Genomic DNA, 230,686 nt, shown 5'->3' with positions numbered 1-230,686 from the left:
TGATCGGCTCCTTCGTGAAGTCGTCGTGAGGGCCGCCGCCGATGTGCATGCCGATGTTCGCGACCTTCACCTTCGGGAGCGGCCCGGCGTCGGCCGGGGCCGAGGCGGGGGCCGCCGGTTCGGCCGCGGCGCTGGCGGCGGAGGCGGCGGCGGGGGCGGCGGGCGCGGAGGCCGCGGGAGCGGGGGTGACGGCGCTCGCGGAGGCGGCCGCGATCGCGGGCGGATCGGTCGGCGGCGGCGCGGCGCTCGCCGGTGCGGTCGCGAGCGCCTCCGCCTGCGGCGCGGCGTGGCGCTCGGCCGGGGGCGTGGCGCCGGACGAGCAGCCTGCTGCGGCGAGGGCGAGGGGAGCGGAGAGCGCGAGGAAGAGCGGGGCGGGGCGGCGCATGATGGCGCGCGAATCTACTGCGGCACGCGCTGCTTCAGGAAGCGGACGGCGCGCGGACGATCGGAGCGCCGCCGGAGCGATGGGGCGGGCGGCTGGAGGCGCCGCTCGTGTGCTGGGGGGCCTCCGTCGCGCGCGCGAGCGGTTCCGTCGCTGGCGCGGAGGCTTCCGGCGCGGTCCGGAAGGCTTCGCGCGCGGTCCGGAAGCTTCGCGCGCGGGGCGGAGGGTCGAATTTCCCGGGAAATTCGTCTCCCGGCGCGCGCCGGACGGCCCCGGGGACGCCGCGGACGCCGCTAAGTACGCGAAACCTCGTGCTCCGGAGCGCGCGGGAAGGTCTCGGGAGCGCGCGCGAAGCTTCCGGAGCGCGCGGGAAGGTCTCTGGCGCGTGCGGAAAGCCTTCGTGGCGGCACCGGCGGTCCCGATTGTGTTAAAAATTACTCGATGTCGGTCTCGCCCGACGCTTCGCCCGGCTCTGCCGGCTTGGGCGGCGCGGCGGTGAGCCTGGGCAGCGTCACGGCGGGCGCCTGCGCCGAGGCGCCTTGCAGCTCGCGCAGCCGAGGCAGCTACGCTTCTTGATCAGGGCGCGGGCCGTGGTCGACCCCTCGTCGAACCAGGGCGCAGCTTGACGAGCGTCTCGCGCCGTCGCGCGGCCATGGAGCGTTCGGTTTAGAGGCGATGTCGGCCGAGCGCCACGTCGACAAGGCCCTTGAGGCGCTTGCGTTCTGAATGGGACTTTCAGCGATTGAAAGAGGATTCGTGAGCGCGCGTTGCGCTCAGGCCGCCGGTTTCTTGCCGTCTCGGACCGGCGTAACCCTCCACGTCATGGCCTGTGCGGTGAGGACGGAGGCGGTGAGATTGGGAGTGCGTTCTGGTGCGCACCTCGGCTGGGCAATGTCCTACCGCTCCTGCGTGGGCGCTTGCACCCGGGGAATGCGCGGGCGAGCGTGCGTGGGTGAGAAAAAACGCGGGGTGGGTGGAATGCATATGAGAAGGAGAACGAGGCGGTGTGCGGCCATCGTCGTGGCGGCCGTGGCCGCCCTGGCGCTGGGCGCGACGGCGTGCGGGTGCTTGTGGCCGCGCGAGGACTACGCGCCAGGTATGTTCTGCGCGCAAGCAAACACCAGCGTCGTCGAGCACTGCGTGGACGCGAGCGAGGGCCCGGGCAGCGCGTGGAGCAAGGCCGAGCAGGACGGCGAGCTGCCGATCTTCATGTGGGCGCGGCCGCCGTTCAGCGTGCCCGACGCGTTCGTTGCGAGCGAGGGGGAGCTCAGGGCCTGGTTCGACAACCTCGATCGGGCCGTGGCGTACGTGCGCGACGAGCAGAAGCACGCCGAATCGCTTCGGGCAACCCTGCGCGGTGAGCTCCTCGGGCTGCTCCTGACGTACAGGCGACATCAGAAGCAGATCCTCGAGGAGGAGCCGGTCCGCGCGGTCGACAACTTCACGCGGGCGATGACCGACAAGGCGCGCGCCGAGGAGGAGCCGCTCGCGGCCGCGCTCGCGGCCGACAAGCAGGCGATGGCGGTCGTGCAGGTGGTCTTCGACGGGGCCCGGAGCGATGCCGCGCCGCTCGTGTCCAGGTACGCGGCCGTCGCGGCGCGGTTCGCGGGCTACCGCGCGACCGAGGCGACGGAGACGGCGGCGTACGCGGCGCTCTCGAAGCAGGCGTCGCGGTTGGATCCCGACGGCCTCGACGGCGCGGAGCAGGCGGTGCTCGCGGCGGCGCGCGAGGCGAGCCGGGCGGCGAACGAGCTGGCCGCGGAGATCATGACGCTGTCGGCGGAGCTCCAAGCGCTCGCTGTCTCGTTCGAAGAGGCGATTGCGCCGCACAGGGAGGTGCTGGCGACGCACGGCGCGGTGGTGCCGGACATGACGTCGGGGGCGTTGCGCTCGCTCGGCGCGATGCTGGGCTACACGTGGCGGCGCGTCGCGCGGAGCGACGCGACCGCGACGGCGTTGCTCGGCGGCATCGCGCTGAGGCGGCAGGCGCTCCGCGTGGTGCAGGGCGATCATGGGGCGCGCGAGGCGATCGCGCGATCGCGGAGCCGGAGGGCGTCGGAGCGGTTCCGCGAGGGAGCGCGCGCGCGGGCGGCGGCGCTGTCCGCGGCGCCGCCGGTGAGCGACAAGCTCGGGCTGCCGTTGCTCGCGGATCGGTGCGGGGAGCTCCTGGCGCTGGTGCAGATGCGGCCGCTCTGCGAGGCGACAGGAGCGTCGTGGCGCGAGGCCGGGTGCGCGGAGCTCCGCGGAAGGTTCGACGTCGCGGAGGAGGAGCTCAGGACGGGCCTGCCGCGGAAGATCGCGGCGGGCCTCGCGGCGCTTCGGGAGAAGGGGATGGCCGCGGCGGCGCTCGACGCGGCGCAGGCGCGGCTCGACGCGGGCGACGTGAAGGGCGCCGCGATCGCGTATGACGCCGCCGTGCGCGGCGCGGAGGGGGCATGAGGGGCTCAAAGGAGGGCGCTCGGCGTGGCTTTTGCGCCGCGGTGCTGCAGAAGCTTGTCGCGCTGGTCACGATGCTATCGTTGTTTTCGCCGTCGTTCGCGCGGGCCGGCACGCCGTACACGATACTCTGGAGCAGTCATCAGGACGCCGACTCGTGTGCGAGCCCCGAGCTGGACAGGGAGGGCGACACCATCTTCGAGGTGAATAAGACGCCGCTGCCCACCTACGGGATCCCAGGCGCGGTGGAGGTGCACGGTGACGGCTCGGTGAGCAACACGCTCGAGGCGGAGTTCTACTCCGTGCTGCTCCGCGTGGGCAGGAACGACTTCCACTTCGGGGTCCACACCGTTAACGGTAGCGACTGGTGTACCCACGTGCACGACGTGGTGCACCTCGTCTCGGAGCCGCTCGGCCTGAACAAGCCGCTCTTCAACGTCCGCCGCGATGGGACGGGGTTCGAGGGCAACATGGACGTCGACCTCAGCCTTGCGGAGATCAACCCGGACCTCGCGCGCGACATCGCGGAGCTGGAGGTCAGGATCGCCGGGCTGATGACGGAGCTGCTCCGCGACGCCGCCAGGGTCGCGGGCCTCCGGGAGAAGATGGACCTCCTGGGGCAGCTCGATCTAGAGCTGCACGACCTGGTGCAACGGCCGCTGGACGAGATCTCGCGGACCGACCTCGACGCGATCCTCGACCGGTACGAGGACGTTGTCGACGCGGAGACGCGGGCGGCGATGCAGCAGCTCATCGACGACCTGAAGAAGAGCGTCAGCGACCTGGAGAGCGAGCTCGGGCGGGTGCTCGACGAGCTCGGCGCGCAGGCCGACGAGATGGCGGACCTCGCGACGCAGGACGCTCGCGCCGGCGGGTGGGACCCGGACGAGCCGTGGAACTACGCGCTCGGCGAGAGCGAGGTGCCGTGGGTGGAGGTGCCGGACATCGCGGAGGTGGACGGTGCGTTCGAGGAGGGGCGGGACCCGTACGCGGCGTACGCGGACGCGGTGATCGCGGCGCTGGAGGCGGACGTGAGCGGCGGGGTCGTGGTCGCGCGGGCGGACTTCGTGGCGAACGTGCGGGCGTGGCGGGCGAACAGCGCGGCGCTGGAGATCGCGCTGCGCGACCGGATGGGCGTGTCGGTGGCGGAGACGAACGCGTTCCTGAAGGCGCAGAACCGGATCGCCGAGGTCGTGAGGCGGTTCATGGATGCGTCGGACTGGTTCGTGGACTCGCCGGTGCCGGCGGACCTGCGGGCGGTGGTGGAGACGGTGCTGAAGCCGCGGTTCGATGCGCTCGCGGACCAGATGAAGGACAGACTGAACTTGTGGAACGGGGAGGCGCTCGATCTGGAGCAGACGCAGCTCTACCAGACGATCAGCGCGTTCGCGGGGGCGATGTCGACGGTCGGGGAAGGCGTCGAGGCGTACGCGGGGATGATGCAGACGCTGGTGCACGCGACGACGCGCATCGGGGTGGGGTTCGTGCCGGTGGTGGGGCCGGCGCTCGACCTGTGCGAGGCGGTGACCGGGAAGGCGTTCTGCCTGCCGTCGGGGCAGGAGCTCAGCGACGAGGAGCGGATCTTCTCGGGGGTGGGCTTCGGGCTCGGGGCGATCGGGCCGATGTGGCGCGGGGTCAAGACCAGCAGCGGGCTCCGGCCGTCCGCGATCCGGGTGGCCGGGGAGATCGCGGAGATCGAGGAGGCGTTCGCGCAGATCGTGAAGACGAACCGCGTCAGGGGGTACAAGGGGCTCCCCGGGGCGATCACGACGAAACCGGTGGACCTCTTCGAGAAGAAGGCGGCGAAGTTCCTGGTGGACGACGGCCGATCGCTCGTCGGGGTCGGCGACGACGGCGTGCGCCGGGTGCTCCGCATTCCAAGGGAGTCACGCCCTGGTACCATCGAGGGGATGGCGCCCGACTTCGTCTCGGTGTCCAGCGGGCACAAGCTCATCCTGAGCGAGGCCAAGGGCGGGAAGATCGATGTCGGCACGGTTCGCGATCAGCTCACGAATGCGATGGAGGCGCTGAAGAAGAAGGGGCTCGATGGAGACGTGGATCGGGTCGAGCTCATCATGGAGCAGGGGGCAGAGTTCAAGGACCCGAACTTCACCGTCAAGGACGGCTACATTATCAATTCGCAAACGGGAAAGACCGTCGCCCTGCAGGGGTTTGACAAGTTCATCATGGTGATCCGGATATGAGCGAATCAGGGCCTTGTTTCTATGCGTGGTGTGACGAAGTGGAACGGGTTGATGCGTTCGCTGCGGCGCTGTCGTCTCTCGTCGTCCCGGGGGATCTCATCAGCCTGATGATGAGCTCTGAGAGAGGATGTAAGACACACTCCGTCGACGCGGTGATCGCGATGGTCCGCGCCCAATTTGGAGGATGGAATAATGCGCACGTCCTCTCCGGTGTGATGCTGGGCGACTCTGAGCGCATCATCGTTTTCGGCCTCAAGTGCTACACTGACGAAAGCGAACGCCGCCGTCCTTGGGGACCGCTGCGCTTGGATGCGGGCGAACGCAAGTGGGATTTCTTCCCGTACGAGATCGCCGTGGGCAGCGGCCCGCGCTCTGTGGACGCGGAGGCCGCGGTCGCCTGCCAGTTGATTCAGGGCGATATCGAGGACCTCTTGCTCCGGCTGTGCGCGCCGGATGCGAGTGGCCGGGTTCCGACCGGCGCCTGCGCGAATGACGACGGGGATTGGAACGCCCCGGTCGAGACGTGCGCGACCTACAACGCGAACGCCACAGAACTCGCGCGCGACCTCGCCCTCTCGTGGGTGAGCCTCCACGATAAGGAGAGCGCCTCGTGCATCGCGGGCATGTCGCTGGAGGCGCTGCACGCGCGCGTCGACGCCGCATCGCGCGGCGCACGCGTGCCCATGAAAGGGGACAGCGAGCTCACGCGCTCGCTTTCGCGAGAGACCGTCCTCAAGGCGCTCGCGATGCCGCCGGCCGCGCTGCTCGAAGCGCTCGAGGCCGCGGCGGTACCCGATGACGCGTGGCGCGCGGCCGAGCCGCAGGCACGCGAGATCATGGAGCTGCTCCGCCAGCTCGGGGAGGCGGCCGAGGGCGAGGGCCCGCCCGCCTGGCGAGCAGACATCACGACGCGCGGGCATGTCCGTTTCCTCGAGGAGCACGCCCCCTTCCACGTGCGCCGCCTCCCGAGCGGCGGCGTGGTGCTGGCGACCCATCCCTACCGCACGCTCTGGCCGCTCTGGTCCGATGCGCTTTTCGTGCTCGGCCTGATGTCCTGACAGACGTCGCGCTGTCCCCCTCCGCCAGGCCTCGCAGCTTGCCGCGCGAATCACAGCTCGCCGCGCGCATCACAGCTCGCCGCGCGCATCCCAGGCGGCCCACCCCTGCGGAGCGCCCGCAGCGCGCGCCCAGGTGGACCCGTCATGGCGCCGCGCTCCTGCGATGCGAGCGCCCCCACACCCCGCCTACTGCGCCGTCGCCTCCCGCCGCTTCCTCACCGCGTCGTTGTGGTCGTCCAGGCTCTCGCTGAACCGGTGGCGCCCCCCGCCCGCCGCCACGAAGTACAGGTACTTCGTCGCCGCCGGCGCGAGCACGGCCGCGATCGACGGCCCCCCAGGGTTGGCGATCGGCCCCGGCGGCAGCCCCGGGTGCGCGTAGGTGCTGTAGCGGTTCCTCGGATCCCGCACCACCGCGGGCGTGGGCTTGCCGCCCCACTCGGCGCACGACGGCGCCTCCTGGGGCCAGGCGACGCAGCCGTAGAGCGCCGTCGCGTCGGACTGGAGCCGCCGCGAGCGGAACGTCGGGTCGAGGAGCCGGTTCAGGAACACGCTCGCGATGAGCGGCCGCTCCTCCGCGACGACCGCCTCCTTCTCGACGATGGACGCGAGCGTCAGCACCTCGCGACGACCCCAGCCGAGCGTCGCCTGCAGCGCGGCGAGCCCGTCCTTGCTCTCGGCCGTGAGCGCGGTCCAGCGCCGGTCGGCCTCGGCGACGAGGCGCTTCGCCACGTCGCGCGCGTCCGTGTCGAGCGGGAACTCGTACGTCGCCGGGAAGAGGTACCCCTCCGCGCTCTCCGCCCCCACGGCGCCGCCGCGCTCGATGCCGAGCGCGTCCAGGAACGCGCCGTCCGCGGTCGCGGCGAGGAACGTCTTCCTGCCGGCGACGCGCAGCTTCTCCAGCCGGGCCGCGACGTCGAAGCGGTTCCACCCCTCGGGGATCGTCACCTTCGCCGTGGGGCGCCCCTCCGCGCGCGTGAGCAGCTGCCGCAGCTCCCGCGGCGTCGCGCCCTCGAAGAGCAGGTGCGGGCCCGGCACGAACCCCTCGGTGCCGCCCGTCGCGCGCAGGTAGAGCGCCATCGCGCGCTCGCTCTCCACGAGCCCCTCGGCCGCGAGGAGCGAGGCCGCCTCGCCCGCGTCGAGCCCCTCCGGCCAGTTGATCTCCACGACGCGCCCCCGGTCCGGGGCCCTCGTGCGCCCGAAGCCGATCACCAGCGCGAGGAGCGCCGCGCCCGCCGCCACGAGCGCGCCCGCGAGCCCGAGGAGCAGCGCCCGCCCGCGCCTCGGCCAGGGCCGCGCCGGGCGCCGCGACGCCGGCGTGCGCTGCCCCGCGCCGCGGCCCCGCCGCGCGGGGGTCGTCTTCCGGGTCGGTTGCGGGGGCTCCCGCGGGGGCGAGCCCAGCGCGCCGTCGCCACCGGTCCGCCGGTTCCCCGGACGGCTCGCCCTAGGTCGAACGCCCACCGCCCGGAGTCAAAACCCGAAAGCCGGACCCGTGTCAACGTCCCGGCCGCGGCGCGCGGCTCGCCGCCGCGGGAGCGCGCGCCGCCGCGCGAGCGCGCGCCGCCCCGGCCGCGCGTCAGCGGGCGAGATCGAAGGCGTCCGCCTCGTTGCGGCGGACGGCGGCCTTGCCCTCGCGGGACTGCGCCGGGGCCGGCCGCGCCGCCGCCGGGGCCTGCGCGAAGCCGCCCGGCTTCGCGGGGGCGGCCGGCGCCGGCGGCGTCGCGAACGACGGCGGCGCGCCGAAGCTCGTGTCGGCCCGCTCCAGCGCCGCGATCTGGCTCTCGAAGTCGGACGCCACGTCCTTCGCGCGGCCCGCCGGCGCGGCGCGCTTCGCCTTGTCGGCCGCGCTCCGCAGCGACCGCTGCTGCGCGTCGAGCTTGCTGCGCGCCTCGTCGAGCCGCCCCTGCTCGAACAGGAAGTTGGCCTGCTTCAGCGTCGCCGCCGTCTCGCTGCGCTGCACGCGCCCCGCGACGAGCGCGTCGAGCTCGCTCGCGTCGGCGTCGCGGTCCGCGATCGCGACGCCGAGCTTGCCCTCGCACCGGGCGTCGGTCCTCGCGACGAGATCCCGGTACGTGAGGCCGACGTCGGCGATCGGCGACGCGCCGCGCGCGTCGTCGCCGAGGCCGCCGAGGCGCACCTTGAGCAGCACCGTCTTCACCTCGCCCGCCGCGAACGCGCCGAGCGGCACGATCACCTGGTCGCCGGCCCGCCGGAACGAGCGATCGAAGACCCGATCGAGCGTGACGCCGGGCGCGAGCGCGATCGCGAGCTCCGCGCCGTTCGCCACGGAGGCGGTGAGCTGCTCCGCCTCCGCCTCGAAGATGCGCGCGAGCGCGGCGTCGTTCTCGACGAAGTAGTGCCGGCCGTTCGAGTCGAGCGCGATCGCCGACAGGATCTTCTCGTTGTAGTCGACGTCGACCCCGATGGTCGTGATGCTCACGCCGCGATCGCGCGCCCGCTGCGCGATCGCGCGGAAGCCGGGGAGATCGCGCACGCCGTGGTTGGCGTCGCCGTCGCTGAGGACGAGCATCCGGCTCACCCCGCCGCCGGCCTGGCCGAGCAGCGACAGGCCCTCCTCGATGCCGCACGAGATGCAGGTGTCGCCGCCGAGCGAGATGCCGCGGACGCTCGCGAGGATGCGGCCGCGCGTGTCCGGCCCGACGGTCGTGGGCGGCACGACCACGGTCGTCCTCGTGTCGAAGGTGACCACCGACACGACGTCGCCGTCGTTCATGCGGCCGACGGCGGTCGTCGCCGCCTGGACGGCGTTGGCGAGGCGGGTGCCCTTCATCGAGCCGGAGCGGTCGATGACCAGCGAGAGGTTCGCCTGCGCCTGCGCCCTCGCGGGCGCGTCGTCGCTGCGGACCTCGAACATCAGGAACGTCTCCTGCGCCGACCGGGGGAGGCGGGCGTGGCCGACGCGCCCCTCCAGCATCAGCCTGGCTCCGGTGGTGAAGCGGCTCGGATCGACCGCGGCCACGGCGCCGCCCGTCACCTCCGGGACCACCGGGGGCGGCTCGGCGGTCACCTCGGCGGTCGTCGCCGCGGCGCCCGGGGGGACGAGCGAGTAGACCGAGAGGCTCGTGAACATCATGCCGAGGGCGGAGAACAGGGCGACGTGGGTCGGCTTCATGGCTCCTCCAGAGAACGGCCTGCGCCCCTCGATCTTACGTCGAGCTTACGTCGGGCATCCGTCGGGCTCACGGCGGAGGGCCCGCAGGCGTGGTCCCTTCGACGTCGCCGGGCGCCGAACGATCTGACGGCTCCACGGTCGGCCGGACACCGGCGGCGCGGAGGGCGCTCCAGGGCGGGATGCTCCCGATCAGGACGAGCACGGCGTCGCACGGGTGCGCCTCGGCCCCGGACGGCGACGCGAGGGTCGCCACGAGCGCGCCGCGCGGATCCGCGGCCAGCGCGGCGACGTCGGTCTCGAACCGGAGCGCGAGGCGGGACGCGGCATGAAGCCGGCGCATTTCCTCGATATTTCTCGTCTTTCCGCGCCGGAACCCGCCGCCGCGGTAGACGACGGCGACCTCGGTGGCCGGCTGGCGGGACAGCGCGACGGCGGCCTCCATGGCCACGTCGCCGAGCCCGACGATCAGCACCCGCTGGCCCGCGAGGCTCCGCGCGTCGGCGAGGTGGTAGTACACCCGGCTCTCCACCTCGGCGGACAGCTCGAACGGAAGCCGGCGGGGCGAGCCGCGCTGGCCGAGGGCGAGCAGCACGCGCCGCGCCCGGCGCTCGGTGCGCGGCCCGCCGTCGCGCGGCTCGGTGACGACGGCGAAGCCGGCCGGGGCCTCGGCGGCTGCGCCCGCGCCGTCGCCGAGCCGCGCCACCGACACCATCCGCGTCTCCTGCACGATGGGGAGCCGCTCCTTCCGCACGATGCGGAGCCAGTGGGCGAGGAGCTCCTCCTTGGTCGACTCCTTCAGCCACAGCTTCCCGGTCACGGGCAGGTCGAGCGGCTGATCGAAGACCAGCTTGCCGCGCGGGAAGCTCTGGATGCTCTGCGCCACGCTGCCTTGCTCGATCACCTCGAACGAGAGGCCGAGCTCCTTGGCGCGCAGCGCGGCGCTGATCCCGGCGGGCCCCGCGCCGACGATGATCAGATCGAGCCCCGGGCCGCGGTCGCCGGCCTTCCGCAGGTCCTGCGCGATGCGCGACGCCGCGAACGCGCCCTGGTGGATGGCGTTCTTGATGAGGGGGAGCCCGGTGATGTCGCCGGCGAGGTACAGGCCCGGCACGTCGGGGCTCCCGAGGTCGTCGCCGAGGCGCGGGCGGCCCTCGATCGGCGCGCCGCCCTCGATGGTGAGCGACCCGTTGGGGCAGCGCTGCTCGCACAGGGTGAGGCCGCAGCACGCCTCGGGGCGGGCCACGACCGCGACGTACCGCTCGACCGCGAGCACGTCGTACGGGCAAGCGTCGACGCACGCGTAGCAGCCGAGGCAGGTGGTCGTGTCGATCCGGGGCAGGCGCACGCGCGCCGCGGGGCGCAGCATCGCCTCGGCCGCCTCGGCGTCGCGCGAAGGCCGCCGCGAGCGCCGCGCGCGCAGCGCATGGCCGCCGCGGGCGCCCGCGAGCGCGAGGCCGGCGGCGGCGAGGCCGGCGCCCATCCAGAGCAGCGCGCGCCCGTGCGGCAGCGCGCCCGCGGGGGCGGCGCCGGCCGCGCCCGTCACGACCGGCATGGCCGCGGCGGCGTCGCGCGCGGCCTCCCACGCGAGGGCGCGGTCCTCGGTGTGCTGGCCGCGGCACACGCCGCCTCCTCCGCTGCGGCCGGCGCGGCCGGTCGCGGCGTCGTCGGGCAGGGCAGGGCGGTGCTCGTCGAAGCAGGCGATCGGCCGGGCGTCGCCGAGCGGCGCCTGCGCCGCGACGAGGCAGCGCGCGATCGGGTCGCGCGGCGCGCCGAGGTCGTGGCACGACGCGCAGCTCCCGGCGGTGACGATCGCGACCGTGGCCGGCTGGCTCGGGCGGAAGGCCGCCCTCGGGAGCTCCACCTCGGCGCCCGGCGCGAAGCGCACCGGCGGCCCCGCGGGGTCGAACACGACGCCCTGGTCTCCGCGGTGGATGGGGTGGCACGTGGCGCAGCTCATCGCGCCGCTCGCGAGCAGCTGCCCGTGGCTCGCGCGGGTGGACCCGTGGTCGCCGTGGCACCCGGCGCAGGCCCGGTCGAGGCGCGCGCCCGCCGCGGACCCGCGCGGGGCCGAGGCTCCCCGCGGCGCAGCGTCCGCAGCCCCCCGCGGCGCAGCGTCCGCAGACCCCCGCGGCCCCGCGGTAGGCTCCTCGGCGTGGCACGACGCGCACGCGAGCTGCGCGCGCGCGTGGGGCAGCGAGAGCGGCCCCGGCGCCGCGTGCCCTCCGGGCGGCGGGAAGAGCAGCGCCGCCGCGCCGGTCGCGACGGCGCCCGCCAGCGCGGCCGGCAGCACGCCCCGGAAGCGGGTGACGTCGGAGGTCGACTCGGCGAGGCGCGCGGCGCGGCCGCGCACGATCTCGCGCGGCTGGGCGGCGCGCTGGCGCGGATCGGACAGGTCGGCGCGGTAGAGCGTCCTCGACGGGTCGGGCGGCGGCGCAGGCTCCCGGGCGGCGCCGCCGGACGGAGCCTCCCCCTCGGCGCCGGCGGACGGGGCCGCGGTCCGGCTCCCGCCGCCGGCCGGGCTAGAGGATCGTGACATTCAGTCGATAGAAGAAGGTCGCGTCGGGGACGAGGTCCGAGGCCCTGACCCGCACGCGATAGGTGCCCGCGGCCAGGTCGGTGGCCGACGCGGAGGAGCAGTAGCCGACCCCCGAGTCGTCGTCCGAGGCGAGCACGTCGGCCCCGTCGCCGCCGAGGATCTCGACGTAGCTGTCGAGCCGGTTCGTCGCGCACGCCTCGGTGCCGTTGTCGCTGACGGTCGCGATCAAGGTCGATCTCGGCCCGGGCACGTTCACGGCGACGACGTCGACGTCGCCTGCCGGCGAGATCTCCGCGAGCCACGGCGCGGCGTGGGCGTCGGCCTGCGCCGGCGCGTCGTTCGGCTCCGTCTCGTGGAGCTCGAAGCGGCAGGCGGCGCTGCACCCGTCGCCGGGCGCCGTGTTGCCGTCGTCGCACTGCTCGCCGGCGGTGGTGTCCCCGTCCCCGCAGACCTCGGGGACGAGCGTCACGAGGAGCCCGTACGGAGCCCGCTGCTCGGGGCCGACGCGCGCCGTGACGCGGACGTAGTAGTCGCCCGCCGGGAGCGCCGGCGCGACGGCGCGGGCGCAGTGGCCGACCCCCCCGAAGTCGCGCTGCACGATCAGCGCGCCGCTCTCGTCCAGGATCTCGACGATGGTGTCGAGCCGGCCGTTGAGGCAGTCGGAGCTCGTGATGTCGCCGGTCTCCACGACGAGCGCCGTGGGCCCGGTCGGCACGGTGACGCGCACGACGTCCTTGTCATCGGGTCGATCGATGATGGCGAAGAACGGCTCCTCGTAGGGATTGGCCGAGGCGATGGTGTCGTTCGGCTCGACCTCGGTCGCCTCGAGCCGGCATTCGTCGCTGCACCCGTCGCCCGGCTCGTCGTCGCCGGTGTCGCACTCCTCGCCAGGATCCTGGATGCGGTCGCCGCAGGCGGGCACGCGGCTCCTCACGCCGAGCTCGAACGCGCCCGCCTGGTCCGCGCTCGAGCTCGTGACGATCACGTGGAACGCGTCGCCCTCGCGGACGGGGATGGTGAGCCGGTTATCGATGCCCGCGCCGGCGCTGGCGCCGCCGCACGCGAGCTGCGTCCCGGCGCTGGCGCAATCGCCGCGCAGCACGGCCACGAGCGCGGCGTCGGTCTTCGGGGTCAGCACCACGTCGAGGAACCCGGTGGTGGTCGCGGTGAACGTGTAGGCGACGCCCGGGGCCCCCGCCGCGCACCCGCCCTCGACCGCCGCGTGGCCGCTCGTATCGCCGGTGACGGACGCGGGATCCGAGAGCGCCACCGGGGCGGCGCACAGGTCCGCGCACGCCGCCTCGCACTCCGGATCGCCGCAGTCGGCGCTGCCGTCGCCGTCGTTGTCGCGGCCGTCCTGGCACGCCTCGACGCCCGTGCAGCCCGACGTGTCGGCGGTGCAGTCGGGGCTGCACCGGAGCTCGCCGACGTCGAAGCCGAGGCTCTCGCACGTGGCGCCCCGGAGATCGGCCCCGTCGCACGCCTCGTCCAGCGCGGCGACGCCGTCGCCGCAGGCGCCGCCGCCCGCGCCGCCGCGGCCGCCGTCGCCGCCGCCCGCGCCCGCGCCTCCGGCGGCCCCGGCGCCGCCGGAGGGAGACTGAGGCCTCGGCCGGTTGTCGTCGTCTGCGCCGCACGCCGCGGCGACGGCCGCGGCGGAGAGCAGGGCGATCGCCGCGATGCGGCGGCTCATTCGGAATCCGGACATGAATACGTGATCTCCCAGTCCTGCACCTGAACACCGCCGCCGCCCGTGCTCGTCGGGTTGAGCCTCATCTGGATCTCGAGGTACTCGGTCCGGGCGTCCGGCAGCTCTTGCAGCACGTCGAAGAGGTTGATCGCGCACGGCGGCGCCGAGTCCTCATCGCAGATCCGGGTGTCGGTGGGCACCGCGTGGGCGGTGGCGGCGAGCCGCACCGTGGCCCCGGCGAGGTCGGCGGTCTTGTCGGCCGCGCGCACGAAGAACTCGACGCTGGAGTCGCCCGGCGTCGCCGTCCTGTACCGGAGGAACCCCCACTGGGTCTTGGTCCCCGGCGGGCAGACGCCGTGATAGCGCTCCCAGTTCGTGGTCATGGGCGTGAGGCTCGTGGTCACGCACGGGACGGTCGCGCGGACCTTCCCCGGGCTCTCGCGGAGAGTTGTGCACGTCTGCGGGCAGAGCTTGACGCTCGTGTTCGTCGCGTCGGCGAAGTACCAGCCCTGGCCGCAGCTGGCGAGGTCGGCCCGGGGCGTGAGCACGGTCTCGGTGCCGGCGCTGTTCACGTGGACGACCGACACCGAGGCGGGATCCGACGCGCCGGCGAGGGGGACCGTCACGTCGCAGGCGAGCGCCTGGCCGCGGATGGAGACGAGCGCGTCGCGGAGGGTCGTCGCGAGCCCCGCGCCGGCGGTGAGGTTGAACGCCCGCCCGCCGCCTCGCGTGGCGATGAGGTTGATGATCTCCGCGCTCGAGTTGCCGAAGCCGACCGCGTGCACGCGGACGCCGTGGTTCTCGTAGGCATTGCGCGCCAGGTTCGCGATGTGGCTCGGGACGGTGTCGCAGTTCGACGGGATGCCGTCGGTCACGAACACGACCGCGACCTCCTCCTCGGGGTGGGCGTTCTTGTAGTTGATCGCCCAGGTCGTGGCGCCGTCGAGCGCCGGGTACATGGGCGTATCGCCGACAGTGCCGGGACCGGGGTCGAGCGCGCTGACGAGCGCGAGCTCCTGCTGATCGAACGGCGCGGGGTCCGCGGTCAGCCTCCGGGCCGCCGTGCCATCGAAGGGGACGATCGGCAGGGAGCACCCGCCGACAGCGTAGCCCGGGCAGCTGCCGCCGACGTCGTTGCACGGGCCGGGGTTGTCGTGCGGCCAGAACCGGAGCGCGACGCCGAGCCCGGCCGACGCCGGATCCGCGAAGAACGCCATGAGGGCGTTACGCGCCGGGGTCCATCGGGAGGTGCTCGCCCCGCTCGCCGTCATGGAGTCGGACCGATCGAGCGTCACGAACAGGGTGGCCGGCCTGATCATCGAGACGCTGGCCGTGGCGATGCAGCCCGGCGATTCGCACATGGCCGACTGATAAATGCTCCCGTTGTTGCCGCACTGGCACTCGGCGATCTGCCCCGGGCCCGGCGGGTTGACGATGAGCTCCATGCCGTCGGCGACGCCCGTGCAGCCGGCCACGCTGATGCACTCGCCCGGGGCGATCGGCTGCGCGGTCGTGCAGGCGAGGGTCCCGCCGGTCGGGCTGCAGGAGTTCAGGATGCGGCTCGGGGCCGAGGAGGGGAGCTGGCCCGCGCCCGCGGGATAGCGGTGAATCGCGATGCCCGCGGGCGCCGGCATGGTGCCGCGGTTGCAGACCGGGATTGTCCCGCCGCAGGGCACGCCGACCGTGAGATCCACGCCGCTGCACGCAGGGTTCGTCTGGTTCGGCAGGTAGGACTTGCAGAGGCCCTGTTGCACGCCTGGCTCGGTGCCGCACGCGGCGCCGCACTCCTGCTCGGCCAGGGCGACGCACGTCGCGTCCCACGAGTTGGTCGGCGTGGTGCACGTCTTGGGGGCGCATTGGGTCGCGACGAGGCCCCTGCACAAGGTGCCCCATTGCGGCACGCACGCGCCGCCGGAGAGGGTGGTCGGCAGGGGGCAAATACCGGAGTTGGGCGGATCGCACCTGTTGCCGGAGAGCAAGATGCTGCCCGCTCCGATGAGCGTTGTGCACTCCGTCGAGCTCGTGGGGTGGATCTCGCAGCAGAGCGGGTTGGCCGCGCAGATGCTGGCGATGCACGGGTCGCCGCAGGTCGTGGTCATGTGGGTCGCGGTGCCGGTCTGGCAGGCGTCATGTCCACAGTCGGCCGGTATCGTCGGCTGGATACAGCAGCTCGGCCGAGCGTCGCAGACCTTCGCGATGCAGCCGCTGCAGGTCGTCAATAGGGCGCCGCCGGTGTCGCACGGGCTGTGGGCGCACGCGCTCTGCGCGGGGTGCTCGCAGTACTGGTCGAACTGGCAATCCTCGCTGGTCGTGCAGGGCTGGTGCGTGCCCTGCCGCGCGACGGACTCGGGCAGCTCGTTGATGTCCCCGACCGACCACGTGTACGTGATGCCGGTCCCCGAGAGGTCGATGGGCCCCCCGTCCGGCGTCTCCTCGAACGCCTGGCACGACGGATCGCACGGGTTTGTCGCGCAGAGACCCCCGTCCGAAGCCTCGGAGTTGGCGAGCGGGCGCGGATACCCGCTCTCGCCGCTCCCGCGGGGCGAAAGCCCGAACGGCGACCTCCGCATCGTCATCGTCCCGTCGCAGCTGCCGTAGCGCCCGTCCTGGCACCGGCGAACGCCGTCCATGCAGGTCAGCACGCCCGCGTTCTCGCCGAGGGTGATGTGACACTCCACCTCTTCGCCATCGACGCACGGGTCGCCCGCCTCCGCCCCCGCGTCGGGCCCGTCCGTCCCGGCCTGCGGCCCCGGAGGGCCGCTGTCGTCTCCGCTGCACGCCCCGGCGATCACCGCCGCCGCCGTGAACAACGTGGCGAGCAGCAGCGCTCTCGGCGCCCACGCCTCGGCGGAGCCTGATCGGGAGAGCGCTCGCATCCACTTGGTCGAGGGACCAGCCATCAGCTTCTCTACCTTCTACTGGGGTGGTGTCAGGAAAATTGTACCTGGGCGCTGAAGGCAAAGTCCAGGCCTCTCGCTCGCGCGCCGTCGGCCGCGCGAAACGCGGTCGCCACGCGCGGGCGCGCGCCTCGCCGCGCGGCGGGCGGCGCGCGACGCACAAAGAAATGCCGTGCCCCGCAACCATTTCATAGCGAGTCTAGCGCCCTGTCGATCGGCCGGCGCGCGCTCATCGGGGCACGCTCGCCGCCGTGATCGCGTGGAGCACGAGCAGCGCGGCGGCGACGCCGAACGTGATGATGTGCGCCGGCAGCCCGCCGCGGAGCGCGGCGAGGAGCGCGCGCTGGGCCGGGAGCGCGCGCAGCTCCACGGCGATGCGGATGAGCTCCGCGAGGCCGGCCAGCCGCTCTCTGCCGCGCCCTTCGAGGACGGCGTCGATGCGGGCGCGCAGCGCGCGCTCCTCCTCGCGCAGCCCGCGACCCGAGGCGAGGAGCGCGAGGGGGCCGAGGGGGCTCTTCAGGTAGGGCACGAGGACCTTCTCGACGAGCTTCTTGACCAGATCGCTGCGCCCGCTCACCTCGCGGTAGAAGCGGTCGAGGAGCTCGCGGCGGGCGGCGGCGAAGTCCTCGGGGAGCGCGGCGGTGCGCTCGATCCGGGCGAGGCGCCGCGGCGCGAGCCGGTACGCGAGCGCCGTGAAGGCGCCGGCCGCCGCGGTCGCCCAGAAGGCGAGGTGGAGCGCCGCGCCGAGCGTCGGGCGGCCGGACCGCGGCCACGGCGCGTGCGCGAGCGCGAGGCCGGCGGTGACGAGGCCGATCGCGAGGTGCGCGGACAGCTGCGGGCGCAGCCGGCTCCGGACCGGCGCGGCGCCGTCCGCCTCGCCGGCCGCGGCGCCGCGCCGTCCGGGCCGCATCCACAGCCGCCGCCCGGCGCGCTTCGGGACGGCATACCCGAGGAGCAGCGCGACCCCCACGGCCGCGGCGACGCCCGCCCAGAGCGCGGCGCCGTCGCCCGGCCGCGCCCCGCGCGCGTGCGCCGACAGCCCCGCCGCGCCGAGCCCTGCCGCCGCGATCGCGCTCCCGGCGAGGAGCGCCGCGCCGCCCCGCTGCCCGGCGGAGCGCTCCTGCTCGCGCCGCGCCCCGCCGAGCAGATCGCGCACGTCGGCGATCTCCTCCGCCGGATTCACGCGGAAGATCGAGCCCGTGGGGCAGGCCTTCACGCACGCGGGGCCGTCGTGCTCGCGGCAGAGATCGCACTTCACCGCGATGTCCGGGAAGCCCGCGCCGCCCGGGCGCTCCGCGGCGGGGGGGCGCGGCGCGATCGCGATGTTCTCCCAGGGGCACGCCTTGGCGCAGGCGCCGCAGCCGGTGCAGAGCGCGTCGCGGATGAACACCTCGCCTCCCGTGTCCTTGCCGATGGCGCCGGTCGGACACTCGATCATGCAGGCGGGGCGCTCGCAATGTTGACAGGAGTTCGGCAGGAGCAGGCTCCGCGGCGCCTCCGCCGGCGCGCCCGGCGCGTCGTCATCCACCCTTGCGCGTATTTTGTCGCCGCGGCGGACGAGTCGCGAGATCCCGTGTACGTCGGCGCAGGACCACGCGCAGTGCCCGCAGCGGGCGCACGTATCGAGATCGATGACCAGGAGCGACCGCGCCACCTGGAGGCGATAGAGGTCCCGGAAGAGATGTGCGGTGTGGTTGCGCGCCCGGCCGGCGACGATCGCTTCCTGGGCGGCGCGCTGCTCGCCGGTGATGCGCCGGAGTCGCGGGATCAGATCAGGGTGCTTCCGCGCGAGGCCGGCGAACGTCTTCGACGGCACCGACAGGAGCGTCGCCGCGCCGCTGGCCACGGCGCTCGCCGTCCGGCGGCGACCCTCGTCGAGCTCGACATCGCCGAAGAAATCGCCCCGGGTGAGGTACGCCCGCACATGAATCCGATCTCCCTCCTCGGTCTGGATTTGCACCATCCCGTCGGCGATGAGCCACAGCTCGGTCGCGGGATCCCCGTCGCGATAGATGGCCTGGCCGCGCTCGAAGCGCCGGTGACTCACCGCGTCAAGGAGGGTGTCGATGTCTTCCGGATCGAGGTCGCGCGTGAAGGCGAGGGTGCTGAGGAGGTCGCGCGTGGCGCTCCTCCGCAGCGCGCGCTCGAGCTTCTCGGCGATCTCGGCCTTGCCGGAGCGGCCGGCGGCGCGGCGGAACAGGTGGACGGGGATCTCCGCGAGCACGCTGGGCGCGAGGGCGACCGCGGTGGTCCTGCGCGACATGCCCACGACGGCCTCCTCGCCGAGGACATCGCCTACAGCGGCGGTGCGCACCTCCGTATCGCGATCGTCTCCGCGGCGTGTCGCGCGCAGCGCGATGCGCCCGGAGGCGACGACGAAGAGCGCGTCGCCGGCGTCGCCGGCGCGATAGACGACCTCGTCGGTCGAGGGGGTGCGGAGCCGCCCTGCCTCGGCGATCTCGCGCCGCGCGCGCTCGTCGAGCCCTCGCAGCAAGGGGGCGTCGAACACCGCCGGCGGCCAGGCGTCGGGGCGGCCTCGCGCCGCGCCTCGCGCATCGAGCGCATCGGGCGCATCGAGCGTATCGACGTAGATGTGGTCCGATGAGGGCATCAGCGAGGCTCCCCGTCGCCGAGCACAGCCGGAAACGCGGCTACCGGCGCGCGATTCGCTCCATACCATCGCGCATCAGCTGTCGTAAGGGACGACATGGTCTTACTTCACGTTCGAGACTCGAAAAACTGCAAAAAAAGGAAGAGCGCCCCGAAAAAGCCTTGACACCTAACCCGATCATAGAGAATATCCATCCTGCTAGACTCGGCATGTTCGGCGCCAGGGTTGTTTTGATGGTTCAGCATGAAATGACTAGCATCTGTTCCAGAGTGCACATGCAAGGTCATTCACATCAACGAGGTAGAAGTATGAACAGGCGCACGACGAGTTTGGCTGTTGCATCGCTGGCTGCCGCGTCCTTCCTCATGCTGGGTTCGGCGCCCGCGAGCGCCAAGGACCACACGGACTGGGCCCTCGATTTCATCGACAACGCCGTCACCAACGACGCGACCGTCGGGGACGAGAAGTGCTACATGACCTGGGATGACCCCGAGGTCGTCAAGATCGATGGGGAGGACGTCCAGATCAGCCCCTGGACCGGCAGGACCAAGGGCGCGTGCTTCTTCGTGCTGTCGCTGAAGAAGGCGATGGGGTACTCGGACGACGATATCAGGTACCTGTGGGTGAAGTCTCGCCCCTCGTCCGCCGAGCTCTTCGACTTCATCAACGAGAGCCCGGTGCTCGGCGGGGCCGCGCGGGAGCCCGAGAACTACTTCCGCCGCGTCAACAGGGCGGTCGACATCCAGAAAGGCGATGTCCTCGTCATCGACGCCACCTCCACCTACGCCGGTCACACGGTCATCATCGCGGGACCGGCCCAGGAGATCGTCCCGCAGGTCATGCCGCGCTACTCCGGGACGAAGCAGTACGCCGTTCCGATCGTGGACTCGACCAGCTCGCCGCACGGGTGCTTCGACCCGGACAGCAAGTACGCGGACAGCCGGTGGCAAGGGGAGTGCACCGGCGGTTACATGGCGGCCGGCGCCGGGACGGGCACCATGCGCGTGTACACCGACTCGATCACGAACGGCCTGCTCGGCTACACGTGGAGCGTCACGCCGTCGTCGACGAGCTACTACTCCCCCTCGACGCGGCCCTTCCGGATCGGCCGGCTGTTCAAGCTGCCCGAGCCGATGTCGACCGAGCCGCCCCCGCCCCCTCCCTGATCGCCGGGGCCGCTCTTCACGATCACCTCGAGCTGAGCCTTTCAGCTCCTGACCAGCGAAGCCCTTACCCCGCGGGCCGGGGTGGGGGCTCGCCCCTTTTTGTTCGCCGGTGCGCCGAGAGGCCTGCGTCGCGGGTGGCTCCATCGCGGTCGCCTCGGCTCAGGGGATCTCGATCTCGGCCCGCGCGAGCTCGACGACCTCGAGGCGGCCGAGCATCGACTCGGTGACCAGCGGGCCGGTCGGCCTGAGGCCGCGCCGCGCCTGCTCGCGCTCGTACGCGGCGAAGGCGCGGATCAGGAAGGGCGGAAACGCCCGGAAGAGCAGCCTCGCCTCGGCCCTGAGCGGGCCGCGGAGCGCGCCGACCGGGAGCTCGTACGTGTACAGGATCGGCACGCCGGGCGGCGCGGAGCGCGTATCGATGATCGCGTCCGGGCCCTTCACGACTCCGCGGCTCGCGTCGAGCGCGCCGACGGGGAAATAGATCTCCAGAAAGGCGTTCTGCCCCGCGAGGTTCGAGCGGCACGCGCCGGTGTCCGGATCGTAGTCCCCGTCCGCGTACCGGTCGGCGTGGTGCAGCCCCTGGCCGGGCCCGGGCTGGCAGCTGCCGTCCGCGGCCACGACACCGATGCAGCGGACGCAGCGCAGAAACCCGTTCTGGAAGTTGATGAGCCCTCGCCCACGGAACGAGGTGCCGCCGAGCCGCGGGGGCGGCGCCCAGAGGGGGACGTCCGGCCCGTCGCGCACGTCTGCCCCGAACAACCCTCCTTGGGCGCCCGACGGCCCAAGAGGGTTGTTCGCGTCCGGGTGGGTGGTCACCCGGGTGAACACCTTGTCTTTCAGGTCCTCATCCGCGCGGTCGACGCGGCCGACCTCGTAGATCACCCGCCGATCTGCGTCCCTGACCGCGAGGTGAACCCAGATTTCGCGCTCCTGGCTGAAGCCTGCCGGCACCTTGTGCCCGGCGCCGACGTTCTCGATCTCGATCGGGATCTCGACGCGGCCGCCAGCCGCGCCGGCGCGCCGCGCGGCGCCGAGCTCGAAGCGGAAGGTGTGGCGCAGCAGCAGATCGCGGCGGCGGCGGGCGCTCGTGGGGATGCCGTGCGCGTCGAGCGACGGCTCATCGATGAGCGCCTCCGGGAACTCGTCCGACAGCGGCACGTCCACGCCGGAGAAGTAGTGGGTCGCGACGTCCGCCGGGGCGGTGGAGTGCGCCGCGATCCGGCCCCGCGGCCGCGCCCCCGGCGGGCGCGGGGCGAAGCGCGTGCCGGGCGGGCACTCGGGATCCGGCACCGCCGCCTGCGCGGCGCCCGCCGGGGCCGCCTCGCAGACGCCCGGGTAGGTGCTCATGTGGCAGTCCTGGCAGCTCGCCGCGGCGCGGCCCGCGCGCTCCTCGGACCTCGCCCAGTCCGCCCACTCGGTGTAGGCGTTGCGCAGCCGCTTGAAATGCTCGCCCCGCGCCGCCGCGAGGCTGTCGGTGCCGAAGAGGCGCACATCGTGGCAGGCCCCGCAGAACTCGCTGGAGCGCAGGTACGCGCTGGCGCTCGCCGACGGCCGGCCGTGCACGACGGGGTCGTCGCCGACGGCCGGCCGCGCCGGCGAGGGCCCGGCGCGGAGGTCCGCGCGCCGGCCGGCGGGGAGCAAGAGCTCCTCGGGGCGGAGGTCGTAGCCGCTGTTCGCGATCCCGAACAGGCCGCGCGCGTCCTCGGGGCGCGCGGCGAAGACGGCGCCGGTCGTGAAGGACGTCCACGTCGCGTTGCCCTGGTACCCGGGGCGCCCGCGCGGGCCGACCGGGCCGTGCACCTGGTGGCAGAAGCCGCAGGAGATCCCCTCGAGACCGCGGCGGGTGAGCAGGTCGCGCACGGGCAGGCGCGCGCGGGGATCGCCGCCGGGGCGGCCGTCCCACGCGGGCACGGCGGCGTCGAGGTTCTCGGCCGGGCTGTGGCAGTTCACGCACCAGTGCTCGCCGCCCGAGCCGGTCACCACGACGCCGCTCTGCCGGTCGCGGCAGGCGCGCGCGGGATCGACCTTGCGCAGGATGCCCGCGCCGTTCGGGCAGTCGGCGTCGCGCCCGACCTGCTCCTCGATGAGGCTCTCGAGCGCGTTGAAGAGCGGGCTCTTCACCGAGTGCGCCATCACCGAGCGGCGCCACTCCGAGGCCTGGCGGCCGTGGCACGCCGCGCAGTCCTCCGCCGCCGTCTGCGCCTGCGCGAGCGGCGCGACCGGCGCCACGGCGACGGCCCGCGGCGCGGCCGGCTCGGGCGCGCCCCGCGCGATCGCGAGCGCGGCCGACGCGGCCAGCGCGCCGGCGCCGAGCGGCGCGAGCCGCCACAGCCGCGCCGCGGCGCTGTCTGGCCCAGGCGGCGCGCGGCGGGCGGTCGCCTCGCCCCGCGGCGCGCGCGCCGGCGCGCCGGAGCTCGTCTGCGCCGGCGCGCCGGAGCTCGTCTGCGCCGGCGCGCCGGAGCTCGTCTGCGCCGGCGCGCCGGAGCTCGTCTGCGCCGGCGCGCCGGCGCGGCGCGAGGTCCGGGCGACCTGCGCCGGCCGCGCCGGCGGATCGCCCTCGAGGAACCCGCTCAGCGCGTCCGCGATCGCCTCGGCGCGCTGCGGCCGCTGCGCCGGATCCGGATGGAGCAGCCGCAGGACGTGGCCCTGCAGGCCCGGGGGCAGCGCCGTCGCGACGCTCTCGACGAACGGCGGGGGCTCTCTGCGAGCGGCCTCGCCGAGCGCGTGCCGCAGGCCCGCGCCCGCGAACGGGTGCTCTCCCGCGAGCAGGCGGTAGAGCGCGAGCCCGAGCGCGTACCGGTTCGCGGCGCTGTCCCAGATCGCGCCGTCGGCCTGCGCCGGCGGCGTCCAGAGCGGCGGGATCTCCGAGGATACCCGCGCGCCCACGGCGCGGGGCGAGGAGCCGGCGCCGCCGCGCGCCGGGGCCCCGACCAGCGCCGCGACGAGCGCGCTCGCGGGCAGCGTCACCTGGCCTGCGTCGTCGACGAGGACCGCGTCGGGCGAGAGCGGGCCTGGGAACAGGCTGGCCCGCTCGCAGGCGGCGAGCGCGCGGGCGATCGGGAGGGCCAGCCGGAGCGCCTCCTGGAACGGAAAGGGACCGCGCCGCGCGCGCATCCGATCCGCGAGCGGGGCGCCCGCGAGCCTCCGCACGAGCCAGACGCGCGCGCCGCCCGGGCCCGCGGCGGGCCCGCCCTCGGCCGGCGCGTCGATGCCGCCGTCGACGAAGCCGCCGACGCCTGCGCCGCCGAGCGCGAGGAGGCGCGCCGCGACGGCCTCGCGCTCGGGCCCTGCCGGGCCGCCCTGGTCCGCCTCGCCGAGCCGCCACAGCTCCTCCGCCGCGCCGCAGCGCGAGCGCGCCGCGGAGCCCACGGCCGGAAGGGGCGCGCCTTCCGCGTAGCCCGCCTGCTCCGGCGACGCGCGCCTCACCGCGCCCCCGGAGGCGGCGCCGGCGTCGCGGCGCTGGCGGGCGGCTCCGGCGCGCCGCCCCTCGAGCGCAGCGCGTAGGTCCCGAGGCCCGCGAGCGCCGAAAGCGCCACGATGATGGCGATCGCGAGCCCGGCCGGGACGTCGCGTCTCCGGTCGATCTGCTCGACGAGCGCGATGGTGTCGGCGCGCGGCGCGCCCGCTCCACCGGTGACGCGCGCTGCTCCCGGCGCGCTCGCGCGGCCGTTGTCGTCAGGCCGCTGCGGCGCGCTCGCGCGGCCGTGGTCGCCGGTCCGCTGCGGCGCGCTCGCGCGGCCGTTGTCGTCAGGCCGCTGCGGCGCGCTCGCGCGGCCGTGGTCATCGGTCCGCTGCGGCGCGCTCGCGCGATCCCGGCTGCCGGCGGCGCGCTCGCCGCTCGCCGCCCCGCGCGGCGCGGCCGCGGCGGTCTGGAACGGCTCCAGCCGATCCACGACGTCCTGCGCGAGGTACGGCCGATCCTCGGGCGCCTTCTCGAGCAGCTGGAAGAGCAGCTGCTCGACGCCGCGGGGCAGCCCGCTCCGCACGTCGTCGTCGAGCGGCGGGGGCTCCGCCGTGCACTGCAGGTTGAGCAGCTCCCGCGGCGAGGCCGACTGGAACGGCGGGCGCCCGGAGAGCGCCTCGTACAGGATGAGCCCGAGACAGTAGAGATCCGAGCGGTGATCGATGGATCGCGCGTCGATCTGCTCCGGGCTCATGTACTGCAGGGTCCCGACGCTCTGCGTGTTCGTCTGGTTCATCGCCTCGACGACCTTGGCGATGCCGAAATCCATCACCTTCACGGCGCCGTCCTTCTGCACCATGATGTTCTCGGGCTTGAGATCGCGGTGGATCACGGGTGGCTGCTGCCCGTGGGCCGCCGCGAGGGCGCTCGCCACGCTGGCCGTGATCCGCACCGCTTCCGGCCAGGGGAGGCGGCCGGCGGCGCCGAGGAGGGAGCGCAGCGTCTGGCCGTCCAGGTACTCGAGCACCATCACGAGCTCGCCGGAGGCCTCGATGCTGGCGAGGCTCCGGACGATGTTCGGGTGCTCGAGGTGCGCGAGGATCTGCATCTCGTTCAGGAAGAGCCGCCGCCCCTGCTCGCTCCGGGCGAGCTCCGGGCGGAGCACCTTCAGCGCGACGCGCCGGCGCGACAGGCGCTCTTCGCCCTCATAGACCTTGCCCATCCCCCCCTCGCCGACGAGGCGTCGAACGAGGTACTCGCCGATCTGGTCCATGCGCGCCGTCTCCTCTCCCTGGCCGGAGCGTCTCTTCTACGTGCGAGCAGTACCAAGGGCTTACACCCGATTTCGTGTCCGGTGGTAGAACTGGCCTCCATGCACCCACGTCGGGCGTCGCTCGCCCGAGCCGCCATCCTCTCGCTCGCGGTCTCGGCCTGCTCGCGGACCGCGGCGGAGCCGGAGCCGCCGCCGGCCGCCTCCGGCGCGCCGATCGCCGCGCCCCTCGCGTGGGACGCCCCGGGGAGCTGGGCCGCGCTCGAGGCGCCGCGCGCCGGCCCGCGCAAGGCGATCTACAAGGTGCCGAGGGCAGCGGACGACAAGGACGACGTCGAGGTGCAGGTCCTGTCGTTCGGCCTGGGGAGCAAGGGGGACGTCGAGGCGAACTTCCGGGAGTGGTTCGCGCAGTTCGACGGCGACGTCGGGGCGAAGGCCCGGCGGGAGTCGTTCGAGGTCCGCGGCATGCGGGTCGAGCTGGTCGAGGTGGCCGGCACCTACAAGATCCCGCTCGGGCCCCAGGGGGGCGCCCGCAGGCGCGCGCCCGTGGAGATGGTGAAGGACGGCTACCGGCTCCTCGGCGCGGCGGTGAGGACGCCCGATCGCGGCAACTGGTTCTTCAGGATGGTCGGCCCGGACGACACGGTGCAGTCGGCGCGCTCGGGCTTCCGGAGCTTGCTCGAGTCGGTGCGTTAGCCGTCCGGCCGGCGGCCGCGCGGCCGAGCGCCCCGCGAGGGCCGCGCCGGGCCGCGCGGCCCTCGCGGGGCGCTCGGCGCGCGTGATACGTTGCGCGCCATGGATGCTGACCGAAAGCGCGACGCTCGCACGCCGGCCGAGATCTTCCGCGCCGAGGCGGAGGCCGAGGCGGAGCAGAACCGGCTCTGCGAGGAGAGCAAGCACCAGCTCGCGAACCGCTGTCCGGAGTGCGGTAGCCTCGGCAGCATGGAGCTGGTCGACGGGCTCATGCGCTGCATCGACTGCGACGAGGTGGTGGCCAGAGCCCGGCAGCTCCCCGGCTTCGGCCGCCGCTGAAGCGCTCGTGCGCTTGCACGCGCGGGCAGAAGCGCGCAATGTCAACGCCAACGCCCAGGCTGTGCCGGACAGAAATCATCGGGCAAGTTCTTTCCTGATGATTTTCGCTCGAAGCCGTGACTATTCTGCAAACATTGGCGCACTCGCGCCTAGGTCGGTTTTTCGCCCCAGACGCGGTGTACGGAAGTACAGCTGGCCAGCCAGCCGGGGCGATAACAGCCGGACTGAAGTGTTGAAGGAGTTGGAGATGAAGCAGATCGCAGCGGAAGGCTCGGACCACTCGTCACGGGAGACAAGCCAGGGATCCCGGGCGACGACGGCACGAGGCGCGAGCGGAGGCCTGCTCATCCTGATGATCGAAGACAGCGCGATCGCGAGCTTCGGGCCCACCCAGGAGGGTGAAGTGGCCAACAGTCCGCGCTGGTCCCGTCCGAAGCGCTGACACCGGGCGCCTCGACGCGCGCGCCCTCGTGGCCGTGCTCCCCTCGTGGAGCGCGAGCAGACCACGTCGTTGTAACGCGGTGCGTTGTCATTTTTGAGGGGGCTTTGACCCGCCGCGCTGGCGGCGTTTCGCCCGAGCCCCGCATCCGCTCCGCGCCGGCGGCTCTTCGTGAGCCCAGCGCGGTGAGCCCGGCGAGGGCGACGGGGCCTCAGGCCGCTGCGTCGCCGTTTTTTCGCCCGCTCCGCTGAATCGTGGCACCTCGTCGGTGTGCATACCCGGGGAACGACGCGGAAAACCATGGTCTTGACGCTCGCCGTCGCCGCTTTCGGCGGGGGGGCGCTCGGTTGCAGCGACGCGAGCGAGGCGATCGCGCGGATCACCCGGGAAGAGCCTCCCGCGCTGAGCCGCGCGGCCCACGGGCGGCCGGGCGACGGGCAGGCGAGCGGGGCCGCGGAGGACGCCGAGGCGCGGTCGGCCGCGGACGGCGCTGCCGCGGAGGGCCGGAGCGACGCAGACCGCCGCGACGCGGCGATCGCGGCCCGCGGCCCGGCGCGGGAGCGGCGCCGCAGGTCGGGGTCGTCCCTCGAGGCGCGCGCCGCGGGGCCCGGGGCGCAGGACGGCGGCGCTGGCGAAGGGGCTGCCGCGGCGCCCGAGCTCCAGGTGATGCGGCTCGTCGTCGCGAAGGGCATCGCCGGCCGCGAGCCGATCGAGCCGGCGACGTCGTTCGCGATCGCGGAGATCGAGCGCCTCTACGCGTTCGTCGAGCTCTCGAACAAGGACCGGGCCGCCTCGGAGATCACCGTCGTCTTCACGCCGCCCGGCGGGAGCGCGCCGCTGCGCATCCCGCTGGCGGTCGGCGCAGAGCGGCGCTTTCGCACCTGGGCGGCCACGCGGAAGGCGCGCGCGGCGGGGCTCTGGTCGGTGACGGTCAACGACGCGGCGGGCAAGGAGCTCGCGCGCGCCTCGTTCACGATCACGACGTAGGAGGCGCCCGTGGCTCGCATGTTGCGCTCGCACCTGGCCTTGCTCTGGCGCGCCCGCCGCGCCGCCGTCCTCGTCCTCGCGCTCGCTGCTGCGGGAGGCTGCGTCTCCCGCGTCGCCCGGGAGCCCGACGCCGCCGGGCCGCGGCGCTCGCCCGCGGCCGCCCGCGCTCCCGGCGACCACGGGGAGCTCGACTTCTGGGTGCCCGACGGCCCCGCGGCCAGGGTGCTGTCGCTGCAGGTCCCGGAGAGCACGGAGGACGACCCGTCCGACGCCGAGCGCTCCGACGACGAGCCGCCCGCGCCCGCCCGGCCGCGGCGGGGCGTGACGTCGGCCGAGGCCGACGAGGAGCGCCGCTACGTGGTCCTGCCCGGCGTCGATCTGGCGCCCGCCGTGGAGCAGAAGGTCGCGGAGATCGCCTCCGCTTACCATCGGCGGACCGGAAAGGAGCTCGTGGTCACGAGCGGCACGCGCGATCCCGCGCGGCAGGCCGAGGCGATGCACGATCTCTTCCGGCACGGCGCCGACGTCCTCGGCCTCTACAAGGACAAGGCGGCGGCGCGCGAGATCAAGAGCGCGTACGAGGAGGGGCTCTCGGCCGACGAGCCCCGCGAGGCCGTGATCGCGGCCCTCGAGCGGGTGATCCGCGCCCAGATCGACCGCGGCGTGTTCATCTCGGCGCACCTCAGGGAGGGCGCGGTCGACATCCGGAACCGGGACATGACGCCGGCCGAGAAGCGCGCGTTCCGAGAGGGGCTCGACGAGGTCGGGGGCGTGTTCGCGCTCGAGGAGTCGCGGCCGCCCCACTACCACCTGCAGATCGATTGATCCCGGGACGCCGAGCGGTCCGCGCTGCGCGACCGCTGGCGCCGCGGATCACTCGTCGTTGAACCTGACGATCTGCCCGGCGTCGGTGTTCGTCCAGTAGACGCCTGACCCGTCCACGGCGATGCCCGTCGGGCCCCCCTGACCCGGCGCGATGATCTCCGGCTCGGCGGTCCCGTCCTTGCGAATCCGGTACACGTCCCCCGCCGTCCTGACGGTCACGTAGAGGTAGTCCCCGTGCGCGGCGATGCCGGTCGGGGGGCCCGACAGGCCTTTGAGGAGGGGCGATGGGGCGTCTCCCTCCGAGGTGATCCGCGGGTATCGCATCACGCCGTCCTGGGTGAGCCAGTAGAGATTGGCCTCGTCCAGCACGAGCAGGCCCGGCTCCACGAGGTCGCTGCGGAGCTGCTCCGCATCGTCGGCGTCGCTCGTGTTGTCGACGGAGAGCGTGTTGTCGGCGCGATCGGTCCAGTAGACGAGGGCGCCGTCGGTCGCGACCCCGGCGGGCTCGTCGCCCACGAACAGATCCTTTCGCGTGCCGCCGGCCTTGGGGATCCAGGTGATGCGGCTGCCGTTCGGGCGAGCGCTGTAGACGTTGTCGGCGCTCAGCGCGATCGCCTCCGCGGCGCCGCAGCTGCCCCACAGCGGCTCGTCGAGAGCCGCCGGAAACGTCGCGGCTTTCGGCAGCTTCCGCAGCTTGTCGCGCTGATGCTTGGTGCTGTCGCAGTCCCCGGTGAACGCCGCGTCGGTGCTCGACCAGTAGATGTGCGTCGCGTCCAGCGCGATGACGTCGGGCACCTCGCTGGAGGGCGCGAGCAGGTCGATGACCTCCCGCTCGTCCTTGATCTGCCGCCGGAGCGCGCCGCCCCGGCTCCCGTCGGCGGTCGCGCTGGTCCAGTAGATCGCCTCCTCGTCGAGCGCGATGCCCCGAGGCTCCCCCTGGTCCTCGGCGATCACGATCAGCGGGATCACCTGGCGATCCTCGATCCCCGCGATCTCCGCGCATCCGTGGAGGCCCGGCGCGAGCGCGGCGAGCGCGAGCGTCGCGGCAGAGCGCTTCGACCCGCGCATCACCACCGCCCTCCGAGCGTCACGCGCCCCCCGTCCGAGGCGACGGTCGGCGAGAGCCAGACGCGCTCGCCCGCGACGGGCTCCTCCGGCGACCGCGACAGCAGCACCATCGCGGCGCCGGCCCCGAGGCACAGGAGCCCCGCGCCGACGGCGATGTTCGAGACCATCGCCGTCGTCCGGGCGCTCTCGTTCGCCTCGACGTCCGCGCGGCTGCAGCCGAAATTGCCGCCGCAGCCCGCCTCGACGTCCCCGGCCTTCTGGATCGCCATGATCCCGAACACCGCGCCCACGCCGAGCCCGGCGAGCCCGACCCCGCCGGCGACGAAGCCGAGCGTGCGCACCGGGCTGCCGGTCGCCTCGGGCCTCGCGGCCCCCGGCCGGACGGCCGGCGCCGGCGGGGCAGCGGGAGCGGCCTGCGCCGGCCGCTGAGCGGCGGCGTCCGCGAGCGGCGGGATGACCACCCGCGGCGCGCTGGGGCCGGGATCGAGCGTCACCTGCTGCGACCACGGCTGCTTGCCCGGCGCGTTGGCCTCGATCGTCGCCGTGCCCGGATCCACGGGGATGCCCGAGCCCGTCGCCGCAGCGGCGCTCAGCTCCTTGCCGTTCAGCGTGATCGACATCCCCGGCGCCGCCTCCGCGACCTCCAGGACGAGGCGCGTCAGCCGAGCTTCGAGCTCGGCCGCGCGCCTGGCCGCGAACTGGGAGCGATCCTGCTGCCCGGCGGTCGCCGCGAGCGCGGACGCCTCCTTGAACTCGGCCCACGCGCTGGCGGTCTTGCCCTCCTTCTCGTGGCACACCGCCAGGTTCAGCAGCGTCCCGACCGTGGGATCCACCCGTTGGCTCTCGGCGAGCTTGGGGCACGCCTCCGTCAGCCTGCCCTCGTCCATGAGCTTCTTGCCGTCCTGGAACAGCCCCTCGGCGAGCGCCTTGTCCGCCGCCGTCGGCTGCGCCCGGAGCGGCGAGGTCAGGCTCATCCAGGAGAGCAGTGCGAGCCATGCGCCCGCGTGTCGCGATCGAAACGATCTCAATGGCGGCTCCTCAGCATTTCGTCCTCGCTGGTCGACACCGGCGGCCGGGGCAGGGGGCCCGGCCTGAGCGGCGCTCCCGACGCGGTCGTCTTCGGTCGCGCGCCGGTCGCAGCGCTGCCCGCGGGGGCCGCGCTCGGCGCAGGGCTCGGGGGCGCAGCGCTCGCCGCGGCCGGCGCGCTCGAGGGCGCAGCGCTCGCCGCGGCCGGCGCGCTCGAGGGCGCAGCGCTCGCCGCGGCCGGCGCGCTCGAGGGCGCAGCGCTCGCCGCGGCCGGCGCGCTCGGGGGCGCAGCGCTCGCCGCGGCGGCCGTGCCGGGGACGCGCTCGGCGCCGCCGGGGCGGTCGGGCTCGCTCGCCGCGGCGGAGCTCGGCGCCTCCGCGGTCACGCGCACGCTCCCGACGAGCCACACGCCCGCGCCGGCCACGCCGGCGAGCAGCGCGGCCACGCCGGCGGCCATGAGCAGCCTGCGCCGCGACCGGCGGCGGAAGCCCGTGTGCGTCCACGAGGCGCCGGACAGCCGGTCGCTGTCCTCGGCCGCCCTCGAGTTGAGCAGCGTCTGCCCGGCCGGCGACGCCGCGCCGATCGCGCTCTGGATGCGCGAGGTCGAGAGCTTCGCGAAGCTCGACCCGAGCGGCTCGAGCGCCTGCGCGAGCTTGCCGACGTTGGCGTAGCGGGCGCTCACGTCGCGCTCCAGGCAGCGCGCGACGATCCGCTCCAGCGTGGCGGGCGCGTCGCTGCGCTTGTCGCGCAGCCGCGGCACCGGCTGGTGGAGGATGTTCGCCATCACCGCGGCGACCGTCTCGCCCTGGAACGGCGGCTCGCCCGTCACCAGCGTGTACAGCAGCACGCCGAACGACCACACGTCGGCGCGCCCGTCGACCGTCCTCGGGGCCATCATCTGCTCGGGCGACATGTACCCGGGCGAGCCCATCACCTGCTTCGTCGACGTGAGCCCCGGCTCCGCCGGCGAGTCGAGCCCTTGCCCCTTCGAGATGCCGAAATCGAGGACCTTGATGTGCCGTGTCCCGTCCGGGTGCTCGGCGAGGAACAGATTCGATGGCTTGATGTCCCGGTGCACGACGCCGGCGGCGTGCGCCTCGGCCACCGCCTCCAGCGCCTGCAATACGTAGTCGACCGCGTCCTGGATGGACAGCGGGCCGTGGGTCTCGATGACCTGCTGGAGATCGAGCCCGCTCAGGAACTCCATCACCATGAAGGGCACGCCGCTCTCCGTGGTGCCGACGTCGAACACGCGCGCGACGTGCTCGCCTTGCAGGCGGGCCGCGGTGCGCGCCTCGCGCAGGAAGCGCGCGACCGCCTCCTGGTTGGTGAGGGCGTCCTGGCGCAGGATCTTGATGGCGACCTGCTGGTCGAGATCCTCGTTGCGCGCCGCGAGCACGACGCCCATTCCGCCGATGGCCACGACCCGCTCGACGCGGTACTTGGCCGCGATGAGCTCTCCGGGCTGGGCCACCGGTGCGAGGAGCTGCGCGGTGCGGTCGGGGGTCACGGCTGGCGCTCAAGCCTACATGAACGGACTCGGTTTTCCGAGAGCCGCGCGAGCCCCAGCGCCCTTTGTCATGCACGGGCAGGTTTCGCCGCGGCAGGGCGCTGCCCGCTGGCGTCATGGGCGCTCTCGGGCGCCACCGCGCTGCCATGCTGCCGCGGTGGCCTTGTCAACCGCGCGGGAAGAGGCCGTGCCTGCCGGCCGTCCGGAGCTCGTCGAGCCCCGCCTGCATCCGCGCGACGACCCGCGCGAACGCGCGCTCGACCTCGTCCGGGTCGTCCGCGGCCTCGCGCGGGAGGCCGAGGTGCAGCGGGCGGAGCACGCGCGTGTGGATCTTCACCGGCAGGGGCACATGGGGGATCGGGACGCCGACGATGAGCCCCCACGGCAGCGCGAGGCCGAGCGGCGCGACGTTCGAGCGCGCGAGCTGGGGGAGGCGGAGCCACTCGGCCACCTTGCGCCCGTCCGTGGCGATGTAGAGCGACTGGTGCGCGCCCGCGCTCACGATCGGCACGATGGGCACGCCCTCGCGGATGGCGAGCCGGACGAAGCCGCGGCGCCGGCCGAAGCGGATCGTGTACTGCGCCGACGTGGGCTTGCAGGCGTCGAGATCGCCGCCGGGGAAGACGAGGACCGCCGCGCCCCGGACGAGCGCCCGCCGCGCGTTCTCCGGGCTCGCGGCGATGGCCCCGCAGGCGTTGAGCCAGGGGCCGGCCTTCGGGACGTTGAACGGGAGATCGTGCATCAGCCCGTAGGACAGGCGCGAGGGCCCATAAAGGCGCCAGAACGCCGTCATGTGGCAGTACATATCCGGCATTCCCGTCATCGCGTTGTGGTTGCTGACCGCGAGGAAGGGGCCGTCGGGCAGCTCCGCTTCGAGCTCGGTCTCGCAGCGGAAGTAGTCGTCGTAGAGCAAGCCGAGCAGCGGGAGCACGCGGGCGATGAACGCCGGGTCGCGCGCGTCGAGATCGTCCGGGCGCGCGCGCTCGCGGCCCTTGGCCGAGAACGCCGCGATGGCGTCCCGCACGAGGTCGAGGCTGGGGCGGGGCTCTCTCGGCAGGGTCAGCACCGTGTCCCGGTGCCCTAGCCTGCGGCGCGACCGAGGGGAAGCGGTTCGTCCGGGGCGCCTGCCGCCGGGCCTCGGGCGCGCGGCCTCGCTCGCGGCGCAGCGGACCTTCGCGAGCGAGGCCGCCGCGGCGCGGGCCGGGGCGGCGACGGTGGGCCCGTCACCCCGTCACTGCGCGTCGCGGCAGCACCGGAAGCTGGTCTCGTAGAAGCGGAACCCGTCCGCGTGCGCCGGGTTCGTGGAGCCGCACCGCGGCTTCGCGCCGCCGAAGCAGCCGGACCAGTAACAGCCCTTGAGGACATGGGGATACTCGTTGACGTGGTACTTGGTGCGCACCACCCACTCCTCGACGTTTCCTGTCATGTCGTAGACGCCGAACGCGCTCACGCACCCCGGCCGCGAGCCGCTCGGCTCGGCCTGGTACAGCGCCTGGACCTCGGCGAGCGCCGCGTCGGAAGGCCAGGTGTTGAGCGCCCCCTCGTCGGGCGCAATCCACGTCTTGCCGTCGTTGCAGCGCTCGGCTTCGTGGGTGTTCCCGTAAGGATAGACGAGCGCCTCCGGGCCCTGGCACGCCGTGTCCCACTCGTCCTCGGTGCAGAGGCGTTTGCCGCGCTCCTGGCACCAGGCGTTCGCCGAGACGGCGCTCTCCATCACGAGCGGCAGGGCGCCCTCGATGTTCGGCGCCTCGAAGCGATCGATGCAGTATCCCTCGATCTCCACCATGTCGGGCGGGCACGGCCCTTCGGGCGGCGTGTCGAGCGGGAAGTCCTGTCCGTCGACTCCGCCGCTGCCTCCGCCCGCGCCGCCTTCTCCCGCGCCGCCCGCCCCGGCGCCGCCGCTTCCTCCAGCGCCGCCGCTGCCGGCGAGTTCTATCGAGGTCGACGAGGACGAGGACGTCGCTGCCGCCCCCCCGCCGCCCGAGGCGTCGTCGTCGCCGGAGCCTAGGCCGCCGGTGCAGGAAGCGCTGAGGAGTGAGACGAGCCCGAGGCGCGAGGCGAGCCGAACGGCGAGAGATCGAGCGCGCATGGCCGGCTCCTCGCCGATCAGGGTGCCAGAGCTGCGCTCTCTCGTCGAGCGCGGGCGCCGCGCTTCGCGCGCTCTCCGCCGCGGTCCGTCGCGCCAGATCGTCCTCGACACCGACCTTCGTCCTCCGCCTTCCTCCTTCATCGCCCCTCGCCGTGCCCGGACGGAGCCACCCGCCAGGGGCGGCGCCGCCCGCGCGCGGCGCTCAGGCGTACATGAAGAGAACCGCCCTGGCCCACGGCCCGGGAGACTCCGAATTGAAAAATTCTCCTCTTGGCGTACTTGGCGCCTCGGCGGTGCTCTTTCCCGGCTTCCGGCCGCCGTACGCCTCGATCTCCGCTTCCGCGCTACAGCCGGAGCTTGCAGCGGAGGATCGCGCTCGGGTTGACCCGCGCGGCGGTCAGTCGGCTCGCGCGGGCGTCGACGCGCACCTGGACCGCCACCGAGCCCGCGAGCGTGCGGCTCACCAGATCGCGCGCGAGCAGGCCCACGGCGCCGGTCAGGTGCGCCATCGCAGCGGAGCCGGCCAGCAGCGAGCACGGGATGGATCCGGATAGATCCATCCCGATCGAGGCGTCCGCGCCGTCGCGCTGGATCGTCCCCGTGCCCTTGAGCTTCAGCGCGCCGGCGGCGACCTCCACCCCGTTCAGCGCGATGCGCCGGCGGTCGCCCGAGATGTGCGCGTCCGCCGTGACGGTGGTGATGTCGCCGAAGAGGAGCCCGTCGAGCTCCCTGGGATGAGGCAGGGTGAAGCCCTTCACCGTGAGCGCGATCGGACCCTCGAGCGGCGCCTCGGACAGGGCCGTCCGGTCCGCCCCGGCCGCGAGCCGCAGCTCGAACGTGCCGGAGACCACCATCGTCGAGGCGCCGACGTCCACGCCGAGGAGCGCGCCCACGGCGGCGAGCTGCGTCGGCGCGAGCTCGATCGAGGCGCTCGGCGAGGGCCGCGGCCGGAGCTCGGCCCGGAGCGGCGCGGCGGCGGCGTCCTCGCCGCCGAAGCCGAGGGAGATGGAGGCCGCGCCGATCGACCAGGAGACGTCGGTGCGCGCCACCTCCTTGCCGGCGACGAGCACGCGCGCCTGCTTCAGGACGCCGGCCTCCAGCCCCGGCGCGCCCGGCGGCGGCGCCGCGGCGCCCTGGACCGAGCCGGCCGAGCGCCGCACGAGCGAGGCGTCCGCCAGCGCGAGCACCTCCGGCCCCCCGTCGCGATCCCGCAGGCCGAGGCGGACGCGGCCCGTGGTGAGCGGCAGCGACGCCGCGCGCGGGCCGTGCTGCGCGACCCACGCTGGCAGGCCCTCCAGGGCGTCGATCCCCGCGACGGTGAGCTCGACCCCATCCGCCGCGATCCCGGCGGGCGAGAGCCCGCGCAGCGCGATCGTGGTGCGCGCCACCGTGCCCGAGAGCCCGCGCACCCCGAGCAGGGAGAAGCGCGCGTCGCGCAGGCGGACCGCGCCGAGGCCGACGTCGATCGCGCCCGGATCCAGCGCGACGCCGCGCGCGCGGGCCTCGGCGACGATGTGCCGGCGGAGCGCGGGCGGACCGAGCACGAGGAGCGCGGCGACGGCCGCCGCCACGGCGGCGATGGCGACGAGCGCTGCGATCAGGGCGCGGCGGCGCCGCCTTCCGCGCGGCGCGACGCCGGGGGCGGCGGGCGCGGCGCCGTCGCCGGGGGCACGCGGCGCGGCGAGCGGCGCCTCCGTGGGGGTGTCAGGGGAGGGGCGGGAGGTGGGCACCACGACGTGGGATCCCTCTAGCGTCGTTCCAGCGCGCTCGCGAGCGCTTCGCGCGGCTCAGCGCGCTTGCGGCCAGGCCCTCGGCTGCGCTACGGGTCACAGGAGCCGTCCGTCGTCGTTCCCGTTCCGCGGAGCCCGGTATGAAGATCACCATCGTCGCGAGCGGGAGCGGAGGCAACGCCACCCTGTTCTCTTCCCGGGGCACGCGGGTCCTCGTGGACGCGGGCGTCGGGCCCCGGGTGCTGGAGCAATGCCTCTCCGCGGCGGGCGCGGGCGGCCCGCTCGGCTGGGCCCCCGACGCGATCGTGATCACGCACGCGCACGCCGACCACGTCGGCGTGGCCGCCAAGTACAACAAGAAGCACAAGATCCCGATCTACGCCTCGGAGGCCACCGCCCGCGCCGCGGAGCTCGGCGACCCGGAGCGCGTCCGGAGCTTCTCGCCGCGCGAGCCGTTCGCGATCGGCGCGCTCACCCTCTCGCCGAGGCCGCTGCCGCACGACGCGGCGCAGGTCGCGCTCGTCGTCGACGACGGGGCGCGGCGCGCCGCGCTCGTGACGGACCTCGGGGAGGTCCCGCCGGGGCTCCTCGAGCACGTCGCCGGCTGCGACGTGCTGCTGCTCGAGTCGAACTACGACGCCGACATGCTCGAGGCCGGCCCGTACCCGCAGCACCTCAAGCGCAGGATCCGCTCGGCGCGGGGCCACCTGTCGAACGCGCAGGCGTGCGCGCTGCTCGCGGCGCTGCCCGGCGGCACGCACACGGTCGCGCTGATGCACCTGTCCGAGGTCAACAACCGCCCGGATCTCGCCCTCGACGCCGCCCGCGACGCGCTCCTCGGCAAGCGCGCGCGCCTGCTCGCCGCGCCGCCGCGGGGGCCGCTCGTCCTCGACGCCGCGCCGCCGGCCCCGCCGCCCGGCGCGGCGCGGTCGGCGCTCGGCCCGCCGGCGCCCCCGCGCCAGCTCGGCCTGTTCCCGGGGATGTAGCGCCGCGCGCGCGCCGGCCGAGGCGACGCCGCCCCGCCCCCCGCGCGGGCGAGCGTCAGATCCCCTCGAGCCGGACCTTCTGGCCCGCGCGGACGCCGTGGCGCCGCGCCCAGCCGGCGTTCAGCTCGAGGACGTACGTCGAGGGGCAGCCGACGTCGAAGGTCGAGTCGTTGAGCGTCGGGGTGTTCTCCTCGATACCGACGATCGTTCCATCGCCGTCGATGAACAGCATGTCGAGCGGGATGCAGGTGTTGTGCATCCAGAACGAGTGTTGGGTCCGCTGCTGGAAGACGAAGATCATCCCGCGGTTCTCCGCCATGCTCTTCCGGTACATGAGCCCGCGGGCGCGCTCCCTCTCCTTCCGCGCGATCTCGACGAGGACGTCGGGCGCCTGGGCGTCGAGGAAGATCACCTTGCCGGTCGCGAGCTGGAACGGGCCGGTCGGGTCCTCGGGGCACGCCGGATCCGGGCCGGCCTTCGGGGTCGGCCGCTCCGGCGCGTCCGGGGTCGGCTCGATGCAGCGGCCCGCGGCCGTCGCCTCGGCGACAGCGGGCGGCGCCTCGGCGACGGCGGGCGGCGCCTCGGCCGAGCGGGGCGCCGCCACCTCGCCGCGGGGCGCGACCTGGAGCGGCTCGTCGACGCGGCGCTCGCACGCGCCGAGGGCGGCCGCGAGCAGCAGCGCGCCCAGGGCGGGCGCGAGCGAGGCGAGCGAGGCGAGCGAGAACGGACGGGTCGCGAGGGCGCAGCGCGAGCTCATGCCGCTTCCTACCACGGCGAGGCTCGCCCTTGACCGCTGGACCGCGACGCGCGAAACCGTCCCCCGATGATCGCTCGAACCCTCGCCATGCAGCCCGTCGCCGCGCTCGCCGCGCTGGCGGTCCTCGCCGGATGTTCGAAGACCCCGGAGCCCACGGCCGAAGAGTCGCCGAAGACGAAGGCGACGACGACGCCGGCATCGACGGGGGCGGCCGGCAGCAAGACGGAGAAGACCGAGAAGGAGCGCCCCCCGCCGCAGCGGCGCAAGGTCTCCGCGAAGCCGGTCGCCGAGGTCAAGCCCAGCGAGGACGACCCGGTGAAGGGCAAGTGGACGCTCGATGACGCGACCAAGGGGCTCCCGCCGGGCAAGGCGCTGACCGCGTCGATCGAGACCGACCTCGGCACGCTGTCCTGCAAGCTGTTCGACGACAAGGCGCCGATCACGGTCGCCAACTTCGTCGGCCTGGCGCGCGGGATCAGGCCCTGGAAGACGCCCGAGGGCAAATGGGAGAAGAAGCCCGCCTACGACGGGACGATCTTCCACCGCATCATCCAGGGATTCATGATCCAGGGCGGCGACGCGAAGAAGAACGGCACCGGCGAGGCCGGCTACGTGATCCCCGACGAGATCTGGGAGGACGGCAGCCACGACCGCCCGGGCCTCCTGTGCATGGCGAACCGCGGCAAGAACACGAACTCCGCGCAGTTCTTCATCACCGACGCGCCGGCGTTCCACCTCGACAACGGCTACACCATCTTCGGCGAGTGCGGGCCCGAGGAGCTCGTCCACAAGCTCGCCGGCGTCGAGGTCAAGGGCGAGCGCCCCGTCAACCCGCCGGTCATCAAGAAGGTGACGATCACCCGGCAGTGAGCGCGCCCCGGCGCTCGCCGCGCCGAGCTCGCGCCCCCGCCGCGCCGCGGCGCGGGGCCGAGCCCGGAGGGGCGGTGGCTACTCGCAGTCGTTCTCCTCGCCGGGCGAGGGCGAGGTCGACACGGTGAAGCTGACGTCGAGCCACTCGCTCGTCTCGTCGTGCCCGCTGATGCCGTTGCCCTCGGTCAAGAGCTCGCCGACCTCGCGATCGTTACAGCGGACGATGCTCTCCCCGCTGCCGTGCGCCGCGGCCGGTCGCTGGCTGTTGCGCGAGGTGTCGTCGGCATAGCCGGTCTTCCCCGTCTTGTACGCCATCGCCGAGTTCCCCAGCTCCGCGCCCCAGATGACGTAGTCCACGTCCTTGAGCGGGCTGCCCTCGGTGCCCTCCCACTCGAAGAGGATCACCATCTCCCCACCGTCGGTGAGCAGCGCGCCGGCCTGCGCGCCGAGGGCGCCGTTCGTGGGCGCGATCATGGGCGGCACGTCGTCGCCCCCGCAGGGGATGGGCGACTCGTCAAGCGCGAAGTCGGCGCACCGATTGTACTCGAGCTCGAACGCCTCATCGCTCGCGAGCACGAGGCGCGCCCCCGCGTCGATCACGGTTCCGGGAGGGAACTGGACGAGGAAGTCCGTCCCTGCGCTGCCGACCGGGGCCCAGGCTTTCCCCTCGGTGATGGCATAATAAACGGCGTTGTCCGAAAGGTAGTAGTTGGTGAGGTCGACCGGCGCGTCGGTCGGGTTCCAGATCTCGACGAACTCGGCCGCTCCCGGCCGGACGACGACCTCCGAGATCAGCAGGTGGTCGGCGGGCTCGCCGCCGACCTCGCCGCCGCCGCCGCCGGCCTCGCCGCCGCCGCCGGCCTCGCCGCCGCCCCCGCCCTCGCCGCCGCCGCCGGCCTCGCCGCCGCTGCCGCCTTCGCCGGCGCTGGTCGAGGTGGTGCTGGAAGAGCTCGCCCCGCCTCCTCCGGCCGCGTCGTCACCGCCGCAAGCCATGAGGTGGGCGAGCGTCAGAGGGGAAGCTGCGAGGAGCGCGATACTGAGCAGGTTGCGTTTGTGCATTGTTGAGAGATACATCAGAGCGCCGGCCAACAGGCAAGTGGGATTGCAGCCTGGGGGAAACGATCCACCTCTCGCGACCGCGTCAGGACGCTGCCCGCGCTGCCAAAGGCATGGCAGGCGCGCGTGGAATCGATAGCATGGCGCCATGCGACGCTGCTCCTCGCTCTTCCTGACACTCCTCTGCGTGCCGCTCCCTGGTCTGGGCCTCGCCGTCGGTTGCGGACAAACCGTCATCGTGGACGATCCGTCCGCGGAAGGCGGGGGCGGCCAGGCCGGCGCGCCCCCCGTTCCGGGCGTCGGGGGCGGCGGCGCCGACGCGGGCCCGGACCCGCTCGAGGAGTACGAGGACCCCGGCTGTCCCGACATGGGGCCGCCGATCACCGATTTCGCGTGCGATCCCTACGATCAGTCGAGCGGCTTTTGCGCGCCCGGAGAGGGGTGCTTCATCTACGTGCAGTATCCGAGCGAGCCGTGCGGGCAGGAGATCTACGGCGCCTTCTGCGCGCCGGCCGGCCCCGGCGGACAGGGCGATCCGTGCAGCGGCGGCGGCCAGTGCGGCGCCGGGTTCGCCTGTGTCGTGACCGGCTCGGGCACGCAGTGCGTGGAGCTCTGCGCGCTCAGCGGCGACGACAGCTGCGCTCCGGGGCTCGTGTGCGAGCCGATCGACGTGGAAGGGATGGGCGGATGCCTGTGACGACGCGCTCCGTGGGTCCGCGCGCGCATCGGAGGACGGCCCTCGCGCTGGTCCTGCTCGGGGTCGCCGCCGGCGGCGCCGCGCTCTCGGGGGGGTGCGGGGCGCGGACGGGGCTGAACATCCCGCCGCCCGCGCCGGAGTGCGAGGTCGACGCCGACTGCCCCGGCGCCAAGGATCTCTGCAACCCGGTGATCTGCCAGCTGTTCGAGGCGGGGCAGCCCGAGGGCGGCGCGGCGCCCTCGCCCGAGGGCGGGGCGGGCGGCGCCGCCCCCCGGCGCGGCGGGACGTGCGTCTCCCTGACGCCGGTCGACTGCGACGACGGCGATCCGTGCACCCGCGACACCTGCGAGAGCGCGACCGGTCTGTGCAGCTACGGGCCGTCGACGCTCGATCTCGACGGCGACGGCTTCCGCGCGCCGCTGCCCGGCACGATCCCCGGCGAGCCGCTCGCGTGCGGCGACGACTGCGACGACTCGAACGCCGCGGCCCACCCCGGCGGGAGGGAGATCTGCGACGGGGTCGACAACGACTGTGACGGCACGGTCGACAACGGGGCGCGCTTCGTGCCGCGCGACCTGGACGCGATCCGCATCTCGGGCGACATCGCGCCGGCCGGCGCGGGCGGCCTGTCCTGGAGCGGGACGTCGTACGCGGCGCTCTACACCGGCACCACGCGGGGCTTCAACGTGTACCGCTCGATGATCAGCGCCGGCGGGGAGCCGCTCGCGCCCGGCGAGGAGATCATCACCCCGAAGAACGGCGACGCCTCCGGCGGGCCGATCGTGTGGGTCGGGGATCGGTACGGCGCCGCCTGGCAGGACCGGCGCGACGGCGACTACGAGGTGTACTTTTCCTTGCTCGACGAGAACGGCGAGAAGGTCGAGGGCGGCGATCGGCGGCTCTCGAACGCGCCCGGCTTCTCGGTCAACGTGTCGCTCGCGTGGAACGACGCGGAGTTCATCCCGGTCTGGCAGGATGAGCGCAACGGCGCCTTCGACCTGTTCGCCCAGCGCATCGACGTCGACGGCAACCTGATCGGCGACAACGTCCAGCTCACCGACGGATCGAGCGGCTTCGACAACGAGGCGCCCTCCGTGGCGGCGGGCCGGAGCGGCATCGGCGTCGCGTGGTCGGCGGGCGACGCGGTCACGCATTTCATCCAGTTCCAGACGTTCGACGCCGAGCTCCAGCCGAGCTCGGCGCTCGTCTCGCTGACGAACGGCGACACCGACGCGGTCTATCCGACGGTGGTGTGGAACCGCGATCGCTACGTCATCGCGTGGTACGACAAATCGGCGAGCCCCAAGGCGATCTACGCCGCCGCGGTCTCGGAGGACGGCGAGATCCTCATCCGGCCGAGGGCCATCTCGAACCCGGGCCCCTTCCGCTCCCGGTACCCGTTCCTGCGCCCGCTCGGCGATCGGCTGCTCGCGATCTACTCGGACGATCGCGACCAGAACGACGGCTACGAGCTCTACGCGGTCACGGTGAACGCGGATCTCGTGCCGATCAGCGACGAGCAGCGGCTCACCTTCGCGCGCCGCGACAGCATCGGCCCGGTCGCCACGTTCGGGCCGGACGGAGACGTGGGCATCCTCTTCCGCGACGATCGCGAGGGCGGCGAACACCACGTCTTCTTCACCCGGCTCGAGTGCAAGGCGGGCGACTGACGACCCGGCGGCCGAGCGCGCCGCGGCGCTCGGCCTCGGGCTGAGCGCCGCCCAGCGCTCGGCCTCGGGCCGGCGGCGCGCTCAGCCCCGGGTCGGCAGGCGGCGCAGCCGGAACGGGCCGGCGCGGTGGACCTTGCCCGGCAGCGGGCGGCCGATCACCTGCTCGGCGACGTTGCCCGCCTCGATGATCTTGTCGAGATCGACGCCGGTCCGGACGCCCATCCCGTGGAGCATGAACACGAGATCCTCCGTCGCCATGTTGCCGGCCGCGCCCGGCGCGTAGGGACAGCCGCCCACGCCCGCCACCGACGCGTCGAAGTCGCGCACGCCGAGCTCCAGGCCGACCAGGATGTTCGCGAGCGCCGTGCCCCGCGTGTCGTGCAGGTGCAGCGCGAACCGCTCGGGCGGCATCGCGTCCAGGAAGCGGCGGACGATGTCGTGGGTCTGCCGCGGGGTGCCGACGCCGATCGTGTCGCCGAGCGAGACCTGGTAGCACCCGAGCTCGATGAGCCGCTCCGCGATGCGCACGACGCGGGCGGGATCGACGTCGCCCTCGTACGGGCAGCCCCACACGGTCGAGACGTACGCGCGCACGGCGACGCCCGCCTCGCGCGCCGGCGGGACGATCTCCGAGAACACCGAGAGCGTGTCGTCGATCGACTTGTTGACGTTGGCGCGGTTGTGCGCCTCGCTCGCGCTCAGGAAGACCGCGATCTCGCGAAGGCCCACCGCGAGCGCCCGCTCGAGGCCGCGCGCGTTCGGGCACAGGGCGCTGAAGGTCACGCCCGGCTCGGTCGCGATCGTCCTCGCGAGCTCCTCGGCGTCGGCGAGCTGCGGCACCCACTTCGGCGAGACGAAGCTCGTGATCTCGATCCGGCGGAGGCCGGCGGCGACGAGCGCCGCGATGAGCCGCCGCTTGCCCTCGATCGGGATCATCGCCGCCTCGTTCTGGAGGCCGTCCCGCGGGCTCACCTCGTAGATCGAGACCTCGTCGGCGACGCGCGCGAAGAGCGGCGCGGACGCGGCGCCGCCCGCGCTCGGGCGCTCGGCCGAGCCCTCGGTCGCCGGCGGACCCTCGGCGGAGGGGCGGGGCAGCGTCAACCGCTCACCATCCGGAGCTGCCGGCTCGGCGCGGCCGGCGTGAAGGGGATCGGGTAGCTGCCGGAGAAGCACGCGTGGCAGTAGCTGTCCGCCGACGGCCGCGCGGCCGCGGGGTCGCCCTCGCGCGCCTCGATCGATCGCACGCCCTCGACCAGGCCCTCCAGCGACAGGTACCCGACGCTGTCGGCCGTCAGGTAGCTGCAGATCTCGTCCACGGAGTGGCTCGAGGCGATGAGCTCCGATCGCGTCGGCGTGTCGACGCCGTAGTAGCAGGGCCAGCGCGTGGGCGGGCTCGAGATGCGGACGTGCACCTCGCGGGCGCCCGCGTCGCGGATCATCTTGACGATCTTGCGGCTCGTCGTCCCGCGGACGATCGAGTCGTCGACGACGACGACCCGCTTGCCCTCGATCACCGCCCGGTTCGGGTTGAGCTTGAGCCGGACGCCGAAGTGCCGGATCGACTGCTGCGGCTCGATGAACGTGCGGCCGACGTAGTGGCTGCGGATGAGCCCCATCTCGAACGGGGCGCGCGCGCGGTCGGCGAAGCCGATCGCCGCCGGCACGCCCGAGTCGGGCACGGGGATCACGACCAGATCGTCGCCCGTCTCCACCGGCTGCTCGATGGCCAGGCGCCGGCCGAACGCCTTGCGGACCTCGTAGACGCTCACGCCCTGGATCGTCGAGTCGGGGCGGGCGAAGTAGACGTGCTCGAAGATGCAGAGCTTGCGCGGCTCCGGCGCGAAGGGGAACTCGGAGCGGACCCCGTCCGCGTTGATGATCACCATCTCGCCCGGCGCGACGTCGCGCACCTTGCGCGCGCCGATCAGATCGAACGCCGTCGACTCGCTGGCGACCACGTGGGCGACGCCGCTGCCGCTCGGCATCTCGCCGAGGCAGAGCGGCCGGATCGCGCGCGGGTCGCGCACGGCGATGAGCTCCCGCTCGGTCAGGAAGAGCAGCGAGTATGCGCCCTCCACCTGCTTCAGCGCCTCGGCGATGCGCTGGCGCACATCGTCCTTCTTGCTCATCGCGATGAGGTGGACGATCGACTCGGTGTCGCTCGCGGTCTGGTAGATCGAGCCGCGCGCCTCCAGCTGCTCGCGCAGGGTCTCGTGGTTCGTGAGGTTGCCGTTGTGCGCGACCGCGAGCGAGCCGCGCGCGTAGTCGACGCCGAGCGGCTGCGCGTTCTTCAGGTGCGAGCCGCCCGCGGTGGAGTAGCGGACGTGGCCGATGGCGCGGTCGCCGGGCAGCGACGCGAGATCGGACGGCGCGAAGCCGGACTGCACCCGCCCCATGGCGCGGTGGCCGTAGAGGCGTTCCCCGTCGCTGCTGACGATCCCCGCAGATTCCTGCCCTCGATGCTGGAGCGCGTGCAAACCGAGGTAGGTCATGTTGGCCGCCTCGGGGTGGCCAAAGATTCCGAACACACCGCACATGCCGCCTATCTAGTACGAAAACGGGGCATGACCCACCATCATGGCGATCTGTCGTCATGATGAGGCGGCCGAGCGCCGGCGCCGGGCCGGAGGCCGGCGCCGGGGCGCGCTCCGGAGCGGGCTGGCCCGGAGGGCGATCGCGCCTGAAATGTAAGAATCTTAACGAATCTGCGGCGGGCGCGGGGCGCTAGGCGCGCCGGAGCGCAAGGAATTCCGCTGCTGGAGGAGGAGGACGGCGGTTCAAGGCAGCCGGACGACTCCCGTTATTTAGGGATGTTCCAGAGTTTCTCGATGATCTTGGTTTCCATGGCATCGCCGTGGCACGTGCCGCACTCCATGTCCTCCTTGTTCGCCCGCGCGAGCTTGTTTTGGTACTCCTCCTCCATGAACGCCTGCAGGGCCTTCTTGTCCTTGCGGTTCAGGACGTGCTCGTTCCCGGCGTGACAGCTGTCGCAGAAGAGGGTGCCGCCGCTCTCGGCGCGGAGGGGCACCACGAAGTTGCGCCACATCTCGCGGGCGACCTTCATGTCGCGCGTCTCTTTCTTGAAGTCGCCCTCGGCGTGGCAGCCCTCGCAGGTGTCGTAGCCGAGCGCCTTCTGGAGCAGCGGCATCACCTTCTTCTTCTGCGCCGTCGGGAGCTTCTCGAGCGCGGGGAGCTTCTTGAGGTTGATCCCGATCTTCTTCAGATCTGCCTCGAACTTGGTCGCCTGGATCGGCGTCGACTTGGCGGGCGCCTCGTCCTTCTCGCCCTCGTCGGCCTCCGCCGTCTTCTCCGCCTTGGCGGGCTTTTCGCTCTTCGCGTCGGCGGTCGCGTCGCCCTCGCTCGGGAGCGTCTCCCCGTCGAAGTCGTTCTTGTCGGCCGCCGTCTCGGGCGGCGGCGTGGCGGAGCCACATGCTCCTGCGAAGGCGCCCATCCAGAGCGCGAGGGCGAGCGCTGCGTGCTTCATCCTGGCTGCCATACTCCTCCAAAGGAACCGTTGATCGTGAGCAGAACGCCGCTGCCCGTGCAGCAGGGCGCGCCGCCCGGGGCGCGCTCGCACGGTCGCCGGGCGATCGGGCCGCACTCTACTCGAATTTGCCCGAAACGGAGAGGAACGTGAGCTTGTTGTTTGTCTCGCGGAGCCGCTGGACGAGCATCCGGACGACGTTCCAGAGGACCTCGTACGCGAGCTCTTTGTGCAAGAAGAGCAGATCCTCGAACGCGTCCTTCGACACGGTGAGCAGCCGGCAGCGCTCGTGCACGCGCGCGTCGGCGGAGCGCGGGGCCTCGTCGAGCAGCGCCATCTCGCCGAACACCGCGCCCGGGCCGAGCACCGCGAGCGCTTCCTCGCCGATCCCGGCGATCTCGCGGCTGATCCGGACCTTGCCTTCGAGCAGGATGTAGAGCTTGTCGCCCGGATCGCCGTGCTCGAAGATCTTGGTGCCGAGGGCGTGCGTTTCCTCGCTCGCGACGCGCGAGATGAGCTCGAGCGCGGCCGGGGTGAGGCCCTTGAACAGGGGGACCTTGGAGAGCTGCTCGATCCGTTCGGGGACGATCACAAGCTGTCGCGGAGAATAGCCGAGGCGCCGGCCGCGAAGCGAATTTTCCGGCAGCCCTCGCGACGCGCTAGCGCGTGAAGTTCACCGTGATGGGCGGGGTCGTGCCGGTGATCGGGGAGCCCGCGCGATCCTTTGGGGGCGAGTAGCGCCGGCTGAGCGCGCACATGCGCGCGGCGCGACCGAAACCGTGGCCGGGCTCACTGACGACCTTGACGGACAGCGGGCTGCCGTCGGGGCGCACCGTGACCATGAGGACGACCTTCGCCTGATCGATCTGATCGACGTCGGCCTCCGGAGGGAAAGGGCAGTTCCAGCTGCTGCTGCCGACCAGGCCGGCCGGGGCCGAGAGGTCCGGGCCCACGACGGCCGGCGGCGGCGGGACCGGGGCGCCCGTGCCCTTGCCGCCGACGACGCCGCCGACCTTGGCGTTCGGGTTGAACGTGGGGGACTTGGCCGTGCCCGCGCCGGCCACCTGGCCGTAGCCGACGCCCTGCCCCTCGCCGCTCGCGATCCCGCGGTCGGTCATGTCGAGGACCTCGTCCGGATCCGGCTCGCGCGTGAGGACCTTCGCCGCCTCGGCGGCGGCGGGGGGAGGCTCGTAGGGGTCGTCCTTGGGCGGCGGCGTGTTCGCCTGCGGAGGCGGCGGGGCCTTCACGACGGGCTGGGGCTCCGGCTCGGGCTCGGGCGGCGGCTCGGGCTCGGGCGGCTTGGGCTCCTCGGCCTTCGGCGGCGCGACGTCGACCTCGTAGATCGCCCAGAGGTAGTCGTGGATGCCGGCGCGCATCTCCTCGACCATGTGCCGCATGTCGCGCAGCGACCCCGAGACGATCGCCCGGGCGGACGCCGCGCTGTGGCTGGTGAGCGCCAGCGTGACCCCGAGGAAGGCGCCGACGCGCGAGGCGCGGTCCCCGAGCCCGAGCACCGCGGCGAGCGGATCCGCGGCGCGCCGCCGATCGCCGGGGTGACCCGCGCCCGGCGCGCCGAGGGCGTTGGGGGGCTCCTTGGCGTCCCCGGGGTCGGGGCGCTCGTCGCGGCGGCGCCCGTCGTGGAGCGCCCCCGCGGCGCGATGGCTCGTGACCTGGCTCATAAGCTCTCGCTCGGCGCGCTCAGGGCGCGGGGCTCGGTGTTGCCGGCGCGGGGGCGGCCGGGGGCGGCGCGGCCGGGGCGCCTGGCGCGGCGCCGGGCTCGGGCGCGATCGGCGTCACGCCGAACGCGATCTTGGAGACGCCCGCCTGCTTCAGCAGATCGAGCGCGCGGATCACCCGGCCGTGCGGGACCGTCGTGTCGGCGCGGATCACGGCGCGGAGCTCCGGGTTCTTCGCCTGGGCCTCGCGCGCGATCGGCAGGATGGCGTCCTCGCCCGCGAGCTTCTTGCCGTCGGCGAACGTGTCGCCGTTCGCGTGCAGCTCGAGCCCGAAGACGAGCTGCACCTCCTGCCCCTGCGCCGCCTTCGGCAGATCGAGGGGGAGCGACTGCGAGACGATGATCTTCGCGGTCACCATGAAGATGATGAGGAGCACGAGGGTGATGTCGACGAGCGGCGTGACGTTGATGCCGCTGATCATCTCGTCATCGTCGTTGCGGCCCGTGGCGGCCATCAGCGCTCCTCCTCGCCCGCGCCGCCCTTCCTGCTCTCCTCCTGGCGCGGCGCCCGCGCGGCCTTGGCGCGAGGCTCGGCGGCGACGGCGGGCGCGGCCCCGGCGAACGCCGGGTCGATCTTGAGGTGCGCGAGCAGGACCCGCGTGAGCGCCTCGGTGTTGGCCAGCGTCGACTTGATCATGCGCTGGAAGTAGTTGTTCGCCGCGACGGCCGGGATGGCGACGGCGAGGCCGACCGCGGTCGCGACGAGCGCCTCGGCGATGCTCGACATGACGGCCTGCGGCGCCATGGCCTGCGACGCGGCCTGCGCGACCGGCGTCTTCGCCGCCTGGCCGAGCGCGTCGAAGGCGCCGACGACGCCGATGACGGTGCCGAACAGCCCGATGAACGGCGCGTTGTTGCCGAGCGTGCCCAGGTAAGCGAGGCGCCGCTCGAGCTTCATGCGCTGGAGCGCCGCGGCGCCGGCCATGGCCTCCTCGGCCGCGTCGGGCCCCTGGTGCGCCACCGCGAGGCCGGCCGAGACGACCGCGGCCTCGGCCGAGGGCGAGGCCTCCATCCGCTTCCGCGCGGCCTCGATCGAGTCGTCGAGGGACGTCCGGAGATCCCGCGCGAGGACGGCGAGATCGTCGCGGAGCGACCAGAAGAACCAGGCGCGCTCCAGGATGATGGCGACCGAGACGACGCTGAGGCCGATCATCAACCACATGACCCAGGCGGCCCCGAAGCCGACCATGATGCGCTGCAGCCACTCGACGAGGTTCATCTTCTTCCTTGGTGCCTTTCCGATGGTGGGGTGGGTGGGGGCCGCGCCTCGAGACGTCCTACGGTTCGGCGCTGGGCTGCCCTTCCTCGACTGCGTCCTCCTCCGGAGCGGGGGCACCGGCCGCGCCCGGCCTGCCGACGGAGGGCTGGGGGGCGGAGGCGTCGACGAGCCGAAAGACTCGCCCAAGGACGGTGGTCGCGTAGCCGCCCTTCGGTAGCACAAACGAGACGACAATTCCTTGCCCTGCGCCTCTAGCCCCCGCGGGCTCCGGCGCGCCGGCGCTCGCCGCCTCCTCGGCGGCGGACACCGCGAGGCCGTCCACCTCCAGCCGCAGGGGGCGCCGCGTGCCTTCTCCGGCGTGGGCGAACGCGTCGAGCTTGCGGGGGTCGCCGATCGCCGCCGTGAGCACCTCGCGCTCCAGCGCGCCCGGGGCGCCCTCGGGCCAGCGCATCTTCCGGCCGAACATCGGGCCCGTCGCCGAGATCGAGAGCGCGGCGGCGCGCGCCTCGGCGTCCGCGACCTCCGGGCCCTCGAGGGGCACGAGGAACAGCCCGCCGGTGTCGCGCTTCTTGGCGAGATCGCCGGGGAGCACGGTGCTCCAGGTGCCGTCCGCCTCGCGGCGCGCGAGCACCTCGTTGAACCAGAGCGACTGGAGCGCCGAGAAGAGCAGCCGCTGCTCGCGCCGGTCGCGGGGCCCGCGCTCCCGGCCCGCGATCCACGCGAGCGCGCGCTCGGGGTTATCGCCGTTCCTCCCGAACCGCTGCGGCCCGAACGCGTTCGGCACGCCGGCGCGGCCGATGTCGGCGAGGCGGCGCTCGGCGAGCGGGAGCGCCGCGGGGGCGATCCCGCGGAGCGTGATCCGGAACCGGTTGCCGACGAGGTGCCCCGGCTTGAGCTTGTGGTCGTGGCGCGCGATCGAGAGGATCTCGATCCCGGGCAGCTCGGCCCGCTCGAGCAGCGGCGCCGGATCCCGCGCGAGCGGGAGCTGGACCGATGCGGTCTGCGTGGTGATGGCGTGCCGGTCCTTCATGCCGGCGAAGCCGGCGCTGCCCGGGTCGGCGCCGAGCGCGAGCGCGATGGCGCGCACCGCGTCGGGCGTGGTGCGCCCCGTCTTGCGGAAGGTCACGAACACGTGCTCGCCGCGGCCGCTCGGCGCGTAGGCGGGGAGCTCTTCGACGACGAAGTCCGCGGGCGAGCTCCGGAGCACGGCCGTGGGCAGGTCGCCGGGCGGGCCCGCGGCCGCGGGGGCCGCGGCGGGCGGGGCGGTGGTGGTCATGGGAGCGCCAGCGTGACCGAAATCGCCCCGGCGTCCAGCGGCGAGCGCGCGCCGGCGGCCGCGCGGGGCGCGCCGCGCGTGCCCGGGCGGGCCGCGGGGGCCCGCGGTGCTACCTGGGCCCGGAGAAGCCGCCGACCCCGCCGCCGCCGGGCACGGGGTTCTTCACGACCTTGCACTCCTCGTCGCCCGTGTCGACCGTGGTGACGTCGTAGCAGCAGAGCTCACCGTCGAAGTCGCCCTCGCTGTCGATCGACTCGATCGAGCTCAGACACCCGGGGTTCTGGAAGAAGACGTACGCGTCGTCGCTGGACGGGCACGCCCCCTCGAGCTCGGTCCAGTGGAAGCAGGCCCGCTTGCCGCAGCCGCCGGCGAGCAAGAGGAGGGCGGGGGCGGCGAGCGCGAGGGACAGCGAGCGGAGGCGGACGGTGCTCATGGCGATCTCCTGGAGCGGCGGCCGCGCGCGGGCGCGGGCGGCGTTGGCGATCAGAGCTCGTGCGGCATCAGGTCGCGCGGGCTCCTGAAGTACTGCAGCGGCGAGTAGGCGAGCAGGTTGGAGACGCGCGACGTGTAGATGCACGCGTACTCCTCGACCTGATCGCCGAAGCTGGACGTCTCGTTCGCCTCCTTCAGCAGCGAGCCCCAGTAGGGGTGGAAGCGGCGGGCGATCTCGCGCTCCAGCTTGGCGACCCCGGCGTCGACGGCCCGGAGCTGGCCGCGGATGCGCTCGACCGCGCGCTTCGTGCGGCCGCGCTCGGCCTCGTAGAACGACGTCGCGTAGTCGATCTGGACGTGGTCGCCGCCCGCCTCCGCGTGCAGCGCGCCTCCGCCGCCGTTCGGCGAGCCGTTCTTCTTCTGCTGCTCCTCCTCGATCTTGCGGGTGAGGTCCTTGTAGCGCTGCTGGTAGAAGCGGAGCTGGTCCTCGAGCTCCTCGCGGCGCCCCTCGAGCAGCGCGCTCTCCATGTGCTCGCGGCGGCACGACTCGTGGGCGGCGACCTCGGCCTCCATCTCCTGGATGATCATCGCCGTGCGCCACGCGCTCTCCTTCTTCGAGCGGAGGATGTCGCCGTAGATGTGATCGCCCACGTAGAGGACGCGATCGCCGGAGATGTTCAGGAACTTCTCGAAGTCGTGGAGGTTGCCCCCCTCGTAGATGGCGCCGCGCTCGAGCGGCGCCGTGGCGGGGCGGACCTCGGCGCCGTCGCGGATGAGCAGCGGGCGGCGCTCCTGGAAGAACGCCGGCTTCTGCGCGGCGACCACGATGACGTCGAAGTAGTGCCGGAAGCTCGGGTATTCGGGCATCGCGTCCCCGAGCAGGTACGTCATCATCTTCTCGGTGAACGGCCAGCGCGAGTTCGTGAGCAAGAAGAGCTTCTTGCCCGCCGAGCGGAACTTGTGGAGCGTCTGCGCGAGGTTCGGGTCGCGCTCGACGAAGCGCGGCAGGTCGGAGCGGACGACGTCGAGGATGGTGCCGTCGCGGTGCGCCTCGTCGATGCACTCGCGGATGTCGGTGAAGAGCCGCGCGTAGTCGAGCGGGACGCCGCGCGCCTCGAGGGCGTCGACGATGCCGGCGTAGAGCGTGGCCTCGCTCAGCGCATACAGCGTGTCGATCCAGTGGTAGCGGGCCGTGTTCGGCCGGATCTTGCGGTGCTGGTAGAGCGACCGGAGCTCTTCCTTCGTGAGCTCGCGCAGGCCGTGGTACCCGCGCTGGACCACCTTGAACCGGTCCATCTTGAGCACGTGGCCGAAGCGCTTGTCGATCAGCAGGCCGCGGATGGGGAAGTGGATCGGGTAGCGGAGGCTCCGCAGGAGATCCTCGGGGTAACCGCGGGCGGCGAGCTTCGTGACCGTCCCCTGGATCGAGAGGTTGTCCATCTCGGTCTGGTTGTAGATGGCCAGGGTGTAATCCATGTCGAAGCCGACCCAGTCGATCCCCGCGAGCTTGAGGTTGCGGTTGACGAAGACGCGCCGGGTCCGCGGGATGCGCGTGGGCTCAGTCTGGGGAGTGAGCCCTCCGAGGGGGAGCTGGAGCTGCTCGAAGAACACAGTGGGTCGACTATGGTATCCCACGCCCACGAGGCGTACAAAGGGCGCCTCCTTGACGAACGCGTCGCAGCGTCACGTCTCGCCTAGCGTCGCCTAGTCCAGCCTAGCCGCGCGCCGCCGCGCCCCGAGCGCCCCGGGTTCGTCCGCCCGGCGTCCTCCGCCGGCGCACCGGCGCGCGCCTGGTGCGCCGCGCCGGAAAACTGCGCTATGGTGCGCGCCCGTCCCGTCTCGTGCGATTGCGGAGGAGGATCCCATCCGTCGCCGACGGGCACCTCGTTCGATGCTTTTCGCAGCGCCCCAGCCGGTCTCTCGCAAGCCCCCCGTCCAGCGCCCCACGTCCTGGTGGCTCAGCATGCTGCGCCGCCGCGCGGAGCGGATGTACGACGAAGAGCTCGACCTCTCCCAGCCGATCCCGTGGGAGAGCGAGGCCGAGCGCCAGGCGGCGATCGCCTTCTTCAACGCAGCGTTCCGCGCCGAGGAGTCCGGCCTGACGCAGGCCCACGCCCTGGCCGACGAGGTGAGCGCCTGGGACCCGGAGCTCGGCGAGTGCCTGCGGCTCTACGGCGACGAGGAGGGGTGGCACCGCGAGCTGCTCACGAAGTTCCTCGCGCACATCGGCGGCGAGGTCCGGCCCATGGGCCGCGTCACCGGCACCTTCTATCGCCTGTACGGCCGCGCGAAGCGGGTCGAGACGATCGTGCTCACGAACCTCATGTTCGAGACCATCGGCTCGACGACGTACCGCCTCGCGCTGCGGGAAGCCCGCTACCCGGCCGTGCGGCAGATGCTCACGATCCTGACGCGCGACGAGTCGTTCCACGTCCCGCTCAACGTCCACTTCCTGCGCGAGGCGCTGAAGCGCAGCCCGCCCTCGATGCGCCTCAAGCTGCGCGCCATCTACACGGCGCTCTTCGCGGCGCTGCTCGGCTCCGCGGCCGCGAGCCGCCGGCGCGCGCTCGCCTTCGACAGGATCCCGTTCCGGGTGCTCGCGGGCGCCTACGCCGAGCACCTCGGCCGGCTCTTCGTCCACGAGAGCGATCTCGACTTCGCCCCGCCGGAGCTGCTCCTGCGCCTGTTCGGGTACAGCCGGCGCGCGCTCGCGTCGTCCGATGACCCCTCCGCCGTCAGCGTGCTCTCGGCGGAGGCCGCGGTCGATCGCGAGCGCGTCGTCGTGACGGCGCTCGGCGGCGCACGCGACGCCTGACGCGCTCGAGACGCGCGACCCCCGCGCGTCAAAGAACCGCGACGCAATGCGGCGCGGCGTCGTTGACGCGCGCCGGCGCGATGGCGACGGACGGTCGTTCCAGTACCCACGGTAAACTTTTCACCGGAACATTGTAAGCAGTACACTCTTACCTCCGGCGTCGTGGGCTCGCGCGGGGCGGGCGGAAGGTCGAGTCGGGGCGTCGATGGCAGGCAAGGAGCAGCGCCGGAGCGGCCCAGAGAGCAGCCCGGCCACGAGGAGCACCGATTCCGCGGAGCACGCGCTCGCGCCGCACGAGCCGGTGGCGCGGCCGTCCGCGCTCGTCGACGCGGAGGGGGACGAGGGCGTCCTCGCGCAGATGCGGCACGAGATCCGGACGCTGCTCAGCGGGATCGTCGGCATCAGCGGCCTCCTGCTCGACACCGAGCTCGATCCGGAGCAGCGCGCCTTCGCGCGGCGCATCCGGAGCAGCGGCGACGCGGTGCTCTCGATGGTCGACGAGCTCATCGATCTCGGCCAGCCCGGCGGCCTCGGGCTGCACGTCGACCGCGTCGACTTCGACCTGCGCCGGGCCGTCGAGGACGCGGCGGAGCTGCTCGGCGATCGCGCGCACGACGACAGGACCGAGCTCGTGCTCGAGGTCGAGGCCGACGTGCCGGGCGCGGTGCGCGGCGACGCGGCGCGGCTGCGGCAGGTCCTGCTGAGCGTCGGGACCTCCGCGATCCGCGCGGCGCCCCGGGGCGAGGTGCTGGTGCGCGCCGCGCTGGACGCGGGCCGGGAGGGCGAGCCGCCGGGCGGGCCCGAGGGCGCGGCCGAGGGGGCGAGCGCGCGGGTGCGCTTCGACGTGCGCTTCTTCGACGTGCGCTTCGCGGCCGCAGCGGGGCTCGCCGGCGTTGCGGAGGCGCCGGGGAGGGCGGGCGCGCCGGGCGGCGCTGCGCGGCTCCTGCCCGAGCAGGACGCGCGCGCCGCGGAGCTGCGCGCGGCGCCCGGCGTCGCGATCGCGAGGCGCCTCATCGCCGCGATGGGCGGCGAGCTCCGCGCCGCGCCGGACGCCGGCGCGCGCCGCCAGGGGATCTCGTTCGTGCTGCCGTTCGAGCGGCGCGGGCGCGGCCCGGAGCGCGCGCTCATCCCGCGCATCGACCTGCCCGGCAAGCGGGTGCTCGTCGTCGACGACAGCGGCTCGGTGCGCCGCGTGGCGCAGAAGCTGATCGAGGAGCTCGGGCTGGCGTGCCGCACCTCGGAGAGCGGCGCCGCCGCGCTCGCCGCGCTGCGCGAGGCGGCGGGCGCCGGCGCGCCGTACGACATGGTGCTGATCGATCTCGAGCTGGCCGACCTCGACGGGCTGACGCTGCTCCAGCGCATCAAGGCGGACGCCGCGATCGCGTCCGCGCGCAGCGTGCTCATGACCTACCCCGGCAGGGACGCGCCGAGCCGCGCCGAGGTCGACTCGGTGCTCATCAAGCCGATCCGGCGCGCGCAGCTGCACTCGAGCCTGCGGCTGCTCGCGGGGCTCTCGCCGGAGCACGTGGCCGCCGGCGCGCGCGCGCACGCGCCGAGGTCGCGGCGGGGGGCGGCGACGGCCGAGCCGCGGAGCTCGTCGCGCCCGAGGGTGCTCGTGGTCGACGACAACGCGGTGAGCCAGAAGATCGCGGCGTTCATGGTCGAGAAGCGCGGCTACCTCGCCGACGTGGTGGACAGCGGCCGCGCGGCCGTCGAGGCGGTGCGGCGCGGCGGCTACGCCGCGGTGCTGATGGACTGCCACATGCCCGGCTTCGACGGCTACGCGGCGGCCGAGGAGATCCGCCGCGCCGAGCGGCCGGACCGGCGGACGCCGATCATCGCGATGACGGCGAGCGCCGGGCGCGACGCGCGGCAGCGGTGCCTCGCGGCGGGGATGGACGACGCGCTGTCCAAGCCGCTGAAGCAGGACGAGGTCGATCGCGCGCTGCGGACCTTCGCCGCGGCGTCGCGGTCCGGCGCGTACGAGGCGGTGCGCCCCGAGAGCGCGCCGCCGAGCGTGGAGCCCCCGCCGCCGACGCTGGTCACGCCGTCGCCGCCGCCGGGCGGGGCGCGCGTCCAGGCCGCGGCGTCGGGGAGGCCGCGGGTCGGGCTGCGCGCGGCCCTGCCCGACGTCGTCAGCGAGGTGACCGAGCTCTTCCTCACGGAGGCGCCGAGCCGGGTGGCCGCGATGCGCGAGGCCGCGGCGCGGGGCGCGCTCGGCGAGCTCGAGCGGCTCGCCTGGGCGCTCTACGAGAGCGCCGACAAGCTCGCGGCGTTCAACCTGAAGGAGCTCTGCGCGCGGCTCGATCGGGAGGCGCGCGCCGGGACGATCGAGAGCGCGACCGAGGCGGTGCAGGCCGTCGCCCGGGAGGTCGGGCGCGTGCAGACCTCGCTCGCGGCGGACCTCAAGAAGCGGGGGCCGAGGTGACGTCCGCGCGGGTGAGGCCGGCGAGCCGCGCGCTCATGTCCCAGAGCCGCGCGGCCGCCTCGGCGTCGGTCGCCATCCCCTTGAGGGGCCTCGCCCGGGTCCGCTCGAAGAAGGCGGGGCTCTCGGCGGGCGGCGCGTCGGCCAGGATCGCGAGGAGGTTCGCGGCGGCCTGCGCCGGGGTCGCGCCCACGACGTCGATCAGCGTCTTGAGCACGCGCGAGGTCCCGTCGAAGAGCCCCGACCGCACGAGCCCCGGGTAGTAGCAGAGCACCCGGGCCCCGCTGCCCGAGAGCGCGCCCGAGAGCCGCCGCGCCGCGAGCACGAGCGCGAGCTTCGACCGCGCGGAGGCGGCGAGGAACGAATAGGAGCGCTTCGACATGAGGTCGTCGAAGTCGAGCCGGATGCTGTCCACCGGCGCGACCAGGTTGACCACGCGCGCGTCGCGCGCGGCCTTGAGCCGGTCGAGCAGGAGGTTCGACAGAAGGAAATGCGACAGGTAGTTCACCTGGAACGTCATCTCGAGGCCGTCCGCGGACTCCGCGCGCTCGCGCAGGAACACCCCCGCGTTGTTCACGAGCAGGTGGACGGCCCCGCACCGGTCGGCCACCTGCCGGGCCGCGGCGCGCACCGACGCGAGCCGGCCGAGGTCGCACTCGACGAGGTGGACCTCGCCCTGCACCTTCAGCGCGGCGAGCTTCCTCGCGCCCTCGGAGCCGGTCCTGCGGCAGAGCACGGTCACCCGGGCGCCCTGCCGCGCCAGCGCGGATGCCGTCGCGAGCCCGATCCCCGAGGTCCCCCCGGTGATCACGGCGACTTTCCCCCTCATGCTTTGCGCACACCCCATCTGCCGTCTCCTCGTCTCGCCGTCCTCGTCCATCTCATCGCCTGCGGCGGCGGGCCGGTCACGACGCTCCGGGAGCGCGTCGGCGACAGGAGCCCTCAGCGGCGCACGCCGGAGCGCCGGAGCGGCGCGATGCCCGCTGGAAACCCCCAAAGAGAAGAGTCGTCGTCCCCCCGCCCGCGACACAGGTACGACCATGCACGCATCACGTCAAGCAAGCATGGTGCATCGCAGCACGGGCGTGAAGTAGGCAATTTCCATATTTTCCGGAGTTGGGCGAACGGTGTGTCCGCGCCGGATCGCAGCACGCGGGACGGGAGGGGTGACGAGGCTGGTGCGGCGCGTCAGGGGGCGGGCGTCTCCTCGAAGACGCGCACGCCGTATTTCTCGAGACACCAGAGCACGCCGATGATCAGGCTCCGTTTGTCGTCCACGAACGACGGCTTCTTCCCCTCGAAATAGTGGCCCGCGAACTGGAAGCCCCAGCCGGTCGCGAACATCGCGGCCGCGAGCGGGAGGCCGATGAGGGTGGCGCCCACGGGGAAGCTCGCGACGATGAGCGGTATGCCGACCTTGTGACACGCCTGGTTGCGTGGATCCTGGTGGTCTTCCTTGTAACGGCGGAGCACCTCTGTCCATTCGGCGTTGAGACGGAGCATGCGACCACCTTACCACGCTGCCGCGCCCGCGCCGCGCGAGGAGGGAGCGCGGGCGGCGAAGCCGCGCGGCGGGCCCCGCGTTCAGCCGCGCTTTCGTCGAAGACCCGCGGCGCCGTTGCTTCCCGGTTGCCGCTTGGAGCAATGAGGCGTAGTTGGGCAGTGTGAGCGGTCACAGAACCGGTCCCATGGCGACGACTGCACCGCTGTCAGTCAAGACAGGGGAGCTGATCCAGGGCGCGCGCTCGGAGAAGCGCCGTGTCCTCTTGCTCGTTTACCACCATGACGGCGTCGAGATGGCCCCGATGAGCCCCGGCGTCGGCGTCGTCGTCGGCAGGGAGCCCCCGGCCGACGTCGTGATCCGCGACAGGAGCATCTCGCGCCGGCACGCGCGCTTCACGCTCGTGGGCGGCGAGGTCGTGGTCGAGGACCTCGGCTCGCGCAACGGCACGCGCATCTCGGGGCAGCGGGTCGAGAGCGGCGTGGTCAAGGCCGGGGACGAGGTGCTGCTCGGCGGCATCGTCGCCTCGGTGCACGTGCTCGCCGGCGGCGAGCTGCCGCCGTTCGGCCTGGAGGGCTCCGACGCGCTCCGCGTCGCCCTGCAGGCCGAGATCGTGCGGTCCCGGTTCTTCGGCCGGAAGTTCGCGCTCGTCGTGGTCCGCTCGCTCGGCGCCCAGGCGAGCCATCTCCGCCACTGGGGGCTCCGCGTGCGCGAGGCGCTGCGGCCCGTCGATCGCGTCGCGTTCTACAGCGCCGACACCCTCGAGATACTGCTCCCGGAGGTCACGCCCGAGCTCGCGGAGGAGCTCGCGAAGACGATCGTCGCGCGCCGCGAGGGCGAGCCCGTGCTCGTGTCGGGCGTCGCGGTGTTCCCCGACGCCGCGACCTCCATCGACAAGCTCATCGAGGTGAGCCACGAGGCGTCGCGCAGCGCGAGCCCCGCGGCGCCGGTGCACCTCGCGGCCCCGGAGGGCGCGCTGCTCTACGTCGCGCCGAAGGTCGAGGGCGCGCGGCCGCCCGAGGAGGAGGGCGCCGCGGGCGCGGTGCCCGAGAGCCAGTGGGAGGCCGACGGCCACGTCCTCGCGACGAAGAGCCCGCTCATGCGATCGCTCGTCGAGGTGGCGCTGCGGGCCGCGCGCTCCTCGATCCCGGTGCTCCTGCGCGGCGAGACCGGGACGGGCAAGGAGGTGCTCGCGCGGTTCATCCACGACCGCAGCCCGCGCCGCGGCGAGCCGCTCATCTGCGTGAACTGCGGGGCGATCCCGGCGCTGCTCATCGAGAGCACCCTCTTCGGCCACGAGCGCGGCGCCTTCACCGGGGCGAGCCAGCAGCAGAAGGGCGTCTTCGAGGCCGCCTCCGGCGGCACGGTCCTGCTCGACGAGATCGGCGAGCTGCCCGCGGCCGCGCAGGCCGCGCTCCTGCGCGTGCTGGAGACCAAGCGGGTGACGCGCGTCGGCGCGACCAAGGAGATCGAGGTCGACGTCCGCGTGATCGCGGCGACGCACCGCGACCTCGACGCGATGTGCGACGCGGGCACGTTCCGGCTCGACCTGCTCTACCGGCTGAACGCGATGACGCTGAACATCCCGCCGCTCCGCGCGCGCCGCGACGACATCGCGACGCTCGCGGCGGGCTTCCTGCAGCAGGCGAACGCGGCGAACCTCAGCCGGGTGCAGTCGATCACGTCCGAGGCGCTGGCCCTGCTGAAGAGCTACTCGTGGCCCGGCAACGTGCGCGAGCTCCGCAACGCGATCGAGCGGGCGGTGGTGATCGCCGAGGGCGAGGCGATCATGGCGCGCGACCTCCCGGAGCGCATCCGCACGGCGGTGACCGCGCCCAGCGCGCCGCCCGCGCCGTCGCGCGCCCTCGACCCCTCGCGCTCGTCCGATCCCGGCATGCCGGCCCTGTCCCAGCGCTCGTCCGAGCCGCTGCCCTCGCGCCTGTCGGAGCCGGCATCGTCGGCGGCCCCCTCGACGGGCGGCCTCAAGACGCGCCTGGAGCAGATCGAGGCCGACCTCCTGCTCGAGGCGCTGCGCGCGTCCGACTGGAACCAGACGGAGGCGGCGCGGCGCCTGGAGCTGCCGCTCAGGACGCTGCAGCACAAGATCAAGGTCTACGGCATCAAGAAGCTCGGGTACGGCGTCGCCCGGTAGCGCCGCCCGGCGCCCGGTGCCAGGTCGACGATGGGCGCGCGCCTGCGCTCCTCCGGCGACCGACCGCGGGCGGCGCCTGCGGTCCGGCGGCCGGAGGCGCCGCCTACTGGGAGAACCCTTCCAGCATGTAGTGCGCCTCGATGCGCTTGAGCGCGAGCACCATCGCGGCGAGCCGCATCGGCAGGCGCTTGCCGACGACGAGCCCCGTCGAGTCGTGATCTTCGGTGCGGCGCGGCCGGTCCTCCGCGATGTCGCAGATCAGGCGGTAGTTGCTCTTGATGGCGCGCTCGAGGCGCGCGTTCACCTCGCCCTCGGTCCAGTGCTCCATGCGCTTGTTCTGGATCCACTCGTAGTACGAGACGGTCACGCCGCCCGCGTTGCCGATGATGTCGGGGATGACGCTGATGCCGCGCTCCGCCAGCACCTTGTCCCCCTCGGTCGTGGTCGGGCGGTTGGCGCCCTCGGCCACGAGCTTCGCCTTGAGCCGCTCGGCCACCTCGCCGGTGATGGCGTCGCCGAGCGCGGCCGGGATGCAGATCTCCGCGTCGACGCTCCAGAAGTCGTCGCGCGCGATCGCCTGGGCCCCGGCGTAGCCGGCGACCGAGCGCCGGAGGTTCTGCGGGTTCTCGCTCACGTAGGCCGTCAGCGCGCCGACGTCGATGCCGTTCGGGTCGTACACCGCGCCGTCGGCGTCCTGCACCGCGACGCACCGGGCGCCCATCCTGCACAGGATTTCGGCCGCGGCGGAGCCGACGTTGCCGAAGCCCTGCACGATGAAGCGCGCCCCGGCGAGGGAGGCGCCGCGCTGCGCGTACCACTCCTCGATGCAGTACGCGAGCCCCTGGCCGGTCGCCTTGACGCGCCCCTCGGAGCCGCCGATGCGCACGTCCTTGCCCGTGACGACGCCGCGGTGGTTGTGCCGCTCGCGCTCGCCGTCGCTGTACTGGCGCAGGAGCCACGCCATCACCTCGGCGTTCGTGCCCACGTCGGGCGCGGGGATGTCGACGTTGGGCCCGATGAGCTGCTTCAGCCGGTACATGTACCGGAGCGAGATCGCCTCGAGCTCGTCCTTGCTGTGCTCGCGGGGATCCATGCGAATACCCCCCTTGGCGCCGCCGAACGGGACATGCGCGATGGCGGCCTTCCAGGTCATCTCGGCGGCGAGCGCGTTGAACAGGTCGAGCGACACGGCCTTGTGGAAGCGGAGCCCGCCCTTGTAAGGCCCCCGCGCCTGGTTGTGCTGGACCCGATAGGCCTTGAAGCGGACGAACCCGCCGGGCTGGATCCGGTAAAGGCCCTGGTCGGCGAGGCGGATCACGCCGTCCTGCACGTGGATCGAGCCGCTCCGGAGCGCCTCGGGACGGAGGATGAGCTTGCCGTTGAAGAGCGGGGTGACGGCGGCGCGGTTCGGGATGACCGAGGCAGGGAGCCGCTCGTAGGCCCCGGCCGCCTCCCCGCGGAAGGGGACGAGGCGGTCCTGGAGCTGCGTGGTGATGTAGAAGATGTGCTCGTAGTCGGGCTGCTCGAGCTCCAGCCGGATGCGAGGGGCCAGGCCGATGAGGTCCGCGGCCGTGTGAAACACCGCCATGGACTCACCGAAAATGTTGGTCTCCGGCTCGCGCTCTAGGAGGGGGGCGTCTTCCATCGCCGTATGCTGCCTCGTCAGCGCGGCGGGGGTCCAACCTTTCGCGCGCCCGCGCGGCGCGCCGCTCGAGCCAGCGCGCCGCGCGGGCGCGCGATCTGGAGAGACGTCGATCGACCACGGGCCGCCGGCCTCGCGGGGAGCTGGTGCGGCTCCCCGCGGAGATTCCGGCGGCCCGTCGCGTCGGTCATCGCTGTCCCCGACCGGCAGCGTGGCCGGCGCCCTCAGGACATGACGTCAGGGGGAGAACATCCCGGGGACCGCGCCGCCGTACGGGGAGCCGCCGAGGCCGCCCGGGAAGCCGTAGCCGCCGCCCGGGAAGCCGAACCCGCCGCCCGGGAAGCCGCCGCCGAGCCCGCCGCCCGGGAAGCCGCCGCCGAGCCCGCCGCCCGGGAAGCCGCCGCCGAGGCCACCGTAGGGCCCGAGGCCGCCGAGGCCGCCGAGGCCGCCGAGGCCGCCGTAGGGCCCGCCGAGGCCGCCGTAGGGCCCGCCGAGGCCGCCGTAGGGCCCGCCGAGGCCGCCGAACGGCCCGCCGGGCATGCCGCCGGGCATGCCGCCGAACGGCCCGCCGGGCATGCCGCCGAACGGCCCGCCGGGCATGCCGCCAGGGACCTGACCGACAGGGCCCTGGCCGACAGGGCCCTTGCCGATGGGAGCCTGGCCAGGGCCCTGAATCGGCCCGCCCAGGCCCGGGCCCAGGGGGATGCCCTTGCCCACGGGGCCTTGAGCGAGCGGCCCGCCGAGATCGGTCTTGCCGGGGATCACGGGCCCGCCGCCCCGCGTCTCCTCCGTATCTCCCGCTGTATCTCCCTCCAATGCCTGCTCGCTCGACGCCACGTCGACGTCGGCCTGCTCCAAGTCGGCCTCTTCCGGCGTCACCGCGCCGAGCGCGCACCCGGTCATCAACGCAGACAAGAGCATCGCCGCTTGCGCCATCTTCATATCGATCGAGCTAACCATCCGTCCTCCTTCCATGCTCCGCCAGGGCTCTCAGGCCCGCGGTGGCATGTTGAGCGGCGTGGAGAGCAGGCTGCGTGCCTGACAGCGCGTGTGCAGAGCCTGCCGCGTCGGCCCTCCGCGGCTCGCCGGACGGCGACGGCGAAAGTGCATTGTCTGAATCCGCGCCGTGTGGGAGCCCTGCCCCGCTTCATCGCGCCCGCGCGCCGCCGCGCCGGCGCGCTTCGAGGCCGCCTCGCAGCGCCGATGTGGGAGGCTCCCGAGCGCTGGAGAAAGGCAAATGTCGACGCGCGCAGCGGGGCGCCCGCGGCGCGCGGCGCGCGGCGGGACGGGACGAGGGCGACCCGACTTGCAGCTTTATCGGGCCCTGCAAACCGCATTTCCGAAGACCTGGTCGATCTCTGCAATCGAGGGCTGCGGACTCGACATCATCGCTGATGGGCGGCAACGTCCCGCGGCCCAGCGTCCTCTGGTCACGCCCTGCGCAGCCCACGTGGGCCGACAGAGGCCCAGGGCGGCGCTCCCCCTTGCGGCGACCGCGCCGCGCGGCGCGCGCCCGAGCCGCGCGCCGTCGCCACGTCGTCCGGAACGACGGCGCCGGCGCGGGCTTCGGCCGCGGACGGCGGCCCCGCGAGGCGGCGGGAACGGCCTCCTCCGCGGAGCGTCCCGGCGGCGCTCGGCGCGGCCCAACGTGGTTGACAGAAAGCGTGCGACCCGCACGATCGGCGGCGCGCGCGGGCCCGCGCTCGGAGAGATCCGCGCGCGCGCCCGAGACCTCGGCGCGGCGCAGACGTCCGCGGCGACGCAGGGAAAGTCGGCGCGATCGCGATTCCGCTGCCTGGCCGGAGGCTGGCTCCTGTTGTAAGATTCATTACTCCGAAGGAGTTCGCGCGGCGCCGATCAGGCGCTGTCCTCGTCATCCTGTCGCGGGCTCGGCGGTGATCTCCGGCGCTCGGAGCGCCGGTTCATGCACGACAAGCGGTCTTCGCGCCGCCGCGGCGGCTCCTCGGCCTCGTTCGCCCCCCGGGCGCGCGGAGGCGCGCGGGGCGCGCGCCGGGGCAGCGCTGTCCGAGGAGGGTATTGCATGCGCCTCTGCGCGACGCGCCCGGGTTCGTCTTGGCTGGCCGCCTGCATCGCGGTCCTGTCGCCGCTCGCCGCGGCGTGCAGCGACCTCTCGCGCAGCTCCGACACTCCGCTGGTGGGCGATCCCGCCGCGCCGCCCTGCGCGCGCGGGCACGTCCTCGGGCCCGGGGGCGCGTGCATGCCGGTGGGCATCCAGGGGTGCGCCGAGCTGTTCGTGGAGGACGATGATCTCTGCCACCCCTCGATGGCCAAATGCCCTCCGGGGACGATCCCGAAGTTCGACGAGGGGTGCATTCCCGTCGGCCTACCGCGCTGCGCTCCCGAGCTCGTCGGCGGCGACGGGCTCTGCAGGCCGGCCATGGCGAAGTGTCCGGCGGGCACGTTCGCGACGCCGGAAGCGGGGTGTGTGAGCGTCGATGGCCCCGACGGCTGCGGGCGCGGGCCGTGGGGGGACGTGCCTCGGGCGCCCGGCAACGTGTATGTCGACCCGAGCTACGCCGGCGCGGACGGCGACGGCTCCGAGGCGAGGCCGGTCGCGACGCTCGAGGCGGCGCTCGAGCGCGTCGCCGACGGCGGGACCATCGCGCTCGCGGACGGCACCTACGACGAGCCGGCCGTCATCGCGAGGCCCGTCGCCATCGCCGGCCGGTGCGCCTCGCGCGTGCGGATCCGCGGGGTGAGCCCGCTGGTCGTCCCGCCCGCGATCGTGGCCGTGCTCGGCGCGGGGGAGGTGACGCTCCGGGGGCTGGAGATCGGCGGCGACGGCGCCGGCGTGGTCGCGATGGGCGCGAGCGCCGTGACGCTCGAGCGCGTGCACATCAAGGGCGCCGCCCACGCCGGCGTCCTTGCGGGCGACGGCGCGCGGGTCTCGGTGGCGGCGAGCTGGATCGAGGGGACGCGCGCCGGCGCGGCGGGCGACGGCATGGGCGCGCTCGCGGACACGGGCGGCGCGCTGTTCGTCCGGGAGAGCGCGGTGACGGGCAGCCGCGCGGCGGGCGTGGCCGCGCTCTACGCCGGCGCCTCGGCGGCCGTGGTGGACAGCCTCGTCGAGGGAACCTCGCCGTCGGAGCGCCTCCGGGACGGCGAGGGGATCGTCGCCCGGGACGGCGGTGAGGTGTCCGTCGAGCGCACGGCCGTGGTCGGAAACCGCCTGTCGGGCATCGTCGCGACGGGGAACGCGTCGGCGACGATCTCCGGCGTGCTCGTCGAGGGGACGATGCCCGGGAGCCTGGAGCCCAGCTACGGCGTCGGCGTGTACGCGGCGAGCCGCGCGCGCGTCGCGATCGACTCGAGCGTGCTCGTCGGCAACGCGGAGATCGGCGTCGCCGTCCTCGGCGAGGGCACGGCGGCGACGATGACGCGGAGCCTCGTCCAGGAGACGGTGGCGGCCGCGTCCTCGTCGCTGCTCGGCGGGTTCGGCGTCGCCGTGGCCCGCGGCGCGGCGATGCGGCTCCACGACAGCGCCATCGTCCGCAACCGCGGGACCGGGGTTCACGTGGGCGATCTCTCCGCCGAGCTGGTCGCCACGGGCAACCTCGTCGAGGGGACGATCGCCGGAGGGGCCTGGGGCGACGGCGCCGGCGTGTCCGTGCTGGAGGGCCGCGCGACGCTCGCGTCGAACGTCCTTCGCGACAACGAGGGGACCGGCCTGTCGGTGGGGTATGCCGGATCCGAGGCGACCGTGACAGGCAACCTCGTCGAGGGGCATGTCGCGCCGGACCGGCGCGCGCCGGCGGGGCAGGGGATCGTCGTCTACCGCGGGGCCACCGCGGCGCTCTCGGGCAATCTGATCCGCGGGAGCCGCTCGGTCGGCGTCCTCGCCGGCGCGGAGCTCCCGGCCGGCAAGGTCGAGATCACCGGGGACCTCATCGAGGACACGTCGGGCGACGACGGCGCCGGCATCGGCGTCGCCGCCGCGGGCTACCAGCTGCGGCTCGCCTCGTCCCTCATCCGCGCGAGCCGCACGGCCGGCGTGGCGCTGTTCGCCGCCGACGCGGAGATCGCAGAGACCGTCATCGACGGCGTGACCGGGGACGGCAAGGCCGGCAAGGGCGCGCGGCACGGCGATCTCGTCGCCGACGGCGTCCTCGCGCTCGCCGGCTCCACAGCCACCCTCGACGGCGTGCGGGTGACCCGCTGCGCGCGGGCCGGCATCCTGTTCGATCGGAGCTCGGGTCGCCTCTCCCGGGTTCGCGCCTGGGACAACCTCTTCGGGCTGGTGGTACAGGGCTCGCCAGCGCCCGAGCTGAAAAAGGGCGGCGAGAACGCGTTCATCGGCAACATCGCGGCAGACGAGCGCTTCGACGCCGGCCTCTTCGTGCCCGCGTCCGCTCCCCCGCTTCCGTGAGGCGCGCCCGCCGGATCGCGCCGCGCCCCACCGCGCGAAACCTAGAAGACATGGAACGGAATCGCCTCCGATACATCGTTGTCGGGTCACGTCCGGGCGGATCGAGGCGCCACACGTCGAGTCGCGCGCCCCGAATCGACGCCGCGCGCACATGCGTATCGCTCGCATCGCCGCGCGCTCCGGACGCGATCTCCCGCCGCCCGCGCAGGGGGCGCGCTGCGCCTCGCCCGCTCGCAGAGTGCCCATCCGCCCGCAGGGACGAGCCGGAAAAATCTGGTCTTGTCATCGCTCGCGGACATCTGTATAGACGTGCCCCGGCCGCTCCCTGAAACGATGCGTCATCGACTGACTCCTTATCTTGCCGTGAACGAAGAAAATAACAGTGTGAGCGCCAGAGTGCTCAGGTGTCATGACGCGCGATGACACCATGAGACGGAATTGCTGCTGCGGTGCTGCTGCGATAGATGACGCGCCACGACATCTCCCTTGAAATCGCGCCTGAGTGAGCGGCACGAGAACTTGGTAGCGACCTCGAATCCCCGTTGACACTGCTGTGCGAAGACGGCTACAGTGCCGACGGCTGGATGCCGGTATGGTGCGCTGCGTCGCGGCGAAGGGGTCCGGCGAGTCGCTGTGTCACGTGGCGGCTTCCAGGAAGATCAGCTGAATGGGAGAGGGACGGTGGGCGCTCGGGCGTGTCCACGAGGGCCCCGCGAGGAGCATTCTCATGAGGAACTGGTTGTTGCCGCGTCGGACGTTGGTTCTCTCGGCGTTGCTTCTTTCGGTCGGCGCCGCGGCAGGTTGCACGAAGCCCGACGCGAAGAAGGACCCCGCGGGCGGCGCGGGCACCGCCCCGGCCGCTCCAGGGGCGGCCAAGAACCCCGCGGCGGACACCTTCCTGACCGTCTCGATCGAGCAGCAAGCGTCGTGGGTGCGCAACTTCAATCCTCTGCTGGCCCCAGGCAACGTTCGCTGGCCAACCGTCGCTGGCATCTACGAGCCGCTCCTCGTTTACAACACGATGAAGGGCGAGTTCACCCCCTGGCTCGCCTCGAAATACGAGTGGAGCAACGGGAACAAGACGCTCACCTTCACGATTCGCCCCGAAGTGAAGTGGTCCGACGGCCAGCCCTTCACGGCGAAGGACGTCGCCTTCACCTTCGGGCTCTTGAAGAAGCACGCCGCCCTCGACCTGCAGGGCGTCTGGAAGTGGCTGACCGCGGTTGAGGCCAAGAGCGACTCGGCGGTCGAGTTCTCGCTCACGCGGCCGTACGTCCCCGGGCTCGTCTTCCTCGGGCACCAGCCGATCGTGCCGGAGCACAAGTGGAAGGACGTGGCCGATCCGGTCACCTTCACGAACGAGAACCCGGTCGCGACGGGGCCCTTCACCGAGGTGAAGAACTTCCAGAACCAGATCTACGAGCTCGGTCGTAATCCGAACTACTGGCAGCAGGGCAAGCCCGCGATCAAGGGGCTCCGCTTCCCGGCCTACCCGGGCAACGACCAGGCGAACCTGGCGCTCCTGAACGGCGAGGTCGACTGGGCCGGCAACTTCGTCCCGGAGATCGAGAAGGTCTACGTCGGCAAGGATCCGACGAACCACCACTACTGGTTCCCGCTCGTCGGCAGCACCGTGTTCGTCTACACGAACACGACGAAGAAGCCGCTCGACGACGTGCGGGTGCGCAAGGCGATCAGCATGTCGCTCGACCGCGAGCAGATCGTCAAGGTCGCGATGAACAACTACACGCGGCCGGCGGACGCGACGGCGCTCAGCGACGCGCACGAGCGCTGGCGCAGCCAGAAGGTCGTCGAGGCCGGCGACTGGGTGAAGTTCAACGTGGCCAAGGCGAACCAGATCCTCGACGAGGCGGGCTACGCCAAGGGCGCGGACGGCATCCGCGTGAAGGACGGCAAGCCGCTGCGCTTCGACATCAACGTCGTCACGGGCTGGTCCGACTGGGTGCGCGCGGCGCAGATCGTCACGCAGCAGGTGAAGCAGATCGGCGTCGAGGCCACGCTGAAGACGTACGACTTCAGCGCGTTCTTCGAGGCGCTCCAGAAGGGCACCTTCGACCTGTCGATGGGCTGGTCGAACGAGGAGCCGACGCCGTACAACTTCTACCGCGACCTCCTCGGCAGCGCGACCGTGAAGCCGGTCGGCGAGTCGGCGGCGCGCAACTGGCACCGGTTCGGCGCCAAGCAGGCGGACGGCCTCTTCGAGGCGTTCGAGGCCGCCACGGAGCCGGCGGAGCAGAAGAAGCTGCTCGAGCAGCTCCAGGAGATCTTCTCCGAGACGGCGCCCTCGGTCCCGCTGTTCCCCGGGCCGTCGTGGGGTGAGTTCAACACCCGCCGCTTCACCGGGTTCCCCAGCAAGGAGAACCCGTACGCGAAGCTGTCGCCGAACAACCCGCCCGAGTACCTGCTCGTCCTCACTGAGCTCAAGCCGAAGTGACGTCGGGCGTGATCTGATCCGGAGAGCAGGTTAGAAGAGAGAGCTTCCGTGCGTTACCTTCTTCGACAGCTGGGCTTGTATTTCATCGCGGCGTGGGCCTCGCTCACCCTGAACTTCATCATCCCGCGGCTCATGCCGGGCGATCCCGCCTCGGCGATGTTCGCGCGCTTCCGCGGCCAGCTCCAGCCGGAGGCGATCGACGCGCTGCGGAAGGCGTTCGGGTTCACGGGGGAGCCGCTCTACAAGCAGTACATCACCTACCTGGGCCACACCCTGACGGGCGATCTCGGCACCTCTGTCGCGCACTTCCCCGCGCGGGTGACGGAGGTGATCGCGACGGGGCTCGGCTGGACGCTGCTGCTGTCGGGCGCCGCCGTGATCATCAGCTTCGGCCTGGGGACGCTGCTCGGCATCGTCGCGACGTGGAAGCGGGGCGGCCTGCTCGACTCGGTGATGCCGCCCGTCCTGATGTTCCTCGGCGCGTTCCCCTACTTCTGGCTCGCGATGGTGTCGCTCTACATCCTCGGCTTCGTGCTCGGGCTCTTCCCGCTGCGCCACGCCTACAGCGACACGCTCTCGCCCGAGTGGAGCCTGGAGTTCATCGGGAGCGTGATGTCGCACATGGTCCTGCCCGGCCTGTCGATCGTCGTCGCCACCATCGGCGGCTGGATGCTCGGCATGCGCAGCGCGATGGTCACCGTGCTGTCCGAGGAGTACATCACGATGGCCCAGGCCAAGGGGCTCTCGCAGTGGCGGGTCATGTTCACCTACGCCGCGCGGAACGCCCTCCTGCCCAACGTGACCGGCTTCGGCATGGCGCTCGGCTTCGTGCTCGCCGGCTCGCTGCTCACCGAGATCGTCTTCTCGTACCCGGGGCAGGGCTACCTGCTCATCCAGGCGGTCCGCAACCAGGATTACCCGCTCATGCAGGGGATCTTCCTCACCATCACGTTCGCCGTGCTGGGGGCGAATTTCCTGGTCGACATCATCTACGTCTTCCTTGACCCCCGCGCCCGCGCGCGCTGAGGTCTGGCTCCAGGAGAAGCGATGGCTGCGCAACAAAGCAACAGCGGGGGCGTCTCCCGCGCGGCGGGCTGGTTCCGCCTCCTCCTCTCGAACCGCAAGGCGATGGTGGGCACGCTCATCGTGCTCTTCTTCCTGCTGCTCTCGCTGCTCGGCCCCACGTTCGTGCGCCAGGATCCGCACGCGTTCGTGGGCATGCCGCACGAGGCGCCCTCGGCCGAGCACCTCTTCGGCACGACGGGCCAGGGGCAGGACGTGCTCGCGCAGACGATCGTCGGCGCGCGGACCTCGCTGGCCGTCGGGGTCGCCACGGGCCTCGCCGTGATGGCGATCGGCGCGATCATCGGCATGGCCGGAGGCTACTTCGGCGGCTGGATCGACAACGTGCTCTCGCTGTTCACGAACGTGTTCCTGATCATCCCCGGCCTGCCGATGGCCGTGGTCATCGCGGCCTACCTGCCGGCCGGGCCGCTGACGATCCTGTTCGTCCTCGTCCTCACGGGCTGGGCGTGGAACGCGCGCGTGCTCCGGTCGCAGGTGCTCGCGCTGCGCGACAAGGACTTCGTCTCCGCGGCGCTCGTGAGCGGCGAGGGCAGCGCGCGCATCATCTTCGTCGAGATCCTGCCGAACATGACGTCGCTCCTCATGTCCGGCTTCATCAACGCGACGATCTACGCGATCGGCGCGCAGGTCGGCCTGGAGTTCCTCGGGCTCGGCGATCTGAGCGCCATCACCTGGGGCACGAACCTCTACTGGGCGAGCAACAACGCCGCGCTCCTCACGGGCGCGTGGTGGACCATCGTGCCCACCGGCGTGTGCGTCGCGCTCGTCGGGTTCGCGCTCACCCTGATCAACTATGCCATCGACGAGATCTCGAACCCGCGGCTCCGCGCGGAAGGGGCCTGGTCGCGTATGCTCAAGAGCCGCAAGGTCGCGGCTGGTCCGTCAACGCCGGTAGTGAGGGCTCATGGCGCCTAGTCCGATTCTCTCGGTTCAGGATCTGCGGGTCGAGTTCATGACCCCGACGGGTCCGGTCTGCGCGGTCGACAACGTCTCCTTCGACATCGCCCCGGGCGAGGTGCTCGGCCTCGCCGGCGAGTCGGGGAGCGGCAAGTCGACGGTGGCGATGGCCATCATGCGGCTGCTCCGCCCGCCGGCGGTCATCACGGGCGGACGCGTGCTCTTCGCCGGGCAGGACGTCCTGTCCATGACCGAGGAGCAGCTCCGCGCCTTCCGGTGGCGGAAGATGGCGCTCGTGTTCCAGAGCGCGATGACCGCGCTCAACCCGGTGCTGACGATCGGCGAGCAGATCGCGGATCCCATCATCGCGCACGACGGCGTGACGCCGGCGCAGGCGATGGAGCGCGCGGCCGCGCTGCTCAAGCTCGTGAACATCGACACGTCGCGCCTGGCGAGCTACCCGCACCAGCTGTCGGGCGGCATGCGCCAGCGCGTGGTGATCGCGATCGCCATGGCGCTCAAGCCGCCGTTCCTCATCATGGACGAGCCCACGACGGCGCTCGACGTGGTCGTGCAGAAGGAGATCCTGCAGCAGATCGCCGACCTCAAGGACCGGCTGGGCTTCTCGATCCTCTTCATCACGCACGACCTCTCGCTCATCGCCGAGTTCTCCACGCGCATCGCCATCCTCTACGCGGGCAAGCTCGCGGAGACGGCCCGCGCCAAGGACCTGTTCAGCGATCCGAAGCACCCGTACACGCAGGGGCTCCTCGGGTCGTTCCCCTCGGTCCGGGGGCCGCGCCGCAAGCTGCAGGGCATCCCGGGCTCGCCGCCGGACATGCGCAACCCGCCGCCCGGCTGCCGCTTCCACCCCCGGTGTCCGCAGGCGTTCGCGACCTGCCAGAACGAGCTGCCCGTCCTCCGTGAAATCGCGCCCGAGCACCGCGGCGCCTGCCACCTCTACTGACGATGACGATGACGCAACCTTATGTCTCGCCTGTCCTCGACGTGGTGCGCCTCGCCAAGTACTTCCCCGTCGGCGGCGGGCTGCGGACGCAGCAGCTCCGGGCGCTGCACGACGCCTCGTTCTCGCTGGCCGAGCGTGAGGTCATCGCGCTGGTCGGAGAGTCGGGCAGCGGCAAGAGCACGATCGCGCGGCTGCTCGCGCGGCTGATGCCGCCGAGCAGCGGACAGATCCTGTTCAAGGGTCGCGACGTCCTGAAGGAGGAGCCGAACCGCGCCTCGCTCGCCTACCGCGGGCAGGTGCAGATGATCTTCCAGGATCCGTTCGGCTCGCTGAACCCGGTGCACACGATCGGCTACCACCTGGAGCGGCCGCTCCTGCTCCACAACAAGGCGCCGAACGCCGCGATCCTCCGGGAGAAGGTGCACGCGCTGCTCAAGACGGTCGATCTGAACCCGCCGGCGGAGGTCGCGGCCAAGTTCCCGTACCAGCTCTCGGGCGGCCAGCGGCAGCGCGTCGCGATCGCCCGCGCCCTCGCCGTGGATCCCAGCGTGATCCTCGCGGACGAGCCGATCTCGATGCTCGACGTCTCGATCCGCATGGGCGTCCTCAACCTGATGGAGCGCCTCAAGGAGGAGCGAGGCATCTCGTACCTCTACATCACGCACGACATCGCGAGCGCGCGCTACGTCGCGGATCGCACGATGGTGATGTACGCCGGCCACATCGTGGAGGGCGCGCCCAGCGAGGAGCTGATGCAGCAGCCGGCGCACCCGTACACGAAGCTCCTGCTCTCGGCGGTGCCGGACCCGAGCGGCTCGATCCGCAGCGAGCTCCCGGCCCGCTCCGGCGCGCCGAAGCTCATCAACCCGCCGCCGGGGTGCCCGTTCGCCGATCGCTGCCCGAGCGTGATGAACGCGTGCCGGGAGGCGATGCCCGCGGCCGTCGACGTCGGCTCGGGGCACTGGGTCCGCTGCCACCTCTACTCGCCCGGCTCGGTCGCGCCCTCCGCGCACTACGACCGCAAGGCGCCCGCCTCCGTCGAGGCCGTGCCTGTCTGAGGAGAACCACGACACAACATGCCGTCTCTGAGATTTCCCGACAAGTTCGTCTGGGGGGCCGCGACGTCCTCCTATCAAATCGAGGGTGCCACGAGCGAGGACGGGCGCAGCGAGTCGATCTGGGATCGCTTCGCGAAGACGCCCGGCCAGATCACGGACGGGACCAACGGCGACGTCGCGTGCGACCACTACCACCGGTGGCCTGAGGACATCGCGCTGATGAAGAGCCTGGGCCTGATGGCCTACAGGTTCTCGATCGCGTGGCCGCGCATCCTCCCGAACGGCCGGGGCGCGGTGAACCAGAAGGGGCTCGACTTCTACAGCCGGCTGGTGGACGGCCTGCTCGAGGCCGGCATCGAGCCGTACGCGACGCTGTTCCACTGGGATCTGCCGCAGGTGCTCCAGGACGAGGTCGGGGGCTGGCTGCACCGCTCGACGGCCGACGCGTTCGTGGAGTTCGCCGACGTGGTGTCGCGGAAGCTCGGCGATCGCGTCAAGAAGTGGATCACCCACAACGAGCCGTGGTGCACGGCGTTCCTCAGCTACGAGAAGGGGATCCACGCGCCGGGCATGCGCGATTTCGGCAAGGCGCTGACGGTGAGCCACCACCTCCTGCTCTCGCACGGCCTCGCGGTGCCCGTGCTGCGCAAGAACTGCCCCGGCGCCGAGGTGGGCATCACGCTGAACATGAACTACGCGATGCCCGCGTCGCCGAGCGCCGCCGATTACGACGCGGCCCGCCACTACGACGGGTATTTCAGCCGCTGGTTCCTCGATCCGCTCTACGGCCGGCACTACCCGGCGGACATGATCGCGGACTACATCAAGCTGGGCTACCTCCCGCCGGAGGGGCTGACCGTGTGCAAGCCGGGCGATCTCGAGATCATCGCGACGCAGTGCGACTTCCTCGGCCTCAACTACTACTCCCGGGCGGTGCTGCGGAGCACCACGGTGCCCGAGGAGCAGAACCTGCCGAGGACGGTGCACGTCGCGCCCGCGTCCGAGCAGACCGAGATGAACTGGGAGGTGTACCCGGAAGGCCTGCGGCAGCTGCTCATCCGGCTGCACGTGGAGTACGGGGTGCCGAAGCTCTACGTGACGGAGAACGGCGCGGCCTACTCGACCGGGCCGGACAAGAACGGCCGCATCCCGGACGAGCAGCGGCTGAAGTTCCTGCGCGATCACTTCGTCGCGGCGCGGCGCGCGATCGACGCCGGGGCGCCGCTCGCCGGGTACTTCGTGTGGTCGCTGATGGACAACTACGAGTGGGACCGCGGCTACTCCCAGCGGTTCGGCATCGTCTGGGTGGACTACGAGACCCAGCGCCGCATCCCGAAGGACAGCGCGCTCTGGTACAAGGGCGTCATCGCCGAGAACGCCGTCGACGACGGCGCCTCACAGGCCACCTGACCGGCGGCGCGCGCTGCGCGCGGCTGCGCAGACGAGCGCCGCGCGCGGCTGCGTCTGACGAGCGTCACGTCACGCGGAGCACCTCGTCCAGGGAGGTGATGCCCTCCTTCACCCGGGCGAGCCCGGCCTCCCGGAGCGGGACGAGCCCCACCCTGCGCGCGGCCTCCCGGTAGGCGCGCTTCCCCGCCCGCGCCTTGACGAGATCCCGCAGGTCGTCGTCGAGCTCCAGCATCTCGAACAGCCCGATCCGGCCCCGGTAGCCCGTCAGGTGGCACGACTGGCACCCGACGGCGCGCTTCAGCTCGGCGCCCTTCTCGATGAGGACCTCGTCCTCCTCGCCCGTCACGTCGCTCTCGAGCTCGTACGTCTCCGCGCACTCCTCGCAGAGCCGCCGCACGAGCCGCTGCGCGAGCACCGCGAGCAGGGCGTTCGCCACGATCCACGACTCCGCGCCGAGGTCCACGAGCCGCGCGACCGTGTCGACCGCGTCCGAGGTGTGCAGCGTCGACAGCACGAGGTGCCCCGTGAGGCTCGCCTGCAGCGCGATCTGCGCCGTCTCGGGGTCGCGCATCTCGCCGACCATGATCACGTCCGGGTCCTGCCGCAGGATCGCGCGCAGGCCCGTGGCGAACGTGAAGCCCTGCCTCGGGTTGGTCTGCCCCTGCGTGATGTCGGCGAACTCGACCTCGATCGGGTCCTCCAGGGTCACGATGCTGAGCTCGCTGGTCTTCATCACCTTGATCAGCGAGTAGAGCGTCGACGTCTTGCCCGACCCGGTCGGCCCGCACACGACGATGAGCCCCGAGGCGCGGTCCGCGAGCCCCTGGACCCGCGGCAGGTCGCCCTCGGAGAGCCCGAGCTTGTCGAGCGGGATCAGCTGGTGGCTGAGCAGCACGCGCATCACCAGCGTCTCGCCGTGGATGGCGGGGAACGTCGAGGCGCGCAGGTGGATGAGCGGGTGGCCGTAGAGCTCCAGGCTGAACTGGCCGTCCTGCGGCAGGCGCCGCTCGGTCATGTCCATCCGCGCGAGCACCTTGACGCGCGAGGTGAGCGCGGGCGCGATCTCGATCGGGATCTGCCCCTGCGCCACCATCACGCCGTCGACGCGGTAGCGCACGCGGATGCCGTCGCGCTTCGGCTCGACGTGGATGTCGCTCGCGCCCATCGAGACCGCGCGGCGGACCAAGTGATCGAGCACCTTGACCGCGTCGAGCTCCTCCGACGCCGAGGACGCGGGGGGGCGGCTGTGGTTCACCGCGCGCCTCCCTTGCCGCCGACGTCGATCGTGCGGAGCGAGACCATCTTGAGCTCGTTCGAGGGGGGGAACGTCGCCCAGACGCTGACGCCGTAGAGGCCGGGGCGCTTCCGGTCGTCCAGCGGGACCTGGATGTCGAATCGATTGCCGTTCACCTGAAGAGGAATAGGCGTCTTGAAGCCCTTCGGGAAGAACGTCGCGTAGGGCGGCGGGATCGCATATCCGCCCATCTTGAGCAGCTTCTCCGGCGGGATCGGCTTGCCCGCCTCGACCCGCGAGATCCCGACGCCCGCGATCTTCGCCGGCGCGTCGATCTCGCCGGCCACCCGGATCACCTCGCCGACCTTGGCCCGCTTGGGCAGCGGCTGGTACGTCCCGTAGTCGTCGACGAACTCCTGCGCCATGCAGGCGATGTCGAGCCCCTTGGCCTTGGCGAGCCCGACCCCGAGCGACGTGTGCGACGCTGTGAGCACGTTGCGCCGGTGCCCGTCGGCCGGGGGCTTCTCGTTCATGAAGGCGTGGTGGACGCGCTCCAGGCTCTCCGCGGAGAAGCGCGGGTCCGGGTCGAGCTCGCGCGGGATCGCGTCGGCGAAGCAGCCGGCGTTCTCCATGACGAAGCCCTCGCCGCCCGCCGCGGTGTAGCGCTCCTCCGGGACCGCGCCGTCGCTGCCCCAGTGGCCGGTGAACCCCACGCGGACCATGTCCTCCGCGTGCCGCCGCCCCGCGCGCGCCGCGGTCTCGTCCCACCGGACCGGCGGCAGCTTGTGCGCCTTCCGATCGCGGTTCACCAGCTCGAGCACGTATCGCCCCGCCTCCGCGCGGGTCATCAGCTTCCCCGGCGCGGGCGGCGCCGACGCGGCCTGCGCCGGGCCGCCGCCGCCGGGCTCGGCGCCCGCGGCCTCGCCGCCCGAGGGCCGCGCGCCCTCCTCCGCCGCCGCCTCGGCGGTCAGGTCCCACGGCGGCCCCTCGGCCGGCGCGCTCCCGGCGCTCGCGCCGCACCCGAGCGCGTGGGCGCCCGCGGCGATGAGCCCCAGCCAGGGCGCCCCGCGCCAGCGCTCCCGCCGGCCGCACATCGCTCCTGCTCTTCGACCTCTCCTCGTGATCGCGCGCATCACTTCGACGGTAGCGCCTCGCTGTCGCGCGCGCACCAGGGAGCGCCGCCCTCGCGCGCGCGGCGGCGTGCGCGGCGGCGAGGTGGTAAGCGATGCGCCTCGTGAGCACGTCGTCGTCGTCGTCACAGGGTGCGGTCGCCGCGCACCCGCCCGGGGCCTCCGCGATCGTCCTCGCCGCGGAGCGCGAGGGGCGCGCGGCGCACCCGACCGCGGGCGTCCTGTGGATGATCCTGGCCCAGGCGCTCTTCGCCGCGATGAACGTCCTCGCGCGGCTCTCGTCGGCGGGCGCCCCGTGGCCCGAGGTGGCGGCCTCCCGCACGCTCGTGGGCGCGGCCACCGCGCTCGGCGTCGCGCTCGTCCGCCGGGCGCCGCTCTCCATGAGCCGCGGCGATCGGCGCCTCACGTGGGCGCGCTCGCTCTGCGGCACCGGCGCGATGCTCTGCAGCTTCTACACGCTGGGCACGCCGGACATCGCGCTCGGCGACGCCGTCACGCTCGGCGCGACGAGCCCGATCTTCGTCGCGCTCCTCGCGCCGCGGATGCTCGGCGAGCGGAGCAGCCCGCGCCTCTGGCTCGCGACCGTGCTCGCCTTCGCCGGCGTCGCGCTGGTCGCCGCGCCGCGGCTCGCGATCGCGGGCGAGGTCGCGCTCGTCGCCACGCTCGGCGCCGTCTTCTCGGCGTTCGCCATGATCTGGCTGCGCCGCATCGGCGGGAGCGGGACGCGCGCGAGCCCCGAGTCGATTGCGCTGCACTTCTCGCTCGTGGCGAGCGCCGCGATGATCGCCCTGTCGATCCCGGTCTTTCGGGCGCCCGACGCCCTCGGCCTCGTCCTGCTGGTCGGGACGGGGCTCGCCGGCGGCCTCGCGCAGCTCGCGATGACGCGCGCCTACGCGCTCGACAACGCGGCGCGCATCGGCGCGATCGGCTATGTCGGGGTCGTCCTCTCGCACGTGCTCGCCGCGGCCTGGCTCGGCGAGATCCCGTCGGCGCGCCAGCTGCTCGGCACGGCGCTCGTGATGGCGGCCGGCCTCTGGCTCGCCGCCCAGGCGATGCGCGACGCGCGGCGCCGCCCGCGCTGACGCTCGCGTTGCCGCGTTGCCTCTCGCGTTGACCGAGTCCAGCCCTCATGAGATAGCCACCTCCGCTCAAGGAGGATCCGCATGAAAGCGTTCGCCATTCAGGGTTCGTTCGGCCTCGACGCGCTCCGCCCGATGGACCTTCCGGATCCGAAGCCCGGTCCCGGGCAGATCGTCCTCCGGATGAAGGCCGCGTCGCTCAACTACCGCGATCTGCTCGTGACGAAGGGCCTCTACAACCCGAAGTTCTCGCTGCCGCTCGTCCCGCTCTCCGATGGGGTCGGCGAGGTGATCGACGCGGGGGAGGGGGTGACGCGGGTGAAGGTCGGCGATCGCGTGTCCCCGATCTTCCACCAGCGCTGGATCGACGGGGAGATCTCCTGGGCCAAGACGAAGGGGGCGCTCGGCGGGGAGCTGCCCGGGGTGCTCGCGGAGCAGGTGCTCGTGGATCAGGAGGGGGTCGTCGCGGTCCCGCCGCACCTCACGGACGAGGAGGCGGCGACGCTGCCGTGCGCCGCGGTGACCGCCTGGAACGCGCTCTTCGCGTCGAGCCACATCAAGGCGGGGGACACGGTGCTCGTGCAGGGGACGGGCGGCGTCTCGATCCTCGCGCTCCAGCTCGCCCGGCTCGCGGGCGCCCGCGTCATCGTCACCTCGAGCAGCGATGAGAAGCTCGAGCGCGCGCGGTCGCTCGGCGCGTCGGAGACCATCAATTACCGCGCGACGCCCGACTGGGACACGCAGGCGCTCGCGCTCACCGGCGGCGCGGGGGTGGATCACGTGATCGAGGTGGGCGGCGAGGGCACGATCGCCCGGTCGCTCCGCGCGGTGCGGATCGGCGGGCGCGTGAGCCTCATCGGCGTGCTCTCGGGCGGCGCGCCGGCGCTCAACCTGTTCCCCTTCCTGATGAAGCAGATCACCGCTCAGGGCATCTTCGTCGGCTCGCGCGCGATGTTCGAGGACATGAACCGTGCGATCGCGGCGGGCGGCCTCCGGCCGGTCGTCGACCGGGTGTTCCCCTTCACCGAGATCCGGCAGGCGCTCGATCACATGGCGAGCGGCGGACACTTCGGCAAGATCGCGCTCCGGTTCTGACGGGGCCGGCCGCGGCGCGGGGCTCCCGGCCGGCGCGCGCCTCAAAAGTGGCCTCGTCGGCCCGAGTCGTTTACGAACGGACGCTGCGGCCAGCCACGCGCCTGCGCCGCGCGAGAGGTGGTGGACGGTGCAGCTCGATCTGGCGCTCGAGGTCCTGTGTGGTCAGCTCATCGTGGGCGGTTTCGACGGCGCCGAGCCGCCGCTCCGGTACCTCCGGGCGCTCGTCGAGGGGCGGAGGGGCGGCGCGATCCTGTTCCGGCGCAACGTCCCCGACATGGCCGCCACGCTGCGGCTCTCCGCGGCGCTCGCCGCGGCGTGCGGCCCGGATCGGCCTCCCTTCCTCGGCATCGATCAGGAGGGGGGCCGCGTCACGCGGCTCCCCGCGCCGTTCTTGAAGCTGCCGCCGATGCGCTCGCTCGGCGATCTCATGGATCTCCCGCTGCTGCGCCGCGCGGCGCGCGCCGTCGCGGCCGAGCTCCGGGCCGCCGGCATCAACCTGAACTTCGCCCCCGTGCTCGACGTCGACTCGAACCCCGCGAACCCGATCATCGGCGATCGCGCGTTCGGCCGCGACCCGCGCGCCGCCGCGGAGGGCGGCGTCGCGTTCCTGGAGGGGCTCCAGGAGGAGCGCGTGCTCGCGTGCGGCAAGCACTTCCCGGGGCACGGCGACACCGCGCTCGACAGCCACCTCGCGCTCCCGACCATCGCCCACGGCCGCGGCCGCCTCGAGGAGATCGAGCTGCCGCCGTTCCGCGCCGCCTGCCGCGCCGGGGTCGCGTCGCTGATGACGGCGCACATCGTCGTCGAGGCGCTCGATCCGGGCGTGCCGGCGACGCTCTCCCGCGCCGTCTGCACCGGCCTCCTGCGCGGCGAGATCGGCTTTCAGGGCGTGCTCTTCTCGGACGACCTCGAGATGGCCGCGATCGCGGCGCACCATCCGGTCGAGGAGGCCGCCACCGCGGCGATCGAGGCGGGCTGCGACGCGCTGCTCGTCTGCAAGGACGAGGACTTGCAGGATCGCGCGCACGAGGCGCTCGTGCGTAGGGCCGAGCGCGATCCGCGCTTTCGCGAGCGCTGCGCCGAGGCGGCCGGCCGCTGCCTCGAGCTGCGCCGGCGGTGCCCGCCGCGGCCGGTCGACTCGCCCGAGGCGCTCGCCGAGGTCGTCGGCGGGCCCGCGTCGCGGGCGGTGCTCGCGGACATCGAGCGGGCGCAGGCCGCGCTCGCGGCCGGGGCGGCCACGTGACCGCGCCGCCAGGGGGCGCGCCGGCGGGGCCGCGCCGGCGGGGCCGCGCCGGCGGGGCCCGCGCCGCCGGGGCCCGCACCGCCGGAGCTCGCGCGGCGCCCCGATTGCGCCTTCGCCATCGTCGCGCGCCGGCTCGTCACGTGCGACCCGTCCCGCGCCTCGGCCGGCGACCCGCTCGGGGTGATCGAGGACGCCGCGATCGTCGTGCGGGGCGGCGCCATCGAGGCGGTCGGGCCGCGGCGCGAGGTGCTGCGGCCCGAGGCCGGCGTGCCGGTCGCGATCGATGCCGCGGGGGTCGTCACGCCCGGGCTCGTCGACGGCCACACGCACGCGCCCTGGGTCGGCTCGCGGGACGCGGAGTACGCGGTCCGCATGGCCGGGGGCGACTACGAGGCGATCGCCGCGGCGGGCGGGGGCATCGTCGCGAGCATGCGCGCGGTGCGCGCCGCGACGGCCGGCGAGCTCGCCGGGGCGCTCCGCGCCCGCCTCCGCCGGATGGCGGCGCTCGGCGTGACCGCCGTGGAGGCAAAGAGCGGCTACGGCCTCGACGAGGCCTCGGAGCGCAAGCAGCTCGAGGCGGTCGCCGAGGCGGGGAGGGACGCGCGCCTGCCCCGCGTCGTGCCGACGTACCTCGCCCTGCACGCGCTGCCGCCGGAGGCCGGCGGCGATCGCGCCGCCTACGCCGGCGTCGTCGCGCGCTCCTGGCTGCCCGCGATCGCCGCGGCCGGCCTCGCGCGCTACGTCGACGCCTACATCGACCGGAGCGCGTTCTCGGTCGCCGAGGCGCGGCCGGTGCTGGAGCGGGCGCGCGCGCTCGGGCTCGGCGTGCGCGTGCACGTCGGGCAGTTCGCGGACGTGGGCGGCGCCGAGCTCGCGGCCGATCTCGGCGCCGCGTCGGCGGATCACCTCGAGCACGTCGCGCCGGCGGGCATCGCGGCGCTCGCCCGGGCGGGCGTGGCCGCCGCGCTCTTGCCGGTGGCGAGCTTCACGCTGCGGCAGGAGCCGCCGCCGGTCGCCGCGCTCCGGGCCGCCGGCGTCCCGATGATCGTCGGCAGCGACGCGAACCCCGGCACGGCGCCGACCGAGAGCCTCCCGCTCGCGCTCGCGCTCGCGGTGCGCCTCTACGGCCTCACGGTCGCCGAGGCGATCCTGGGCGCGACGCGCGAGGCGGCGGCCGCGCTCGGCCTCGCCGGCGTGTGCGGCGCCGTGCGGCCGGGCTTCCGCGCCGATCTCGCCGTCTGGGACCTGCCGCACGAGAACGCGATCGTGCAACCCTGGGGCGCGCCGCGCGCCCTGGCCGTGCTGCGCGACGGCGAGGTCATCGCGGCGGCCGGGTGAGGCGGCCCGCAAGTCAAGCCTGGACGCGCGTGCACCCTGCGCGTATGCCGCGCCCATGACTGAGACGCAGAGCCCTGTCGCTGTCCCGAGCCGCACGGACGGCTCGTTCGATCCCGTCCCGCTCCTCGCCGAGGAGCTGAGCCTCCCGCGCCAGGGGGTCTCGGCGGTGGCCAAGCTGCTCGCCGAGGGGGCGACGGTGCCGTTCATCGCCCGCTACCGCAAGGAAGCGACCGGCGGGCTCGACGAGGTGCAGATCCGCGCGATCGAGGAGCGCCGCGCCTACCTCCTCGAGCTCGAGGAGCGCCGCGCCACGGTGCTCGCGGAGATCCAGAAGCAGGGCAAGCTGAGCGACGCGCTCGCGTCGAAGATCCGCGCCTGCCGCACCAAGGCCGAGCTCGAGGACCTCTACCTGCCCTTCAAGCCGAAGCGCCGCACGCGCGCGATCATCGCGAAGGAGCGGGGGCTCGAGCCGCTCGCGGATCGCATCTGGTCGCAGGTGGAGGACGGCAGCCCCGAGGAGGAGGCCCGCGCCTTCGTCAGCGCCGAGAAGGAGGTCCCCGACACGGCGGCCGCCCTCGCCGGCGCGCGCGACATCTGCGCCGAGCGCATCGCCGAGCACGCCGACGTGCGCAAGCTGGTCCGCGACGCCTACGCGAAGGAGGGCGTCATCAAGGTCCAGAAGAACGAGGAGCACGAGGGCAAGCAGACGAAGTTCGACATGTACGCGAGCTTCGAGGAGCCCGTCGCGAACATCCCCTCGCACCGCTACCTCGCCATCCGCCGCGGCGAGGCCGAGGGCGTGCTCCGCGCCGCGATCGAGCTCGCGCCCGAGCCGCTCGTCCCGCCCATCCACGCGGCGGTGGGGCTGAAGCCGAAATCGCCGTGGGCCGGCGAGCTGACGAAGGCCGCGGACGACGCCGTGAAGCGGCTCCTGCTCCCGGCGGTGCAGAGCGACGTGCGCGTCGACCTCAAGATGCAGGCCGACCGCGCCGCGGTCGAGGTCTTCGCCCAGAACCTCCGCGAGCTCCTCCTCGCCGCGCCGTTCGGCACGAAGGCGGTGCTCGGCATCGACCCGGGCCAGCGCACCGGCTGCAAGTGCGCCGTCGTCGACGAGACCGGCAAGCTCCTCGAGCACACGACGATCTACCTGGTCGGCAGCAGCGACGCGCTCGAGCGCGCGCGGCAGGACCTGCGCCGCATCTGCCGCAAGTACCCGCTCCGCGCGGTCGCGGTGGGCAACGGCACGCACGGCCGCGAGACCGAGGCGTTCGCGAAGGACGTGCTCGCGTCGGAGGGCTTGAAGGAGATGTTCTGCGTCCCGGTGAGCGAGGCGGGCGCGAGCGTCTACTCGGCGAGCGAGGTCGCGCGCGAGGAGTTCCCCGACCTCGATCTCACGGTGCGCGGCGCGATCAGCATCGCCCGGCGGCTGCAGGATCCGCTCGCGGAGCTCGTGAAGGTCGATCCGAAGAGCATCGGCGTCGGCCAGTACCAGCACGACGTCTACCAGGGCCTGCTCGCGCGGAAGCTCGACGAGGTGGTGGAGAGCTGCGTCAACCTGGTCGGCGTCGAGCTCAACACCGCGAGCGCCCCGCTGCTCGCCCGCGTCGCCGGCATCGGCCCGAGCCTCGCGAAGAAGATCGTGGCCCACCGCGACCTGCACGGCGCGTTCAAGAGCCGCAAGGGGCTGCTCGACGTGGCCGGCGTCGGCCCGCGGACGTTCGAGCAGGCGGCGGGCTTCCTCCGGGTGCGGGGAGGGGAGCACCCGCTCGACGCGAGCGCGGTGCACCCGGAGCGCTACGGCCTCGTCGAGCGCATCGCGACGGATCTCGGCGTGCCGGTCGGGTCGCTCATCGGCGACACGGCGGCGATCGCGCGGATCGATCCCAAGAAGTACCAGTCCGGCGACGTCGGCTCGTTCACGCTGAACGACATCCTGAGCGAGCTGAAGAAGCCCGGGCGCGACCCGCGCGCCACGTTCGAGCCGCCGAAGTTCCGCGACGACGTGCGGACGATGGAGGATCTCAAGCCGGGCATGGAGCTCGAGGGTGTGGTGACGAACGTGACGGCGTTCGGCGCCTTCGTCGACATCGGCGTCCATCAGGACGGCCTCGTGCACGTCTCGCAGCTCGCGGATCGGTTCGTGAAGGATCCGAACGAGGTCGCGAAGGTCGGCGAGAAGATCAAGGTGCGGGTGCTGGAGGTCGACCTCGTGCGCAAGCGCATCTCGCTGACGGCGAAGAAGGGCGGCGCCCCTGCCGGCGCGCGTCCCCAGGCGGGCGGCCCGCCTGCCGGCGACGCGCGCGGCCGCAACGACGGCCGCAAGCCGGCCCAGGGGCAAGGGAAGGGGCAGGGCGGCTCGGCCGGGGGATTCCGGAACAATCCGTTTGCGGATCTGCTGCGGAAGTAAGAGGCGAGCCCCCGCCGGTATCCGTCTTCCGTCTTCCGTCCCCCGTCTTCCGTGCTCCTCTTCGTGCGCGTGCGCGTACGCGTACGCGTACCTAGAACCCGTGATCCGCGAAGAACCGCTCGATCCGGAGCGAGACGAGCTCCGGAAACTCGAGCGCGGTCGTATGGGTCCCTCCGCGGACCACGAGGATCTCGGCCAGCGGAATCCGCCGCGCCATCGACTGGACCAGCGCCCGGGGCGTGAACGCGTCGCGGTCGCCGGTGATGAGCAGCGTCGGGACGTCGACGTGCTCGAGCACCTCCTCGGCGTCGTGCGTCCCCAGCGCGCGCAGGTTCTGGAGGAACGCTTCCAGGTCCACGCCGCCGAACGGCTCCACCAGCTCCGCAAACACCTCGCTGTCGAGCGTCTTCCCGAGCATCCCCAGCCGCCTCAACCACGGCACGGCGTCCGCCTGGCCGATCGTGCGGCGCGTCATGCGGCTCGCGGCCGTGTGAGCGCGCGCGGCGAGCGCCACGAGCGGCGGGAACAGCCGCCCGAGGCCCGGCAGCGGCCCCATCGTTTCGAGCGGCGGGCGATGCGTTCCGTTCAGCAGGACCAGGTTCGCGGCGAACCCCGGCAGCCGGCGGAACGCCTCCAGCGCGACCTGGACACCCATGCTCCACGCCATGAGCGAGCCGTGCCGGACCCCTTCGGCCTCGAGGATCGCCTCCAGGTCGCGGACGTGGCGCGCGACAGCGTAGGCGTCCGGAGCGTCCGGCGACGGGCGCTTCGAGGCGTACATCCCGCGGTAGTCCCACGTGATGAAGCGGTACTGGTCGGCGAGGTACTCGATCTGCGCCCGCCAGGCGAGGTAGGGCCCGCCGAGCCCGTTGACGAGGACCACCGACTTCGCCCCTTCGAACGGCGGCGGCGTCACCCGGTAGGCGAGGTCGGTTCCATCAAAGCTCGTCACCCGGCGGGTTTCCATCCGGAGCGGCGGTCGTCGCGGCGGCGATGCCTGCCGGTCCTCGCCGGGGGAAGAAGGGGGCGGCGCTTGCCGACCCCCGCCGAACTTGAACGAGACCATGCGCCCCTGCTTCCTACCCGGTCCCTCCGCGGAGGGCCATGCTGCCGATGACCGCCTGCGTCACGGTCGGGAGAGGCCTCACCCCCCGGCGAGCGCGCTGCCGCGGATCGCGGCGGCGGCGCGGTGTCGCGCGGCGGCGGAGCGGCCTGGCGATCGCCTGCCGAAACACATCCCGCGCCAGCGTCGCCATCGCGTTGACATTCCAGGCGGCGCGCCGCTAACGTGCCCGGCGGGTCGTCCGCTCGCCCGGCGCTCCCGTTGTGTTGCTGATCTTTTCCTGCCCGCTCCCATATCGGTCCGCTGGAGGCCGGCCCGTGTCACCTCCTGTCGCCGCTCGCGCGGGAGCAGCTCCGGTTCGGGCCGTGGTGGGTCGGTTCCCTCGGGCGGGCTGGAAGTTTCAGGGCGAAGTGGTGCAGCGATCCCGTCCCCGAGGAGCCGATGGCTGAAGAAAAGAAGAAGAGCAAAATCGATCTGAAGGCTCGGCTTGGCAAAACGTCGATAGGCGGGGCACCGGGAGCGGCCGTCCCCCTCCCCGTGCCTGGCCCGCAGCCCGGATCGGGGCCGCCGCCCGACGGGAGCCCGGTCCCGGGTGGCGTGCCCTCGCCGAGCGCGCGGCCGCCGATGCCGTCCGTGGGAGGCATCGCGCCCCCGCCGGGCATCTCTCCAGGCATCCCGCTGCCTCCGTTCGCGGCGCAGCCGCGCCCCGTGATCCAGACGCCCCCGCCGAAGCCGACGGCGGCCGCGCAGACCATCAAGGTCGAGGTCGGCGAGGAGGTCGAGCAGGAGCGCCGGAAGGCCTCGAAGAAGACGGCGCTCTACGCGAGCCTCGCGGCGGTGGTCGGCATCGCCGTGGGCTTCGCGATCGGCGGCGCGAAGGAGCGCGGCGATCGCGGCAAGGCCGCCGTCGAGGGCGCCGCGGCGCTCGAGAAGGACGTGCGCGCCGCGAACGACAAGATGCAGGAGCTGAACAAGAAGCTCGAGGACGCCGCCGCGCAGCTCGCGCAGAAGACGTTCCCCGCGCAGCTCACGACCGAGCTCGGCGCGATCAACGTCCCGTTCGACGCCACCAACCTGGAGGGGAAGCAGATCGGCAGCCTCCCGGGCCGGGTGATGCGCTCGCTGCTCGCCTACACCACGTCCGTCCAGGATCTCAACAAGACCAAGGACAGCCTCAAGAACCTGCTCGCGGCGGCGCAGGGTCCCGTCGAGAAGTCGTGGAAGGAGGCGGACGAGCCGGTGGTGAACTTCTCGGTGGTCTTCCGCCGGGACGGCGACAAGACGCTGGCCGAGCTCGTTCCGAACAAGGCGCCGTTCCCGTTCGGCAAGGACTGGCCGGCGAAGTACACGGTGACCCGCCTCGAGCGGACGCAGCAGGGCCTGAAGCCCGCCGAGAAGGAGGCCACCCGCTGGACGAAGGGCGATCTCGCCGGCGGCGATCTGCAGGTCCTTCCGGTCGATCCCCAGTCCGTGGCTGCCTTCACGAGCGAGCAGATCGTCTTCAAGCTGCGCAGCGCGATGATCGACGTCCGCCAGCTCCTCGAGGGCAACAAGGACAACCCCGCCACCGAGACGCCCGGCCTCATCAAAGAGGGCGACGATCTCGCGAACGAGCTCCGCAAAATCTCCCTCGCCCGCTGAGCGACGCGCGCCCGCTTCGGATACGGGCCCATCTCGGCGTTTTCGGTGCTCGGCGTACGAGAGTACGCCTGTGCGCCGAAAACGCCGATCTGGGCCCGTCTCCTGTGCGGGCGCGCGCCGCTCGGCCGCGGCAGATCGGAAGTACGGCAGAAAGCCGGGCGGCTCGGCAAGGCCGCTCCCGTGCGACGGCCGCCGATTCAAGCCATCCGTACGGATCGACTCGACCGCTTCAGGCCGTCCGTCCGGTCGGACTCGGCCGCTTCAGGCCGCCCCGCCGGCGCCCATCGCTCGCGGACGGACGATCTCCACCTTGCCGATGTGACGCTCGTCGCTGTCCCGCACGATGAAGCGCAACCCGAACTTGCTCACGGCCGTGCCCACCTCGGGCACCTTGCCCACATGCTGTGTGAGCATGCCGCCGAGCGACTCGTACTTCCCCTCGCGGTCGAGCTCCGCGCCCAGGTACGCCGAGAGATCGCTCATCGACACGGCCGCGTCGGCGACCAGACGGCCGTCGCCGAGATCCTGGATCGCCGCCCCGTCGTCCGTTTCGTCGTGCTCGTCCCGGATGTCGCCCACGATCTCCTCGAGCACGTCCTCCAGGGTGACAATCCCGGACATCCCGCCAAATTCGTCGACCACGATGGCGAGGTGCTGTCGCCGGCTCTTCATCTCCCGCAGCAGCGAGGAGAGCGGCTGCGACTCGGCGACGAAGTTGGCAGGGCTCCGCGTGATCTCCCGGAGCGTCGTGTTCTTGAGCCGCCGCTCCTCGAGGACCTTGAACAGGTCCTTCGCGTAGAGAAGACCAGCGATGTTGTCGATCTGATCCTTGTACACCGGATACCGGGAGTGACCGCTCTCGGTCACGATCTCCAGCACCTTCTCGAGCGGAGTGGAGATCTCGATCGCCTCGACCTTGGACCGCGGCACCATGACGTCCCGCGCCGTGCGATCGGCGAACTCGAGCACATTCCGGATCATCTCCGCCGGTTCTCGCCCGAACAGGCCAGAGCGCTCGACCTCATCGACCAGGATCTCGACCTCCGCCTCGGCGACCCGCGGATCCGACGGCTGCTCCCCCTCCCGCGGCCCCAGCCTGGAGCCGATCCAGCCGAGCGGCACGGCGAGCGGCAGCATCGCGATCTCCAGCGGGCGCAAGAAGCGGACCGCCATCGACGCCGCTCGATCGGCGTGCTTGCGGCCCAGCGTCGAGCTCACCTCGTACAGGGCCCCGCTGACGACGATCGTCGTCGCCAGCCCAAGCACCAGGGCCACCTCGGGGAAGCTCCGACGGAAGAAGAGGTCGAAGCAGGCGGCGGTCAGGCTGGTCGATACGACCCAGCCGAGCAGGTAACGGGAGCGAAGCTTGGCGTCTTCTTGACGAATCCGCTCGTAGGCGGCCTTCGTGGGGCCCGTCGACTGCTCAATCAGCGCGCCGAGCCTCGTCGCGCTCAGCGTCGTCAGTGCGGTGTCGGCGCCGACGAACAGCGAGCCAAGTACAGCGGAGAGAACTGCAGCGCCGAGCGCTGGCAATGGAACGATATCGGGACTCAAACCGAGGCTCCTAACGGACGAATCGTAACGGAACAGGCGAGGGGAGCGCAACCGGACCCGGGCGCGAAATCTCAGGAGATGACGGATCCTCGCGCATTCTCCGGACTCAATGCAAGACAGACTCCCAGGCTCGGCCGTCTGCGCCGAGCTCGTCCAATGACATGATCCGTGGATCTGCCGAAGTCCAGGGAATTGCCCTCTCCTGTAGTTTTTCCCCTACCGAGCGGCATTTCCACGGACATCGGCCGTCTCAGAAAAACCGCGCAGGACGGAAAATCGGGGCTCGGGCAGCGCAGGCGAGCTCTCGACGCCCTCGGTGTCGGCGCCCTCGGCGGCCACCGGGGCGCCGAGCGCGACGACGCGTCCGTCCGGATCGAGCCAGACAGCGGGGCCAGGTTGCGCAGGAGCCAGGGAGAAGTCGGCGCCGGTGAGCGGCTGTCCGAGGCGGGCGCGCCGCGCTCCGTCCTCGGTCAGGCGGGCGACGGGGAGGCTCTCGGCGGCGGCCTCGGCGAGCGGGCGCAGGGAAGCCCGCAGCGCGTCGGCGCCGGCGTCGAGGGGCACCGCCCGCGCCACGGTGAAGGCGCCGCTCGCGGCGCGGCGGAGCGCGGACAGGTGCGCGGGCACGCCGAGGTGCGCGCCGAGGTCGCGCGCCAGCGAGCGCACGTAGTAGCCCTTGCTCACCTCGAGCTCGAGGTCGAGGGTGGCGACCGCGTCGGGCGCGCCGCGGCCGCCGCGCGAGGCGCCGGAGACCGCGAGCGACCGGACCTCGACGGCCCGCGCCGCCAGCTCGACCGCCTGGCCGGCGCGCGCGAGGGCATAGCTGCGCTGCCCCGCGACCTTGATGGCCGAGTAGGCGGGCGGCGTCTGCTCCCGCCGCGACAGCTCCGCGTCGAGCGCCGCCGCGATGCGCGGCGCCGCCGCCGCGAGCGCCTCGGCGCCGGGGGGGCCGCCCGCCCCGGCGAGCGCGCCGAGTTCCGCGTCGAGCCACGCCGGAAGCGGCTGCGCCGCCGTGACCTCCCCGTCGGCGTCGAGGGTGTCCGTCCCGACGCCGAGGACGACCCGCGCCGTGTAGCGCTTGTCCTGCGCCGTCAGGTACGGGGCGAGCTTGGTGGCCTCGCCGACGAGCGCCACGAGGACGCCGGACGCCATCGGGTCGAGCGTGCCGGCGTGCCCGATGCGCTTCACCCCGAGGGCGCGGCGCAGCCGGGCCACGACGTCGTGGCTGGTGGGACCGCGCGGCTTGTCGATCACCAGCACGCCGTCGGGGCGCGGCCTCCCGGTCGCCGCCCGTTCGGGCGCGGGGGGCGGAGCCGCCTCCGTGGCGTGCTCGGGCATCGGTGGAGGAGCCGCCGGCGACGCCTGCTTCATCCGAACCAGATCGACTTCCGGGTGGCCAGGGTCTCGTCGAGGAGCCCCTGGATGGTCGCGCGCACCCGCTCGGCGAGGCGCCGCACCAGGATCTGGTCGTCCGCCGCCTCGGGGCCGTAGGCGTCGAACCGCACCGGCTCGGCCATGCGGATCTTCCACTTGGTGGGCGCGGGCACGAGGCCCAGCGGCCCGAGCGCGGGGAACGTGGGGGTGATCGGCAGGTACGGGATGCCGAGCGCGCGCGTGACGTGCTCGACCCGGTAGAAGAGCGGGTTCGTCTCCTCGGCCCCCACGATGGCGCACGGGACGAGCGGCGTGCGCGTGCGCAGGCAGAGCCGGATGAACCCGCCGCGACCGAACCGCTGGAGCTGGTAGCGGTCCTTGTAGAGCTTGCCGCTGCCCTTGGCCCCCTCCGGGAACACCGCGACGAGCCGCTCGCCCGCGAGCAGCCGCTCGGCGTTCTCCGGGCAGGCCCGCACGGCGCCGAGCCGGTTCATGATCGTGCCGGCGAACGGCAGGTAGTACACGAAGTCGTCGGCCAGCCAGCGGAGCTCCCGGCGCGCAGGGTGCTCGCGCCGCACCGCGGCCCGCAGCATGAGCCCGTCGTACGGGATGGGACCGCCCGAGTGGTTCGACACCATGAGGCACCGCCCCTCGCCGGGGATGTGCTCGACGCCCTGGAGATCGATCCGGAAGTAGTGCCGGTACAGGAAGTCGAAGAGCGGCCTGTACCGGGCCTCGTACTTGGGATCGAAGCCGAACTCGTCGACCTCCTCCGAGCGGCTGCGCAGGCCGGCGCGACCCCACTGCCGCAGGTAGAAATCGGTCGACAGGACGTCTCGCGCGGTCCCGGGCTCGGACAGCGGCGGCTCGCTGGCGTAACATGCGTAACCGCCGTGGCCGCCGTAACCGCCGCGAGCGGCGTGCGCCGCGGGCGCGCCGCCCTCGCGGGGGCTCCTCTCGGTCTCGGGCCCGCCCGCGGCCCCGCCGCTCGCGTCCTGCGAGGCGCTCCCGGCGAGCACGCCCTTGAGCCGCGCCTCGAGCTCCCGGATCTGGCGCTGCAGCTCCTCGGCCGTCACCGGCACGACCGGGGCGTGCGCCTCGGAGGAGTGCGTCTCGCGGTCGTCCGAGGGCTCCGTCGGGCCGATCGGCGCCAGGTACCTGGTCTCGTCCTCCTCGACGTCGATGCTCGGCACGACCGGCATCGACCCCGGCCGCTCCGAGCGCTTCCGCGTCGACGCCGGCGGCCCGTTCACTGCTCCCTTGCGCTCTCGATCGTGCTCCGTGCCCATGCCCTACCCCCCGAGCCGCCTCACGCGGGTGTCTCCTGCAGGAGCCGCACGTCCCGCAGCCGCTGCGCGCTGATGTAATCGAGGAGCGCCTCGCGCGTGGTGTAGACCGGCCGGAACCCCATGACCCGCGCCGCCTTCTCGCCGTCCGCCACGCACACGTAGCGCAGGTAGCGCAGGAAGCTGGGCGGCGCGATCGCCGCGTGCGCGGCCCAGAGGGCGGCGACGAGCGGGCCCGCCGCGCTGTGCAGCACCGGGAAGGGCGTCCGGCCCGCGAGGCGCACGATCGTGGAGACCGGCAACACGCCGTCGCCCACGATGTTGAACGTCCCCGGGAAATCGCCGTCGATGGCGAGCTTGAACGCGGCGATCGCGTCGACCTCGTGGATGAACTGCCACAGCGGGTCGAAGCCGAGCATCGTCATGACCAGCCGCCGCGCCAGGTACCGGGTGAGGTAGTTCTGGACGGTCGGCCCGAGGATCGGCGCGGTCCGCAGGATGGTGACGGTCGTGCCCTTGGCCTTCGCACCGAAGGCGTTGAACTCCCGCTCGGCGGCCATCTTGTCCGCGAAGAAGCGCTCGTCCGGATCGGCGCGGAGCGGGTGCTTCTCCGTGAGGAAGTTGGGGTTGGTCGGGTGCGCGCCGTAAAGGATCGTCTGGCTCCAGAGGATCAGCTTGCGCAGGCTCGCCTGGCGCGCGCCGTGGAGCAGGTGCATCGTGCCCACCGACTCGAGCTCGTGCGCCCAGGCCGTCGCCGGGGTCGGCGACGAGAGGAAGCAGAGGTGGACGAGCGTGTCCACCTGCTCGGCCGCGAGCACCTCGGCGACGCGCTCCTCCGAGGCAGGCGCCGTGAGGTCGACCGAGTGCAAGCGCAGCTTGGAGCCGCCCGTGTCCGGCGGCTTGATGTCGATGGCCACCACGCGGGCGATGCCGGGGTCCTCCTCGAGGATCCCGATGAGGTTGCGCCCGAGGAAGGACGCGGCACCGGTGAGGGCGACGACCCGGCCCCGCGGCCGCGACGACGCCTGCCGGCTGAGCGGCGAGGCCTCGGCGGACGCCGGCGCCGCGGGCTCGCCGGGGCCGCTCGCCGCCGCGCCCGCGCCGGGGGCGGGCGCGGCGCGGTCCACGCCGGCAAAGGAGCTCTGCTCGGCAAGATCGTTGGCCGGAGCGTCGGGGTGCTCGGACGGGGGAGCCATGCGCGCGGGCGCGACACTACCTGGTCGGCCGGCGCGCGCAAGCGCAGCGCGACCGGAGGCGGGCCTCGCCGCCAGATCCGCGCCGCGGCGACGTCACAGCGTCCGGCGGAGGACCGGATACGGATCGAACGCGTGCACCTCGACGAATCCGTTCCGCGTGAACGCGGAGACCGGGCCGGTCCATAGCTCCTCGTCGCTCACCGGCTCCCGCGGGCGGCGGGGCAGGGCCTCGAGGGCGCGTGCGCCCCAGGCGGGCGCGAGCTCCACCGCGCCGGCGACGAGCGCGGTCGCGACGCCTTGCCGGCGATGGCGCGGGTGCACGACGGCGCATCCGATCAGGAAGACGCCGGCGCGATCGCCCGCGAAGCACGGCAGCCCCCGGTACAGGCGGCGCTCGTAGGCCTTCGCCACGGCCGCGGCGGGCGCGACCTTGAGCCACCCGACCACGTCCGTCGCGCCGTGCGCGAGCGCCACGACGCCGCGCGCCTCGTCGCTGCCCGCGGCGAGCGCCGCGGCGAACTCCCGGCGGTTCTCGCCCTGGCCGTCCGAGCACCGCGCGAGCCACTCGTTGTTGGTGCCCCCGAAGTGGTAGTAGCGGCAGTAGCAAGGCGTGCCGGCGGCCTCGAAGAGCGCCTCGAGCCCGGCCAGGTGCTCCGGGCCGGCCGCCGCCACCGCGATCGCGGAGCTCACCCTCGCGCCCCCCTCCGTCACGCGACCGGCGCGCGCAGCCCGCGCACCGGAGAGATCTGCTCCCACGCGTAGGCCGCCCTGCAGAGCCGCGCCTCCTCCAGCGCCGGCGCGATGAGCTGCAGGCCGACGGGCAGCGGAGGCCCGCCGTCGGGGGCCGGCGCGGTCGCGCACGGGACGCTGATCGCGGGCAGCCCCGCCATGCTGGCGGGCAGCGTGTAGACGTCGGCCAGGTACATCGACAGCGGGTCGTCGACGCGCTCGCCGAGCCGGAACGCGACCGTCGGCGAGACCGGCGCCGCGATGAGGTCGACCTCGCGGAAGGCCTCGTCGAAATCGCGCCGGATGAGCGTCCTGACCTTCTGCGCGCGCAGGTAGTACGCGTCGTAGTAGCCCGCGGAGAGCACGTATGTGCCGAGCAGGATGCGGCGCTTCACCTCCCGGCCGAACCCCTCGCCGCGCGTGCCGCCGTAGAGGCCCTGGAGGTCCGCCTTCCCGCCGCGCTCGCCCTCGACGCGCAGCCCGAAGCGCACGCCGTCGAAGCGCGCCAGGTTGGACGACGCCTCGGCGGTCGCGACGATGTAATAGGCCGCCACGGCGTAGCGCGTGTGCGGCAGGTGCACGGGCCTCACCTCGCAGCCGAGCCCGCGCAGGCCCTCGATCGCCGCGCGCACCTTCGCCTCGACCTGCTTGTCGATGCCCTTCGCGAAGTACTCCTCGGGCACGCCGATGCGCAGGCCCGCGACGTCGCGGCCGCACGCGCCCTCGTACGCGCCCACCGGCGCGTCGAGGCTCGTCGCGTCGCGCGGATCGCGGCCCGAGATCACCTCGAGCAGCCGCGCGGCGCCCTTCACGTCCTGCGCGAACGGGCCGATCTGGTCGAGGCTCGAGGCGAACGCGATGAGGCCGTAGCGGGAGACGCGGCCGTACGTCGGCTTGACGCCGACGACGCCGGTGAGGCTCGCCGGCTGGCGGATGGAGCCGCCCGTGTCCGAGCCGAGCGAGCCGGGCGTCATCCCCGCCGCCACCGCGACCGCGCTGCCGCCGGACGACCCGCCGGGGATGCGCGTCCGGTCCCACGGGTTCTTCACCGGGCCGAAGGCGCTGTTCTCGTTCGACGAGCCCATCGCGAACTCGTCCATGTTGCACTTGCCCGGCAGGATCGCGCCGGCCTCGCGGAGGCGGGCGACGACCGTGGCGTCGTACGGCGGGCGGTACCCGCGCGCCGGATCGAGCGCCTTCGACGCGCCGCCGGACGGCGCCCGCGTGAGGATCTTCGAGCCGGCGGTCGTCGGCGCGCCCTCGGTGCAGAGCGCGTCCTTGAGCCCGATCGGCACGCCGGCGAGCGGGCCGAGCGCCTCGCCGCGCGCGCGCCTCGCGTCGAGCGCGCGCGCGGCCTCGAGGGCCTGCTCCCCTTGCACGGTGAGGAACGCGCCGAGCGCGCCGTCGCGCTGCTCGATGCGCGCGAGCGCGGCCCGGGCCACCTCCTCGGCGCTCACCTCGCCGCGCTGCACGAGCGCCGCGAGCTCCGGGATCGATCGATCGAGGATCGCTGTGTCCATCGGCCTCACCCCTCGTCCACGAACGCCGGCACGGCGAACCCGTCGTCCTCGACCCGCGGCGCCTCCCGCAGGGCCACCTCGCGCGGCAGGCTCGGCGCCTCCTCGTCGGCGCGGAGCGGCAGCCGCTCGATCTGCACGTGCGCCGTCGGCGGCACCGCCGAGACGTCGAGCTCCTCGAGCTGCCGGACGTAGCTGAGGATGTTTCCGAGATCACCGGTGAGGCGTTCCATTTCCTCGGCGGAGAGATCGAGGTGAGCGAGGCGCGCGATCGTCAGCGCCTCATCGCGGCGGAGAGGGGGCGAGTCAGCGTTCGACATGGCGAGCGCCCGATGTAGCACCGCCGGTTCCGCGGACGCTAGCGCCGGACGCATGAGCGGCGCTCCGCGGGCGCCCCCCCGAAGCGCCGCGCCGCGGGCGCCCCCCGAATCTGGCCGCGGTACAAAAACGGTGATAACGGCGGGCTCTCGCGCGCCCTCGGCCGCTCGGGCAGGAGCCCCGGCCCTCCGCGCGTTGTAGGCGAATGCAGTCCCCGAATACGCCCCCCCTGCGCCGAGAGCGCATCGGCATCATCGTCCTCTGCGCGGCCGCGGCCGCGGCGATGGCGCCCGACGTGGGCGGAGGCGCTCGGGACCGATCGGCCGCGCTCGCCGCGGAGCTCGCGGAGCAGGGCATCGCCGCCGCGTCCGGCGACGTGGTGTGGGTGGACCCGCCGCGCGAAGGTTTCCGGCCGCTCGGCGCCCGGGCGCGCGCCGTCGCGCGCGGCGCCGTCCGGGGGGAGCCCACCGACCTCTACCTCGTCGACACGCGGCTCTCGCCCGAGGGGGTCCTGCTCGACGTCTCTGGCATCCACAACCTCACGGAGACGAGCGGCGCGGACGAGTCGAAGCCCGTGCTCCGCCGCGAGGCGCTCGCGTACGTCTCGCGCCCGCTGATCGAGGCGGCGTCGCCCACGGTGCACGTGCTCGACCTCGACGGACAGGCGCCCCCGGGCGGCGCCGACTGGTCGCCGCTCGAGCGGCTCCAGCACGCCATCACCAGCTGGCAGACGACCGGCCGGCTGCGCGGGATCGGCCGCCGGACGTTCGTGATCGACCCCGCCCGCAGCGAGGGCCCCGCCGCGGAGGACCCCGGCGCGGGCGGCGCGGAGGACCCCGCCGCGGAGGGCCGCGGCGCTGGAGCGCCCGACGAGGGCCGCCGCCCCGCGAGCGCGGTCGACGTCGCGGTCGCGCTGGAGGGCGACGGCGAGGTCGTCGTCCGCGCGGGCGGCCGCGAGGCGCGCCTGCCGCTGCGCGGCGCGGACGCGCCGCTGCCCGCGTGGATCCGCGCCGAATCGTTCGAGATCGCGCGGCCTGGGAACCTCGTCACCTGGGCGGTCGACCGGGTGCGCCTCGTGATCGGCGACGCGGCGATGCAGACGGTCAAGGCCGTGGCGTTCACGGCGCTCGACTTCGTCCTCCGCAACAAGGAGGCGGTGACCGGCGACACGGGCGCCGAGGACATCGCCGCGGATCTCGGCCAGACCGCGCTGGATCCGCCGGTCCGCCAGATCCCGATCGATCCCGAGATCGGCTGGCCGCCCGCGCCGCTCGAGCCCTGGGTCACGCCGGCGCTGCCCGGGGAGGGGCAGTGGAAGCCGCAGGGCGGCGACGCCTTCGTCCGCAAGCTCGACGGGCTCCCGCCGGCGTTCATGACCACGTTCATCCGGGCGGATCGCTCCCGCAAGGCGACGCGCGTCTACATCGCGCTCTGGGATCCGCGGCAGGTGGAGCTCCACATGATGGCGGGCACGGTGGAGCCCAAGGGCGCGACGGGCGAGGCGGGGCCGGGGCTCATCCCGCGCACGCCCGAGGTCATGAAGCGCGTGGTCGCCGCGTCGAACGCGGGCTTCCAGGCGATGCACGGCGAGTTCGGCATGATGGCCGACGGGGTGATGTACCTGCCGCCGAAGCCCTACGCCGCCACCGTGGCGGTCCGGCGCGACGGCAGCACGCTCTTCGGGACGTGGTCGGAGGACGAGACCGTCCCCGAGTGGATGCTCTCGTACCGCCAGAACATGACGGTCATGGTCCAGGACGAGAAGTGGAATCCGTTCGGGCGCACGTGGTGGGGGGGCACGCCGCCCGGCTGGGCCGACAAGACGCACACGGTCAGGACCGGCATCTGCCTGACCCGGGAGCGCTTCGTCGCGTATTTCTACGGCGCCGACGTGAGCCCGGAGGCGCTGTCCCAGGCGATGATCCAGGCCCGCTGCTCCTACGGGATCGCGCTCGACATGAACGCGGGCCACAGCGGGCTCGAGTTCTACCACGTGGCCCCGAGCGGCGAGCTGCCCGCGCTGGGGCGCCCGCTCCAGGGCGAATGGGAGGCGGAGGGAGACGTCTCGGGGCTCTCGGGCTACCGGTTCCGCGGCCGCCGGCTCATCCGCGGCATGGGCCTGATGAACTTCCCCCGTTACATCCGGCGGGAGGCGCGCGATTTCTTCTACATGACGCTGCGGCACCTCTTGCCGGGGCCGCCGCTCGCGCCGCGCGCCGCGCCGGCCGAGGCGGGGGAGGGCGTCTGGCGCACCCAGGGGCTCCCGCAGCACGGCTTCCCGTACGCGCTCGCGATCACCGAGATCCGCCCCGATCCCGCGCGGCCCGGCGTGCGCCTGCGGGTGCTCAAGGTCGACCCGCGGACCGTCGCGGCCGCACCGCTGAGCGAGCCCGGGGCGCCCCCGCCGGCCGGGGCGGGCGCGGTCGTGGCGGTGCTCGGCGACGGCGGCTCGGCGCCCGGCGCGGGCCAGGGCGGGGCGTCGAGCATCTGGCACTCGGCCGGGGCGTTCTCGGCCTCGCCGACCCCGCCGGTGCGCGGCGCGGTCCGGATCGCGACGGGGGCCGACAGCAGCGCGGGGGCCGTGGCCGCGCTGGGGGTCAACGACGAGGACGGGATGCTGATCTACGTCGAGCGGGCCGCGGCCGGCCCGCCCGGCGCGCCGGACGCCGCGCTGTCGCCGGACGCCTCGGCGCCGCCCCCGACGCGCGTGGATCCGCGCGATGCGAAGCTGCTCCAGGACTTCCTGGCGGGGCTCGGGTGCTCCTCGCGGATCTATCTCGCCCGGCCGCTCTCGGTGGCCCTCGGCGGCGATACAGATCTTGCCGGCGCCGCCGTCCACGCGCCGTCGGGCCCGCGCGCCGTCCGGCTCACCCGCGCCGAGGCGCCCGGCGCGGGCCGGATGTTCGAGTCCACACCCATCGTTCCGCACAGCGTCTGGTATCCGCTCCAGCAGAAGCGCGTTCGATACTTCAAAAAGCCGAAGAAAGAGGAAACCGCGGACGGCGACCACTGAGCGTGGCGGCGCCTGGATCCTCGCCTGGGATGCAGTAGGCGCTTGTGCGTTGGCGGTCCGAGGGATTAGAAACAGGGGGTCGGTGCATCGTTTGCCGTTCTTCGGAGCTTGCGACCTCTCGGCGCGGATCGGCGTGGGCTCGCTGGCGGAGGTCGCGTGCACTGCGCGCCGTGAGCGCGGGCGCAACATCGCGTCGAGGCGCGCAAACCAGCGCCGCGCGCGGCCGATCCACGTTGCGCTGGGCCACGCCGCGCTGGGCGTCTGTTTCCGGATGATGACGGCAGGAGAGCGCTCGTCCGAGGCCGCGAGCGCCGCGGACGTCATGGGGCGTTTCGCCGGCCGCGACGCGCGAGATCCCCGCGAGATCGCGGCGCGCGCGCCGCGGTGCCGCGCCTCGGATCGTCCCGATGGCGCTCGCGAAGTCATCGGACCAGCGGTACGCTGCAGCGGGCCAGGGTGGCGCAGGGCTCTCCGAGCTCGCGCGCGACGAAGGCCCGCTCTTCCACATCACGCTCATCGCGCGACGCATGCGCGATCGTTTCTCGGAAGCCGCGGCGAACGGCGCCGCATGTCCTGAGGAGTTCTCGAACATGGCCGATAACAAGGGCGGCAGCGATCTAGACGTCTTCGAGGGGCTCGCCAAGAAGTCATCCCGCGCCGCGAGCCCCGCGCTCGTGCCCCCCTCGCCGCCGACGCGCCAGCGGACCCTCGTCGGCGCCGCGGTGCCGCCGCCCCCCAACGCTCCTGCGGTGACGCTCCCTGGGGGGATGGCCTCCCCGCTGCCGCCGCCGCCGGTGTCGGCGAAGGGGACGAGCCCCGCCTCTCTGCCGCCGCCGGTGCCGGTGAAGGGGACGAGCCCGGGCTCGCTGCCGCCGCCGATGCCCCCCTCGGTCAAGCCGGGCTCTCTGCCGCCGCCGGTGTCGGCGAAGGGGACGAGCCCCGGCTCGCTGCCGCCGCCGGTGCCGGTGAAGGGGACGAGCCCCGGCTCGCTGCCGCCGCCGATGCCCCCTTCGGTCAAGCCGGGCTCTCTGCCGCCCGTGGTGCCGCCTCCCTCGCGGCAATCCGCGCTGCCCCCGGTCACCGCCCCGGCCCTGCCGTCGAAGAGCCCGGTGCCGCCCGCGCCGACCAGCGCGCTGCCCCCGGTGGTCCCTCCGCCGGTCCGCGTGCCGTCGGTGAAGCCGCCGCAGAAGGCGGCCGACGAGGGGAAGCCTGCGTCGGGCAAGGGCACCGCGGTCGACATGGACTGGGACGACGACGAGGAGTCGACCCACGTTTACGACCGGCCGGGCAGCGACAGCATGCCTGGGCGGACGAGCCCGCTGCCGACGGTGAGCTCGCCGTCGCTCCCGAAGGCGGCCGCGACGCTGCTCGCGAGCTCCGGCGGCGCGGCGCCGGCCGCGAGGACGCGCACCCCGATCCCGACGCCGCCGCCGATCCCGAGCGCCCCGCCGGCGCCGGCGATGCCGCCGGCGATGTCCTCGGAGATCGGCCACCGCCCGCTGTCGCGCAACGACGAGCCGACGGCGATCCGCCCGCGCCATACGATGCAGCAGGGCGCCGGCAAGGCGGGCGTGCTCCTCGGCGGGCTCGCGCTGGTCGCTGTGCTCATCCTGGCCGTGGTCATGCTCGTGCCGAAGAAGGGCGCGCTCACCATCGACCTGAAGGCCCCGGGCGGCACCTCGGTCGCGAGGGCCGAGATCTTCATCGACGGCCAGAAGCGCTGCGACACCGTGCCTTGCGTCGTGCGCGAGCTCGATCCCGGCTCCAAGGTGGTCAAGATCCTCGCCCCCGACTTCCCGCCGCACGATGCCGTCGAGGTCGTCGAGGGCGGCAAGGAGAAGGTGGTCGTGATCACGCTCGACGGCGCGGCCGCGGCGCGGGCGTCGACCAACACGTCGACCGCGCCCGGCGTGAAGGCGTCGGGCGCGCAGCCCGGCGTGAAGGTCTTCATCGACGGTGTGGAGAAAGGCACGCTGCCGCTGGAGGTCAGCGTATCTCCGGGAGAGCACAAGATCCGTTTCGACGGCGGCGAGCGCTACGAGCCCGTGGAGCAGACGGTGGAGGTCGGTCAGGGCCAGACGAAGGACCTCGGCACCGTCGCGCTCAAGGTGCTGAAGGGGCAGGTCACGCTCGATCTCGCGACGTCGGGCGCGTCGGTCAAGCTGGTGAACGCCAAGGGGACGGAGAAGAAGCTGCCGGATTCGGCCTGGAAGAAGCCGCCGGTCAAGGTGGATGTCAATCCGTCGGAGGGCTGGAAGGTCGTCGCGACGAAGAGGGGGTATACGGACTTCTCCCAGGCGATCTCGTTCGAGGACGGGCAGGCCGAGAAGACGATCCGGATCGCGCTGGAGGAGGCGAGCAGGCCCGAGCCGGCCGCCGCCCCGGTCGCCGCCGCCGCGCCCGCGCGCGCGTCGGATCCGGCGCCTGCGCCGGCCGCCCCGGCGCCGAAGTCGGAGGCGCCCGCCGCGGCGCCGAAGGCGGAGGCGCCGGCCGCTGCGCCCGCGCCCGCGGCCGCCGCCGGCAACGCGACCCTGAACATCAACTCGATCCCGGTCTCGAAGGTGGTCCTCGACGGGCGGCCGCTGGGGAGCACGCCCAAGGTCGGCGTCAGCGTCCCCGCGGGGTCGCACACGGTGACCTTCATCCACCCGGATCTCGGGAAGAAGTCGGTCACCGTCTCGGTGAAGGCCGGCGAGACCAAGACCGCGGCCGTCAGGTTCGACTGACGCGCCGCGGTCGCCCGCGGCGCCCGGCTCACGGGCGGCGCTGCGCGGACCCGAGGCGCTGCCTCGCGCCGTCGGGCGAGGCCCACGGCATCTCGCGATTCCCCACGTGAACCACCCCTGACGTCGCTCGTTTCGAACGGCGCTGTCGTGGCGACGGCGTCCGCGCCCCGGCAGCGTCGAGGGGCCTCACCGCTCGCCCGCGACCCGCTCGGCCCACGCGCTCCACGTCGTCGCGCACCGCGGCTCGTCGGCGTGCGCGCCGCCCGCGCAGTACGCCGGGTCGCGCGGGGGGCCCAGCACGAGGATCGCCGTCTTGCTGACGAACGGCAGATCGCGCCGCCAGATCTCGCTGAAACCGTCGATGCGCCGGCGGTAGGCCTCTGCGGCCTGCTCCCCGAGGAGCTTGTCGAGCTGCGCGCGGATCTGCTGCTTCAGCCCCTCGTCGTCCGTGACGGCGAGGGTGCGCTGGAGGAACCGGATCTGCGCCTCGCGCTCGCCGGCGCGCCCGAGGATCCCCGCGCCGCCGAGCGCCTGCCAGCTGATGTTCGCGTCGTTGCCCCCGAGCTCCGCGGCGCGCGCGAGCATCCGGGCCCCGTCGAGGCGCCACTGCGCCTTCTCCGCGGGATCGGTCAGGTACGAGGCCGGCGCGATGAAGGCGACGAACTGGCCGAGCGCGAGCCAGATCTCGCCGTCCAGGGGGCGGTTCTGCACCCCGCGCTCCATGATCTCGCGCGCCTTGACGACCTCGTCGTGGGGCGTCGTGCTCGTCTGGAACGTGATGAGCGCGTCGGCGAACAGGTAGGGGTCGCGAAAGGTCGGGTCGAGCGCGTTGATGGCGTCGAGCAGCAGGGTCAGGTTCTCGAACCTGCGGCGCTCCATGGTGTGCAGCCCCTGCGAGACGAGCACGTGCGACCACAGCAGATCGGCCAGCGCGGAGCGATAGCCGAGCGAGAGGGTGACCACCTCGTCCGGCGGCGGCAGGACGTACACGTCGGAGGTCTCGGCGACGCGCTTCTCCAGCGCCGCGGCCGGCGCGCGCACGATCCCGATCGCGACGGCCGCGGCGGCCGAGAGCGCGACCGTGACGAGCGCGTCGCGCGCGCCTGCGAGGCGGGAGAGGAGCGGGCGGGGTGGCGGGCCGTCCGCGGACCCGGGCGCCGGACGAGCCCCCATCATTCCACCTCGCGGTCCACGAACATGCCCGGGAGCACGCGGGCCGATTCCCCGGGGATCCGCTCGCCGCGCACCTCGAACGTGGAGAGCGCGCCGTCGCCGTCGAGATCGCCGTGCGCGGTCGCGATGAAGCGCATGGCCTTCGACGCGTCGAGCTCGCTCGTGAACTGGAAGGCGAACGCGTGTGGCCCCTCGAAGCGGAAGTCGAGCGACCGCCACGTGAGGTGCTCCCACGACTCCGGCGGATCGACCGCGCGCACGCCGCGCGGCACCTGCGCCGGGGTCAGCGGGGCGGACGGGGGGAAGCTGATCTCCTGCGGCCGTGACTCGGCGTAGGCGACCGCGCTGGTCACCAGCCGGTCGAGCCCCTCGATCGGCTCGCTCAGCTTGGATGCGCTGAGGTTTCGGAAGAACGCGGGGACGGCGACGGCGAGGACGCTGCCGCCGACCGCGAAGGCCGCGCTGAGCTCCAGCGCGCTCCAGGAGCGCCAGGTCATGGGCTCCTCTCTACCTCACCCCTCCACGATCCAACAAGCGCGACCGACGGCCGTGGCCCGCGTCAGTCCGGGTCGTTGTTCGTGAAGATCACGGTGCTGGTCACGATCTCGCCGTCGCGCACCTCGCCGGTGCGGACCAGCGTGCACGCCAGGCCGTCGCCGTCCAGGTCCGCGCGCGCTCCCGCCTCGAACGCCTCCGCGCTGAGGACGGGCGCGCCCGTCATGCCCTCGCTGAGGTAGCCGCCGCCGACCTGGTACGAGTACTGGAAGTAGATGGGCTGGTCGACGGTGAAGCCGAGGCACTGCCAGCCTTCGGTCGTCGAGCCCGACATGAAGTCGACGCCGGGCGCCGCGTTCGGCTGGTACTTCGTCCCAAGGACGTAGGTGAAATCGAGGGGGACCGGCGTGGCCGAGGCGCAGAGGGTGTGGGTGCTCGCCGCGGAGACCCCCGCGGGGGGGAGCACCTGCGAGGCGTCGCGCTCGCGCTCGAACTGGTTGATGGCGCTGCGGGTGATGGCGCCGACGATCTGCTTCGCTTCAGCCGTCCTCGCCGTCGTGAGGTAATTGCGCACCCCGGTGATCGCCAGGGCGGCGAGCACGCCGAGGATGGCCACCACGATCATGAGCTCGACGAGCGTGAATCCGCGCACACGAGACGTCGCCGTGTATCGCATCGTACACCCTCATGACCGGTGGCCTCGTTCAACGTGCGCTGCCCGGCTCATCCGTGAGCCGGGCAGCCGGCGCTCAGATCATTCGTACTCTCGCTCGATGTGGACCTGCGTGGCCACGGTGAGCTGCCCCGTCGCGTCGTCCACCGCGCCCAGGCGCGTGAACACGCTGTAAACGGGCGGGGTGTCCGCGTCGAGGTTTCCGACCGCGCCCGCCTCGAAGTAGTTCGTCGCGCTGATGGCAGGAGGATCGGTCTGCTCGGGAACACGCGCGCCGGAGTAATAGTGGTACTGGAAGTAGATCGGCTGCGTCATCGCGAACCTCAGGCACGGCCAGTCCTCGGTCTCGGTGCCGTGCTCGAAGTCCTCGTCTGGGCCCGAGCGCGGCTGGTACTTGCCGCCCGACGGAACGGTAGTGGGCACCGCCTCGGCGCTCGCGCACAGGCTATGGGTCGCGGCCGCCGAAGAACCGCCGGCCGGCAGGATCTCGGAGTTGGACGTCTCGCGCTCGAACGCGGCGACCGCGCCCCGGGAGATGGCGCCCACGGTGTTCTTGGCCTCCGAGCTCTTCGCGCTCGCGAGGTACCGGCGGACCCCGAAGATCGCCAGCGCGGCGAGGACGCCGATGATGGCGACGACGATCATGAGCTCGACGAGGGTGAAGCCTCTTCTGTCGTATCGCTTCAGTGCACGCATGAGTGTCGATCCTCCGTGATGATTTCTTTAATTGGATTCGTTGCCGAGACGGACCGTCAAGATGCCTGGTGCGGGGCCCGGCCAGCCCGCAGCGCGAAAACCTCTCCCACGGACAGGCGCTCTCGACGCCGCCGGGGCAAACCATCCTCTACTCCGTGTCGTTCTCCCAGTAGATCCCCGACATCGTGGATGTCGTCAGGAGCAAGGCGAGCGTCCCATCCGAGTCGCGATCGCCGGCCGCCTGGATGACGTACCAGGGGCCGTTCGGCGCAAACTGCGGATCGTTCAGCGGAGGCCCGGGCAACCCACTCCAGGTGAAGCCCGCGAGGCCGGTCGTGGTGAAGGGGGGAGTATCGCCCGCCACACACGCATACCCGAAGCGGACCGCGCCGTCCGTCGTCACGTTGAGCATCCGCCAGTTGGCCTCGTCGTCGTGAGGGGGGCCCCACGCGCGCTTCCGATCGCTGAGAGTCCCCGCAGGGTACCATGCATCGAGCGAGGTCGAGACGTTCAGATACACGAGCATCTCGGCCTTGTAGGACTCCTGAGCACCGCGGATCCCCTGTATGACGGCCTTCGGCTCGGCGACGCCGGCCGCGTTCATGTACTTGCGGTAGCCGACGAGGGCGAGCGCCGCGAGAATACCCACCATCCCCACGACGACGAGGAGCTCGACGAGCGTGAACGCCCGCCTCGCCGCGTTTCGCTGTCGCCGCGCCCTCCGCATGCGCCCGAACCTTCCAGCAGGCGACGTGCCAAGGAGCGCGCGGCCCGGCGCCGTCTTCGACTTGTGCGAGAAACTCATGCGTTACCTCGGTTTTTCTTGAGGAAGAGGGGCGAGCTGAGAGAGATGTGTGCGGTTGTGTTCGTTTTCGGCGGTGACGAAAACCGTCACTGCGGGGCGCCGGGCGGTGACGATTCTCGTCGGGATCCCCCCTCCAGGTCGTCGTCGCTGTCCCCGTCGGAGGCGAGCGCGTGCTTGGCGAGCCGGTAGCGCAGCGACCGGAACGACACGCCGAGCAGCTTCGCGGCGGCCTTGCGGACGCCGCCGGTGCGCTCGAGCGCCTGGAGGATGAGCCGGCGCTCGACCTCCCCGAGCACCTCGTCGAGCATGCACCCGCCGGGCGGCAGCTGCGCGAGCAGCGGGGCCGGGCTCGCGCTGAGGCCGGCGACGGCGCTCGGGAGGTCGCCGAGGCCGATCGAGGGCCCTCCGGCGAGCGCCACCGCGCGCTCCATCATGTTCTCGAGCTCGCGCACGTTGCCCGGAAAGCCGTAGGCGTCGAGCGCGCGCATCGCGTCCGTCGTGAGGCCGCGGACGTCCTTGCCGAGCTCGGCGGCGAAGCGGCGCAGGAAGCGCTCGGCGAGCCGCGAGACGTCCCCGGGGCGCTCGCGCAGGGGCGGCAGCTCGATGCGGATGACGTTGAGCCGGTAATAGAGGTCCTGCCGGAACCGCCCCTCGCGCACCTCGACCTCCACCTCCCGGTTCGTCGCGGCGAGGACCCGGACGTCCACCGCGATCTCCGCGGCGGCGCCGACCGGGCGCACCTTCCGCTCCTGGAGCACGCGGAGGAGCTTCACCTGCAGCGAGGCCGGCAGCTCCCCGACCTCGTCGAGGAGCAGCGTCCCGCCGTCCGCCTCCCGGAACAGCCCGAGCGCGCGCGCGCCGGCGCCCGTGAACGAGCCCTTCTCGTGGCCGAACAGCTCGCTTTCCATGAGCGCCTCCGGCAGCGCCCCGCAGTTGACGACCAGGAACGGCTTCGCGGCCCGGTCGCTCTGCTCATGGATCGCGCGGGCCACGCGCTCCTTGCCGGTCCCGCTCTCGCCCGTGATCAGCACGGTCGTGCGCGTCGGCGCGATCTTGCCGATGAGCTCGGAGATCCGCTGCATCGCGGGGCTCGTGCCGAGCGGCTCGCGCGACGGCAGATCGAGCCGCTCGAGCTGCGCGCGCAGCCGCTGGTTCTCGGCGACGATCGAGCTCTTCTCGAGCGCCTTCGCGGCGAGCGCGATGACCTCCGCGGGCGAGAACGGCTTTGTCACGAAGTCGTACGCGCCGCGGCGCATCGCGTCGAGCGCGCTCTCCACGGTGGAGTGCGCGGTCATCACGATCACCTCGGTCGCGCTGCTCCGCGCCTTCGCGGCCGCGAGCACCTCGATCCCCGAGCCGTCGGGCATCACGAGGTCGGTGAGGATCAGCGGGAACGGCTGCGGATTCTGGCGGATCGCCTCGAGCGCGGCGCCGGCGCCGGGCGCGAGCGCGACCTCGTAGCCCTGGCGGCGGAAGGCGATGCTGAGCACCTGACGGAGGCCCGGCTCGTCATCGACGACCAGCACCCGGGTGGCGGTCGGCGGGATGCTCGGCGAGATCGACGCCATCACGCCACCACACTATCACGATGCTCCGCGCGCGCGTCGATGCCGCCCATCGGGCGCGGCGCGCTGCGTTGACGCGCGCCGTCGCGCGCCCGTCGGCCTTCAGGGGCAGGCGTCGTTGACGACGCCGAGCGGCGTGCGCTCCTCGACGACGAACGACTGCGCCACGCTCACCTCGTCGCCGTTGCCCTCCAGCTCCTGCCACACGAGCAGGACGTCGCAGAGCTCCGCCTCGATCTCGAGGTGATACCGGCCGTTCTTGTCGGTGTCGTCCTCGATCACGCCCCGCTGGGTCCGCTCGTTGAACAGGCTGACGCGCGCCCCGGGGGCGCAGTTGCCCGAGATCTGCCACACCCCCTCGCGGTCCGCGGACGGCCGCATCGTGTCGGCCGGCTCGGGCGGGGGGAGGGGCAACGTCGGGCTCAGGCAGGCCGCACCGGCGAGCAGCGAGATCGCCAGGGCAAAGGCAAGGTGAAGCGCGCGGCGGAGCATCGGCACGGGACGGCTTCATAGCACACCGCGTGCCGCGCCCAGGGCGCCCGTGAACGCCGCGGCGCCGCGCGATTTTCAGCCGTCGCGCCGCGCCCCGCCGGCCGGGCCGTCAATTCTGTTGGCGCTCGCGTCCATCGGTTTGCAGCACGCGCAGGGCGACGCGCCGCTTCGCCGTGACCGCGCCGAGCTCCGTGGGCACGGGGAGCGCGGCGCCGCGCTGGCCCTCGTCCTCGTCGAGCAGCTCGCCCACGAGGTCGTAGTCGCTCGCCTGGGTGATCCGCACGCGGCACATCTCGCCGGGGCGGACCTCGCCGCCGGACAGGTAGACCTGCCCGTCGATCTCGGGCGCCTGACCGGCGTGGCGGCCCATGATCACGTACTCGTGCTCGTCGCTCGTCCCCTCGACGAGCACCTCGAGCTCGCGGCCGATCATCGCGGCGCTCTTCTTGTGCGCGATGCGGCGCTGCAGCGTCATGAGGCGGCGGTAGCGGCTCGCGGCCGTGCGCGCGGGGACCTTGCCCTCGAGCGCGTAGCTGCGGCTCGCCTCCTCGTCGGAGTAGCGGAACACCCCGACCCGCTCGAACTCGGCCCAGCGCACGAAATCGCAGAGCTCCTCGAACTCGGCGTCGGTCTCGCCGGGGTGGCCGACGATGAACGCGGTGCGGAACGTGAGGTCGGGCACGCGCTCGCGCAGCGTGGAGACGACCCGCCGGAGCCGATCGCCGCCGTGGCCGCGCCGCATCCTGCGCAGCATCGCGTCCGCGGCGTGCTGGAGCGGCATGTCGACGTAGGGCACGACGCGCGGGTGGTCGGCGAGCAGCTCGATGAGGTCGTCGGTCATCGTCTCGGGGTAGAGGTAGAAGAGCCGCACCCAGCGCACGCCGGGCACGTCGGCGACCTTCTGGACGAGCTCCGCGAGCGTCGCGCGCTCGCCGCCCTGCGCGCGGCCGGCGGCGTCGCGGCCGTAGGCGATCGTGTCCTGCGAGATGAGGTTGATCTCGCGGACGCCGGCCGCCGCGAGCTGCTCCACCTCGCGCACCACGTCCGGGATCGGCCGCGAGCGCTGCGCGCCGCGCAGGTCGGGGATCACGCAGAACGAGCAGGTGCGGTTGCAGCCCTCGGCGATCTTGACGTAGGCGCTGCCGCCGGGGGTCGAGAGGGTGCGCGGATCGCCGGCGCGGATGAGCCACTCGGCGGGGTTGCCGACGAGCATCCGCTCCGCGTCGCCCGCGAGCACCTGGCCGAGCTTGAGCATGTCGCTCGAACCGAGGAAGTGATCGACCTCGGGCATCTCGCGGGCGAGCTCCTCGGGGTGGCGCTGCGAGAGGCAGCCGGCGACCACGAGCCGCTTGCAGCTGCCGTGCTCCTTGTGCTGCGCCATCTCGAAGATGGCGTCGATCGACTCCTTCTTCGCCTCGCCGATGAAGCCGCAGGTGTTGACGACGATCACCTCGGCCTCGGCGGCGTCGTCGACGTGCGCGTAGCCGGCCGCGCGGGCGACGCCGAGCATCACCTCGGAGTCGACGCGGTTCTTGGGGCACCCGAGGCTGACGAAGTGCACCTTGCGCGAGCTCATCTTGCTGCTCCCTCGCCGTCGACGAAGACGACCCGACCGGCCGCCAGCGTCATCTTGACGCGGCCGGTGAGCTGCTTGCCGAGCAGCGGCGTGTTCTTGCTCTTCGAGCGCAGGCGCGCCGGGTCGAGGACGAAGCTCAGGTTCGGGTCCACGAGGCAGAGCTCGGCGCGGGCGCCGGCCTTGATCGCGGGCGCCTCGAGCCGCGCGATGCGGGCGGGGGCGCGGGTGAGCGCGTCGACGAGCCGCCCGAGGGGGAGGGCGCCCTGGCGCACGAGGTCGAGCAGGACCGGGACGACGAGCTCGAGGCCGATGAGGCCGGGCGACGCCTCGGCGAACTCGCAGTCCTTCTCGAGCGTCGAGTGGGGCGCGTGATCGGTCGCGACCGCGTCGATGGTGCCGTCCGCGAGCGCCTCGCGGAGCGCGTCGACGTCCGCCTGCTCGCGCAGGGGCGGGTTGACCTTGCACGCGGTGTCGTAGCCGAGCACGGCGGCGTCGGTGAGCGTGAGGTGGTGCGGCGTCACCTCGGCGGTCACGGCGATGCCGCGGGCCTTCGCCTCGCGGAGGATGCGGACCGCGCCGAGCGACGAGATGTGCGCCACGTGGTAGCGGGCCCCGGTGGCCTCGGCGAGCAGCACGTCGCGCGCGACGATGATGTCCTCCGCCACGCGGGGCCAGCCCCGGAGGCCGAGGCGCGTCGAGATCGCCCCCTCGTGCATCTGCGCCCCCTCGGTGAGGGCGTGGTCCTCGGCGTGCTGGATGACCGGCATATCGAAGGTCTTCGCGTACTCGAGGGCGCGGCGCATGACCGCGCTCGACGTGACGCAGCGCCCGTCGTCGGAGACCGCCACGGCGCCGGCCTCCTTGAGGTCGGCCATCTCGGTGAGCTCGGCGCCCTTCTGGCCGATCGTGATCGCGCCGATGGGGTGGAGCGCGGGCCCCGAGAGCGCGCGGGCGCGGGCGATCATCGCCTCGGTGATGGAGCGGGTGTCGTTGACGGGCCGCGTGTTCGGCATCGCGCACACGTGCGCGAAGCCGCCGGCGGCCGCGGCGGCGAGCCCGGAGGCGATGTCTTCCTTGTATTCCTGCCCGGGCTCGCGGAGGTGGGCGTGGAGATCGACGAAGGCGGGGAGGAGCAGGAGCCCCTCGCCGGAGACGACCTCGGCCTGGCCGGCGCGGCGCAGATCGTCGGTCGCTGCGCCGCGCCCCACGCGGGTGATGACGCCGTCTTCCACGACGACGTCGACCACGTCGTCGAGCTGATGGGCCGGGTCGACGGCGCGGACGCCGACGAAGAGAAGGAGAGGGGGAGGTGAGCCGATGGCCGCCATGGGAGCGCGCTCCCCTAGCACATGCGCCACTCGCCGTGCACCGCTGCGGGTCGGCAGCGGCAGGAGGGAGCCCGCGCGGCCGAGGGCGCCGCCGAGGGGGCCGAAGGCGGACCGGGCTGCTGTGGAGCGGGCGGCAGGCGACGCGCGCCGGAGCCGGAAGAAAAACGCTCCGGGCGTGATGTTGGGCTTGACGGATCGCGAGGGGGTGAGGTAGTGATGCCGTCCCGCTCGCGAAGCTGGCGGAATTGGCAGACGCGCTGGATTCAGGTTCCAGTGGGGTAACTCCCGTGGAGGTTCAAGTCCTCTGCTTCGCACCAGGCGCTCTTCTTATCCTTGTCTAGCCACTGTAGTGGCCCTCTCCTTATTTGCCTTTTGCGGCATCTCCTGCGACCGCAGCGCATCCCGGCCAGGGGGTGCTGCGGCGTCCGGATCGAGCGACGTCAAGCCCGCAGCCGGGCCCGCCGTGAGCGCCTCGACCGAGCCGGCCGTGGCCACGGCGACGGTCGAGGTCGAGCCTCCGCGCGGGTCCGGCGTGCAGGAGTTCGTTCCGTTCGGGACCCTCACCGGGTGCAAGCTCAAGTCGGGCGACATCGCGACCTACATCCTGCGCGAGGGGATGGGGGTGGCCGGCCGGGCCGACGGCTCGTTCGGCGCCGTGTGGCTCGTGGACCTCAAGGGCGGTGACGCGCAGATCGCGTTCGCCGGCTTCGACAACGACGCCCGGCAGATCGCCCGGGCGCGGGCGATCTCGAACACCCGCGAGGCAGGGCTCCGGATCTTCTCTTCCGGGGAGGCCTGGGCGGTGACGTGGTTCGACGCCGAGGGGCTCGCGTACGCCCGTCCGCGCTGGGAGACGAACCCGCCGGCGGAGATCCTGCGCGTCGGCGCCATCGGGAGGGAGGTCAGCGAGAACGTCGCCATCGCGCCGGCTCCGGGCGGCGCCCTGGTGGCGGCGGCCCCCTTCGGGGCGGAGCGCAACCAGCTGGGCGTCTTCCAGTTCGCGCCGGTGGACCCTGCGCAGCCGCAGCTCAAGGCGGTCGGGGTCACGCGCCACACCAAGAAGCCGCGCTGGCCGGCGGTCGCTGCGGACCCATCCGGCGGCTACCTGGTCGTGTGGCACGAAGAGGACGACGGGAGCATCCGGGCCTCGCGGTTCGACGCGGCCGGCAGGGAAGGGAATGCCCACGTCGTGGCCACGCCTCGAGGCGACGACCGCTCGGCCGCCGCGACTCAGGAAATGCCGGACAGGGAGCGGCGGCTCGGGCTCGTGGCCACCAGCAGCGGGGCGCTCGTGGCGTGGAACGAAGGGCCCACCCTGCTCGCCCGAGCGCTGGACGCCGAGGCGCGGCCGCGCGGGGCGCCCTGGGTGCTCGGCAAGGGCAAGTGGCGCGCGATCGCGCCGAGCGGCGACGGGGCGTTCGTGGCGTGGGTCGGCCACGATGGCAAGGCCGATGGGCAGCTCCTGCTCGTGAAGCTGGGCGCCGACGGAGCGCCTTCTGCCCGGGGGATCCGGGTGTCGGATGGGGCGATTCCCGTCAAGGATCCTCCCAGCCTGGCCCTCGCCGGCGAGCGCGTGGGCGTCGCATGGACGGAGGCGATGAGCCCCGGTGTGAGCACGAAGCGCGCAGTCTTAAGGGTGCTCGAGCGCGCCTGCATCCCTTGAGCCGCGGCGCGACGTGAGGGTGCGTACGGCGAGCGTGGCGCCGACTCTGGCGCTAAGATAAGAGACGTGAGCCACGCATTCGGCCCGAGTCAGCCACCGCCGAACCGCGATGCGAACGAGCCTCTGACGGCGCCCCAGGACAACGGGGCGGGCGTCCTGCCCCGCGGGGGCGAGCTGCCTGTCAGCGCACCCTCCGGCGACGAGGCGGCGCGCGTCGCGGCCGCGCCCCGAGCGCCGTTGCCGAGCGGCGCCTCGACGCCGCTGCCGGTCATCCACGATCCCTACCTCACCCGGCCGCTCCCGCCGGGGCGACCGCCGCTCTCGACGCTGGCCGTGAGCTCGATCGTCGCGGCGCTCTTCGGGCCGCTCGGGGCCGTCGCCGCGATCGCCTTCGGCTGGGCGGCCCGCCGCGAGATCGAGCGGGCCCCCGAGGCGCGCAGGGGCCTCGGGCTCGCCAGCGTCGGGCTCTCGCTCGGCGTCCTCCTCACGCTCTGCTGGAGCTCGGCGATCGGCTTCGGCGTTTGGGTGTGGAGGACGCACAGCGGCGGCGAGACCACCGCCGCCGTCGGCGAGCGGGACCCCTCGCCGGAGCCGGCGAGCACCGCGTCCCCGGCGGCGCCGCTGCCGGACGTGCCTCCTCCGGCGGCGCAGCCCGGCGGCAGCGTCCCTCAGCACACGACCCGCCGGCGCGTCGGCGGGCTCTCCATCGTCGATATCGGCGTCGACGTCTCCACGCTCAGCGAGGAGCTCGCCAAGCAGCGCGCGGAGGCGCACGCCCAGGGTGAGAAGGTCCTCGTCATGACGACGAGCGATCCGTGCGAGCCGTGCCGCGGCGTCGACCGCGCGCTCGGCGATCCGCTGATGCAGACCGCGCTCCGGAGCGTGCGGCTCGTGCGCGTGGATATCGACGTCTTCAAGGAGGACCTCGATCAGATCAAGATGCCGCGGCGGCTCTACCCCGGCTTCTTCCTGCTCTCGCCGGATCTCACCCCGCAGGACGGGATCAACGGGGGCGAGTGGGACGACGACATCGCGCGCAACATCGCGCCGGTGCTCGGGGCCTTCGTGCGAGGCCAGTACACGACCCGCCGCCAGCCGTGGCACCCGCTGCCCGGCTCGGGCATGCGGCTCTGACCGCGCGGCGCGCGGCGGCCAGCCCCCCGCGCCCCGGACGGGGTAAGCTCGGCCCGTGAAGCGCTTCGTCCAGCTCGCCCTCTTCGCCGTCTGCGTCGCGTTCAGCGCCTCGGCGGCCTACAACGTCTTCTCCGACAACGCCGCGGTCGAGCGGATGGCGGCGCTCGTCGCGTGCGGCGAGGACGGCGGATCGGGCGCGCCGGAGCCGCGCCGCGCCGGCGAGGGGTGCAGGGCGCAGATGACCCGGCTGGAGCGGACGCCGTTCGGCCAGACCTTCGAGTTCACGACGGCGAAGCGCACCGTGGATGTCAGGTGCGAGCGGGCGTTCGTCCTCGCCGGCGCGTACAGCTGCCAGGTCCGGTGACCATCGCGGCGGCGGCCTCCGGGGGAGGAGCGCGCCCCATGGTCGGAGCCGCGCGCCGCCGATGGATGCAGATCGCGCGGCCGGCGTGGCGCAGGCGGCGGCCGAGCGGGCGCGCGCCGCGCCGCGCGGGCCCGCGCCACGCAAGGGGCCGCTCCGCGCGGAAGTTACGCTATGGTGGGCGGCCGTGACGAATCGCGCCGCGCGCCCGCCGCTCTCGATCGGTCCCGGGGCCGGGCGCATCGTCGTGCGCCTCGCCTGCGCGCTCGCGGCGACCTCGCTCGGCGCGCCGCCGGCGGCGGCCGCGCAGATGACCTCGCCGGCGCCGCTCGGCGCGCCCTCGCCGGCCGGCGCCGCGCCGCTGCCGCAGGCCAGCGCGCCGCAGGGCAGCGCGCCGGCCCGCTCCGCGGCGCCGCCGTCGCAGGAGTCGGCGGAGAAGCGGAGCCGCATCGAGGAAGCGACCGCGTTGCACGACGAGGCGCAGGGCCTCTACCAGCACGGCGAGTACCGCGCGGCCATCGCGAAGCTGAAGGCCGCGGTGGCGCTCGATCCCGAGGGGAAAGAGCTCATCTACAACCTGGCGGTCATCCACGAGCGGCTGGGCGAGATCGAGCAAGCCGAGCACTACTACCTTCGCTATCTCGAGATGGAGACCCTCCCGAAGGAGCGTGAGGAGGTCGCGGCGGTCCTCAAGCGGCTGCAGGGCGCGAAGCGGGAGCTCTCCAGCGCGAAGCCGCCGCCGCCGGCGCCCGCCCCGTCCGCGCAGGCCCCCGCGGCGCTGCCGTACCTGCCGCGCCTGCCGCGCCGCTCCGGGGCGGCGGGCGGCGCGAGGCCGTATGGCGCCTGGCTCTACGTCAGCGGAGGCATCGCTGCGGGGTCCCTCGTGGTCGGCGGCGTGTTCGCCGCCCTCGCCGTGGCGCGGGATCCCAGCTCCGGCGAGCGCACCGGCGGCGGCGTCTCGGTCGCCGATCTGCAGGCCGACGCGAGCGCCGCCCACCAGTGCGCCGTCGCCGCGGACGTCGCCCTGCTGGTCGCCGGACTCTCCGGCGCGGCGGCGCTTTACCTGTACCTGTCGCCGCGGGCCCCCGCGGCGAGCCCGCGCGCCTCCCGGCCGCTCTCGGCCGCCCTCAGGGGCGCCGCGATCCCGGGCCGCGACGGCGCTCCGCCCTCGCTCGGCGCCCGCGCAGGGGAGGAGGCGGCGCGCGTCAGCGTGTCGCTGGGCGCCGGGGGCGCCCGGCTGGAGGTGCAGTTCTGATGGTCCTCGGCGCCGCGGGGCGGAGGCTCGTCCGCGGGCTCTCGGCGCTCGCGTTGCTCGGCACCGGATGCGAGGTCCTCGTCGACGGGAAGCTGGAGACGGTGCGCTGCTCGGAGGAGGGCGCGATCGGACCCCCGGCGTGCCCCGAGGGCGCCGTCTGCAGCGACGGCGCCTGCGTCGACACGCAGCTCGAGCGCGCGCTCGGCGTCCCTTGCGACGATCACGACGGGTGCGGAACGCACGATTTCTGCCTCGATCCCACGCGGCTCGGCGACAAGGGGCCGAGCGTCTGCGCGCGCGCGTGCTGCACCTCGAGCGATTGCGATCCCGTCCGGGACGCGATCTGCTGGATCCCCGATGGCGGCGGGAGCGGCGTCTGTCGCATCGGTCGGGACGTAGGCCGGCCCGAGGTGGGGGCGCGCCTCTCCGGCGCGGCCTGCGCCTCGCCCGGCGAGTGCCGCTCTGGCATTTGCGACGAAGGCGTCTGCGTCGACACCTGCTGCTCGGACACCAACTGCGCGACGAACGGGGCGGCGTGCCGGCTCACGACGGACCTCGTCGCGGCCGGTTCGGCCTGGGCGTGCCAGCGCGTCGGCCCCGGCCAGGGCGGCTACCTCGATCCGTGCGAAAGGGACGCGGACTGCTCCTCCGGCCTCTGCGCCGACATCGGCGGGCCCCTCCGCTGCACGATCCCGTGCTGCTCCTCGGACATGTGCCCGGCCGCGCCCGACGACGCGATGCACAACGTCGGCTGCGCCGAGGTCGCGACCGGCGACGGCTCGACCGTCCGTGCGTGCGCGACGCTGCTGCCCGAGGACAGCATCGCCGCCGTCGGCGTCGCGTGCGACACGAACGAGGAGTGCCGGAGCGGCATGTGCGTCAAGCATCCTGAACAAACGCAGCGATTCTGTAGCGATGTCTGTTGCAGCGAGGCGTCCTGCGGCGATGTCTCGCTGTTCGGCTGTCGCCCTCCTGCTACGGGTCCGTCGTGGGCCTTGCGATGTGGGCCCAAGTGACGGACGATCACCCCCATCGCGGTGGTAGCTCCTACAGCTGACGGCCAGCTCTCCTCCAGCGCACCCGGATCGGCCGGCGAGCCCAGCCGGACGGCGCTGATTTGCCCGCGGTGCCACCACCTCGCGCCGGTCGCTCTGGACGCGAGGAGCTCGTCCAGCCTGCTCCCGCCCCCCGCCGGCGATCGCGCCTCCCAGACCGGTCCGTCCGCCAGGCTGCCGCGCTGCCCCCACGACGGCCTGGCCCTCGTGGGCCGCGATGCGCTCGCCGAGGCCGAGGGGGACCCGTTCCTGGGGATCACGATCGCGGATCGGTTCGTGGTCGTGGGCAAGCTCGGCGCCGGCTCGATGGGCACGGTGTACCGCGCGCGCCAGGAGGCGATGGGCCGCGACGTGGCCATCAAGATCCTGCGCTCGGACCGGGCCTTCGACGCGCAGGCCAAGGCCCGCTTCACGCGCGAGGCGCGCGCGATGAGCCTGCTCCGGTCGCCGCACACGGTCACCGTCTTCGATTTCGGCGAGATCGTCGACGACGCGACGGACGCCGCCTTCGGCCGCGGCCGCTCCGCGGAGCAGAGCTCGCCCGGGGACGGGCCGACGTGGAGCAACGGCTCGCTCTACCTCGCGATGGAGCTGCTGGAGGGCGAATCGCTCGGACAGCGGCTCAAGCGGCTCCGGCGCCTGCGCGTCGGCGACGCCGCCCGCTTCGCCCGGCACGCGCTCCTGTCGCTGGCCGAGGCGCACGACAAGGGGATCATCCACCGGGACCTCAAGCCGGACAACCTGTTCCTGGCGAGGCCCCCCGCGGGCGAGCACGAGGAGATCTGTAAGGTGCTCGACTTCGGCATCGCGAAGGTGATGACCGGCGCCGAGCGGCCGGTCGACGCCCTCGAGACCCAGGCGGGCACGGTGTTCGGAACGCCGCGCTACATGTCTCCGGAACAGGCGCAAGGCAAGCCCCTCGACGCGCGGAGCGACCTCTACTCGCTCGGCGTGCTGCTCTATCAGATGCTCGTCGGGCGGCCGCCGTTCATCGACGACGACGCGGTCGTCGTGATGGCGAGGCACATCAAGTCGGCGCCGGCGCCGGCGATCGAGGCGGCGCCGGACGCCGGGATACCGCCGTCGCTCTCCGAGCTCCTGCAGCGCGCGCTGGCCAAGCGGCCCGAGGAGCGGCCGCGGAGCGCGCAGGAGTTCATCGCGGAGCTCGATCGCGCGATGGACGAGGCGAGGCCGAGCCTGCGCCGCGAGCGCCCCGCCCCGGCGCAGCCGGCCGAGGTCGGCGCGACCAGCGAGCTGCTCGCGGTCGTGGGCGACGGCGTGGACGCATCGCAGCCGCCGAGCACGTCGCGCCCCGCGCCGCGGAGGCGCACCTCGCGCGTTGCCGCCGGGACGGTCGCCCTGTCCCTGATCGTGACGGTGCTCGCCGTGCGCGAGCTCCGCCGACCCGCCGACGGCGGCGTGCGCAGGCTAGAGAAGGGGGTGGCGCTGGAAGCCAGGGCGCTCGCGGGCGCGATCGCGCGCCCGGCCCCGCCTCCCGCCGCGCTGCCCGCCGCGCCGGCCGCAGCGGCGGCGCCGCCGCCGGCCCCCGCGCCGCTCCCCACGACCGCCGCCAGCGCGGCTCACGAGCCCGCGAGCGCTCCCTCGGGGCCGGCGCCGAAGCGCAGGCCGTCGCAGTCGCGCAAGCCCTATGTGAAATTCGACTGATGACGGCACGCGCGCGGCGTCCGCGTCCGCGCACGCCGCGCGCGCGGACGCGGACGCCGGAAACCGCTCGTCGACGTGGGCCCGCGGGCGCGAGAAGCAGCGGCGACCTTTCGCGAATGGGGCCGAGAGTCGCTGTACGAGCCGGAGGCTAACGTGTAACTTCGCCGCGCACCGATGGATCCCCGGGAGATGGAAACGCTCATCCAGCGCCTCGTCACGAATCCGCATGACGGGGAGGCCCTGGCGTATGCGCACCGAGCCGGGGAGCAGGACCCGCGCTCGTACGCCATGCTGCTCGAGCGCGTCGGCAGCTCCACCGCGGATCCGTCGTACGCAGCGCACTGGCTGAGCGAGGCGGCGAACGTGTGGTCGACCACGATCGGCGACGCGCACCACGCCGCGCGGACGCTCATGATCGCCATCGACAAGGACCCGACGCAGCGGACGGCGGCCGAGCGGCTGGCGCAGCTCTACCGCGACAAGGGCGATCAGAAGGCGCTCGTCGCGCTCCTGGAGCGGCTCGTGAAGGCGCTCACGCCGCTGCTCTTCGAGCGGCCCGAGGTGCGCGCGCAGCTCTCGACGCTCCACGAGGAGCTCGGCCGGCTGTGGGGCGAGCCCCCGCTGTCCCGGCCGGAGCGCGCCCTGGAGAACTGGCGCCGCCTCGCGGAGCTCGATCCGCACAACGTCTACGCGATCTACGCCGCGCGCGAGCTCTTGAAGGCCCAGCAGCAGTACGCCGAGGCGATCCCGTACTTCGCGATGGAGCAGGCGCTCATCGACGACCCGGAGCGGCGGCTCGCCCTGCTGCGCGACGAGGCCGACGTCCGGCGCCGCGCGGGCGACCTCGCCGGCTCCACGGTGGCGCTGCGGAGCGCGCGCGCGTTCGTGCCGCACGACGTGGGGCTGATCCAGGCGCTCGGCGTCGCCATCGTGGAGCGCATCGAGGCTGGAGAGCCGGTGCCGCAGCCGGAGAGGGACGAGGCGGCGGAGCTCTTCGTCGCGCTCGCGGAGACGTACGACGGGGAGTACGGCTACTCGTACTCGGTGTACGCGCTCCGCGCGCTGCCGGGGCACGACCGCGCGATGCAGCTCGCCGATCATTACGGAAAGCAGCTGGGCCGCACCGCCGAGCTCCGCCCGCGCTACCTCGCCTACCTCCAGGTGAACCCGAACGGGTTCATGGCGGCCGAGGCGCGCAAGCGGGCGTCCGTGCTGCCGCCCCCGCCGCGGCTGCCGTCGATGCCCGCGCCGATCCCCGCCCCGGCGCGGGCGCCCTCGGCGCCGCCCACCTCGGCCGCGGCTCCCGGGCGGGCGCCCTCGGCGCCGCCTGTGCCCCCCTCCAGCGTGCCTTCGCCGCTCTCGGCCGCGGCCGCGGCGGAGCTGGTCCAGCCGGCCGTGGCCGCGTTCGCGCCGGCCGTGGCCGCGTTCGCGCCGGCAGCCGCGGCCCCGGACGTGCCGGCGTCGCTGCGGAGCGCCGCCGCGCCGAGGTCCGGCCCGGCGCAGGCCGCGCCCGGCTCCGCGCCGGCTCCTCTCTCGCCCGACGCCTCGGCCGCGCCGGAGCCGCCGCCGCTCGCGGGCGACGAGGCGACCCAGCCCCGGAAGCCGCTGCCGCTCGCCAGGCTGCGCGAGGTGCTCAAGGCCGAGCCCGCCAACGTGGACGCGCTGGCGCAGCTCGAGGAGCACCTCCGCCAGAAGCGCATGTTCGCCGAGCTGCGCGACGTCCTGCTCGCGGCGGCGCGCGTCCCCACGGCCCCCGTCGAGCGCCGGCAGGCGCAGCTGCGCGAGGTCGCGGGGCTGTGCGAGGCGCAGCTGCGCGACGTCGACACGGCGGTCCAGGCCTTCCGGCTGCTCTCCGAGCTCGATCCCGGCGACGCGCAGGCCCAGGCCGAGCTGCGGCGGCTGCTCGAGCGGAGCTCCCGCTGGGACGACCTCGCCGCGCTGCTCGAGCAGGAGGCCGCGGCGATCCCGGACGTCGCGCAGAAGATCGAGATCGAGAAGAAGCTCGTCTCGCTCCACGAGCAGAAGCGCCGCGATCCCATCGCGGCCGCGGAGGCGTGGGTGCGCGTCGCGAGCCTGTCGCCCGAGGACGGCACGGCGGTCCAGTCCGCGGTCAAGCTCTTCGAGCGGGGCGAGCGGTTCGACCTCGCCGCGCGCGTCCTCGCCGACGCGGCCTCCCGGTTCCAGGACAAGCTCACCCGCGGGCCGCTCCTCCAGAAGCTCGGCGAGCTCCGGAGCCGGCTCGACGAGCCGGGCGCCGCGGGCGACGCCTACAGCCAGGCGGCCGAGCTCCTGCGGCAGCCGAAGCTGTGGGAGCTCGCGGAGAAGGCTTACATCGCGGCGGGCCGGCTCGTCGAGGCGGCGAGGGCGATCTGCGAGCGCGCCCTGCTCGCCGACCGCAAGGCGCGCCCGGCGCTGTTCGTCCAGGCCGCGGAGCTGCTCCTCAGCGCGGGCGATGTCGAGGGCGCGCTCGACCGGGTCGAGCGCGCGATCGAGATCGACCCCGTGAGCGACGCCTGCGCCCCCGCGATCGAGGACCTCTACCGGCGCACGAACCGCCTGCCCGAGCTCGTGCGGTTCCTCCTTGGCCGCGCCGAGCTGCTCGGCGACCGGGCGGCGCGCGTCGCGGCGCGGCGTGCCGCCGCGGCGGCGCAGCGCGAGCTCGGCGATCGCGACGGGGAGCGCGCGACGCTCGCGCTCCTGCTCTCCGACGGCGAGGACGCCGAGGCGCTCGCGCGGCTCGCCGACGACGCCGGCGAGCGCGGCGATGTCCAGCTCGGCGCCGAGCTCCTCCACCGGCTCGGCGCGCTCACGGACAGCGAGCCCGGCAAGATCTCGCTCGCCCTGCGCGAGGCGCGCATGCTCGCGGAGGGGTCCGGCGATCTCGAGGGGGCGCTCGCGCGCTACGAGATGGTCGTCACCGACCTCGATCCGCAGAACCGGATCGCGCTCCGGGGGATCGCCGAGCTGGAGGAGCGGCGCGGCAACCTGCGGGGCGTCGCCGGCGCGCTCGAGCGCGAGCTCGCGTTCGTCGACGGCCCCGATCGGCTCGACATCGCGCAGCGGCTCGCCGCGCTCTACGAGGGCCCGCTCGACGATCCGCACGGCGCCGCCAGGGTGCTCGAGATCGTCCACGCCGCCGAGCCGGACGACCTCGACGCGATCGCGCGGCTCCAGCGGCTCGCCGAGCGCCTGAACGACTGGCCGAAGGTCGCGCGCCTCCTCGCGGCGCTGATCGAGGTGGAGGGCGACGAGGACGAGGCGTCGAAGATGACCCGCCGCCTCGCCGAGATCCTGGACCAGACGCTCGGCAGGAGCGACGAGGCGATAACGCTCCTGGAGCGGCTCGCCGATCAGGGCGACGAGCCGAGCCGGGAGGCGTACGTCGCGCTCGGCGATCGGCTCGGGTGGAAGGGGCTCGTCGCGGCCAAGCTGGTCGCCTGGAACGAGTCGATCGCGCGCGCGGGGCGCGATCTCGCCCTGCGCGGCGCCTTCGACAGGTTCGTGGAGGTGGGCTACCACCGCGACGCCGCGCGCGTGGGGGTGGAGCTCGCGCGGTCGCGCACCGCCGACGCCGGCCTCGCGGAGCGGCTTGAGGCGATCGCGGTGGGGCTCCAGGATCGCGAGGCCCTCGCCGTCGCGCACGAGCTCCGCGCCAGGGATCTCTCGGGGATCGCCCGCGCGGCCGAGCTCGTGCGGCAGGCCGAGGTCCGGGTCGCCGTGGGCGCCGATCCGCTGGAGTCCATCCACCACGGCGAGGGCGCGCTGGCGAGCGTGCCCACCGCCGAGGTCGAGCCGCTGCTCCAGCGGCTCGCGGCCCTGGCCGAGGCCCCGAGCCTCATCATCGATCTCTTCGAGCGCCAGGTGAGCCGGTGCCGCACGCCGGCCGATCGCCTCGCGGCGCTCGTCCGCGCCGCCCAGATCGCCTGCGAGCGCGGCGCCATCGATCGGGCGAGGAGCTTCTTCGAGCTGGCCCTGGGCGGCGGCGTCCAGGAGGAGACGATCGCCACGCTCGAGCAGGTGGCGCGGGACGACGACGCGCGGTCGCAGTCGACCGCGCTGCGCACGATCCTCGCCGACGCGCTCGCCGTCGGCGGCCAGGGCTCGCGCGACGGCGGCCGCACCCGGGCGGCGCTGCTGCGCCGCGCGGCCACGATCGCCTACCAGGACCTCGGCGACGTCGACCGCGCGTTCGGCTGGCTCGGCGACGCCGTGCTCGCGCAGGTCGACGACGCGTCGCTCGACGCGCTCGAGGCGCTCGGGCGCGCGGTGGGCGACCTGCCCCGCGTCGGCGCGACGCTGAACCGCGCGCTGGACGAGGTGTTCGACGGCCCGCTCGTGCGCAAGCTCCTCCAGCGGCGAGCCAGGCTGCGCCGCGACGTGCTCGGCGACCGGCCGGGCGCCGCGGCGGATCTGAAGAAGCTCCACGACCTGTCGCCCTCGGACCAGGACGTGATGAACGAGCTGTCCGGCCTGCTGCAGGAGCTCGGCGATCATCGCGGCATGATCCAGCTGTACGAGGACCAGATCCTCCGCGGCCGCGATCCGGCGCAGCGGGCGGAGCTCGCGAGGAAGGTGGCGCGCCTCTGGGAGGACGAGCTCGGCGACGGGCGGGAGGCGGCGGACGCGTGGCGCCGCGTCCTCCGCATGAAGGCGGGCGATCCGGAGGCGACGGCGGGCCTGGAGCGGGCGAAGGCCGGCAAGCTCAAGCGCACCCCGCCGCCGCCCGTGCTGCCGACCCGGCCGCCGGGCCTGCCCCTGACCGAGCCGCCGCTCGCGCCCCGGGTGCCGGCGCTCGACGTCCCCGGCGCGGAGATCGTCGCTGCCGTGGCGGTCAGCAACGGCTACGCGGGCGGCGAGATGCACGCCGGCGCCGAGGCGCCGCCGGCGGACGGCCCCGCGGTGGCCGGCCCGGAGGCGCTGGAGGGCGCGCCGGAGCCGCAGGCCGAGGCGTACGGCGCCGCGTCGCTCGCGGCGGCCGAGGGCGAGGCGAGCCGCGGCGCTGTCGACGCCTACGCGGCGCCGCCCGAGGGGCAGGAGCTTCCTCCGGAGGGCGCCGAGCACGTTGCGACGCCCGCGGCCCCCGACGCGTCCGCGTTCGCTGCGCCGGGGTCGGATCTCGACGGCTATGCGGCGGCGCCGGCCCACGGCGGCGACTACGCGGCGCCGGCGGTATACGGCGGCGACTACGCGGCGCCGGCCTACGACTACGCGGCGCCGGCCCAGGGCGGCGACTACGCGGCGCCGGCCCAGGGCGGCGACTACGCGGCGCCGGCCCAGGGCGGCGACTACGCGGCGCCGGCCCAGGGCGGCGACTACGCGGCGCCGGCCCAGGGCGGCGACTACGCGGCGCCGGCCTACGGCAGCGACTACGCGGCGCCGGCCTACGGCAGCGACTACGCGGCGCCGCCGCCCTACGGCGGCATCGGCGACGGCGGAGAGGCCTACGGGGCGGAGGCGCCCGCGTCCGCAGATCCTGCGCAGGCGCCCGCATCCGCAGGCCCCAGGTCCGCTGCTCCCGCGTCCGCGGCCCCTGCGCCGGCATCCGCAGCCCCCACGCACCCTGTCGCGCCGCCGCCGTCGTTCGCGGCGCCCTCCGTGGCTCCGCCCCTTCCCCCGCCGCTGCCGGCAGCGGCGGCCGGGGCCGCGCTCCGGCCGTCGGTCAACCCGCCGCCGCCGCCCCTGCCTGCCTCCCACGACATCGATATCGACGAGGACGCGGAAGACGTGGAGTTCCTCGACGACGACGCCGGCGCTCCGTAGCCGCGCAACGGAGAGCGATTGAGCCACAGAGGCACAGGGGCGACGTGCCCTCTCTGATCCTCCCCCCGGCGCTCCGACCGGGCGATACCGTCGCCGTGATCGCCCCCTCCAGCCCGTTCGAGCACGTCCTCGCGCGGGTCGGCCTCGGCTGGCTGGCCCAGCGCTACCGCGTGCTCTTCGACACCGGCGGGGGCCCTCCGCTCGCCGGCGACAGCCGCAGGGGCGGGGAGCCGTCGCTCTCGGCGCCCTCCAGCCGCGGGCTGTTCGCGCGGACCGGTTACCTCGCCGGCAGCGACGCGCGGAGGATGGACGAGCTCGCCCGCGCGCTGTCGCACCCCGACGTGCGCGCCATCTTCGCGGCCCGCGGCGGCTACGGCGCGAACCGCTTCGTCCACCGGCTCGACTGGAGCGTCCTCGCCGAGCGCCCTCGCTGGATCGTCGGCTTCTCCGACGTCACCGCCCTGCACGTCGAGGCCGCGCGCGCCGGCGTCGCGTCGCTCCACGGCGCCCACGTCGCCGCGCTCGGCCGCGGCGACGCCCGCGCCCGCGCCGCGCTGCTCCGCGCCCTCGAAGATCCGCTGGGCGAGCGCCGCTTCGATGGCCTGACCACGCTGCGCGCCGGCGCCGCCGAGGGGCCGCTCTTCGGCGGCAACCTCGCCCTGCTCCACGCCTGCGCCGCGGCCGGCCGCCTGCGCGTGCCGGACGGGTGCGTCCTCCTGCTCGAGGACGTCACCGAGCGGCCCTACCGTATCGATCGCATGCTCGCGACGCTGGAGGTCGGCGGCCACCTCGCGCCGGCCGCGGCGGTGGTCCTCGGCGACTTCGAGCAGTGCCACCCGGGCCCGGACGGCGTCACCGTGGACGAGGTCCTCCGCGACAGGCTGCTTCCGCTGGGCGTCCCCGTCGTCGCCGGGCTGCCGATCGGCCACGGCCTGCGCAACGAGCCCGCCATCCTCGGCGGCCGCGCGCGCGTCCTCTCGCTCGGCCCCGAGGCCGTGGTCACGCTGGCGGGCGCCTGAGCGCCCGCCGCGCCGGCGCGCGCCCGCGCGCCTCGGGCCGCGCGGGCGCGCGCCCGCGCGCCCGCGCGCCTCGGGCCGCGCGGGCGCGCGCCTCGGGCCGCGCGGTCACCAGAAGACGCTCTTCCGCTCCTTCAGCCCGCGGTTCAGCATCGACTGGATCCGGCCCTTCACGAGGGCGACCTTCTCCTGGATCACCGCGTCGTCGTCGTCGGGGTCGCCGTGGAACGTCATGGGCTCGCCGAAGTAGATCCGGTATCGCGTCGGCAGCGGCAGCTGGCCGCCGGGGATCAGCAGCTGAGGGATGACGGGGAATGTCGGCATCCCGAGCGCCTTCGACACCGACTCCAGGTTGCCGAGCGAGATGTACTGCTCCTCGCCCCCGATGACGGCGATGGGCACGATCGGCGTGTCGGTCTCGAGCGCGAGCCGCATGAACCCGAGCCCGAAATCGAGCAGCTGATACCGGCTCGAGAACCCCTTCGAGATCCCGCGCGTCCCCTCCGGGAACACAAGGATCGCCGCGCCCATGTCGAGCAGCCGCCGCGCGTTCTCGGGCACGCCGACCACCTGGCCCACGCGCGAGAAGAACGTCGCCACGAACGGCAGGGTCTGCGTCCACTTCTCGACCATGCTCCGCATCACCCGCGGCGGCTCCGCGTCGAGGAACAGCGAGGCCGCGATGAGCATGCCGTCGAACGGGAGCTGGCCGGAGTGGTTGGCGATCAAGAGGACCCGGCCGGTCGGGACGCGCTCGATGCCGAACACCTCGGTCCGGAAATAGAAGCGGTGAAAGAACGCCGCGACCCCGACCGCGTACTTCGCCCACTCGCGGTCGAGCCCGAACGGGTCCACGCCGTCCGCGGCGTGCGGCAGCGCGACCCGGCGCAGCCGGTCCTCGAAGTCCTGACCGAGCAGCCGGATGGTCGCGTCGTCGATCGTGCCGCGCAGGCTGTCGACCCCCAGGCGCGCGAGCGGCAGCGCGCTGTGGGAGACGAAGTGACTCAGCCTGGCGAGCGTCGTTCTGCTGGCCATGGGCGCGGCACGATAGCAAACCTCGCGTGGGACTGCACCGCAGGAAGGGCTTGACCATCGGCCTCCTCGAAGCGACCGTCAGCTCCGATGAGCGAACGCATGCTCGGTCGAGCCCGCCGCCCCGGCGCCGACACCGATCCGTCCCTCCGGCCCATCCTCATCACCGGCATCTGCGGCCGTCTCGGACGGCGGCTGGCGCGGCGTCTGCACCGCGAGCGGCGCGTGATCGGCGTCGACCGGCGCAGCTTCGACGGCCGCCCCAAGGACATCGAGCATCACCAGATCGATATCCGCCGCAAGAAGACCCAGGACATCTTCCGGCAGGAGCAGCTCGCCGCCGTGGTCCACCTCGGGGTCATGCACGACCCGCGGGCCAGCCAGATGGAGCACCACAGCTGGAACCTCGCCGGCTTCCAGCGGCTGCTCGAGTTCGTCGCGCAGTACGACGTGCCCAAGCTCATCGTCCTGTCGAGCGCGAACGCCTACGGGCCGCGCCCGGACAACCCGCAGTTCATCACCGAGGACGCGCCGCTGCTCGGCGGCGCGTCGTTCAGCGAGATCCGCGACCTCATCGAGGTCGACATGCTGGCGCAGTCGTTCTTCTGGAAGCACCCGCAGACCGAGACCGTCATCCTCCGGCCGGTCCACATCCTCGGCTCCGTGCGCAACGCGCCGTCGAACTACCTCCGGCTCAACGTCATCCCGACGCTCCTCGGCTTCGACCCGATGGTGCAGGTCATCCACCAGGACGACGTGGTCTCCGCGATCGTCGCGGCGCTCCGCCCGGGCGTGCGCGGGATCTTCAACCTCGCGGGGCCGGCGCCGCTGCCGCTCTCGCGCGTCATCGACATGACCGGGCGCGCGCGCGCCGCGATCCCTCACTTCGTGATGCAGACGATCATCCCGCGGCTCTGGCGGTTCCGGGCGACCTCGTTCCCGGCCCCCGAGCTCGATCACATCCGCTACGTGTGCATGGTCGACGACCGGCGGGCGCGCGAGCTCCTCGGCTACACGCACCAGCACGACATCCAGGAGACCGTCCAGGCGGTCGACGACATCACCTGAAGAGCGCGTCATGAAGCGAGCGACCCGCATCGAGCGCCTCGTCGACTACTACGAGGACTTCGCGCCCGACTACGTCTCCACCTGGAAGGACATCCAGCACTACGAGAAGCCCGTGCGCGCGTTCCTGCGCGAGGCCGTCCCCGAGGGGGGCCGCGTGCTCGACGCGGGCTGCGGTCCGGGCCACCTCACGCGCGATCTCCCGCCGTCCGTCGACGTCGTGGGCTTCGACATCGCCGAGCGGATGCTCGAGATCGCCCGCAAGAAGCGCCCCCACGGCGCCTACCACCGGCACGACTACCACGCCCCGATCCCCCGCTCGTGGGGGCGGTTCGACGTCGCGCTCGCCCTCGGGACGCTTGAGTTCTGCGACGATCTCGCGCTCGTCCTCAAGAACCTCGCCGGCGCGCTGCGCTCCGGCGGCCGGATGCTGGTGAGCATCGTCGAGCGCAGGCCGCACGTCAGGATGCACGAGCGCGCCGCGCGCCCGCTCTCCGACGTCGAGCTGTCCGGCGTGAGCATGTATCTTTACACCTTCGCCGAGCAGACAGACGCCATCCTGCGCGCGGGCCTGCTCCCGCGCAGCTACCGGCTGCACCCGGGCTGGCGACACACCGAGTACGACGTCGACGTGCTCTACGCCCTCTGGGATCTCGAGGCCTCGAGCGGCGGCCGGTGATGCGCCTGGGACATGGCGGCGAGCCTTTCCGCGCCGCGCCGTCCGCGGTAGAGAGAGCGACGGTGCGATGGGAGTGAAGCTCGGGGGCGCCTTCCTGACCTGCGCGATGGGGCCTTTGCACCAGGCCGGCGCGTGCATCCAGGCCAGCCGGGTGCCGGACGGGCTCCGGGAGCTCGCCCCGGAGGGGCTCCTCGGCGGCTTCCAGCGCGGGATCGAGCAGGCGGCGAAGCTCGCCGGCGTCCGCAAGGAGGACGTCGAGCGCCTCCTCCCCATGGACGACGTGCGCGCGACGATGGAGCGGCTCGGCGACAGCCAGACCGAGGCCGTGGTCGCGTGGGACGTCTACGCGGGGCGCATCGGCGGGCTGCTCGAGGGGGTCGCCGAGGTGACCAACCACGGGCAGGCGCCGGACGTGAGCTTGTGCCTGGAGCGGCTGGCGAACAAGGTCCGGCGCGATCGCCCGTTCGCGGAGCCGCTGCAGGCGCTCGCGGAGGACGTGTCGCAATGGCAGGCGATGATCGGCCGCTGCCGCAAGCTGCTCGACGAGAGCGGCGGCGGCGCGCTCGCCAAGGCGTACCGCCGCCGGCAGATCCGCAAGCTCGCCTCGATCGCGGTCTCGGCGCTCGTGATCGTGGCGGCGCTCTCGGTGATCGTGCGGGTCCAGACCGCCCGCAAGCGCGTCGACGCGCTCCTCGCGCGCCCGGACGTGTGCGCCGCCCGTGAGATCTCGCAGGACGATCTCGGCCGCGCGGCGAGCGACCAGCAGCGGCGCGTCGCCGAGCGGATCGAGCAGTGCGCCGAGGTGGAGGCCCGCGAGGCGCGCGAGCGCGAGGAGCGGGAGCGCGCCGAGGAGAGGGCGCGCGAGGAGCAGCGGCGCCGCGCGGAGCGCGACGAGAAGTGCGCCGCGCTCGCCGTGCGGTTCAAGGCGGGGGCGTTCTCGGAGGAGGACGGCAAGATCGCCGGCGTGAGCAACGATCTGCTCCGGCGGATCGCGCAGCGCAGGCTCCTCGCCACGGACGTCGGGCCGACCGGCCCGGCGCTGCCGTGCGAGGGCGCGCGCGGCGGCGACGAGCTGCGCGCGGCGTTCGCGGAGGCCTTGCTCGCGTCGGTCTGGACGTGGGTGCCGTCCGCCGATCCCGGGCCGAAGCTCGGCGAGGTGCTCGCGGCGCGCAGCGCGGAGCTGCCCCCGCGCGCGCGGACGATGCTGTCGTCCCGCACCGTGCACGAGTCCAAGCGGGCCATCGTGTCGGGCGATCCGGCCGCGCTCGGGAGGGCGTCGCGCCTGTGCGCGCTCACGGCCAAGCTCGAGGTCGCGAGCGGCGCCGGGTGCGCGGCGCTGGAGAGGCTCGCCGTCAAGCCGGCGCCGTGAGGTGGTGAGGGAAGGGGAGCCGGAGGAGAGCGCGGGCGCGACGATGGGCGTCGCGCCCGCGGGGATGCCTACTTCTTGAAGGCGGGGATCGACTCCGAGTCGAGCACGCACACGAAGGCGACGGGGTCGCACTTCACCTTGAGGTCCGGGGAGATGCCAGAGAGCGGATCCTGGCAGATGGATTCGTCCCCCTTGCCCGTGGGGAGCGGCTCGCCTTCGGGATCGGGGTTCTCGCCGTAGACCTGGCAGTCGACGATCGGCCACACCCCGACGACCTTGTACCTCGCCGAGCAGCTCTCTTCCGAGTACGTGACTTCAGCCTCGAACTGATTCCCGAGGTTGGCAGCCGTCACGTACAGGCGCACGTTGCTCCACTCGAGCTTGCGCGGCCCCGGCTCGAGCGTCGGCTCGCCGCCGCCGCCAGCGCCGCCGTCACCAGCGCCGCCCTCGCCGCCAGCGCCGCCGTCACCAGCGCCGCCAGCGCCGCCGTCACCAGCGCCGCCAGCGCCGCCAGCGCCGCCGTCACCAGCACCGCCAGCGCCGCCGTCACCAGCGCCGCCGGCACCGCCCTCGCCGCCGGCACCGCCGTCGCCAGCGCCGCCCTCGCCGCCCTCGCCAGAGGGCAGCACCACCACCTCGGCAGGAGCGAGCGACGACACCGTACAGATCTCGTTGTCATCCGGCTCGATCGACGTGAAGAACCCGACCGCGAACGGGTTCAGGTCCGGGTTCGGGTCGACCGTGGCGCCGCCGCGGGCCCAGCCGCCAAACTCCTCGGTCTGGATCGCGACGAGCTTCCTGTCGCTGTCGGGGATCTGGTCACCGTTCTCGTCGGGGTTGTACGCCTCCATCCCGACGCGCTCGACCGTTCCAGCCTTCCGGCCGCAGGGGCTCTCCTCATCCCCCTCGATCAGCGTGAACTTCGCCGCGAACGGGGATACGAGCGCGGTGCCGACCGTGCATTCGGGCTTGGGCTGCGAGCAGCCCGGTGAGAGCGCCGCGAGCGGTGAGAGCGCCGCGAGCCCCGCCATCCAAACAAGCCTTCGCCTCTTCATCGCTTGCTTCCTTTCACGCGCGCGCCGCGCCTAGAACGTGACCCGCGCGCCGAACCGGAACTGCCGGGGCGTCTGGTACTGCGTCGGCTTGCCGAAGTTCGGGTTCTTGGCCGATTCCTTGAGCGGCTGGCCGTCCGTGGTGGTGACGCACGTCGGGGTCGCCTCGAGCTGCTCGAGAGTTCCATTGACGCAGGGGTTCACGTCGGCCGTGGTGTAGCGCTGGTCCACCGCGACGACCTCCTGGAAGTTGAAGATGTTGAAGACATCCATGCTGACGGTGAGCTCGCTGTCCTTCGCGAGCTTGACCGAATAGCCGAGGTGGCCGTCGATGTTGTGCTGCCAGGGCAGCCGGCCGCCGGCGCCGCGGGGCAGGATGAACGTCTCGTCGTAGCTGTACAGGTAGTGCGAGCCCCAGTAGTCCTTCGGGGCGCCGGAGCGCGACCGGTAGGTGAGGCCGAGATCGATGAGCATGTTGTTCGGGAGCACGAACGTCTTCGCGCCGTAGATCTTGATCTCGTGCGCGTTGTCGCCGGGCAGGGCCCCGTCGCGGTTGACGAGGAGCGAGGCCAGATCGAACTCGGTGTTGATGTTCGGATCGAGCTGATCGGTCTCGGGCCTGAAGAGGCCCGGGTAATTGCCGCGCAGGTAGGACAGCGTGTAGCTCGCCTGGGCGAGCCACAGGTCGGCGAAGGCCTTCTGGAAATAGAGGGTCAGCGCGTCGTAGTCGCGCGTCGCCTCGGGGAAGTCCTTCGCGATCCCCTTGCCGGGGTTGCCGATGAAGTAGGTGTTCGCCTCATCGCGGCTCATGTCCTCGATGACGTTGTTCATCCAGCGCTTCGTGTACGTCGCGCCGAGGCGCGCGTTCTCGATGATCTCGTACTCGCCGCCGATCACGAGCTCGTCGGACGACTGCGGCGACAGGTCGGGATCCACCGGGGACTTGCCGCCGCCGAGCGTGAACCACTCGCGGTTCGGGTCGTAGTTCCCGAGGATCGTGGGCCGGTTCGCGTCGTTCCGGCACTGCCCCTCGCCGTAGCCCTTCGCGTCCACGGGATCGGCAGGGTTGCAGCCCCCCGGGCCGGCGACGTGATAGGAGCGGATGTTCCGCTCGTCGCCGAAGGCGCGATCCATCATGTCGAGGGGGACGCTCTCGTAATACCGCGCGAAGTTCGCGAACACCTTCGAGCGGCCCTGCTGCGTGATGTCGTAGACGACGCCCACGCGCGGCGACCACTGGTTCGCGAGCGCCAGCCCGAGCTTGCCGTCGCCGGCGAACAGGTACTGCGCGTCGTAGCGCAGACCGATGTTCAGCGTCACCTGGTCGAGGATGCTCCAGCTGTCCTGCACGAACGCGCCGATCGTCGCCCCGAGCGTGTTCACCGTGACCTTGTCCTGGATCACGTACCCCTCGGGACCGGTCAGGAAGCCGAGCTGTCGCTCGTCGTGGAAGGCGGTCCCGTCTCCCTCTTCCTGGTAGCTGGTGCCGCCCGCGTACGCCTTGATGTGCTCGTACGTCGTGATCTCGCCGTCGATGCCGGCCTTGACCACGTGGTGACCGAGCCCCTCGAAGATGCTCGTCACCATCGCCTTGAGCTGGAAGCGGTTGAGCGACGCGTCGTCGAGGAAGTCGGGGCCGCCGTCCCAGTACGTGCGCACCGCGCACGGCACCGCGACGACCTCGCCGTCCGCGTTGCGCAGCGGCTCGCACATCGCCCGGGCCTCGGGCGAGAGCTTCTCGAACTCGTAGATCGAGCGCCGGTGGGGGTCGTACCTCGCCCAGAGCACGAAGGGCCTGCCCGACAGGCCTTCGTCCGTCCCGATCTCCGAGCCGTCCGGGGCCAGCCGCGCGCTGCGCTGGTTGTGCCAGCCGAGCGTCGCATCGAACAGCAGGGTCTTGTTGTTGAACGCCGACGCCCACTTCAGCGCGACGTCGGTGGACGACGCCACGTACTCGTGCGCGATCGCGCTGTACCGGCCGGTGATGTTGGCCGCCTCGACGACGCCCCGCGCCGGGTCGAACCCGAAGTTGCCGTCGCCGCCGGAGGTCGACGGCGACCCGTAGACCGAGAGCGCGATGCTGTGATCCGGGCTGATCTGGTAGGTCAGCTTGCCGAGGTACTGCAGCGTCTGCTCCTCGGCGCGGTAGAACCGCTGCGTGCCCGGCAGCCGGTCGACGATGTTGAACTGCGTGTCGGGATCCTTCACCGGCTCGAAGGTGTTCGGGTCGTAGCGCGTGGCGAACAGGTTGCGCTCCATCTCGTAGCTCTTGAACGCGATCGCGGCGCCCGCGAAGAACCAGAGCTTGTCCTTCTGGATGGGGCCGCCGACCTCGAAGCCGTAGTCGCGGATGGACGACAGGCGCGTGTCCGTCTGGATGGTGTCGCCCTGGCGGCGGACCTCCTTGCTCTTCCCCTCGAACGCGCCGGGCGTGAGGTTGAAGAAGACCGAGCCCTGGAACGCGTTGCCGCCGCTCTTGGTCACGACGTCGAGGACGCCGCCGGTCGCGCGGCCGAACTCGGGCATGTACCCGCCGGCCACCACGTTCACCTCCTTGATGAACTCCATGGTGAGCGGCGTGCCGATGATCCCGTACGCGGGGTCGTTCACCGAGAGGCCGTCGATCACGTACTGGTTCTCGGGCGACGACGTGCCGGCGATCGACGTGCCGTACTCGTCCGCCTGCGCGCCGGGCGTGATCGCCGCGACCGACTCGAACGAGCGCGACGCCGCGCCCTTGCCCGTCGGGGGCGCCACGGCGATGCGCCGCGTGAAGTCCCCCGTGATGCTCTGGCCCACCGTGCTCGAGCCGACGTCGACCGTCGGCGCGCGGCCGACCACGACGATCTCCTCCGCCTTCAGCGCCTCCGGGAGCAGCTCCACGTTGACGCGGATCGTCGTCCCGGTGCGGACCACGATTCCGCTGCGCACGTACGGCTTGAACGATTCCTTCTCCAGGCGGAGTGTGTAGTCGCCCGGCGGCAGGTTCGGGATACGGTACTGGCCGGTGCCGTCCGTGACCACGAGCTGCTCCCCTTGCAGCTCGGGCGACGTCGCCGTCACGACCACATCGGCGGCGGGCGCTTTGCTCGAGGCGTCAATTACCCGTCCGATCAGAACGCTGTTGCCCGTCTGCGCGAGCGCCGGGGCCGCGGTCAACAAAGTCATGGCGAGCAGCAACAGCGCCGCCCACATCCCCCACGGCGCACGTGGTGAGCGCGCTCCGTGTTTCAGCCTCTTTTCGAGAAACTTCACGGAATTCCCTCCAGAAGTGTAGGCCCCTCGAGTCCCTCCTTACCCTAGACAGGAATCGCGCGAGACAATAGACTTTTTTGTAGGACTTGCTCGCTTGTGCACTCCGGGTAGGCGCCGCACGCCGCCACACGTCGCGGCCCATTCACGCAGATCAGCTCGAGTTCTAGGAGTTACGACCCCCCATGTTCGACTCGGTACTCGGTCGCACCACCGCCACCCAGGGGCGTCTCGGGACGGGCGCAATGCTCTCGATCGTCGCCCATGCGGCGATCGCGGGGGCCCTCCTCTGGCAGGCCACGCGCCCTCGGGTCGAGAAGCAGAAGGACGTCGAGGTCACGTTCTTCGCCCCGGCGCCGCCGCCCCCGCCGCCTCCTCCTCCTCCCCCGCCGCCGGGCGGCGGCGCGAAGCGCCCGCCGAAGGTGGAGCAGCGCATCGAGCAGCCGAAGCCTGTCAAGACGCCTGACACCATCTACGACATGCCGCAGAAGCCCAAGGCCAAGGCGCCTGAGCCGGAGCCGCCCAAGCCAGAGGCCCCGGAGCAGCCGGGCGGCGTCGAGGGCGGCGTCGAGGGCGGCGTCCAAGGGGGGACCGTCGGCGGCCAGGTCGGCGGGCAGATCGGCGGTCAGCTGGGCGGCCAGCTCGGCGGCCAGCTCGGCAGCACGGCGCCGCCGCAAAACGTGGTGCTGCCGTTCGGCGCGGGGATGAACCGGCCGACGATGATCTCGGGGCGAGATCCGCAGTACACGCGCGAGGCGCTCGCCGCGCGGGTGGAGGGGCTCGCGATTGTCAAGTGCGTCATCAAGACCGACGGCACGCTGACCAATTGCCGGATGGTCAAATCACTCCCCCACATGGATCGGGCGATCCTCGATGCGCTCTCGGGCCGTCGCTACACCCCCGTGATGTACCAGGGGCGCCCGGTCTCGGTCGACTACGTGTTCAACGTCCGGCTCAAGCTCCCTTGACCGCCGGCGGCCGGGTGTTGTTGAACGGACGGGGCACGTAGTAGAGAAGGTCACGGGGTAGGTTCGCTCTGCGGTACTGTCGAGTTCGCTGCGGCGTCCAGAGGCGCTGATCCAGCATAGCTGAAACCATCACGACACCAGGGAGCGCCAGGAGGCGCGAGCGAGACGATGCAATTCACGTTGATTGAGCTGTGGGGCCACATGGGGCTCTTCGCGAAGCTGATCGTCTTCGCGCTGGCCCTCATGTCCGTGTCGTCCCTGATCGTCTTCGGGGAGCGCCTCGTCGTGTCGTTCAAGTCGCGCGCCGCCTCGCGCGCGTTCGCCGAGCGCGTGGGGCCGATGCTCGCCCGGGGCGAGCTCGAGGGCGCCCGGGCCGCCGCCAAGCCCGCGGGCGAGATCGGGTACCTCGGCCGCGTCATCGGCGCCGGGCTCGCCGCCTACGCGTCGAGCGCGCCCTCGCGGCTGCCGGCGCAGGGGCACGAGCGCGACGGCGTGTTCGAGTCGGTGTCGCGGGCGCTCGAGCGGCAGGCGCAGCGGGAGGTGCTCAGCCTGAAGCGCGGCTACGGCCTGCTCGCCACGGTCGGCTCCACGGCGCCGTTCGTCGGCCTGCTCGGGACGGTCATGGGCATCGTGACCGCGTTCCAGCAGATGGCGGCCTCCGGCTCCGGCGGCCTCGGCACCGTCTCGGCGGGCATCGCGGAGGCGCTCATCACGACCGCCTTCGGCCTGCTCGTCGCGATCCCGGCCGTCATGGGCTACAACTACCTCCAGGGCTGGGTCGACGCCCGGGCGATCGACATCTCGGAGTCGTCGAACGAGTTCCTCGACATCGTGGCGAAGCGGCTCGACGGCCGCATCGCGCCGGCCGCCGACGAGGCCGCTTGACACAGAGCCCGCGCGACACGGCGCCTGCCTGGTCGCGGGGTGCGGCGCGCGGCGCCGCGCGCCCGCGGCGAGGCGCGCGCTGACGCGCCCAGAGCCGGGAAGCGAGCGTTCCAATGGGGATGGCTGTCGGCCCGCAGAAGGGCCCCAAGAGCGAGATCAACGTCACGCCGCTCGTCGACGTCGTCCTCGTGCTGCTCATCATCTTCATGGTCGTCACGCCGATGCTCCAGCGCGGCAAGGACGTGAAGCTGCCGCAGGCCGCGAAGGTGGACGAGGAGAAGAAGGAGGTAGACCCGCTGATCCTCTCCGTGACGCTGGAGAAGACGGTGTGGGTCGAGAACGACCAGTACGACGAGGCCGGGCTCGCCGCGCGGCTCGCGCGGGAGTTCGCCGCGCAGCCGGGGCGCAAGGTGCTCGTCAAGGGGGACCAGCGCCTCTCGTTCGGCGACGTCCGCCGGGTGATGGAGACGGCGCGCAAGTCGGGCGCGAAGAGCGTGTCGCTGGCGGTCGAGGAGCTGAAGGGGAGGTAGCGGCGATGAGCGCGCGCGCGAAGAGGAAGTTCGTCGTGAAGCCGGCGGTGCCGCTGAACTCCGACATCAACGTGACGCCGCTCGTCGACGTCGTGCTGGTGCTGCTGATCATTTTCATGGTCGTGACGCCGCTGCTCGAGAAGGACATCGGCGTGCGGGTGCCGGACACCGAGCAGGTCAAGGAGGACACCCCCCCGCCGCCCGACCAGCTGGTCGTCCGGGTGAACGCGCAGGGCGAGCTGATGGTGAACGACGAGCGGGTCGAGCGCGCCGATCTCGTCGGCAAGCTCAGGCCGCTCCTCGAGCGCCAGAGCAGGCCGCAGGACCGGATCGTCTTCGTGGTCGCGGACGACGCCGCCGTCTACGGCACCGTCGTCGAGGTGCTCGACGGCGCGAAGGCGGCGGGCGCGCAGACGCTCGGCATGATGACCGAGCTGCCCGAGCCGCCGCCGCCGTCGCCCTGAGCGCGGCCGCAGGCCCGCGTCTGCCGCTCGGGGCGGGCGGCCCGGCGCGACGCGAGGCTTGCGTCGCGCGCGGTCGCGACCTACACCGCCCCCCTCGAAAGCGAGGTCGTCGATGTTGCGGACCGAATGGGTGAGCAAGCGCGCCGGGAGCCCCAACCAGAGCCAGATGCACTTCGCGCGGAAGGGCATCGTCACGGAGGAGATGGAGTACGTCGCCCGCCGTGAGAGCCTCGCGCCCGAGCTCATCCGCAGCGAGGTCGCGCGCGGCCGGATGATCATCCCCGCCAACAAAAACCACCTGAACCTCGAGCCGATGTGCATCGGCATCGCGTCGCTCTGCAAGGTGAACGCGAACATCGGGAACAGCCAGACGACGAGCGACGTGAACGGCGAGCTCGAGAAGCTGCGCTACGCCGTCAAGTACGGCGCCGACACCGTGATGGACCTGTCGACCGGCGGCGACATCGACGGCATCCGCCGGGCGATCATCGCCGACTCCCCGGTGCCGATCGGCACGGTGCCGATCTACCAGGCGCTCGAGGTTTGCAAGGGCACGGCCAAGATGACGGCCGACGATCTCATCGACATGCTCGAGCACCAGGCGAAGCAGGGGGTCGACTACTTCACGATCCACGCGGGCGTGCTGCTCGAGCACCTGCCGCTCGTGAAGGGCCGCATCACCGGCATCGTCTCGCGCGGCGGCTCGATCATGGCGCAGTGGATGATCGAGCACCACAAGCAGAACCCGTTCTACACGCACTGGGACAAGGTGCTCGAGGTCTGCGCCAAGTACGACGTCACGATCTCGGCCGGCGACGGCCTCCGCCCCGGCTGCCTCCACGACGCGAGCGACGCGGCGCAGTTCGCCGAGCTGAAGACGCTCGGCGAGCTCACGAAGCGCGCCTGGGAGAAGGACGTGCAGGTCATGATCGAGGGCCCCGGGCACGTGCCGTTCGATCAGATCGCGATGAACGTGCAGAAGGAGATGGAGCTCTGCCACGAGGCGCCGTTCTACGTGCTCGGCCCGCTCGTCACCGACTTCGCGCCCGGCTACGACCACATCACGAGCTGCATCGGCGCCACGATGGCCGGCTTCGCGGGCGCCGCGATGCTCTGCTACGTGACGCCGAAGGAGCACCTCGGCCTGCCGAACCCGGAGGACGTGAAGCAGGGCCTCATCGCCTACAAGATCGCCGCGCATGCCGCGGACGTGGCGCGCAAGCGCCCCGGCGCGCGGGATCGCGACGACGCGCTGAGCCGCGCCCGCTACGCCTTCGACTGGAAGCAGCAGTTCGCGCTCTCGCTCGATCCGGAGACGGCGCAGGCGATGCACGACGAGACGCTCCCGCAGGAGTACTTCAAGACCTCGGAGTTCTGCTCGATGTGCGGGCCGAAGTTCTGCTCGATGCACATCAACCGCGTGGTCGACGAGTACAACGCGCGGCAGGATCGGCCGGAGACCGAGAACGCGCCCACGAAGCGGTCGCTCTCGCTCATCGATCAACCGTGAGGCGGGGGCAGCGGTGAGGCGGGGGAGGGGACGCGAAGGCCTCCCCCGCGCGGAGGCAGGCGCGCGCGCGTCTGCCTGCCCGCGCGCGGTCCTCGTCGCGGCCCTGTCGCGTCGCCTCGCGCGCGCGGTCCCCGTCGCATCCCTGTCGCGGCGCCTCGCGCGCCCGGTCCTCGTCGCCTCGCTCGCGCTCGTCGTCCTCGCCCCCCTCGCGTGCCGCCGCGAGAGCGCGACCTCCACGAGCGCCCCCTCGTCGCCCTCCTCGCCCGCTGCCTCGTCGGCGGCGTCGGCGGCGCCGCGACCGCCGAGCCCTCGTCTCACGGATCCGCGCTGGCGCCTCGCCGCCGGGGACGACCCGCTCGAGCGCGCCCGGCTCGCCGAGGCCGAGGGCGCGACGGGGCTCCTCGCCGCGCTGGAGGACGGCGGCGACATCGCGCTCACGGCCCTGGGCGCGCTCCCGTACGCCGACGACGCCGATCTCGCGCTCGCGCCGCTCGCCGAGCGTGCCCGCGCGGCGTCCGGGCCGTCGCTGACGCCCCTGCTCGAGGCGCTGCTCGGGATCGCCGGTCGCCCGCCGCGCCCGCGCGAGCCGCTCGACCCGGACGGGGCGCGCGCCGCGGCCGCGGCGCTGGTCGAGCTGTCGGGCAGGCGCGACCTCCCCGCGGAGCAGCGCGCGCTCGCGATCTCCGCGGCGCGCGCCCTCGCCGAGAGGGGGCTCGTCGATCCTCGCGATATTCCCGCGGATCTGGATCCGGAGGGGTCCGACGCGGGCTCCGCGGGAGCCCAGGCGCCGCGGCCCTGACGGCTGGCGCGGCTGCGCGCGCTTGGGTGCCCGCGCGGCCGTCGGCGCGGCGCCCGCGCGGCCGTCCAGCGCGGCCGTCCAGCGCGGCGCCCGCGCCGCCGGATCGTCCCGCCGCCCTTTGGGCCGGTTGGGGTCCCTTTTGGTACCTTCCCCCCCGTGACGACGCCGTACACCTCCGAGGCCTTCCTCCATCAGCTCCTCGGCAAGGCGCTTGCCGCCCACGCCAGCGACATTCACCTGAAGGTCGGTCAGCCGCCGGGCGCGCGGGTGCGCGGCGACATGGTCTACTTCCGGGTCGACCGGATCCGCCCCGAGGACAGCGAGGCCGCGGCGCGGGTGCTGCTCGCGGGCAGGCCTTCGCGCGAGCTGCTCGCCACGCTCCAGGAGCTCGACGCCGCGTACGTCGTCCCGGGGCTCGGCCGGTTCCGGGTCAACATCTACCGCCAGCGCGGCTCGCTCGCGATCGTGCTGCGCAGCATCCCGCTCAAGGTCCCCACGTTCGAGGAGCTGGGCGTGCCCTCGGCCGTGCGGGCGATGGTGGAGCACGACCACGGCCTCATCCTTGTCGCGGGCACGGCGGGCAGCGGCAAGAGCACGACGCTCGCCGCGTTCATCGGGCAGATCAACGCGACCTTGCCGCGGCACATCGTCACCCTCGAGGACCCCATCGAGCACGTGCACGAGGACAACCGCTCCAGCATCAGCCAGCGCGAGATCGGCGTCGACACGTCGGATTTCCCGACCGGGCTGCGCTCGGCGCTGCGGCAGGACCCGGACGTCGTGATGCTCAGCGCGCTGCGCGACGGCGAGTCGCTCGATCTCGCGCTGCACGCCGCCGAGACCGGGCACCTCGTGCTCGCGGCCGTGCACACGCCGGACATCACGCGCACGCTCGGGCGGCTGGTGGCGCTCGGCAAGAGCCCGAGCGAGGTGCGCGATCGGCTGGCCGACTGCTTCCAGGGCGCGGTCGCGCAGCGCCTCTTGCCCCGCCGCGACGGCGCGGGGGAGGTCCTGGCCTCGGAGGTGCTGGTCGCGACGGCCGCGGTGCGCGAGGCGATCCGCCGCCCGGAGGGGAGCCCTTCGCTGCGCGAGCTGATGGAGAAGGGGGTCACGCCGTACGGGATGCAGACCTTCGAGGCGCACCTGCGTCAGCTCGTCGGCCAGGGGGCGATCGCGAAGGAGACGGCGAAGGCGGTGACGGCGCTGTAGTCGATGGGTCGCGGTTCTTCGTCGGCATTCGTCATCCGTCTCCCGTCTTTCGTGCGCGTGCGAAGAGGGGAGACGGGAAGACGGGAGAGGGAAGACGGGAGAGGGAACAGGGATGATGACGAATCTATCGGGGTCAGTCTCTCGCCCGTCTTCCAGTTGAACAGATAGCCGTCCCGAACCGTGAGGTTCGGCTCATCAAACTTCGCGCCCTGCTCCAAGATGGGCTCGACCCGGGCCACGTCTCCATCCAGGTCCTTCAGCGCCTTTCGCGTTCGAGAGCTGGTCACGCACCTTCCCGACCTCGACGTCGCACACGGCTGCTGGCCGAAGGCCGCCGCACCCGCGGGCGAGGCGGCCGCGCCCCCGGCGAAGCGCTCACGCACACGAACCGCGGCACGCAGCGCGCCCCCGAGACCTTCGTGCGCCGGCGCGAAGGTCTCGGGGGCGCTCCGGAAGCTTCCGTCGCGCTCCGGAAGCTTCCGTCACGGAAACGAAGCCCTTCGTCGCGCTCCGGAGCACGACATTTCGCGTACTTAGCGGCGCCGGCCCCGCCCTCGACGGCCTCCGTGGCGCGCCGGAGGGTCAGATCCCCGGCAAATCAGGCCTCCCGCTCCGCGCCGGAAGCCTCCGGCCCGCGACGGAAGCCTTCGCGCCGGCGCCGGAAGGCTTCGTTGCCGCGCCGGAAGCTTCCGGCCCGCGCCGGAAGCCCTCCTCCGCTCACCAGGAGCCCTCGCCGCCGCGCCGGGGCGCTCCACCCCCACGGCGGCGGCGCTGCCCCCCACGGCGGCGGCGCTGCGATCACCGCCGCCACGCCTCCTTTGCGCCTCACCCCCTCCTTCGCCGCGCAACCCCCGGCCCCTCCTTCGCGCCTCGCTTGCAGCGGCGACCCAAGCCTGGGTATGAGCGGAGCCCATGCTCGACGGGATCGAACGGGAAGCGGCGGAGCACAACGGTGGGCGCAAGGAACCGAACGGGAGCGCCCCGGCGACGGGCGGGGTCCGCCACGACTGGACGGTCGAGCAGGCGGTCGCCCTGCACGATCTCCCGCTCTTCGAGCTGATCGACCGCGCGCGCTCGGTCCACCGCGCGTTCCACGGCGAGCACGAGGTGCAGCTCTGCACCCTGCTCAGCGTCAAGACGGGCGGCTGCCCCGAGGATTGCGCCTACTGCCCGCAATCGAGCCACTACGAGACCGAGGTCGGGCCGGAGCGCATGCTCGACGTCGGCGCCGTCCTCTCGGCCGCCGAGCGCGCCCGCGCCGGCGGCTCGACGAGGTTCTGCATGGGCGCCGCGTGGCGCGAGGTGAAGGACGGCCCCGCCTTCGAGCGCGTCCTCGACATGGTGCGCGGCGTGAAGGCGCTCGGCCTCGAGGCGTGCTGCACCCTCGGCATGCTCACCGACGACCAGGCGCGCCGCCTGAAAGAGGCCGGCCTCGACGCGTACAACCACAACCTCGACACGTCCCGGAAGGCCTACAAATCGATCATCTCGACGCGCACGTACGACGAGCGGCTCGTCACACTGCGCAACGTCCGGCGCGCGGGCATCACCGTCTGCTCGGGCGGCATCATCGGCATGGGCGAGTCGATCGCCGACCGCTGCGAGATGCTCGTCGAGCTCGCGCGCCTCGACCCGCACCCGGAGAGCGTGCCGATCAACGCCCTCGTGCGCTCGCCGGGCACGCCGCTGGAGAGCCTGCCGCCCGTGGACCCGATCGAGTTCGTCCGCATGATCGCCGTCGCGCGGCTCATGATGCCGCGCGCGATGGTGCGCCTGTCCGCCGGCCGGACGGAGCTCTCGCGCGAGGCGCAGCTGCTCTGCATGTACGCGGGGGCGAACTCGATCTTCTACGGAGACAAGCTGCTCACGACGCCGAACCCGGGCCCGGACGAGGACCGCGCGCTCATCGAGAAGGCGGGGCTCCAGCCGATGGCGCCTGCCGCGGCTCCCGCCGCCCGCTAGCCGGGCCGACGCCGTCGCCCGCCTCGGGCCGCGGGCGCTCCCCGCCGCGCGTCGCGACGTGGAGCGTCTGCGTCGGGTGCGCGAGCCGCGACCCGGCCGAGGCGATGAGCTCCAGGAAGGTGATCAGCATCTCCTGACGCATGGTCCGGAACTCGCCGAAGTCCGTCGTCTGGAACCAGGCCATCACCTCGACGTCGAGCGACGAGGGGCCGACGCCGACGAAGCGCACCACGACGTCGTCGGGCCAGATCTTCGGGTGCGCCCGCAGCGCGCGCTCGCACCCCTCGAGGACCGCGCGGAGCTGCTCGGGCGTGGTCTCGTGGACGAGGCCCAGCACGCAGGCGAGGCGCATCCGGTCGCGCGCCGTGTACGACTCGATCTGGAGATCGGCCAGCTTGCCGTTCGGGATCGTGACGATCGTCCGGTCGAGCGTGCGGATCCGGGTCGAGCGGAGGCCGATGGTCTCGACCGTGCCGAGCAGCGCGTCCACCTTCACGAAATCGCCGACCTGGAACGGCCGGTCGATGCCGATCGAGACCGAGCCGAAGAGGTTCTCCACCGTCTTCTGCGCGGCGAGGGCGAGCGCGACGCCGCCGATGCCGAGGCCGGCGAGGAGGCTTGCCACCGGGTAGCCGAGCTCGGATAGCACGGCGATCGCGCCGACGATCACGAGCGAGACCTTCGCGATCCGCCCCATGAGCGGCACGAGCGAGCGCGCCGCGGGGTTGTCGCGCGTCGCGGGGGCGGCGAGCAGGCGGCCGCCGACGGCGTCGATCGCCCGGAGGGCGAACCAGAAGACGGCGACGAAGACGCCGGCGCGCACCACCTTGTCGAGGAACGCCTCGGCCGGCGCGTAGAGCCCGAGCCACGGGAGCGCGATCTCGACGGCGAGCAGCGCCGCCGCGAACGTGAGCGGGCCGCGCGTGCCCTCGAGGAGCGCGTCGTCGAGCGGGGACTCCGTCCGGACGACGAGGCGGCGGAGCAGGGCGCGGAGGAGGAAGCTCAGCACCGCGCCGACGAGCCAGCCGGCGAGCGCGAAGACCGGCAGCGCGAGCCACTGCCACCAGAGCAGCTCGCGCGGCCCCGGGCGCAAGAGCGCCGGCGGCAGGTGGTCGCGCAGCCATCGGTCCTCGAGCCGCGCGTACCAGTCGTCGACGCGCTCCACGGTCGCGCGCGAGAAGATCCAGCGCACGCCGTCGGGGGTCGTGCGCCGCACCAGGCGCACCGGCTGGTACCCGGTCCGCGTCGGGATCCTGGCGATCTGCTCCACGCCGGCCCCGAGGTTGTCCTCCGTGTTCCCCTGCGCGTGCGGCGAGATCGTCTCCAGGTCGAGCCAGTCGTGCCGGTCGAGCACCGCCTTGAGCTTCTGCGCGAGCGCCGCGCCGTCCGCCCTCGGCGGCAGGTCGAGGTAGCGCGCGGCCTCGGCGTAGTTGCCCGCGCGACAGAGCTCGAAGAAGGCGCGCATCGAGGCCCGCGGCGAGTCGGGGGCGACCGGGAGCACCTCGGGATCGACGCCGGCTTCGGCGTTCGCCGCCGCCGGCGGCGCCGAGGGGGGAGGCGGCGGGGACAGCTCCCCGGCGCTCGCGCCCAGGAGGACGCACCCGAAGACGAACGCGAAGGCGAGCGCGGCGCGGATCCACCACCTCGCCGCCGGCAAGATGCGGAGCCGCTTCGAACCCTTGGGATGATCGTTCCAGGGCATGGGCCCCTGCTATTCCATCGCGCGGCGCGTCTGTCGACCGGGCGGCGCGCGCGCGGATCGCGCGGCGCGCCGGCTTACGCGGCGGCGCGTACGCGCCCTCGCAGCTACACCGCCGCGGCGGGCGGCTCGCTCGCCAGCGCCGCGGTCACCAGCGCCGCGAGCGCGGCGCCGTAGCGCGCGAGCCGGCGCGCGCCGAGCCCCGGGACGCGCGCGATCGCGTCGGCGACCGCGCCGCCGTGGCCCCCTGCGAGCGCGATCTCCACGAGATCCTGCGCGCAGTGCCCTGGCAGCACGACCTGCTCGTCGACCTGCCGCGCCTTCGCCTCGGCCCTGCGCCACGCCGCGATCCGGGTCTCCATCGCGCGCCGGACGGAGAGCTCCCTCCGGGACGGGCGGGTCTGCGCGAAGAGGGCGCGCTCGTCCTCCGGCACGTCGCCGTCGCTGCGCCCCTGCTCGATGGCGCGGAGCCACGCGGCGACGAGGCCGGCCGCGCGGCCCGCCGCGGCCCCGCGGACGGCGCGCACGTCGTCGGCCCGGGTCGGCCTCCGCTGCGCGAGCTCGAGGAGCGCCTCGCCGGCGACGATCTTGAAGGCGGGCAGGTCGGCCTCCTCGGCGGCGGCGTCGCGCGCCAGGACGAGCCGCCGGAGGATCGCGCGGCCCTCCGGGTCGAGCGCCTGGGCCCCCTTGATGCGCGCGTACGCCGGCCGCGGATCGCGCGGCGGGCCGAGGGCGGCCGCCAGCTTGTAGGCGCACTCCTCCGCGATCTCGTCCTCGATCCCGAGCGCGCGGACGTGCTCCGCGAGCCGCGCGTCGAGCGGGAGCAGGTGGAGCACGTCGTCGGCCAGGTAGCGCAGCTCGGCGTCCGCGAGCGGCCTGCGCCCCCAGTCGTGCTGCTGGAGCTGCTTGTCGATCTTCACGCCGAGCTCCGTCGAGGCGAGCGCCGCGAGCCCCGTCGCCGCGCGCCCCAGCATGCGCGCGGCGACCGAGGTGTCGCGCACGCCGGCGAGCGGCGCGCCCGCCTCGGCGAGCATGCGCGCGTCGAAGGTGAGGTCGTGCAGCACCTTGGGCGGCCCCGCGGCCCCGAGGAGCGGCGCGAGCGGCGCGACCGGCGCGCGGAGCGCGTCGACGACCGCGACCGCGAAGCCGTCGCCCTCGCGGAAGGCGAGCTGGACCGTGCAGAGCCGCGGGCGGTACGCGAACAGCCCGTTGGCCTCCACGTCGACCGCGAGCGCGTCGGCGCGCGCCGCGCGCTCGACGAGCCGGGCGAGATCGCCTTCGCGCTCGACGAGGACGGGGGGATCCTGGCTCAGCGGGCCCTCTCCCGGCCCGGGCGCGCCGCCCTGCCGCGCCGCGCCCGCGCGAGCGCGCCGAGCGACGCGACCGCCGCGGCGAGGAGCCCGCCGCCGCCGCCGCCCGGCGACGGGGCCGCGGCGCAGCCGCCGCCCTCCTTCGGGGCGGGCTGATCTTCGGCGCACAGGTCGGAGAAGCCGTGGCGCGGCGTGGGGTCGCACGCCTCGACCGGCTCCCCGGGCGGGTACACCGAGCAGATCCCCGCGCGGTCGTCGTCGTCGAGGTCGCGGAGCATCGTGCTCTCCGGCCGGTAGTCGGCGTACATGGTCGCGCCGACGTCGGCCGAGTGCGAGAGCCCGAGGAAGTGGCCGGCCTCGTGCGTGGCGATGCTCAGGAGGTCGAACGAGACGTCGTCGTCGCCCATCGAGAGCGTCACGTCGAACGAGTTGATCTCCATGTCGGCGTCGTAGATCTCGCCGTTCTTGAGGTTGTAGGTGACGGTCGTGAGCGCGAGGGTGCTCCCGCCGCTCCCGTACGGCCAGCCGTCGTCCCGGAACGTGATGATGTTCGCGTTCCCCTTGCGCTGGTTGTACTCGTGCGCGTCGCACGAGATCGGGCCGAGGTAGGTGACCTCCATGCGCGGGGTCGCCCCGCCGCCGCAGTCGGCCGCGGTCCACGTGGCGAACGCCTGCTCGAAGATCGCCTCGGCCTCCGCGAGCGTGACCTGGTGCGAGGCGTCTTCCTGGAGCGAGTAGCTGACGCACGGCGACGGCCAGGCGAGGGGGATACCGCAGTCGGTCGCCTGCTGCGGGTTGCAGACGGCCGCGGTCGACTGGGTCTCGGGACAGACGCTGGTGCGGCAGTACGCCAGGGCGGCCCGGGGAATGGCGAGCGCCGCGGCGACGAGCGTGAACGAGGCGACGGCGCGGGCGCGGGCGCGGGCGCGCTCTCTCCGTGTTGCGGGCGCGAGGTCACTGCTGCGCATGCTTCGCCTTCCAGGCGCGGCTCACCGCGTCGATCGCCGCGTCGACCGTCGCGCCGACGAGCTGCTCGCGCGCCGAGATCGCGGGGCCGGGCCGGGCCAGGACGGTCCCGCTGGACGGGCTCGCGGCCAGCCGCCGCACGGCGATGCGCGGCGCGCCGGCGATCCGCTGCGTCTCCTCGGCGTCGACGATGGGGTAGTGGCCCTGGGCCATCCCGGACACGACGAGCGCGGAGCTCGCCCGGGACACGAAGACCATCGCCTGCGCGCCGACCCTGAGCTGCGCGTCGCCGGCCACGTGCTGTCCGATGTCCCCGACGATGCCCCCGAGCGTCCTCACCCACACGTCGGCGTCGGGCTGTCCGGCCACCGTCCGGTCGATCGACAGGCGGGTATACGTCACGATCCTCTTGGCCCCGCCGAGCTCCTCCCACCGGCTGTACTGCTCGGTCGCGGTCGCGACCACGACGTACGAGGCGGCGGCGACGAGCTCGTCCAGCGAGAGCTGGATGGCGACGGCCGCCTGCGCGGCGCGCGGGCCGGACAGGAGCGCGCCGGGGCTCACCCCGGCTGCTGGGGCGGCGTCGCCCCCCGGCGCGAGGGTGACCGCGGGTGGCAACGCGAAGAGGAGGGCTATGAGCGAGGCTCTGGGAGACATAGGGGCAACGATACCATGCTGGCGAGCGGGGCACGCCGGAAGCCCGCGGCGCGGTCGTGCTGGACCCTGTGTCCCGGTCCGACTAGCTAGATCGTCTGGGTCGAGACCCGAGGAGCCTGCGATGACGAGCGACGCGTTCACGATCGGCAGACACACGTTCACTTCCCGCCTCTTCGTGGGGACGGGCAAGTACAAGGACCTGGAGGAGACCCGTCGCGCGCTCGAGGCGTCCGGCGCGGAGGTGGTCACGGTGGCCCTCCGCCGCGTGAACCTGAAGGACCGGGGCGAGGGGTCGATGATGTCGCTGCTCCAGCAGCGGCGCGTCACGATCCTGCCGAACACGGCGGGCTGCTACACCGTCGAGGACGCGGTCCGCACCTGCCGGCTCGCGCGCGAGCTCGGGCTGTCGGACCTCGTGAAGCTCGAGGTCATCGGCGACGAACGGACGCTGTTCCCGGACAACGAGGCGACGCTGGAGGCGGCGAAGATCCTGGTCAAGGAGGGCTTCACGGTGCTGCCTTACTGCATGGATGACCCGATCGTCTGTCGGAAGCTGGAGGACATCGGGTGCGCGGCCGTGATGCCCCTGGCCGCGCCGATCGGGAGCGGGCTCGGCATCCGGAACCCGTACAACCTGATGATCATCCGCGAGACGGCGAAGGTGCCGGTGATCGTGGACGCGGGCGTCGGGACGGCGAGCGACGCCGCGGTGGCGATGGAGCTCGGGTGTGATGGGGTGTTGATGAACACGGCCATCGCGGGCGCGCGGGACCCGATCCTGATGGCGCAGGCGATGCGGGACGCGGTGAGGGCCGGGCGGATGGCCTACCTCGCGGGACGGATGCCGAAGAAGCTCTACGCGACGGCGTCCTCGCCGGAGCAGGGCAAGATCGCCGGGCTGTAGAGCGCGGCGGGGGCGCCCCGCTGCGCCGCGGGCGGCAGGCCCTGCGCCGCGGGGAGCGGCGCGCTACGGGAGAGCGCGCTACGGGAGAGCGCGCTGCGGGGGAGCGGTGTGCGGCGCGCGGCGTCGCGATGTGCGAAGTCAAACGAACAGCACGCCGGGGTCATGATACGCTCACAACCCTGAGTCACAATGACACGGAACGCTCATCGCACGGTCGACACCTCTGTCGTGGCGCGACTGGGCGCTCCGAGGACGACCGCGGCGCCTGACGGTCCGCTCAGGAGAATATGAGCAAGCCCAACGTCTGCATGGTCGTGAACAACCTCGAGGTAGGCGGGCTCGAGAAGGTGGTGCTGAGCCTCCTCGATCGGCTCGGCGACCAGGGCTTCGACCTCTCGCTGATCTGCCTCGACGGCGAGGGGCGGCTCTTCTCGGAGGTGAAGCTCCCCCGCTCCAAGTGCCTCGTGATCACGAAGGATCTCCGGCCGGTGCTGCCCGGCCTCAAGAGCGATCCCGAGGCGATCCTCTGGATCCGGCGCTTCTTCCACCAGCGCTCCGTGGATATCGTCCACGTCCACAACCGGGCTCCGCTCATCTTCGCCGGCCTCGCGGCGCGCCTGCTCCGGAATCGGCCGCTGGTCGTCTACTCGGAGCACAACCAGATCAACCGGGCGAAGGGGTTCGATCGGCGCAAGTTCGGCTACTACGCTTACCTCGCCGACGAGATGGTCGCGGTCTCGCACGACCTGAAGCGCATCCTCGTCGACGACGTGAAGGTCCGCGCGCCGGTCCGGGTCATCCACAACGGCATCGACGGGACGCGCTTCGCCCGGGCCCTGACGAGCGGCCAGCAGGGGCGCATCCGCGCGGAGCTCGGCATCGGCGAGCAGGAGTTCGTGTTCGGGTGCGCGGTGGTGCACATCGAGCAGAAGGGGCTCCGCTACCTCATCGAGGCGGCGCCCGAGGTGCTGCGGCGCGCCCCGGAGGCGCGCTTCGTCGTCGCGGGCGACGGCCCGCTCCGGGGGGAGCTCCAGCAGCGCGCCAGGGACGCGGGGCTCGGCGACCGGATGCTCTTCCCCGGGTATCGCTCGGACGTCCCCGAGCTCGTCTCCGCGTTCGACACCTACGTGCTCCCGTCGCTCTGGGAGGGGCTGCCGCTCGCGCTGCTCGAGGCGCTCGCGCTCGGCAAGCCGATCGTGGCGAGCCGCGTCGGAGGCGTCCCCGAGATCATCGAGCACGGGGTCGACGGGTTCCTCGTCCCGCCGAAGGACCCGGGCGCGCTGGTCGAGCACCTCTCGCGGGTCGCCCGCGACGCGGAGCTCCGCGAGCGCGCGCGCACGCGCGGCCCCGCGAAGTTCGCCGAGCAGTTCAGCCTGGAGGCGATGGTCGACGCGCACGTGCGGCTCTTCGACGAGCTCGTCGCCCGGCGGCGCGGCGGGGAGGCCTCGCCGCGGCCGCAAAGGTCCGGGGGAACGAGCCAGGGACCGGCGCTGAATACGGGGCTGAGCGAGACCGAGCGAGCTTGAAGCGAGGCTCAGCGAGCCTCAACAAGCCTGAACGGGACGCGACGAGACGCGACGAGACGCGACGATACCCGACGAGACCCAACGAGACGCCTCGAACGGCGCCGGCACCAAAGCCTCTGTTGCCGGCGCGCTCGCTGCCTCGGATCGATCAGACAGGAGGAGCTCTTGCGGCGGATGCGTGTTTTGCTTATCACGAAGATTTTCCCGAACGCGGTACACCCGGACGAGGCGCCGTACAATCGTCGGCAGTTCGCCGCGCTGTCGCGTTACTGCGACGTTCGGGTGCTCGCGACGATCCCGTGGTTCCCTGGCATCAAGCGGCTCTCGAAGTGGCCTGTCGGCGCCAGCGCGCCGCGCGAGGAGGTCATCGACGGGCTGCCGGTCCGGCACCCGCGCTATCTCTACGTGCCGAGGGTCGCGCCGGCCCTGAACGGCCCGCTGTACGCGGCGTCGATGCTCCCGGAGCTCGTCGGGCGCGGCCCGTCCCCCGACGTGATCGTCGGGGCCTTCGCCTACCCGGACGGCTTCGCCGCCGTGTGCCTGGGGCGGCTGCTCGGGGTGCCGGTGGTGATCAAGGTGCACGGCTCGGACATCGACGTGATCCCGCGCGACGCGCGGCTGCGGCGGCCGCTCAGCTGGGGCCTGACGCGCGCGACCCGGGTGGTGGCGGTCAGCCGCAAGCTCGCGGACGGGGTCGCGGCGCTCGGCGTGCAGCGCGATCGCATCGACGTCATCATGAACGGCGTCGACGCGAAGCTGTTCCAGCCGCGCAGCCGCGCCGAGTCGCGCGCGGCGCTCGGCCGGTCGCCTGGATCGAAGATGTTCGTCTTCGTCGGCCACCTGAACCGGGACAAGGGGGTGCTCGATCTGGTCGAGGCGTTCGAGCGGCTCGCGCCCGCGCACCCGGACCTCGAGCTCACGCTCGTGGGCAGCGGCGCCGAGGAGCAGGCGTGCAAGGCCGCCGCCGCCCGGCTGGGCGGCCGGCTGACGGTGACCGGCTACCTGCCGCACGACCAGGTGTCGCTGTGGCTCGGGGCCTCGGACGCCCTCGTGCTCCCGAGCCTGCACGAGGGGACGCCCAACGTCGTGCTGGAGGCGCTCGCCTCGGGGCGCCGCGTGGTGGGGACGAGCGTGGGGGGCATCCCCGACATCCTCCACAGCCCGGAGCTCGGCGAGCTCATCCCGCCGGGGGACAAGGGCGCGCTCGCGGACGCGCTGCTGCGCGCCGCGCGGCACGAGTACGACCCGGCGCGGGTCGCGGAGCTCGCCGGCGGGCGCGACTGGGACGACAGCGCGCGCGCCCTCCACGACACGCTCCTGCGCGCGGTGCGCAGCGCCCGCCGGCCGAGCGCGGGCGGGCAGGACGTCGGCGACGCGGCCTTCAGCGTCCCGGGCCCGAAGGGCGGGATCGAGAACGGCGCCGCGCGGCCGGGCGCTCCTCCCCTGAGCTGACGGCCCGGGCGGGCGGGGCGCGGCGGCCCGCGGGCGCGGCGTCCTCTTGACGCTCGCGCCCGTTCATCGGCGAATGGCGCCCGTGCTCACCGGCATCCGCGCGGCCCTCGGCCCGCTCGTGATCTTCGCCGCCCTCGCGCGCGCGCCTTACCAGTGCGCGGGCGACGTCGACCCGGATCATCGCCAGTACGAGGATCCGAGCGAGGCTCTGTACGGCCTGGCCGAGCGCTTCAAGGCGAGCGGCGATCGCCGGGCCCAGGCCGACACGTTGCGCTTCCTGGTCGAGCGGTATCCTGCCAGCCGGTTCGCCCGGATGGCCCGGCAGGACCTCGAGGCGCTCGGCGAGCCGGGCGCTCCGGGAGGGGAGCGCGCCCCGGGCGACGGAGACCGCTGACGCGCCGCGCGTCGGCGGAGGAGGACGGCCATGCTCACCCCGCGGTTGACCCTGATCACCCAGACGGCGGACGTGCCGGAGCCGGCCCTGCTCGCGCGGCTCTCGGCCTTCGGCGCCCTGCCCCCCGAGGCCCGCGCCCGGGTGGCGGTGCAGCTCCGCGACCCCGAGCTCTCCGGCGCGGCGCTCTACGCGCTCGGCCGGCGCCTGCGCGACGCCACCGCCGCGATCGGCGCCTCGTTCGTCGTCAACGACCGCCTGGATCTCGCGCTGCTGCTGGGCGCGGACGGCGTGCACCTCGGCCGCCGCTCGGTCGCGGTGGCCGACGCGCGCGCCCTGCTCGGCGCCGGCGTCTTCGTCTCGGTCGCTTGCCACGGCGTGGACGAGGTGCTCCGCGCGGCGGAGGCCGGGGCAGACGCGGCCGTGCTCTCGCCGATCTTCGCGACGCCCGGCAAGGGCCCGCCCCTCGGGCTCGCCGCGCTGGGCGAGGCGCGGGCCCGCCTCGCGGCCGCGTCGCGCGGGCTCGCGCTCATCGCCCTCGGCGGCGTGGACGCGGGCTCGGCGCCGGCCTGCCTCGCGGCGGGCGCGGACGGGGTGGCCGCGATCCGCGCCGACTTCGGCGGCGCGCTGCCGGCGCCGCTCGGGGGGTGACCTCGCCAGCGGCCGCCGCCGCGCCCACGCCGCCGGGCCGCGCGGCGGACGTCCTTACCTGGCCCAGAGGTCGGCGAGCGGCAGCTCGATCGCGTCGAACGGCTCGGCCCGCGCGACCTCGTCGCCCTCGTGGGTGTCGAGCAGCCACCACCGGCCGTCGTCGAGCCGGTACACCTCGAGGGTCTGTGCGACCGGGTTGATCAGCCAGGCGTGGCGGACCCCTTCGCGACGGTAGATCCGCATCTTCTTGCCGCGATCGACGCGCTCGGTGCGCGGCGAGATCACCTCGCAGACCCAGTCGGGCGCGAGGTCGTAGTGCGCGGGCGCGCCCTCCGGGCCGAGCGGGTCGGGCATGCGCTCCCGACGCCAGCCGGCGAGATCGGGGACGACCTTGTCGGGCCGCGGTCCGAGGTGGAGCTCGGGCTCGTCGAGGATGATCCAGCCGCCAGGTCCGCCTCTCCCGCGATCGAAGGGGCCCGTGAGGCTTCCGCCCAGGAGCGACGCCGTACGCGTGTGCGGCCGCCCCGGCCGCGGGAACGTGTGCAGCTCCCCGTCGAGGATCTCGGCGACCATCTCTTCCGGCACGGCCTGGAACGCGGCCTCCACCTCGGGGGCGTTGCCCGGGAGCAGCGGGTGCTGTGCGCTCATGCCGCTAGCCTATCACTCCTCCCGCTCGCCGCTCCCCCGCGCCTCCCTCGACGCTGGCAATCCGCCTTGCTACTAGGCCGGGCCATGTCCGAAGCGTCCTCGAAGAAACCGACCGACGGCCCGCACGAGCCCCTGTTCGACAAGGTGGCGACCGAGCTGAACTTCCCCGCCGACGAGGCGAAGATCCTCGCCTTCTGGAAGCAGCACCGCATCTTCGAGAAGACGCTCCGCGCCGAGACCCGCGCCACCGGCCCGTCCAAGGGCACGTTCGTCTTCTACGAGGGCCCGCCGACCGCCAACGGCATGCCGCACAACGGCCACGTGCTCACGCGCGCCGTGAAGGACGTCTTCCCCCGCTACAAGACGATGCGCGGCTACGACGTCCCGCGGAAGGCCGGCTGGGACACCCACGGACTGCCGGTCGAGGTCGAGGTCGAGAAGGAGCTGCGCATCCACGGCAAGGCCGACATCGAGCGCTACGGCGTCGAGCCGTTCATCTCGCGCTGCATCGACTCGGTCTTCCGGTACACCGAGGCGTGGGAGAGCCTGACCGACAAGATCGGCTTCTGGGTCGACCTCGACAGCGCCTACGTCACCTACCACCGGAGCTACGTCGAGAGCGTCTGGTGGGCGCTCTCGCAGCTGCACAAGAAGGGGCTGCTCTACCGCGGCCACCGCGTCTGCTGGTGGTGGCCGCAGGGGGGGACGGCGCTCAGCGCGGCCGAGGTCGGCTGGAACTACAAGACCGTGGACGACCCGAGCGTGTTCGTGGCGTTCCCGCTCGTGGACGAGCCCGACACCGCGCTCTGCGCCTGGACGACCACGCCGTGGACCTTGCCCTCGAACGGCTACGCCGCCGTGCGGCCCGACTTCGACTACGTCGTCGTCGACGCGGGGGCGCCCGCGGGCGGGGCCGCGCCGGTGGCCCGGAAGCTCATCGTCGCCGCGGCGCTGCGCGAGGAGCTCGCGAAGAAGCTCAAGCGCGACCTGCCCGTGCTCCGCGAGCTCAAGGGGAGCGAGCTCATCGGGAAGCGGTACCGCCCGCCGTTCGATAGCTACTCGAGGTCGCTCGAGGGCGCCACCCTGCGGCGGAAGGACGGCAAGGAGGAGCCGCTCTACTGGGTCGTGATCGGCGCCGACTTCGTCACGCTCGACTCCGGCACCGGCGTCGTCCACGTCGCGCCCGCGTTCGGCGAGGACGACTTCAACGCCCACAAGCGGCGCGTCGCCGAGCTCGCCGAGCCGGGCGCCGCGGGCGAGGTCCCGATCCTGTGCGCGGTGCGGCCGGACGGCACGTTCGAGCCGGGGCTCACGCCGTTCTCGGGCCTCTGGGTGAAGGACGCCGACCCGCTCATCCTCAAGGATCTCGCGGCCCGCGGGCTGCTCGTCCACGACGAGAAGTACCGCCACGACTACCCGTTCTGCTGGCGCGCCGACGACGATCCGCTGATCCAGCTCGCGCGGCCCGCCTGGTACGTCAGGACGCGCGAGAACATCGACAAGGCGATCGCCAACAACCGCGCGGTCCACTGGATGCCGCCCCACATCCAGGAGGGTCGCTTCGGCGACTTCCTCGCCAACAACGTCGACTGGGCGCTCTCGCGCGAGCGGTACTGGGGGACGCCGCTCAACGTCTGGATCTGCTCCAACAGCGAGGATCACCAGCTCGCCCCGGCGTCGGTCGCCGAGATCGAGGCGCTGAACCCGCGCGCCTTCGACCACTTCCACGAGGCGAAGAAGGCCGACCCGAGCCTGAACGACCACCTCATCGTCCACAAGCCGTGGATCGACCGGGTGACGTTCCCCTGTCCGTCGTGCGGCGGCGAGATGCGGCGCGTGACCGAGGTCATCGACGCGTGGTTCGACAGCGGGAGCATGCCGTTCGCGCAGTGGGGCTACCCGCACGCCCCCGGCTCGAAGGAGCTGTTCGATCGCGCGTTCCCGGCGGACTTCATCAGCGAGGCGATCGACCAGACGCGCGGCTGGTTCTACTCGCTCCTGATGGTCTCGACGCTGGTCTTCGACGAGGCGACGCAGGAGAAGCTCGGGCTGTCGCGGGTCCGGAGCTACCCGCACCCGTACAAGACGTGCGTCGTGCTGGGGCACGTCTGCGACCGCGAGGGCAAGAAGGAGAGCAAGTCGAAGGGCAACTACACGCCGCCCGAGGTCATCCTCGAGCGCGTCCGGATGGAGTTCGCCGCGGTGCGGGCCGCGGAGGTGAAGGGGGCGCAGCCGAAGGACGGGGTCGCGCTCATCGCGCGCGAGGACTACGAGGGGCTCGACCTGACGGGCGACGCCGCGAAGGTGCGGATGTACCGCGCCGATCGCGAGGCGCAGCCGGTCGCGATGGAGCTCCGGCCGCAGAAGGGGATGCCGCGGCGGATCGTCGCGCTCTCCGAGGCCGATCTCGACAGGCTGGGCCTCACCCCCGGGCAGGGGGCGCTCTCGGTGATGCCGAACGACGTGCCGCGGCTCGACCGGGCCGAGCGCGTCACCATCGAGGACCCGTCGACCTCCGCGCCGGGGGCCGACGCGTTCCGGTGGTTCTTCTACGCGTCCTCCCCGCCGTGGACGAACACGCGCCACTCGCTCACGAACGTGCGCGCCCTCCAGAAGGAGTTCGCGGTCAAGCTCCGGAACGTCTACTCGTTCTTCACCATCTACGCGAACATCGACGGCTTCTCGCCCGCGGAGGGGAACCCCGGTGCGACGGACACGTCGCCCGCGGCGCTCGCGGCGAGCGCCGGCTACCGGCCGGCGAAGGAGCGGTCGCTCCTCGACCGGTGGATCCTCTCGGAGCTCGCGCTCTCGACGCGGGAGGTGACGGCGCACCTCGACGAATACCGGCTGTACGAGGCCGCGCAGCGGCTGGTCGACCTCGTGGACGCGCTGTCGAACTGGTACGTCCGCCGGAGCCGGGCGCGCTTCTGGGCCGCCACGGCGGCGGATCCGCTCGACGTCGCGCCGGGCGCCGTGCGGGCGGCCCAGGACAAGCGCGACGCGTACTTCACGCTGTACGAGGTGCTCGTCGCGATCGCCAAGCTGAGCGCGCCGTTCACGCCGTTCCTCGCCGAGGCCATGTACCAGAACCTGGTGCGGCGGCCGTGGCCCGCGTCGCAGCCGGAAAGCGTGCACCTCGTGGCCTTCCCGGAGGCGGACCCCGCCGCGGTGGACGAGCCGCTCGCGGTCGAGATGCGCGCGGTGCGCGAGCTCGTCTCGCTCGGGCTGCAGGTGCGCACGGCGAACAAGCTCAAGGTGCGGCAGCCGCTCGCGCGCGCGGACGTCGTGCTGTCGCAGCAGGGGCTCGCGGCGGCGCTCGCCGAGCACGTGCCGCTCATCGCCGAGGAGCTCAACGTCCACGAGGTGCGCTTCCTGAAGCCCGGCGAGGAGGGGAGCGCGGTCCGTTACGTGCTCAAGCCGAACTTCCGCGCGCTCGGGCCGAAGCTCGGCAAGAAGGTGCAGCTCGCGAAGCAGGTCCTCGCGAAGGCCGACGCGTCGGCGCTGCGCGCGGCGCTGGCGACCGAGGGCAAGATCGCGATCGCGCTCGACGGCGAGCAGGTCGAGCTCGGCCCCGAGGAGATCGAGGTCGCCGTGGAGGCGGGCGAGGGGTTCGCGGCGGCCGGCGGCCGCGCGGGGGTCGTCGTGCTGCACACGGCGCTCACGGACGCGCTCCGCGACGAGGGGCTCGGCCGGGAGATCCTCTCGCGCGTGCAGGGGCTGCGCAAGGAGCTCGACCTCGGCTTCACCGAGCGGATCCGGCTCGCGATCGACGGCAGCGAGCGGGCCCGCAAGGTGGCCGGGGCGGCGCGGGAGATCCTCATGCAGGAGGCGCTCGCGGCCGAGCTCGTGCTCGGGGCGGCGCCCGCGGCGTGGGGGCAGGCCGAGCGGCGCGAGCTCAGCGTCGACGGCGAGGCGCTCGCGATCGCGATCGCGCGCACGGCCTGACGGCGCGTAGACGAGCCCTCGCCATGAGGCAGCCATGATCACCAAGGTCTTCGCCAGGAACTACCGCAGCATCGGCGAGGTGGAGCTGCCGCTCGCGGAGCTCACGACGCTCGTCGGGCCGAACGCCTCAGGGAAGAGCAACATCGTGGACGCGGTGCGCTTCCTCGCCGATTGTCTACGAGCGCCGCTCAGCTTCGCGATGACCATGCATCAGCGGCAGGGGTTCGGATCGCTCTTGCACCAGGGCGACACGGCGTCGTTGGGGCTGACCGTCGGTGCGGAGGTACATACTCACGGCGGCCTGGGTATCTGGGCCTTCACGCTCCAGCCGGCAGGCGGCGACGGCGGTTTCGAGGTGAAGAGCGAGCGAGCCGCGTGGGTGCAAGGGGGAACACCGGGCACCTGGGCAGGTGAGGAACTGGAGAAATTGCTGCGCCTGGAGGAGGTGCCCGATCTGCAGGCGGCCTTGAGGAGCCAGCACGGCTCCGGTTTCGTTCGGTTCGGAGGACTTCATGTCAGCAAGGTCGGCGACATCCTCGGGCTGCTCTCCCCGCCCACCCATACGGCGCTGGCGCTTCCTCAGGTCTCGGACGAGGCTCTGAGGCCGCTCGCAGACGAGCTCAATCGGGTGGCAATGTACTCGCTGTTTCCGAACGAGCTGCGCCCGCCGCGTGCGCCGAATCCCGAGAAGCCGATGATGGCAAACGGCGAGAACTGGGCCTGGACGCTCTCGTCGCTGGACAAGGAACGCTGGGGTGGCGAGCTTCTTTGTTCTTTGAGCCGCATCGCCGGGGATGTCGACGACTACCGCGTCGTGCGCGCGGGCGGGTACTTGATCCCGGAGTTCCGCCACGGCGCCGACGCGTCGGGCGACGGGCGCTGGCGCGGTGCCGCGCAGGAGTCGGACGGGACGCTGCGCGTGTCGGCGATCCTCACGGCTCTCTTCCAGGAGCCGCCGCTGTCGCTCATCGGCATCGAGGAGCCGGAGCTTGCCGTCCACCCTGGCGCCCTTCCGATCCTCTTCGATTTTCTGAGGGAGGCCTCACGCCGCAGCCAGATCCTCCTCACGACGCACAGCCCTGATCTTCTGGATCTGCTGCCTATTGATAGCCTTCGCGTGGTCGAGCGGCGAGGCGGTGCGACCACCGTCTCGCGCGTGGACGAGCGGCAGCGCGAGCTCGTGCGCAAGCGCCTGATGTCCACCAGCGATCTCCTCCACGCGGAAGGCCTCCACCCCGAGGGGATTGATGACGATGGGTAAGGCCTACCTGATCGTGGAGGGGCACGGCGAGGTCGGTGCGGCGAGGAACCTGGTCATTCGGCTCTGGGCCGACCTCGGGCTGCGGCACGCGGTCTGGGGCGCCCCCAAGCGCGGCAAGGCGCTCAACACCCGCGCTGGCGTGCTGCAAGCCTGCGAGCTCCTGCGCAGCGAGCGCGACTGCTCCCTGGCGCTGCTGCTCCGCGATGAGGACGATGGATGCCCGGCCACGGCGGGCCCCGAGACCGCGGCGTGGGTCACGGCCGCGAGCCTGCCGTTTCCTGCCGCCGTGGTGCTGGCACACCGCGAGTTTGAGGCGTGGTTCCTGCCGTGCATCCACCTCATGGCGGGCCGGGAGATCCGCCCCGGCGTGCGCATCGCGGAGGGCACGACGTGCCCGGAGAATCCCGAGAGCATCCGCGATGTGAAGGGGTGGCTCTCGGAGCGCTTCCCGCCGGGCAAAACGTACAAGCCCACGCTCGACCAGCTCCGGCTCACCCAGTGGATCGACTTCGGCGTGCTGCGCGCGTCGCAGGCGAGGTCGTTTCGTACGCTCGAGAACGCGCTGCGGTTCCTCGCCGCGCCCGGCGCTCTCGGGGTGTACCCGCCTCCTCGACCCTAGCGCGCCTCGGCTCACCGCCGCGGTTCCGTGCCGGGCCTTACGATCCTGCGGGCGCGATCGCCCGGCCCTCGCGGGGTGGCGCTCCGCCTGAAAGATCTTGTTGCGGCCATCGCGGACGAGGCGTTCGATGTTCCTCGTCGGGTGGGGAGCATCGAAGCGTCTCAGGAAGGTACCGAAGGCCGCCTAGCACCGGCCCGGGAGGGGAGGCGGCTGACCCCGGCGCCCGGATATCTCCGCGGCATGAACATGCCAGCGCCCACCGGCCCGCTTCCACGCCGGCCGGATGTCCCAGGCGCGCGGCTGCCTGTCCCAGATGCGCGGCTGCCTGTCCCAGATGCGCGGCTGCCTGTCCCAGATGCGCGGCTGCCTGTCCCTGCCGCACAGCGCGACGCGCCCCGGGAGCACAACGCCACGTCCCTGGCCGTCGTGCCTGCGTCCCTGACGCGCGCTCCAGCGTCCCTGGCGCTCCCACCGGCGTCCCTGGAGGGCCGCCCAGCCCGTCCGGCTCATCCCGCAGCGCGAGGGGAGGGCACGGCCTGGAAGAGGGGCGCCGCGCCGCGATGATCACCCACGTCTACGTCAGCAACTACGGCAGCATCGGGCCCGGCATCGAGCTCACGCTCGGCGCGCTGACCGCGCTCGTCGGTCCGCCCGGCGCGGGGAAGGGGTGCCTCCTCGACGCCGTGCGGTTCCTCGCCGAGTGCGCCAACGGGGCGCTCGAGCAGGCGGCGGCCAGCCGCCGCGGCGGCGGCGCGCTGCAGCGCCCCCGCGGCAGCGGCGCGGTCACCACCCTCGGCGTCGCCGTCTCCAGGACCGAGGGCCACGGGTTCTGGCTCGTGCAGCTCGCGCCCGGCGACCGGGACGGCGAGCCGCGCGTGAAGAGCGAGGCGGCCGCGTGGTGGCAGCGCAGCGCGCTCACCCGGCTCGTCAAGCCGGGCCTGCGCGACGTCTTCGACGCCGGCAGCGACCCGCCCGAGGTCTCCTTCGACCGGCTGAAGGGCAGCCCGAAGGGGTTCTCGCGCAAGGACAAGGGCCGCAGCGGCACGCTCGCCTACCGCGGCGTCGCCCCCATCGCCGTGAGCGGCGCCAGGCTCGTCCTGCCGCTGCTCTCCGACGGACCGCTCACCCCGATGCGCGACGAGCTGCGCCGCGCGGTCCTCTACTCCCTCGCGCCGCGCCCCCTCCGCTCGCCCCAGAAGATCAGCGCATCCCGCCGCCTCCGCGCGAGCGGCGAGAACTGGGGCTCCGTCATTCGCGCGCTCGAGAAGGAGCGCTGGAGCGAGCAGTTCCTCGCCAGCCTGTCCCAGGTGCTCGGCGAGGTCGACGGCGCCCGCGCGATCTCGTCCGGCGGGTTCCTCGTCCCGGAGCTGCGTCACGGCGTCGACGACGGCGGCCGCGAGCGCTGGCGCGCGGCCACGGACGAGCCGGACGCGACGCTGCGGCTCGCGGCCATGGTCACCGCGCTCTCGCAGGAGCCGCCGCTCGTGCTCGCCGGCTTCGAGCACCCCGACGCGGACGTCGATCGCGGCGCGCTGCCGGCGTTGCTCGAGTACCTGCGCGGCGCCTCCGCCCAGCGCCACCTCCTGCTCACGACCGAGAGCCCCGCGCTCCTCGACCTCCTGCCGCTCGATTCGGTCTACTCGGTGGCGCTCCGCGACGGCTCGACCACCGCGTCGCCCATCGATGAGCCCGAGCGGCGGGCGCTCCGCGAGCAGCTCGTCGCCGCCGAGGGCCAGCGCGCCCGGGCCGCGCGCTCCGAGCGCCCCCCCCGTGGCCCCTGAGCCGCGACTATCTCCGCGGGTCAGAACTCCCGCCAGGGATCTGCCTCGCGAGCGAAGAGAACTAAACGCAAAGGCGCAAAGACGCGAAGACGCAAAACGACAAATCTTTTTGCGCCTTTGCGCCTTTGCGCCTTTGCGCCTTTGCGCCTTTGCGCCTTTGCGTTGAACTCTCTCTCCGGATCCCTGACAGGACTCCTGGTGGGTGGAACTACCCCGCGAGCCGCTCCCGCTGCGGCGCGAGCGGCGACGCGTCGTACCGCGCGAGGAGGTCCTCCGGATCGCGGTAGAGCGACGCGCACCCCGCCTCGACGAGCTCCATCTCGGGGAAGCCTCCGCAGCGCAGCCCCACCGCCAGGATGCCGAGCTTGGCCGCGGCCTCGGCGCCTCCCGGCGTGTCGCTGACGAGCACCACCTCGCGCGGATCGACGCTGCCCAGCCGGTCGAGCGCCGCTTCGAGGACGTCGGGATGCGGCTTCGACCTCCCCGTGTCGTCCGCCGACACCGCCCACGAGACCAGGTCGCCCACCCCGGCGCGCTCGAGGCTCGCGTCGAGCAAGCCGCGCGGCATCGACGCGGCGGCGACGATCCGGCGCCCGTCGCGCGCGACGCGCTCGAAGAGCTCGCGCACCCTCGGGAAGACGCGCGCCCCGGGGAGGAGCTCGCGCGCGTAGATCTCGTCGTGGAGCGACGCGATCCCGGCGCCGATCCAGCCGATCTCCTCGGGCGAGAGGAACACCGGCAGGAGCCGGTCCGCGCCCTCGCCGACGTGGCGCCAGAGCTTCTCCCGCGCGACCTCGCGGCCGAACCGCGCGAAGGCCCGCTGCCAGGCGGCCGCATGCAGATCGACGGCGTCGAGGATCGTGCCGTCGACACCGAAAATGACGGCGCTGACGCTGGCCATGGCGCGACACGTGGCGCAGGGCCGGACGCACCGCCATCGGAGGGCTCCCGACGGCGCGCGGCGCGAGCTGCGCCCGGCCCACGGCGCGATAGACTGGTCGAGGAGGGCGAGCGGGCAGGGCGATGCGATCCATGAACGGCCGGCTTCCGGCACTCTCGGTCTTCCTCGTCGCGCTCCTCGGCCCGGCCAGCTCCGCCGCGCAGGACGGGCCCGCGCTGGTCGTGGTCGATCGGGACGACGACGACGCCGACGGCGTGCCCGACGGCGAGCAGGCCCGCGTGCCGCCCTCCCCGGAGCTCCTCGCGCTGCGCGCGCCGCGCGGCGCGAGCCAGGCGCCCGCGGCGATCCCGGGCGGCCTGCGGCTGCTCGTCGACGGCAGCCCCGTCCAGCCGGGGAGCGCGATCCCCGCGGGCGCCCGCCGCGTCGAGATCCAGGCGGTCCGGGCGGGGCGGAGCGAGATCGCCGTCTTCGGCAGGACGCTGTCGATCAGCGCGTTCGAGGTCCGCGCCATCGACGGCGCCGGGGAGCGCATCGACATGGCGCGCTCCCACGCCTCGCTCCAGCGCACCCCCCCGGACCGGCTCGGCGACGATCCGTTCGGGAACCTCGACGATCCCGACGCGATCCGGCTGCTCGTCATCGGCGCGGCCGAGGACCTGCCGCTCACCGTCGACGTCCACTCGGCGGCGCCGTCCGGCCGGGCGATCGATCGCCTGCCCAGCGTGCCGCTCGGCCACGTCCCGTGCCCCCCGGACGTCCCGGCGGGCCTCGTGTGCGGCTCGACGCGCCCGCTCCGGGTCGTCGCCGACGACATCGATCGCAACCACCCGATGATCGCCGATCGCTCGGTGAAGGGCGAGGTCGGCGGCGCGCTCGTCGTCGCCCTGCCCGACGGGCCGAAGCTCCAGATGATCCGCGTCGCCGGCCCGCGCGCCTCGCCGCTCGGGCCCCTCGGGCGCACGCGCGCGCGCCTGCGCATCCTCATGGTGCGGCCGCGCGCGGGCGGGCCGCCGCCGATGGGCGGGGACGACGCGGGCGCGATCGCGATCGCGCGCGCGGAGGTCGAGCGCGCGAACGCCCTCTGGGGCGCGTGCGGCGTGAGCTTCGGCCCGCTGGAGGAGCTCGACATCCGCTTCGTCGACCCGCCGCGCCCGCACCTGCTCGCGATCGGCTGCGATCACGGCCTGCCGGCGAGCGGCGGCGCGATCCGGGTGCGCGTCGACGGCCACGAGGTGACCGCGGCGATCCGGCCCCGCATGCGCCCCGACGCCGCGGCCCGCGCCGTCGCCGCGGCGATCGGCGCCGCGGGCTTCTCGGTGCGCCTCTCCGACAACCCGGCCATCGGGGCGGGCGCGTTCGGGACCACCGACGTGCTCGTGCGGCGCCCGGGCGGCGCCCCCGCGGCGATCGAGCCGCCGGCGTCGGGCGCGCTGAGCACCGACCCGACGCTCACGGCGTGCATCGGCGCCGTGGAGCTCGAGGACGGCCTGCAGCACTTCAGCGACACGGACGCCATCGCCGGCACCGTCGAGGAGCGCGCGCTGATCAAGGCGTTCGACGACGGCGACCCCGCGACCATCGACGTCGTGATGGTCCCGAGCTTCGCCGGCGGCGGGCGCATCGGCGAGTCGTTCATCTTCGCCGACGGCGGGGCGATCCGGAACACGATCATCGAGGACCGCGCCGGCCTGCGCGCCGATCGCGCCTCGTTCGCGCTGTCGCACGAGCTCGGCCACGTGCTGCTCGACGAGCCGGGGCACCCCGACGATTTCGGGATCGACACCCCGACCCGCCTGATGGACGCCGACGCGGCCAACTCGTCCGCGTACGGGCCGCGTCGCCTCACGGTGGACGAGTGCGCGCGCGCTATCAGACAGAGCGGCGCGGCGGAGCCGCGCCTGGGTCGACAGAGCGGCGCGGAGGAGCCGCGCCCGGGCAGACAGAGCGGCGCGGAGGAGCCGCGCCCGGGCGGCGCGCCGGCGTCGCGCCCCAGCGAGCCCCCGCCGCGCGGCGCGCAGGTCGATGGGGCGGGGGCCGCGGCGGCGAGCCCCCTCGGCGCGCCCGGGTTCCGGCCGAGCGGCCCGGTCCCCCTGCTCGCGCCGTGGCCGCTCGCCCCGCTCGGTCGAGAGAGGTGAAAGGCCGCTTCCCGCTGTGCTAGGAGCGGGCCCATGCGGGTCTCCCAGCGGAGCGGCCTCTTCAGCGGCGTCGCGGCCCTCGCGTGCGCCACCGTCCTGCTCGAGATCTCGCTCACGCGGATCTGCGCGGCGCTGTTCGGCGAGCCCCACGCGTTCGTCGCGCTCGCGCTGCCGCTCCTCGGCGCGGGCGCGGGCGGCGCGGCGCTCTACCTCGCCCCGTCGCTCGTCCGCCCAGCCGCGCTCTTCGCCCGCATGGCGGCCCTGTCGTCGCTCGCGTCGGGCGCGACGCTCGCGGCGGTCGTCCTGCTCTCGCAGCGCGGGCCCGCGCCCGGGGCGCTCCCGTGGCTCGCGCTGCTCTACGCCGCGTCCACCGTCCCGTTCGCGCTCGCCGGCCTCGCGCTCGCCGCCGCGATCCGGCACGTCGCGTCCGAGATGCCCCGCCTCTACCTGCTCGACCTCGTCGGCGGCGCCCTCGGCGGGCTCGCGGCCGCCGCCGCGCTCCGCGCCGGCGCGCCGCGCGCCGCGCTCGCGGCGGCGATCTTCTTCGCGGTGGCGGGCGTCTTCTTCTACCTCGCGTCGCGCGGGCAGGGCGACGAGCAGCGGGCGCACGGCGGCCTCGTCGCCACGTTCGTGCTCGGCAGCTTCGTGCTCCTCGCCGGCGATCTCGGCGCCCCGTGGCTCCGGCTCGCCGGCCTCCGCCGGGGCGCGGCCGACCGGACCGAGCACGAGGCCTGGAGCGAGCGCTCGCTGATCACGGTCGACAAGCCGAGGGCCGGCGCGGCGATGATGCGGATCGGCAGCGCCGCGCAGAGCCCGATCGTCGACGCGAAGACGCCGCCCCCGGCCCAGCCCGAGGACATGGCCTACGCGCTCCACAAGGACCAGGGGCCGGCGCTCGTCGTCGGCGCCGGGGGCGGGCGCGACGTGCGCGCCGCGCTCAAGGCCGGGCAGAAGGACGTGTACGCCGTCGAGGGCGACCGCGGCGTCCTCGAGGTGATGCGCGGCCGGTACGCCGCGTACAACGGCAACCTGTTCGACAAGCCCGAGGTCCACCTCGTCGTGGGCGACGGGCGGAGCTTCGCCCGGCGCACGCCGCTGCTCTTCCGGAACATCGTGATCCCGTCGCCCGAGACCGCCGAGGCGTCGTCGACCGGCGCGCTCGCGCTGTCCGAGAGCCGGCTCCACACGGTCGAGGGCGTCGAGGACTTCCTCTCGCGCCTCCTGCCCGAGGGCACGCTGGTCCTGAGCCGCGCCGACGTCGACTTCGATCGCCTGCTCTCGCTCGCGGCCGCGGCGCTGCGCCGCGCGGGCGCGGCCGAGCCCAAGGATCACCTCTTCGCGTGCAGCGCCGCGCAGCGGACCGCGCTCCTCGCGCGGCGCACGCCGCTCGCGCCCGAGGACGTCGAGGCGCTGCGCCGCCACTGTCGCCGGCACAAGTTCTCGGAGGCGTTCGCCCCGGACCGGCCGCAGACGCCCCTCCGCGCGTCGATCGTCGCCTCGGGGGGCGGCCGCGCGCCCGACGCGGCGGTCGACCTGGCGCCGCCCACCGACGACCGGCCGTTCTTCTCGTACGCCGTCCCGGCGCGCCGCCTCCCCGCCGTGCTCGGCGACCTCGGGGCCCTGCGCGCCGAGCAGGCGGGCCTCTTCGCGCTCGCCGCGCTGCTCGCCGCGGGCGCGGGGCTCTTCGCGCTCGTCGCGCTGCTCCCTGCGCTCGCCGCGCGCGCCGGCCGCCTCCTTCGCGGCGCCCCGGCGCCCGCCGCCGCGCCCCCGCCGCGGCGCGCCCGCGCGCTCTTCTTCTTCGCCGCGATCGGCGCGGGCTTCGCGCTCGTCGAGCTCGCCGTCCTCCGGCACGGCCTCCTCTTGCTCGACCTGCCCGCGTACGAGCTCCCGGCCGTCCTCGTGATCCTCCTCGTCTCGGCCGGCGTGGGCGGCCTGCTCACCGCCCGCGTGGCGCCCGACGCCGCGACGTGGGCCTCCGCGCGGGTCGCCGAGGCGCTCGTCGTGGCCGCGGCGCTCGCCGCGGCGGGGCTCGTCCCGCTCGCGCGGTGGAGCCTCGGGCTCGCGGCCTTCCCGCGCGCGCTCCTCGCCGTCGCGCTCCTCGTGCCGTTCGGCCTGCTCGTGGGCTCGCTCGCGCCGCTCGGGGTCAAGCTCGTCGCCTCGCTCGCGCCGGCGCTGCTCCCCTGGTGCTGGTCGCTCGGCGCCCTCGCCGGCGCGATCGCGATGGCCCTCGGCGCCCTGTGCGCGATGAGCCTCGGCTACAGCGCCCTGCTGCTCGGCGCGGGCCTCGCGTACCTCCTCGCCGCGGCCGCCGTCCCGCCCGCGGCGGCCGGGGCGATCGCCGAGGGCGACGGCGAGCCGGAGCCGTCGGGCGCCGATCCCGCCGCCGCGCCGCCGGCGCGGGGCGCCGCGGGGGCGCAGCCCGACGTGCCCGCGGCGGCGCCGGTCGGGTGAGCGCGCGGCGCGCCCGGCTTCACCGCCGCGCGGCCAGCAGGACGTGCGCGAGCAGGCCCGCGATGTTGAACGCGTCATCGCCGCCCCGGTGGTGCGTGCCCGCGAGCGGCAGGCCCGCGCGCTCCAGGGCCTCGGCCATCCCGATCTCGCGCGCCAGGGCGTGCGTCACCGCGAACAGGCTCTTCACGTTGAGGTGGCTCGGGCCGAACGGGTAGGGCACGCCCCGCGCCTGGCACTGCCGCTCGAACATGCGCCGGTCGTAGTCGCCGTAGCTCGCCCAGAGGCGATCCTGCGCCTTGAGCTCGCCCCGCAGGGTCGCGCACGCCTCCTTGAACGACACGCCCGCGTCGACGTCGGCCTGCGTCAGCGTCGTCAGCGCCGTGCAGAACGGGCTCACGCGCGAGCGCTCGGGGCGCACCAGGATGGATCGCCGGTCGCGCCGTCGGCCCGTGGCGACCTCCAGCGTGCACACGCCGATCTCGATGATCTCGTTTTCCTCGCCCTCCGGCGGGCTGCCCTCCCAGCAGGTCGATTCGACGTCGATCACGAGGATGAGATCAAGACGCTTCGCCATTCGTTGTCGCCCCTACATGTCGTGATGCGTGCGCGCCGAGCGTAACGGCGATCGGGACGCAAATTCTTTCGGGATTTTCCCGACAGGTCAAAACCGCCTCGGGCGGTCTGCTGTGTCCGGGCAAAAACTTAGTAGATACGGGACATAAGAGGGCGGGGCCAAATCCAGGGGTTCGTCGTTTCGGTGCCCAATCCCCTTGCCCGGAGGGCCTGGTCCATGGACACTCGTCAGGTAATTTCTGACGAGGTTCTTCACGTGGCTCCTGGTTCCCCGCTCCGTCGTTCCTTCGGTCCAGCCAGGGACAGGTCCGCCTTCGCTGAGGCGCTCCCCGAACCCGGCGGCGAGGACCGCGGTCCCGCCGCGGAGCGACGGCTGCCTCCTCGTTCCGGGATCGTCCGCCATGCGGGCCGCGACCGGGGGGCGGCGGCGAGCGCGCCCTCCGAGGTGCGCGGCGGGGCGGCGGCGGGGCTCCCGGCAGGTGGGACCGCGGCGGTCGACCCGCTCGTCGGCCGTACAGAGCACGGACTGCACATCGAGCGGCTCATCGCCGAGGGGGGGATGGGCGCGGTGTACGCGGCCCGCCGGGTCGCGACGGGGGAGCGGGTCGCGCTCAAGGTGCTCCGGCGCGTGCACGCGGGGGACTCGGGCATCGAGAGCCGGTTCGCCCGCGAGGTCGAGCTCGCCCGCCGCATCGACCACCCGAACGTCTGCCCTGTGCTCGGCGAGGGGCGCCTCGAGGACGGGCGCCCGTTCTTCCTGATGCCGCTCTTCGACGGCGTCACCCTGAGCGAGGAGGTGCGGCGGAACGGCCCCCTGCCGCTCGAGCGCGCGCTCGCCGTCGCGGACCAGATCCTCGCCGGCCTCGCGGCCATGCACGCGGCGAAGGTCGTCCACCGCGACCTCCAGCCGGGCAACATCCTGCTCGTCCCCGCGGCGCCGGGCGCCGGGGCGGGGGAGGGAGCGGCGGGGGAGGGAGCGCCGACGGTCAAGCTCATCGATCTCGGCTTCGCGCACGAGCCCGGGGTCGACACGGGCGACGGGGTGACGCCCGACAGCCCCGGGTCGCTCGTGGGCACCCTGCTGTTCATGTCGCCGGAGCAGGCGATGCGCAGCCGCGCCATCACCGAGCGGAGCGACCTCTTCGCCGCCGCGCTGCTCCTCTACTACGCCCTCTCGGGCAAGCTCCCCTTCCGCGGCCGGGGCGATCTCGACGTGCTCGTCGCGATCGTGCGCTCCGCGCCCGTGCCGCTCCGGCGGGAGCGCCGGGATGTCCCGCGCGTGCTCGACGAGGTGCTCGCCCGCGCCCTGTCCAAGCACCCCGACCACCGCTTCGCCGGCGCGTCGGCGATGCGCGACGCGCTCGCCGCGGTCCGGGCGTAGCCCCCACGCGCGGCGCGCCCGCGGTCCCTTCCAGCGCCGGCCCGCTCCTTGCCACGACGGGGCCGCCTGCACCGCGCCACGCAGCACCGGGATCCGGGCTGTGCACGCGCTGCTCAAGGGCGGCGACGCGGCGCGGTGAGCTTCACGCGAGGGGAACCCCATGGACGCACTCGATCTCTTGGAGCAGCAGCATCTCGAACTCAGCGCCCTGATGGCGCGCATCGCCGCCGAGCCCAGCCCGGGCCTCAGGACATCGATGGTCGCGCAGCTCTCCCGGATGATCGACGCGCACGTACGCATCGAGGAGACGTACCTCTACCCGGTCTGTGCCGAGCGGATGGCCGGCGACCGGAAGCCGCTCCACGACGCGTACGAGAAGCACGGCCTCGCGCGCTTCGCGGCGGACAACCTGCTGCGCACGCGGGCGACCGATGTGCGCTTCGAGGCGCGGCTCCGGCTCTTGCGGGACGTTTTCGCCCACCACGCCGACGAGGAGGAGGGCATCCTCTTCCCGAAGGCGAAGCGGGGGCTCACGGACGAGCAGCTCGACGTGATCGGCAGCGATCTGGAGCGCGCGTACGAGGTGCTGCTGCGCGTGGGGGTGCCGGCGGGCGCGCCGCTGGTGCGGTCGCAGCGCGGGTGGCCGAGGCGGGGGGCCCACACGGTGCGGGCGGTGCGGCCGGTGTCGCGGCGCCGCGGGGAGGGGCCGCGCGTCCGGGGGTGCTGAGCTGCCCGCCGAGGGCCTGCGGCCTTGAGGGCTAGACCGGGACGGGGCCGCCGAAGGCGCCGAGGAAGCGCGCGACCCAGACGGCGACCATCAGGACCGCCAGCGCGACGCCGAGGCGCGTGACCCACGCCCCCTGCACCGACTCGGTCGCGGCGATGCGGCCGTCCTTCACGTAGACCGCAGCGTTGTACGCGATCGCGGCGAGGACGAGCGGGGCCATGATCGGGGAGAGCGGGTGGAACCGCAGCGCCTCGGCCACATGGCCGTGAGCGAGGGCGAGGGTCGCGCGCGTGAGCCCGCAGCCAGGGCACGGGTGACGGGTGACGATCGCGAACGGGCACAGCGGGACGCCGCACGCGACCAGGAGCCCGAGCAACGCCGCGAGCGCGCCGAGGCGCGCCGCACGGCCGCGCGGATGCGCGGCGCTCCAGGCAGACGAGGCCGATGGAGCGGGCGAGCGGGCTTCGGTCGGGCTGGACAGCGACAACGGCGAAGGATAGCGCGAGCTAGGCGGCGTTCGGATCCCAGACCTCGTTGAGGTCCTTCGCGAGGGCGTAGAGCGGGAGGAAGATGTAGAGCACGATGCCCTCGGCCTGCGGGTTGCGCGAGCCGGCCATCTGCTTGGCCTTGGTCACCTGCTCCGGCACCTTCACCCAGAGGAAGTAGTAGTTGAGCAGCGGGATGAAGACGTACCAGGGCTTGAACTCGGGATCCTTGGTCGTCTGCTGCAGCTCGTTCAGCATCGCCCAGAGCTGCCAGATCGCGTACACGAAGCAGACCATCCCGATCACGCACACCGTGACGGGGTTGCGCGTCTCGCCCCGCGCGCCCGGGGTCATCGACCCGCCGCCGGCATACACGCCCAGGTTGCTGGGCTGCTGGCCGAACTGACCAGGCGCCGAGAGCTGACCGCCGGCCGGCGACGACCCGCCGTAACCGCCGGGATCGCTCGCGCCCTGGGGGCCTCCGTAGGCGCCGCCCGCCGGAGGGCTGCCGTAGCTGCCCGCACCCGGAGGGCTGCCATAGCCGCCGCCAGGAGGGCTGCCGTAGCCGCCGGCCGGAGAGCCGCCGTAGCCGCCGCCAGGAGGGGCGCCGTAGCCGCCGCCGCCGGGAGGGGCGCCGTAGCCGCCGCCAGGAGGGGCGCCGTAGCCGCCGCCCGCCAGCGGATCCTGGCCCGGAGGCGGACCGTAGCCGCTGGGGCTGTGCTGCGGAGGCTGGCCGTAACCGGGCGGCTGGCCGTAACCACCGCCAGGCGGCTGGCCGTAACCGGGAGGCTGGCCGTAACCGGGCGGCTGGCCATAACCTGGAGGGGCGCCGCCGAGGCCGCCCATCGGGTCCTGGCCAGGAGGCGCGCCGAACGGGCTGCCGCCCGCGCCGCCCGCCTGCGGAGGCTGACCGTAGCCGCCGCCGGGCGGCGGGAACGCGCCGGGCGGCGTGCCGCCGGCCCCGCCAGGCGGCTGCGGCCCGCTCGGGGTGTACCCGGGCAGCTGGTCGATCGCCATCGTGCCGCCGAGCGGGTTCACGCCCTGGTTGGGCGGCTGGCCGAACGGCGCATACCCGCCCGACGGGCTCGCAGCCGCGCCGCCGAAGGCCGGGCCGGAGGGCTGCTGTCCCGCAGGGGGCGATCCGTAGCCCATCCCGGGCGGAGGCGGCGCAGGGGGAGGTCCGGCGGACGCGCCGAGCCCGGCCGGCGGGACGCCGACCACCGTGCCGGCAAGACCCTGCGGCGGGCTCGGGATGCCGGCGGGCATGCCCGGCGGCGCGCCGGCCGGAGGCGCCGGCGGCGGAGGCGCCCCCGGAGCGCGCGGGCTCGCCGCTCCCGCCCCAGACGACGGCTGGCTCATCAGCATGGTGCCCTTGAACTTCGGCGCGGCCGCCCCCTTGAGGTTGAAGCCGCACTTCGTGCACGTGGACGCCGTTTCCGAGTTTTGCGTCCCACAATTCGGACAGAACACGCACCACCTCCGGAGGGGGGTTCGCTGCTACCGATGCCCGCGCCCTGCGCGCGTCGTAATGGGCGCGGAGGGTAGTTGAAGCGCGTTCCGGTTCTCAAGTGAAAGACGAAGAACGCTGCGGGCTTCTCCCGAGGCTACGCGTTCTCCGCCAGAAAACCCAGGGCGTTCTTTCCGCGAGGGAGCGCGCTCCTTTCGACGCGCGCGATGCGCGGCGCGTGCGTCGAACCGCACGCTCCCGCTGACCGCGCGCTGCTCCCTCCCGCGCGCCGGGCCCTCGCTCACCATCGGGGCGCGCTCTCCGCCGATGCGCGACGCGACACGCCGCGACCGCGTCACCCGGGCGCGGTCCGGGCGGGCCGGCCGGCGCGAGGCGTCGCCCAGGTTTCTGGGCAGCGAGAGGGTTTCCGTGGTTCGCTGGAGGTTTCCCCCCCGGCGCGCCTTGACAGTGACCACCGTCGCTCACTAGCGTGCCGGCGCCTCGGGACGGCTCCGTACGACGGACAACCGAATGCCCGGCCGCCGGTGCGCGGGGCTGTCCGCCTCCGGCAGGCGCCTCTACTCCGGAGGCGCACGAGGTAGCGCCTGGGTTCTCCGGGCCGACCCTCGTTGGAAGGGACCCGCCACGGGGGTCCCGACTGCATGTCGAAGCGGGCACGCCGCGAGCGCGGCGCGCCCAGGGAGCCAGCGGACCGTGCCAACTGCCGACATGACCGACAAATTTGCTCTGAGCGCCGATCGGCAAACCGAGTTCGAGAAGATCCTCGCGCGCTACCCGAACCGCCAGGCCGCGTGCATCCCGGTGCTCCACCTCTGCCAGAGCCAGGAGGGGTGGGTCTCCGAACGGGTGCTGCGCTGGGTCGCCGAGCAGCTCGGCCTCTCCACGGCGCACGTCCAGGGGGTCGCGACCTTCTACACCCTCTTCAACAAGCAGCCCGTGGGCAAGCACCAGGTCTGGGTCTGCCGGACGCTGAGCTGCGCGTTGAACGGCGCGGACGCCGTGCTGCACCACTGCGAGAAGCGCCTCGGGATCCACGCGGGCGAGACCACGCAGGACGGCAAGGTCACCCTGCGCACCGCAGAGTGCCTCGCCTCGTGCGGCACCGCCCCGATGATGCAGGTCGATCGCGACTACTACGAGGGCCTCACGCTCGAGAAGGTGGACGCGATCCTCGATCGGTTGACGAGGTGACGAGATGCTCCGGCTGACGCGCTATCTGACGAAGAACTACGACACGCCCGACGGCCACAAGCTCTCGGTGTACGAGAAGGGCGGCGGCTACCAGCAGGCGAAGCGCGCCCTCGGGATGACGCGCGAGGCGCTCGTCGAGGAGATGAAGGCGGCCAACATCCGCGGCCGCGGCGGCGCCGGCTTCGCCATGGGCGTGAAGTGGAGCTTCATGCCGTGGCCCCCGAAGCCCGAGCGGCCGCACTACCTCGTCATCAACGCCGACGAGGGCGAGCCCGGCACCTTCAAGGACCGCACGCTGATGGAGAAGAACCCGCACTCCGTCGTCGAGGGGTGCATCATCGGCTGCTTCGGCATCGGCGCCCACGCCGCGTACATCTACGTGCGCGACGAGCTCCACCTCTCGAAGGCGCGGCTCTGGGGCGCCATCGAGGAGGCGCGCGCCAAGGGCTACCTCGGCAAGCGGCCGTTCGGGATCGACTACCCCGTCGAGGTCTACGTCCACACGGGCGCCGGCGCGTACATCTGCGGCGAGGAGACGTCGCTGCTCAACTCGCTCGAGGGCAAGCGCGGCGAGCCGCGGCTCAAGCCGCCGTTCCCCGCCCAGTTCGGCGCGTTCGGGATGCCGACGACCGTGAACAACCTGGAGACGATCGCCGCGGTCCCCACGGCGCTCGATCTCGGCGGCGAGAGCTTCTCGAAGCTCTCCGCGCTGCACCACCTGAAGGACGGCGGCTGCCGGCTCTTCGGCGTGAGCGGCCACGTCAACAACCCCGGCATCTTCGAGGCGTGCGTCGGCCTCACGCTCCGCGAGCTCATCTACGACCTCGGCGGCGGCGTGAAGCACGGCAAGCTGCTCGCGGTCATCCCGGGCGGCTCGTCGTGCCCCATCCTGCGCGCCGACGAGGTCGTGAACGCGCCGAACGAGAAGTCGCCGCTCCACCCGTGGCACGGCCAGAGCGTGCTCGACGTGCCGCTCGGCGTGGACACGTTCCGCACGCTCGGGACGATGCTCGGGACCTGCTGCGCCATCGTCCTCAGCGACAAGGCGTGCCCGGTCCTCGCGATGCACAACCTGATGCGCTTCTACCGCCACGAGTCGTGCGGCCAGTGCACGCCGTGCCGCGAGGGCAGCGCGTGGATCCACCGCATCCTCGATCGCATCGTGCACGGCGAGGGGACGATCGAGGAGCTCGATCGGCTGCACGAGATCGCCGACAACATCATGGGCAACACCATCTGCGCCTTCGGCGAGGGCACGGCGATGCCCGCGCTCGGGTTCCTGCGCAAGTTCCGCAAGGAGTTCGAGGCGTACATTCAGACCAAGGGCCGGTCGTCGACAGGGGTGCTCTCGCCGTGAAAATCTTCGAATTCGCCTACTTCGCGCTGGCGTCGCTGCTCGTCCTCCTCGGTGGCCTCGCCACGGTCGCGGCCCGGAACCCGATCCGCGGCGCGATGGGCCTGCTCACGTCGATCGTCGGCATCGCGGGGCTCTACCTGATGCTCTCCGCGGAGTTCCTCGCCGCGATCCAGATCCTCGTGTACGCGGGCGCGGTCGTCATCCTCTTCCTCTTCGTGATCATGCTCCTCGGCCCGTCGGCGACGTCGCCGCGCGACGCCCGCACCGCGGTGCCGCGCTACGTGGGCGCCGGCGTCCTCGCGGCGAGCAGCATCGGCGCGCTCGCCCTCGTCGCGAGCGCCGCGAAGCCCGGCGCGCGGGTCGTCCCGGAGGCCCCCGAGGCGCTCGGGACGATCGAGGCGCTCGGGCACGAGCTCTTCACGAAGGGGATCGTGCCGTTCGAGCTCTCGGGCGCGCTGCTCCTCGTCGCCGTGATCGGCGCCGTCGCCGTCGCTCGCGGCAAGCAGGTCGACCCAACGCTGCTGCCGGCCGGGGCCGCCTCGCCGGACGGAAACGACCAGGTCCCGGTGCGCGACGCGGCGACGCCGGACCCGCAGCCGGGCGCCCTCACGGGCCACTTCACCCTGTCGACGAAGGAGCCGAAGTCATGATCTCCGTCCCCATCGAGTACTACCTCGTTGTCGCGGCGGTGCTGTTCGTGATCGGGTCGATGGGCTTCCTGCTGCGCAGGAATTTGCTCGTCCTCCTGATGAGCATCGAGCTGATGCTCAACGCCGTGAACCTCACGCTCGTCGCGTACAACCGGGTGCACCCGCAGGATCACGCCGGGCAGATCTTCACTTTCTTCGTCATCGCCATCGCGGCGGCGGAAGCCGCCGTGGGTCTCGCGATCGTGCTCGCGTTCTACCGCATCCGGAAGACGATGCGCTCGGACGACGCCGATCTCCTGAGGAGTTAGCGTGGAAGCCCTGAGAGTCTTATTCCCCGCGTCCGAGTTCGCGCTGCTCGCGGTGGTGCTCGGCCTGCCGGCGCTCGGCGCGTTCGTGAACGGCCTCTTCGGCAAGCGGCTCGGCAAGGACGCGGTCCGGCTGATGGCGCTCGCCGCGCTCGGCGGCGCCTTCCTGGCGGCCGTGACGACGTTCCTGATGCTGCCGCACGAGGGCGGCAAGCTCACCTGGACGGCCTGGCGCTGGTTCTCGATCTCCGGCCGGATGGGCCAGTCGATCCCGATCGACGTCGCCTTCAGCGTCGACGGCCTGAGCGGGACGATGATCCTCGTCGTCACCGGCGTCGGCTTCCTCATCCACCTCTACTCGTCGGCGTACATGCGCGAGGACCCGGGGTACTACCGGTTCTTCGCGTACCTGAACCTGTTCTGCTTCTCGATGCTCGTGCTGATCATGGCCGACAACCTCGCCGTCCTCTTCGTGGGGTGGGAGGGCGTCGGCATGTGCAGCTACCTGCTCATCGGCTTCTGGTTCAAGGACGACAAGAACGCGAGCGCCGGCAAGAAGGCGTTCGTCGTGAACCGCATCGGCGACTTCGGCCTCCTCGTGGCGATGGCGATGCTCGCCTACTACTCGGGCACGCTGAACTTCGACGGCATCGCGGCGAACGCGGGCAACCTGCTCTCCGCCGTGAAGATCTGGCCGATCGGCAACATGTCGGCCGACACGGTGCCCGGCTTCCTGAGCTTCATCATCCCGTCGCAGCCGGTGCTCGTGTACGCGGCGACCCTGGTCGGGCTCGCGCTGTTCCTCGGCTGCGCCGGCAAGAGCGCGCAGATCCCGCTCTACATCTGGCTGCCGGACGCGATGGCCGGCCCGACGCCGGTGTCCGCCCTCATCCACGCCGCGACGATGGTGACCGCGGGCGTCTACCTCGTGGCCCGGCTCTCGGCGGTGTTCGTGCTGTCGCCGTTCGCGATGGCGGTCGTCGCGGTGACCGGCGTGGCCACGGCGCTGTTCGCGGCGTCGATCGGGCTCTTCCAGAACGACCTGAAGAAGGTCCTCGCCTACTCCACGGTGAGCCAGCTCGGGTTCATGTTCATCGGCGTGGGCGTCGGCGCCTTCGCGGCCGGCTTCTTCCACGTCCTCACGCACGCCTTCTTCAAGGCCTGCCTCTTCCTCGGCGCCGGCTCGGTGATCCACGCGATGCACGCCCGCATCCACGACACCGACCAGTCCCAGGACATGCGGAACATGGGCGGCCTCAAGAGCTACATGCCGCTCACGCGCTGGACCTTCCTCCTCGCGTGCCTCTCGATCGCGGGCTTCCCCGGGTTCGCCGGGTTCTGGTCCAAGGACGAGATCCTCTGGCGCGCGTTCTCCGGCCGGATCGAGTCGGTCTCGACGCGCGGGCAGCCGGTGTGGCAGTGGCCCGACTGGCTCGGCCCGGCGATCTACTGGGTCGGCATCCTGGCCGCGACGATGACCGCCTTCTACATGTTCCGCGCGTACTTCCTGACGTTCCACGGCGAGTTCCGCGGCTGGACCGTCGTGCGCGGCTGGAAGGACCCGCACCCGCACGGCCACCACGACGACCACCACGCGCCGGGCGAGAAGGTCGAGGGCCCGGAGCCGCACGAGTCGCCGCTGCCGATGACGATCCCGCTGATCGTGCTCGGGGCGCTGTCGGTCTTCGCGGGCTTCCTCATGGCCGAGCCGCTCGTGCACCTCACCCACAACCACGCGTTCGCGCCGCTCGCGCACCTGCTCGAGCCGGTCTTCTCGATGACGTCGCGCGCGGTGGCGGCGCGCGAGGGGGTGGAGGGGCTGCTCTTCCCGATGATGCTGCCCGGCGTCGCCGCGTGCTTCACCGGCATCGGCCTCGCGATGCTCGTGTACTGGAACAAGCGCGGCGAGCCCGAGCGGCGCTTCGCCCAGAGCTTCCCGGGGCTCCACCAGCTCATCTACGACAAGTGGCGGATCGACGAGCTCTACAACGCCACGGTGGTGGGCATGGTCGACGCGCTGGCGGACATCTTCACGATGGCCGACAAGTGGATCATCGACGGCGTCATCGCGAAGCTCTCCGCCGCGCTGGTCGGGTTCTTCGGCACGGTGCTGCGCGCGCTCCAGACGGGCCGCGTGCAGGTCTACGCCGCGTCGATGGTCGTCGGGCTCGCCGGCGTCGGCTGGTTCCTGGTCAACCCGCACGCCGACGCGGACGTCGACGACGCGGACCTGCGCCGCTCCGGCGAGGTGAAGCTCTCGGCGGCGCCGGGGCTCGGCTACCAGTACCGCTGGGAGGGGCCGGGCGTGCCGTCGCGCGACTTCTCGGAGTCGCCCGACGTCACGGTGAAGCTCGAGCCGGGAGAGAAGAAGGACATCGTGCTCCGCGTGCGCAACGCCTTCAACCGCGAGGCGACGGAGACGTTCACGTTCTCGCGACCGCCGAGCCGCGGGAACCCGGCGAGCCCCACCTCCATGCGGGGCCCGGACGTGCCCACGCTCCCCCCGGGGACGACCCCGGCGGAGCAGATCCATGACCTGATCCAGCCGAAGGGCCTGCAATGAGCGCGCTCGACCTCGTAATCCATTACTGGCCGGCGCTCGCCGCCGGCGTCGTCGGAGCGGTCCTCCCGAGGGGCGCCGGGCAGGGCGCGGACGGCGCCCACGGCGACGACCACGATCACGGGCACGGCGACGACCACGATCACGGGCACGGCGACGACCACGATCACGGGCACGGCGACGATCACGGGCACGGCGACGACCACGGCCACGGCGAGGCCCACGCGGCCGCCGGGTACACGCCGTGGCAGCGGTTCGGCCTCGGGCTGATCGCGGCGCTCACCGTGCTCGGCGTGCAGTGGCTCTGGCCGTCCGACGCGGCGGCCGCCGCGTCGGAGGCGTCCGGGGAGTGGTCGTCGCTCCTCAACGTGCTCATCGGCCTGCCGTTCGTCGGGGCGGCGGCGGTGCTGTTCATGCCGCGGCAGATGCTCTCGCTGCTCCGCGGTTTCACGCTGGCCGTGCTCGGCGCGGGCTTCCTCGCGTCGCTCTGGCTGCTCAGCGTGCCGATGACGGTGGGCTGGCACTTCCAGTCGATCAAGGACTGGATCCCGTCGCTCGGCATCCGGTGGCACGTCGCGATCGACGGCATCAGCCTCTGGCTCGTCCTGCTCACGACGTTCATCGCGCCCATCGCGGCGTACGCGTCGTTCGGGTCGATCAAGAACCGGATCAAGGAGCTCTGCTTCTGCCTCCTGCTCCTGCAGGGCGCGATGCTCGGCGCGTTCGTCGCGCTCGACCTGTTCCTGTTCTTCCTCTTCTGGGAGCTGATGCTGGTGCCGATGTTCGTGATGATCGGCATCTGGGGCGGCGTCGAGAAGATCAAGGCGGCGATCAAGCTGTTCGTCTACACGATGGCGGGCTCGATGCTGATGCTCGCCGGCATCGTGTACCTCGTGTGGGCGAACCAGAAGCTCACGGGCGCGTACTCCTTCGACTACCTCGCGCTCTCGCGCGTGGTGCTCCCGCGCGGCACCCAGATGATCTGCTTCTGGGCGTTCTCGATCGCGTTCTTCATCAAGGTGCCGATGTGGCCGGTGCACACGTGGCTGCCGGACGCCCACGTGCAGGCGCCGACCGGCGGCTCCGTAATCCTGGCCGCGGTGATGCTGAAGATCGGGACGTACGCGTACCTGCGCTTCTCGATGGGCCTCTTCCCCGGCCCGGCCTCCAGCCTCGCGGCCAACCTGGCCGGCATCGCGATCCTCGGCGGCGTGATCTACGGCGCGCTCGTCGCCTGGAAGCAGGCGGACGTGAAGCGCCTCGTGGCGTACTCGTCGGTCGCCCACCTCGGCTACGTGATGCTCGGGCTGTTCGGCGTCACGCCGAGCGGGATCCAGGGCGCGGTGCTCCAGATGGTGAACCACGGCGTCTCCACCGGCGCGCTCTTCCTCCTCGTCGGCGTGATCTACGACCGCCGCCACACCCGCCAGGTCTCCGAGTTCGGGGGCCTCGCCAAGGTGATGCCGGTCTACGCGACGCTGTTCCTCATCGTGACGTTCGCCTCCGTGGGCGTGCCCGGCACGAACGGGTTCATCGGCGAGTTCATGATCATCACCGCGACCTACGTGTCCGAGCGCCTCGGGGTCTTCAGCGGGATCCACACCGTGGGCGCCGCCGCGGGCGTCATCCTCGCGGCCGTCTACATGCTGAGCGTCGTGCAGAAGATGTTCTTCGGGCCGCTCACGAACCCGAAGAACAAGCACCTGCCCGACATCACGCCCCGCGAGGGCCTGGCGCTGGCGCCGCTCATCCTGATGATCTTCGTGATCGGCCTGTTCCCTGACATCTTCCTCTCTCGGATGAAGGAGTCGGTCCTGTCTACGTACAACCAGTTCAAGGTCGTCTCCGGGCAGGCGATCCTCTTCGCGGACGATCGGAACGCGAAGCTCCTGCCCGAGGACACGTTCTCCCCCGCCTTCCTGAAGGGGGCGCCCGGGCTGAGCTCCGGCGCGGGCGCGGCGGGGGGTGACGAGGAGGCGCGGCGCGAGCCGCCCGTGGACGGGAAGCTCGCGGCGCGCGCGGGGGAGGTGGCGCGATGAACCTCGGACCGTTCATCGCGGTGTCGCCGCTGATCGTGGTCTCGCTCGGCGGCACGCTGCTGATGTTGGCGGAGGCGTTCTCGCACCGCCGCGAGGAGTCGCACGACCGCCGCTCCGGCCCGTCGTCCGACATCGCGCTCGGGACCGCGATCACGCTCCTCGCCGGGGCGGTGTTCTCGGGCGCGGTCGGGTTCGTCGGCCCCGAGACGCTGGACGGGGTCGACGTGCTCGCGCCCTACCTGGTGATGGACCGCTTCACGCTGTTCTTCTCCTTCGTGCTCTGCCTGGGCGGCGCGCTGGCGGCGCTGCTCGCCGGGGGGTACCTCCCGGAGCACCGGCTCGACCGCGGGGAGTTCTACCCGCTGCTGACCTTCTCGACGGTCGGCGCGATCATCCTCGCCGGCGCGGGCGATCTGCTGACGCTCTTCCTCGGCCTGGAGACGATGTCGCTCGGGGCGTACGCGCTGACCGGCTTCCGCCGGACGTCGCCGCGGAGCACCGAGGCGGCGATCAAGTACTTCCTGCTCGGCTCGTTCGCGGCGGCGCTGCTGCTCTACGGCGGCGCGCTGATCTACGGGGCGACGGGGCACACCGACCTCGCCGGGATCCGCGACGCGATCGCGGGCGCGACGGGGGACAAGGCGCCGAACCCGGCGCTGCTCCTCATCGGGGCGGCGCTGATGCTGGTCGGCCTCGCGTTCAAGGTGAGCGCGGTGCCGTTCCACATGTGGACGCCCGACGCGTACGAGGGCGCGCCGACGCCGGCGACGACGTTCATGGCGGTCGCGGTGAAGGGCGCGGCGTTCGCGACGCTGCTGCGCGTGCTGCTCGGCGCGTTCAGCAGCCCGGCGCTGTCGTCGTGGGCGGCGGGCTGGCCGCCGGCCGTGGCGGTGATGGCGCTGCTCACGATGACGGTGGCGAACCTCATCGCGGGGCGGCAGGAGTCGGTGAAGCGGATGCTCGCCTACTCGAGCATCGCGCACGCCGGCTACCTGCTCGTCGGCGTCGCGGCGACGGTGCGGGCGAGCGAGGACGCGCAGGCGAGCGTGATGTTCTACCTGCTCGCCTACACGGTCTCGACGGTCGGCGCGTTCGGCACGCTCATCCTGTGCGGCAGCCGGGGCGCGGAGGCGGTGAGCTACGAGGATCTCTCGGGCATCGGCAAGCGGCACCCGGTGGCGGCGCTCGCGTTCTCGCTGTTTCTGCTGTCGCTGGCCGGCGTCCCGCCGACGGCCGGGTTCTTCGGCAAGCTCTACATCGTCAAGGCGGCGATGGGCGCGGAGCTGTACACGCTGTCCGTGGCGCTGCTCCTCAACAGCGTGCTGTCGGCGTACTACTACCTGCGGGTGCTCGTGTTCATGTACATGCGCGAGCCGGCGCCGGGGGCGCCGATCGCCCGGCCCATGCGATCGGGGTACGTCAACGCGGCGCTCGTCGTCTCGGCGGTGCTCGTCATGGTCCTCGGGATCTGGCCGACGACCTCGCTCGGGATCGCCGTTCGCGCGGTCCTCGCTTCCCACTGAGACAGACTTCCGAGGGAGCGCCTCGCCGAGCCGCCCGGCCCTCGGGGGTCCCAGCTCGGCGCGGCGCAGCGCGCCGCCAACTCATTTGGCGACGATGGCACCGGCGCTAGCGGCGATCGCGTCCCTTGGCGGCGAAACCGCGGTGCTGCGCGGGGCGCGCGAGTTGCTAAAGTCGGCGCCGATGCGGAACGGCGAGACGATGCAGAGGACAGCGGGGAACTGGCGGATACGCGCGGCGAGCGTCGCCCTGCTCGGGGCGCTCGGGTGTCAGGGGGGAAACGCGAGCGGAGGCTCGCCCGCAGCGAGCGCGGCGCCGGCAGGGAGCGCGGCGCCGGCAGCGGCGAGCGCCAGCGCAGCGGCGAGCGCCAGCGCAGCGGCGAGCGCCGGCGCAGCGGCGAGCGCGCAGGCGGCGGCAGCGTCCGCGATCTCGCTGACCTCGGAAGCGGTGCTCAAGGTGACGAACCCGAAGCGGCAAGCGCCGTACAGCGGGCCCACTGGGACGCTGAAAGGGCGGGTCACCATCAAGGGAGACCCGCCGCCCAATACGGGGCTCAGCTTTCCGACCGGCAAGTGCGGCGAGGCCGCGGCCACCTACGGGAGGCTGTTCCGCGTGGGGCAGCAGAACGCCGTCGCCGACGCGCTCGTCACCGTCGTCAACTACAGCGGCCACGTGCCCGAGCGCGAAGAGGCAGAGAAGGTGACCATCCACGGGTGCGCGTTCTCGACCCGCACCGTGGCCATGACGTTCGGTCAACGGCTCGAGGTGGCGAACCTCGACCCGCTGGAGCCCTACATGCCCAACCTCGAGGGCGCCCCGTTCATGGCCGTCCTCGTCGCCATGCCGCAAGGCGAGCCGGTGAAGTTCTTCCCGCCCCAGCCGGGCTACTACCAGCTCGTGGACAAGATGCCGAAGCCGTTCCTCCAGGCCGAGGTCTTCGTGCTCAAGTTCGCGACGCACGACGTGACCGGCCTCGACGGGCAGTTCGAGATCAAGAACATCCCCGTGGGCAAGGTGCTCACCGCCGCCCTCCTGCCCGCCATCGATCAGGACGTGAAGAAGGAGATCGAGATCAAGGAGGGCGAGAACACCCTCGATTTCGAGCTCAACTTCGATCTCGAGAAGTACAACGAGAAGAAGAACAAGGCGAAGCCGTCGCCCTGAGCTCAGGGCGCGGCAGGCGCGCCCCCCGCGAGCTCCCGGTGGAGGCGCCGCTCGACCTCGCGGGACAGCGGATCGCGGGCGCCGGGCGCGGGGGGCGCCAGCGGGCCGAGCCAGGCGAGCGCGGCGTCGCGGCCGATGCGACGGAAGAGCAGCTCGGCGAAGAGCAGCCGGGCGAGCGGCGAGGGGGGCACCGCAGCGCCGCCGCCCGCGGGCGCCTGGAGCGCGTCGCAGGCGCGGGTCAGCGCCTCGAGATCGCCCCCCAGATCGGCCGCCACCGCGAGCGCGACGAGCGCGGAGGCGCTCGACGGATCGGCCGCCGAGACGAGCTCGGCCTGCTCGCGCGCCTCGCCGACGCGGCCCAGGGCGGCCGCGCGCACCGCGACCTCGGCCGGCGGCAAATCCGCGTCGCGCGCCAGGCGGCGGGCGCGGCGCAGCTGCCCGTGGACCAGCGCGTCGTCGAGCTCGGCCAGCGGCCCCCAGGGCGGCGCCGGCCGCTCGGAGGCGGCGGTCCTCCGCGCGGCGAGCTCGCGCAGCCGCCGCGCCGCCTCCTCGGCGGCCGGGCGATCGCCGGCCTCGAGGGCCACCGCGTGCAGCGCGCGCCACGCGTCCGCCGAGAAGGGGTGGCGCACGAGCAGCGCCCGCAGCGACAGGCGCGCGTCCTCGGGCCGGCCGAGCCGCCGCAGGATCTCGGCCCGGAGCAGGACGCCATCGTCGCGATCCGGATCGAGCAGGACCGCCCGCTCGACGCGCCCGAGCGCCGCCGCGGGCCGCCCGGCCGCGAGATCGCAGCGCGCCTGCTCGAGGTGGGCCGGCGCGTAGTCGGGATCGATCGCGCGGGCGCGGTCGAACGCCTCGTCCGCCGCCTCTCGGCGGCCGAGGCGGCAGCGCGCCGACCCGACGCGGGTCCAGATGTCCGCGCTCTCGGGATCGCTGTCCTCCGCCAGCTCGTACGCCTCCAGGGCCGTCTCGAGGTCGCCGCGCGCCTCGGCCTCGGCGCCGATGGCGTACAGCGCGTAGGCGCGCGCCGAGATCTGGCGGCCCACGAGGATCTGGCCGTCGACCGAGCGCGCGACCTCGGGCGCGGCGCAGGCCGCGGTCAGCGCGAGCGCCGCGAGCGCCGCGAGCCGCGCGGCGGAGGGCGGCGGGGCTACGCGCACGCGGCGATCTCGGCGAGGAGGCGATCGTTCTCCTCGCGGAGGCCGACGGTGATGCGGAGCCGGTGCGCGAGGCGCCCGCCCGCCCCGTGGAAGCTGCGCACCAGGACGCCGCGCGCCGCGAGCGCCTCGAAGACCTCCCCGGCGGGGCGGCGCGTGCCGACCCAGAGGAAGTTCGCGTGGCTCGGCGCGACCGAGACGCCGAGCTCGGTCAGGCCGCGCGCGAGGCGCTCGCGCTCCTCGGTGATGAACGCGGCGGCGCGGCGGAGCTCGCCGCCGAGCTCGCGCAGGGCGAACGTGGCCGCGCGCTGCGACGGGACGGGCAGGTTGTAGGGCTGGCGGACCTTGTCGAGCTCGGCCACGAGCGCGCGGTCGCCGACGAGCCAGCCGACGCGCAGCGACGCGAGGCCGATCTTCGAGAGCGTCCTCAGCACGGCGACGTTCGGGTGCTTGCGAACCAGGGCGAGCTGGTCGCGCGGGGCGAAGTCGATGTACGCCTCGTCGACGATGACGAGGGCGTCGCTCGCCGCGGCGATGACCGCCTCGAGCCGGTCCGCCGACGCGAGCGCGCCGGTCGGGTTGTTCGGCGAGGCGATGAAGACGACGCTCGGGCGCGCGAGCTCGACGGCGCGCACGAGGCCCGCCACGTCGAGATCCCACCCGGCGTCGAGCGGGACCTCGACGGCGCGCATGCCCCGCGCGCGGGCGCTCAGCTTGTACATGACGAAGGTGGGGCTGGTCGTCACGATGGTCGCCGCGTCGGCGCCCGGCCGCGGGCGGCAGAGCGCGGTCAGGAGGATCGAGATCACCTCGTCGGAGCCGACGCCGGGGAGGACCTCGTCGGGCTCGACGCCGCAGCGGGCGGCGATGGCCTCGCGGAGCTCGACGAGGCGCGCGTCGGGGTAGCGGCCCCAGTCCTCGGGCACGGCGGCCCGCGCGAGGGCGGCCCGCGCCTCGGCCGACAAGAGCGGCGGGCTCTCGTTGGCGTCGAGGCGCACGGGGAAGTGCCCCGAGACCGGGGTGTAGGCGTGGAGCTCGGCGAGCTCGGGGCGGAGGAGGGCGGAGAGGAAGTCGGGCGTGGGCATCGGCTCAGCTCACGGTGGTCGCGGGCGTGGGGAGGGTCACGGGAGCGATATACTAGCCGGGCGATGAGCGCCATGAACCCCGAAGACGGCGCGGCGGCCGACCTGATCATCCCGGACGAGCTCCCGTTCCTGGAGAGCTTGTCCTGGTTCGACGCCCGATGGCGCGAGCTGTCCGCCTTCGAGATGCTCCAACGCTACGAGCGCGGATGGCGGAATCGCGGCGTGACGGCCGATCTATCCGAAGAGGAGGCAGCGTTCGTTCGGGCGCTCATCCAGCTCTTCGGGAGCGTGCTCGATGTTCCGGCGTGAGCTCTACCGCACCATGGCGCGCGAGCTCGAGGCTCTCGACGCGGACGTGCTCGCGCGGACCTCGTTCCGCTTCGGCGGCGGGACGTACCTCGCTCTGGCGCACGGCGAGTACCGCTTGTCGCGCGATCTCGACTTCGTGTGCTCCGATCCGGGCGGCTATGCGGAGCTTCGCCGACGGAACGACCGCGTGCGGGCGCGAGGAGCGCGCATGCACAGGGCGAGCATGGGAGGGCGGCGCGGCGCCGACGGGATCGCGGGAGCTGCCGTGCGCGCGGGGAGCTACGCGATGGGGTCGGGCTCGTTCTTCTTCTTGGCGCTCGCGACGCGGGCGCGCTCGGCTGCGCGCCGCTCCTCTTCCGCCGCGTCCTCGTACGGCGACAGCAGGCGGTCGCGGAGGAGCGCGTGCGTCTCGTCCTTGTCGTCGTCGTACTCGGCGTGCGCCTGTACGACGAGCGCGCCGTAGGCCTCGTGCCACGCTTCCACGGCCTTGGCGGCCGGGTCCGCGGCCTTCGCCTCGGTGATGCCGAGCTTCTGGCCGTAGAGCGCCGCCCAGCGCCGGAGGCGATCCACCTCGGCCACGAGCCCGAGGCGATCCACGGCCGCCTTCACCTCCTCGCCGTCGAGCGCCTTGATCATCGCGTTCATGCGCACCCACTGCTGGGAGTACACGAGCTTGACGAAGCCTGTCCCCGACGACAGCACCTCCGAGCGCACCAGCACGGCGTCGGCCCGGCGCGCCGCCTCGTCTTCGCCGAGCGGCAGGATGTCGTCGTGATCGAACGCGCGCTCGATGCCGTCGAGCTGGGCGGCGAAGGCGGAGATGCACCGGTCGGTGCCGCGGTCGATCTCCGTCATGGTGGCGTCGGTGCTCCCGAGCGCCGCGACGGCCTCGGTGCGCGCGATGACGGACTGGACCGCGGTCTCGACCTTGGGAGCGAGCTTGATTTTCTTGGCTTTGAGCGCCTCCCGGTGAGCGGCGAGCTTGGTACCTGCAACGATGCACCCGGCCGGCGTGAGCCGTCGGGCGAGAAATGCGGCTTTTCCCATGATGGCGGGGGTATCACGTCGATGCGGGCGCGGAGGCGGCGGGCAGCATTGCGTCCATGGAGGGCAGCATTTCGTCGATGCGCGTCGGCGACGTGGCGGCGGCCCGGCGGAGCGCGTCGGCAACGCGGCGGCGGCCCGGCGGAGCGCGTCGGCGACGCGGCGGCGGCCCGCCGGGGCGCGTCGGCGACGCGGCGGCGGCCCGCCGGGGCGCGTCGGCGACGCGGCGATGTGCCTGAGGTCATCCCCGCCGTCGGCAGCACCCGAGGTGCAGCGGCCGCGTCATCCCCAGCCGCGTGTGCGCTCAAGCGCAGCGCGCAAGGCGCCGCACCGACCCATGCGATCCACGCTCTCGGCGAACGATTTCCTCACGTCATAGGCGAGCTGCGCGGGAAACCCACGGGATGCGAGCTCCATGTTGTGCGCCTTCTTCAGGCACAGCGCCTGGTCGGGCGCGGGCAGCTCATCGAGCTCCGCACGTTTTCCCTCCCATGCCTCGATGTCCCCGACGTGGCGGCCCCCGTGCTCGCGGCGGCAGATCTCGCTCGCGCGTCGAACGTTCTGGTAGAGCCAGGCCTCGATGCTCCGGAACGGGCAGACGAGAAGGAGACGCTCGATCTGCAGCACGGGCGCAGGCGGCTCGGAGTCGTCCTTGGCTCGCAGCCTGGCCCGAGGAGCGTTCGCGCGGCCCCGCTCGGCGATCTGCGGGAGTAGCGTGAGGACCCGTCGATCGAACTTGTCGAGGTTCTCGCTGGTGTTCCGCTCGGCCCACGGCCGATCGCCGTCGACATGGAACGCGACGAAAGTGTTCGGAGATAACAGCTTGCGCGCGATGTACCTGAGCAGCCGGATGCGTCGCTCGTGCTCGCGCGGGTTCTTCCCGTCGGTCTTCCAGACGTTGCCGCGCATCGCCTCCTCCTCCCTCGGCTCGCTCGGAAGGAAGTCGACCCGATGGCGCCCGTAACCGGGAACGACGAGATCGAGCATCCGGCCGACGAGCGCCTCGACGGTCGCGCGACCGTCCTCGCCGCTGTCTTCCGTGAGGACCACGATCGAGAGGCGGGCCGCCTCCGAGCTCACCACAGCCCCCGCGACTGCAGGATCTCGCTCACGTGCTCGACGCCGACCTCGTAGGCGGCGAAGAACTCCGCGGCGTCCTCGTCGCTCATGTTCGTCCAGGTCCAGGCCGGTCTGCCGCCGCGCCGCTCGCCGCGACAGAGCACGAAGCTCTGGTGGACCTGTTCGAGCGAGGTCACCGGGACGTAGTCGAGCAGGAGCGGGTTCTGGCTCGTCAAGAACGCCTGACGATCTCCGATGGCTTCGACGCACGCCGTGATCCAGTGGTGATGCAGGCCATTCACGAGCTCGTCGGCGATGACGACGTCGTCGTTGCAGGCGAGGTAATAGAAGAAGGTGAGCAGGCGCTTCTGCCCGTAGCTCAGGCGCGCGTGGGTGATGAACTCGCCGCCCTCCCACCAGAACCGGAACACGAGACCCCCGAGCGTCACCATCTCGTAATCCTCACGCCACGGGTGCCGTTCGGTCACGTCTACCTTCAACTCGGCGGCGTCGAACCCCATGATTCCCTTGATGGTGGCAAGGAAATCCAGATCCGCGTGCGTGAAGGTGTAGTCAGACCTCGACCGCTCATACATCGAGCCCAGTCGTCCGAGGAGCGCATCCGGCAGGAGATCGAAGTTGATTCCAACGAACAGCACCGTCTCTCGACGAAAGGCGACCCTCTTGCGAACATCGCTAGGCCCGGTGAGCCACGTGAACAGCTCCAGTGACTCGTCGAAGCGTCTCGCCGAGCTCGCACGAAAAAATATTTCGTAGGTGCGGTTTGCGATGAGCTCAGGAGCCTGCTGCATGTAGAGCCAAAGGAATCCTGCGTCGAGGCAGGAGAACTCCCGACCCCCTCCGAGCGGCGGGGCGTCGTCGATCGTGAGTCCACGCTCGTCGTCGTACCTGATGCTTCGGCGAGCTCCAGAGGACCAATCCTCGATTGTGACGCTCGCAGCAGGGTGCCAGTACTCCGATAGGTCAATCGGGGCGCGGGCCTTCGTCTCTACAAAGCTCATCTGCTCTTTGTTGCTGACAGCCACGAGCACCGTCGCTTCTCCCGGAACCGTGAGCTCGTACTCGATAGAGAATTCTTCTCTGACCAGGCTGCTGAAATCCGACCTCACCACCATCGAGATCAGCTCGAGCAGCGTCGTCTTTCCGGTCCCGTTCTGGCCGAGCAGCACGTTGAGGCCGTCCGAGAACCGGAGCTCCGTGCCCGGTTCCACACCCCGGAACTTCTCGATCCGCAGTCGCCTGAGCTTCAGCATCGCGCGCCGACGTTAGCCTGCCGCGCTGCGCCGTCAACCGCAGCTGCCCGGGCACGGCGCTGCGCGCCCCCCCGACTCGCTGAGCGATCGCGCCCGTCAGCGGCGTCGGCCAGCGCCCTCGTCACCGCGCGACCAGGCGCATCGGGCGGCTGTGCTGGGTGGGCTCGGCCTCGAGCTCCTCCAGCTCGAACGCCCTGTCCATGTCCATGTCGAGCTCCTCGAGCTCGCGCTGCGCGCTCTCGCCGGTGTCGAACCCGTCGAGCTCGCGCATGAACCGGTCGATCTCCGCGCAGGTCGCCGGCGAGTCCACGGGCGTCATCGACTGCTCGTGCATCAGCTGGATGAGCTCCAGGATGGTCGCGAGCTTCTGCGACACCACCTCGAGCCCCTCGCGGGTCCGGCTCCAGCACTCGGCGCGCCGGTAGGCGATCGCGAGCCGCCGCTCCGAGAGCCCGCGCGCGCGCCCCGCGGACGCGCTCCGGATCGCCTCGAGCGATCGGATCGTCTCCATGAGCTCGCTGTGGTTCGTCATGGCGAGCGACTCCTGGCCGGCCTTGTGCGCGATCGCGAGGCGGATGTAGCTCATGAGCAGGCGGCTCAGGCCGAAGCCGTCGTCGAGCAGCAGCGGGACGGCGCCGCCGCGGCGACGGATGTTCTCGCGGGTGCGGTCGATCAGCCGGTCGAGGCGCGCGAGCTCCTGCTGGTGCCGGATGTCCATCTGCCGGATCAGGCTCTCGCGCGCCCGCGACCACGCCGCCCGATCGGCCTCGTCGAGCTGCGCGTCGATGCTGCGGCGGAAGTAACCGCGCCAGGGGACGACGCACAGGATCACGAGCTCCGCCCCGAGGCCGAGCAGCAAGAGCAGCGGGCTCCAGCCGATGAAGCTCAGGAGGAGCACGCTCCCCACGACGAGCAGGTTGTACGGGTGGACGAGCACCCGACCCAGGTACGTGCGGGCGGTGCGCCTCCGCAGCGGTGCGACCTGGACGCCGAACGCGGCCAGCGTCGCCCTCGACTCGGCCATGCTCGCGCCAAGCACATCCTCGAATCGGCAAAGCTCTCGATCGCACGTCGTCATGGAGCCCCCCTCCTCACCTCGTCCTCTGGTCCTCGTGCCACCCCGACCCGTTCACCACCCCCCGCGGCCGAATCAGCGGGTCGGGCGCCCGGCGCGACCGCGCGCGCCCCGCGCCGGCGCGCTGTGAACGCAGGTCACGCTCGCCGCGCCCACGCCGGCGGCGACACGCCCGCGGAGCCCGCCTCGGAGGACCCGCCGCCCGCCGCGCTCATCGGCCGCCCATGCGGTAACACCATGAAAAGTCAAGCTTTTCTGGCGGCGCTGCGGCATCGCGAGCTCCAGGATTCTCATGCATGTCTCGTTCTTCGCATTCGAAGGCCCCGTGGAGGGTCCGCGGTGCGTCGCCGGAGCGCAGCGCCACCGTCGATCCCGGAGCGAGCAGAGCGGGCTCCGTGCCAAGCGCCGCGGCACCGAGCGGCGCACGATCGGGGAGGGGGCGCGCTCAGGCGTGCGGCGGGCGGGCTGCGTCCAGCACGTGGACGCCGGGGGCGCCGAGCGACATGGGCACACGCTCGAGGCCGGCCGCGGCCGCCGCGGCGCGCCATGCCGCCGAGGGCGGCGCGCCGCCGACGAAGAGGGAGACGTCGCCGCCGCCGGCCCCGCTCGGCGCGAGCGCGGCGCCCTCGGCGGCCGCGGCGGGGCGGAGGCGCGCGAGGGCAGGGGTGACGATCGGCGCGCCCGCGCGGTCGCCGAGCTCCGCGAGCGCGTCGACCTGGCGATCCAGCGCGGCCACGAAGGCGCGGGCGTCCGCGGCGGTGACAGCCGCGCGCGCGCCCTCGGCGGCCGCGCCGAGCAGGGCGCCGTGCGCCCCCGGGTCGCGGGCGGCGAGCGCGCGCACGCGCTCCAGCATGGCGCTCGTGCGCGCCGAGGCGTCGCTGGCGTAGACCTCGATCGCGAGCCCGCCCGGCAGCGCGTGCGGCGTCACGGCGAGCGCGCCGTCCGGGCCGAGCCGGCAGCAGAGCACGCCGCCGTAGACGCTCGCCGCGACGTCGACGCCGCTGCCCCCGCCTTGCGCCCGCCGGTGCGCGGCGAGCGCGGCGAGGAAGAGCGCGCGGGCGTCCCACGCGGGCATCGGCCGGCCGGCCGACGCCGCCGCGGCCGCGGCCGCGGCCATGGTGGGCGCGGCCGCGGCGGCGCGCGCCGCGAGCGTCGCCACGAGGATGGCCGCGCTCGAGCCGAGGCCGAGCTTGCGGCTCGCCTCGCGCGGCGGCGCGCCCGCCTCGGCCGGCGAGCCCGCCGTGGCATCCCGCGCCGCCGACCGGAGGTCGGACGCGTCGAACCACGCCGCCCGGTCGAGCGCGCCCGCGTCGAGCGCCGCCTGGACCTCCTCGGTGACGAGGTCGGCCTGGCGCGCCGGATCGGCGACGACGTACCGATCGACCGCGGCCACCAGCGCGGGCGCGCCCTCGAGCACGGCGTACGCGCCCGAGAGGACCAGCTTGCCAGGCGCCCGGACGATCACGCGCCCGCGCCCCCGGACGCGAGGTGGGCTCCGCCGCCGGGGGCGGCCGAGATGGTGCGGAGGACGCCGGGGACGGCGAGCAACGCCTTCTCCACGGCGGACTGCGCCTCGGGCGCCGTGAAGACCTTCACGTGCGGGCCGGCGTCGATGGTGAAGAACGCCGGCGTGCCCTGGGCGCGGAGCCTCCGCACCGCGGCGATCACCTCGACGGTCGCGCCGGTCCAGTAGAGCAGGCCCGGCGAGGCGGCGATGCTCGAGGCATGCATGCACAGGGCGCTCGCCTCGGCCGCGGCGCCGAGCGCCGCGAAGTCGCGCGCGAGGACCGCCGCGCGGACCGCGGCGAAGAGCGACGGCGCGGCGTCCACCCAGGCGGGGAAGTACGGGCTCGTCGCCGCGGTGTGGCGCATGCCGTCGCTGGAGCCCACGTCCTTCGGGCCCTCGCGCGTCACGGCGATCACGACCGCGAGCGGCCAGTGGTCCTCGGGCGCGAGCGGGGTCGCCGCGAGCGCCTCGTCGCCGGGGCGCCCGGCGCGGAGCTCGACGAAGCCGCCGAACGCGGAGCGCGCGGCGGAGACCGAGGTCTTCCGCGCGAGGTCGCTCACCGCGGCGGGCGCGGTGGGCAGGCCCGCGGCGGCGCTCGCGGCGAGCGCGAGCGCGGCGAACGCCGACGCGCTCGAGGCGAGCCCCGCCGCGGTGGGGAAGTCGTTGCGGCTGACCACGCGGGCGCGCTCGCGCCGGCCCGAGGCGGCGCGGACCCGGTCGAGGAGCCCGGCGACCCGGCGCGCGGCCTCCGCGTCCGGCGGCACGGCCGCGCCGCCGAGGTGGAGCTCGTCGCGATCGAGCGACGGATCGAAGGCGACCTCGGTCGTCGTGGCCATCCCGGCGAGCGTCACCGAGAGGCTCGGCACGGCGGGCAGGTTGTGCCCGTCGGCCCGCTTGCCCCAGTACTTCGCGAGGGCGATGTTCGGATGGGCGATCGCGGTCGCCCGGCTCACGGCGCTCATGCTTGCTCCTCCGGCGCCGCCGTGGCGGCGCCTGCCTTCACGCGGGTCACGAAGCCGCTGTACCCCGCGTCGCGCCAGGCGGCGAGCACGCGGCCCGCCGCGCCGTTCGGCGTCGCCGCCGCGCCGCCCGGCGGAGGGGGCGCGAGCAGCGCGATGACCGAGCCGCCGCCGCCGGCGCCGGTGAGCTTGGCGCCCAGCGCGCCGGCCTCGCGCGCGAGCCTGCACAGGGTCTCGATCGCCTCGGTCGAGACGAACATCCCGGCGAGGAGCATCTGGTTCAGGTCCATGAGCCGGCCGAGCCCGATCGCGTCGCCCGCCTCGATGGCGAGGGCCGCGTTCTCGACGAGCGCGGCGATGCCGGCGATGGAGGTCTCGGCCAGGGTGGGCTTGCGCTCGAAGAGCTTCGCCACGAGCTCGACCATGCTGCGCGTGGACGACGGCACCCCCGTCGAGCCGACGCACAGCCAGAGGTCGTCGCGCGGGGCGAGGGGGGTCGCGCCGTGCGCTCGGGTGAAGCGGAAGCACCCGCCGCGCGCGGCGGCGGCCGTGTCGATGCCCGACGGGTTGCCGTGGAACACGCGCTCCCAGGCGGCCGCCGCGGCGACCTCGGCGGCGGCGGTGAAGGCGCCCGGCGCGCCGGCCTCGGCCTGCGCGCGCGCGAGCGCGGCGACCGCACGGGCGATCGCGACCCCGAGCGCCGCCGAGCTCCCGAGGCCGCCGCCGGGCGGCAGATCGCTCTCCGCCTCGACGCGCACGGGGCCGGCGCCGGGGAGCGCCTCGAGGAGCGCCGCGAACGCCCGCGCGACGTCCCCCTCGGCCGGCGCGGCGCCGTGCTCGCGGTCGCCCAGCCGGAGCGCGCTCGCGCGCGCGCCCCCCGGAGCGCGCGTCGCGCGCGCGCGGGCGCCGCGCTCGATGCCGGCGGCGAGCGCGGGCGCGCCGTACACGACCGCGTGCTCGCCGAGCAGGATGACCTTGCCGGACGCCCGGCCGAGCGCCTCGATCATGCCCCCGTCCACCGGAGCGCGCTCGCCGCGCCGCACAGGATCTGCCGCGCCGACGCGCTCACCGGCAGCGACCGCCCGAGGGCCTCGGCCTCGCCGCACAGGGCGGCGAGCCGCTCCTCGACCGCGCGCCGCGCGCCGCACGCCTCGAGGGCCCGCGTCGCGGCCGCCACGTCGTCGTCGCTCGCCCCCTTGCGGCCGAGCGCGCGCTCGACGGCGCTCCGGCCGGCGGCGTCGAGGCGCCCCTCCGCGGACGCGAGCACCGCCGTGCGCTTGCCGGCGCGCAGGTCGTTGCCGACCGGCTTGCCGGTCGCGGCGGCGCTCCCGAAGGTGCCGAGCAGGTCGTCGCGCAGCTGGAAGGCGACGCCCACCGGCGCCGCGAACCGCTCGAGCGCCGCCACGGCCTCGGCCGGGGCGCCGGCGAGCGTGGCGCCGAGCGCGAGCGGGCCGCGCACCGTGTAGCTGCCGGTCTTGAGCGCGTGCATCTGCTCGACGTCCTCGGCCCGCCCGACCACGTCGAGGTGCTGGCCGATCACGACGTCCTCGTGCATCGCGCAGAACAGCCGCACGGCCGCGAGCGTCCTCTCCGGCGGCGCCTCGGCGCCCGCGAGCGCGCCGAGCGCGAGGCTCCACGTGAAGTCGCCCGCGAGGATCGCCGACGAGGCCCCGAGGTGCGGATCGCCGAGCACCTCGGTCAGCGCGACGTGCACGGTGCGGTCCCCCCGGCGGACGGTGTCGCCGTCGATCCAGTCGTCCTGGATGAGCAGGTAGGTCTGGAGCAGCTCGAGCGCGACGCCGGCGTCGATCGCGGGCTCGAGCCGCGCGTCCGGCGCGACGCCCTGGTAGGCGGCGACGAGCAGGCCTGCGCGGAACCGCTTGCCGCCGCGCAGGGTCAGGCTCCTCGCCTCCGCGACCATCGCCGAGACCTCGCGGCCGTAGCGCTGCACGTGGCCCGCCGCGGCGCACCAGCGTTGCTCGAGCGCGGCCTCGATGCGGGGGCGGATCGAGGAGAGGAAGTCGAGGAACAGGCGCGCCCCGGGGTCCGCCGTCCCTTCGAGCGTCTGATCGCCGGAGCGGGGCGCGCTCTCTCCGTCCTTCGTGTGCGCTGTCATGGAATGCGCGGCAGCCTAGGAGCCGCGCGCGAGCCGGTCAATCTCGGCCGAAACGCCGCAAACCGCCGGCGCGCCCCGCCGCTCCGCGGCGCCGCCGGCGTGGCTTGGGTCCTGCAATGCGTGGGGCCGCGTCGCGGGCCGGGGGGGCCGAGCGCGAGCTTCCTGCGAGATCGACTCCTCCGGAGTTGCGCGCCGACCCTCGCCGCAACCGAAGGGAAAGGGGGACTTTCGTGAAGAGATCACCGGGTGGGGTGTTGGGCATCGTTCTCGTCATGGGTCTCGGCGTCGCCGGGTGCAGCGGCCACGACGCCCGCGAGGATCTCCCGGAGAGCGCCGATCTCGGTGCGTCCGGCACGGCGCCTTTGTCCCGGTGGGCGAGCTCGCTGCCCGCTTACCGCGTGATCGGCCCGAGCGCCGATGTCGCGCGGGCGTCCGCGCTCGCCGGCGCGCTCGGGCTCGCGGCGGAGGGCTTCCGGGGCGGCGCCGCGCTCGGGGCCGACGGCGCGATTCGCTACCTCGATCGCGCGAGGTTCCAGCGCTTGCCGACGAGGAAGGCCGCCCCGCCCGCGCCCGGGTTCCGCGACGAGCGCGGCTTCGCCACCACCAGGGGCGACGACGCCCTGGATGTCGAGGCGCTGGCGGCGCTCCGCGTCCTCCCCGAGGCGGACGCCGCGGCGCGGGCGTGGGCCGCGCTGGAAGGCGCGCGCCTGCCCGTCGGGCGCGACGTCGCCGTCGGCCACTCGCTCTTCGAGTCGATCGACGTCCAGGGGCACTACGTGGCGCGGGCCGCCCTCGACACGCAGGTGATCTTTCGCGACGCGCTCGAGGGGCTCCGGCTGATCGGCGCTGGCGCCAAGGTCCGGGTGACGTTCGACGCCGAGGGCGCCGTGACCCACCTCGTCTATGCGCGGCGCGACCTCGCGCGCGGGGAGGACGTCGCGATCGTCCCGGCCGCCGAGGCCCCCGCGCTGTGCGCCCGCGCGCTCGGCGGCGGCGCGGTGGTCGCGGCCGAGCCGGAGCTCGTCTATTACGCGCCGCCGCTCTCTCTCGAGGTGCGCCGGATCCTCCCTCATTACGTGTGCAGCGGCAGGCGGCGTTTCGGCGGCGATGTGGTGGACGTCCGCAAGGTGATCGTCCCGGCCGTCGTCGACGCTCCGAGGGCCGCGATCACCGTGCGCGAGGACGGCGAGGCCCTCTCAGCGGAGGCGAGCGTCACCGGGGGTACTGCGCCGTACACGTACAGGTGGGTAACCTCGGCGCGGTCGCTCGCTCCCGACCGCGCCGACGGCGGGGCGGTGCGGATCTCGCTGGACGGCGCGGCGCTTCGCGGCCAGACGGAGACGCTCTCTCTCTACGTCACGGACGCCGACGGCCTTGTCGCGACGGCGGCGCGGGAGCTCCCATTCGCGCGCGCGGTGGCGCCCGCGGCGCCGAGCGCGCCCGAGGCGCCGAGCCCTCCCGGGGCGCCGAGCCCGCCCCTGTCGCCGCCGGCGGCCAACGAGGGCGGCGCCGTGGTTGGCGCCGAGTGGGTCGGGCGCTGCGGCGGCCTCGATCATTCGGCGGCGAACGTCGATGGTCTCCTGAAGAGCTTCCGGGCGGGGGGCGTCGAGCACCGCTTCAACTGGGGTGAGCTCCGCGCGTGGGAGGTCGATTTCAAGGACCCGTCGCTGGGCGGCCAGGACGCCTCGTATGCGGACTCGGTGGACCTCACGTTCTACACGGGGCACGCGAACGGCGTCGGGTTCATGTTCTGCAGCGCCATGAACGATCGGATCCTTCACTTCAGCGACGCTCACTGGGGCAACTCCAACCTGGAGTGGATGGTGGTCGCCGCCTGCGGCCCGCTCCAGGACGACGCGGGCGCCTGGCGTTTCCGGTGGTCGAACGCGTTCGACGGCCTGCACCTCCTGCTCGGATATGCGACCGAGTCGTTCGACGACACGAACGAGGGATCGATGTTCGCGAGCCGCCTGCTCGACGACGCGAGCCCGGCGCCGCTCCGGCAGGCGTGGGCGACGACGGCGATCGAGGTCCAGCCCGACGACAAGGTGATCTACGCGATCATGGGGGTCTACGGCGCCGGCTGGACGCTCCCCAACTACGACGATCATTTCTGGGGCAAGGGCCCGGTCGGCCCGGACCTGTGGGGGGCCGCGAGGGTCGGCTTCTGGCGCATCTCCGGGCCGACGTAGCGCCTCATCTCTCCGGGCCTCATCGCCCTTTCGGCCACCGCAGTCGGTCCAGAGGCGACCGAGGGGGGGCGGCCGTGCCGAGGATGCGCGGCCCGACGCCGGCACGGCCGAGCACCGCCTCACCGTCTCGAGGAGCGCGGCCTCGGTCGCGGTCGGCAGCTCGGCCGTCGTATCGGCGGGAGCGTCGACGGGGGCGCGGCTCATCGGGGACCTCCGCGGCATTGAGGGCCCGCTCGCGCCGGCGTCCGGCGTAGCGGCCGCGCGGCCCTGCGCTGGTCTCCTTGACAAGGCGGGGCGGCCGTCGGCTACGCTGTCCGGCACGGCGTCAGGCCATAGGAGAAGCCCGTGAAGCGCACGTGGACAATCATTGGGGTCGCTGATGTGGCCCTCAGCTTCAACTGGTATCGGTCGCTCTTCGGTCAGCCGGAATCGTCACCTGCTCATGACTATTTTGGCCAAATCCTCGACGCGGACGGAACGGTCTTGCTCTGTCTTCACAAGTGGGGATCCCACGAGCACCCGACGCTGGTCAGTCCCGATCGAGCGGAGCCTGGCAATGGGCTATTGCTGTTCTTCCGGGTGGATGATTTTGACGAGGCGCTGTCGCGCGCCAGAGCCCTCGTGAGTCGACTCGAGGAGGAGCCCCAGATGAATCCCGCCACCGGGACCCGAGAGTTCGCCCTCCGCGATCCGGACGGCTATTACGTCATGGTCAGCGCGCTCGCCTGAGCGTGCAACCGTCCCTTCGCGCGGCGGAGCATGGCTTCGGACCCGACCGTGCGATGCAGACGCACGCGCGGCAGCAGCAGCTGCTGCGGCCTAACCCCTCCCTCAACCGCGGATCCCGCGAGGCAAAGGAGAAGACGCATGCGTGACAAGTGGTTCAAGCGCGCGCGGCGCGACCGAATCACAAGGTGGGATGCACCTCGTTCGCGGCTTACCCGCAGCGTTGGCTGGGCCGAGTGACCGATGAGCGCCTCCCTCTCGCTGATCGTGCTGCGGTGCTCAGACCTTGGCGCGAGTCTCCGTTTTTATGAGCGGCTCGGCCTATCCTTCGCGGAGGAGAAACACGGGGAAGGTCCCGTTCACTACTCCGCGCGGGCCGGACATGTCCTCCTCGAACTCTATCCCGCGGGTCGAAGGGCGGGGACTGTTCGTCTTCAGCTCAGCCTGCTTTCGGCTCAATGCCTCACGCTCGAGGAGGCAAAATCGCCTTCGTCGTCATCAGCCGGATTCGTGCTGGAAGATCCCGACAGGAATCAGATCGAAGTCTGTCGGACCACCAGGAACGAGCGAGAGCTCGCCGTGTCGCCGAGTGTCTCCGCCGCGTCGGACCACCCATTCGAACTCTGGCTTGAGTTCGAGCATTGGATTTCGCCTCCGGATGAGGACCCAGCCGACGGGTTCTTCAACATGCTGATTGGCCTACCGGACGGGACCAAGTACGCCGTCAACGTCTGGACGTACGACATGCTGGCGTCTGCTCGCCGCGAAGCCGCCCAGCAAGGCGAAAGCTTGTTCGGGCGGTATCTTGAGGCACCGGACCTGTTCGTCGAGCGGATGGACCGCTCGCTGCTGGAAGCCGTCGTTGCAGACATGATCGCGTCCGGGCGCTTGCGCGACTCATGGAGGGTGGCTTCCGAATCCGAGGCCACTAACAACGCAACGCAACCGACGCGCATGCAGCCTCGCGCCGCTCGGCAGCGTGCTCGCGGCTGATTGCCAGCCGTTGGCCAGGCCAACTTGACGGCCGGCCCTTCGCGGAGGTGGTCGACCGCTTCGCGAGGCCGTGCGCGCTCAGGAGCCGCCGCTCAAGCACGAGCAGATCGCACGGCTGCGCAAGGCGCTGCCCCGGCTATGGCGGGCCTTGGGCGTTTCAGCGCCTGCGGCGGCGCGCGAGGAGGGCGCCCAGGGCCACGAGGGCCGCGAAGCCGCGCCCGCTGCTTTCTGCGGATCCGGCGGCGGCGCGGCAGCCGCCGTCCGGCGCCTCGCTGCCGCCGGTGCCGCTCACGCTAGCCATACCGCCCTGACCGTCGGAGCCGGCCATGCCGCCGGTGCCGCCGCCGGCCTCGCCCATTCCGCCCGCGCCGCCCATTCCACCGGAGCCGCCCGCGCCGCCGCTTCCGCCCTCACCGCCGGATCCGCTGGAGCCGCCCTGACCGCCTGCGCCGCCCATTCCACCGGAGCCGCCCCGACCGCCTGCGCCGCCCATTCCACCGGAGCCGCCTGCGCCGCCCATTCCACCGGAGCCGCCTGCGCCGCCCATTCCACCGGAGCCGCCTGCGCCGCCCATTCCACCGGAGCCGCCTGCGCCGCCCATTCCACCGGAGGCGCCCATTCCACCGGAGCCGCCCGCGGCGCCGCTTCCGCCGCTGCCCTCCGGGGTGATGCCGCCCTCGTAAATCTCCGCGCTTCGATGCGCCTCGGGGTCGCCGTCTCCGGACGAACACCCCGCAAGTAACCCACCGAAGACCAGGACGCGATTGCCATCGAGCAGCACGGACGACGGGGCGTCGCGTAGCCTGCTCATGTTCTGCAGCGTCGACCAGCCATTCGTCACGGGGCTGTACACCGCGGCGCTGCGGAGGGTGCACTCGTTGCCGCCGGTCCATTCCTTGCCGCCCGCGATGAGCACCATTCCGTTCCCGAGCAGCGTGGCCGTGTGACGTCGGCGCGCCACGTCCAGGGGCCCAGTCACGGTCCAGTCGTTCGTCGCCGGATCGTACACCTGCGCGTGCGGGACGCTCGCCGCGCCCGTGACCAGCACCCGACCATCGGCGAGCAGCGTCGCCGTGAAATCGGCGGGCGGCATGAGCAACGCTTGCGTGGGCGTCCAGGTATTCGTGGCCGGGTCATACCGATCGGCGCCGTCGCCGCTCACCACGAGCACGCTGCCGTCGAGCAGCCTCGTCGCCTTGTGCCCGGAATGCGCGAAGGTCAGCGTCCCGGCCGGGGAGAACGTCCCGGTGGCCGGGTCGTAAAGCTCCGCCGTCGCCGGGCTGCCTGCGCCGCCGCTCACCAGCACCTTCCCGCTGTGCAAGAGGACCGCCGAATGCCTCGAGCGCGAGACGCCGAGCGAACCCGTCACAGCCCAGGATCTCGTCGCCGGATCGTAGAGCTCGGCGACCGCCGACCCGCCGCCCACGACGAGGATACGAGCGTCCGGGAGCCCCAAGAGCGCGACGCTCGGATCGTGGTGCGCGACCATGGCGCCGGTGAGCGCCCACGTGTTGCTCGCCGGATCGTATGCCTCGGCCGTCGACGGAGAATCACCGCCCACGACGAGGATCTCGCCGGTCGAGACCCGGATCGACGCGGGCTTGCGGCGCGCGCGAGAGAGCGACGCGACGTCGCTCCAGGCGTTCGTCGCCGGATCGTAGATGTTCGCGGACAGGGTATCGTTCCAATCGTTGTCGTATCCGCCGGCCACGAGCACGCGGCCATCGGCGAGCTCGGCCCACGTGCCGTCTTGCCGCGGCACGGGCATGTTCCCGGCCGGCGTCCACGCGGGCTGGCAGCCGACCGGCTCATCCCCGACGCAAGCGCCCGCCTGGCAGACGCCGTTCGCCGTGCAACCGTCGGCGCCGCCGCAAACGGCACCGGTGAGCGGCGTGCAGGTGCCGTTCGCCGACGCGCCCGCGTCCACCGCGCAGGCGTCACACGAGCCCGCGTCACACGCGGTATCGCAGCAGACCCCGTCGACGCAGAAGCCGCTCGCGCATTCGCCCGCGAAGAGGCAAGGAGCGCCCGGGGCCGCGAGGGTGAGCACCTCGACGCTCGCGCTCCCGCCGCCGGCCACGAGCACCCGCCCGCCCGCGAGCGCCGTGGCGGTGTGGCCGCTCCGGCCCGTGTTGAGGTACTTGCCGAGCGACCACTTCCCGCTCGCCGGATCGTAGACCTCCGTGACCGCGCCGCCGCCGGCGACAAGCACGCGCCCATCGGCGAGCGGCGTGGCCGTGTGATCGTCGCGGGCGACGTTCAGCGGCGCCCCGGCCGTCCAGGTGTTGCTCGCCGGATCGTAGAGCGCCGCGCTGCGGTTCGTGGAGGTGAACCCCTCACCGCCGTAATCGGTGTATCCGCCGGCGACGAGCACCTTGCCATTCCCGAGGAGCGTCGCGGTGTGGCCTTTGCGGTTCTGGATCGAGCCCGCGGCGGTCCACGTGCCCGTGGCCGAATCGTAGCGCTCCGCGCTGCCGATGGGGTCGCCGGAGGGGCCCACCCCGGCCACCACGAGGACGTCGCCGTCCTGCAAGAGCGCGGCCGTGTGGGAGGAGCGCGCCTGCGCCATCGACCCCGCGTCGGTCCACGTATCCGCGACGGGATCGTAGATCTCGCTCGACCTCATCACCCACTCATCGAGCTCGCCGGCGGCCACGAGGATCCGGCCATCGGGCAGGAGCGTCGCGGTGTGGCGCTCGCGCGGGGTGAGGAGCGGCGCGGCGAGCGTCCATGTATCCGCGGCGGGGTCGTAGATCTCGACGGCTTCGGTCGCGCCGCCGGCCACGACGACCCGGCCGTCCGGAAGGAGCGTCGCGGTATGCCCCGTGTGCGGCGTGCTCATCGACGCGACGAGCGTCCATGTATTCGTGTCAGGGTCGTACACCTCGGCGGTGGCGCTCGCTCCACCGGCCACGAGGACCTTCCCGTCGAGCAACCGTGTCGCCGTGTGCCTGCTCCGGGCGACGTTCATCGGTGTCGCCACGTCCCAGCGTGGCGACGTGAGCGCGGCGGCAGCCGCCCCGATGCCGCGCTCGTTCGCGCGACTTCGTGGGTCATCGGCGCCATGGCATCCGAGCGCCGCGGCGAGCAGGGCAGGGGCGAGGCGGCGCAAGAATGAGGCTGAACGCACGCTAGACGATAGCGGTCTCAGCGCCTTGGCTGTCAAGAGAAAGCGACGGCCGCGGCGGAGAGCGCACCGTGGAGCTTCGTCCGTATCAAGCCTCGTGGGACGGGGGACGGCGTCAGTACCCGAGCCACTTTGGATCGAGCTCGATGGAATACTGGTCCACGAACCTGAACGCCACGCCCCCCGCGTCCCCGCTCGCGCGGATCGTGTACACCGACTCGTTCGCCTGAGGCCGATGGTCCGTCGGGCTGAAGGAGATCGGCCCCGCCGTCATCCCGTCGAGCACCACGTTCTGGAACGACTCCAGCGCGTTCTTCAGGTCCTCTCCCGTCGGCCGCTCCCGCCCCGCGTCGACAGCCCGCTCGACGGCCTCGCGCCACATCAGCGCCGCCGCGTGGCCCTGGACGTAGAACTGGTCCTGATACCGGTCGAGCGGGTGATCGTCCCTCTCCCGGTACGCCCGGTGGATCCGCAGCATCTCCGCCATACCGCTCGAATGCTGCGTGTCGCCGTAAATAGGGACCGGGAACAGCCCATAGAAGATGCCGGCGCAGTCGGCCCCGCAGATCGACAGCGTCCGCTCGCCGATCCCCCAGTTGTTCGCCATCACCCGCAGCTGCCAGCGCGCCTTCCCCGGGAACGCCTGCCCTGGAAACGCTTGCCCTGGAAACGCTTGCCCTGGAAACGCTTGCCCTGGAAACGCTTGATCGATGAGCCTCTGCGCGGCGGCGGCGCCCTTCCCGACGAAGGACGAAGACACGACGCTGTTGCCCGCCCAGAACCAGCTCGTCGGGACGTAGGACGGGTCCGCCCGCTTCTTCTCGATCTCTCTCTTTACATAGCGGGTCACCGCCTCGACGATGAGCCCCTCGTCCTCGAGGGAAGACGTCTGCGGCACGACGAGATCCTCGCCGAGCAGCATGCCGGGCAGGTGCTCCACGTACGATTTGCCGGCCGCCAGCGGATCGACGCAGTAAAGACACCGGTCGATCGTGTCGTGCACCATCGCGATGCGCCCGGGCGCGATCTTCCAGGCCGCCTTCACCCCGATGCGGATCGCGGTCGAATAGTCCGTGGCCGGGAAGAAGATGTACGGATAGCCCGGGCTCGTCTTGTGCTCGGTCGCCGTGATGCTCTGTCCGAGGGCGTTGAACTCGGCGTAGGGCACGTCCGCCGAGATCGGCACCGGCGTGGCGAGCGAGCCGGCGTACGAGCCGGGGATGATGAGCTTCTTCTCCTCCGCGAGCTTCGGCGCGACGCGCGTGGTCGGCCCGGTGCCGAAGATGAACAGCGTGGAGACCTCGCTCCACACAGGCTCCCGCCGCCACGCCGTGATGACCTCCTCCGTCCTCGCCGGGTCGTACTGCGCGTCCCTCATGTCGACGTCGATGGGACAGCCGCGGATCCCCCCCTGGCTGTCGTTGAGGTGACGCAGGTAATCGTAGACTCCGTAGCTGTACGGCGGCGCGATGTCGGTGGCCATCCCGGTGGCGCCCGTCGTGATCCGGACGCGGAGCGTCCCCGTGCAGTGGGCGCCCGCGGCCGCGGCGGACCCGGCGAGCGCGGCCGCTCCAGGGGCGACGGAGCGCGCCTGCCCCTCCGGGCGGCGCACGGAGATCGCCACCGCCGCGATCAGGGCGGCCACGCCGAGCGCCCCGATGAGGTAGCTGCGCTGCTGCGGCGTTCCGGCCGCGCGGAGGGCCGGCTTCAGGCTCGTCGAGTCGGACCTGGCTCGCACGGGGCCCGGCGGCCCCGTCGTCCGCTGCCCGATCTCCTCATCGAGGGGGGTCAGGGCCTGGAGGCGCCGCCCGTCCGAGCCCTCGATCGCGCTCGGGCGGGACAGGCGGGGCTCCAGGATCGCGCTCGGGCGGCCCGCGCCCTGCTCGATGTACGCCTTGATCTGCCGCTGCATGCTGGCGCGGCGCTCCGCGAACACGGCCAGCATCCGCGCGCCGATCTCGTCGGACCGGACGTCCTCGCCGGAGCCGCGCAGGTAGTCCTCGAGCGCCGCGCGCATCTCCTGCGCGGTCGCGTACCGCTTCGCCGGGTCGCGCTCCAGCGCCCGCGCGACGATGGCGTCGAGCGCCGGCGGGATGTCCGGGTGGACGAGCGAGGGCCGCTGGATCTCGTCCACGGCCGTGAGCTTCCAGAGCGCGCTCACGGCGTCGCCCCCGAAGAGCCGCTCCCGCGTGAGGAGCTCCCAGAGCACGATCCCGGCCACGAAGACGTCGGCCCGCCGGTCGATCCCCGCGCTGTCGGCCGCCTGCTCGGGCGCCATGTAGGACGTCTTGCCCTTCAGCTTCCCGGTCTCGGTGAGGTTCGTGTTGATGGACGCCTTGGCGATGCCGAAGTCGAGCAGCTTCACCGCGCCGTCGTACGTGACGAAGATGTTGTGCGGGGAGACGTCGCGGTGAACGATGCCGAGCGGCGTGCCGTCGTAATCGCAGAGCTCGTGCGCGTAATGGAGGCCGCCCAGCACGTCGGCCACGATGCGGACCCAGACGCCGCGCGTGAAGCCGTCCGCGCCCGGCTCCCCCTGGACCACCGCCCTCATGATCGCGTTGAGCGGCTGGCCCTCCAGGTACTCCATCACGGTGAAGTAGCCGGCATCGTCCACGCCGACCTCGTAGGTCTGGACGATGTTCGGGTGGTTGAGGCGCGCCGACAGCTTCGCCTCGTCGAGGAACATGGTGACGATCGTCTCGCCGTCGCCGCCCACGCCGCGGTGGCGCTTGACGACGACGAGCTTGTTGAACGACCCCGGCCCCCGCGCGATCGCCAGGAACACGTCGCCCATACCGCCCCGGCCGAGCTTCGCGATCGGGCGGTACTTGCCCATGATCGCCGTCTGGGTCGGCTCCGCGTCCGAGCTGTCTTGACCCGTGCCCACCATGCCCCCGGCCGTCCTCAGACGCGCGCGCCGCTCCGAGGGAACTCGCTATGGGAGCAAAGACCGGTATCCCTGTCAACGCCCCCGGCCCGAGGCGCGGGCCGGATGACCGCGGCGGGGCTCGCCGCTGGTCGCGTTGGTTGTGCGCGCAGCGGCGTCGGCACCCGCTCGGGGTACTCGTTCGCGCACACGCTGCAGCAAGGCGGCGCCGCGGCGCTGATCGGGAGCGGCGCGGTCATCACCGCGGTCGTCGCGTTCGGGACGCTGCTCGTCGGCTACCGGCTGCTCCGGATCCCGATGGGGACCCTCACCGGCATGCTCGCCGGCATCCAGACGCAGCCCGCGGTGCTCGCGTTCAGCCTGGAGCAGGCGCGCAGCGACGCGCCGAACACGGGGTACGCCTCGGTCTACCCGGTGGCGACGCTGGTGAAGATCGTGGCGGCGCAGCTCCTCGTGCGGCTGCTCTGACGAGCCGCCCGCCGGGGCGGTGAGATCCGCGACGCGCGCGATCGGCCTCACCCAGGCGCCGCGCTGTACCGGTCGGACATCGCAGGACACGAGGCGGGGACCGCGGTCGGTCAGCGCCCGGGCCGATCGTCGATGCGCGTACGGTAGAATAGTACAGCGTAGGTGTTCGCGAAAACTTTTTGAAACATTGTGTGAGCCGGGGGCTGGAAAGCAGTCACTCGGTCTCCTAGCGGTCGGGCGGAGGTGGCGGGACTCACGTCCTGCCGAAGAACGACTACTGCCATGCCCATGCCAAACATCCCGGACCCACCAGAGCCAGCACCGACAGCGCCGGCTCCATCGACGTGGAAGTCCGATCTCGTCTCAGGGTTCCTCGTCTTCTTGATCGCTCTCCCGCTCTCCCTCGGCATCGCCATGGCGAGCGGATTCCCCCCCATCGCAGGTGTGCTTACCGCCGTCGTCGGCGGCGTCATCGCCACCTGGCTCGGCAGCGCGCCCCTCACCATCAAGGGCCCGGCCGCGGGGCTCATCGTCATCGCGCTCGGCGCGGTGCAGGAGCTCGGCGGCGGGGACAACGCGACAGGCTACCGCCGCGCGCTCGCCTGCATCGTCGTCGCCGCCGCGGCGCAGATCGCCTTCGCGCTCGCGCGCGCCGGCACCCTCGGCGACTTCTTCCCCTCCTCGGTGGTGCACGGCATGCTCGCGGCCATCGGGATCATCATCTGCTCGAAGCAGGTCCACACGCTCCTCGGCGTCACCCCGACATCCAAGGCGCCGCTCCACCTGCTCCTGGAGATCCCGGCCAGCGTCCTGCGGATGAACCCCGAGATCGCCCTGATAGGCGTCCTGTCGCTCGTCCTCCTGTTCGGCTATCCGGCGGTGGCCAGGAGGACGCGGTGGATGCAGAAGATCCCCGCGCCGCTCCTCGTGCTCGCGGCCTCGATACCGCTCGCGTTCGTCTTCGACCTCGAGCACGAGCACACGTACACGCTGTCGGTGACGGATTCGGTCCACACGATCGGGCCGAAGTTCCTCGTCACCCTGCCGGGGAACCTGACCCAGGCCATCGCCTTTCCGGACTTCAGCCAGGTCGCCACGCCCGCGTCCATGAAGTATGTCCTGATGTTCTCCCTCGTGGGAAGCATCGAGTCGCTGCTGTCCACGAAGGCGGTCGGCTCCCTCGATCCCGAGAAGCGCCGCCCCGACCTCGACAGGGACCTGCTCGCCACCGGCGCCGGCAACCTCGTCGCGGGCCTGCTCGGCGGGCTGCCCATGATCTCGGAGATCGTCCGCAGCTCCGCCAACATCGGCTACGGCGCGAGGAGCCGGCTCTCGAACTTCTTCCACGGCGCCTTCCTCCTGCTGTTCGTCGCGTTCGCGCCGGGGCTCATCCACCGCATCCCGCTCGCCGCGCTCGCCGCGATGCTCACCTTCACGGGCATCCGCCTCGCGTCTCCCACGGAGTTCGTGAAGACGTTCCGCATCGGCAAGGAGCAGCTCGCGGTCTTCGTCGCCACCGCCGCGATCACCATCGCGACCGATCTGCTCGTGGGGGTCGTGGCCGGGATCGCCGTGGAGATGTTCCTCCACGTGCTCCACGGCGCGCCGCTCCGCAACCTCTTCCGGCCCGAGATCGAGGAGCACGTCGAGGGCGGACGGCTCGTGCTGCGCGTCAAGCAGGCCGCCGTCTTCAGCAATTACCTCTCGATCAAGCGGCGGCTCGCGCGGCACCGGGACGCCCCTGCCATCGAGATCGACTTCGCCGCTACCCGCCTGGTCGATCACACGGTCATGGCCAACCTGCACGACCTCAAGGCCCTGCTCGAGCGCGAGGGGCGGACGCTCTCGCTGTCGGGCCTCGACGAACACGGCCCGATGTCGTCGCACCCGCTCTCCGCGCGGAAGAAGGTGGCCTTCGCGCCCGCGGTGAGCCGGTGAGCCGCTGAGCCCGCACGGCGCGCGCGCGAGGTGCACGAGTTGCGCGAGGTGCGCGAAAGCTGCGCGTGCGCGCCGCGCTTTTTGGAGCGATACTCAGGAGACGTACGATTGACATGAACGATCCAAGTGCGAAGTCCAGCGCAGGTGAAGCTCCAGAAGAGCGCCTGCGCATCGCCCTCCAGCACGCCGGTCACCTCCTGCCATCGCAGGGGCCCATCGGCGTGTTCGTCCACCACAACACGCTGCACGCGTTTCAGCACCTGCCGTTCCACGACGCGCTCGCAGCGGCGAGCGCGCTGTTCGGGGCAGAGCCGTACCTCTCCGAGGCGGAGTACCGCGCGCACATCGCGTCGGGCCGGATCGGCGACCAGGACCTCGAGGCGGCGCTCGCCGAGCGCTTCGCCGACCGGCCTGACGAGCGCCGCGGCCCGCTGTCACGCAACGAGATCGAGCGCCTCGCGCTGCGCTTTCCCATCGAGGCCGCCACCGAGGCGGGGCTCCGGTGGCGCATCGCCGAGGCGGGAGAGACGCGCGGGCTGAGGCCCGACCTCCCGTCCGAGCCGCGCCGCCGGATCCTCGTCGGTACGGCGCGATGGCTGGTCGAGCGCCCCGAGGCCGCCGTGCGCCTCGTCGCGCAGGCCGGCTACGACCTGGAGGTCCGCGCCGCGCTCGCCCTCTGGGACGCGTGCCGCCGCGTGCCGCTGCCGCCGGCGCCGTCCGCCGAGGTGCCGCTCGCCGACCGCGTGGGCGTCGATCGATCACACCGCGATCTGCTGCTCGCGCTCACGGGGGAAGATCCGGCCGAGCTCATCGATCCGCTCTTCATCCGGCTCCTCGGCGCCTACCTCGACGAGGGCGTCGCGCACTGGGTGATGCCGGACCGCGCGCAGGGGCTCTTCCGCGCGTTCCGCAGCCTCGTGCTGGAGGGCGCGAGGCCGGCCGGCGCGCACCTCGCCGGGCTCGACGCGGAGCTCGGCCGGCTCGGGGCGGACGCGTCGCCCGCGGCCGTCGTCACCGGCGCCCTGCGCGAGCTCGGCGTCGCGGAGGACCGCTGGGAAGGTTACGTGACGCGGGTCCTGCTCGAGCTGCCGGGCTGGGCCGGCATGGTCCACCGGCTCGAGCACACCCCGGGCGACCGGCCGCACGGCGCGCCGCCCGCTTCGCTGCTCGAGTACCTCGCGGTGCGCCTGACCCTCGCCCGGTACGCCCTGCGCGACGTGGCGCGCCGGCGGCTCGGGTTCGAGGGGCCCCTCGCGGGGCTCGTCGAGCACGCCCGGCTCGCCGCGAGGCGCGCCGGGCCGCCGCCGCGCTCGCCCGACAGCGATCGGCCGTTCCTCCTGTTCCACCTCGCGCAGCTCGCGGGGCTGTCGGTCGCCGAGGTGGAGGCGCTCCCGCAGGCCGAGCGCGTCTGGGCGCTGGAGGTGCTCGAGGCGTTCGACGAGACGACGCGGCGGCGCCTCCTGCACGAGGCGTACGAGCATCACCACCGGGTCGAGGTGCTGCACGGCATCGCGGCGAACCTGCGCCGCCCGGCGTACGAGCGCGCGGTCCTGGCCCCTCGGTTCCAGCTCGCCCTGTGCATCGACGACCGCTGCGAGGGCCTCCGGAGGCACTTCGAGGAGCTCTCCCCGCGGCACGAGACCCTCGGCATCGCCGGCTTCTTCGGCGTGCCGATCCGGTTCCGCGGGCTCGACGACGCCGGCCACGTGAGCCTCTGCCCCGTCGGCGTCGAGCCCGCGCACGAGATCGTCGAGCGGCCCCGCGAGGAGGGCGCCTTCCACCTCCGCAAGGCGCGCCGCAGGCGCTGGGCGCGCTTCGTCCACACGCTCGGGCACGGGACCCGGACCCTCTCGCGCGGCCTCCTGCTCACGCCGACCCTGGGGCTGCTCTCCACGATCCCGCTCGTCGGGCGCGTCCTGTTCCCGAGGGCGTTCGCGCGGCTGCGCCGCGCCCTCGAGCGCCGCCTCCTGCCGGCGGTGCCGACCCACCTCCACAGCCCGCACGGGGAGGGGGCTCCGGCGGGAAGCGGGGGGGCGCCCTTCACGGCCGCCGAGAAGGCCGCGAGGGTGGCCGCGACGCTCGAGATCATGGGGCTCACCCGCCGCTTCGCGCCGGTCGTGGCGGTGCTCGGCCACGGCGCGTCCAGCGTGAACAACCCGCACCAGTCCGCGTACGACTGCGGCGCGTGCGGCGGCCGGCACGGCGGCCCGAACGCGCGGCTGTTCGCCGCCATGGCCAACGACCAGGAGGTGCGCGCGCTGCTCCGCGGCCGCGGCATCGACATCCCGGACGGGACCTTCTTCCTCGGCGGGATGAACAACACGACGACGGAGGAGATCGTCTTCTACGACGAGCACCTCGCGCCGGCGTCGCACCGAGGCGAGATCGAGGCGCTCAAGCAGGCCCTCGGCGAGGCGCGCAAGCGGCACGCGCACGAGCGCTGCCGCCGCTTCGCGTCGGCATCGGAGCGCCTGAGCCCCGAGCAGGCGCTCGCGCACGTCGAGGCGCGCGCCGTGGACCTCAGCGAGGCCCGGCCCGAGCTCGGGCACGCGACCAACGCCGTCTGCGTGATCGGCCGCCGCGAGCTCACCCACGGGATGTTCCTCGACCGCCGAGCGTTCCTCGTCTCGTACGACCCGACCCAGGACCCGACCGGGGCGATCCTCGAGCGCGTCCTGCTCTCCGCGGGTCCGGTCGGGGCGGGGATCAACCTCGAGTACTACTTCTCCCGCGTCGACAACCTCCGCTACGGCGCCGGGACCAAGCTGCCGCACAACCTCGCCTCGCTGCTCGGCGTCATGGACGGCTCGCTGAGCGATCTGCGCACCGGCCTGCCGAAGCAGATGATCGAGATCCACGAGCCGGTGCGCATGCTCACCGTCGTGGAGGCGAGCGCGGCGACGGCCGCGGCGATCTGCGCGCGGCAGCCGGCGCTCCGCGAGCTCGTCGTCAACGGCTGGATCCAGCTCGTCTGCATCGACCCGGCGACGGGCCGGTTCGAGCGCTTCACCCGCGGCGCCTTCGCGCCGTTCACGCCGCCGGAGCACCCGCTGCCCGCGGTCCAGCGGTCCGTCGACTGGTACGCGGGCAAGCGCGGCTTCATCCCGCCCGCCATCGTCCGCGCCGCGCTTCCACGGTCCCAGACGGAGATCTCTTACCATGCTGCCTGACATCCTCCTCGGCAGGCTCGCCGCGGTCGCCGTGCTCTCGCCGGCGGTCGCGTTCGCGGCGCTCGGCGCCTACCTGCTCCTCCTGCGCACGCCGAGCGAGCGCGTCGTGTCGGGCGTCGTGCTGTCGGCGCTCTCGCTCTCGCTCGTCGCCTCGCTGGTCGCCTGGGGCTCGTCCGTCGTGGCGCCCTACGCCTTCCTCTCGGTGGATCTCGGGCACTGGTTCGAGGTCTCGGGCTACGCGTTCGACATCGTCCTGCTCGTCGACCGGCTGTCGACGACGATGATGGTGCTCGTCTCGCTGATCGCGCTCGTCACCGGCAGGTTCTCGGTCGCGTACCTGCACCGCGAGCCGGGGTTCGCGCGGTTCTTCCTGCTCCTCGCCCTGTTCTCGGCGGGCATGCTGGCGCTCGTGTCCGCGGGGAGCATGGACCAGCTCTTCGTCGGCTGGGAGCTCGTCGGCGGGACGAGCGTGCTCCTCGTGGCGTTCTTCCACGAGCGCGCGGCGCCGGCGCGGGCGGCGCTGCGCGTCTACATCACCTACCGGCTCTGCGACGTGGGGCTGCTCGTCGGCGCGGTGCTCATGCACTCGCTCGCCGGCTCGGCCAACTTCGGCGAGGTGTTCGGCGGCGCCCCGTGGCCCGGGTCCGCCGCCGCGATCGGCGCCTCCGGGGCCACGGCGATCGCGCTGTGCCTGTTCTTCGCCGCGATGGGCAAGAGCGCGCAGTTCCCCGTCGGGACCTGGCTGCCGCGGGCGATGGAGGGGCCGACGCCGTCGAGCGCGCTCTTCTACGGCGCGATCTCGATCCACGCGGGCGTGTACCTGATGCTGCGCGCGGCCCCCGTGCTCGAGCGCTCGCCCGTGGCGAGCGCGGTGGTGGCCTGCGTCGGGGCGCTGACGGCCGTCTACGGGACGCTGGTGGGCCGGGTGCAGGCGGACGTGAAGAGCGCGCTCGCGTACGCGACGATGTCGCAGGTCGGGATCATGTTCGTGGAGATCGGGCTCGGGTACTACCGGCTCGCGCTGGTGCACCTCTTCGCGCACGCGTGCCTCCGGTGCCTGCAGATGCTGCGCGCGCCCGCGGCGCTCCGCGACGCGCAGGAGATCCGGGCCGCGCACGCCAGCGAGCCGCTGCCGCACCTCGCGATCGCCGCCCGCGTGCTGCCGGCGTCGCTCGTGCGGCGCGCGTACTGGGCCTCCCTCGATCGCTTCCAGGTGGAGGTGCTGCAGCAGCGGTTCATCGCGGCGCCGCTCATGCGCCTCGGGCAGGTGATCGACGGCTTCGAGCGCCGCTGGGTCGCGGCGCTGAGCGGCCTCGCCGAGCGCGACGAGGGCCGCGCCGCCGAGGCGGGCGCTCGCGGCGAGCGCGCGGGCGCGGCGGCGCCGGCGCCCCAGACGAAGGGGGCGCGGTCATGAGCATGTTCCTGATCCTCTCGGCGACGATCCTCGCGCCCGCGCTCGCCGCGCTCTCGGTCGCCTGCGCGCGCAGCGACGCCGCCGCGCGGCGCGTGGCCGTCGCCGGCGCGGCGCTCACCCTCGGGCTCTCGCTCGTCGCGCTCGCGCTGTTCCACGCGGCCGGCGGCGCCGCGGTCGACGCGATCGGCCCCGCCGTGCCGCTCCTCGGCGTGCGCCTCCGCCTCGTCCTCAACGGCTTCAGCGTCTCCCTGCTCCCGCTGCTCGGCGCCACGCTGCTCGCCCTGATCGCCGCGGGCCCGCGCGCCGCGCTCGATCGGCGGAGCCTCGCGGCGGTGCTCGCCACCGGCAGCGCCATCCTCGGCGTCTACTGCGCCGCGGACCTCGTGGTGCTCGCCGCGGCGTGGGTCGCCGCGTTCCTGCCGGGCGCGCGCCTCATCGCGCGGCGGGGCGCGGCCGATCAGCTCCTCCGGCGCACCTACCGCATCTTCCTCCTCGGCGGCACGGCGCCGCTCGTCCTGGCGCTCGGCGTCATGGCCGCGCTCGCCGCGCGGCGCGGCGCGGCGCCGCCGTTCGACATCCAGGAGGTCGCTCGCGCGGGCATCCCGGAGGCGTGGCAGTCGCCGCTCTTCGCGCTCATCGGCATCTCGGTGCTGATGCGCATGGCCGCCGTGCCGTTCCACGGCTGGCTGCCGGTGCTGCTCGAGCGCGGGCCGCTCGGGGTGACCGTGCTGCTCGCGGAGATGCAGGTCGGCGTCTGCGTGCTCGTGCGCGTGGTGGTGCCGCTCCTGCCGGAGAGCTGCGCCGAGGACATGCCGGTCCTCGCCGCGCTGGGGCTCTTCAGCGCCCTGCACGGCGCCGTCCTCGCGCTCACGCAGACCGATCTCCGCCGCATGATCGGGTACCTCGTGGCGAGCCAGAAGGGGCTCGTGCTCCTCGGGATCGCGTCGATGAACCCGCAGAGCCTGAGCGGCGCGCTGCTCCAGAGCTTCGCCCTGTCGATCGCGGTCACCGGGGTGACGATGGTCGTCTGGGCGATCGAGGCGCGCACGGGCACCGCGGACGTGAGGGAGCTCGGCGGCCTCGTGGCGAGGACGCCGCGCATGGCCGCGTTCTTCCTCCTGCTCGCGTGCGCGACGATCGGGCTCCCGGGGGCGCTGACGTTCATCGGCGAGGATCTGCTCCTGCACGGGGTTTTGCACGTCCACCCCGTGTTCGCGGTGCTGATGCTGGGCGCGACGGCGCTCAACGGGATCACGATGTTCCGCGCGTTCAAGCGCACCTTCCTCGGCCCGCTCCCCCGCGGCGCGAAGGGCGCCGCCATGGTGGAGCCGCTCCTGTTCCGCGAGCGCGCGGCGCTGCTCTCGCTGCTGGCGCTCACCGTGGCCCTGGGCGTCGCGCCGTCGCGGCTGCTCGCGCTGCACGCGCCGGTGGTCGAGCGGGTCCTCGCCGTCGCGGGCGACGCGACGGCCCACGGGCACGCAGAGTAGCCCCTCTCGTCTCTCTCACGCCGCGCGTGCGTGGGCTGACCCCGCGCTCCTGGCTCAGCGCACGGTTTGCTCCGGGGCGCACCTGGTGCGCGCGACACCCCGAGGCGGCCGGGCTCAGGGAGGATCGGTGCAGCCAACCGGGCGCATTTCGGCCAGAATCGACGCATGGGCGGGCAGGGGCCTGCGCCTTGCAAACCCGCTCGACCCAGAGAGCCAGGAGGGTACGCCAGTGTCCGTAGCAACCAGCCAGAGCAGCCAGAACTCGGTCCATTCGGAGCCGCCGCCGCCGGTCTCGATCCCCGGGCTCCGCGCGTCGATCGCCAACGAGAAGCTCCGGCAGTGGATCGCGGAGGTCGTCGCCCTGTGCCAGCCGGACAAGGTGCACGTGTGCGACGGCTCGAAGGAGGAGTACGACGCGCTCTGCGACCAGATGGTCAAGGCCGGGACGCTCATCCGCCTGAACCCGGAGAAGCGCCCGGACAGCTACCTCGCGCGCTCGGACCCGAGCGACGTGGCGCGGGTCGAGGACCGCACGTTCATCTGCAGCCGCCGCAAGCAGGACGCCGGCCCCACGAACAACTGGGCCGATCCGCAGGAGATGAAGGCCACGCTGCGCCGGCTCTTCGCCGGGTCGATGCGGGGCCGGACGCTCTACGTCATCCCGTTCAGCATGGGCCCGGTGGGCTCGCCCTATTCGCACATCGGCGTGGAGCTCAGCGACTCGCCGTACGTCGCCGCGAGCATGCGGATCATGACGCGCATGGGGCGCAAGGTGCTCGACGTGCTCGGGGACGGCGATTTCGTCCCGTGCCTGCACTCGGTCGGCATGCCGCTCGCCCCGGGGCAGGCGGACGTGCCGTGGCCGTGTAACGCGGAGCACAAGTACATCGTCCACTTCCCGGGGGAGCGGCTGATCTGGTCGTACGGGAGCGGCTATGGCGGCAACGCGCTGCTCGGCAAGAAGTGCTTTGCGCTGCGCATCGCGTCGGTGCTCGGCCGGGAGCAGGGGTGGCTCGCCGAGCACATGCTGATCCTGGGCGTCGAGTCGCCGAAGGGCGAGAAGACGTATGTCGCCGCGGCGTTCCCGAGCGCGTGCGGCAAGACGAACTTCGCGATGCTCATCCCGCCGAAGGCGTTCGCGGGCTGGAAGGTGACGACGGTGGGCGACGACATCGCGTGGATGAAGCCCGGGCGGGACGGGCAGCTCTACGCGATCAACCCCGAGGCGGGGTATTTCGGCGTGGCCCCGGGGACGTCGGAGAAGTCGAACGCGAACGCGATGGCGACCATCCGGAAGGGGACGATCTTCACGAACGTCGGGCTCACGCCCGACGGCGACGTCTGGTGGGAGGGGATGACGGACGAGCCGCCGCCGGAGCTCATCGACTGGCAGGGGAAGCCCTGGACGCCGGACTGCGGGCGCAAGGCGGCCCACCCGAACGCGCGCTTCACGGCCCCTGCGTCGCAGTGTCCGTCGCTCGACCCGCGCTGGGACGACCCGAACGGGGTGCCCATCAGCGCGATCGTCTTCGGCGGGCGGCGGGCGACGACGGTGCCGCTCGTGTACCAGTCGTTCAACTGGAGCTTCGGCGTGTACATGGCGGCGACGATCGGCTCGGAGATGACGGCCGCGGCCGCCGGCACCATCGGCCAGGTCCGCCGCGACCCGATGGCGATGCTGCCGTTCTGCGGCTACCACATGGGCGATTACTTCAACCACTGGCTGCAGATGGGGCGGCAGATCGTCAATCCGCCCCGCATCTTCTCGGTGAACTGGTTCCGCAAGGACGATCAGGGCAACTTCCTCTGGCCGGGCTTCGGCGAGAACATGCGTGTCCTCAAGTGGATCGTCGATCGCGTGCACGGCCGCGGCTTCGCCGAGGAGAGCCCGCTCGGCTGGATGCCGCGCTACGAGGACATCGAGTGGCGGGGCATGGAGCGCTTCTCGAAGGAGAAGTTCTACCAGCTCATGGCGGTGGACAGGGAGGCGTGGAAGGTCGAGTTCGGCTCGCACCGGGAGCTCTTCGAGCGGCTCTACGACCGGCTGCCCAAGGAGTTCTTCCTGATGCGCGAGCTGCTCCTGTCGCAGCTCTGGCGCTCGCCGGAGCGGTGGGAGCTCGCGCCCGAGCGCTACCTCGAGGAGCACGACGACGACGGCGAGGCGAGCGCCTCCTAGCCTGGAGCGCCGAACAGGTCAGCTAAATTCAGTACGTTGCGGCACCCGCCGGCTCCGCCGAGGAGCAAGCTGGAACAGCACGGCATGCAGCAAGGGGCGAGCCCGCGAGGGCGCAAGAGGCGCAAGGGGACAGAGATGGAATGAGATTCTTCTCCTCCCCTGCGTCCCTTGCGGTCCTCTTCCCATCAATCGATTGTCGCCGAATTTTAACGTAATCGGCGTTCTCGCTTGGCCTCGTCCGGCTACGCCCCCGGCGCCTCGGAGAGCTTGTCATGAACGGAATCTAAGGAGCGGACGCGCCTGCGCGAGCTCATGAAGGGCTCGCTCGTCGCGGCACGGGGAGCGCGCCGTGCAACTGCCCCGCGTCGCTCGTCCGCTACGTCTACCGGACGAAGGAGCGCGTCGCTACGGCGAGGCGGATCTGGAGCTGGTGCAAGAAGTGGCGCACCGGGCCGTGATCGCGATCGACAACGCGCGGCTCTACAAGGCCGCCCAGGAGGCCGTCCGCGCGCGGGACGAGTTCCTCACCGTGGCGACGCACGAGCTCGACACGCCGATGACGTCGCTCACCCTCACGCTAGAGGCCGTCCGCCGGGCCCTCGAGCCGGGCCGGCGCTGGGACCCGCACGCCATGGGCCGGCAGGTCGACCGCGCGCTGCGGCAGGCGACGCGCCTGACCCGCCTGCACGACGAGCTCCTCGACGTCTCGCGGAGCCAGGAGGATCGGCTCACGCTCGAGGTCGCGGAGGTCGACCTCGAGGCGGTCGTCCGCGACGTGATCGCGCGGCTCAAGCTGGATCTGGCTGGGGCTCGGCCTCTACATGAGCCGGAGGATCGCGGACGCGCACGGCGGCTCGATCCGCGTCCGGAGCGCGCTCGGCGCCGGCGCCACGTTCCTCGTCGAGCTCCCGTGCGCCGGGCCGCCGCGCGCCGGCGAGCCGAGCTCGCCGCCGGGCTGAGCGGCCGGGCGTGCACATGAGCCAGGGATCCCTGCTCGTCGGCGCCTGCGAGGTGCACCGCGGAACTGCCGGGCATCAGCCGTGGTATCTATCGGTCGGGGGGGCCTCGGATGGTACGACCGCAGGAGACCGCGACAGGTGATGCGGTGCCTGGCCTGCGCTATGCGCTCACGCCGACCGTGCGGTTGCGTCGCCTCGGCGAGGCGCGCGGACTCGACCGTCCCGGCGTCGACAGCTCTCATGTCCCACGGAGCCGCTGGGCGCCAGCGCCCCACGGCGTGTCCTCCCCAGGGAGATGCTCCCCGTGGAGGTGAGCCTGGCCTCCCCCTACGCGATCACCGAGACCCTCCACGAGGGCCAGAAGACCAGCCTGCTTCGCGCGATCCGGAGCGCCGATGGCTGCCCGGTGATCTTGAAGGTCCTCGACCCGAGGCGCAGCCGCCCGAAGGACATCGAGCGCCTGAAGCACGAGTACGCGATCGGCAAGGCGCTGAGCCACGAGGCCATCGTAACGCCGCTCGCCCTCGAGATGTACGAGGGGCTGCCGGCCCTCGTCCTGGAGGATTTCGGCGGTGAGTCGCTCGACCACTTCATGGACGCGCCCATGAACATCGAGCGGTTCCTCGACCTCGCGGTGCGTATCGTGGCCTGCGTGGCGGAGCTCCACCAGCGGGACATCATCCACAAGGATCTCAAGCCCCAGAACATCCTCGTCAACGCAGCTACCGGGCAGGTCAAGCTCGCCGACTTCGGCCTCGCGTCCCGCCTCTCCCGCGAGCAGTCGCCGGCAGGGCCTCCCCGGCTCATCGAGGGCTCCTTGCCGTACCTGGCTCCGGAGCAGACGGGGCGGATGAACCGGGCGATCGACAGCCGCACCGATCTCTATGCGCTCGGGGTCACGTTCTACGAGATGCTCACCGGGCGGCTGCCGTTCGAGGCGCGCGACCCGTCCGAGTGGGTGCACTGCCACGTCGCCCGCGCCCCGCCACCGGCCACCGCGCTCGTCCCGGACCTGCCCGAGGTCCTCTCGGCGCTCGTCCTGAAGCTCCTGGCCAAGATGGCGGAGGATCGTTACCAGACCGCGCGCGGCCTCAAGCACGACCTCGAGCGGTGCCTTTCGGAGTGGCGAGCGACCGGCCGGATCGAGCCGTTCCCCTTGGCCGAGCACGACGTCTCCGATCGCTTCGAGATCCCTCAGAAGCTCTATGGCCGCGAGGAGGAGGTGACCGCGCTGCTGCGCGCGTTCGAGCGCGTGGTGGGCACGGGATCCCCCGAGCTCGTCCTGGTCTCCGGCTATTCCGGCATCGGCAAGTCGGCGCTGGTCCACGAGATCTACAGGCCGGTCGTCGGGGAGCGAGCCCTCTTCCTTTCGGGCAAGTTCGATCAATCCCAGCGCGACATCCCCTACTCCACGCTCGTCCAGGCCTTCCGGGAGGTCGTGCTCGAGATCCTCGCCGGGAGCGAGGCCCAGATGGTGGCCTGGAGGCAGCGGCTGCTCGACGCCCTCGGGATCAACGGACAGCTCCTGGTGGAGGTCATCCCCCAGGTCGAGCTCGTCATCGGCCGGCAACCGCCGGCTCCAGAGCTTCCGTGGACCGAGGCGCAGAACCGGTTCCGCGTCGTGTTCCGGCGCTTCATCGGGGTGTTCGCCCGGAAGGAGCACCCCCTCGCGCTCTTCCTCGACGATCTCCAGTGGACCGATTCGGCGAGCCTCGGCCTCCTTCACGATCTGGTGACGCACCCCGAGACGCGCTATCTGCTCGTTACCGGCGCGTACCGCGACAACGAGGTGCCCCCCTCGCATCCGCTGGCGCTGGCGCTCGACCAGATGCGGAAGGAGGGCGCGCGCATCTCGGACATCGTGCTCGGCCCGCTTTCCCGAGACAACATCGCCGCGCTCGTCAGCGACGCGCTCCACTGCTCCCGCGAAGACGCCGCGCCGCTCTCGAACCTCGTCCACGAGAAGACGGCCGGCAACCCCTTCTTCGCGGCCCAGTTCCTCATGGCGCTGCACGAAGAGCGGCTGATCGAGTTCGACGAGCGGGCCGAGGCCTTCCGGTGGGACGTGGCGAAGATCCGCGAAAAGGGCTTCACCGACAACGTGGCGGCCCTGATGGTCGGCAAGCTCGCGCGGCTGCCGGAGGGCGCGCAGGGAGCGCTGAAGCAGCTCGCCTGCCTGGGACACACCGCGGACGTCGCCCTGCTGACGCTGGTTCATGGCGGCTCGGAGGAGGATGTGCACGCGGATCTTTGGGACGCAGTCCATGAGGGGCTCGTCTTTCGCTTGAACGGCACGTACAAGTTCCTCCACGACTGGGTCCAGGAAGCCGCCTATTCGCTCATCCCCGAAGGCGAGCGGGCGTCGGTGCACCTCGAGATAGGCAGGCTGCTCGCGTCGCGGACGGCGCCGGAGGAGCTCGAGGAGAAGATCTTCGAGATCGTGAACCAGCTCAACCGCGGCATCGGGCTCATCACGTCGTGGGAAGAGCGAGAACGGGTCGCCGAGCTCAACCTCATCGCGGGCAAGCGCGCCAAGGGGTCGACCGCCTACGCCTCGGCGCTGGCGTACCTCGTCGCCGGCGCAACGCTCCTGGCCGAGGACGGCTGGGCCATCCGCTACGAGCTCATCTTCGCGCTCGAGCTCCACCGGGCCGAGTGTGAGTTCCTGACCGGCGAGCTCTCGAGAGCGGAGGAGCGGCTCTCCATGCTCTCGCGCCGCGCAGGAGACCTCGTCGCCTTCGGCGCCGTCACGTGCGCGCGCATGGCTCTTTACACGACCATGGATCGGAGCGACCGCAGCGTGGAGGCATGCCTCGAATACCTCCGGCGCGTCGGCGTCGAGTGGTCGCCGCACCCGACGGACGCGGAGGTCCTGCAGGAGTACGAGCGGATGTGGCAGAGGCTCGCGGGCCGCCCGATCGAGGAGCTCTTCGACTTGCCCCCGATGGTCGATCCGGACTGCCGCACGACCATCGACGTCCTCTCGTGGTGCGAGGCGCCCGCCCTGTTCACCGACGAGAACCTGCTGAGCCTCCTGGTCGCTCGCATGGTGAACGTCAGCATCGAGCATGGCAACAGCGACGCGTCGTGCCTCGGCTACGTCCGGCTCGGCACGGTCCTTGGGCCACGCTTCGGCGACTACCGCGCGGGGTTCCGCTTCGGCAAGCTCGGCCTCGACCTCGTGGAGAAGCGCGGGCTGGACCGCTTCAAGGCCCGCGTCTATCTGGTCTTCTGGTACGCCATCAATCCCTGGACGAGGCACGTGCGTACCAGCCTCGATCGATTGCGACGCGCATTTCACGCGGCGCAGGAGGCGGGCGATCTCACGTATGCATCCTATCTGCGTACCGCCTTTCTCACGCTCCTCCTCATAGATGGAGAGCCGCTCGGCGAGGTGCAGCGAGAGGCCGAGGGCGCGCTCGAGTTCGCGCGGAAGGCGAAGTTCGGCCTCGTCGTCGACTGCATCACCGGACAGCTCAGACTCATCCAGACGCTCCAGGGGCTCTTGCCGGATTTCGCCTCCTTCAACGATGAGCGCTTCGACGAGGGCCGATTCGAACGGCACCTCGAGGGCGATCCGCGCCTCTCGTTGGCCGCGAGCTGGTACTGGATCCGCAAGCTGCAAGCGCGCTTTTACGCGGGTGATTATGCCTCTGCTATCGAGGCCGCGGCGAAGGCGCACTGGCTCCTCTGGACGTCGCCGTCGTTCCCCGAGATCGCCGAGTACCATTTTTACAGCGCGCTCGCCCACAGCGCGCTCGCGCGGGCAGCGCGCCACGACGCGGCACCTGCCGATGAGCGGCCCCAGGATCTCACGGAACTCCTCGCGCACCACGAGCAGCTCGAGGTCTGGGCTTCGAGCTGCCCCGAGAACTTCGTCCATCGCGCGGCGCTGGTCGGCGCCGAGATCGCGCGCGTCGGCAGCGAATGGGAGAAGGCGGCGCAGCTCTACGAGCAGGCCATCCGCGCCGCGCGCGCGAGCGGCTTCGTCCACAACGAGGCGCTCGCCTACGAGATCGCGTCGAGGTTCTACCGGGCGCGAGGGTTCGACCTGATCGCCGCCACGTACCTCCGCGAGGCGCGCGCCTGTTACGCCCGCTGGGGGGCGGACGGCAAGGTCAAGCAGATCGACCAGCAGAATCCGCACCTCTGGGATACGACGCCGCTCGCCCAGGCCGCCACCTTCGCGGCGCGGTCCGAGCAGCTCGACCTGCTCTCGGTGACCAAGGCATCGCAAAGCCTGTCGAGCGAGATCGTCCTCGACAAGCTGCTGCGCACGCTGCTCACGGTCGTCCTCGAGCAGGGCGGCGCGCAGAGGGCTTGCATCCTCCTGTACCAGGACGAGCGCCTCTCCATCGAAGCGGAGGCGACCCTCGAAGAGAAAGGGGCGGCGACGACCCTCCTCCCGCCTTCGACGGAGGATGGTTCGCGGCGCGTCCCCATGTCGCTCGTCCGCTTCGTGCAGCGGACGAAGGAGCACGTCATCCTGAGCGATGCCGCCGCGGACGCGGGCAAGTTCTCCGGCGATGACTACTTCGCGAGGTGTCGGCCCAAGTCGCTGCTCTGCATGCCCATCCTGAGGCAGGGCGAGGTGGTGGGCCTGCTCTACCTCGAGAACAACCTCGTCGAGGGCGCGTTCACGCCGGAGCGGCTCACCGCCCTCTCGCTGCTCGCCACGCAAGCAGCGATCTCGCTGGAGAACGCGCGGCTGCTCTCCAAGGAGCAGGCCGCGCGGACCGCGGCCGAGGCGGCGGAGCGGCGTGCGGCCTTCCTGGCCGAGGCCGGGGACATCCTCTCCAGGTCGCTCGTTTATGGCGAGACGTTGTCGCGTATTGCGCGGCTCTCGGTACGATCGCTTTGCGATTGGTGCATCATCGATATTGTGGAAGGTGGAGAGATCCGGCGAATTTCCTGGGCGCACAGAGATCCCACGATGGAGTCGTTGATCCAGGAGCTGGAGCGGCGGTATCCGCCTGGTCGGGACTCGCCGCACCCCGCGGCCAGGGTCCTGCGCAGCGGTGAGCCGCTCCTGCTCCCCGAGATCTCGGAGGCCATCCTCCGGGAACACTGCGAGGACGACGGGCACGTGAGGCTCCTCCGAGAGCTCGGGACCTACAGTTCCATCACCGTGCCGGTCGTGGCGCGGGGACAACCGCTCGGGATGCTGAGCGTCGTCTCGTCCGTGCCGGAGCGCCGCTACGGCGATGCGGACATCGAGATCGTGCAGGAAGTGGCGCGCCGGGCGGCGAACGCGATCGACAATTCGCGGCTCTACCGTGCTGCCCAGGAGGCCGTCCGGGTGCGGGACGAGTTCCTCACCGTGGCGACGCACGAGCTCAACACGCCGATGACGTCGCTCACGCTCACGCTCGAGGCGATGGATCGGGCCCTCCGGTCGGGGGGGCCCTGGGACCCGCGGGCCATGGGCAGGCAGGTCGACCGCGCGCTGCGGCAGGCGAAGCGCCTGACCCGCCTGCACAACGAGCTCCTCGACGTCTCGCGGAGCCAGGTGGATCGGCTCTCGCTCCATGTCGCAGAGGTCGATCTCGTGGCGGTCGTCCGCGATGTCCTCGCGCGATTGACGCTGGAGCTTTCGCGCGCCGGGTGCTCGGTGTCGCTGCGGGACTGCGGCCGGATCGTGGGCCGCTGGGATCGCGCGCGCGTCGAGCAGATCGTCACGAGCCTGCTCGCCAACGCGATGAAGTTCGGCGCGGGCAAGCCCGTCGAGATCGTCGTCAGCGAGGAGGCCGGGACGGCGCGGCTCTCGGTGAAGGATCAGGGGATCGGCATCGACCCGGCGCGGCAGGAGCAGATCTTCGAGCGCTTCGGGCGCGCCGTGTCCGACCGGCACTACGGCGGGCTGGGGCTCGGCCTCTACATGAGCCGGAGGATCGCGGACGCGCACGGCGGCTCGATCCGCGTCCGGAGCGCGCCCGGCGCCGGCGCCACGTTCCTCGTCGAGCTCCCGTGCGCCGGGCCGCCGCGCGCCGGCGAGCCGAGCTCGCCGCCGGGCTGAGCGGCCTTGCGCGCTCGGCGCGGCCGCCCGCCCTCGGCGCCGGCGCCCTTCACGCCGGCTCGTCGCGCTCGACGTCGATGTGCACGAGCACCTCGGCGTCGGGCTCGGCGGCGCGGATCGCGTCGCGCGCGCGGTCGCCCGTCGCGTGCGCGCGGGCGAGGCGCATGTCGCCCGGGAGCTCGATGTGCACGTCGACGAACAGCGTGCGCCCGGCGAGCCGCGTGCGCAGCCCGTGGTGGCCGAGGATCTCGCCGCGCGCGCGCATCGCGTCGAGCGCGGCCTCGAGGGCGGCGACGCGCTCGTCGGGGGCGCTCGTGTCGATGAGGTCGCGCACGCCGAGCCGGAGGAGGGTCCCCGCGGACGTGAGGACGTAGACGGCGACCGCGATCGACAGCAGGCCGTCGACGCGGGAGAAGCCGGTCGCGTACGTGACGGCGACGCCGAGGAGGACCGCGACGTTCGCCGCGATGTCGGTGCGGTAGTGGACGGCGTCGGCCTGGATGGCGCTCGAGCCGGTGCGGGCGGCGACGCGGCCGAGGTAGGCCACGAGCGCCGCGGTGATCAGCGCGGCGGCGGCCATGGCGCCGAGCGTGACGGCGGCGAGGCGGAGCGGCTGGGGCGAGAGCAGCCGCTGGATCCCCTCGACGAGCAGGTAGACCCCGGAGCCGCCGATGAGCAGGCCCTGACCGGCGGTCGCGAGCGTCTCGATCTTCGCGTGACCGAAGGGGTGGGAGCGGTCGGGCGCGGCGTGGGCGAGCTGGATGGCGAGGGCGTTCGCCGAGGAGGCGAAGAGGTCCGTGAGCGAGTCGACGGCGCTCGCGGTGACGGCCATCGAATGGCCGAGCTGGCCGGCGACGAGCTTGCCGAGGGCGAGGCCGCCGGCGGTCAGCGCCGCGATGCGCCCGGCGCGCAGCGCGGCGCGGGCGCGGGCGGCGGGGTCGTGGCGGGCGGCGGGGCCGGGAGCGGCGGCCGGCGCGGGCGCGGCGCCACGGCCGGGGAGGGCGGCGGGTCGGGGAGGGCGGCGGGGTCGGGGAGGGCGCCGGGGCCGGCGGCGCGTGCGGCAGGAGGCGGTCCGCTCATCGCGGGAAGGCTACCCCGCGGCGCCGGCGCGCGTCATGCCCGCGAGGGGGGCGGGGCGCACCTCGCCGGCCCGCGGCGGGCGCGCGTCATGCCCGCGGGGGGGCGGGGCGCACCTCACCGGCCCGCGGCGGGCGCATCGTCGGGCAGCAGGAGGCCCATGACCAGGTCGTCCACGAACGCCCCGCCGTCGCCGCGGATGAAGTCGCGTCGCGTCCCCTCGTGCACGAACCCGAACGACAGGTAGAGCGCGATCGCCCGCGCGTTGTCGGCCCGCACGTAGAGCTCCACGCGCCGCACGCGCCCCCCGTCCGGGTCGCGGTGTGTGGCCGCCAGCCCGAGGAGCCGCTCCATCAGCGCCCGGCCCACGCCGAGCCCCTGCGCCTCCGGGTGCACGCCGAGCCCGAGGATCCCCACGTGGCGCAGCATCCGGAACTTGAACCGCCGGACGAGCGTCGCCTCGCCGACGAGGCGGCGCCCCGGGAGCTCGGCGGCCAGGCACATCGCCGAGCCGTCCGTCGCCGTGAGGCCCGCGCGCTCCCGCTGCTCGGCGTAGGCGGCCGCGTCCGCGGGCAGCTCGTCGTCGTGCTTCACGATGCCCTGGCGCGCGCGCACGATCGCCCGCTCGAGAGCGAGCAGGGCAGCGGCGTCCTCGCGCGAGGTCTGACGGAGGATGCTGTGACGGCCGCCCCGGAGCGGGGCGCGGTACGGCTCGACCCTCATGGTGGCCTGCGAGGCTAGCCGCAGCGGCGGGCTCCGCTCGAGCGGGAAGCTCCCCGTTCGCGCGGGGGCGGCCCCCGCTCGCGGGCGGCCCAGGCGGACGCGCCGGCGCCCGGCTCTCGTGGGCGCCGCCGTGGCGTGGGAGCGGGCGGCCCCGCACGGTCCTCCGACGGGAGGTCCGCGCGGATCGCGGCAGCTCTGCTACAAGCAGCCTCCATGGCCAGCACCGACGCGCAGCCCCCGAGCAGCGACTACCTGGACCGGCTGATGCGAAGGAGCTCCTTCGAAGCGCTGTGGCCCTTGTTCGCAAAAGCGACCAGGCCCGCCAAGGAAATGACCGAGAGCTACTCTGCCCTCTGTCATCTTCGGCCTCTCTTGACCAAGGGCCGCCCATGTCGCGTCATTCACGTCGGGGACGGGGCCCACGCGAGGACCGGGGCCCTCTTTTCGCTGAAGAGCGAGGCGGACAACATCAGCGTCGATCCGCTGCTCAACGTAGCCTTGGTGGAGGCGTGGCGCGATCGCTTCGGGGTTCGGCGCCTGGCGTGGCACAAGGCCAGCATCGACGACGTCGCGGATCAGCTCAATGCCCTGCCCCCCATGCCGGTGTTCGTGACGTTCGTCCACGCCCACGTGCACATGGACAGGGTGCTCGATCGGCTGCGCTGGGACGCGGCCTTCACCCTCGCGTGTTGCTTACCCGGCCACCAGCTCACGCAGACGCGCGTACCGCTCGAGGAGGGCATTGATCCGAGCGTGCTGTCCACGGGACGTCGGTACCAGGTGGTGGTGAATCCCAACGCCCCGGTATCGTAGCCTCTCCAGACCACTTCACTGCAGAGAAGCGAGGACGTGCGCGGAGCTACCGCAGCGGCGTGCTGCGCTGGCCCTCGGCGACAGCCGCCGCACCTGCCCGTCCGGCGCGCGGCTGCGGCGCAGGCACCAGAGCACCCACGGCGAGGAAGATCCTTTTACTTCTTCAGCCAGGTCTGGGTCCTGCCGAGGAGGGAGATGCCCAAAAAGCCGCGCACCTTGAGCTTCTTCCCGCCCTCGATGGCCTCGAGCTTGCAGCTATAGGTCTCGCCGTTGTTCGGATCCAGGATCGTACCGTCGTCGTACTCGTCGTCATCGCGGACCATGTTCTTGATGATAACGAGCCCCACAAGGGGCTTGTTCTTGTCGGCGCCCTCACAGGCGGTGCAGAGCTTCGGCTTCCCCTGCGCGTCGAGCGGCTGTTTCAGGCTCACGATCTTGCCGAAGATCTTCCCGCCCTTCTCGTAAATCTCTACCACCGACTGCTCGATCCCCTGCTCATCGATCGTCCGCCACTGGCCGGTCACAGGGAGAGGAGCCGCGAGCACGAGCGAAGTGGCGAGGGAGCAACCCAAGGCGGCAAAAATAGCCAAGAACCTCTTCATGTCGTCAGAACTCCTTTCATCGGTCTGCGAAGCCACGGCGTTCGGCCCTGGCGTGGTGCTTGTTTCGCATGTCGGCGTGCGCCGCTGTGTGCAACATGCCTTGGAGGGGGGGCGGGGGGAGGGGAGACGGGGGGAGGGGAGACGAGGGGAGGGGAGACGAGGGGAGGGGAGACGGGGCGCCGCGCCGTTGGTTCATCGGGCCGGAGGGAGCGGCGGCGGGAGGCAGGGCTCTGGTCAGAGGGGGAGCCGAACTTTGGACATGGCTCCTCTCGCAGCAGCCCTGCGGCGCGGTGGATGTCATTTTTCCCCCGAGGGTACCGAGCGGGCTCGTGGAGCGCAACGGCGCCGTGCAGCGGGACGCCGGGACGTGTGGTGGCCAGCGAACGGTTGATTCCGGGGGGCTGGATCCCGCCGTGGCCAAACTGCCCATGGCCCGCGCCTCGGCCGCGCGCGTCCGTCCTGCGCGGGTGCGATCTCGCCGACTGAGGAGGTCATGTACGGTTCTCTATGTCAACCAGCGCGTGCAGCGTGGCCGTACGGTGGGACCGGTGATGCCACGAACCCTCCACCGTGGGCGATGAGGCGGCGCAGCGCTTGCATCGAGCCGCGGACCTGGCTACGTCAGCGCCTCCGTGACTCCCGCCCCCTCGCCCTACGGTGTCCTAGGCCACCTCGACGTTCCCCTTGGCCTCGGCCTGCTCCGGCTGGCCACGGAGGGGCGCCCCTCGGAAGAGGACGCGACCGCCGTCATCCACGTTGCCCTCGACCAAGGCATACGCCTCCTCGACACCGCCGACTCCTACTGCCTCACCGACCGCGAGGTCCACTATGGAGAGCGCCTCGTCCGCAAGGCGCTCGACGCGTGGTCCGGCCCGCGCGACGACGTGCGCGTGATCACCAAGGCGGGCCTCACCCGACCCAAAGGGCGATGGGTCCCGAGCGGCAGCCGCGACCACCTGCGCCGCACGGTCGAGGGCAGCCTGAAGGCGCTCGGCGTCTCGCGGATTTTCATGCTCCTCCTCCACGTGACCGACCCCAGGACCCCCCTCGAAGAGAGCCTCGCCGCCCTCGCCGAGCTCCAGAGAGAGGGCCTCATCGAGCACCTCGGCCTCAGCAACACCTCCATCGCAGAGGTCCGTCAGGCCGAGCGGCACTTTCCGGTGCGGGCCATCCAGGAGGAGCTGAGCGTCCTCGATCGCGGCAGCGCCGCCCGAGGCCTCTTCGAGCTCGCCAGGCAAATGGGCATCCCGTTCCTCGCCCACCGGCCGCTCGGCGGTCACGCCAAGGTCGATAGCCTCCTCAAGAACCGCGCGATCAAGCCCATCGCCGCGCGGCACAGCATCACGCCCCAGGAGGCGGCCCTCGCGGCCCTGCTCGATCTCGGCCCCCCGGTCCTTCCCCTGTTCGGGGCGACCAAGCGGGAGAGCGTCGAGTCCTGCTCGCGCGCGCTCCGGGTCCCCTTTGGCGCGCGCGATCGAGCCGACCTCTCGAAGACCAGCTTTGCGCCCACCGCCGATGCGCTGGCCTCGGTCGCGCCCCCCCTGATCCTCGCCGGCCTGCGCAAGCTCGAGCCCGGAGAAGGCCCCGGCGATGCGCCCGAGGTGGTCGTGGTCATGGGGATTCAAGGGGCAGGCAAATCGTCGGAGGTCGCCCGCTACACGGCCAGAGGGTACGCGCGCCTGAACCGCGATGAGCTCGGCGGCACGCTCGACGGCGTGGTCAAGAAGCTCGGGGAGCTGCTCTCCTCGGGGCAGACGCGGGTGGTCCTCGACAATACGTACGGCACGCGCGCGTCGCGCTATGCGGTGCTCCGGATGGCGCACGCGCACGGCGTGCCCGTCCGGTGCCGGTACCTGGCCACGCCCATCAACGAGGCCTACGCGAACGTCGTCCTGCGCGTCCTCGAGCGCTACGGCAAGCTGCTCGGGCCGGAGGACATGAGAGCGCTCGGCAAAGAGGATCCCAACCTGCCGCCGCCGCAGGCGCTCTCGCGGTGGGCCGCGAATTTCGAGGCGCCGCACGCGGATGAGGGGTTCTCGGTGGTCGAGGAGATCCCGTTCGCCCGGCGCGTCGATCCGCTCTTCACGGGCAAGGGCTTGCTCCTCGACGTCGACGGCACGCTGCGAAAGACGAAGAGCGGCGAAATCTACCCGCGCGACCCCGACGACGTCGAGCTCCTGCCCGGTCGGCGCGCGGTCCTGGAGCGCTGGGTCGACGACGGATACAGGCTCTTCTTCGTGTCGAACCAGAGCGGCATCTCGAAAGGATCGGTGACCGAAGAGGCCGTCCTGGCCGCGTTCTCGCGGACGATCGAGCTCCTCGGCCTGCCCGTGGCCGAGGTCGCGTACTGCCGGCACCCGGCGTTTCCGGTCGGCTGCTTCTGCCGCAAGCCCCTGCCGGGGCTCGGGGTGTCGCTGATCCAGCGCCACAAGCTCGCGCGAGAGCACCTGGTCATGGTCGGCGATATGGAAAGCGACCGGGAGTTCGCGCAAGCGCTCGGGGCGAAGTACATGACGGCCGAGGAGCTCTTCCCGGGCGAGTGAGCGCCTGGTCCTCCCCCGCTTCCGTCGACACCCCCGACGGCACCAGGAGGCAGGGATGGGACGGAGAAAGAGGAGGGCGTTCACGCCCGAGTTCAAGGCGGAGGCGGTACGGCTGGCGAAGGCGAGCGACCGGAGCATCGGCCAGGTGGCGAAGGACCTCGACCTGACCGAGACGGCGCTGCGCGACTGGATCAAGCGCGCGGACACCGACGCGGGCCACGGCCCGCCGGGGGCGCTGACGACGCCGGAGCGTGAGGAACTGCAGCGGCTGCGCCGCGACGTGAAGCGGCTGGAGATGGAGCGCGAGATCTTAAAAAAACGGGCATGCGCAGGGGCGCACCCGCGAAGCATGAAAGCCGGTAGACTGCGGGCGCGGATCGCGTCGGGCCAAGGTCGACGCTTACTGGTGTCGTGAGCCCGAAAAAAAACGGACCCGAGCGTCGCATCAGGCACCCCGAATTGTTGCCGTCTCCGCAAGGAGCGAGCACGCCAGGTAAAATCGCCCTTCGCGACGCTCCCCGGCGCCTTTCGCGCTGGAGGTCAAGATGGAGGTCCTGTACGCCCGCTGCTGCGGGCTCGACGTGCACAAGGAGACCGTCGTTGCATGCGTCCGGATCCAGGAGCCCCGAGGCCGCGCAAAGACGACGGTGCGTTCGTTCGGCGCGACCACGGCCGAACTCCTCGAGCTACACCAGTGGCTCACCGAGCAGGGCTGCACGCACGTGGCGATGGAGTCGACGAGCGTCTACTGGAAGCCGGTCTTCAACCTGCTCGAGGGCAGCTTCGAGGTGCTGCTCGCCAACGCGCGGCACATCAAGGCCGTCCCGGGCCGGAAGACCGACGTCAAGGACTGCGAGTGGATCGCCGACCTGCTCGCGCACGGACTCATCCGGGCGAGCTTCATCCCGCCCGCCCCGATCCGGGAGCTGCGGGACATCACACGGCATCGCAAGAGCCTGATCCGTGACAAGGCCACCCTGGCCAACCGCGTGGGCAAGCTGCTGGAGACCGCCAACATCAAGCTGAGCAACGTCGTCTCCGACGTGCTTGGCGTGTCCGGCCGCGCGATGCTCGCGGCGCTCATCGCCGGCGAGCGCGATCCGAAGAAGCTTGCGGCGCTCGCCCGGGGCCGGCTCATCCCCAAGGCCGAGCAGCTTGCCGAGGCGCTGCGCGGTGGATTCTCGAGCCATCACGCGTTCTTGCTGGAGCAGCTCTTGAAGCAGATCGACCATCTCGCCGAGCTGATCGCCGCATGCGACGCCAGGGTCGTCGACCTGTGCCAAGCGCACCGCGAGCCGCTGCAACGGCTCCGGACCATCCCCGGCGTCGCGCAGCGGACGGCCGAGGTCCTGCTGTCGGAGATCGGGCTCGACATGACGCGCTTCCCGACCGCGGGTCACCTCGCCTCCTGGGCGCGGATGTGCCCAGGCAACAACGAGAGCGCGGGGAAACGACGCAGTGGCGCGACCGGCACCGGCAACAACTGGCTGCGCACCACGCTGCTGGAGTCGGCGTGGGCTGCCTCACGATCACGCAAGACGTACCTCGGCGCGCAGTACCGCCGGATCGCGCGCCGCCGTGGGCCCAAACGAGCGGCGACCGCGGTGGCGCACAGCATCCTGGTCATCGCGTTTTACGTTCTGCGCGACGGCGTGGAGTACCGGGATCTCGGGCCAGACTATTTCGACCGCGCCAATGCGGCCAAGCTCACCAAGTACCACCTCCGGCGCCTGGCCGAGCTGGGGTACGAGCTGCCCCAGCCTCGTGCCCAGCCCGGAGCGTAGGCTTTCTAGGTAAAGCGGCGGCCTTCTTCGCGAAGGAAAACGAGTGAGGTTCGAGTTCATCGACGCGGAGAAGGCGCACTACCCGGTGCTGGTGCTGTGCGCGGTGCTGCTGGTCTCGCGCAGCGGCTACTACGCGTGGGCCAAGCGCTCGGAGTCCGCGCGGGCCAAGTCCGACGCTCAACTGAGCGTGCAGATCAGGGCCGTGCACCACAAGAGCCGTGGCCGCTACGGCAGTCCGCGCATCCACGCGGAGCTGCGTGCTCGCGGCATGCGTGTCGGCAAGAAACGGGTCGAGCGGCTGATGCGCGCTCAGAGGCTCGCGGCTCGGAGGAAGCGGCGCTTCCGCCGCACCACCGACTCGCGGCACAACGGCCCGATCGCCCCGAATGTGATCGAGCGGCAATTCGATGCTCAAGCGCCCAACCAGGTCTGGGTGACGGACGTGACGTACATTTCCACCGGCGAGGGCTGGCTGTATGCTTCTTGCTGCCGCGAGGTCGCTCGTTCGTCTTGGCCAGCGCGCTCTCGGTGCGGCCCGTGCCGGTCGACGAGGTCTGGGCGAACGCGCGCCACGGCGACGTTCTCCGGTGCGGCTGCGGGAGCGAGTTCTTCCTCGTGGGGAGCCACTTCGATCTGGGTCGAGGGCCCCCGTCTCAGAGAAGTAGGCGCCCGATCGGATCCGCCTACGGAGCGTCAGAGCACCGGCTTCGGGGAGCGGAGACAGGCTTTGAGGAGAGAGAGTACTCAGAATCCTTCAAAAGAAAAATCGCCCGACGGCTCCTCGCCCCAGGAGGACCGACGGCGGTGGCGCTGTCGGCCGAGACGGGGGTGCATCAGACGACGCTCTCGCGCTGGCCTCGCGATGCTCGTGGCCTCGCGCCCATGTCCGACGACGCTCGCCGCTCCGCGCCTCCCTCGCCGCTCCGCGCCTCCCTCGCCGCTCCGCGCCTCCCTCGCCGCTCCGCGCCTCCCTCGCCGCTCCGCGCCTCCACCGACATCACCTACCTCAAGAGCTCGGTGCGCGGAGCGTTCTACCGCTTTCCTCTGAACGCTCGCTACAGCCAGGGAGAAAGCCCAAGTTCGTCCCGGGGTCGCCGCTCGCGGGGGCTGCGCGCAGGCGGGCCCCTTTTGAGGCCCGCCTGCGCTCCGGCCCCTCCGCGACGATCCCGGGACGAACTTGGATGACGCAGTACTCGAGCCGATCCAACTTCGCTGGATGGATGCTCAACTCGGTTGAGGTGATCCCGGTCGACTCACGCCGGGCCTCGGGCGGCTACGATCGGCGAGCGCGCCGCCTGCGGGCGATCGCGATCGCGAGGCCACCGAGCGCGAGCGCGGCCTCGGCCGTCGAGGAGTCGGGCGCGCCTGCCACCCGGCATCCGCAGCCGCGGTCATCCTCGTCGTCTCCGGCGCTGCCGCCTTGACCCTCACCGCCGTTGCCTCCGACCCCGCCACCTTCGCCCGCGCTGCCACCGGCGCCCCCGACGCCCGCGCCGCCCTGGCCACCTTCGCCCGCGCTGCCACCGGCGCCCCCGACGCCCGCGTCGCCCTGGCCACCTTCGCCCGCGCTGCCACCGGCGCCCCCGACGCCCGCGCCGCCCTGGCCACCTTCGCCCGCGCTGCCGCCGGCGCCCCCGACGCCCGCGCCGCCCTGGCCACCTTCGCCCGCGCTGCCGCCGGCGCCCCCGACGCCCGCGCCGCCCTGGCCACCTTCGCCCGCGCTGCTGCCGGCGCCGCCGGCGCCCCCGACGCCCGCGCCCCCGACGCCCTGGCCGCCTTCGCCCGCGCTGCCGCCGGCGCCCCCGACGCCCGCGCCCCCGACGCCCTGGCCGCCTTCGCCCGCGCTGCCGCCGGCGCCGCCGGCGCCGCCGGCGCCCCCGACGCCCGCGCCCCCGACGCCCTGGCCGCCTTCGCCCGCGCTGCCCCCGACACCCCCGACGCCCTGGCCACCTTCGCCCGCGCTGCCGCCGGCGCCCCCGACGCCCCCGACGCCCGCGCCGCCCTGCTCTTCAAACAAGCACACGCCGCTGCACCCATCACCGGCCATCACATTGCCGTCGTCGCACTCCTCGACGTCCGCCTCCGTGAAGCCGTCGCCGCAGGTCGCGTGCTTGCAGCCGGCCACGCACGCATCCGCGTCGCTCGCGTTGCCGTCGTCGCACTCCTCGACGTCCGCCTCCGTGAAGCCGTCGCCGCAGGTCGCCGCGAAGCATGTATTCAGACAAGCGTCCTCATTGCTCTCGTTGCCGTCGTCGCACTCCTCGACGTCCGCCTCCGTGAAGCCGTCGCCGCAGGTCGCCGCGACGCACGTAGTCAGGCACGCGTCCTCATTGCTCGCGTTGCCATCGTCGCAGTCCTCAGGTCCGCTCGTGATGCCGTCGCCGCAATAGGGGCCGGTGCCGGAGCAATCGTCCTTGCACTGGCCATACTGGCCGTTCCGCGGGCCGTCATCGCATACCTCGCCCGCGCCGAGGACCCCGTCGCCGCACACCGTCGGCGGCGCCAGCTCGTACGCCCCCATATCGAAGGCCGGCCCGTTGATCTGGTCGCCGTCGAGCGGGCGCGGGTTGCCCTCGAGGTCGTGTCCCGGCGCGCCGACGTCCGTGCCGGAGTCGACGCACAGGCTCGTCTCCTGGAGCTTCAGGTTCGCCGGCGCAGCGACATAGAGCGGGTTCGCCGAGAGGGTCCCCTCGCCAGGGTTCACGCCGACGTAGTTTGGCCCGTTCTGCCACACGTTCGAGTACGTGACGGTCACGCGCGTCGTCCCATACTCCGCGCGCCGAGCGACGCCTGGCCCGCTGTTGTTCGTCACGATGGAGTTGTTGATATCCACGAGCGCGCCCGCCCCCGCGTCGGCGCGCACCTCGACGCCGGCGCCCCGGTTCGCGTGGATGGTCGCGTTCGTGAGCGTCACTGCCGCTGTCGCGCCGGACGTCCCGCTGACGTAGAGGCCCATGTCCGTGTTGTTCCGCAGGACCGTGTTGGTCACCGTGGCAGACGCCGAGCCCGAGACGATCATGCCGTACGCGCTCGTGTGCACGGTGAGCCCGTCGATCGCATGATGCCCCTGCTGCGCCAGGATCCCGACCGAGGCCTCCGAGATGACCGCGTTCGAGAGCACGTTACCCGTCGACGGTGCCTCGAGCCGGACGCCCCAGAAGCTCCGAGCGCCGGTGCCCGTCGATTCGATCGTGACAGGCAGCGCCGGCGTGCCGCCCGCCTTCAGCGCCCCCATCACCACGAGCTCCGCCTTGTTCAGATCCTGGAGCGACGCCATCATGTCGCTCGTCTCGAACTGCACGACCACGCCTGGGTCGATCGTCAGCGTGACCCCGGGCGCGACCGTGAGATCTCCCGGGACCTTGTATGGCGAGCCCGCCAGGTTCAGCGTCAGGTCGGCCCAGAGCACGCCGACGAGCTGCGGCGTCGGATCCCCGGTGTACGGCAGCGCCCCGATGTCGCCCCCCAGCTCCCCCGCGAACCGACAGGGCGAGTTCGACGTGAGGCGCAGGTTCTGCGGCGCGCCCACATAGAGCGGGTTCGCCGAGAGGGCCCCCTCGCCCGGGTCCACGCTGACGTAGTTTGGCCCGTTCCCCCACACGTTCGAGTACGTGACGGTCGCGACCGTCGTCCCATACTCCGCTCTCCGGGCGATGCCAGGCCCGGTGTTGTTCGTCACGATGGAGCTCTTGATGTCCACGGTCGCGCGCGAGCCCGCCTCGGCACGCACCTCGACGCCGGCGCCCCGGTTCGCGTGGATGGTCGACCCGGAGATCGACACGGTGCTCACGCCGCGGTTCGTCGAGCTGATGTAGAGCCCCCCGTCCGTGTTGTTCCGGACGGTCCAGCCCGTGAGCGTCGCGCTGCCATTGCGCGAGAACACGGCGCCGTACGCGTTCGTGTGCGCGACGACCCGGTCCAGCGTGAGCACGCCGTCGATCACGTGGAAGCCGGCGCTCGCGTTCTGCACCACGAGCTCGTTCGTCGTCAGCACGGCCGTGGGAGCGTCGACGACCACGCCGTACCACTCCCGCGCGCCGCCTCCGGCCTGGGATCTGAAGATCACGGGGCTCGCCGCGGTGCCCGCGACATCGAGGGTGCCCCGGATGGTCATCTCGACTTCGCCCGTATCCAATCCGGTGCCGAGGCCGTCGCTCGACGCGAACCGGACCTCGGTGCCCGCCTGGATCGTGAGCCTGGCGCCCGCCGGGACGATGATGTCGCCCTGCACGATGTACGGGCTCCCGGCCGGATCCCACGTCCTGTTGATGATGTTCCCGCCCGCGACGACGGTCTCGGCGCGCGCGGCGCGCGGCAGGGCGAGGAGGACCGCGAACGCCCACACAAGGACGAGACATCTCACGGCGAGTGCAATGGGCCGCTTCGGCATGGTTTCTCCTGGTCGAGGAAGGTCGTTGTCGCAGAAGACGCGCGGGACACGACGCGCGGCGGGACGAGCCCGTCTCCCTGAGTAACCGAGCGGCGGGCGGCGAGCAATGGCCTGTACCCCTGCGGGGCTGGTCATCGTCCGTCAAGCTCAGCTCAGCGGATCGCCTTCATCCGCGGCGCAGGCGCACCGCTCTGCAGCTCGTCGCGAATGTGCTCTGGTGTGCGGCCGCCGAGCCGCTCCGCGATAAGCTGCTCGGCTTCCCCGCCGAAGAGCACGCGTGGGAGCGTGAATTCGTGGCTGCCGAGCCCCAGGAAGCGGGCCATGACGTCCAGCACGCCGAGGGCGCCGGCCGCGGGTTCGACGAGGCCGGCGCCCTCGGCCCGGACGAGATCCCGGTGGATGAGCGGCGCGAGATCGATGTCGCCCGGCTGCGCCGGCGCCTCCCCGCGCGCGCGCTCGACGAGCGCCGCCCACCCGGCCTCGCCGGGGGCGCAGTCCAGAGCGCAGCCGCGCAGGTGCTCGAGGCGCATCCGCCTGGTCATCCCGGCGTGCGACGCCTGCGCGCGCGTCGACTCCTCGAGCGCGTCGAGAGGTATGAGGCTCCTCGCGCCTGCCAGCGTGAGCGCCCGCCGCGCGGGAACATAGATGTATCATCGGCCCCCCCGCTCGAACAGGATCAGGTTGTGGCGCTGATACTGCCAGAACCCCTGGCTCACCCCGAGGATGGCCCACGAATCGAGGAGCCCCGGTGGGTCGATGCGCACCTCCCTGGGCTCGCCCGTGCTCCAGCGAGACGCGTAGACCCCGACCATCAACGCGGCCAGCGGCGCGCCGGCGGCGACGGGATCGCCGGCGGCATCCGCGGGCGAGCCCTCGCTCCCGGGGTCCTCCTCGTAGATCTCGGCGCATGCGTGCGCACGAGAAGCAGCACAAACGGTTCCGAGCGCGAACAACCCCACCATCAGGCTCTTCGTGACTTTCAGCATGAGACCACCTCCCCGGAGGCAGCCGGAGTCGAGCCATTTCGCGCGCCGGCGCAGAGCGCCTTCAGCGTGGATTTCGCGCCCAGGGGGCACGAGCGAGCCGAAGGTGCCGTGCGAGCGGCGCTCGGCCAAGAGAATGCGGTTTAAACTACAATTGGCTGCGCCCAGAGCGTCACGAAGGCACACGCCCCCCCTTACCCACCACGATCATTTCGGCTGGTTCCATGCTCAATTCAGCCAGCGGGCGAGCTGCGAGCACGCCGGCACGTGCAGGGTCGTGCCCCGACCCGACCGGGCCAACCTTCCCGGAACGAGGATCAGCACGCGGCGCAACCACGGCGTTCGCCAGCTCGCCAGGTGCGGAACGTGCTCCAGCACATAGCGGCGCATCAGGTTGGCCGTCAGCAGCTTCAGCAGCATCGCGGCATCATTCGCGTTGAAGCACTGGCTCGGCACGCGACCGCATCCCCACCCGTGCTTGAGCTCGCCAATGAGCGGCTCGATGCCCGCGCGCAGGTCATACCGCGCCGCGACGTCTTCCGGCGCTTCGACCGGCTCGTTGGTCAAGAAGACCTGCACCGTGTAGTCGAGCCCCTCCCAAAGGTAGATCTGCTTGCCATTCTCCCGGTCGCGTGTGCGTACGGCGATGACGCGGACCCCATCGGGCCAATCGCGGCGCCGGAAGGGGACCTCGGTCACCTGGCGTCGAGGACGACCATCGGCATCTCGGTCGACGGTCCGCCATCCGGTGGCGTACGCGACCCTGCCCACCAGATCGGGGCTCATCCGCGCCTTGGTCAGGAAAAAGCATCCCTTCGCAGCAACGGCGTGCATCAAGGCGCTGCAATCCCCAGCGCCATCGATCCGTACGTAGATGGCCGCGCTCGGAGCTGCGGCGCGTGCCCGGTCGACGCACTCCTCGACGAAGGGCACATCGGCTTCGCCGAAGCTCGTGTCGCCCGGTCGCAGCTTGGCCCCGACGATGGCGTCGGCCTCGGCGATACGCGCCAGGATCGGATTTTTAGGCGCGAAATCCACGCTACAAGCGCGCGGCGCGCAAAGTCGCTGAGCTCGGCTTGGGGGATTTCGCCCCTCTGGACGAGGCGATCCCCGAGCTGAACGGCAGGGGCGGCCGTTTAGGTGGAAGTGATCCCATGTCCGCGGGCCCGGAGGCGGGCTCGCCATCGCCGAGCAACGGGCGTCCGTTGTCCGCGCGCTGCACCACCGAGCGCCGGGCGCGGTCGTTGACCACGCCGGCCAGCCCCAGCGGGCGCCCCGGTGGCTGCAGGCAGCCCGTTGGGTCCGCGTTGGGCCACGCCGGCGAGCGACCCGGCCGCAAATCAGACGGAACAGGTCGAAGTTATTGACTTTTCGTCCGTCTCCGCCACGTCGTCTCAGAAGTCCTGGCGGGACGAATCCGTGGGGGCGAACCGTCGCGATCCGTCGCATCGCCAGGGATTCTGGGAGGGCGTGACGACGGATCGCACCCCCTCAGGAGGCATGGACCCAACCCCGGCCCAACCGCCGAGCCCTGGGCCCGGAGAGCTCGCGACGGTCGATCTATCGCCTCGATCCGCCGTGGTTGCGTCGCTCGCCGGCACGCTGAGCCGAGCCGTCGCCCTCGGGGACGCGGAGGCAGCCTGGGTCGTGCACGAGGCGATCGGTCGGCTGCTCGGGCTGCCGGTGGCACCGGAGCGGTGAGCAAGCTTGGGCCGAACGTCGAGCCCGCCGCTCGCGTCGACTCGCTGGCGGAGCCTTGCCGCTCGCCAGTGCCCGCAGGCTCTACTGGGATCGCCCACGCGCGGCGGTTGCGTGCCGAAGCGCCCCGGAGGCATCCGGAAAGTGATGCCGGCAAGCACCAGGCCTGTGCCGGGAGGCAAGCGCGGCGGCGTGCGCAGGCGACGACCCTCTCTCGCCGCGATGCTGCATGGCGACGCCATGGCGGAACTGCGGACGCCGCGGGGAGCGGTGGGAAAACGAGTGGCGAAGCGGCTCCTGCATGCTGGCACGAAGGCGGCACGCGC

The 230,686-nt window shown here is 72.9% G+C and carries 170 protein-coding genes, 1 tRNA gene and 3 pseudogenes (1 of these 174 running past the window's edge); 92 read left to right on the top strand and 82 right to left on the bottom strand.

Features of this window, described 5'->3' with window-relative positions; genetic code table 11:
• On the bottom strand, positions 1-385 hold the 5' portion of the coding sequence (locus NQZ70_RS27450; protein ID WP_129576848.1) for a hypothetical protein. The gene continues 257 nt to the left of window position 1, outside the view; only the first 385 of its 642 coding nucleotides appear in the window; the start codon lies at positions 383-385; the stop codon falls past the left edge of the window.
• 981 nt (positions 386-1,366) lie between these two features.
• Here NQZ70_RS27450 and NQZ70_RS27445 point away from each other — a divergent pair.
• From NQZ70_RS27445 to NQZ70_RS27435, 3 genes are read left to right on the top strand one after another with little or no spacing between them, the layout of a single operon-like run.
• Complete coding sequence (locus NQZ70_RS27445; RefSeq protein ID WP_237244106.1) at positions 1,367-2,821, top strand: hypothetical protein; 1,455 nt, start codon at positions 1,367-1,369, stop codon at positions 2,819-2,821.
• Entirely contained in the window at positions 2,818-5,022 is a 2,205-nt protein-coding gene (locus NQZ70_RS27440) for a hypothetical protein (RefSeq protein WP_129576847.1), read from the top strand. The genes NQZ70_RS27445 and NQZ70_RS27440 overlap by 4 nt, the downstream gene beginning before the upstream one ends.
• Positions 5,019-6,080: a hypothetical protein gene (locus NQZ70_RS27435; protein ID WP_129576846.1), complete on the top strand. Its 1,062-nt coding sequence runs from the start codon at positions 5,019-5,021 to the stop codon at positions 6,078-6,080. Before NQZ70_RS27440 ends, NQZ70_RS27435 begins: the two co-directional genes overlap by 4 nt.
• A 186-nt stretch (positions 6,081-6,266) precedes the next feature.
• Here NQZ70_RS27435 and mltG read toward each other — a convergent pair whose 3' ends face one another.
• The 6 genes from mltG to NQZ70_RS27405 form a co-directional block, all read right to left on the bottom strand.
• Positions 6,267-7,538: an endolytic transglycosylase MltG gene (mltG, locus tag NQZ70_RS27430; protein WP_129576845.1), complete on the bottom strand. Its 1,272-nt coding sequence runs from the start codon at positions 7,536-7,538 to the stop codon at positions 6,267-6,269.
• A gap of 115 nt (positions 7,539-7,653) precedes the next feature.
• Positions 7,654-9,210, bottom strand: a complete 1,557-nt coding sequence (locus tag NQZ70_RS27425; protein WP_129576844.1) for a VWA domain-containing protein — start codon at positions 9,208-9,210, stop codon at positions 7,654-7,656.
• Positions 9,211-9,277: 67 nt separating this feature from the next.
• Entirely contained in the window at positions 9,278-11,746 is a 2,469-nt protein-coding gene (locus NQZ70_RS27420; protein WP_129576843.1) for an NAD(P)-binding domain-containing protein, read from the bottom strand.
• The gene (locus NQZ70_RS27415; RefSeq protein ID WP_129581608.1) at positions 11,730-13,436 is read right to left on the bottom strand and encodes a DUF4215 domain-containing protein; all 1,707 of its coding nucleotides are present in this window, start codon (positions 13,434-13,436) and stop codon (positions 11,730-11,732) included. Before NQZ70_RS27415 ends, NQZ70_RS27420 begins: the two co-directional genes overlap by 17 nt.
• Positions 13,433-16,333: a vWA domain-containing protein gene (locus NQZ70_RS27410; protein ID WP_237244105.1), complete on the bottom strand. Its 2,901-nt coding sequence runs from the start codon at positions 16,331-16,333 to the stop codon at positions 13,433-13,435. The genes NQZ70_RS27415 and NQZ70_RS27410 overlap by 4 nt, the downstream gene beginning before the upstream one ends.
• A gap of 226 nt (positions 16,334-16,559) precedes the next feature.
• Positions 16,560-18,941, bottom strand: coding sequence for a cyclic nucleotide-binding domain-containing protein (locus NQZ70_RS27405; protein WP_129576842.1), 2,382 nt, complete (start codon positions 18,939-18,941; stop codon positions 16,560-16,562).
• A 308-nt stretch (positions 18,942-19,249) separates the two neighbouring features.
• Between NQZ70_RS27405 and NQZ70_RS27400 the strand changes: the two genes are divergently transcribed.
• Positions 19,250-20,107, top strand: coding sequence for a hypothetical protein (locus NQZ70_RS27400; RefSeq protein WP_237244104.1), 858 nt, complete (start codon positions 19,250-19,252; stop codon positions 20,105-20,107).
• A gap of 159 nt (positions 20,108-20,266) precedes the next feature.
• Here NQZ70_RS27400 and NQZ70_RS27395 read toward each other — a convergent pair whose 3' ends face one another.
• The gene (locus NQZ70_RS27395; protein WP_129576840.1) at positions 20,267-23,533 is read right to left on the bottom strand and encodes a hypothetical protein; all 3,267 of its coding nucleotides are present in this window, start codon (positions 23,531-23,533) and stop codon (positions 20,267-20,269) included.
• The gene (locus NQZ70_RS27390) at positions 23,530-24,783 is read right to left on the bottom strand and encodes a serine/threonine-protein kinase (protein WP_129576839.1); all 1,254 of its coding nucleotides are present in this window, start codon (positions 24,781-24,783) and stop codon (positions 23,530-23,532) included. The genes NQZ70_RS27395 and NQZ70_RS27390 overlap by 4 nt, the downstream gene beginning before the upstream one ends.
• A 99-nt stretch (positions 24,784-24,882) precedes the next feature.
• Between NQZ70_RS27390 and NQZ70_RS27385 the strand changes: the two genes are divergently transcribed.
• The 5 genes from NQZ70_RS27385 to NQZ70_RS27365 all read left to right on the top strand — a co-directional run bounded on the left by NQZ70_RS27385 (position 24,883) and on the right by NQZ70_RS27365 (position 28,063).
• Complete coding sequence (locus tag NQZ70_RS27385; protein ID WP_129576838.1) at positions 24,883-25,476, top strand: hypothetical protein; 594 nt, start codon at positions 24,883-24,885, stop codon at positions 25,474-25,476.
• Between the two features lie 99 nt (positions 25,477-25,575).
• Positions 25,576-25,812, top strand: a complete 237-nt coding sequence (locus tag NQZ70_RS27380) for a hypothetical protein (RefSeq protein ID WP_020737154.1) — start codon at positions 25,576-25,578, stop codon at positions 25,810-25,812.
• A gap of 247 nt (positions 25,813-26,059) precedes the next feature.
• Positions 26,060-26,254 (top strand): hypothetical protein, encoded by a 195-nt coding sequence (locus tag NQZ70_RS27375; RefSeq protein WP_129576837.1) that lies wholly within the window; start codon positions 26,060-26,062, stop codon positions 26,252-26,254.
• Positions 26,255-26,551: 297 nt separating this feature from the next.
• A complete protein-coding gene (locus tag NQZ70_RS27370; protein WP_129576836.1) occupies positions 26,552-27,238 on the top strand; it encodes a DUF2914 domain-containing protein in 687 nt (228 codons plus the stop codon).
• An 18-nt stretch (positions 27,239-27,256) separates the two neighbouring features.
• Positions 27,257-28,063 (top strand): hypothetical protein, encoded by an 807-nt coding sequence (locus NQZ70_RS27365; protein ID WP_129581607.1) that lies wholly within the window; start codon positions 27,257-27,259, stop codon positions 28,061-28,063.
• Between the two features lie 48 nt (positions 28,064-28,111).
• Here NQZ70_RS27365 and NQZ70_RS27360 read toward each other — a convergent pair whose 3' ends face one another.
• The 6 genes from NQZ70_RS27360 to NQZ70_RS27335 form a co-directional block, all read right to left on the bottom strand.
• Positions 28,112-29,131: a hypothetical protein gene (locus tag NQZ70_RS27360; protein ID WP_165374191.1), complete on the bottom strand. Its 1,020-nt coding sequence runs from the start codon at positions 29,129-29,131 to the stop codon at positions 28,112-28,114.
• Entirely contained in the window at positions 29,131-30,105 is a 975-nt protein-coding gene (locus NQZ70_RS27355; RefSeq protein ID WP_129576834.1) for a hypothetical protein, read from the bottom strand. The genes NQZ70_RS27360 and NQZ70_RS27355 overlap by 1 nt, the downstream gene beginning before the upstream one ends.
• A 50-nt stretch (positions 30,106-30,155) precedes the next feature.
• The gene (locus NQZ70_RS27350) at positions 30,156-31,667 is read right to left on the bottom strand and encodes a serine/threonine-protein kinase (protein WP_272825807.1); all 1,512 of its coding nucleotides are present in this window, start codon (positions 31,665-31,667) and stop codon (positions 30,156-30,158) included.
• Positions 31,668-31,833: 166 nt separating this feature from the next.
• The gene (locus NQZ70_RS27345) at positions 31,834-32,691 is read right to left on the bottom strand and encodes a 1-acyl-sn-glycerol-3-phosphate acyltransferase (RefSeq protein ID WP_129581606.1); all 858 of its coding nucleotides are present in this window, start codon (positions 32,689-32,691) and stop codon (positions 31,834-31,836) included.
• Positions 32,692-32,898: 207 nt separating this feature from the next.
• Positions 32,899-33,756: an SUMF1/EgtB/PvdO family nonheme iron enzyme gene (locus tag NQZ70_RS27340; RefSeq protein WP_129576833.1), complete on the bottom strand. Its 858-nt coding sequence runs from the start codon at positions 33,754-33,756 to the stop codon at positions 32,899-32,901.
• Positions 33,757-34,100: 344 nt separating this feature from the next.
• The gene (locus NQZ70_RS27335; RefSeq protein ID WP_237244102.1) at positions 34,101-35,489 is read right to left on the bottom strand and encodes a hypothetical protein; all 1,389 of its coding nucleotides are present in this window, start codon (positions 35,487-35,489) and stop codon (positions 34,101-34,103) included.
• 137 nt (positions 35,490-35,626) lie between these two features.
• On the opposite strand from NQZ70_RS27335, the gene NQZ70_RS27330 reads away from it, so the two are divergent.
• Positions 35,627-36,472, top strand: a complete 846-nt coding sequence (locus NQZ70_RS27330; protein ID WP_129576832.1) for an MBL fold metallo-hydrolase — start codon at positions 35,627-35,629, stop codon at positions 36,470-36,472.
• Between the two features lie 55 nt (positions 36,473-36,527).
• On the opposite strand, the gene NQZ70_RS27325 is transcribed toward NQZ70_RS27330, so the two are convergent.
• The gene (locus tag NQZ70_RS27325) at positions 36,528-37,229 is read right to left on the bottom strand and encodes a DUF192 domain-containing protein (RefSeq protein WP_129576831.1); all 702 of its coding nucleotides are present in this window, start codon (positions 37,227-37,229) and stop codon (positions 36,528-36,530) included.
• A gap of 66 nt (positions 37,230-37,295) precedes the next feature.
• Here NQZ70_RS27325 and NQZ70_RS53155 point away from each other — a divergent pair, with 66 nt between their 5' ends.
• Positions 37,296-38,099 (top strand): peptidylprolyl isomerase, encoded by an 804-nt coding sequence (locus NQZ70_RS53155; protein ID WP_165374189.1) that lies wholly within the window; start codon positions 37,296-37,298, stop codon positions 38,097-38,099.
• Positions 38,100-38,177: 78 nt separating this feature from the next.
• On the opposite strand, the gene NQZ70_RS27315 is transcribed toward NQZ70_RS53155, so the two are convergent.
• On the bottom strand, positions 38,178-39,158 hold the full coding sequence (locus NQZ70_RS27315; protein ID WP_237244101.1) for a lamin tail domain-containing protein: 981 nt from the start codon (positions 39,156-39,158) through the stop codon (positions 38,178-38,180).
• Between the two features lie 145 nt (positions 39,159-39,303).
• Between NQZ70_RS27315 and NQZ70_RS27310 the strand changes: the two genes are divergently transcribed.
• Together NQZ70_RS27310 and NQZ70_RS27305 are read left to right on the top strand one after the other, a co-directional pair.
• The gene (locus NQZ70_RS27310) at positions 39,304-39,852 is read left to right on the top strand and encodes a hypothetical protein (RefSeq protein WP_129576830.1); all 549 of its coding nucleotides are present in this window, start codon (positions 39,304-39,306) and stop codon (positions 39,850-39,852) included.
• A complete protein-coding gene (locus NQZ70_RS27305) occupies positions 39,843-41,522 on the top strand; it encodes a putative metal-binding motif-containing protein (RefSeq protein ID WP_129576829.1) in 1,680 nt (559 codons plus the stop codon). The genes NQZ70_RS27310 and NQZ70_RS27305 overlap by 10 nt, the downstream gene beginning before the upstream one ends.
• Positions 41,523-41,603: 81 nt before the next feature.
• On the opposite strand, the gene NQZ70_RS27300 is transcribed toward NQZ70_RS27305, so the two are convergent.
• The 10 genes from NQZ70_RS27300 to NQZ70_RS27255 form a co-directional block, all read right to left on the bottom strand.
• Positions 41,604-42,623 carry a hydroxymethylglutaryl-CoA lyase gene (locus NQZ70_RS27300; RefSeq protein WP_129576828.1) on the bottom strand — a complete coding sequence of 340 codons (1,020 nt, stop codon included), beginning with the start codon at positions 42,621-42,623 and terminating at the stop codon, positions 41,604-41,606.
• Positions 42,620-44,059: an amidophosphoribosyltransferase gene (purF, locus tag NQZ70_RS27295; protein WP_129576827.1), complete on the bottom strand. Its 1,440-nt coding sequence runs from the start codon at positions 44,057-44,059 to the stop codon at positions 42,620-42,622. Before purF ends, NQZ70_RS27300 begins: the two co-directional genes overlap by 4 nt.
• A 263-nt stretch (positions 44,060-44,322) precedes the next feature.
• Entirely contained in the window at positions 44,323-45,006 is a 684-nt protein-coding gene (locus tag NQZ70_RS27290) for a hypothetical protein (protein ID WP_129576826.1), read from the bottom strand.
• A gap of 118 nt (positions 45,007-45,124) precedes the next feature.
• Entirely contained in the window at positions 45,125-45,598 is a 474-nt protein-coding gene (locus NQZ70_RS27285; protein WP_061621876.1) for a cyclic nucleotide-binding domain-containing protein, read from the bottom strand.
• Between the two features lie 67 nt (positions 45,599-45,665).
• Positions 45,666-46,685, bottom strand: a complete 1,020-nt coding sequence (locus NQZ70_RS27280) for an energy transducer TonB (protein WP_129576825.1) — start codon at positions 46,683-46,685, stop codon at positions 45,666-45,668.
• Between the two features lie 19 nt (positions 46,686-46,704).
• Positions 46,705-47,196, bottom strand: a complete 492-nt coding sequence (locus NQZ70_RS27275; RefSeq protein WP_129576824.1) for a biopolymer transporter ExbD — start codon at positions 47,194-47,196, stop codon at positions 46,705-46,707.
• Positions 47,196-47,960: a MotA/TolQ/ExbB proton channel family protein gene (locus NQZ70_RS27270; protein WP_129576823.1), complete on the bottom strand. Its 765-nt coding sequence runs from the start codon at positions 47,958-47,960 to the stop codon at positions 47,196-47,198. Before NQZ70_RS27270 ends, NQZ70_RS27275 begins: the two co-directional genes overlap by 1 nt.
• A 58-nt stretch (positions 47,961-48,018) precedes the next feature.
• Positions 48,019-49,236 carry a tRNA pseudouridine(13) synthase TruD gene (gene truD / locus NQZ70_RS27265; protein WP_129576822.1) on the bottom strand — a complete coding sequence of 406 codons (1,218 nt, stop codon included), beginning with the start codon at positions 49,234-49,236 and terminating at the stop codon, positions 48,019-48,021.
• 109 nt (positions 49,237-49,345) lie between these two features.
• Positions 49,346-49,669, bottom strand: coding sequence for a hypothetical protein (locus NQZ70_RS27260; protein WP_129576821.1), 324 nt, complete (start codon positions 49,667-49,669; stop codon positions 49,346-49,348).
• A gap of 50 nt (positions 49,670-49,719) precedes the next feature.
• Positions 49,720-51,279, bottom strand: coding sequence for an HAD-IG family 5'-nucleotidase (locus NQZ70_RS27255; protein WP_129576820.1), 1,560 nt, complete (start codon positions 51,277-51,279; stop codon positions 49,720-49,722).
• A 352-nt stretch (positions 51,280-51,631) separates the two neighbouring features.
• Here NQZ70_RS27255 and NQZ70_RS27250 point away from each other — a divergent pair, with 352 nt between their 5' ends.
• Together NQZ70_RS27250 and NQZ70_RS27245 are read left to right on the top strand one after the other, a co-directional pair.
• Entirely contained in the window at positions 51,632-52,483 is an 852-nt protein-coding gene (locus tag NQZ70_RS27250) for a ferritin-like domain-containing protein (protein WP_237244100.1), read from the top strand.
• A gap of 205 nt (positions 52,484-52,688) precedes the next feature.
• On the top strand, positions 52,689-54,911 hold the full coding sequence (locus NQZ70_RS27245; RefSeq protein WP_129576818.1) for a response regulator: 2,223 nt from the start codon (positions 52,689-52,691) through the stop codon (positions 54,909-54,911).
• On the opposite strand, the gene NQZ70_RS27240 is transcribed toward NQZ70_RS27245, so the two are convergent.
• Positions 54,889-55,737 carry an SDR family NAD(P)-dependent oxidoreductase gene (locus NQZ70_RS27240; protein ID WP_237244099.1) on the bottom strand — a complete coding sequence of 283 codons (849 nt, stop codon included), beginning with the start codon at positions 55,735-55,737 and terminating at the stop codon, positions 54,889-54,891. The two genes, NQZ70_RS27245 and NQZ70_RS27240, sit on opposite strands and share 23 nt — an antisense overlap.
• A 359-nt stretch (positions 55,738-56,096) precedes the next feature.
• Positions 56,097-56,411 carry an Mpo1-like protein gene (locus NQZ70_RS27235; protein ID WP_129576816.1) on the bottom strand — a complete coding sequence of 105 codons (315 nt, stop codon included), beginning with the start codon at positions 56,409-56,411 and terminating at the stop codon, positions 56,097-56,099.
• Between the two features lie 185 nt (positions 56,412-56,596).
• On the opposite strand from NQZ70_RS27235, the gene NQZ70_RS27230 reads away from it, so the two are divergent.
• On the top strand, positions 56,597-58,561 hold the full coding sequence (locus tag NQZ70_RS27230; protein ID WP_129576815.1) for a sigma 54-interacting transcriptional regulator: 1,965 nt from the start codon (positions 56,597-56,599) through the stop codon (positions 58,559-58,561).
• 103 nt (positions 58,562-58,664) lie between these two features.
• Here the strand turns inward: NQZ70_RS27230 and NQZ70_RS27225 are convergent, their stop codons facing one another.
• A complete protein-coding gene (locus NQZ70_RS27225; protein ID WP_129576814.1) occupies positions 58,665-60,206 on the bottom strand; it encodes a Glu/Leu/Phe/Val dehydrogenase in 1,542 nt (513 codons plus the stop codon).
• A 234-nt stretch (positions 60,207-60,440) separates the two neighbouring features.
• Complete coding sequence (locus NQZ70_RS27220) at positions 60,441-61,163, bottom strand: hypothetical protein (RefSeq protein WP_207217490.1); 723 nt, start codon at positions 61,161-61,163, stop codon at positions 60,441-60,443.
• Positions 61,164-62,244: 1,081 nt separating this feature from the next.
• Between NQZ70_RS27220 and NQZ70_RS27215 the strand changes: the two genes are divergently transcribed.
• From NQZ70_RS27215 to NQZ70_RS27185, 7 genes are all read left to right on the top strand, one after another.
• Positions 62,245-64,590, top strand: coding sequence for a right-handed parallel beta-helix repeat-containing protein (locus tag NQZ70_RS27215; protein WP_129576813.1), 2,346 nt, complete (start codon positions 62,245-62,247; stop codon positions 64,588-64,590).
• 727 nt (positions 64,591-65,317) lie between these two features.
• A complete protein-coding gene (locus tag NQZ70_RS27210; RefSeq protein ID WP_207217489.1) occupies positions 65,318-67,045 on the top strand; it encodes an ABC transporter substrate-binding protein in 1,728 nt (575 codons plus the stop codon).
• A gap of 48 nt (positions 67,046-67,093) precedes the next feature.
• Positions 67,094-68,071 carry an ABC transporter permease gene (locus NQZ70_RS27205; protein WP_129576812.1) on the top strand — a complete coding sequence of 326 codons (978 nt, stop codon included), beginning with the start codon at positions 67,094-67,096 and terminating at the stop codon, positions 68,069-68,071.
• Positions 68,072-68,092: 21 nt separating this feature from the next.
• The gene (locus NQZ70_RS27200) at positions 68,093-69,046 is read left to right on the top strand and encodes an ABC transporter permease (RefSeq protein ID WP_129576811.1); all 954 of its coding nucleotides are present in this window, start codon (positions 68,093-68,095) and stop codon (positions 69,044-69,046) included.
• Positions 69,036-69,995, top strand: coding sequence for an ABC transporter ATP-binding protein (locus tag NQZ70_RS27195; RefSeq protein ID WP_129576810.1), 960 nt, complete (start codon positions 69,036-69,038; stop codon positions 69,993-69,995). The genes NQZ70_RS27200 and NQZ70_RS27195 overlap by 11 nt, the downstream gene beginning before the upstream one ends.
• A gap of 2 nt (positions 69,996-69,997) precedes the next feature.
• Positions 69,998-71,053 carry an ABC transporter ATP-binding protein gene (locus tag NQZ70_RS27190; protein WP_129576809.1) on the top strand — a complete coding sequence of 352 codons (1,056 nt, stop codon included), beginning with the start codon at positions 69,998-70,000 and terminating at the stop codon, positions 71,051-71,053.
• 18 nt (positions 71,054-71,071) lie between these two features.
• Positions 71,072-72,463, top strand: coding sequence for a GH1 family beta-glucosidase (locus tag NQZ70_RS27185; RefSeq protein ID WP_129576808.1), 1,392 nt, complete (start codon positions 71,072-71,074; stop codon positions 72,461-72,463).
• A 64-nt stretch (positions 72,464-72,527) separates the two neighbouring features.
• Here the strand turns inward: NQZ70_RS27185 and NQZ70_RS27180 are convergent, their stop codons facing one another.
• Positions 72,528-73,718, bottom strand: coding sequence for a GspE/PulE family protein (locus NQZ70_RS27180; protein WP_129576807.1), 1,191 nt, complete (start codon positions 73,716-73,718; stop codon positions 72,528-72,530).
• Positions 73,715-74,791, bottom strand: coding sequence for a CAP domain-containing protein (locus NQZ70_RS27175; RefSeq protein WP_129581601.1), 1,077 nt, complete (start codon positions 74,789-74,791; stop codon positions 73,715-73,717). Before NQZ70_RS27175 ends, NQZ70_RS27180 begins: the two co-directional genes overlap by 4 nt.
• Positions 74,792-74,922: 131 nt before the next feature.
• On the opposite strand from NQZ70_RS27175, the gene NQZ70_RS27170 reads away from it, so the two are divergent.
• The 5 genes from NQZ70_RS27170 (at position 74,923) to NQZ70_RS27150 (ending at position 81,989) form a co-directional block, all read left to right on the top strand.
• Positions 74,923-75,909, top strand: coding sequence for a DMT family transporter (locus NQZ70_RS27170; RefSeq protein WP_129576806.1), 987 nt, complete (start codon positions 74,923-74,925; stop codon positions 75,907-75,909).
• 81 nt (positions 75,910-75,990) lie between these two features.
• Entirely contained in the window at positions 75,991-77,001 is a 1,011-nt protein-coding gene (locus tag NQZ70_RS27165; protein ID WP_129576805.1) for an NAD(P)-dependent alcohol dehydrogenase, read from the top strand.
• 127 nt (positions 77,002-77,128) lie between these two features.
• Complete coding sequence (gene nagZ, locus NQZ70_RS27160) at positions 77,129-78,244, top strand: beta-N-acetylhexosaminidase (RefSeq protein WP_129576804.1); 1,116 nt, start codon at positions 77,129-77,131, stop codon at positions 78,242-78,244.
• A gap of 180 nt (positions 78,245-78,424) precedes the next feature.
• A complete protein-coding gene (gene hutI, locus NQZ70_RS27155) occupies positions 78,425-79,582 on the top strand; it encodes an imidazolonepropionase (protein WP_237244098.1) in 1,158 nt (385 codons plus the stop codon).
• A 55-nt stretch (positions 79,583-79,637) separates the two neighbouring features.
• The gene (locus NQZ70_RS27150; protein ID WP_129576803.1) at positions 79,638-81,989 is read left to right on the top strand and encodes a Tex family protein; all 2,352 of its coding nucleotides are present in this window, start codon (positions 79,638-79,640) and stop codon (positions 81,987-81,989) included.
• 91 nt (positions 81,990-82,080) lie between these two features.
• Here NQZ70_RS27150 and NQZ70_RS27145 read toward each other — a convergent pair whose 3' ends face one another.
• Positions 82,081-83,055, bottom strand: coding sequence for an alpha/beta fold hydrolase (locus NQZ70_RS27145; RefSeq protein WP_237244097.1), 975 nt, complete (start codon positions 83,053-83,055; stop codon positions 82,081-82,083).
• 621 nt (positions 83,056-83,676) lie between these two features.
• On the opposite strand from NQZ70_RS27145, the gene NQZ70_RS27140 reads away from it, so the two are divergent.
• Positions 83,677-84,693, top strand: a complete 1,017-nt coding sequence (locus NQZ70_RS27140; protein ID WP_129576802.1) for a formin — start codon at positions 83,677-83,679, stop codon at positions 84,691-84,693.
• Positions 84,694-84,954: 261 nt separating this feature from the next.
• On the opposite strand, the gene NQZ70_RS27135 is transcribed toward NQZ70_RS27140, so the two are convergent.
• The 7 genes from NQZ70_RS27135 to gatC all read right to left on the bottom strand — a co-directional run bounded on the left by NQZ70_RS27135 (position 84,955) and on the right by gatC (position 92,666).
• Positions 84,955-86,247 (bottom strand): hemolysin family protein, encoded by a 1,293-nt coding sequence (locus tag NQZ70_RS27135; protein WP_129576801.1) that lies wholly within the window; start codon positions 86,245-86,247, stop codon positions 84,955-84,957.
• 216 nt (positions 86,248-86,463) lie between these two features.
• Entirely contained in the window at positions 86,464-87,615 is a 1,152-nt protein-coding gene (locus tag NQZ70_RS27130; protein ID WP_237244096.1) for a tRNA pseudouridine(55) synthase TruB, read from the bottom strand.
• Positions 87,612-88,907, bottom strand: coding sequence for a lysophospholipid acyltransferase family protein (locus tag NQZ70_RS27125; protein WP_129576800.1), 1,296 nt, complete (start codon positions 88,905-88,907; stop codon positions 87,612-87,614). The genes NQZ70_RS27130 and NQZ70_RS27125 overlap by 4 nt, the downstream gene beginning before the upstream one ends.
• Before the next feature lie 20 nt (positions 88,908-88,927).
• Positions 88,928-90,100, bottom strand: a complete 1,173-nt coding sequence (locus tag NQZ70_RS27120) for an NAD-dependent epimerase/dehydratase family protein (RefSeq protein ID WP_129576799.1) — start codon at positions 90,098-90,100, stop codon at positions 88,928-88,930.
• 93 nt (positions 90,101-90,193) lie between these two features.
• Positions 90,194-90,790 carry a GNAT family N-acetyltransferase gene (locus tag NQZ70_RS27115; RefSeq protein ID WP_237244095.1) on the bottom strand — a complete coding sequence of 199 codons (597 nt, stop codon included), beginning with the start codon at positions 90,788-90,790 and terminating at the stop codon, positions 90,194-90,196.
• 17 nt (positions 90,791-90,807) lie between these two features.
• A complete protein-coding gene (gene gatA / locus NQZ70_RS27110; protein ID WP_129576797.1) occupies positions 90,808-92,349 on the bottom strand; it encodes an Asp-tRNA(Asn)/Glu-tRNA(Gln) amidotransferase subunit GatA in 1,542 nt (513 codons plus the stop codon).
• 5 nt (positions 92,350-92,354) lie between these two features.
• Positions 92,355-92,666 carry an Asp-tRNA(Asn)/Glu-tRNA(Gln) amidotransferase subunit GatC gene (gene gatC, locus NQZ70_RS27105; RefSeq protein WP_020737093.1) on the bottom strand — a complete coding sequence of 104 codons (312 nt, stop codon included), beginning with the start codon at positions 92,664-92,666 and terminating at the stop codon, positions 92,355-92,357.
• A gap of 203 nt (positions 92,667-92,869) precedes the next feature.
• Here gatC and NQZ70_RS27100 point away from each other — a divergent pair, with 203 nt between their 5' ends.
• On the top strand, positions 92,870-95,677 hold the full coding sequence (locus tag NQZ70_RS27100; protein ID WP_165374187.1) for a hypothetical protein: 2,808 nt from the start codon (positions 92,870-92,872) through the stop codon (positions 95,675-95,677).
• A gap of 407 nt (positions 95,678-96,084) precedes the next feature.
• On the top strand, positions 96,085-98,403 hold the full coding sequence (locus NQZ70_RS27095) for a PEGA domain-containing protein (RefSeq protein ID WP_165374186.1): 2,319 nt from the start codon (positions 96,085-96,087) through the stop codon (positions 98,401-98,403).
• 186 nt (positions 98,404-98,589) lie between these two features.
• Here the strand turns inward: NQZ70_RS27095 and NQZ70_RS27090 are convergent, their stop codons facing one another.
• The 9 genes from NQZ70_RS27090 to NQZ70_RS27050 form a co-directional block, all read right to left on the bottom strand.
• Positions 98,590-99,576: a hypothetical protein gene (locus NQZ70_RS27090; RefSeq protein WP_129576796.1), complete on the bottom strand. Its 987-nt coding sequence runs from the start codon at positions 99,574-99,576 to the stop codon at positions 98,590-98,592.
• Positions 99,576-100,073 (bottom strand): hypothetical protein, encoded by a 498-nt coding sequence (locus NQZ70_RS27085; RefSeq protein ID WP_129576795.1) that lies wholly within the window; start codon positions 100,071-100,073, stop codon positions 99,576-99,578. Before NQZ70_RS27085 ends, NQZ70_RS27090 begins: the two co-directional genes overlap by 1 nt.
• Before the next feature lie 62 nt (positions 100,074-100,135).
• Positions 100,136-100,723: a type IV pilin protein gene (locus tag NQZ70_RS27080; RefSeq protein WP_272825767.1), complete on the bottom strand. Its 588-nt coding sequence runs from the start codon at positions 100,721-100,723 to the stop codon at positions 100,136-100,138.
• A 102-nt stretch (positions 100,724-100,825) separates the two neighbouring features.
• Positions 100,826-101,440, bottom strand: coding sequence for a type IV pilin protein (locus NQZ70_RS27075; RefSeq protein ID WP_272825765.1), 615 nt, complete (start codon positions 101,438-101,440; stop codon positions 100,826-100,828).
• A 148-nt stretch (positions 101,441-101,588) separates the two neighbouring features.
• Complete coding sequence (locus NQZ70_RS27070) at positions 101,589-102,245, bottom strand: type IV pilin protein (RefSeq protein WP_237244094.1); 657 nt, start codon at positions 102,243-102,245, stop codon at positions 101,589-101,591.
• A gap of 86 nt (positions 102,246-102,331) precedes the next feature.
• Complete coding sequence (locus tag NQZ70_RS27065; RefSeq protein ID WP_129576792.1) at positions 102,332-103,813, bottom strand: sigma-54 dependent transcriptional regulator; 1,482 nt, start codon at positions 103,811-103,813, stop codon at positions 102,332-102,334.
• Positions 103,814-103,912: 99 nt separating this feature from the next.
• Complete coding sequence (locus tag NQZ70_RS27060) at positions 103,913-104,302, bottom strand: hypothetical protein (protein WP_129581596.1); 390 nt, start codon at positions 104,300-104,302, stop codon at positions 103,913-103,915.
• 109 nt (positions 104,303-104,411) lie between these two features.
• Positions 104,412-105,878 (bottom strand): 30S ribosomal protein S12 methylthiotransferase RimO, encoded by a 1,467-nt coding sequence (gene rimO / locus NQZ70_RS27055; RefSeq protein WP_129576791.1) that lies wholly within the window; start codon positions 105,876-105,878, stop codon positions 104,412-104,414.
• Positions 105,875-107,206, bottom strand: coding sequence for a dihydroorotase (locus NQZ70_RS27050; RefSeq protein WP_129576790.1), 1,332 nt, complete (start codon positions 107,204-107,206; stop codon positions 105,875-105,877). Before NQZ70_RS27050 ends, rimO begins: the two co-directional genes overlap by 4 nt.
• Before the next feature lie 230 nt (positions 107,207-107,436).
• Here NQZ70_RS27050 and NQZ70_RS27045 point away from each other — a divergent pair.
• The 9 genes from NQZ70_RS27045 (at position 107,437) to NQZ70_RS27005 (ending at position 121,118) form a co-directional block, all read left to right on the top strand.
• Positions 107,437-107,523: transfer RNA gene (locus tag NQZ70_RS27045), tRNA-Leu, on the top strand.
• Between the two features lie 146 nt (positions 107,524-107,669).
• A complete protein-coding gene (locus tag NQZ70_RS27040; protein WP_129576789.1) occupies positions 107,670-108,869 on the top strand; it encodes a hypothetical protein in 1,200 nt (399 codons plus the stop codon).
• Positions 108,870-108,935: 66 nt separating this feature from the next.
• The gene (locus NQZ70_RS27035) at positions 108,936-110,003 is read left to right on the top strand and encodes a DUF4190 domain-containing protein (protein ID WP_129576788.1); all 1,068 of its coding nucleotides are present in this window, start codon (positions 108,936-108,938) and stop codon (positions 110,001-110,003) included.
• A 55-nt stretch (positions 110,004-110,058) separates the two neighbouring features.
• Positions 110,059-110,367 carry a hypothetical protein gene (locus tag NQZ70_RS27030; protein ID WP_129576787.1) on the top strand — a complete coding sequence of 103 codons (309 nt, stop codon included), beginning with the start codon at positions 110,059-110,061 and terminating at the stop codon, positions 110,365-110,367.
• Between the two features lie 184 nt (positions 110,368-110,551).
• Complete coding sequence (locus NQZ70_RS27025; RefSeq protein WP_129576786.1) at positions 110,552-111,619, top strand: tetratricopeptide repeat protein; 1,068 nt, start codon at positions 110,552-110,554, stop codon at positions 111,617-111,619.
• On the top strand, positions 111,619-112,635 hold the full coding sequence (locus NQZ70_RS27020; protein ID WP_129576785.1) for a hypothetical protein: 1,017 nt from the start codon (positions 111,619-111,621) through the stop codon (positions 112,633-112,635). Before NQZ70_RS27025 ends, NQZ70_RS27020 begins: the two co-directional genes overlap by 1 nt.
• A 21-nt stretch (positions 112,636-112,656) precedes the next feature.
• Positions 112,657-114,339 (top strand): serine/threonine-protein kinase, encoded by a 1,683-nt coding sequence (locus NQZ70_RS27015; RefSeq protein ID WP_237244093.1) that lies wholly within the window; start codon positions 112,657-112,659, stop codon positions 114,337-114,339.
• A gap of 189 nt (positions 114,340-114,528) precedes the next feature.
• A complete protein-coding gene (locus NQZ70_RS27010) occupies positions 114,529-120,099 on the top strand; it encodes a hypothetical protein (protein ID WP_129576783.1) in 5,571 nt (1,856 codons plus the stop codon).
• Between the two features lie 44 nt (positions 120,100-120,143).
• Positions 120,144-121,118, top strand: coding sequence for an LD-carboxypeptidase (locus NQZ70_RS27005; RefSeq protein WP_129576782.1), 975 nt, complete (start codon positions 120,144-120,146; stop codon positions 121,116-121,118).
• Positions 121,119-121,223: 105 nt separating this feature from the next.
• Here the strand turns inward: NQZ70_RS27005 and NQZ70_RS27000 are convergent, their stop codons facing one another.
• The gene (locus tag NQZ70_RS27000) at positions 121,224-122,150 is read right to left on the bottom strand and encodes a lysophospholipid acyltransferase family protein (protein WP_129576781.1); all 927 of its coding nucleotides are present in this window, start codon (positions 122,148-122,150) and stop codon (positions 121,224-121,226) included.
• Positions 122,151-122,249: 99 nt separating this feature from the next.
• Between NQZ70_RS27000 and NQZ70_RS26995 the strand changes: the two genes are divergently transcribed.
• The 3 genes from NQZ70_RS26995 (at position 122,250) to NQZ70_RS26985 (ending at position 125,260) form a co-directional block, all read left to right on the top strand.
• Entirely contained in the window at positions 122,250-123,215 is a 966-nt protein-coding gene (locus tag NQZ70_RS26995) for an NAD-dependent epimerase/dehydratase family protein (protein WP_129576780.1), read from the top strand.
• A gap of 10 nt (positions 123,216-123,225) precedes the next feature.
• Entirely contained in the window at positions 123,226-123,891 is a 666-nt protein-coding gene (locus NQZ70_RS26990; RefSeq protein WP_129576779.1) for a bifunctional 2-polyprenyl-6-hydroxyphenol methylase/3-demethylubiquinol 3-O-methyltransferase UbiG, read from the top strand.
• Between the two features lie 67 nt (positions 123,892-123,958).
• Positions 123,959-125,260, top strand: a complete 1,302-nt coding sequence (locus NQZ70_RS26985; RefSeq protein WP_129576778.1) for a hypothetical protein — start codon at positions 123,959-123,961, stop codon at positions 125,258-125,260.
• 68 nt (positions 125,261-125,328) lie between these two features.
• On the opposite strand, the gene NQZ70_RS26980 is transcribed toward NQZ70_RS26985, so the two are convergent.
• Entirely contained in the window at positions 125,329-126,315 is a 987-nt protein-coding gene (locus tag NQZ70_RS26980; protein ID WP_207217488.1) for a hypothetical protein, read from the bottom strand.
• Positions 126,316-126,345: 30 nt separating this feature from the next.
• Positions 126,346-129,507, bottom strand: coding sequence for a TonB-dependent receptor (locus NQZ70_RS26975; RefSeq protein ID WP_129581595.1), 3,162 nt, complete (start codon positions 129,505-129,507; stop codon positions 126,346-126,348).
• Positions 129,508-129,749: 242 nt separating this feature from the next.
• Between NQZ70_RS26975 and NQZ70_RS26970 the strand changes: the two genes are divergently transcribed.
• From NQZ70_RS26970 to bioB, 8 genes are all read left to right on the top strand, one after another.
• A complete protein-coding gene (locus NQZ70_RS26970) occupies positions 129,750-130,532 on the top strand; it encodes an energy transducer TonB (RefSeq protein ID WP_129576777.1) in 783 nt (260 codons plus the stop codon).
• Positions 130,533-130,700: 168 nt separating this feature from the next.
• Complete coding sequence (locus NQZ70_RS26965; protein WP_129576776.1) at positions 130,701-131,417, top strand: MotA/TolQ/ExbB proton channel family protein; 717 nt, start codon at positions 130,701-130,703, stop codon at positions 131,415-131,417.
• A 113-nt stretch (positions 131,418-131,530) separates the two neighbouring features.
• Entirely contained in the window at positions 131,531-131,947 is a 417-nt protein-coding gene (locus tag NQZ70_RS26960) for a biopolymer transporter ExbD (protein WP_129576775.1), read from the top strand.
• 5 nt (positions 131,948-131,952) lie between these two features.
• The gene (locus NQZ70_RS26955; RefSeq protein WP_020737070.1) at positions 131,953-132,411 is read left to right on the top strand and encodes a biopolymer transporter ExbD; all 459 of its coding nucleotides are present in this window, start codon (positions 131,953-131,955) and stop codon (positions 132,409-132,411) included.
• A 115-nt stretch (positions 132,412-132,526) separates the two neighbouring features.
• Complete coding sequence (thiC, locus tag NQZ70_RS26950) at positions 132,527-133,921, top strand: phosphomethylpyrimidine synthase ThiC (protein ID WP_237245677.1); 1,395 nt, start codon at positions 132,527-132,529, stop codon at positions 133,919-133,921.
• Between the two features lie 13 nt (positions 133,922-133,934).
• A complete protein-coding gene (locus NQZ70_RS26945; protein ID WP_129576773.1) occupies positions 133,935-134,720 on the top strand; it encodes a thiamine biosynthesis protein in 786 nt (261 codons plus the stop codon).
• A gap of 156 nt (positions 134,721-134,876) precedes the next feature.
• Positions 134,877-135,929, top strand: coding sequence for a type IV pilus twitching motility protein PilT (locus NQZ70_RS26940; RefSeq protein WP_129576772.1), 1,053 nt, complete (start codon positions 134,877-134,879; stop codon positions 135,927-135,929).
• A 912-nt stretch (positions 135,930-136,841) separates the two neighbouring features.
• Complete coding sequence (gene bioB / locus NQZ70_RS26935; protein WP_129576771.1) at positions 136,842-137,891, top strand: biotin synthase BioB; 1,050 nt, start codon at positions 136,842-136,844, stop codon at positions 137,889-137,891.
• Here bioB and NQZ70_RS26930 read toward each other — a convergent pair.
• From NQZ70_RS26930 to NQZ70_RS26915, 4 genes are all read right to left on the bottom strand, one after another.
• Positions 137,833-139,593: a mechanosensitive ion channel family protein gene (locus NQZ70_RS26930; protein WP_129576770.1), complete on the bottom strand. Its 1,761-nt coding sequence runs from the start codon at positions 139,591-139,593 to the stop codon at positions 137,833-137,835. The two genes, bioB and NQZ70_RS26930, sit on opposite strands and share 59 nt — an antisense overlap.
• Before the next feature lie 104 nt (positions 139,594-139,697).
• Positions 139,698-140,903, bottom strand: a complete 1,206-nt coding sequence (locus NQZ70_RS26925) for a ribonuclease D (protein WP_129581594.1) — start codon at positions 140,901-140,903, stop codon at positions 139,698-139,700.
• A complete protein-coding gene (locus NQZ70_RS26920; RefSeq protein WP_129576769.1) occupies positions 140,900-141,868 on the bottom strand; it encodes a matrixin family metalloprotease in 969 nt (322 codons plus the stop codon). The genes NQZ70_RS26925 and NQZ70_RS26920 overlap by 4 nt, the downstream gene beginning before the upstream one ends.
• Positions 141,855-142,430: a hypothetical protein gene (locus NQZ70_RS26915; protein ID WP_237244092.1), complete on the bottom strand. Its 576-nt coding sequence runs from the start codon at positions 142,428-142,430 to the stop codon at positions 141,855-141,857. The genes NQZ70_RS26920 and NQZ70_RS26915 overlap by 14 nt, the downstream gene beginning before the upstream one ends.
• 214 nt (positions 142,431-142,644) lie before the next feature.
• On the opposite strand from NQZ70_RS26915, the gene NQZ70_RS26910 reads away from it, so the two are divergent.
• The 5 genes from NQZ70_RS26910 (at position 142,645) to NQZ70_RS26890 (ending at position 147,447) form a co-directional block, all read left to right on the top strand.
• Positions 142,645-143,427 (top strand): thiazole synthase, encoded by a 783-nt coding sequence (locus tag NQZ70_RS26910; RefSeq protein WP_129576767.1) that lies wholly within the window; start codon positions 142,645-142,647, stop codon positions 143,425-143,427.
• Positions 143,428-143,714: 287 nt separating this feature from the next.
• Entirely contained in the window at positions 143,715-144,953 is a 1,239-nt protein-coding gene (locus NQZ70_RS26905) for a glycosyltransferase (RefSeq protein ID WP_129576766.1), read from the top strand.
• 174 nt (positions 144,954-145,127) lie between these two features.
• Positions 145,128-146,405: a glycosyltransferase family 4 protein gene (locus NQZ70_RS26900; protein WP_237244091.1), complete on the top strand. Its 1,278-nt coding sequence runs from the start codon at positions 145,128-145,130 to the stop codon at positions 146,403-146,405.
• A 73-nt stretch (positions 146,406-146,478) separates the two neighbouring features.
• A complete protein-coding gene (locus NQZ70_RS26895) occupies positions 146,479-146,799 on the top strand; it encodes a tol-pal system YbgF family protein (protein ID WP_129576765.1) in 321 nt (106 codons plus the stop codon).
• Between the two features lie 30 nt (positions 146,800-146,829).
• Positions 146,830-147,447, top strand: coding sequence for a thiamine phosphate synthase (locus NQZ70_RS26890; RefSeq protein WP_129576764.1), 618 nt, complete (start codon positions 146,830-146,832; stop codon positions 147,445-147,447).
• A gap of 54 nt (positions 147,448-147,501) precedes the next feature.
• Here NQZ70_RS26890 and NQZ70_RS26885 read toward each other — a convergent pair whose 3' ends face one another.
• Positions 147,502-148,095: a Uma2 family endonuclease gene (locus NQZ70_RS26885; protein WP_129576763.1), complete on the bottom strand. Its 594-nt coding sequence runs from the start codon at positions 148,093-148,095 to the stop codon at positions 147,502-147,504.
• An 84-nt stretch (positions 148,096-148,179) separates the two neighbouring features.
• Between NQZ70_RS26885 and ileS the strand changes: the two genes are divergently transcribed.
• The 4 genes from ileS to NQZ70_RS26865 all read left to right on the top strand — a co-directional run bounded on the left by ileS (position 148,180) and on the right by NQZ70_RS26865 (position 155,701).
• A complete protein-coding gene (ileS, locus tag NQZ70_RS26880) occupies positions 148,180-152,040 on the top strand; it encodes an isoleucine--tRNA ligase (protein WP_129576762.1) in 3,861 nt (1,286 codons plus the stop codon).
• A gap of 34 nt (positions 152,041-152,074) precedes the next feature.
• Positions 152,075-153,301, top strand: coding sequence for an AAA family ATPase (locus NQZ70_RS26875; RefSeq protein WP_129576761.1), 1,227 nt, complete (start codon positions 152,075-152,077; stop codon positions 153,299-153,301).
• A complete protein-coding gene (locus NQZ70_RS26870) occupies positions 153,288-153,920 on the top strand; it encodes a DUF4276 family protein (RefSeq protein WP_080682290.1) in 633 nt (210 codons plus the stop codon). The genes NQZ70_RS26875 and NQZ70_RS26870 overlap by 14 nt, the downstream gene beginning before the upstream one ends.
• A 560-nt stretch (positions 153,921-154,480) precedes the next feature.
• Positions 154,481-155,701 carry an AAA family ATPase gene (locus tag NQZ70_RS26865; protein ID WP_129576760.1) on the top strand — a complete coding sequence of 407 codons (1,221 nt, stop codon included), beginning with the start codon at positions 154,481-154,483 and terminating at the stop codon, positions 155,699-155,701.
• A 208-nt stretch (positions 155,702-155,909) separates the two neighbouring features.
• Here the strand turns inward: NQZ70_RS26865 and NQZ70_RS26860 are convergent, their stop codons facing one another.
• Positions 155,910-156,602, bottom strand: coding sequence for an HAD family hydrolase (locus NQZ70_RS26860; RefSeq protein WP_129576759.1), 693 nt, complete (start codon positions 156,600-156,602; stop codon positions 155,910-155,912).
• A gap of 131 nt (positions 156,603-156,733) precedes the next feature.
• Between NQZ70_RS26860 and NQZ70_RS26855 the strand changes: the two genes are divergently transcribed.
• Positions 156,734-158,737, top strand: a complete 2,004-nt coding sequence (locus tag NQZ70_RS26855) for a hypothetical protein (protein ID WP_129576758.1) — start codon at positions 156,734-156,736, stop codon at positions 158,735-158,737.
• Positions 158,738-158,770: 33 nt separating this feature from the next.
• The gene (locus NQZ70_RS26850) at positions 158,771-161,188 is read left to right on the top strand and encodes a hypothetical protein (protein ID WP_129576757.1); all 2,418 of its coding nucleotides are present in this window, start codon (positions 158,771-158,773) and stop codon (positions 161,186-161,188) included.
• Positions 161,189-161,207: 19 nt separating this feature from the next.
• Here the strand turns inward: NQZ70_RS26850 and NQZ70_RS26845 are convergent, their stop codons facing one another.
• Positions 161,208-161,762, bottom strand: coding sequence for a 3'-5' exonuclease (locus tag NQZ70_RS26845; RefSeq protein WP_129576756.1), 555 nt, complete (start codon positions 161,760-161,762; stop codon positions 161,208-161,210).
• Between the two features lie 255 nt (positions 161,763-162,017).
• Between NQZ70_RS26845 and NQZ70_RS26840 the strand changes: the two genes are divergently transcribed.
• Both NQZ70_RS26840 and NQZ70_RS26835 read left to right on the top strand, forming a co-directional pair.
• Positions 162,018-163,142, top strand: a complete 1,125-nt coding sequence (locus NQZ70_RS26840) for a serine/threonine-protein kinase (protein WP_237244090.1) — start codon at positions 162,018-162,020, stop codon at positions 163,140-163,142.
• 160 nt (positions 163,143-163,302) lie between these two features.
• Positions 163,303-163,869, top strand: coding sequence for a hemerythrin domain-containing protein (locus tag NQZ70_RS26835; protein ID WP_129576755.1), 567 nt, complete (start codon positions 163,303-163,305; stop codon positions 163,867-163,869).
• Between the two features lie 31 nt (positions 163,870-163,900).
• Here NQZ70_RS26835 and NQZ70_RS26830 read toward each other — a convergent pair whose 3' ends face one another.
• Together NQZ70_RS26830 and NQZ70_RS26825 are read right to left on the bottom strand one after the other, a co-directional pair.
• Complete coding sequence (locus tag NQZ70_RS26830; RefSeq protein ID WP_129576754.1) at positions 163,901-164,356, bottom strand: DUF2752 domain-containing protein; 456 nt, start codon at positions 164,354-164,356, stop codon at positions 163,901-163,903.
• Positions 164,357-164,375: 19 nt separating this feature from the next.
• The gene (locus tag NQZ70_RS26825) at positions 164,376-165,824 is read right to left on the bottom strand and encodes a zinc ribbon domain-containing protein (protein ID WP_129576753.1); all 1,449 of its coding nucleotides are present in this window, start codon (positions 165,822-165,824) and stop codon (positions 164,376-164,378) included.
• A 691-nt stretch (positions 165,825-166,515) separates the two neighbouring features.
• Between NQZ70_RS26825 and nuoE the strand changes: the two genes are divergently transcribed.
• Genes nuoE through NQZ70_RS26790 form a run of 7 tightly spaced genes read left to right on the top strand, consistent with a single transcriptional unit; the run spans position 166,516 to position 175,447 of the window.
• Entirely contained in the window at positions 166,516-167,013 is a 498-nt protein-coding gene (gene nuoE / locus NQZ70_RS26820; protein ID WP_237244089.1) for an NADH-quinone oxidoreductase subunit NuoE, read from the top strand.
• Between the two features lie 4 nt (positions 167,014-167,017).
• Positions 167,018-168,370 carry an NADH-quinone oxidoreductase subunit NuoF gene (gene nuoF / locus NQZ70_RS26815; protein WP_129576751.1) on the top strand — a complete coding sequence of 451 codons (1,353 nt, stop codon included), beginning with the start codon at positions 167,018-167,020 and terminating at the stop codon, positions 168,368-168,370.
• Positions 168,367-169,020, top strand: a complete 654-nt coding sequence (locus NQZ70_RS26810) for an NADH-quinone oxidoreductase subunit J (protein ID WP_129576750.1) — start codon at positions 168,367-168,369, stop codon at positions 169,018-169,020. The genes nuoF and NQZ70_RS26810 overlap by 4 nt, the downstream gene beginning before the upstream one ends.
• Entirely contained in the window at positions 169,017-169,328 is a 312-nt protein-coding gene (gene nuoK / locus NQZ70_RS26805; RefSeq protein ID WP_129576749.1) for an NADH-quinone oxidoreductase subunit NuoK, read from the top strand. Before NQZ70_RS26810 ends, nuoK begins: the two co-directional genes overlap by 4 nt.
• A gap of 1 nt (position 169,329) precedes the next feature.
• Entirely contained in the window at positions 169,330-171,888 is a 2,559-nt protein-coding gene (gene nuoL, locus NQZ70_RS26800; RefSeq protein WP_129576748.1) for an NADH-quinone oxidoreductase subunit L, read from the top strand.
• Entirely contained in the window at positions 171,885-173,924 is a 2,040-nt protein-coding gene (locus tag NQZ70_RS26795; RefSeq protein WP_129576747.1) for a NuoM family protein, read from the top strand. Before nuoL ends, NQZ70_RS26795 begins: the two co-directional genes overlap by 4 nt.
• The gene (locus NQZ70_RS26790; RefSeq protein WP_129576746.1) at positions 173,921-175,447 is read left to right on the top strand and encodes an NADH-quinone oxidoreductase subunit N; all 1,527 of its coding nucleotides are present in this window, start codon (positions 173,921-173,923) and stop codon (positions 175,445-175,447) included. The genes NQZ70_RS26795 and NQZ70_RS26790 overlap by 4 nt, the downstream gene beginning before the upstream one ends.
• A 267-nt stretch (positions 175,448-175,714) precedes the next feature.
• Here NQZ70_RS26790 and NQZ70_RS26785 read toward each other — a convergent pair whose 3' ends face one another.
• A complete protein-coding gene (locus NQZ70_RS26785) occupies positions 175,715-175,900 on the bottom strand; it encodes a hypothetical protein (RefSeq protein ID WP_237244088.1) in 186 nt (61 codons plus the stop codon).
• Position 175,901: 1 nt separating this feature from the next.
• Here NQZ70_RS26785 and NQZ70_RS26780 point away from each other — a divergent pair, with 1 nt between their 5' ends.
• Entirely contained in the window at positions 175,902-176,609 is a 708-nt protein-coding gene (locus tag NQZ70_RS26780) for a hypothetical protein (protein ID WP_237244087.1), read from the top strand.
• Between the two features lie 2 nt (positions 176,610-176,611).
• Here NQZ70_RS26780 and NQZ70_RS26775 read toward each other — a convergent pair whose 3' ends face one another.
• Both NQZ70_RS26775 and hisC read right to left on the bottom strand, forming a co-directional pair.
• The gene (locus NQZ70_RS26775) at positions 176,612-177,766 is read right to left on the bottom strand and encodes a tetratricopeptide repeat protein (RefSeq protein WP_129576744.1); all 1,155 of its coding nucleotides are present in this window, start codon (positions 177,764-177,766) and stop codon (positions 176,612-176,614) included.
• A complete protein-coding gene (hisC, locus tag NQZ70_RS26770; protein WP_129576743.1) occupies positions 177,757-178,848 on the bottom strand; it encodes a histidinol-phosphate transaminase in 1,092 nt (363 codons plus the stop codon). The genes NQZ70_RS26775 and hisC overlap by 10 nt, the downstream gene beginning before the upstream one ends.
• A 72-nt stretch (positions 178,849-178,920) precedes the next feature.
• On the opposite strand from hisC, the gene NQZ70_RS26765 reads away from it, so the two are divergent.
• Together NQZ70_RS26765 and NQZ70_RS53470 are read left to right on the top strand one after the other, a co-directional pair.
• Positions 178,921-179,157, top strand: a complete 237-nt coding sequence (locus tag NQZ70_RS26765) for a hypothetical protein (RefSeq protein WP_237244086.1) — start codon at positions 178,921-178,923, stop codon at positions 179,155-179,157.
• Positions 179,144-179,344 (top strand): annotated as a pseudogene (locus tag NQZ70_RS53470) (nucleotidyl transferase AbiEii/AbiGii toxin family protein); the annotation flags it as partial. The gene NQZ70_RS26765 and the pseudogene NQZ70_RS53470, both read left to right, overlap by 14 nt.
• A 92-nt stretch (positions 179,345-179,436) precedes the next feature.
• Here the strand turns inward: NQZ70_RS53470 and NQZ70_RS26760 are convergent.
• The 8 genes from NQZ70_RS26760 to NQZ70_RS26725 form a co-directional block, all read right to left on the bottom strand.
• Entirely contained in the window at positions 179,437-180,204 is a 768-nt protein-coding gene (locus tag NQZ70_RS26760) for a phosphoenolpyruvate--protein phosphotransferase (RefSeq protein ID WP_129576740.1), read from the bottom strand.
• Positions 180,205-180,483: 279 nt separating this feature from the next.
• Positions 180,484-181,281: a hypothetical protein gene (locus tag NQZ70_RS26755; protein ID WP_237244085.1), complete on the bottom strand. Its 798-nt coding sequence runs from the start codon at positions 181,279-181,281 to the stop codon at positions 180,484-180,486.
• Positions 181,278-182,534, bottom strand: coding sequence for an ATP-binding protein (locus NQZ70_RS26750; protein WP_129576738.1), 1,257 nt, complete (start codon positions 182,532-182,534; stop codon positions 181,278-181,280). Before NQZ70_RS26750 ends, NQZ70_RS26755 begins: the two co-directional genes overlap by 4 nt.
• A 121-nt stretch (positions 182,535-182,655) precedes the next feature.
• The gene (locus NQZ70_RS26745; protein ID WP_272825739.1) at positions 182,656-183,558 is read right to left on the bottom strand and encodes a hypothetical protein; all 903 of its coding nucleotides are present in this window, start codon (positions 183,556-183,558) and stop codon (positions 182,656-182,658) included.
• A 496-nt stretch (positions 183,559-184,054) separates the two neighbouring features.
• Positions 184,055-185,074, bottom strand: coding sequence for a hypothetical protein (locus NQZ70_RS26740; RefSeq protein ID WP_129576736.1), 1,020 nt, complete (start codon positions 185,072-185,074; stop codon positions 184,055-184,057).
• Positions 185,071-186,078, bottom strand: coding sequence for a diphosphomevalonate decarboxylase (mvaD, locus tag NQZ70_RS26735; protein WP_129576735.1), 1,008 nt, complete (start codon positions 186,076-186,078; stop codon positions 185,071-185,073). Before mvaD ends, NQZ70_RS26740 begins: the two co-directional genes overlap by 4 nt.
• Positions 186,075-187,082 (bottom strand): mevalonate kinase, encoded by a 1,008-nt coding sequence (gene mvk, locus NQZ70_RS26730; protein ID WP_129576734.1) that lies wholly within the window; start codon positions 187,080-187,082, stop codon positions 186,075-186,077. Before mvk ends, mvaD begins: the two co-directional genes overlap by 4 nt.
• Positions 187,079-188,191: a polyprenyl synthetase family protein gene (locus tag NQZ70_RS26725; RefSeq protein ID WP_129576733.1), complete on the bottom strand. Its 1,113-nt coding sequence runs from the start codon at positions 188,189-188,191 to the stop codon at positions 187,079-187,081. The genes mvk and NQZ70_RS26725 overlap by 4 nt, the downstream gene beginning before the upstream one ends.
• A gap of 251 nt (positions 188,192-188,442) precedes the next feature.
• Here NQZ70_RS26725 and NQZ70_RS26720 point away from each other — a divergent pair, with 251 nt between their 5' ends.
• The 3 genes from NQZ70_RS26720 to NQZ70_RS26710 all read left to right on the top strand — a co-directional run bounded on the left by NQZ70_RS26720 (position 188,443) and on the right by NQZ70_RS26710 (position 192,102).
• A complete protein-coding gene (locus tag NQZ70_RS26720; protein ID WP_237244084.1) occupies positions 188,443-190,383 on the top strand; it encodes a DUF6345 domain-containing protein in 1,941 nt (646 codons plus the stop codon).
• A 345-nt stretch (positions 190,384-190,728) separates the two neighbouring features.
• Positions 190,729-191,112 carry a VOC family protein gene (locus NQZ70_RS26715; RefSeq protein WP_129576732.1) on the top strand — a complete coding sequence of 128 codons (384 nt, stop codon included), beginning with the start codon at positions 190,729-190,731 and terminating at the stop codon, positions 191,110-191,112.
• 240 nt (positions 191,113-191,352) lie between these two features.
• Positions 191,353-192,102 carry a VOC family protein gene (locus NQZ70_RS26710; RefSeq protein WP_129576731.1) on the top strand — a complete coding sequence of 250 codons (750 nt, stop codon included), beginning with the start codon at positions 191,353-191,355 and terminating at the stop codon, positions 192,100-192,102.
• Positions 192,103-192,259: 157 nt separating this feature from the next.
• Here the strand turns inward: NQZ70_RS26710 and NQZ70_RS26705 are convergent, their stop codons facing one another.
• The gene (locus NQZ70_RS26705; RefSeq protein WP_237244083.1) at positions 192,260-195,073 is read right to left on the bottom strand and encodes a kelch repeat-containing protein; all 2,814 of its coding nucleotides are present in this window, start codon (positions 195,071-195,073) and stop codon (positions 192,260-192,262) included.
• Positions 195,074-195,344: 271 nt separating this feature from the next.
• Positions 195,345-198,122 carry a bifunctional serine/threonine-protein kinase/ABC transporter substrate-binding protein gene (locus tag NQZ70_RS26700; protein WP_129576730.1) on the bottom strand — a complete coding sequence of 926 codons (2,778 nt, stop codon included), beginning with the start codon at positions 198,120-198,122 and terminating at the stop codon, positions 195,345-195,347.
• A gap of 102 nt (positions 198,123-198,224) precedes the next feature.
• On the opposite strand from NQZ70_RS26700, the gene NQZ70_RS26695 reads away from it, so the two are divergent.
• From NQZ70_RS26695 to NQZ70_RS26660, 9 genes and pseudogenes are all read left to right on the top strand, one after another.
• Positions 198,225-198,587 (top strand): hypothetical protein, encoded by a 363-nt coding sequence (locus NQZ70_RS26695; RefSeq protein WP_237244082.1) that lies wholly within the window; start codon positions 198,225-198,227, stop codon positions 198,585-198,587.
• Between the two features lie 282 nt (positions 198,588-198,869).
• Complete coding sequence (locus tag NQZ70_RS26690; protein ID WP_129576729.1) at positions 198,870-200,525, top strand: SulP family inorganic anion transporter; 1,656 nt, start codon at positions 198,870-198,872, stop codon at positions 200,523-200,525.
• 113 nt (positions 200,526-200,638) lie between these two features.
• Entirely contained in the window at positions 200,639-203,695 is a 3,057-nt protein-coding gene (locus NQZ70_RS26685; RefSeq protein WP_129576728.1) for a YbcC family protein, read from the top strand.
• A complete protein-coding gene (locus NQZ70_RS26680; RefSeq protein ID WP_129576727.1) occupies positions 203,685-205,109 on the top strand; it encodes a proton-conducting transporter membrane subunit in 1,425 nt (474 codons plus the stop codon). The genes NQZ70_RS26685 and NQZ70_RS26680 overlap by 11 nt, the downstream gene beginning before the upstream one ends.
• Complete coding sequence (locus NQZ70_RS26675) at positions 205,106-206,596, top strand: NuoM family protein (protein ID WP_129576726.1); 1,491 nt, start codon at positions 205,106-205,108, stop codon at positions 206,594-206,596. The genes NQZ70_RS26680 and NQZ70_RS26675 overlap by 4 nt, the downstream gene beginning before the upstream one ends.
• A 229-nt stretch (positions 206,597-206,825) precedes the next feature.
• Positions 206,826-208,772, top strand: coding sequence for a phosphoenolpyruvate carboxykinase (GTP) (locus tag NQZ70_RS26670; protein ID WP_207217487.1), 1,947 nt, complete (start codon positions 206,826-206,828; stop codon positions 208,770-208,772).
• 556 nt (positions 208,773-209,328) lie between these two features.
• A pseudogene (locus tag NQZ70_RS53465) lies at positions 209,329-209,433 on the top strand (hypothetical protein); the annotation flags it as partial.
• Positions 209,434-209,593: 160 nt separating this feature from the next.
• A complete protein-coding gene (locus tag NQZ70_RS53460) occupies positions 209,594-209,731 on the top strand; it encodes a hypothetical protein (protein ID WP_408022441.1) in 138 nt (45 codons plus the stop codon).
• Between the two features lie 295 nt (positions 209,732-210,026).
• Positions 210,027-215,747 carry an AAA family ATPase gene (locus tag NQZ70_RS26660; RefSeq protein ID WP_129576724.1) on the top strand — a complete coding sequence of 1,907 codons (5,721 nt, stop codon included), beginning with the start codon at positions 210,027-210,029 and terminating at the stop codon, positions 215,745-215,747.
• A gap of 49 nt (positions 215,748-215,796) precedes the next feature.
• Here the strand turns inward: NQZ70_RS26660 and NQZ70_RS26655 are convergent, their stop codons facing one another.
• Both NQZ70_RS26655 and NQZ70_RS26650 read right to left on the bottom strand, forming a co-directional pair.
• Positions 215,797-216,636 carry a cation diffusion facilitator family transporter gene (locus NQZ70_RS26655; RefSeq protein ID WP_272829142.1) on the bottom strand — a complete coding sequence of 280 codons (840 nt, stop codon included), beginning with the start codon at positions 216,634-216,636 and terminating at the stop codon, positions 215,797-215,799.
• A 305-nt stretch (positions 216,637-216,941) separates the two neighbouring features.
• Positions 216,942-217,547: a GNAT family N-acetyltransferase gene (locus NQZ70_RS26650; RefSeq protein ID WP_129576722.1), complete on the bottom strand. Its 606-nt coding sequence runs from the start codon at positions 217,545-217,547 to the stop codon at positions 216,942-216,944.
• Between the two features lie 213 nt (positions 217,548-217,760).
• On the opposite strand from NQZ70_RS26650, the gene NQZ70_RS26645 reads away from it, so the two are divergent.
• Complete coding sequence (locus NQZ70_RS26645) at positions 217,761-218,360, top strand: hypothetical protein (protein ID WP_129576721.1); 600 nt, start codon at positions 217,761-217,763, stop codon at positions 218,358-218,360.
• A gap of 155 nt (positions 218,361-218,515) precedes the next feature.
• Here NQZ70_RS26645 and NQZ70_RS26640 read toward each other — a convergent pair whose 3' ends face one another.
• Positions 218,516-218,962 carry a DUF2147 domain-containing protein gene (locus NQZ70_RS26640; protein ID WP_129576720.1) on the bottom strand — a complete coding sequence of 149 codons (447 nt, stop codon included), beginning with the start codon at positions 218,960-218,962 and terminating at the stop codon, positions 218,516-218,518.
• Between the two features lie 632 nt (positions 218,963-219,594).
• Between NQZ70_RS26640 and NQZ70_RS26635 the strand changes: the two genes are divergently transcribed.
• The 4 genes and pseudogenes from NQZ70_RS26635 to NQZ70_RS53455 all read left to right on the top strand — a co-directional run.
• On the top strand, positions 219,595-221,505 hold the full coding sequence (locus tag NQZ70_RS26635; RefSeq protein WP_129576718.1) for an aldo/keto reductase: 1,911 nt from the start codon (positions 219,595-219,597) through the stop codon (positions 221,503-221,505).
• A gap of 55 nt (positions 221,506-221,560) precedes the next feature.
• Positions 221,561-221,920 carry a transposase gene (locus NQZ70_RS26630; RefSeq protein WP_129572564.1) on the top strand — a complete coding sequence of 120 codons (360 nt, stop codon included), beginning with the start codon at positions 221,561-221,563 and terminating at the stop codon, positions 221,918-221,920.
• Positions 221,921-222,050: 130 nt separating this feature from the next.
• Entirely contained in the window at positions 222,051-223,289 is a 1,239-nt protein-coding gene (locus NQZ70_RS26625) for an IS110 family transposase (RefSeq protein WP_129572563.1), read from the top strand.
• Positions 223,290-223,323: 34 nt separating this feature from the next.
• A pseudogene (locus NQZ70_RS53455) lies at positions 223,324-224,337 on the top strand (IS3 family transposase); the annotation flags it as partial.
• 225 nt (positions 224,338-224,562) lie between these two features.
• Here NQZ70_RS53455 and NQZ70_RS26620 read toward each other — a convergent pair.
• From NQZ70_RS26620 to NQZ70_RS26605, 4 genes are all read right to left on the bottom strand, one after another.
• The gene (locus NQZ70_RS26620; protein WP_165374184.1) at positions 224,563-227,679 is read right to left on the bottom strand and encodes a right-handed parallel beta-helix repeat-containing protein; all 3,117 of its coding nucleotides are present in this window, start codon (positions 227,677-227,679) and stop codon (positions 224,563-224,565) included.
• A 152-nt stretch (positions 227,680-227,831) separates the two neighbouring features.
• A complete protein-coding gene (locus NQZ70_RS26615; RefSeq protein WP_165374183.1) occupies positions 227,832-228,209 on the bottom strand; it encodes a hypothetical protein in 378 nt (125 codons plus the stop codon).
• Between the two features lie 120 nt (positions 228,210-228,329).
• Positions 228,330-228,665 carry a hypothetical protein gene (locus NQZ70_RS26610; RefSeq protein WP_129576714.1) on the bottom strand — a complete coding sequence of 112 codons (336 nt, stop codon included), beginning with the start codon at positions 228,663-228,665 and terminating at the stop codon, positions 228,330-228,332.
• Between the two features lie 225 nt (positions 228,666-228,890).
• Positions 228,891-229,700, bottom strand: a complete 810-nt coding sequence (locus NQZ70_RS26605; RefSeq protein WP_129576713.1) for a transposase — start codon at positions 229,698-229,700, stop codon at positions 228,891-228,893.
• Positions 229,701-230,162: 462 nt separating this feature from the next.
• Between NQZ70_RS26605 and NQZ70_RS26600 the strand changes: the two genes are divergently transcribed.
• Positions 230,163-230,363 (top strand): hypothetical protein, encoded by a 201-nt coding sequence (locus tag NQZ70_RS26600; RefSeq protein ID WP_129576712.1) that lies wholly within the window; start codon positions 230,163-230,165, stop codon positions 230,361-230,363.
• The last annotated feature ends 323 nt before the right edge of the window (positions 230,364-230,686 follow it).

Origin of the sequence: Sorangium sp. So ce836 (genome assembly GCF_028553905.1) — a bacterium.
Taxonomy (GTDB): Bacteria; Myxococcota_A; Polyangia; order Polyangiales; family Polyangiaceae; genus Sorangium; species Sorangium cellulosum_D.
The sequence above is the reverse complement of the archived record's forward strand: the minus strand, read 5'-3'. Positions and strand labels throughout refer to the sequence as shown.

Coding starts and splice junctions, on each gene's coding strand:
- nuoF (WP_129576751.1), top strand. CDS start 167,018: ATGCTCCGGCTGACGCGCTATCTGACGAAGAACTACGACACGCCCGAC.
- NQZ70_RS27090 (WP_129576796.1), bottom strand. CDS start 99,576: ATGGGGGCTCGTCCGGCGCCCGGGTCCGCGGACGGCCCGCCACCCCGC.
- NQZ70_RS26620 (WP_165374184.1), bottom strand. CDS start 227,679: ATGCCGAAGCGGCCCATTGCACTCGCCGTGAGATGTCTCGTCCTTGTG.
- NQZ70_RS26855 (WP_129576758.1), top strand. CDS start 156,734: ATGAACGGCCGGCTTCCGGCACTCTCGGTCTTCCTCGTCGCGCTCCTC.
- NQZ70_RS26690 (WP_129576729.1), top strand. CDS start 198,870: ATGCCCATGCCAAACATCCCGGACCCACCAGAGCCAGCACCGACAGCG.
- NQZ70_RS26705 (WP_237244083.1), bottom strand. CDS start 195,073: ATGAACGTCGCCCGGAGCAGGCACACGGCGACACGGTTGCTCGACGGG.
- NQZ70_RS27420 (WP_129576843.1), bottom strand. CDS start 11,746: ATGTCACGATCCTCTAGCCCGGCCGGCGGCGGGAGCCGGACCGCGGCC.
- NQZ70_RS26790 (WP_129576746.1), top strand. CDS start 173,921: ATGAACCTCGGACCGTTCATCGCGGTGTCGCCGCTGATCGTGGTCTCG.
- NQZ70_RS26795 (WP_129576747.1), top strand. CDS start 171,885: ATGAGCGCGCTCGACCTCGTAATCCATTACTGGCCGGCGCTCGCCGCC.
- NQZ70_RS26745 (WP_272825739.1), bottom strand. CDS start 183,558: ATGGCCGAGTCGAGGGCGACGCTGGCCGCGTTCGGCGTCCAGGTCGCA.
- NQZ70_RS26675 (WP_129576726.1), top strand. CDS start 205,106: ATGAGCATGTTCCTGATCCTCTCGGCGACGATCCTCGCGCCCGCGCTC.
- NQZ70_RS27385 (WP_129576838.1), top strand. CDS start 24,883: ATGCACCCACGTCGGGCGTCGCTCGCCCGAGCCGCCATCCTCTCGCTC.
- NQZ70_RS27315 (WP_237244101.1), bottom strand. CDS start 39,158: ATGCACAAACGCAACCTGCTCAGTATCGCGCTCCTCGCAGCTTCCCCT.
- NQZ70_RS27075 (WP_272825765.1), bottom strand. CDS start 101,440: ATGCGTGCACTGAAGCGATACGACAGAAGAGGCTTCACCCTCGTCGAG.
- NQZ70_RS26905 (WP_129576766.1), top strand. CDS start 143,715: ATGAGCAAGCCCAACGTCTGCATGGTCGTGAACAACCTCGAGGTAGGC.
- NQZ70_RS26725 (WP_129576733.1), bottom strand. CDS start 188,191: ATGACAGCGCACACGAAGGACGGAGAGAGCGCGCCCCGCTCCGGCGAT.
- NQZ70_RS26920 (WP_129576769.1), bottom strand. CDS start 141,868: ATGCGCAGCAGTGACCTCGCGCCCGCAACACGGAGAGAGCGCGCCCGC.
- NQZ70_RS26610 (WP_129576714.1), bottom strand. CDS start 228,665: ATGCTGAAAGTCACGAAGAGCCTGATGGTGGGGTTGTTCGCGCTCGGA.
- NQZ70_RS26625 (WP_129572563.1), top strand. CDS start 222,051: ATGGAGGTCCTGTACGCCCGCTGCTGCGGGCTCGACGTGCACAAGGAG.
- NQZ70_RS27120 (WP_129576799.1), bottom strand. CDS start 90,100: ATGGCTCCCCCGTCCGAGCACCCCGACGCTCCGGCCAACGATCTTGCC.
- NQZ70_RS26860 (WP_129576759.1), bottom strand. CDS start 156,602: ATGGCCAGCGTCAGCGCCGTCATTTTCGGTGTCGACGGCACGATCCTC.
- NQZ70_RS26845 (WP_129576756.1), bottom strand. CDS start 161,762: ATGGCGAAGCGTCTTGATCTCATCCTCGTGATCGACGTCGAATCGACC.
- purF (WP_129576827.1), bottom strand. CDS start 44,059: ATGTGCGGTGTGTTCGGAATCTTTGGCCACCCCGAGGCGGCCAACATG.
- NQZ70_RS27165 (WP_129576805.1), top strand. CDS start 75,991: ATGAAAGCGTTCGCCATTCAGGGTTCGTTCGGCCTCGACGCGCTCCGC.
- rimO (WP_129576791.1), bottom strand. CDS start 105,878: ATGAGCTCGCGCAAGGTGCACTTCGTCAGCCTCGGGTGCCCCAAGAAC.
- NQZ70_RS26895 (WP_129576765.1), top strand. CDS start 146,479: ATGGCGCCCGTGCTCACCGGCATCCGCGCGGCCCTCGGCCCGCTCGTG.
- NQZ70_RS27240 (WP_237244099.1), bottom strand. CDS start 55,737: ATGAGGGGGAAAGTCGCCGTGATCACCGGGGGGACCTCGGGGATCGGG.
- NQZ70_RS53155 (WP_165374189.1), top strand. CDS start 37,296: ATGATCGCTCGAACCCTCGCCATGCAGCCCGTCGCCGCGCTCGCCGCG.
- NQZ70_RS26710 (WP_129576731.1), top strand. CDS start 191,353: ATGAGCGCCTCCCTCTCGCTGATCGTGCTGCGGTGCTCAGACCTTGGC.
- bioB (WP_129576771.1), top strand. CDS start 136,842: ATGCTCGACGGGATCGAACGGGAAGCGGCGGAGCACAACGGTGGGCGC.
- NQZ70_RS27100 (WP_165374187.1), top strand. CDS start 92,870: ATGCAGTCCCCGAATACGCCCCCCCTGCGCCGAGAGCGCATCGGCATC.
- NQZ70_RS27235 (WP_129576816.1), bottom strand. CDS start 56,411: ATGCTCCGTCTCAACGCCGAATGGACAGAGGTGCTCCGCCGTTACAAG.
- NQZ70_RS26890 (WP_129576764.1), top strand. CDS start 146,830: ATGCTCACCCCGCGGTTGACCCTGATCACCCAGACGGCGGACGTGCCG.
- NQZ70_RS26990 (WP_129576779.1), top strand. CDS start 123,226: ATGAAGCGAGCGACCCGCATCGAGCGCCTCGTCGACTACTACGAGGAC.
- NQZ70_RS26650 (WP_129576722.1), bottom strand. CDS start 217,547: ATGAGGGTCGAGCCGTACCGCGCCCCGCTCCGGGGCGGCCGTCACAGC.
- NQZ70_RS27060 (WP_129581596.1), bottom strand. CDS start 104,302: ATGCTCCGCCGCGCGCTTCACCTTGCCTTTGCCCTGGCGATCTCGCTG.
- NQZ70_RS27150 (WP_129576803.1), top strand. CDS start 79,638: ATGACTGAGACGCAGAGCCCTGTCGCTGTCCCGAGCCGCACGGACGGC.
- NQZ70_RS26960 (WP_129576775.1), top strand. CDS start 131,531: ATGGGGATGGCTGTCGGCCCGCAGAAGGGCCCCAAGAGCGAGATCAAC.
- NQZ70_RS26900 (WP_237244091.1), top strand. CDS start 145,128: ATGCGTGTTTTGCTTATCACGAAGATTTTCCCGAACGCGGTACACCCG.
- NQZ70_RS26695 (WP_237244082.1), top strand. CDS start 198,225: ATGACCGCGGCGGGGCTCGCCGCTGGTCGCGTTGGTTGTGCGCGCAGC.
- NQZ70_RS27355 (WP_129576834.1), bottom strand. CDS start 30,105: ATGAGCCTGACCTCGCCGCTCCGGGCGCAGCCGACGGCGGCGGACAAG.
- NQZ70_RS27210 (WP_207217489.1), top strand. CDS start 65,318: ATGAGGAACTGGTTGTTGCCGCGTCGGACGTTGGTTCTCTCGGCGTTG.
- NQZ70_RS26995 (WP_129576780.1), top strand. CDS start 122,250: ATGCTCGGTCGAGCCCGCCGCCCCGGCGCCGACACCGATCCGTCCCTC.
- NQZ70_RS26970 (WP_129576777.1), top strand. CDS start 129,750: ATGTTCGACTCGGTACTCGGTCGCACCACCGCCACCCAGGGGCGTCTC.
- NQZ70_RS27200 (WP_129576811.1), top strand. CDS start 68,093: ATGGCTGCGCAACAAAGCAACAGCGGGGGCGTCTCCCGCGCGGCGGGC.
- NQZ70_RS27175 (WP_129581601.1), bottom strand. CDS start 74,791: ATGTGCGGCCGGCGGGAGCGCTGGCGCGGGGCGCCCTGGCTGGGGCTC.
- NQZ70_RS26765 (WP_237244086.1), top strand. CDS start 178,921: ATGAACCCCGAAGACGGCGCGGCGGCCGACCTGATCATCCCGGACGAG.
- NQZ70_RS27225 (WP_129576814.1), bottom strand. CDS start 60,206: ATGGAAGACGCCCCCCTCCTAGAGCGCGAGCCGGAGACCAACATTTTC.
- NQZ70_RS26850 (WP_129576757.1), top strand. CDS start 158,771: ATGCGGGTCTCCCAGCGGAGCGGCCTCTTCAGCGGCGTCGCGGCCCTC.
- NQZ70_RS26630 (WP_129572564.1), top strand. CDS start 221,561: ATGGGACGGAGAAAGAGGAGGGCGTTCACGCCCGAGTTCAAGGCGGAG.
- NQZ70_RS27305 (WP_129576829.1), top strand. CDS start 39,843: ATGCCTGTGACGACGCGCTCCGTGGGTCCGCGCGCGCATCGGAGGACG.
- NQZ70_RS27130 (WP_237244096.1), bottom strand. CDS start 87,615: ATGAAGCAGGCGTCGCCGGCGGCTCCTCCACCGATGCCCGAGCACGCC.
- NQZ70_RS26975 (WP_129581595.1), bottom strand. CDS start 129,507: ATGTGGGCGGCGCTGTTGCTGCTCGCCATGACTTTGTTGACCGCGGCC.
- NQZ70_RS27020 (WP_129576785.1), top strand. CDS start 111,619: ATGGTCCTCGGCGCCGCGGGGCGGAGGCTCGTCCGCGGGCTCTCGGCG.
- NQZ70_RS27215 (WP_129576813.1), top strand. CDS start 62,245: ATGCGCCTCTGCGCGACGCGCCCGGGTTCGTCTTGGCTGGCCGCCTGC.
- NQZ70_RS27140 (WP_129576802.1), top strand. CDS start 83,677: ATGCCGTCCGTGGGAGGCATCGCGCCCCCGCCGGGCATCTCTCCAGGC.
- NQZ70_RS27010 (WP_129576783.1), top strand. CDS start 114,529: ATGGAAACGCTCATCCAGCGCCTCGTCACGAATCCGCATGACGGGGAG.
- NQZ70_RS26680 (WP_129576727.1), top strand. CDS start 203,685: ATGCTGCCTGACATCCTCCTCGGCAGGCTCGCCGCGGTCGCCGTGCTC.
- NQZ70_RS27050 (WP_129576790.1), bottom strand. CDS start 107,206: ATGGCGGCCATCGGCTCACCTCCCCCTCTCCTTCTCTTCGTCGGCGTC.
- ileS (WP_129576762.1), top strand. CDS start 148,180: ATGTCCGAAGCGTCCTCGAAGAAACCGACCGACGGCCCGCACGAGCCC.
- NQZ70_RS26870 (WP_080682290.1), top strand. CDS start 153,288: ATGACGATGGGTAAGGCCTACCTGATCGTGGAGGGGCACGGCGAGGTC.
- NQZ70_RS27290 (WP_129576826.1), bottom strand. CDS start 45,006: ATGAAGCACGCAGCGCTCGCCCTCGCGCTCTGGATGGGCGCCTTCGCA.
- gatA (WP_129576797.1), bottom strand. CDS start 92,349: ATGGACACAGCGATCCTCGATCGATCGATCCCGGAGCTCGCGGCGCTC.
- gatC (WP_020737093.1), bottom strand. CDS start 92,666: ATGTCGAACGCTGACTCGCCCCCTCTCCGCCGCGATGAGGCGCTGACG.
- NQZ70_RS27085 (WP_129576795.1), bottom strand. CDS start 100,073: ATGACCTGGCGCTCCTGGAGCGCGCTGGAGCTCAGCGCGGCCTTCGCG.
- NQZ70_RS27410 (WP_237244105.1), bottom strand. CDS start 16,333: ATGGCTGGTCCCTCGACCAAGTGGATGCGAGCGCTCTCCCGATCAGGC.
- NQZ70_RS27435 (WP_129576846.1), top strand. CDS start 5,019: ATGAGCGAATCAGGGCCTTGTTTCTATGCGTGGTGTGACGAAGTGGAA.
- NQZ70_RS26640 (WP_129576720.1), bottom strand. CDS start 218,962: ATGAAGAGGTTCTTGGCTATTTTTGCCGCCTTGGGTTGCTCCCTCGCC.
- NQZ70_RS27065 (WP_129576792.1), bottom strand. CDS start 103,813: ATGGCGTCGATCTCGCCGAGCATCCCGCCGACCGCCACCCGGGTGCTG.
- NQZ70_RS26930 (WP_129576770.1), bottom strand. CDS start 139,593: ATGCCCTGGAACGATCATCCCAAGGGTTCGAAGCGGCTCCGCATCTTG.
- NQZ70_RS27425 (WP_129576844.1), bottom strand. CDS start 9,210: ATGAAGCCGACCCACGTCGCCCTGTTCTCCGCCCTCGGCATGATGTTC.
- NQZ70_RS26835 (WP_129576755.1), top strand. CDS start 163,303: ATGGACGCACTCGATCTCTTGGAGCAGCAGCATCTCGAACTCAGCGCC.
- NQZ70_RS27070 (WP_237244094.1), bottom strand. CDS start 102,245: ATGAGTTTCTCGCACAAGTCGAAGACGGCGCCGGGCCGCGCGCTCCTT.
- NQZ70_RS26700 (WP_129576730.1), bottom strand. CDS start 198,122: ATGGTGGGCACGGGTCAAGACAGCTCGGACGCGGAGCCGACCCAGACG.
- NQZ70_RS26910 (WP_129576767.1), top strand. CDS start 142,645: ATGACGAGCGACGCGTTCACGATCGGCAGACACACGTTCACTTCCCGC.
- NQZ70_RS27250 (WP_237244100.1), top strand. CDS start 51,632: ATGCTGCGCCGCCGCGCGGAGCGGATGTACGACGAAGAGCTCGACCTC.
- NQZ70_RS27195 (WP_129576810.1), top strand. CDS start 69,036: ATGGCGCCTAGTCCGATTCTCTCGGTTCAGGATCTGCGGGTCGAGTTC.
- truD (WP_129576822.1), bottom strand. CDS start 49,236: ATGACCACCACCGCCCCGCCCGCCGCGGCCCCCGCGGCCGCGGGCCCG.
- NQZ70_RS27365 (WP_129581607.1), top strand. CDS start 27,257: ATGTTGCGCTCGCACCTGGCCTTGCTCTGGCGCGCCCGCCGCGCCGCC.
- NQZ70_RS26760 (WP_129576740.1), bottom strand. CDS start 180,204: ATGGGAAAAGCCGCATTTCTCGCCCGACGGCTCACGCCGGCCGGGTGC.
- nuoK (WP_129576749.1), top strand. CDS start 169,017: ATGATCTCCGTCCCCATCGAGTACTACCTCGTTGTCGCGGCGGTGCTG.
- NQZ70_RS27245 (WP_129576818.1), top strand. CDS start 52,689: ATGGCAGGCAAGGAGCAGCGCCGGAGCGGCCCAGAGAGCAGCCCGGCC.
- hisC (WP_129576743.1), bottom strand. CDS start 178,848: ATGCCCACGCCCGACTTCCTCTCCGCCCTCCTCCGCCCCGAGCTCGCC.
- NQZ70_RS26875 (WP_129576761.1), top strand. CDS start 152,075: ATGATCACCAAGGTCTTCGCCAGGAACTACCGCAGCATCGGCGAGGTG.
- NQZ70_RS26645 (WP_129576721.1), top strand. CDS start 217,761: ATGGCCAGCACCGACGCGCAGCCCCCGAGCAGCGACTACCTGGACCGG.
- NQZ70_RS27415 (WP_129581608.1), bottom strand. CDS start 13,436: ATGAGCCGCCGCATCGCGGCGATCGCCCTGCTCTCCGCCGCGGCCGTC.
- NQZ70_RS27440 (WP_129576847.1), top strand. CDS start 2,818: ATGAGGGGCTCAAAGGAGGGCGCTCGGCGTGGCTTTTGCGCCGCGGTG.
- NQZ70_RS27190 (WP_129576809.1), top strand. CDS start 69,998: ATGACGATGACGCAACCTTATGTCTCGCCTGTCCTCGACGTGGTGCGC.
- NQZ70_RS26600 (WP_129576712.1), top strand. CDS start 230,163: ATGGACCCAACCCCGGCCCAACCGCCGAGCCCTGGGCCCGGAGAGCTC.
- NQZ70_RS27230 (WP_129576815.1), top strand. CDS start 56,597: ATGGCGACGACTGCACCGCTGTCAGTCAAGACAGGGGAGCTGATCCAG.
- NQZ70_RS27125 (WP_129576800.1), bottom strand. CDS start 88,907: ATGGGCACGGAGCACGATCGAGAGCGCAAGGGAGCAGTGAACGGGCCG.
- NQZ70_RS27220 (WP_207217490.1), bottom strand. CDS start 61,163: ATGGTTAGCTCGATCGATATGAAGATGGCGCAAGCGGCGATGCTCTTG.
- NQZ70_RS27270 (WP_129576823.1), bottom strand. CDS start 47,960: ATGAACCTCGTCGAGTGGCTGCAGCGCATCATGGTCGGCTTCGGGGCC.
- mvaD (WP_129576735.1), bottom strand. CDS start 186,078: ATGAGCGCCGTGAGCCGGGCGACCGCGATCGCCCATCCGAACATCGCC.
- NQZ70_RS26965 (WP_129576776.1), top strand. CDS start 130,701: ATGCAATTCACGTTGATTGAGCTGTGGGGCCACATGGGGCTCTTCGCG.
- NQZ70_RS26865 (WP_129576760.1), top strand. CDS start 154,481: ATGATCACCCACGTCTACGTCAGCAACTACGGCAGCATCGGGCCCGGC.
- NQZ70_RS27380 (WP_020737154.1), top strand. CDS start 25,576: ATGGATGCTGACCGAAAGCGCGACGCTCGCACGCCGGCCGAGATCTTC.
- NQZ70_RS27400 (WP_237244104.1), top strand. CDS start 19,250: ATGAACAGGCGCACGACGAGTTTGGCTGTTGCATCGCTGGCTGCCGCG.
- NQZ70_RS26615 (WP_165374183.1), bottom strand. CDS start 228,209: ATGCGCCTCGAGCACCTGCGCGGCTGCGCTCTGGACTGCGCCCCCGGC.
- mvk (WP_129576734.1), bottom strand. CDS start 187,082: ATGATCGAGGCGCTCGGCCGGGCGTCCGGCAAGGTCATCCTGCTCGGC.
- NQZ70_RS27360 (WP_165374191.1), bottom strand. CDS start 29,131: ATGCGCGGGTCGAAGCGCTCTGCCGCGACGCTCGCGCTCGCCGCGCTC.
- NQZ70_RS26980 (WP_207217488.1), bottom strand. CDS start 126,315: ATGAAGAGGCGAAGGCTTGTTTGGATGGCGGGGCTCGCGGCGCTCTCA.
- NQZ70_RS27170 (WP_129576806.1), top strand. CDS start 74,923: ATGCGCCTCGTGAGCACGTCGTCGTCGTCGTCACAGGGTGCGGTCGCC.
- NQZ70_RS27405 (WP_129576842.1), bottom strand. CDS start 18,941: ATGCCCTCATCGGACCACATCTACGTCGATACGCTCGATGCGCCCGAT.
- NQZ70_RS27280 (WP_129576825.1), bottom strand. CDS start 46,685: ATGAGCCAGGTCACGAGCCATCGCGCCGCGGGGGCGCTCCACGACGGG.
- NQZ70_RS27370 (WP_129576836.1), top strand. CDS start 26,552: ATGGTCTTGACGCTCGCCGTCGCCGCTTTCGGCGGGGGGGCGCTCGGT.
- NQZ70_RS27390 (WP_129576839.1), bottom strand. CDS start 24,783: ATGGACCAGATCGGCGAGTACCTCGTTCGACGCCTCGTCGGCGAGGGG.
- NQZ70_RS27310 (WP_129576830.1), top strand. CDS start 39,304: ATGCGACGCTGCTCCTCGCTCTTCCTGACACTCCTCTGCGTGCCGCTC.
- NQZ70_RS26660 (WP_129576724.1), top strand. CDS start 210,027: ATGCTCCCCGTGGAGGTGAGCCTGGCCTCCCCCTACGCGATCACCGAG.
- NQZ70_RS27185 (WP_129576808.1), top strand. CDS start 71,072: ATGCCGTCTCTGAGATTTCCCGACAAGTTCGTCTGGGGGGCCGCGACG.
- NQZ70_RS27445 (WP_237244106.1), top strand. CDS start 1,367: ATGAGAAGGAGAACGAGGCGGTGTGCGGCCATCGTCGTGGCGGCCGTG.
- NQZ70_RS26685 (WP_129576728.1), top strand. CDS start 200,639: ATGAACGATCCAAGTGCGAAGTCCAGCGCAGGTGAAGCTCCAGAAGAG.
- NQZ70_RS27325 (WP_129576831.1), bottom strand. CDS start 37,229: ATGAGCTCGCGCTGCGCCCTCGCGACCCGTCCGTTCTCGCTCGCCTCG.
- NQZ70_RS26750 (WP_129576738.1), bottom strand. CDS start 182,534: ATGCTGAAGCTCAGGCGACTGCGGATCGAGAAGTTCCGGGGTGTGGAA.
- NQZ70_RS27095 (WP_165374186.1), top strand. CDS start 96,085: ATGGCGCTCGCGAAGTCATCGGACCAGCGGTACGCTGCAGCGGGCCAG.
- NQZ70_RS27330 (WP_129576832.1), top strand. CDS start 35,627: ATGAAGATCACCATCGTCGCGAGCGGGAGCGGAGGCAACGCCACCCTG.
- NQZ70_RS26955 (WP_020737070.1), top strand. CDS start 131,953: ATGAGCGCGCGCGCGAAGAGGAAGTTCGTCGTGAAGCCGGCGGTGCCG.
- NQZ70_RS27145 (WP_237244097.1), bottom strand. CDS start 83,055: ATGGTCTCGTTCAAGTTCGGCGGGGGTCGGCAAGCGCCGCCCCCTTCT.
- NQZ70_RS27000 (WP_129576781.1), bottom strand. CDS start 122,150: ATGGCCAGCAGAACGACGCTCGCCAGGCTGAGTCACTTCGTCTCCCAC.
- NQZ70_RS26985 (WP_129576778.1), top strand. CDS start 123,959: ATGGGAGTGAAGCTCGGGGGCGCCTTCCTGACCTGCGCGATGGGGCCT.
- NQZ70_RS53460 (WP_408022441.1), top strand. CDS start 209,594: ATGAGCCGGAGGATCGCGGACGCGCACGGCGGCTCGATCCGCGTCCGG.
- NQZ70_RS27275 (WP_129576824.1), bottom strand. CDS start 47,196: ATGGCCGCCACGGGCCGCAACGACGATGACGAGATGATCAGCGGCATC.
- NQZ70_RS27375 (WP_129576837.1), top strand. CDS start 26,060: ATGAAGCAGATCGCAGCGGAAGGCTCGGACCACTCGTCACGGGAGACA.
- NQZ70_RS27260 (WP_129576821.1), bottom strand. CDS start 49,669: ATGAGCACCGTCCGCCTCCGCTCGCTGTCCCTCGCGCTCGCCGCCCCC.
- NQZ70_RS27340 (WP_129576833.1), bottom strand. CDS start 33,756: ATGCGCGCTCGATCTCTCGCCGTTCGGCTCGCCTCGCGCCTCGGGCTC.
- NQZ70_RS26885 (WP_129576763.1), bottom strand. CDS start 148,095: ATGAGCGCACAGCACCCGCTGCTCCCGGGCAACGCCCCCGAGGTGGAG.